189 protein-coding genes, 1 tRNA gene and 2 riboswitches (2 of these 192 running past the window's edge) are annotated in these 229,283 nt (G+C 70.9%); of the genes, 87 read left to right on the top strand and 103 right to left on the bottom strand.

The features are described 5' to 3' along the window. A protein-coding gene (locus P9K36_RS09950) for an alpha/beta hydrolase (RefSeq protein ID WP_278306960.1) crosses the window boundary here: on the top strand, nt 1-706 show its 3' portion. It extends 452 nt beyond the left edge of the window; 706 of the gene's 1,158 nt are visible here — the last part of the coding sequence; the start codon falls outside the window, past its left edge; its stop codon occupies nt 704-706. Between the two features lie 204 nt (nt 707-910). On the opposite strand, the gene scpA is transcribed toward P9K36_RS09950, so the two are convergent. The 9 genes from scpA to P9K36_RS09905 all read right to left on the bottom strand — a co-directional run bounded on the left by scpA (nt 911) and on the right by P9K36_RS09905 (nt 13,090). Then, nucleotides 911-3,076 carry a methylmalonyl-CoA mutase gene (gene scpA / locus P9K36_RS09945; protein WP_179698641.1) on the bottom strand — a complete coding sequence of 722 codons (2,166 nt, stop codon included), beginning with the start codon at nt 3,074-3,076 and terminating at the stop codon, nt 911-913. A 56-nt stretch (nt 3,077-3,132) separates the two neighbouring features. Then, nucleotides 3,133-3,903: an SURF1 family protein gene (locus tag P9K36_RS09940; RefSeq protein ID WP_278306959.1), complete on the bottom strand. Its 771-nt coding sequence runs from the start codon at nt 3,901-3,903 to the stop codon at nt 3,133-3,135. 14 nt (nt 3,904-3,917) lie between these two features. Further along, nucleotides 3,918-4,322: a cytochrome o ubiquinol oxidase subunit IV gene (gene cyoD / locus P9K36_RS09935; RefSeq protein WP_043379552.1), complete on the bottom strand. Its 405-nt coding sequence runs from the start codon at nt 4,320-4,322 to the stop codon at nt 3,918-3,920. Further along, a complete protein-coding gene (cyoC, locus tag P9K36_RS09930) occupies nt 4,319-4,951 on the bottom strand; it encodes a cytochrome o ubiquinol oxidase subunit III (protein ID WP_043379554.1) in 633 nt (210 codons plus the stop codon). The genes cyoD and cyoC overlap by 4 nt, the downstream gene beginning before the upstream one ends. Before the next feature lie 4 nt (nt 4,952-4,955). Further along, on the bottom strand, nt 4,956-6,956 hold the full coding sequence (gene cyoB / locus P9K36_RS09925) for a cytochrome o ubiquinol oxidase subunit I (protein WP_043346007.1): 2,001 nt from the start codon (nt 6,954-6,956) through the stop codon (nt 4,956-4,958). A gap of 75 nt (nt 6,957-7,031) precedes the next feature. After that, nucleotides 7,032-8,243 carry a ubiquinol oxidase subunit II gene (gene cyoA / locus P9K36_RS09920; protein WP_043379557.1) on the bottom strand — a complete coding sequence of 404 codons (1,212 nt, stop codon included), beginning with the start codon at nt 8,241-8,243 and terminating at the stop codon, nt 7,032-7,034. A gap of 112 nt (nt 8,244-8,355) precedes the next feature. Further along, on the bottom strand, nt 8,356-9,693 hold the full coding sequence (locus tag P9K36_RS09915) for an MFS transporter (protein ID WP_043379559.1): 1,338 nt from the start codon (nt 9,691-9,693) through the stop codon (nt 8,356-8,358). Between the two features lie 167 nt (nt 9,694-9,860). Next, complete coding sequence (locus P9K36_RS09910) at nt 9,861-12,005, bottom strand: glycosyltransferase family 2 protein (RefSeq protein ID WP_278307271.1); 2,145 nt, start codon at nt 12,003-12,005, stop codon at nt 9,861-9,863. A 41-nt stretch (nt 12,006-12,046) separates the two neighbouring features. Continuing rightward, a complete protein-coding gene (locus P9K36_RS09905) occupies nt 12,047-13,090 on the bottom strand; it encodes a hypothetical protein (RefSeq protein WP_043345999.1) in 1,044 nt (347 codons plus the stop codon). 356 nt (nt 13,091-13,446) lie between these two features. Here P9K36_RS09905 and P9K36_RS09900 point away from each other — a divergent pair. The 4 genes from P9K36_RS09900 (at nt 13,447) to P9K36_RS09885 (ending at nt 14,796) form a co-directional block, all read left to right on the top strand. Beyond that, nucleotides 13,447-13,521 (top strand) — tRNA-Val (locus P9K36_RS09900). Nucleotides 13,522-13,631: 110 nt separating this feature from the next. After that, nucleotides 13,632-13,889, top strand: coding sequence for a hypothetical protein (locus tag P9K36_RS09895; RefSeq protein ID WP_043756895.1), 258 nt, complete (start codon nt 13,632-13,634; stop codon nt 13,887-13,889). Next, nucleotides 13,886-14,089 (top strand): hypothetical protein, encoded by a 204-nt coding sequence (locus P9K36_RS09890; protein WP_043379564.1) that lies wholly within the window; start codon nt 13,886-13,888, stop codon nt 14,087-14,089. Before P9K36_RS09895 ends, P9K36_RS09890 begins: the two co-directional genes overlap by 4 nt. 413 nt (nt 14,090-14,502) lie before the next feature. Next, the gene (locus P9K36_RS09885; RefSeq protein ID WP_043756892.1) at nt 14,503-14,796 is read left to right on the top strand and encodes a hypothetical protein; all 294 of its coding nucleotides are present in this window, start codon (nt 14,503-14,505) and stop codon (nt 14,794-14,796) included. 302 nt (nt 14,797-15,098) lie between these two features. Here P9K36_RS09885 and P9K36_RS09880 read toward each other — a convergent pair whose 3' ends face one another. Beyond that, the gene (locus P9K36_RS09880; protein ID WP_043379566.1) at nt 15,099-15,353 is read right to left on the bottom strand and encodes a hypothetical protein; all 255 of its coding nucleotides are present in this window, start codon (nt 15,351-15,353) and stop codon (nt 15,099-15,101) included. A gap of 136 nt (nt 15,354-15,489) precedes the next feature. Continuing rightward, a complete protein-coding gene (locus P9K36_RS09875; RefSeq protein ID WP_052083598.1) occupies nt 15,490-15,771 on the bottom strand; it encodes a hypothetical protein in 282 nt (93 codons plus the stop codon). Between the two features lie 348 nt (nt 15,772-16,119). Between P9K36_RS09875 and P9K36_RS09870 the strand changes: the two genes are divergently transcribed. From P9K36_RS09870 to P9K36_RS09845, 6 genes are all read left to right on the top strand, one after another. Further along, nucleotides 16,120-16,629 carry a hypothetical protein gene (locus P9K36_RS09870; RefSeq protein WP_043756890.1) on the top strand — a complete coding sequence of 170 codons (510 nt, stop codon included), beginning with the start codon at nt 16,120-16,122 and terminating at the stop codon, nt 16,627-16,629. Next, a complete protein-coding gene (locus P9K36_RS09865) occupies nt 16,626-17,120 on the top strand; it encodes a hypothetical protein (RefSeq protein ID WP_236961448.1) in 495 nt (164 codons plus the stop codon). Before P9K36_RS09870 ends, P9K36_RS09865 begins: the two co-directional genes overlap by 4 nt. Nucleotides 17,121-17,694: 574 nt before the next feature. Then, nucleotides 17,695-17,832, top strand: coding sequence for a hypothetical protein (locus P9K36_RS09860; RefSeq protein WP_164706393.1), 138 nt, complete (start codon nt 17,695-17,697; stop codon nt 17,830-17,832). Between the two features lie 130 nt (nt 17,833-17,962). Continuing rightward, the gene (locus P9K36_RS09855) at nt 17,963-18,742 is read left to right on the top strand and encodes an SDR family oxidoreductase (protein ID WP_043379573.1); all 780 of its coding nucleotides are present in this window, start codon (nt 17,963-17,965) and stop codon (nt 18,740-18,742) included. A 65-nt stretch (nt 18,743-18,807) separates the two neighbouring features. After that, complete coding sequence (locus P9K36_RS09850; protein ID WP_111474012.1) at nt 18,808-20,091, top strand: amidase; 1,284 nt, start codon at nt 18,808-18,810, stop codon at nt 20,089-20,091. Between the two features lie 518 nt (nt 20,092-20,609). Then, nucleotides 20,610-21,419 carry a class II aldolase/adducin family protein gene (locus P9K36_RS09845; RefSeq protein ID WP_075380084.1) on the top strand — a complete coding sequence of 270 codons (810 nt, stop codon included), beginning with the start codon at nt 20,610-20,612 and terminating at the stop codon, nt 21,417-21,419. 195 nt (nt 21,420-21,614) lie between these two features. Here the strand turns inward: P9K36_RS09845 and P9K36_RS09840 are convergent, their stop codons facing one another. Further along, nucleotides 21,615-22,514 (bottom strand): LysR family transcriptional regulator, encoded by a 900-nt coding sequence (locus tag P9K36_RS09840; RefSeq protein ID WP_111474013.1) that lies wholly within the window; start codon nt 22,512-22,514, stop codon nt 21,615-21,617. Between the two features lie 141 nt (nt 22,515-22,655). Between P9K36_RS09840 and P9K36_RS09835 the strand changes: the two genes are divergently transcribed. After that, nucleotides 22,656-24,818 carry a malate synthase G gene (locus tag P9K36_RS09835; protein WP_111474014.1) on the top strand — a complete coding sequence of 721 codons (2,163 nt, stop codon included), beginning with the start codon at nt 22,656-22,658 and terminating at the stop codon, nt 24,816-24,818. Between the two features lie 290 nt (nt 24,819-25,108). Here P9K36_RS09835 and P9K36_RS09830 read toward each other — a convergent pair whose 3' ends face one another. The 3 genes from P9K36_RS09830 to drt3a form a co-directional block, all read right to left on the bottom strand. Beyond that, nucleotides 25,109-25,309, bottom strand: coding sequence for an EscU/YscU/HrcU family type III secretion system export apparatus switch protein (locus P9K36_RS09830; RefSeq protein WP_278306958.1), 201 nt, complete (start codon nt 25,307-25,309; stop codon nt 25,109-25,111). An 844-nt stretch (nt 25,310-26,153) separates the two neighbouring features. Then, the gene (drt3b, locus tag P9K36_RS09825) at nt 26,154-28,127 is read right to left on the bottom strand and encodes an antiviral reverse transcriptase Drt3b (RefSeq protein ID WP_347568052.1); all 1,974 of its coding nucleotides are present in this window, start codon (nt 28,125-28,127) and stop codon (nt 26,154-26,156) included. Next, nucleotides 28,120-29,361 (bottom strand): antiviral reverse transcriptase Drt3a, encoded by a 1,242-nt coding sequence (gene drt3a, locus P9K36_RS09820; protein WP_278306955.1) that lies wholly within the window; start codon nt 29,359-29,361, stop codon nt 28,120-28,122. The genes drt3b and drt3a overlap by 8 nt, the downstream gene beginning before the upstream one ends. Nucleotides 29,362-29,536: 175 nt before the next feature. Between drt3a and P9K36_RS09815 the strand changes: the two genes are divergently transcribed. Beyond that, nucleotides 29,537-30,100 carry a recombinase family protein gene (locus P9K36_RS09815; protein ID WP_278307270.1) on the top strand — a complete coding sequence of 188 codons (564 nt, stop codon included), beginning with the start codon at nt 29,537-29,539 and terminating at the stop codon, nt 30,098-30,100. A 47-nt stretch (nt 30,101-30,147) separates the two neighbouring features. On the opposite strand, the gene P9K36_RS09810 is transcribed toward P9K36_RS09815, so the two are convergent. Beyond that, nucleotides 30,148-30,408: a hypothetical protein gene (locus P9K36_RS09810; protein WP_278306953.1), complete on the bottom strand. Its 261-nt coding sequence runs from the start codon at nt 30,406-30,408 to the stop codon at nt 30,148-30,150. Nucleotides 30,409-30,474: 66 nt separating this feature from the next. Here P9K36_RS09810 and P9K36_RS09805 point away from each other — a divergent pair, with 66 nt between their 5' ends. From P9K36_RS09805 to P9K36_RS09795, 3 genes are all read left to right on the top strand, one after another. Next, the gene (locus P9K36_RS09805; protein WP_278306952.1) at nt 30,475-31,095 is read left to right on the top strand and encodes a cyclin-dependent kinase inhibitor 3 family protein; all 621 of its coding nucleotides are present in this window, start codon (nt 30,475-30,477) and stop codon (nt 31,093-31,095) included. A 15-nt stretch (nt 31,096-31,110) separates the two neighbouring features. Next, nucleotides 31,111-31,488, top strand: coding sequence for a hypothetical protein (locus P9K36_RS09800; protein ID WP_278306951.1), 378 nt, complete (start codon nt 31,111-31,113; stop codon nt 31,486-31,488). Nucleotides 31,489-31,722: 234 nt separating this feature from the next. Next, nucleotides 31,723-32,673, top strand: a complete 951-nt coding sequence (locus P9K36_RS09795; RefSeq protein WP_278306950.1) for an ADP-ribosylglycohydrolase family protein — start codon at nt 31,723-31,725, stop codon at nt 32,671-32,673. Nucleotides 32,674-33,443: 770 nt separating this feature from the next. Here P9K36_RS09795 and P9K36_RS09790 read toward each other — a convergent pair. Beyond that, complete coding sequence (locus tag P9K36_RS09790) at nt 33,444-35,591, bottom strand: phage/plasmid primase, P4 family (protein WP_278306949.1); 2,148 nt, start codon at nt 35,589-35,591, stop codon at nt 33,444-33,446. A gap of 454 nt (nt 35,592-36,045) precedes the next feature. Next, nucleotides 36,046-37,053 carry a site-specific integrase gene (locus P9K36_RS09785; protein WP_278306948.1) on the bottom strand — a complete coding sequence of 336 codons (1,008 nt, stop codon included), beginning with the start codon at nt 37,051-37,053 and terminating at the stop codon, nt 36,046-36,048. A gap of 316 nt (nt 37,054-37,369) precedes the next feature. Between P9K36_RS09785 and P9K36_RS09780 the strand changes: the two genes are divergently transcribed. The 3 genes from P9K36_RS09780 to P9K36_RS09770 all read left to right on the top strand — a co-directional run bounded on the left by P9K36_RS09780 (nt 37,370) and on the right by P9K36_RS09770 (nt 40,672). Further along, the gene (locus P9K36_RS09780; protein WP_052083594.1) at nt 37,370-38,644 is read left to right on the top strand and encodes a chemotaxis protein; all 1,275 of its coding nucleotides are present in this window, start codon (nt 37,370-37,372) and stop codon (nt 38,642-38,644) included. A 467-nt stretch (nt 38,645-39,111) separates the two neighbouring features. Further along, nucleotides 39,112-40,167 carry a flagellar hook-length control protein FliK gene (locus tag P9K36_RS09775; protein ID WP_278306947.1) on the top strand — a complete coding sequence of 352 codons (1,056 nt, stop codon included), beginning with the start codon at nt 39,112-39,114 and terminating at the stop codon, nt 40,165-40,167. After that, nucleotides 40,127-40,672 carry a transglycosylase SLT domain-containing protein gene (locus tag P9K36_RS09770; RefSeq protein ID WP_075380073.1) on the top strand — a complete coding sequence of 182 codons (546 nt, stop codon included), beginning with the start codon at nt 40,127-40,129 and terminating at the stop codon, nt 40,670-40,672. Before P9K36_RS09775 ends, P9K36_RS09770 begins: the two co-directional genes overlap by 41 nt. A gap of 288 nt (nt 40,673-40,960) precedes the next feature. Here the strand turns inward: P9K36_RS09770 and P9K36_RS09765 are convergent, their stop codons facing one another. Beyond that, nucleotides 40,961-41,368: a hypothetical protein gene (locus P9K36_RS09765; RefSeq protein WP_043357279.1), complete on the bottom strand. Its 408-nt coding sequence runs from the start codon at nt 41,366-41,368 to the stop codon at nt 40,961-40,963. Between the two features lie 199 nt (nt 41,369-41,567). Next, a complete protein-coding gene (locus P9K36_RS09760) occupies nt 41,568-41,759 on the bottom strand; it encodes a hypothetical protein (protein WP_043357287.1) in 192 nt (63 codons plus the stop codon). An 87-nt stretch (nt 41,760-41,846) separates the two neighbouring features. Here P9K36_RS09760 and P9K36_RS09755 point away from each other — a divergent pair, with 87 nt between their 5' ends. Then, complete coding sequence (locus tag P9K36_RS09755; RefSeq protein WP_043379630.1) at nt 41,847-42,110, top strand: hypothetical protein; 264 nt, start codon at nt 41,847-41,849, stop codon at nt 42,108-42,110. A gap of 60 nt (nt 42,111-42,170) precedes the next feature. Here P9K36_RS09755 and P9K36_RS09750 read toward each other — a convergent pair whose 3' ends face one another. Further along, the gene (locus P9K36_RS09750; protein ID WP_051045108.1) at nt 42,171-42,797 is read right to left on the bottom strand and encodes a cell wall hydrolase; all 627 of its coding nucleotides are present in this window, start codon (nt 42,795-42,797) and stop codon (nt 42,171-42,173) included. 143 nt (nt 42,798-42,940) lie between these two features. Next, nucleotides 42,941-43,267 carry a multidrug efflux SMR transporter gene (locus tag P9K36_RS09745; RefSeq protein WP_043357283.1) on the bottom strand — a complete coding sequence of 109 codons (327 nt, stop codon included), beginning with the start codon at nt 43,265-43,267 and terminating at the stop codon, nt 42,941-42,943. A 364-nt stretch (nt 43,268-43,631) separates the two neighbouring features. On the opposite strand from P9K36_RS09745, the gene P9K36_RS09740 reads away from it, so the two are divergent. After that, the gene (locus P9K36_RS09740; RefSeq protein WP_043756823.1) at nt 43,632-44,864 is read left to right on the top strand and encodes a serine hydrolase; all 1,233 of its coding nucleotides are present in this window, start codon (nt 43,632-43,634) and stop codon (nt 44,862-44,864) included. A gap of 94 nt (nt 44,865-44,958) precedes the next feature. On the opposite strand, the gene P9K36_RS09735 is transcribed toward P9K36_RS09740, so the two are convergent. Then, nucleotides 44,959-46,371: a DUF4105 domain-containing protein gene (locus P9K36_RS09735; RefSeq protein WP_053608247.1), complete on the bottom strand. Its 1,413-nt coding sequence runs from the start codon at nt 46,369-46,371 to the stop codon at nt 44,959-44,961. A gap of 598 nt (nt 46,372-46,969) precedes the next feature. On the opposite strand from P9K36_RS09735, the gene P9K36_RS09730 reads away from it, so the two are divergent. Then, nucleotides 46,970-47,398, top strand: a complete 429-nt coding sequence (locus P9K36_RS09730; protein ID WP_053608246.1) for a MucR family transcriptional regulator — start codon at nt 46,970-46,972, stop codon at nt 47,396-47,398. Between the two features lie 137 nt (nt 47,399-47,535). On the opposite strand, the gene P9K36_RS09725 is transcribed toward P9K36_RS09730, so the two are convergent. Continuing rightward, nucleotides 47,536-48,489, bottom strand: coding sequence for a PAS domain-containing protein (locus tag P9K36_RS09725; RefSeq protein ID WP_236961451.1), 954 nt, complete (start codon nt 48,487-48,489; stop codon nt 47,536-47,538). 743 nt (nt 48,490-49,232) lie between these two features. Here P9K36_RS09725 and P9K36_RS09720 point away from each other — a divergent pair. Both P9K36_RS09720 and P9K36_RS09715 read left to right on the top strand, forming a co-directional pair. Next, nucleotides 49,233-50,168 (top strand): sugar kinase, encoded by a 936-nt coding sequence (locus P9K36_RS09720; protein ID WP_278306946.1) that lies wholly within the window; start codon nt 49,233-49,235, stop codon nt 50,166-50,168. Nucleotides 50,169-50,305: 137 nt separating this feature from the next. Further along, nucleotides 50,306-51,091: a DUF502 domain-containing protein gene (locus P9K36_RS09715; RefSeq protein WP_085987715.1), complete on the top strand. Its 786-nt coding sequence runs from the start codon at nt 50,306-50,308 to the stop codon at nt 51,089-51,091. A gap of 257 nt (nt 51,092-51,348) precedes the next feature. Here P9K36_RS09715 and P9K36_RS09710 read toward each other — a convergent pair whose 3' ends face one another. Then, nucleotides 51,349-51,672 carry a hypothetical protein gene (locus P9K36_RS09710; RefSeq protein ID WP_043357302.1) on the bottom strand — a complete coding sequence of 108 codons (324 nt, stop codon included), beginning with the start codon at nt 51,670-51,672 and terminating at the stop codon, nt 51,349-51,351. A gap of 285 nt (nt 51,673-51,957) precedes the next feature. After that, entirely contained in the window at nt 51,958-54,189 is a 2,232-nt protein-coding gene (gene recG / locus P9K36_RS09705) for an ATP-dependent DNA helicase RecG (protein WP_170861803.1), read from the bottom strand. A gap of 110 nt (nt 54,190-54,299) precedes the next feature. Between recG and P9K36_RS09700 the strand changes: the two genes are divergently transcribed. Then, entirely contained in the window at nt 54,300-55,184 is an 885-nt protein-coding gene (locus P9K36_RS09700) for an alpha/beta hydrolase (protein WP_043357310.1), read from the top strand. Between the two features lie 477 nt (nt 55,185-55,661). Further along, the gene (locus P9K36_RS09695; RefSeq protein ID WP_043756817.1) at nt 55,662-56,906 is read left to right on the top strand and encodes a UbiH/UbiF family hydroxylase; all 1,245 of its coding nucleotides are present in this window, start codon (nt 55,662-55,664) and stop codon (nt 56,904-56,906) included. A gap of 161 nt (nt 56,907-57,067) precedes the next feature. Here the strand turns inward: P9K36_RS09695 and P9K36_RS09690 are convergent, their stop codons facing one another. Continuing rightward, complete coding sequence (locus P9K36_RS09690) at nt 57,068-57,412, bottom strand: hypothetical protein (protein ID WP_043357312.1); 345 nt, start codon at nt 57,410-57,412, stop codon at nt 57,068-57,070. A gap of 162 nt (nt 57,413-57,574) precedes the next feature. Further along, complete coding sequence (locus P9K36_RS09685) at nt 57,575-58,882, bottom strand: acyl-CoA synthetase (protein ID WP_278306945.1); 1,308 nt, start codon at nt 58,880-58,882, stop codon at nt 57,575-57,577. A 454-nt stretch (nt 58,883-59,336) separates the two neighbouring features. On the opposite strand from P9K36_RS09685, the gene P9K36_RS09680 reads away from it, so the two are divergent. Next, on the top strand, nt 59,337-60,113 hold the full coding sequence (locus P9K36_RS09680) for an invasion associated locus B family protein (RefSeq protein ID WP_043379642.1): 777 nt from the start codon (nt 59,337-59,339) through the stop codon (nt 60,111-60,113). Nucleotides 60,114-60,235: 122 nt separating this feature from the next. Here P9K36_RS09680 and P9K36_RS09675 read toward each other — a convergent pair whose 3' ends face one another. From P9K36_RS09675 to P9K36_RS09665, 3 genes are all read right to left on the bottom strand, one after another. Then, nucleotides 60,236-61,231 (bottom strand): DUF4424 domain-containing protein, encoded by a 996-nt coding sequence (locus tag P9K36_RS09675; protein WP_278306944.1) that lies wholly within the window; start codon nt 61,229-61,231, stop codon nt 60,236-60,238. 84 nt (nt 61,232-61,315) lie between these two features. Next, nucleotides 61,316-61,654 carry a heat shock protein HspQ gene (gene hspQ, locus P9K36_RS09670; protein ID WP_043357318.1) on the bottom strand — a complete coding sequence of 113 codons (339 nt, stop codon included), beginning with the start codon at nt 61,652-61,654 and terminating at the stop codon, nt 61,316-61,318. 96 nt (nt 61,655-61,750) lie between these two features. Next, nucleotides 61,751-62,494 carry a DJ-1/PfpI family protein gene (locus tag P9K36_RS09665; RefSeq protein WP_278306943.1) on the bottom strand — a complete coding sequence of 248 codons (744 nt, stop codon included), beginning with the start codon at nt 62,492-62,494 and terminating at the stop codon, nt 61,751-61,753. Nucleotides 62,495-62,547: 53 nt separating this feature from the next. On the opposite strand from P9K36_RS09665, the gene P9K36_RS09660 reads away from it, so the two are divergent. Further along, entirely contained in the window at nt 62,548-63,531 is a 984-nt protein-coding gene (locus tag P9K36_RS09660) for a helix-turn-helix domain-containing protein (protein ID WP_278306942.1), read from the top strand. A 7-nt stretch (nt 63,532-63,538) separates the two neighbouring features. On the opposite strand, the gene P9K36_RS09655 is transcribed toward P9K36_RS09660, so the two are convergent. The 7 genes from P9K36_RS09655 to P9K36_RS09625 form a co-directional block, all read right to left on the bottom strand. After that, on the bottom strand, nt 63,539-63,892 hold the full coding sequence (locus P9K36_RS09655; RefSeq protein ID WP_278306941.1) for a DUF559 domain-containing protein: 354 nt from the start codon (nt 63,890-63,892) through the stop codon (nt 63,539-63,541). A gap of 269 nt (nt 63,893-64,161) precedes the next feature. Continuing rightward, on the bottom strand, nt 64,162-65,211 hold the full coding sequence (locus P9K36_RS09650; protein WP_043756806.1) for a CoA ester lyase: 1,050 nt from the start codon (nt 65,209-65,211) through the stop codon (nt 64,162-64,164). 125 nt (nt 65,212-65,336) lie between these two features. Beyond that, nucleotides 65,337-66,713 carry a tlde1 domain-containing protein gene (locus P9K36_RS09645; RefSeq protein WP_278306940.1) on the bottom strand — a complete coding sequence of 459 codons (1,377 nt, stop codon included), beginning with the start codon at nt 66,711-66,713 and terminating at the stop codon, nt 65,337-65,339. 190 nt (nt 66,714-66,903) lie between these two features. Beyond that, on the bottom strand, nt 66,904-68,232 hold the full coding sequence (locus P9K36_RS09640) for an MFS transporter (protein WP_278306939.1): 1,329 nt from the start codon (nt 68,230-68,232) through the stop codon (nt 66,904-66,906). Nucleotides 68,233-68,380: 148 nt separating this feature from the next. Then, entirely contained in the window at nt 68,381-71,977 is a 3,597-nt protein-coding gene (mfd, locus tag P9K36_RS09635) for a transcription-repair coupling factor (RefSeq protein ID WP_278306938.1), read from the bottom strand. A 285-nt stretch (nt 71,978-72,262) separates the two neighbouring features. Beyond that, on the bottom strand, nt 72,263-72,493 hold the full coding sequence (locus P9K36_RS09630) for a hypothetical protein (protein ID WP_043351867.1): 231 nt from the start codon (nt 72,491-72,493) through the stop codon (nt 72,263-72,265). A gap of 25 nt (nt 72,494-72,518) precedes the next feature. Continuing rightward, on the bottom strand, nt 72,519-72,815 hold the full coding sequence (locus tag P9K36_RS09625; RefSeq protein ID WP_043351869.1) for a succinate dehydrogenase assembly factor 2: 297 nt from the start codon (nt 72,813-72,815) through the stop codon (nt 72,519-72,521). Between the two features lie 212 nt (nt 72,816-73,027). Here P9K36_RS09625 and P9K36_RS09620 point away from each other — a divergent pair, with 212 nt between their 5' ends. The 3 genes from P9K36_RS09620 to P9K36_RS09610 all read left to right on the top strand — a co-directional run bounded on the left by P9K36_RS09620 (nt 73,028) and on the right by P9K36_RS09610 (nt 74,956). Continuing rightward, entirely contained in the window at nt 73,028-74,005 is a 978-nt protein-coding gene (locus tag P9K36_RS09620) for a quinone oxidoreductase (protein WP_278306936.1), read from the top strand. A gap of 11 nt (nt 74,006-74,016) precedes the next feature. After that, nucleotides 74,017-74,643 (top strand): bifunctional nicotinamidase/pyrazinamidase, encoded by a 627-nt coding sequence (gene pncA, locus P9K36_RS09615; protein ID WP_043350665.1) that lies wholly within the window; start codon nt 74,017-74,019, stop codon nt 74,641-74,643. A gap of 112 nt (nt 74,644-74,755) precedes the next feature. After that, the gene (locus P9K36_RS09610) at nt 74,756-74,956 is read left to right on the top strand and encodes a hypothetical protein (RefSeq protein WP_043350668.1); all 201 of its coding nucleotides are present in this window, start codon (nt 74,756-74,758) and stop codon (nt 74,954-74,956) included. 51 nt (nt 74,957-75,007) lie between these two features. Here the strand turns inward: P9K36_RS09610 and P9K36_RS09605 are convergent, their stop codons facing one another. The 3 genes from P9K36_RS09605 to rimO all read right to left on the bottom strand — a co-directional run bounded on the left by P9K36_RS09605 (nt 75,008) and on the right by rimO (nt 78,063). Then, entirely contained in the window at nt 75,008-75,235 is a 228-nt protein-coding gene (locus tag P9K36_RS09605) for a hypothetical protein (protein WP_278306935.1), read from the bottom strand. Between the two features lie 174 nt (nt 75,236-75,409). Further along, entirely contained in the window at nt 75,410-76,492 is a 1,083-nt protein-coding gene (dinB, locus tag P9K36_RS09600) for a DNA polymerase IV (RefSeq protein WP_043379674.1), read from the bottom strand. Between the two features lie 209 nt (nt 76,493-76,701). Beyond that, nucleotides 76,702-78,063, bottom strand: coding sequence for a 30S ribosomal protein S12 methylthiotransferase RimO (gene rimO / locus P9K36_RS09595; protein ID WP_278306934.1), 1,362 nt, complete (start codon nt 78,061-78,063; stop codon nt 76,702-76,704). Between the two features lie 376 nt (nt 78,064-78,439). On the opposite strand from rimO, the gene pabB reads away from it, so the two are divergent. The 5 genes from pabB (at nt 78,440) to P9K36_RS09570 (ending at nt 82,618) form a co-directional block, all read left to right on the top strand. Then, nucleotides 78,440-79,828 (top strand): aminodeoxychorismate synthase component I, encoded by a 1,389-nt coding sequence (gene pabB, locus P9K36_RS09590; RefSeq protein WP_043379677.1) that lies wholly within the window; start codon nt 78,440-78,442, stop codon nt 79,826-79,828. Continuing rightward, nucleotides 79,825-80,430, top strand: coding sequence for an aminodeoxychorismate/anthranilate synthase component II (locus P9K36_RS09585; RefSeq protein ID WP_043379680.1), 606 nt, complete (start codon nt 79,825-79,827; stop codon nt 80,428-80,430). The genes pabB and P9K36_RS09585 overlap by 4 nt, the downstream gene beginning before the upstream one ends. Beyond that, nucleotides 80,417-81,280 carry an aminotransferase class IV gene (locus P9K36_RS09580; RefSeq protein WP_278306933.1) on the top strand — a complete coding sequence of 288 codons (864 nt, stop codon included), beginning with the start codon at nt 80,417-80,419 and terminating at the stop codon, nt 81,278-81,280. Before P9K36_RS09585 ends, P9K36_RS09580 begins: the two co-directional genes overlap by 14 nt. Then, nucleotides 81,277-81,783 (top strand): DoxX family protein, encoded by a 507-nt coding sequence (locus P9K36_RS09575; protein ID WP_043379683.1) that lies wholly within the window; start codon nt 81,277-81,279, stop codon nt 81,781-81,783. The genes P9K36_RS09580 and P9K36_RS09575 overlap by 4 nt, the downstream gene beginning before the upstream one ends. A 295-nt stretch (nt 81,784-82,078) precedes the next feature. Further along, the gene (locus P9K36_RS09570) at nt 82,079-82,618 is read left to right on the top strand and encodes a DUF892 family protein (RefSeq protein ID WP_043756791.1); all 540 of its coding nucleotides are present in this window, start codon (nt 82,079-82,081) and stop codon (nt 82,616-82,618) included. A gap of 67 nt (nt 82,619-82,685) precedes the next feature. On the opposite strand, the gene P9K36_RS09565 is transcribed toward P9K36_RS09570, so the two are convergent. From P9K36_RS09565 to P9K36_RS09545, 5 genes are all read right to left on the bottom strand, one after another. Then, complete coding sequence (locus P9K36_RS09565; RefSeq protein ID WP_278306932.1) at nt 82,686-83,015, bottom strand: hypothetical protein; 330 nt, start codon at nt 83,013-83,015, stop codon at nt 82,686-82,688. A gap of 331 nt (nt 83,016-83,346) precedes the next feature. Further along, the gene (locus tag P9K36_RS09560) at nt 83,347-83,724 is read right to left on the bottom strand and encodes a hypothetical protein (protein WP_043379694.1); all 378 of its coding nucleotides are present in this window, start codon (nt 83,722-83,724) and stop codon (nt 83,347-83,349) included. Between the two features lie 208 nt (nt 83,725-83,932). Beyond that, nucleotides 83,933-84,862, bottom strand: a complete 930-nt coding sequence (gene mazG / locus P9K36_RS09555) for a nucleoside triphosphate pyrophosphohydrolase (RefSeq protein WP_278306931.1) — start codon at nt 84,860-84,862, stop codon at nt 83,933-83,935. A gap of 215 nt (nt 84,863-85,077) precedes the next feature. Continuing rightward, nucleotides 85,078-85,272, bottom strand: a complete 195-nt coding sequence (locus tag P9K36_RS09550; protein WP_278306930.1) for a hypothetical protein — start codon at nt 85,270-85,272, stop codon at nt 85,078-85,080. A gap of 73 nt (nt 85,273-85,345) precedes the next feature. After that, the gene (locus tag P9K36_RS09545; RefSeq protein WP_278306929.1) at nt 85,346-87,343 is read right to left on the bottom strand and encodes a glycosyltransferase family 2 protein; all 1,998 of its coding nucleotides are present in this window, start codon (nt 87,341-87,343) and stop codon (nt 85,346-85,348) included. A 52-nt stretch (nt 87,344-87,395) separates the two neighbouring features. On the opposite strand from P9K36_RS09545, the gene P9K36_RS09540 reads away from it, so the two are divergent. From P9K36_RS09540 to P9K36_RS09530, 3 genes are all read left to right on the top strand, one after another. Beyond that, on the top strand, nt 87,396-88,265 hold the full coding sequence (locus P9K36_RS09540) for a transporter substrate-binding domain-containing protein (RefSeq protein ID WP_278306928.1): 870 nt from the start codon (nt 87,396-87,398) through the stop codon (nt 88,263-88,265). A gap of 205 nt (nt 88,266-88,470) precedes the next feature. Next, on the top strand, nt 88,471-90,174 hold the full coding sequence (locus P9K36_RS09535; RefSeq protein WP_043756775.1) for a lysine--tRNA ligase: 1,704 nt from the start codon (nt 88,471-88,473) through the stop codon (nt 90,172-90,174). A gap of 22 nt (nt 90,175-90,196) precedes the next feature. After that, complete coding sequence (locus P9K36_RS09530) at nt 90,197-90,808, top strand: pyridoxamine 5'-phosphate oxidase family protein (protein WP_043379707.1); 612 nt, start codon at nt 90,197-90,199, stop codon at nt 90,806-90,808. A 95-nt stretch (nt 90,809-90,903) separates the two neighbouring features. Here P9K36_RS09530 and P9K36_RS09525 read toward each other — a convergent pair whose 3' ends face one another. The 3 genes from P9K36_RS09525 to P9K36_RS09515 all read right to left on the bottom strand — a co-directional run bounded on the left by P9K36_RS09525 (nt 90,904) and on the right by P9K36_RS09515 (nt 97,878). Next, nucleotides 90,904-91,803, bottom strand: coding sequence for a transglutaminase family protein (locus P9K36_RS09525; protein WP_043357963.1), 900 nt, complete (start codon nt 91,801-91,803; stop codon nt 90,904-90,906). Continuing rightward, nucleotides 91,800-94,337 (bottom strand): circularly permuted type 2 ATP-grasp protein, encoded by a 2,538-nt coding sequence (locus P9K36_RS09520; RefSeq protein WP_043357961.1) that lies wholly within the window; start codon nt 94,335-94,337, stop codon nt 91,800-91,802. Before P9K36_RS09520 ends, P9K36_RS09525 begins: the two co-directional genes overlap by 4 nt. A gap of 262 nt (nt 94,338-94,599) precedes the next feature. Continuing rightward, nucleotides 94,600-97,878: a transglutaminase family protein gene (locus P9K36_RS09515; protein WP_053608326.1), complete on the bottom strand. Its 3,279-nt coding sequence runs from the start codon at nt 97,876-97,878 to the stop codon at nt 94,600-94,602. Between the two features lie 218 nt (nt 97,879-98,096). Between P9K36_RS09515 and P9K36_RS09510 the strand changes: the two genes are divergently transcribed. After that, the gene (locus P9K36_RS09510) at nt 98,097-99,281 is read left to right on the top strand and encodes a putative zinc-binding metallopeptidase (RefSeq protein WP_043379837.1); all 1,185 of its coding nucleotides are present in this window, start codon (nt 98,097-98,099) and stop codon (nt 99,279-99,281) included. A gap of 24 nt (nt 99,282-99,305) precedes the next feature. Here P9K36_RS09510 and mntR read toward each other — a convergent pair whose 3' ends face one another. Beyond that, nucleotides 99,306-99,767 carry a manganese-binding transcriptional regulator MntR gene (gene mntR, locus P9K36_RS09505; RefSeq protein WP_020093314.1) on the bottom strand — a complete coding sequence of 154 codons (462 nt, stop codon included), beginning with the start codon at nt 99,765-99,767 and terminating at the stop codon, nt 99,306-99,308. Nucleotides 99,768-99,923: 156 nt separating this feature from the next. Here mntR and P9K36_RS09500 point away from each other — a divergent pair, with 156 nt between their 5' ends. Beyond that, on the top strand, nt 99,924-101,252 hold the full coding sequence (locus tag P9K36_RS09500) for an Nramp family divalent metal transporter (RefSeq protein WP_043357949.1): 1,329 nt from the start codon (nt 99,924-99,926) through the stop codon (nt 101,250-101,252). A gap of 47 nt (nt 101,253-101,299) precedes the next feature. Here P9K36_RS09500 and P9K36_RS09495 read toward each other — a convergent pair whose 3' ends face one another. Together P9K36_RS09495 and P9K36_RS09490 are read right to left on the bottom strand one after the other, a co-directional pair. Then, nucleotides 101,300-101,743, bottom strand: coding sequence for a DMT family transporter (locus P9K36_RS09495; RefSeq protein ID WP_075380052.1), 444 nt, complete (start codon nt 101,741-101,743; stop codon nt 101,300-101,302). 137 nt (nt 101,744-101,880) lie between these two features. Beyond that, the gene (locus P9K36_RS09490) at nt 101,881-103,569 is read right to left on the bottom strand and encodes a thiamine pyrophosphate-binding protein (protein ID WP_043379714.1); all 1,689 of its coding nucleotides are present in this window, start codon (nt 103,567-103,569) and stop codon (nt 101,881-101,883) included. Nucleotides 103,570-103,857: 288 nt separating this feature from the next. Here P9K36_RS09490 and P9K36_RS09485 point away from each other — a divergent pair, with 288 nt between their 5' ends. Both P9K36_RS09485 and P9K36_RS09480 read left to right on the top strand, forming a co-directional pair. Beyond that, a complete protein-coding gene (locus P9K36_RS09485; RefSeq protein WP_043356963.1) occupies nt 103,858-104,268 on the top strand; it encodes a DUF1236 domain-containing protein in 411 nt (136 codons plus the stop codon). Nucleotides 104,269-104,390: 122 nt separating this feature from the next. Then, a complete protein-coding gene (locus P9K36_RS09480) occupies nt 104,391-104,678 on the top strand; it encodes a hypothetical protein (RefSeq protein ID WP_043356965.1) in 288 nt (95 codons plus the stop codon). Between the two features lie 377 nt (nt 104,679-105,055). Here the strand turns inward: P9K36_RS09480 and P9K36_RS09475 are convergent, their stop codons facing one another. Further along, complete coding sequence (locus tag P9K36_RS09475; RefSeq protein ID WP_081948571.1) at nt 105,056-105,940, bottom strand: LysR substrate-binding domain-containing protein; 885 nt, start codon at nt 105,938-105,940, stop codon at nt 105,056-105,058. A 561-nt stretch (nt 105,941-106,501) separates the two neighbouring features. On the opposite strand from P9K36_RS09475, the gene P9K36_RS09470 reads away from it, so the two are divergent. The 3 genes from P9K36_RS09470 to P9K36_RS09460 all read left to right on the top strand — a co-directional run bounded on the left by P9K36_RS09470 (nt 106,502) and on the right by P9K36_RS09460 (nt 110,447). Next, nucleotides 106,502-107,905, top strand: a complete 1,404-nt coding sequence (locus P9K36_RS09470) for an HD domain-containing phosphohydrolase (RefSeq protein WP_278306927.1) — start codon at nt 106,502-106,504, stop codon at nt 107,903-107,905. Nucleotides 107,906-107,914: 9 nt separating this feature from the next. Then, nucleotides 107,915-108,940: a histone deacetylase family protein gene (locus tag P9K36_RS09465; protein ID WP_274927533.1), complete on the top strand. Its 1,026-nt coding sequence runs from the start codon at nt 107,915-107,917 to the stop codon at nt 108,938-108,940. Between the two features lie 157 nt (nt 108,941-109,097). Then, on the top strand, nt 109,098-110,447 hold the full coding sequence (locus tag P9K36_RS09460) for an MFS transporter (protein ID WP_278306926.1): 1,350 nt from the start codon (nt 109,098-109,100) through the stop codon (nt 110,445-110,447). Between the two features lie 148 nt (nt 110,448-110,595). Here P9K36_RS09460 and P9K36_RS09455 read toward each other — a convergent pair whose 3' ends face one another. Together P9K36_RS09455 and P9K36_RS09450 are read right to left on the bottom strand one after the other, a co-directional pair. Continuing rightward, nucleotides 110,596-111,306 (bottom strand): cell cycle transcriptional regulator TrcR, encoded by a 711-nt coding sequence (locus P9K36_RS09455; RefSeq protein WP_043352024.1) that lies wholly within the window; start codon nt 111,304-111,306, stop codon nt 110,596-110,598. Between the two features lie 201 nt (nt 111,307-111,507). Further along, complete coding sequence (locus P9K36_RS09450; protein ID WP_051044827.1) at nt 111,508-112,182, bottom strand: TetR/AcrR family transcriptional regulator; 675 nt, start codon at nt 112,180-112,182, stop codon at nt 111,508-111,510. A gap of 77 nt (nt 112,183-112,259) precedes the next feature. On the opposite strand from P9K36_RS09450, the gene P9K36_RS09445 reads away from it, so the two are divergent. After that, nucleotides 112,260-113,528 (top strand): HlyD family secretion protein, encoded by a 1,269-nt coding sequence (locus P9K36_RS09445; protein WP_043756763.1) that lies wholly within the window; start codon nt 112,260-112,262, stop codon nt 113,526-113,528. Then, nucleotides 113,525-115,102 carry a DHA2 family efflux MFS transporter permease subunit gene (locus tag P9K36_RS09440; RefSeq protein WP_043357661.1) on the top strand — a complete coding sequence of 526 codons (1,578 nt, stop codon included), beginning with the start codon at nt 113,525-113,527 and terminating at the stop codon, nt 115,100-115,102. The genes P9K36_RS09445 and P9K36_RS09440 overlap by 4 nt, the downstream gene beginning before the upstream one ends. A gap of 22 nt (nt 115,103-115,124) precedes the next feature. Here the strand turns inward: P9K36_RS09440 and P9K36_RS09435 are convergent, their stop codons facing one another. Then, entirely contained in the window at nt 115,125-116,165 is a 1,041-nt protein-coding gene (locus P9K36_RS09435) for an ABC transporter substrate-binding protein (protein ID WP_051975949.1), read from the bottom strand. A gap of 222 nt (nt 116,166-116,387) precedes the next feature. Beyond that, nucleotides 116,388-117,014: a TetR/AcrR family transcriptional regulator gene (locus tag P9K36_RS09430; RefSeq protein WP_043756762.1), complete on the bottom strand. Its 627-nt coding sequence runs from the start codon at nt 117,012-117,014 to the stop codon at nt 116,388-116,390. A 107-nt stretch (nt 117,015-117,121) separates the two neighbouring features. Here P9K36_RS09430 and P9K36_RS09425 point away from each other — a divergent pair, with 107 nt between their 5' ends. Together P9K36_RS09425 and P9K36_RS09420 are read left to right on the top strand one after the other, a co-directional pair. After that, a complete protein-coding gene (locus tag P9K36_RS09425) occupies nt 117,122-117,808 on the top strand; it encodes a PspA/IM30 family protein (RefSeq protein WP_043357652.1) in 687 nt (228 codons plus the stop codon). A 48-nt stretch (nt 117,809-117,856) separates the two neighbouring features. Then, nucleotides 117,857-118,132, top strand: coding sequence for a YiaA/YiaB family inner membrane protein (locus P9K36_RS09420; RefSeq protein WP_043357650.1), 276 nt, complete (start codon nt 117,857-117,859; stop codon nt 118,130-118,132). Between the two features lie 24 nt (nt 118,133-118,156). Here the strand turns inward: P9K36_RS09420 and P9K36_RS09415 are convergent, their stop codons facing one another. Further along, entirely contained in the window at nt 118,157-119,059 is a 903-nt protein-coding gene (locus tag P9K36_RS09415) for a hypothetical protein (protein ID WP_278307269.1), read from the bottom strand. Between the two features lie 231 nt (nt 119,060-119,290). On the opposite strand from P9K36_RS09415, the gene treZ reads away from it, so the two are divergent. The 5 genes from treZ to glgB all read left to right on the top strand — a co-directional run bounded on the left by treZ (nt 119,291) and on the right by glgB (nt 135,454). Further along, nucleotides 119,291-121,096: a malto-oligosyltrehalose trehalohydrolase gene (treZ, locus tag P9K36_RS09410; RefSeq protein WP_278306924.1), complete on the top strand. Its 1,806-nt coding sequence runs from the start codon at nt 119,291-119,293 to the stop codon at nt 121,094-121,096. After that, nucleotides 121,093-125,994 carry a malto-oligosyltrehalose synthase gene (locus tag P9K36_RS09405; protein WP_278306923.1) on the top strand — a complete coding sequence of 1,634 codons (4,902 nt, stop codon included), beginning with the start codon at nt 121,093-121,095 and terminating at the stop codon, nt 125,992-125,994. Before treZ ends, P9K36_RS09405 begins: the two co-directional genes overlap by 4 nt. 372 nt (nt 125,995-126,366) lie before the next feature. Further along, nucleotides 126,367-129,747: a maltotransferase domain-containing protein gene (locus P9K36_RS09400; protein ID WP_111474022.1), complete on the top strand. Its 3,381-nt coding sequence runs from the start codon at nt 126,367-126,369 to the stop codon at nt 129,745-129,747. 149 nt (nt 129,748-129,896) lie between these two features. After that, the gene (gene treS, locus P9K36_RS09395) at nt 129,897-133,175 is read left to right on the top strand and encodes a maltose alpha-D-glucosyltransferase (RefSeq protein WP_043379728.1); all 3,279 of its coding nucleotides are present in this window, start codon (nt 129,897-129,899) and stop codon (nt 133,173-133,175) included. Continuing rightward, nucleotides 133,172-135,454 (top strand): 1,4-alpha-glucan branching protein GlgB, encoded by a 2,283-nt coding sequence (gene glgB / locus P9K36_RS09390; protein ID WP_111474023.1) that lies wholly within the window; start codon nt 133,172-133,174, stop codon nt 135,452-135,454. The genes treS and glgB overlap by 4 nt, the downstream gene beginning before the upstream one ends. A gap of 62 nt (nt 135,455-135,516) precedes the next feature. Here glgB and glgA read toward each other — a convergent pair whose 3' ends face one another. Further along, nucleotides 135,517-137,055, bottom strand: coding sequence for a glycogen synthase GlgA (glgA, locus tag P9K36_RS09385; RefSeq protein ID WP_043761084.1), 1,539 nt, complete (start codon nt 137,053-137,055; stop codon nt 135,517-135,519). A 567-nt stretch (nt 137,056-137,622) separates the two neighbouring features. Further along, nucleotides 137,623-139,209: an alpha-amylase family glycosyl hydrolase gene (locus P9K36_RS09380; RefSeq protein WP_043756748.1), complete on the bottom strand. Its 1,587-nt coding sequence runs from the start codon at nt 139,207-139,209 to the stop codon at nt 137,623-137,625. Between the two features lie 349 nt (nt 139,210-139,558). On the opposite strand from P9K36_RS09380, the gene P9K36_RS09375 reads away from it, so the two are divergent. Next, nucleotides 139,559-142,186, top strand: a complete 2,628-nt coding sequence (locus tag P9K36_RS09375) for a glycogen/starch/alpha-glucan phosphorylase (protein WP_236952914.1) — start codon at nt 139,559-139,561, stop codon at nt 142,184-142,186. Between the two features lie 76 nt (nt 142,187-142,262). On the opposite strand, the gene P9K36_RS09370 is transcribed toward P9K36_RS09375, so the two are convergent. The 8 genes from P9K36_RS09370 to thrC form a co-directional block, all read right to left on the bottom strand. Next, entirely contained in the window at nt 142,263-143,978 is a 1,716-nt protein-coding gene (locus P9K36_RS09370) for a HAMP domain-containing methyl-accepting chemotaxis protein (protein ID WP_236961461.1), read from the bottom strand. Between the two features lie 285 nt (nt 143,979-144,263). Then, nucleotides 144,264-145,328, bottom strand: a complete 1,065-nt coding sequence (locus P9K36_RS09365) for a hypothetical protein (protein ID WP_111474025.1) — start codon at nt 145,326-145,328, stop codon at nt 144,264-144,266. Between the two features lie 88 nt (nt 145,329-145,416). Beyond that, nucleotides 145,417-146,352 (bottom strand): ferredoxin--NAD(+) reductase, encoded by a 936-nt coding sequence (locus tag P9K36_RS09360; RefSeq protein WP_085987674.1) that lies wholly within the window; start codon nt 146,350-146,352, stop codon nt 145,417-145,419. A 29-nt stretch (nt 146,353-146,381) separates the two neighbouring features. Further along, nucleotides 146,382-146,750 carry a hypothetical protein gene (locus P9K36_RS09355; protein WP_043352571.1) on the bottom strand — a complete coding sequence of 123 codons (369 nt, stop codon included), beginning with the start codon at nt 146,748-146,750 and terminating at the stop codon, nt 146,382-146,384. A 108-nt stretch (nt 146,751-146,858) separates the two neighbouring features. Then, nucleotides 146,859-147,023 carry a hypothetical protein gene (locus P9K36_RS09350; RefSeq protein WP_236961462.1) on the bottom strand — a complete coding sequence of 55 codons (165 nt, stop codon included), beginning with the start codon at nt 147,021-147,023 and terminating at the stop codon, nt 146,859-146,861. Nucleotides 147,024-147,325: 302 nt separating this feature from the next. Further along, complete coding sequence (locus P9K36_RS09345) at nt 147,326-150,202, bottom strand: EAL domain-containing protein (protein ID WP_236952982.1); 2,877 nt, start codon at nt 150,200-150,202, stop codon at nt 147,326-147,328. 302 nt (nt 150,203-150,504) lie between these two features. Next, nucleotides 150,505-151,800 (bottom strand): pitrilysin family protein, encoded by a 1,296-nt coding sequence (locus P9K36_RS09340; RefSeq protein WP_043379741.1) that lies wholly within the window; start codon nt 151,798-151,800, stop codon nt 150,505-150,507. 163 nt (nt 151,801-151,963) lie between these two features. Next, entirely contained in the window at nt 151,964-153,376 is a 1,413-nt protein-coding gene (gene thrC / locus P9K36_RS09335) for a threonine synthase (RefSeq protein WP_043379743.1), read from the bottom strand. Between the two features lie 210 nt (nt 153,377-153,586). Between thrC and P9K36_RS09330 the strand changes: the two genes are divergently transcribed. Next, the gene (locus tag P9K36_RS09330) at nt 153,587-153,928 is read left to right on the top strand and encodes a hypothetical protein (protein ID WP_043756740.1); all 342 of its coding nucleotides are present in this window, start codon (nt 153,587-153,589) and stop codon (nt 153,926-153,928) included. Nucleotides 153,929-153,970: 42 nt separating this feature from the next. On the opposite strand, the gene P9K36_RS09325 is transcribed toward P9K36_RS09330, so the two are convergent. Next, complete coding sequence (locus tag P9K36_RS09325) at nt 153,971-154,384, bottom strand: DUF4864 domain-containing protein (RefSeq protein WP_043352578.1); 414 nt, start codon at nt 154,382-154,384, stop codon at nt 153,971-153,973. Nucleotides 154,385-154,836: 452 nt separating this feature from the next. On the opposite strand from P9K36_RS09325, the gene rutA reads away from it, so the two are divergent. The 4 genes from rutA to rutD all read left to right on the top strand — a co-directional run bounded on the left by rutA (nt 154,837) and on the right by rutD (nt 157,993). Next, the gene (rutA, locus tag P9K36_RS09320) at nt 154,837-155,931 is read left to right on the top strand and encodes a pyrimidine utilization protein A (protein WP_043756738.1); all 1,095 of its coding nucleotides are present in this window, start codon (nt 154,837-154,839) and stop codon (nt 155,929-155,931) included. Beyond that, a complete protein-coding gene (gene rutB, locus P9K36_RS09315; protein WP_043379752.1) occupies nt 155,931-156,692 on the top strand; it encodes a pyrimidine utilization protein B in 762 nt (253 codons plus the stop codon). The genes rutA and rutB overlap by 1 nt, the downstream gene beginning before the upstream one ends. A 114-nt stretch (nt 156,693-156,806) precedes the next feature. Continuing rightward, the gene (gene rutC / locus P9K36_RS09310) at nt 156,807-157,193 is read left to right on the top strand and encodes a pyrimidine utilization protein C (protein WP_043756735.1); all 387 of its coding nucleotides are present in this window, start codon (nt 156,807-156,809) and stop codon (nt 157,191-157,193) included. Then, nucleotides 157,193-157,993, top strand: coding sequence for a pyrimidine utilization protein D (rutD, locus tag P9K36_RS09305; protein WP_043379757.1), 801 nt, complete (start codon nt 157,193-157,195; stop codon nt 157,991-157,993). Before rutC ends, rutD begins: the two co-directional genes overlap by 1 nt. Before the next feature lie 9 nt (nt 157,994-158,002). Here rutD and P9K36_RS09300 read toward each other — a convergent pair whose 3' ends face one another. From P9K36_RS09300 to P9K36_RS09285, 4 genes are all read right to left on the bottom strand, one after another. Next, nucleotides 158,003-158,938: a hypothetical protein gene (locus tag P9K36_RS09300; RefSeq protein WP_043756732.1), complete on the bottom strand. Its 936-nt coding sequence runs from the start codon at nt 158,936-158,938 to the stop codon at nt 158,003-158,005. Nucleotides 158,939-159,075: 137 nt separating this feature from the next. After that, nucleotides 159,076-160,032, bottom strand: coding sequence for a glycosyltransferase family 2 protein (locus P9K36_RS09295; protein WP_043756730.1), 957 nt, complete (start codon nt 160,030-160,032; stop codon nt 159,076-159,078). Next, nucleotides 160,029-160,946, bottom strand: coding sequence for a glycosyltransferase family 2 protein (locus tag P9K36_RS09290; protein WP_236961463.1), 918 nt, complete (start codon nt 160,944-160,946; stop codon nt 160,029-160,031). Before P9K36_RS09290 ends, P9K36_RS09295 begins: the two co-directional genes overlap by 4 nt. 30 nt (nt 160,947-160,976) lie before the next feature. Beyond that, a complete protein-coding gene (locus P9K36_RS09285; protein WP_043756726.1) occupies nt 160,977-161,609 on the bottom strand; it encodes a PadR family transcriptional regulator in 633 nt (210 codons plus the stop codon). Between the two features lie 330 nt (nt 161,610-161,939). Between P9K36_RS09285 and P9K36_RS09280 the strand changes: the two genes are divergently transcribed. Both P9K36_RS09280 and P9K36_RS09275 read left to right on the top strand, forming a co-directional pair. Further along, the gene (locus P9K36_RS09280) at nt 161,940-165,917 is read left to right on the top strand and encodes a glycosyltransferase (RefSeq protein ID WP_278306922.1); all 3,978 of its coding nucleotides are present in this window, start codon (nt 161,940-161,942) and stop codon (nt 165,915-165,917) included. Continuing rightward, the gene (locus tag P9K36_RS09275; RefSeq protein WP_043345613.1) at nt 165,914-166,633 is read left to right on the top strand and encodes a CatB-related O-acetyltransferase; all 720 of its coding nucleotides are present in this window, start codon (nt 165,914-165,916) and stop codon (nt 166,631-166,633) included. Before P9K36_RS09280 ends, P9K36_RS09275 begins: the two co-directional genes overlap by 4 nt. A 66-nt stretch (nt 166,634-166,699) precedes the next feature. Here P9K36_RS09275 and P9K36_RS09270 read toward each other — a convergent pair whose 3' ends face one another. The 7 genes from P9K36_RS09270 to uvrA form a co-directional block, all read right to left on the bottom strand. Then, nucleotides 166,700-167,902 carry a Zn-dependent hydrolase gene (locus P9K36_RS09270; protein ID WP_043385894.1) on the bottom strand — a complete coding sequence of 401 codons (1,203 nt, stop codon included), beginning with the start codon at nt 167,900-167,902 and terminating at the stop codon, nt 166,700-166,702. Nucleotides 167,903-167,952: 50 nt separating this feature from the next. Next, the gene (trmFO, locus tag P9K36_RS09265) at nt 167,953-169,380 is read right to left on the bottom strand and encodes a methylenetetrahydrofolate--tRNA-(uracil(54)-C(5))-methyltransferase (FADH(2)-oxidizing) TrmFO (RefSeq protein ID WP_043345618.1); all 1,428 of its coding nucleotides are present in this window, start codon (nt 169,378-169,380) and stop codon (nt 167,953-167,955) included. 76 nt (nt 169,381-169,456) lie between these two features. Continuing rightward, nucleotides 169,457-169,603: a DUF1127 domain-containing protein gene (locus P9K36_RS09260; RefSeq protein ID WP_012318555.1), complete on the bottom strand. Its 147-nt coding sequence runs from the start codon at nt 169,601-169,603 to the stop codon at nt 169,457-169,459. 283 nt (nt 169,604-169,886) lie between these two features. Then, complete coding sequence (locus P9K36_RS09255) at nt 169,887-170,156, bottom strand: hypothetical protein (protein ID WP_043345620.1); 270 nt, start codon at nt 170,154-170,156, stop codon at nt 169,887-169,889. Between the two features lie 212 nt (nt 170,157-170,368). Next, nucleotides 170,369-171,343 carry a S1C family serine protease gene (locus P9K36_RS09250; RefSeq protein ID WP_043345622.1) on the bottom strand — a complete coding sequence of 325 codons (975 nt, stop codon included), beginning with the start codon at nt 171,341-171,343 and terminating at the stop codon, nt 170,369-170,371. Nucleotides 171,344-171,605: 262 nt separating this feature from the next. Further along, nucleotides 171,606-172,586, bottom strand: a complete 981-nt coding sequence (locus P9K36_RS09245; RefSeq protein WP_043345625.1) for a transporter — start codon at nt 172,584-172,586, stop codon at nt 171,606-171,608. 681 nt (nt 172,587-173,267) lie between these two features. Further along, nucleotides 173,268-176,387, bottom strand: a complete 3,120-nt coding sequence (uvrA, locus tag P9K36_RS09240) for an excinuclease ABC subunit UvrA (RefSeq protein WP_043345627.1) — start codon at nt 176,385-176,387, stop codon at nt 173,268-173,270. A gap of 442 nt (nt 176,388-176,829) precedes the next feature. Between uvrA and P9K36_RS09235 the strand changes: the two genes are divergently transcribed. After that, nucleotides 176,830-178,011 (top strand): MFS transporter, encoded by a 1,182-nt coding sequence (locus P9K36_RS09235; protein WP_043756719.1) that lies wholly within the window; start codon nt 176,830-176,832, stop codon nt 178,009-178,011. Nucleotides 178,012-178,014: 3 nt separating this feature from the next. Here the strand turns inward: P9K36_RS09235 and P9K36_RS09230 are convergent, their stop codons facing one another. Next, on the bottom strand, nt 178,015-178,440 hold the full coding sequence (locus P9K36_RS09230; protein WP_043761082.1) for a cupin domain-containing protein: 426 nt from the start codon (nt 178,438-178,440) through the stop codon (nt 178,015-178,017). 802 nt (nt 178,441-179,242) lie between these two features. Between P9K36_RS09230 and P9K36_RS09225 the strand changes: the two genes are divergently transcribed. Continuing rightward, the gene (locus P9K36_RS09225) at nt 179,243-181,291 is read left to right on the top strand and encodes a nitrate- and nitrite sensing domain-containing protein (protein WP_043756717.1); all 2,049 of its coding nucleotides are present in this window, start codon (nt 179,243-179,245) and stop codon (nt 181,289-181,291) included. 278 nt (nt 181,292-181,569) lie between these two features. On the opposite strand, the gene P9K36_RS09220 is transcribed toward P9K36_RS09225, so the two are convergent. After that, entirely contained in the window at nt 181,570-181,824 is a 255-nt protein-coding gene (locus P9K36_RS09220; RefSeq protein WP_043385904.1) for a hypothetical protein, read from the bottom strand. A 154-nt stretch (nt 181,825-181,978) separates the two neighbouring features. Beyond that, nucleotides 181,979-182,848 carry an RNA methyltransferase gene (locus tag P9K36_RS09215; RefSeq protein ID WP_278306921.1) on the bottom strand — a complete coding sequence of 290 codons (870 nt, stop codon included), beginning with the start codon at nt 182,846-182,848 and terminating at the stop codon, nt 181,979-181,981. Between the two features lie 814 nt (nt 182,849-183,662). On the opposite strand from P9K36_RS09215, the gene P9K36_RS09210 reads away from it, so the two are divergent. From P9K36_RS09210 to P9K36_RS09200, 3 genes are all read left to right on the top strand, one after another. Further along, nucleotides 183,663-184,757, top strand: a complete 1,095-nt coding sequence (locus P9K36_RS09210; RefSeq protein ID WP_043385909.1) for a replication protein RepA — start codon at nt 183,663-183,665, stop codon at nt 184,755-184,757. A gap of 118 nt (nt 184,758-184,875) precedes the next feature. Then, entirely contained in the window at nt 184,876-185,541 is a 666-nt protein-coding gene (locus tag P9K36_RS09205; protein ID WP_043756715.1) for a hypothetical protein, read from the top strand. Between the two features lie 182 nt (nt 185,542-185,723). Further along, entirely contained in the window at nt 185,724-185,954 is a 231-nt protein-coding gene (locus tag P9K36_RS09200) for a hypothetical protein (RefSeq protein ID WP_043351523.1), read from the top strand. A 49-nt stretch (nt 185,955-186,003) separates the two neighbouring features. Here P9K36_RS09200 and P9K36_RS09195 read toward each other — a convergent pair whose 3' ends face one another. The 7 genes from P9K36_RS09195 to P9K36_RS09165 all read right to left on the bottom strand — a co-directional run bounded on the left by P9K36_RS09195 (nt 186,004) and on the right by P9K36_RS09165 (nt 193,209). Continuing rightward, a complete protein-coding gene (locus P9K36_RS09195) occupies nt 186,004-186,369 on the bottom strand; it encodes a hypothetical protein (RefSeq protein ID WP_043385916.1) in 366 nt (121 codons plus the stop codon). Nucleotides 186,370-186,788: 419 nt separating this feature from the next. Then, entirely contained in the window at nt 186,789-188,357 is a 1,569-nt protein-coding gene (locus P9K36_RS09190) for a SulP family inorganic anion transporter (RefSeq protein ID WP_236961467.1), read from the bottom strand. 3 nt (nt 188,358-188,360) lie between these two features. Then, a complete protein-coding gene (locus P9K36_RS09185; RefSeq protein WP_043385918.1) occupies nt 188,361-189,038 on the bottom strand; it encodes a carbonic anhydrase in 678 nt (225 codons plus the stop codon). 179 nt (nt 189,039-189,217) lie between these two features. Next, complete coding sequence (locus P9K36_RS09180) at nt 189,218-189,547, bottom strand: hypothetical protein (protein WP_051044734.1); 330 nt, start codon at nt 189,545-189,547, stop codon at nt 189,218-189,220. 342 nt (nt 189,548-189,889) lie between these two features. Further along, complete coding sequence (locus P9K36_RS09175; protein WP_111474027.1) at nt 189,890-191,809, bottom strand: sensor histidine kinase; 1,920 nt, start codon at nt 191,807-191,809, stop codon at nt 189,890-189,892. A gap of 165 nt (nt 191,810-191,974) precedes the next feature. Next, nucleotides 191,975-192,841: an alpha/beta hydrolase gene (locus tag P9K36_RS09170; RefSeq protein WP_043385924.1), complete on the bottom strand. Its 867-nt coding sequence runs from the start codon at nt 192,839-192,841 to the stop codon at nt 191,975-191,977. A 65-nt stretch (nt 192,842-192,906) separates the two neighbouring features. Beyond that, on the bottom strand, nt 192,907-193,209 hold the full coding sequence (locus P9K36_RS09165) for a hypothetical protein (protein ID WP_053610475.1): 303 nt from the start codon (nt 193,207-193,209) through the stop codon (nt 192,907-192,909). Nucleotides 193,210-193,393: 184 nt separating this feature from the next. Here P9K36_RS09165 and argE point away from each other — a divergent pair, with 184 nt between their 5' ends. Next, nucleotides 193,394-194,626, top strand: coding sequence for an acetylornithine deacetylase (argE, locus tag P9K36_RS09160; RefSeq protein WP_043385931.1), 1,233 nt, complete (start codon nt 193,394-193,396; stop codon nt 194,624-194,626). Between the two features lie 63 nt (nt 194,627-194,689). Here argE and P9K36_RS09155 read toward each other — a convergent pair whose 3' ends face one another. Next, nucleotides 194,690-195,043: a hypothetical protein gene (locus P9K36_RS09155; protein WP_236961469.1), complete on the bottom strand. Its 354-nt coding sequence runs from the start codon at nt 195,041-195,043 to the stop codon at nt 194,690-194,692. A gap of 130 nt (nt 195,044-195,173) precedes the next feature. Between P9K36_RS09155 and P9K36_RS09150 the strand changes: the two genes are divergently transcribed. After that, nucleotides 195,174-195,647, top strand: coding sequence for a DoxX family membrane protein (locus P9K36_RS09150; RefSeq protein ID WP_043345382.1), 474 nt, complete (start codon nt 195,174-195,176; stop codon nt 195,645-195,647). A 22-nt stretch (nt 195,648-195,669) separates the two neighbouring features. Here the strand turns inward: P9K36_RS09150 and P9K36_RS09145 are convergent, their stop codons facing one another. From P9K36_RS09145 to P9K36_RS09135, 3 genes are all read right to left on the bottom strand, one after another. Beyond that, nucleotides 195,670-196,275 carry a glutathione S-transferase gene (locus P9K36_RS09145; protein ID WP_043345385.1) on the bottom strand — a complete coding sequence of 202 codons (606 nt, stop codon included), beginning with the start codon at nt 196,273-196,275 and terminating at the stop codon, nt 195,670-195,672. A 96-nt stretch (nt 196,276-196,371) separates the two neighbouring features. After that, nucleotides 196,372-196,629 (bottom strand): hypothetical protein, encoded by a 258-nt coding sequence (locus P9K36_RS09140; RefSeq protein ID WP_043345387.1) that lies wholly within the window; start codon nt 196,627-196,629, stop codon nt 196,372-196,374. A 191-nt stretch (nt 196,630-196,820) separates the two neighbouring features. Next, nucleotides 196,821-197,156, bottom strand: a complete 336-nt coding sequence (locus tag P9K36_RS09135; protein ID WP_043345389.1) for a hypothetical protein — start codon at nt 197,154-197,156, stop codon at nt 196,821-196,823. 168 nt (nt 197,157-197,324) lie between these two features. After that, nucleotides 197,325-197,427: riboswitch (glycine riboswitch) on the top strand. Between the two features lie 3 nt (nt 197,428-197,430). Further along, a riboswitch (glycine riboswitch) is annotated at nt 197,431-197,539 on the top strand. A 65-nt stretch (nt 197,540-197,604) separates the two neighbouring features. Here P9K36_RS09135 and P9K36_RS09130 point away from each other — a divergent pair. The 7 genes from P9K36_RS09130 (at nt 197,605) to P9K36_RS09100 (ending at nt 206,379) form a co-directional block, all read left to right on the top strand. Then, entirely contained in the window at nt 197,605-198,867 is a 1,263-nt protein-coding gene (locus P9K36_RS09130) for a D-amino acid dehydrogenase (RefSeq protein ID WP_043385940.1), read from the top strand. Nucleotides 198,868-199,038: 171 nt separating this feature from the next. Beyond that, nucleotides 199,039-200,178 (top strand): threonine synthase, encoded by a 1,140-nt coding sequence (locus P9K36_RS09125; RefSeq protein ID WP_043756705.1) that lies wholly within the window; start codon nt 199,039-199,041, stop codon nt 200,176-200,178. Nucleotides 200,179-200,237: 59 nt separating this feature from the next. Further along, nucleotides 200,238-201,359 (top strand): DSD1 family PLP-dependent enzyme, encoded by a 1,122-nt coding sequence (locus P9K36_RS09120; RefSeq protein ID WP_075380028.1) that lies wholly within the window; start codon nt 200,238-200,240, stop codon nt 201,357-201,359. 141 nt (nt 201,360-201,500) lie between these two features. Beyond that, complete coding sequence (locus P9K36_RS09115) at nt 201,501-202,439, top strand: ornithine cyclodeaminase family protein (protein WP_278306920.1); 939 nt, start codon at nt 201,501-201,503, stop codon at nt 202,437-202,439. Between the two features lie 47 nt (nt 202,440-202,486). Further along, nucleotides 202,487-203,275: a precorrin-6A synthase (deacetylating) gene (cobF, locus tag P9K36_RS09110; protein WP_043345401.1), complete on the top strand. Its 789-nt coding sequence runs from the start codon at nt 202,487-202,489 to the stop codon at nt 203,273-203,275. Nucleotides 203,276-203,284: 9 nt separating this feature from the next. Continuing rightward, nucleotides 203,285-204,991 (top strand): DEAD/DEAH box helicase, encoded by a 1,707-nt coding sequence (locus P9K36_RS09105; RefSeq protein WP_075380027.1) that lies wholly within the window; start codon nt 203,285-203,287, stop codon nt 204,989-204,991. Nucleotides 204,992-205,929: 938 nt separating this feature from the next. After that, nucleotides 205,930-206,379 carry a BA14K family protein gene (locus P9K36_RS09100; RefSeq protein WP_075380026.1) on the top strand — a complete coding sequence of 150 codons (450 nt, stop codon included), beginning with the start codon at nt 205,930-205,932 and terminating at the stop codon, nt 206,377-206,379. A gap of 69 nt (nt 206,380-206,448) precedes the next feature. On the opposite strand, the gene P9K36_RS09095 is transcribed toward P9K36_RS09100, so the two are convergent. From P9K36_RS09095 to P9K36_RS09085, 3 genes are all read right to left on the bottom strand, one after another. Then, nucleotides 206,449-206,724, bottom strand: coding sequence for a CsbD family protein (locus P9K36_RS09095; RefSeq protein ID WP_236961471.1), 276 nt, complete (start codon nt 206,722-206,724; stop codon nt 206,449-206,451). Nucleotides 206,725-207,032: 308 nt separating this feature from the next. After that, nucleotides 207,033-208,151, bottom strand: a complete 1,119-nt coding sequence (locus P9K36_RS09090) for a hypothetical protein (protein WP_083683397.1) — start codon at nt 208,149-208,151, stop codon at nt 207,033-207,035. 128 nt (nt 208,152-208,279) lie between these two features. Beyond that, complete coding sequence (locus tag P9K36_RS09085) at nt 208,280-209,524, bottom strand: histidine kinase dimerization/phosphoacceptor domain -containing protein (RefSeq protein ID WP_043345408.1); 1,245 nt, start codon at nt 209,522-209,524, stop codon at nt 208,280-208,282. A 157-nt stretch (nt 209,525-209,681) separates the two neighbouring features. Here P9K36_RS09085 and P9K36_RS09080 point away from each other — a divergent pair, with 157 nt between their 5' ends. The 6 genes from P9K36_RS09080 to P9K36_RS09055 all read left to right on the top strand — a co-directional run bounded on the left by P9K36_RS09080 (nt 209,682) and on the right by P9K36_RS09055 (nt 215,251). After that, nucleotides 209,682-209,945: a hypothetical protein gene (locus P9K36_RS09080; protein ID WP_043756689.1), complete on the top strand. Its 264-nt coding sequence runs from the start codon at nt 209,682-209,684 to the stop codon at nt 209,943-209,945. Between the two features lie 100 nt (nt 209,946-210,045). Beyond that, the gene (locus tag P9K36_RS09075) at nt 210,046-210,276 is read left to right on the top strand and encodes a DUF2945 domain-containing protein (protein WP_043385962.1); all 231 of its coding nucleotides are present in this window, start codon (nt 210,046-210,048) and stop codon (nt 210,274-210,276) included. Nucleotides 210,277-210,392: 116 nt separating this feature from the next. Continuing rightward, on the top strand, nt 210,393-210,884 hold the full coding sequence (locus P9K36_RS09070) for a (2Fe-2S)-binding protein (protein WP_043345413.1): 492 nt from the start codon (nt 210,393-210,395) through the stop codon (nt 210,882-210,884). Further along, complete coding sequence (locus tag P9K36_RS09065) at nt 210,881-211,924, top strand: xanthine dehydrogenase family protein subunit M (RefSeq protein ID WP_043756687.1); 1,044 nt, start codon at nt 210,881-210,883, stop codon at nt 211,922-211,924. The genes P9K36_RS09070 and P9K36_RS09065 overlap by 4 nt, the downstream gene beginning before the upstream one ends. A 10-nt stretch (nt 211,925-211,934) precedes the next feature. Beyond that, nucleotides 211,935-214,199, top strand: coding sequence for a xanthine dehydrogenase family protein molybdopterin-binding subunit (locus P9K36_RS09060; protein WP_278306919.1), 2,265 nt, complete (start codon nt 211,935-211,937; stop codon nt 214,197-214,199). Between the two features lie 116 nt (nt 214,200-214,315). Further along, nucleotides 214,316-215,251, top strand: a complete 936-nt coding sequence (locus P9K36_RS09055; protein ID WP_043345416.1) for a dihydrodipicolinate synthase family protein — start codon at nt 214,316-214,318, stop codon at nt 215,249-215,251. A 94-nt stretch (nt 215,252-215,345) separates the two neighbouring features. On the opposite strand, the gene P9K36_RS09050 is transcribed toward P9K36_RS09055, so the two are convergent. Both P9K36_RS09050 and P9K36_RS09045 read right to left on the bottom strand, forming a co-directional pair. After that, nucleotides 215,346-217,772, bottom strand: coding sequence for a membrane-bound PQQ-dependent dehydrogenase, glucose/quinate/shikimate family (locus P9K36_RS09050; RefSeq protein ID WP_043761080.1), 2,427 nt, complete (start codon nt 217,770-217,772; stop codon nt 215,346-215,348). 257 nt (nt 217,773-218,029) lie between these two features. Next, nucleotides 218,030-219,301 (bottom strand): efflux RND transporter periplasmic adaptor subunit, encoded by a 1,272-nt coding sequence (locus P9K36_RS09045; RefSeq protein ID WP_043756683.1) that lies wholly within the window; start codon nt 219,299-219,301, stop codon nt 218,030-218,032. Nucleotides 219,302-219,492: 191 nt separating this feature from the next. On the opposite strand from P9K36_RS09045, the gene P9K36_RS09040 reads away from it, so the two are divergent. The 3 genes from P9K36_RS09040 (at nt 219,493) to purD (ending at nt 222,519) form a co-directional block, all read left to right on the top strand. Beyond that, the gene (locus P9K36_RS09040; RefSeq protein ID WP_043756682.1) at nt 219,493-220,716 is read left to right on the top strand and encodes an oxalate decarboxylase family bicupin; all 1,224 of its coding nucleotides are present in this window, start codon (nt 219,493-219,495) and stop codon (nt 220,714-220,716) included. Nucleotides 220,717-220,800: 84 nt separating this feature from the next. Continuing rightward, nucleotides 220,801-221,148 (top strand): hypothetical protein, encoded by a 348-nt coding sequence (locus P9K36_RS09035; protein ID WP_043756681.1) that lies wholly within the window; start codon nt 220,801-220,803, stop codon nt 221,146-221,148. Between the two features lie 96 nt (nt 221,149-221,244). After that, nucleotides 221,245-222,519: a phosphoribosylamine--glycine ligase gene (gene purD, locus P9K36_RS09030; RefSeq protein ID WP_043385979.1), complete on the top strand. Its 1,275-nt coding sequence runs from the start codon at nt 221,245-221,247 to the stop codon at nt 222,517-222,519. Between the two features lie 173 nt (nt 222,520-222,692). Here purD and ggt read toward each other — a convergent pair whose 3' ends face one another. Together ggt and P9K36_RS09020 are read right to left on the bottom strand one after the other, a co-directional pair. Beyond that, nucleotides 222,693-224,462: a gamma-glutamyltransferase gene (gene ggt, locus P9K36_RS09025; RefSeq protein WP_043756680.1), complete on the bottom strand. Its 1,770-nt coding sequence runs from the start codon at nt 224,460-224,462 to the stop codon at nt 222,693-222,695. Between the two features lie 209 nt (nt 224,463-224,671). Further along, entirely contained in the window at nt 224,672-225,682 is a 1,011-nt protein-coding gene (locus tag P9K36_RS09020) for a 1-aminocyclopropane-1-carboxylate deaminase (protein ID WP_043385983.1), read from the bottom strand. A 254-nt stretch (nt 225,683-225,936) separates the two neighbouring features. Between P9K36_RS09020 and P9K36_RS09015 the strand changes: the two genes are divergently transcribed. Beyond that, on the top strand, nt 225,937-226,401 hold the full coding sequence (locus P9K36_RS09015; RefSeq protein WP_043385985.1) for an Lrp/AsnC ligand binding domain-containing protein: 465 nt from the start codon (nt 225,937-225,939) through the stop codon (nt 226,399-226,401). A gap of 38 nt (nt 226,402-226,439) precedes the next feature. Here the strand turns inward: P9K36_RS09015 and P9K36_RS09010 are convergent, their stop codons facing one another. Together P9K36_RS09010 and P9K36_RS09005 are read right to left on the bottom strand one after the other, a co-directional pair. Next, nucleotides 226,440-227,783 (bottom strand): replication-associated recombination protein A, encoded by a 1,344-nt coding sequence (locus tag P9K36_RS09010; RefSeq protein WP_043756679.1) that lies wholly within the window; start codon nt 227,781-227,783, stop codon nt 226,440-226,442. Between the two features lie 99 nt (nt 227,784-227,882). Next, nucleotides 227,883-229,283, bottom strand: the 3' portion of a protein-coding gene (locus P9K36_RS09005) for a Do family serine endopeptidase (RefSeq protein WP_043347519.1). 57 nt of this gene lie beyond the right edge of the window; the window shows 1,401 of its 1,458 coding nt (coding positions 58-1,458); the start codon falls outside the window, past its right edge — the gene reads right to left on this strand; the stop codon is at nt 227,883-227,885.

Genomic DNA, 229,283 nt, shown 5'->3' with positions numbered 1-229,283 from the left:
TGCGCCGCCCGCCGACAATCCGCCGCTCATGCGGACGCCGGACGCCGCCAAGGTGGTGGGGCAGGTCGTCGACTTCATCCGGAAGCGGCGCAACGTCGAGAAGATCGACCTGATGGGCTGGTCCTGGGGGACCTCCACCATGGGGCTCTACACCAGCACCCACAACGACGCGGTCAACCGCCTCGTCCTCTACGCGCCGCAATGGCTGGCGCGCACGCCCGGCCTGATCGGCGGCGGCGGCACGGTGGGGGCCTATCGCACCGTCAGCCGGGACAGCGCCCGAGCGCGCTGGCTGACCGGCGTCCCCGAGGACAAGAAGGCCGACCTGATCCCGGCGGGCTGGTTCGACCAATGGGCCGACGCGACCTTCGCCACCGACCCGGTCGGGGCGAAGCGATCGCCGCCGGTCCTGCGCGCGCCGAACGGCACGGTCGCCGACAAGGACGCCTACTGGGCGGCGGGGAAGCCGCTCTACGATCCGGGCGAGATCCGCGTGCCCGTGCTGATCATCCACGCCGAGTGGGACGCCGACCTGCCGAGCTACCAGGCGCAGGAATACTTCACCAAGCTCACCCACGCCCCCTACAAGCGCTTCGTCGAGCTGGGGGAGGGCACCCATACGGTGATGATGGAGAAGAACCGCATGCAGTTCCTCCACGCGGTCGGGGCCTTCCTCACGGAGGCGGACCCGCAGGCGCTGAACTGAGCGGCGAGCCCCGGGGGCCGGCCGATCCCATAGCACCGCCCCATCCTGAGGTGCGCGCGTCAGCGGGCGCCGCAGGGGGGCTCCAGGGATCGCGCGGCCGGATGGAGGCCTCCTTCGAGGCCTCCGCTTCGCTCCGGCACCTCAGGACGAGGGGGCGCCAGGGCATGGGGCGAGGCGGCCGGTCCGGCCGCCTCGGGAAGCCTTCTACTCCGCCGCCTGCCGCGCCGCGTAGCCCAGCCGCTCGTTCAGCGCGCGGATCAGCTTGGCGGCCGCCTCGGCGATCACCGTGCCGGGCGGGAAGATCGCCGCCGCGCCCGCGGCCGTCAGCGCCTCGTAGTCGCCCGGCGGGATGACGCCGCCGATGGCGATCATCACGTCGTCCCGGCCCTGCTCGGTCAGCGCCGCCTTCAGCTCCGGCACCAGGGTCAGGTGGCCGGCAGCCAGGGACGAGACGCCGACGATGTGGACGTCGTTCTCCACCGCCTGCCGGGCGGCCTCCGCCGGGGTGGCGAAGAGCGGCCCGATATCCACGTCGAAGCCGAGATCCGCGAAGGCCGAGGCGATCACCTTCTGGCCGCGGTCGTGCCCGTCCTGGCCCATCTTGGCGACCAGGATGCGCGGCCGGCGACCGTCATTCTCCTCGAACGCCTCGACCAGCGCCCGGACTTCCTCGACCACAGGCGACATGCCCCCCACCTCGCGCTTGTAGACGCCGGAGATCGAGCGGATCTCGGCGCGGTGCCGGCCCCAGGCCTTCTCCAGGGCCTCGGAAATCTCCCCCACCGTCGCCTTGGCGCGGGCGGCCTCGACGGCGAGCTCCAGCAGATTCTCGGTGCCCTCGGCGGCCTTCGTGAGGGCCTCCAGCCGGGCCGTCACCGCCGCCTCGTCGCGCTCGGCGCGCAGGCGCTTGAGCTTGTCGATCTGGAGCCGGCGGACATTGCCGTTGTCGACCCGCAGCAGGTCGATGGCCATGTCGTCGTCGGCCCGGAACTTGTTCACGCCGACGATGGTCTGCCGGCCGGAATCGATCCGCGCCTGGGCGCGGGCGGCGGCCTCCTCGATGCGGAGCTTCGGGATGCCGGCCTCGATCGCCTTGGCCATGCCGCCGAGGCCGTCGACCTCGCGGATGTGCTCCCAGGCCCGGGCCACCATGTCGGCCGTGAGCTTCTCCACATAGTAGGAGCCGCCCCAGGGATCGACGATCCGGGTGGTGCCGCTCTCCTGCTGCAGGAACAGCTGCGTGTTCCGGGCGATCCGCGCCGAGAAGTCGGTGGGCAGCGCCAACGCCTCGTCCAGCGCGTTGGTGTGGAGCGACTGCGTGCCGCCCTGCGTCGCCGCCATCGCCTCGATGTTGGTGCGGGTGACGTTGTTGAACACGTCCTGCGCGGTGAGCGACCAGCCGCTCGTCTGCGAATGGGTGCGCAGGGCCAGGGATTTCTCCGACTTCGGATCGAACCCCTTCACGAGTTTCGCCCAGATCAGGCGCGCGGCCCGCATCTTGGCGACCTCCATGAAGAAGTTGGTCGAGATCGCCCAGAAGAACGACAGGCGCGGGGCGAACTGGTCGATGGTCAGCCCGGCGGCGAGGCCCGCCTTGATGTACTCGACGCCGTCGGCGAGCGTGTAGGCGAGCTCCAGGTCGTTCGTCGCCCCGGCCTCCTGCATGTGATAGCCGGAGATCGAGATCGAGTTGAACTTCGGCATGTTCTTCGACGTGTAGGCGAAGATGTCCGAGATGATCCGCATCGATCCCTTGGGGGGATAGATGTAGGTGTTGCGGACCATGAACTCCTTGAGGATGTCGTTCTGGATCGTGCCGGCGAGCTTCTGCGGCGGCACGCCCTGCTCCTCCGCGGCGACGATGTAGAGCGCGAGGATCGGCAGCACCGCGCCGTTCATCGTCATCGACACGGTCATCTCGTCGAGGGGAATCCCCGAGAACAGCGTGCGCATGTCGTAGATCGAGTCGATCGCCACGCCCGCCATGCCGACATCGCCGGAGACCCGGGGATGGTCGGAATCGTAGCCGCGGTGGGTGGCGAGGTCGAAGGCGACCGACAGGCCCTTCTGCCCGGCCGCGAGGTTGCGGCGGTAGAAGGCGTTCGAATCCTCGGCCGTGGAGAAGCCGGCGTACTGCCGGATCGTCCAGGGCTGAGTGACGTACATGGTCGGGTAGGGGCCGCGCAGGAACGGCGCGATCCCCGGATAGGTGTCGAGGAACTCGAGGCCCTCCCGGTCCTCCGGTCCGTACCGGCCCTTCACCGGGATACCCTCCGGCGTCATCCAGGGCTCGCCCAGCGCCGGCGCCGCGACCGCGAGCGATTCGCCGGCCAGCGGGATTTCGGCGAAGTTCGGGATGCGGGAGGTCATGGCGTTGACTCGTTATGGCGTTTGTCACGCCATTATAGACACGCGCTTGACGCGGGCTACTCCCCCGCAGGTCCAGGACCGCGTCCGCCCCGCAGGACGTAGACAACCGCGCCCGCCAGCATCAGCGCCATCCCGTACCACGTGATCGCGTAGACGAGGTGGTTGTTGGGGAAGGCGATCACCGTCAGGCCGCCCACCGGCAGCCCGCCGGGATTGGGCGTCGCGTCCGCATCCACGAAGTAGGGGGCGACGCCGGTCAGGCCGCGCGCCGCCGCGATGGCGGCCACGTCGCGGGAATACCAGCGGTCGTCCTTGGGATCGTTCGAGCGCAGGAACGCGCCCCCGGGCTCGGTCAGCCGCAGGAGGCCGGTCACCGTGGTCTCCCCCGCGACCTGCCCGGGCGCCCGGGTCGCCGGATCCCGCCGGTCGCCGGGCACGAAGCCGCGATTGACCAGCACGAGGCTGCCGTCCGGACGCCGCAGGGGCGTCAGCACCCAGAATCCGCCGCCGCGCTCGGTGACGGCCTGAACCAGGGTCTCGCGATCGTGCAGGAAGGTGCCCGCGAGCCGGACGTGCCGGTAGGCGTCGTCGGGGCCGACGCGCGGCCATGCGGCCGAGTCGGGGGCCGGCACCGGCGGGGCATGGACCCGGGCATCGACCCGGGCGATCAGATCGAGCTTCCAGGCCCGCCGCTCCACCTGCCACGTGCCGAGCCCGAGCAGGACGACGAAGACGAGGCCCGCGCCGACGCCGAACACGACGCGCCGCCACAACGCAATCGGGGCCGGGGAGGGGCTCAAGCCCCCCGCCGACCCCGCGGGTCTCATCTGCGGACGCGCGCTCAGCGGGCGTTGTTCATGACGTCGTGGGCATCCATCGGCATCATGTTGTGGTTGAGGTGGTACATGACCCACACCGAGCCGGCGAGCATGATCACCACCAGCGTGATGGTGAAGATCAGCGCCATGAAGGTCCAGCCGCCCTCCGACTTCGTGCTCATGTGCAGGAAGTAGATGACGTGCACGACCATCTGGACGCCGCCGAGCGCCAGGATGACCAGGGTGGTGACGAGGCTGTTGTCGAGGACGTTGCCCATCACCAGCCAGAACGGGATCACCGTCAGGATCACCGACAGGACGAAGCCCGTCATGTAGCTCTGGAAGCTGCCGTGCCCGCCCTCGCTGTGGGCGTGCGCATCGTGCGTGTCCTGGCCGTGGCCGGTGAGGCGGTGTGCGTCGGCGCTCATTCGAGCACTCCCATCAGGTAGACGACGGTGAAGACGCCGATCCAGATCAGGTCGAGGAAGTGCCAGAACATCGACAGGCACATCAGCCGGCGCTTGTTCTCGACGATCAGGCCGCGCTTGCTGACCTGCACCATCAGCACGACGAGCCACAGGATGCCCATGGAGACGTGCAGGCCGTGGGTCCCGACCAGGGTGTAGAACGACGACAGGAACGCGCTGCGCCAGGGCGGCGCGCCCTCGTGGAACAGGTGGACGAATTCCCGGATCTCCAGGGCCACGAAGGCCACGCCGAACAGGCCCGTGATGGCGAGCCAGATCTGCGTCTGCTTCACCCGGTCCCGGTCCATCTCCAGCATGGCGAAGCCGTAGGTGATGGACGAGAACAGCAGCATGGCGGTGTTCACCGCGATGCCGGGCAGGTCGAACAGCTCCTTCGGAGTGGGGCCGGCCGCGAAGCTGCGCCCGAGCACCCCGTAGGTCGCGAACAGGGTCGCGAAGATGAGGCAGTCGCTCATCAGGTAGAGCCAGAACCCGAGCATGGTCGAGCCCTCGGAATGATGGCCCTCCTCGTCGGTCTGGTAGAAGACCGGCGCCGCGGCGCCGGGGGGTGCAGTCTCCGCGTGCATCATCGGATCACGCCATCTCCAGTTCGCGCGTCCGCTGACCTTCCGTCCGACTGACGACGTCGGCGGGAATGTAGTAGTCGCGATTGTAATTGAAGGTGTGGGCAATCGCGACGACGAAGATCGCCACGAAGGTGAGCGCCGCCAGCCACCAGACGTACCAGACCATGGCCAGGCCGAAGGCGAAGTTCAGCCCCGCCAGGATCGCGCCGGTCGCGGTGTTCTTGGGCATGTGGATCGGCTTGTAGCCCTTGAGGGGACGGTCGAAGCCGCGGTTCTTCATATCCCACCACGCATCGGAATCGTGGACCACCGGCGTGAAGGCGAAGTTGTAGTCCGGCGGCGGCGAAGAGGTGGACCATTCGAGGGTCCGGCCGCCCCACGGATCGCCGCTGAGGTCGCGCAGCTTGTCGCGGTTCCGGATCGAAACCACGAACATGATGATCTGCGAGGCGATGCCGCAGGCGATGAGCGCCGCGCCGATGGCGGCGATGACGAACCAGATCTGCAGCGACGGGTCGTCGAAGTGCTGCATGCGCCGGGTCACGCCCATCAGGCCGAGCACGTAGAGCGGCATGAAGGCGACGTAGAACCCGGTCACCCAGAACCCGAGGGCGACCTTCCCCCAGAAGTCGTCGAGCTTGAAGCCGAAGGCCTTGGGGAACCAGAAGGTCACGCCGGCGAACATGCCGAACAGCACGCCGCCGATGATCACGTTGTGGAAGTGCGCGATCAGGAACAGCGAGTTGTGCAGCACGAAGTCGGCCGGGGGCACCGCCAGGAGGACGCCGGTCATGCCGCCGATCACGAAGGTGACGATGAACGCCACCACCCACATCATCGGCACCTCGAACCGGATCCGGCCGCGGTACATCGTGAACATCCAGTTGAAGATCTTCGCGCCCGTCGGGATCGAGATGATCATGGTCGTGATCCCGAAGAACGAGTTCACGTCCGCGCCCGAGCCCATCGTGAAGAAGTGGTGCAGCCACACGAGGTAGGCGAGGATGGTGATCACCACCAGCGCGTAGACCATCGAGGTGTAGCCGAACAGGCGCTTGCCGCAGAAGGTCGAGGTGATCTCCGAGAACACGCCGAAGGCCGGCAGAATCAGGATGTAGACCTCCGGGTGACCCCAGATCCAGATCAGGTTGAAGTACAGCATGGCGTTGCCGCCGAGGTCGTTCGTGAAGAAATGCGTGCCGATGTAGCGGTCGAGCGACAGCATCGCGAGAACGGCCGTGAGGATCGGGAAGGCGGCCACGATCAGGATGTTGGTGCATAGCGACGACCAGACGAAGATCGGCAGCTTCATCATGGTCATGCCGGGCGCCCGCATCTTCACGATGGTGGCGATCAGGTTGATGCCCGAGAGCAGCGTCCCGATGCCGGCGATCTGCAGCGCCCAGATGTAGTAGTCGACGCCGACGCCGGGGCTCATCGCGGCGCCGGAGAGCGGCGGGTAGGCGAGCCAGGTGGCGCGGGAGAACTCGCCGACGAACAGCGAGACCATCACCAGCATGCCGCCGGCCACCGTCATCCAGAAGCTGAAGTTGTTCAGGAACGGGAAGGCCACGTCGCGGGCGCCGATCTGCAGCGGCACCGCGAAGTTCATGAGCCCCGTGACGAACGGCATCGCCACGAAGAAGATCATGATCATGCCGTGGGCGGTGAAGATCTGGTCGTAGTGGTGCGGCGGCAGGAAGCCCTGCTGGTCACCGAAGGCGACCGCCTGCTGCGAGCGCATCAGGATCGCGTCGGCGAAGCCGCGCAGCAGCATCACGCCCGCGAAGATGCAGTACATGATGCCGATCTTCTTGTGGTCGATCGACGTGATCCAGTCACGCCACATCGGCCCCCAGAAGCGGTAATAGGTGATGACCCCGAGCACGGCGAGGCCGACCACGGCCACGCCGGCGAAGGTCCCCTGCAGGATCGGCTCGTGATAGGGGATCTGCTCGATCGTAAATCGTCCGACGAGCAGCTGCTGTAGGTCCAGGTTTGCGAACATGGGATCGGCCCGTTCAGTGGGTTCGACGGCGACCGCCGGTCTTGTGTGTGGGTTCCGCTGGCATCACGCGCGGAATCATTGGTTCAGCTGCTTGGGCGCGATCTGCTCGCCCTCGCTCTGGCCCTGGCTGTCCGGCGCCTTCTGGCTCCGGACGTCCGGGTTGCCCATATCGGGCCGCGGCTTCATGCCCTGGGGCTGCGTCTGGCCGTGCGGGCCGGTCTCCGAGGCCGGCGACGTGGCGCCGGGTCCCTCGATCCCGCGCTCGGCGAGGCGGTTGTCGTACCGGAGCCGCTTGTAGTTCTCTTCCGCCTCCGCGCCGGAGGCGCCGCCCTGCGCGTCGATCTTCACCATCTCGCCGACGCACATCTGATCGGGCCGGGGGCACATGCCGATGATCCGGTCGTAGAGGCCCTTCATGTAGGACTTGTAGAACCGCGCCGGTTCGGCCTCGCTCGGCTCCTCGAGCTTCAGGTAGGCCTCCTGGGTGAGCTCGCCGCCCTCGGCCTTGGCCTTGGCGATCCACTGGTCGAACTTGTCGTTGGCCAGGCCGTGGAACTTGAAGAACATGTTCGAGAAGCCGGCGCCGCTGTAATGCGCCGAGCGGCCCTCCCAGGCGCCCTCCCGGTTGATCACCGCGTGGAGCTGGGTCTGCATGCCCGGCATGGCGTAGACCATGCCGGCGAGGGTCGGCACGTAGAACGTGTTCATCACGTCGGTGGCGGTGATCTTGAAGCGGATCGGCCGGTCCACCGGCGCGGCCAGCTCGTTGACCGTGGCGATCCCGTATTGCGGGTAGAGGAACAGCCACTTCCAATCCATGGCCACCGCCTCGACCTCCAGCGGCACCGTGCCGGCCGGGACGTCGCGCTTCGTGTCGATCTTGCTGAGCGGCCGGAACGGATCGAGGGTGTGTGTCCCGATCCAGGTCAGGGCTCCCAGCGCGATGATGATCATCAGCGGCGCCGTCCAGATCAGCACCTCGAGCTGCGTCGAGTGGTGCCACTCGGGATCGTAGACCGCGTCCTCGTTCGTGGCGCGGTAGCGCCACGCGAAGATCAGCGTGAAGGCGATCACCGGGACGATGATCAGGAGCATCAGCCCGGTCGCCGCCAGCACGAGGTTGCGCTGCTGCTCGGCCACGTAGCCGGCCGGCTGCATGACCACGAAGTTGCAGCCGCCGAGCAGGGTCAGGAGCGGCAGGGTCAGGAGCGGCAGGAGGCGCCGCCCGCGGCCGCCTCGGCGGGTCGCGGTGTCGGTCCTGTCCGGTCGATGGGTCGTAGAGGTCACAGCACGCGTCTCGTCATCCCAGGCCGCTTGCGCGGCGCTTCTGCCGTGCCGCGCGAGGCGGCGTTCCTGTCAGCGATGGGCGGATCGGGCGGCCTGCGCCGCCGCCCGCCGACTACATCTGGCGCAGTTCCGACCGGTCGGTGAACAGGGCCACGAGGCTGCAGACCGCGCCGGAGAGGAGGTAGACGCCGATCATCGCCAAGCCGTAGCGCTGCGACAGGAACAGGGCCACGAGCGGCGCGAAGCCGGCCCCGATCAGCCACGCGAAGTCGGAGGTGAGCGCGGCGCCGGTGTAGCGGTAGCGGTTGCCCAGCCGGGCCGTCACGGCGCCCGCGGTCTGGCCATAGGCGAGCCCGAGCAGCATGAAGCCGATCGTGACGTAGATCGTCTGGCCGATGGCGCTCTCGCCGAACAGGAGCGGCGCGATGATGCTGCCGATGGCGAAGAAGCCGATCAGCGAGGCGCTCATGATCAGGGCGTTGCGGCGGCCGATCTGGTCGGCGATCAGACCGGAGGCGGCGACCGCGCCGGCGCAGACGATGGCCCCGGAGAACTGCACGATCAGGAACTCGCCGGGCGAGCGGGTGGTGCTGTTCAGCGCCAGCCACGCGATCGGGAAGATCGTCACGAGGTGGAACAGCGCGAAGGCCGCGAGCGGCACGAAGGCGCCGCGGATCACGTCGCCCGCATGGTGGCGGAACAGCTCGAGGGCCGGGACCGGACGCAGCCGGTCGAGGTCCATCATCCGGGCGAATTCCTCGGTGGCGACGAGGCGCAGCCGGGCGAACAGGGCGACCACGTTGATGGTGAAGGCGCAGTAGAACGGGAAGCGCCAGCCCCAGTCGATGAAGTCCGCCTCGTCGAGGTTGACGATGAAGAACGCGAACAGGGCGCTGGCCACCATGAAGCCCAGCGGCGCACCGAGCTGCGGGATCATCGCGTACCAGCCGCGGCGCTCCCGCGGGGCGTTCATGGCGAGCAGCGAGGCGAGGCCGTCCCAGGCGCCGCCCAGCGCGAGGCCCTGCAGGATCCGCAGGCCGGCCAGGATGTAGACCGACGCGATGCCGATGCTGTCGTAGCGCGGCAGGAAGCTCACCGCCGCCGTCGAGCCGCCCAGCAGGAACAGGGCCGTGGTGAGCTTGACGCTGCGCCCGTGGCGCCGGTCGATCGCCATGAACAGCACCGTGCCGAGCGGCCGGGCGATGAAGGCGAGGGCGAAGATCGAGAAGGCGTAGAGCGTGCCCTTCAGCGGGTCGACGAAGGGGAAGAACACCTTCGGGAAGACCAGCACGCAGGCGATGCCGAAGACGAAGAAGTCGAAGTATTCGGACGCGCGTCCGATCACCACACCGATGGCGATCTCGTTGGGATGGACCTTGTGGTCTCCCACCGCCTGCTGGGCGTCGCGCTCCAGGATCGTGGCCGAGGCCATTGGGGTATTCGAACTCATTGTTGGCTGCCGCCCTCGCCGCGCGCCTATGGGGTCGCCTTGGCCGGAACCGCCTCATGCGGCATGTCCAGAGGTATCGCAACCGGCTCCGGACGCAAGTTCACCCACTGACGCATGCATAGCACCGGTGGTCGCGGCCATCGGCGGCGCCACGGGGCGTGGACCGCTCACACCCGGTAATGCGCCGAATTCCGTGACAGGTTGATGTTGTAATAGGGGTCGGCGCGCAGCTCGGGACCCCAGCGGTCCAGCATGGTCAGCACCTCGCCCTCGAAGCGCTTCCGCTTCTCGGGCGTGTCCTCGGCCCCGCGGCTCTTCGACTCGTGGTGAATCAATCTGGCGAAGGGCGTCCAGACGATCCGGTAGCCGGCCCGGCGGATCTTCAGGCAGAGATCGACGTCGTTGAAGGCGACCTTCAGGGCCTCGGCGTCGAAGCCTCCGACCACCGCGAAGACATCGGCCCGCATGGCGAGGCACGCGCCGGTGACCGCCGAGACCTCGTGGGCGATGACCATGCGGCAGAAATAGCCCGGATCCGCGTCCGCGACGCCGAGATGGCTGTGGCCCGCGACGCCGCCGATCCCGAGGACGATGCCGCCGTGCTGGATCGTGTGGTCCGGATAGAGGAGCTTCGCCCCGACGGCCCCGATCTCCGGCCGCACCGCGTGGCGGACCAGCTCGGCGAGCCAGCCGGGCTCGAGCACCTCGATGTCGTTGTTGAGGAACAGGAGCACCGGGCCGGTGGCCGCGGCGGCGCCGCGGTTCGACAGGTCCGAGAAGTTGAAGGCGCCCGCTACCGGCACGACGCGCACCCGCGGATCGTCCCGGTAGCGGGCGAACAGGGCGGCGGTCTCGGGCTCGCGGCTGTCGTTGTCGACGATGATCACCTCGATGTCGGGGTAGTCGGTCGCGCCGAGCAAGCCGTCGAGGGTCACCGACAGGATCTCGGCCCGGTCCCGGGTCGGGATGATCGCGGAGACCCGCGGCGGCGGCGCCGGCAGCGGCCGGATCAGGCGGTTGAAGCCCCCGGGACCGCGCTCCGCCCGGCCGCCCCAGGGGGCCACGACCTCCTCCAGGGCGCGCAGGCGCGCGGCCTCCGCCCGGGCGAGGGACCGGTCGGAGAAGGTGCCGGAGCCCTGCGCGGCGCGCCAGTGATAGAGCACCCGCGGGATGTGGCGGATGCGGCCGGGATCGAGCCCGTCGGTGAGTCGCAGCAGCAGGTCGTGGTCCTGGCTGCCCTCGAAGCCCGGACGCAGGCCGCCGACGGCGCGCAGCGCCTCGGTGCGCACGACCGTGAGATGGTTGATGTAGTTCTGGGCGTAGAGAAGCTCGCGGTCGAAGCACGCCTTGAAATGCGGGTCGAACCGGCGGCCGCGCCCGTCGATCTTGTCCTCGTCGCTGTAGATCAGCACGAGGTCCGGATCGCGGCGCAGCGCCCGGGCGACCTCGTAGAGGGCGTCCTCGGTGAGCGCGTCGTCGTGGTCCATGAAGGCGCAGACCGCGCCCCGGGCCATGCCCAGCGCGTCGTTGGTCGCCCGGGCGATGTGGCCGTTCTCCGGCCGGGTGAGGACGCGGATGCGCGGGTCGGCCTCGGCCGCCCGGCTCAGGATCCGCGGGATCTCGGGGCGCGTGGAGGCGTCGTCGACGGCGCACAATTCCCAGTGGGGATAGAGCTGCGCGCGCAGCGACGCCAGGGCCGCCCGCAGCACCTTCGGGTCGGGATTGTGGACCGGCATCAGCACGGAGATCAGCGGCGGATCGGTCCAGGCGGCGATCTCGGCGGCGATCCCGTCCCGCTCCGCACGGCGCAGGCTGTGGGTTCCGAGCCACGCCTCGTAGCCGCTGACGCGCCGGTGGCGCAGCGCCCGGCCGAGGAAGCCACGGGCGCGCACCTTCTTGCCGAGGATCCGCCAAGCGAGCGCCTGGGCGGTCAGGCCGGGATCGCGCAGGAGACCGCGCGCGGCCAGGATCGGCCGGGCGAGACGATGCACGGCGATCCGACGCAGCCGGACCGGGACCCGTCCCGCCGGATCGGCGACGCGCAACGCGACGACGTCCTCGGGCAGGCGGCCGATCCACGCGAAGGCGCCCCCGCCCCGGGCCTCCTGGGGCAGCACCGTGCCTGGGCGTCCGTCCGGTCCGACGAAGCTGATGTCCGGGAGGGTGTCGCGGCCCTCGGCCGGGTCGTTGGACAGGACGATCTCGACCCAGCGGCCCGCGAGGCCCGGGAGGGCGACGCGCAGGCCGTCCGAGGCCGCCCGCGCCGCGAGGTCGCGCCGCTTGCGCCAGAGCCCCGTGAGCTGCGCCGGCAGGGGCTGGAATTCGGGCACCTCCGCCCCGGACGCAGGCACCCTCAACTCCAGCTCTTGTCGACCGAGGCCTTCACGGCATCCGACATGGCGACATCGAAGACGATCATGTCTTCCACCGCCTTGACGGCCTTCAGGCGCTCGGCGAGCGCCATCGTCTCGGCCGGCACCGGGGGCAGGGCCGGGATCGGCTTGGCGATCCCCAGGCGGTCGAACAGCGTCGATGCGAAGGCGGGGAACCGGGATTTGTGCCCGACGATCCCGACGCGGGCGAGAATCTCGATCGCCGCGATGGAGTTGCCCGGATGCAGCCGGTCGTCCGGCATGCGGGTCCCGAGTTGGCGGGTCAGCGGATTGTAGAGCAGCCGGTAGGCGGGTTCGGGCAGCATGCGGAAGAAGCGCTTGAGGCTCTTCACGTCGGAGAAGTCGTACCCCTCCGCGAAGGCGGCGGCCTCGGCGAGCGGGCCCAGGCGCCAGCTGCGCGCGGGATCGGCGGCATCCCCGGCCCGAGCCTTCAGCCAGCGCATCCGGGTCGCCATCTCGATCTGCGGCTCCTGCAGCAGGATGGCGGTGATCATCAGGTCCGGCGTCAGGAAGTTCTCGTAGCGCGGGACGGTCACGGCGCCGGACAGGAAGGCCGACGGTGCGGCCGGGCCGGTCAGGACGCAGGTGAGAATCTCGTCCGGCAGCTTATGGATGCCGAAATAGCAATGCTGGAAATGCGGGAAGAGCGCCGTCTGGAGGACGGTTTCGGGCTCGATGCCGGTGTTGATCAGCATGGTCCGCAGCCGCACCAGCCCCTCGGGCGGCATGCGGCGATAGACCATCACGTTGGTGTCGGCATCGTACAATTCGAGCCGCGGGATCTCCGTCAGCCCCGGCACCTCCGCCTCCGTGACCACGAAGGTGCATTGCCCGGTGGCATGCCACCCGTTGCGCTTGAAGGCCTCGTCGATGACGCTGGCCGGGACCTCGGCCACGCGTCGTCCGTCGACCGCGACCACGACCCGGCTGATGGCGAGGGGATTGTCCGGCACGATCCAGCCGCGGATCGCAACACCCTGATCGTGGTCGATGAAGTAGCGCATGTCCTGAAGCGTGAGGCGGCGGCATGCCGGCGCCCTGTGTCCGCCATGTGTCGCGGCACGGCCTGATGCCGAGCGGCAGGGCCATAGCGCATTTTTCCGCCGGCGTGCACCAGGGCCGGCTTCGGCCTCGAACCGCATCCGAGCCGGTCGATTGAACCGGCCCGAAGATTTTTCCCGCAAGCCCTTGCCCGCAAACCCTTGCCAGACATCACCGATGCAGTCCGGCCCCGTCGCGATCCGGTCGTCCGGTGCCCGGCCGGGCGCGATCGATCCGATCCGCGATGCAGGTTCTGCTTGCGCCCTCGCCGGCCAGCCGCTATAGGCCCCGCCCACCGGAGCAAGAACGGCTCCGGCCCGGGCGCGTAGCTCAGCGGGAGAGCACTACCTTGACATGGTAGGGGTCACAGGTTCGATCCCTGTCGCGCCCACCATCTAACCGAGCGAGGTTGGATGGTTTTTTTGACCGAAGACGGTTTTCTACCGGGTCCCTCAGGTTCGGCGAACCTGAGGCGGGTTCAGCGGACATCAGCCGCAGGTTCGCGTGGCCACCGACCCGACCGTCTCCGAATTCCGGAAATCCGCTGAGGTCACCGATCAGGAGATCGATGCTGCGGTCGACGCGGTGCCGGCCGACCTCGCTACCGACGCGTACCCGCTTGCGAAGGGTTGGAGCCTCGACCTCGTCGTGACCATCCGAACGCACGCCCATGCGGCCGATGCGCTCACCACCGACACGCCGGCCTGGACGCGCACCATGGTCCGGACCGCGATCCTGCTGGCGCACCCGGTGAAGGGATGAGCGAGCCCGAGGCCGATCTGGATCGCGAAGCCACCGCCAATCGCCTGATGCAGCGCCTGAGCGGCTTCGCGCAGGGAATCGGGCTGAGTGGCACGGACGCCCGCCAGATCATCGGCCGCGTGATCGCATCCGATCCGTCGGCCGGGGACGGGGAGCTGATGGCGAAGGCTCGCACCTGGATGCTGATCGCGCTGGGGTAGCGACCTGCCGACGGCCCCATCGCCGCGAGGCGCTCGGCCGCGTCAGGGCATTCGCCCACGCGTGATGGCGGCCTGTGTGGTTGAGCCGCCAGAAATCTGTCCGGCGGATATCCACCCGGCTCGGGCCTGACGAGGCGGCCCAGACGTTCGATCCGGAGACTTCAAGCAGGCGGCTTGCGGGTGCTTCGCGGCGGCACCGCCCGCTTCCGCACGCCGCGAGCCAAATCACGGAGCGTGGTCAGGCGTATCGGCGTTTCCGCTTCCGATCTTGCCAAGCCGACGCGATGCGGCATCGCGCGTCCACCAACGAAAACTGTGTTGCGGTGCGACAGAGATTGATTTCGACCCGGCGGGATCAGCAATGGACCGACAGCGTTCTCACTATTGCTGGCAAAGATTCGCGGAGCGTCGTCATGGGTCTCACCGCATTTGTTGTCTTCGTCGTCCCATGGGTGGTGCTGGCGGTGTATTTCACGCGCACCCCGACGGCCCTTCGCCTGGGGGCCGCGCCCGCGCCTTGGCGGCCGCTGCCGACCCACAGGGAGTTGGCACAGGCCCAGCGGCAGGCGACGCACCCGAACCACGGGCGCAATCCAGATCACGGCGGCATATTGGACCGGGACGGGCACGGTCCGGTGGATTTGCCGCGCGGTGGAGCGCTCGGTACGAGCGTGGAGCCCACCGAACCGGACGACAAGGTCGGTTAGCGTACCGCAGCGCGCGCGGCAGCATGCGATCACGAGGGCCGCGGACCCGCCACGCGCAGGCTACCGGCGTTTCGCTGAGTTGCGTCGCGTAGCGCAGCGATCCCGCGCGGCCCCACGGACACCATCGGACCGCGCCGGAGCAGCGTGGGGCGGACGAGCACCGCGCACAGGCCGAAGAAGCCGCGGGGGCGGCAGCAAACAACCCGGCGGCTCTCCAGGGCGAGCGATGGATCCCGACCACGGTCACGGCGATGCGCTCCCGTCTCCCTTCGGCCCTGTCCGGCGATGCGAAACAGGGTCTCTCAGAGCGCAGGCGAAGCGTCCGGGCTTCCTGTCGCAGCGCCCACGGGGTCGGCCGCGCCGTCGGCAGGGATCGATGCCGTAGGGGTGTCCGGGCGGCGGCGCGTCCGGTCGCGTGTTTCGTCCGGCCGCACGCGATCAAACGTCTGCGTCACCGCGTCCAGAGCGGACGAGGCGCCTGCCATGAGGGCGAGCGCCATCGCCGATCCGACCGAGGTCAGGAAGACGACCGTGGCGATGACTTGCGGAGCGGTCATGGCGCACCTGCGCGGGTGCATCGCGCTGACGATGGGCCCGGATGGCCGCGGCGGAGGCTGCGGCGGAGGCTGCGGCGTCGGATGAGCACGGGCCGTGGCGGAGCGGGGTCGCCCGCAGGCCGGACAGGCGCCCGCGTCATCGCCCCCCCAGGAGCAGGCGGTCCAAACCCGAGGAGAACCTCAACTCGATCCTCCGGCCATCGCGCCCGACGACTTCGCACGGCTGGTTCAGGAGCAGGGCGATCGAGATCAGTCGCAGGGTGTGCGGCGGCATCGCCTCCGGATGAAGCTCGATCATCGCACCGGATGCCCTGAGCTCCCAGATGAGACAATCGCAGCATTCCAGCGGGCGCCCGAAGAAGATCTGCCCGGTCTTGAAGGCAGGCCTCCAGGGCTCGTCCAAGCGCTCCTCGGCCATCGTGACCTCCTGACGAACCAGCCATCGCGTCCTGCGACGATCTGTATTCGCGTTCATTCCCCGCGCGATTTCGGTATCAAACGTCACATCCGGCAGCGCGGCAGCGGTCTCGGGGCACAGGCCCACCGGGTCCGTTCGACGGCACCCGGCCGCGCGGATCCGGGCCCGGCGCGTCCCGCGCGGTCGAGCCTGCGGCGGGGGCCTCGATCGCCAGGGCCGGATCCCGCGTGGCGGCGGAGCCCATCGTGTTAACATTCTACAATCGGCCAGCAGCGCATTTAATTGTTTGTTAACTATTCTAAACAGTCTAGGCGGATCGGAATTGGATCGAGAGGGAGCAGAGGATCCGTGAGCGAGCTGCAGAGGCTTCTGAACGACCCTCGGTTTCGACCCGCAGACAAGACCCAGCGCGACTCCGGCGCCGGGCCCGAAACCAACCTCGGCAACGTCCTGCGCGTCGTCTCGTCGCTGCACGCACGGGCCGAGCTTCAGAAGCCGCCGGCCTCGCCGCAGGATTGGGACGCCCTCATCCTCCGGGTCCAGGCCGCAGCCCGCCAGGCCCGCGAGATCGAGGCGCAGGCCCGTGAGCGGGAGGCGCGCATCGAACAGGTGCTGGATCAGGTGCGTGAGGAGATCCAAGCCTCCAACGAGCGCGCCCGGACGGCGGAGATGCAGGCCCGCGAGGCACAGGTGCGCGCCGAGGCCCAGGTCCTCGCCGCGGAGGAACGCGCCAGGGCCGCCGAGGCCCGCGTCCGCGCCGCCGAGGACCGGGCGCGGCAGGCCGAGGAATGGCTGGAACGCGTCCAGCAGGCGATCCTGTCCGAATTCTCGGACCTCACCGATCAGGAGGCGGCATGAGCGGCGCCGCCCGGGCGCGGGCCGAGACGATGGAGTCCCATCCCCTGACCTACCCGGTCGGGCCTCGCGACGGCGACGCCGCGCCGATCGACCGGGTCGTCGCCCTGTTCTCCGGCGCCGCTTCGGCCGGGCCCGCGGCCGAAGCGGAGGCGGATGACTGGTCGGCCTCCCTGACCGCCGTGCGCGGCGTCGCAGCGCGGGTCCGCGGCCTGCAGGCGAGCGCCCGCGCGTCCGTCCGGGAGGCGCAGCATTCGGTGCGCGCGGCCGAGACGGCACGCCGCGCCGCGGAGGACCGGGCCCGCCACGCTGAATCGCTGCTGCGGGCGGCGCTCGAGCGGGCCGAGCAGGCCGAGGCGCAGGCCCGTGCGGCGGCCGAACGGGCCGAACGGGCCGAGGCCGAGCGAACGGAAGCGCGGGGGTGGCTGCGCCGGATGCACGAGTGCATGGTCAACGAATTCGGCGCCCTGTCCGAGGCCGCGGATCAGCCGTGAGCCGGCGCGCAGCGGCCCCCCGGCGTCCCGGCGGGCGCGACAGGCGCGGGCCGGACGACGCGGTTGCCGGCAGGGCCGTGACACCGACCGCAGGCTGCGCCCAGCCCTAGGCACCATCCGGCCGTGAGACACGGCGATGTCCGGTTGCAGATCTCGGACGCAGGCGTCGGACAGGCGCGGCGACAGGCCGTCTCCGGCGCGATCCACGCCGGGCGTGATCTCGGGGAGAGGCCGCCCCGCGACGGAGCGCACGAACGTGGCCTGCCCGGCCTGGGGATCGCGTCGGCCTGGGGATCGCGCGGGTTGATGCAGTCGTGAGCCGGCCTCCGGTCCGTCGCTCAGCGGATCCGTCCTCGAACAGCCATGCGACATCCCGATGCGGAGCGCCACGGCCGCAGATTCCGCCCGGACGGGGAGGCCCGACCGCGCAGGCGGTGACTGGAGCGGTGCAGCGCATGCAGATTTTGCCGCGGCCTCTTCAATATGACCGGCAACCTTAAGCTCACGAAAACAACTTTCGGACCAAAAGAGCCTGACCTCGTCGTCTCGACCTCGTCCGCCTGGCAGGATCGCCGTGACCCTCAGCCTCGTCCTCAGCACGTCCCTTCCGCTTCTCACCGGGGCGGTGGCCCTGTTGTGGGCCGGGTTCGTCGCCCCGGAGCGGGAGGAGCGTCCCGACGGGCCCGGCGCCCGCGACCTGCGCACGTGGTGAGCGGCGGGCGCCGGCCGAACACCGCCTGAGAGGCCCGCGGCCCCGTCCCGGATCGCTTCCGCGGGGGGCGTCCGGCGGGCTATGACGCGGCGGATGCCCTCGCGGCGAGGGCCGGTCACGGAGGCTCCCCATGGATCTCGGCTTGAGCGGGCGCCGGGCGCTCGTCTGCGCGGCGAGCAAGGGACTGGGCAGGGGCTGCGCCCTGGCGCTGGCCCGCGAGGGCGTCGCGGTGACGATCACGGCCCGCAACGCGGAGCTCCTGGAGCGGACCGCCGGGGAGATCCGCAGCGAGACCGGGGTCACCGTCACCGCCGTCGCGGGCGACATCGCCACCGAGGCCGGCCGGGCCGCGGCGCTCGCCGCCTGCCCAGAGCCCGACATCCTGATCAACAATGCCGGCGGGCCGCCCCCCGGCGACTTCCGCGACTGGGACCGCGACGCCTGGATCCGGGCGCTCGACGCCAACATGCTGGCGCCGATCGCCCTGATCCAGGCGACCGTCGACGGGATGATCGCCCGCAAGTTCGGCCGGATCGTCAACATCACATCCGGCGCCGTGAAGGCGCCGATCGAGCATCTCGGCCTGTCGAACGGCGCCCGATCGGGGCTGACGGGCTTCGTGGCCGGCCTCGCCCGGCAGACGGTGCGGCACGGGGTGACCATCAACAACCTGCTGCCCGGCCCCTTCGACACGGACCGGATCCGCAGCAACGCCGCAGCCGGCGCCGCCAAGGCGGGCACCACCGTGGAGGCGTTCCTGGAGGCGCGGGCGCGCGCCAACCCCGCCGGCCGGTTCGGGCACCCCGACGAGTTCGGCGCCGCCTGCGCGTTCCTGTGCAGCCGGCAGGCGGGGTTCATCACCGGCCAGAACCTGCTGATGGACGGCGGCGCCTATCCCGGCACGTTCTGACGGGCGGGGGCCCGCCCGGGCCCTCCGCTTGCATCGACGGCCCGCAACATCGCGCGGTGAGGATCATGAGCGTACGCGAGACCGTCGAGGCGCGGCTGGCCCGCATCGGGGAGGGGGACAAGGCGGTCTTCACCCGGCTCTACGCCGCCGAGGCCCGCGCGGCGGCGGACGCCGCCGACGCCCGCCGCCGGGACGGGATCTCCCTCGGCCCCCTCGACGGCGCGATGGTCTCGATCAAGGACCTGTTCGACGTGGCGGGCGAGACGACGCGCGCCGGCTCGATCCTGCTGGCCGACGGGGCGCCGGCGCGGGCCGATGCCCCGGTGGTCGCCCGCCTGCGCCGGGCCGGCGCGGTGATCCTGGGCAAGACCAACATGTCCGAGTTCGCCTTCTCGGGGCTCGGCCTCAACCCGCATTACGGCACCCCCGGCAACGCCGCCGATCCGGCGCGCATCCCGGGGGGCTCGTCCTCAGGCGCCGGGGTCTCGGTGGGGCAGGGGACCAGCGACATCGCGATCGGGTCGGATACGGGGGGCTCCGTCCGGATCCCCGCCGCGCTGAACGGCGTCGTGGGCTTCAAGCCGACCGCCTGCCGCGTGCCGCTGGACGGGGCCTTCCCGCTCTCCTACGCCCTCGATTCGCTGGGTCCGCTCGCCCGGACGGTGGCGGAATGCGCGGCCGCCGACGCCGTGATGGCGGGCGCGGAGCCCGTGCCGTTGGAGGCTTTCCCCGTCGCGGGCCTGCGCGTCGGCGTGCCGCGGGGCCTGCTGTTCACCGAGACGGAGCCGCTCGTGGCCGAGGCCTTCGAGCGCGCGCTGGCCTGCCTGTCCCGGGCTGGCGCCCGAATCGTCGACCACCCGATCGACGATCTCCTCGCCGCGATGGACGCGGCCATGCCGGACGGCTCTATCGCGGCGATCGAGGCCGCGGCGGTCCATGCCGACTGGCTGGACAGCGCAGCGTCCCGCTACGACCCGCGGGTCCACCGCCGCATCCTGGCCGGCCGGACCGCGACGGCGGCGCGCTACGTCCGGACGATGCGCCGGCGGGCCGAACTGATCACCGCCTTCGACCGGGTTCTCGCCCCCCTCGACGTGCTGGTCCTCCCGGCGACCGCCACCACGGCGCCGCTCACCGCCCCGCTGGAGGCGGACGACGCGGCGTTCCTGAACGCCAATCGCCTGATGCTGCGCAACACGGCGTTCGGCAATTTCTTCGATCTCACCGGCCTGTCGCTGCCGATGCCGGATCTCGCCCGGCCGGCGGGGCTGATGCTGCTCGCCCGCCACGGGCAGGACCGCCGCCTCCTGGCCCTCGGCGCCGGCATCGAGGCGGCGCTGGCGGGGTAGGGGGCTCCGCGCCGCTCCCGTCATCGCGAGCGCAGCGAAGCGACCCAGGGCAGCAGCGTGACCCCGGTGGACGTGGCGCGACCCTGGATTGCTTCGCTGCGCTCGCAAAGACGGCCACCGTACATCGGGAGCGCCCACGCATCCGGACACACTATCGCGGCCCCGCGCGCTGCGCCGCCGGGGGCATGGCCCAAACCTCACGCCGCCGGGGTGACGCGGGACGCCGCGAAGCCCGAACGCAACGTTGCTAAAGCCGGCTTCCCGGCGGCTGACCGGACCGACGCCCCGAGGCGCGTCACGGTGCATCGCGGCGGGCGTGCGGAGGAGCGGGCTCCGAACGCCTCGGGCCGCGGTGCCGGCCGGCCCGGTCCCGCGCATTGCCGGATGGCGTCCCATCGTGCACCCTGGCGGCGATCCCGGCCCGAACCGCGTCCTCCGGGGCTCGACCGCGCCGGGAGACCGGGACCGCCCGCGCCGGGGGGTGATCCCGATCAGGCCGACCGGCAGGGAGCCGCCGCATGAGCGCAGCCACGCCGTCGATCGTCGCGGACCGGGACGCCGGGTCCGGCGGAGGGATTCAGGAGGCGGTCCGGGCGATGCGCGTCGATCTGGCGGCCGCCTACCGGCTGATCCATCGGCTGGGCCTCGACGACAGCATCTACACCCACATCTCGGCGCGGCTGCCGGGGGACGGGCACCGGTTCCTGATCAATCCCTACGGGATGCGCTTCGAGGAGGTGACGCCGGAGAACCTCGTCACCGTCGATATCGACGGCCACGTGCTCGCGGACCCGATGGGGCTCGGCATCAATCCGGCCGGGTTCACGATCCACAGCGCCATCCACGCCGCCCGCGCCGACGCGATCTGCGTGCTGCACACCCACACGGTGGCGGGGGTCGCGGTCTCCTGTCAGGAGGAGGGGCTGCTGCCCCTGAACCAGTGGTCGATGCAGTTCACGGGGCGCGTCGCCTACCACGCCTACGAGGGCATCGCCCTCGATCTCGACGAGCGGCAGCGGCTGGTGGCCGATCTCGGCGACAAGCCCGTGATGGTGCTGCGCAACCACGGCCTGCTGACCTGCGGGCGCACGGTCGGCGAGGCGTTCCGGCTGATGCACAACATGGAGCGCTCGTGCCGGGCGCAGCTGGCGATCCAGGCGGCCGGCGCGCCGGTGATCCGGCCCTCCGCCGCCATCGCAACCAAGACCGCCGGGCAATACGCCGCCGGCTACGACCGCGTCGTCGTCCAGGGAGCGCCCGACAACGAATGGGCGGCGTTCAAGCGGATGCTGGCGCGGACCGATCCCGATGTCTTCGCGGCAGGGTGAGGCGCGACGTCGATCGGGTGGGATCCGCGCCCCCGCTTCCGGGCGGGCGGTTTCACCCGTCTTCCGCCGGCCATCAAAGTCGTGAGCGACGAGTGCCTGTCCCCTCTCCCTCGTGAGGCGGAGCGCGCGGCGCCGGCCGTGTGACGTCGGTCGCCTCTGCGGGGGAGGGGGACGCGTCGCCCCTCGGCCCACCCCTCACCCCTCCGTCCAGGCCCCGCTCGACCGGTAGGTCTGCTTCAGGAACGCGATGAAGGCCCGGGTCTTGGCGGGCACGAAGGCGCGGCTCGGATAGACCGCGAAGATGCCCGCCGAGGCCGCGGCCGTGTAGGCGGGCAGCACCACCTCCAAGAGCCCGCCGCGCAGCTCCGCGTGCACGTCCCAGGTGGAGCGGAGCGCGATCCCGAGGCCGCCGATCGCCGCCTCGCGCACCACCTCGTTGGAATGGGTGCGCAGGGGGCCCGACGCGGTGACCGTGCAGGGTCCCTCCGGTCCGATGAGGCGCCAGGGGTTCTGGTTCTCGGTGGCGAGGCACACATGGCCGCGCAGATCGTCCAGGGTCTGCGGTCGCCCCGCCACATCGAGGTAGCTCGGCCGCGCGCACAGAACCCGCCGCACCGGCGCGAGGCGCACCGCCGTCAGTCCGGAACTCTCCAGCGCGCCCACCCGGATGGCGAGGTCGTAGCCGCGCTCGATGATGGACTCGAAATCGTCGCTCAGCTCCAGGTTCAGCACGAGGTCGGGGTGGAGGGCGAAGAAGGCCCCCAGATGCGGGACGATGTGCAGGCGCCCGAAGGAACTCGGCGCCGTAACCCGGAGCGTCCCCCGCGCCCGCGTGGCGTTCTGCGAGACGAGGCTTTCGGCCTCCGCGATGGCGTCGACGATCGGGGCGATCCGCTCGAAGAACGCCGCGCCGATATCGGTCGGCGCCAGCCGCCGCGTGGTGCGGTGCAGCAGGCGCACGGCGAGCCGCTCCTCCAGCCGCTTCAGCCGCTTCGAGACCACCGCCACCGACAGGCCGAGTTCCGACCCGGCCCGGGTCAGGCTGCCGGTCCGCACCACCCGGGCGAAGATCTCCAGGTCGCTCTGGTCGTTCATTTTCAACGCTGCGGAAAAAATCAAATCCCTTTTGCCGCCTTTTCGGCGGGTGCCAAGCGGTCTATCGCCGTGAGATCAAAAAAATTTCACGGGCCGTTCGACTTTTTCTGACGCACGGCGCCCCATTTCCCAGAGGATCGCATGTCGAATCTCGTCGTCGCCGAGGATCTCCGCACCTTCCTGTCCGAGGAGGCGCTGCCTGGAACCGGCCTCTCGGCCGACCGGTTCTGGTCGGGCTTCGCGGCGATCGTCCGCGACCTCGCACCGCACAATCGGGCGCTGCTCGACCGGCGCGACGGCCTCCAGGCCGACATCGATTCCTGGCACCGCGACCATCGCGGCCTGCCGCACGAACCGGCCGCCTACGCGGCCTACCTCACGCAGATCGGCTACCTGCAGCCGGAGCCCGACGCTGTGCGGGTGACCACCGAGAACGTGGACGCGGAGATCGCGCAGATCGCCGGGCCCCAGCTCGTCGTGCCGATCTCGAACGCCCGCTACGCGCTCAACGCCGCCAATGCCCGCTGGGGCAGCCTCTACGACGCCCTCTACGGCACCGACGCGATCCCGCAGGACGGCGACCTCGCCCCAGGCACCGGGTTCAACCCGGCCCGGGGCGCCGCCGTGGTGGCCAAGACCAAGGCCCTCCTCGACGCGACCGCCCCGCTCAGCGTCGGCTCCTGGGCGGATGCGGTGGGCTTCTCGGTGACGGGCGGCCGCCTCGCCGTTGCTCTCGGCGCCGGACGGAGCGCCGGCCTGACCGGCACGGCGGACCTCGCGGGCTATACCGGCGCCCCCGAGGCGCCGACCGCGCTCCTGCTGCGCCACAACGGCCTGCACGTCGAGATCGTCATCGACCGGACGAGCCCGATCGGCCGCACCGACCCCGCCGGCATCGCCGACGTGGTGCTGGAATCCGCCCTTTCGACCATCATGGACATGGAGGATTCGGTCGCCGCCGTGGACGCGGCCGACAAGGTCGCGGTCTATCGCAGCTGGCTCGGCCTGATGCGCGGCGACCTCGTGGCCACCCTGTCCAAGGGCGGCCGCACCGTCGAGCGGCGGCTTGCCGCGGACCGCACCTACACGGCGCCCGACGGGGGAAGCCTGACCCTGCCGGGGCGGTCGCTGATGCTGGTCCGGCATGTCGGCCATCACATGTACACCGACGCCGTGACCCTCGACGGCGCCGAGATCCCCGAGACGCTCCTCGACGCGGCGGTGACCGCGCTGATCGCCCTGCACGACCTGAACGGGACCGGCTCCTTGCGCAACAGCCGGACGGGCTCGGTCTACATGGTCAAGCCGAAGCTGCACGGCCCCGACGAGGTCGCCTTCGCGGTGGAGCTGTTCGGGCGGGTCGAGGCCCTCGTCGGGCTCGCGCCGCGGACGCTCAAGATCGGCGTGATGGACGAGGAGCGGCGCACGACGCTCAATCTGAAGGCGGCGATCGCCGCCGCGGCGGACCGGCTGTTCTTCATCAACACCGGCTTCCTCGACCGGACCGGGGACGAGATCCACACCTCCCTGGAGGCCGGTCCGGTGGTCCGCAAGGACGCGATGAAGGCGACCGCCTGGATCAAGGCCTACGAGGACGGGAACGTCGATGCCGGCCTCGCCTGCGGCCTGCCGGGCCACGCGCAGATCGGCAAGGGCATGTGGGCCGCCCCCGACCAGATGGCGGCGATGCTGGAGGCGAAGGGCGCCCACCCGGAAGCCGGCGCCAACACCGCCTGGGTGCCGTCGCCGACGGCGGCCACGCTCCACGCGCTGCACTACCACCGGACGGATGTCCGCGCCCGCCAGGCGGATCTGGCCGGCCGGGCGCCCGCGACCCGGGACGCCATGCTGACCCTGCCCCTCGCCGAGGGCGCCTTTGCGCCGGAGGCGATCCGGGAGGAGCTCGACAACAACTGCCAGGGGATCCTGGGCTACGTGGTCCGCTGGATCGACCAGGGCGTCGGCTGCTCGAAGGTGCCGGACATCCACGAGGTCGGCCTGATGGAGGACCGCGCCACCCTGCGGATCTCCAGCCAGCACATCGCCAACTGGCTGCGCCACGGGATCGTGGACCGGGCGCAGGTCGACGCGGCGTTGCGGCGGATGGCGGCGGTGGTCGACCGCCAGAACGCGGGCGATCCGGCCTACCGGCCGATGGCTCCGGGCTTCGACGGCCCGGCCTTCCGGGCCGCGGAGGCCCTGGTGTTCGAGGGCGCGCGCCAGCCCAACGGCTACACCGAGTTCGTGCTGCACCGGTTCCGCCGGGAGGCGAAGCGCCGGCAGGCCGACGGTCGGGCGGCCTGAGGCCGTCTCGCGGCCTGCGATCCGCCCGAGCGCGACCCGATCCCGAGGCGCCGGAGCGCAGCGGGGGCCTCGCAGGAGGACTCGCAGGAGGCCTTCGGGGATCACCGCGTTTCCCCGCATCCGCCTTCGAGGCCGGGGAACGCGGGCGCCAGGATCAGGGGCCGGGTTCGACAAGCGATCGTCGCCCCGCGGCGCGCCCTCCCGCATTTCTGAGGGCCGGCGCCCGCCGGGGGGGGCGCCGGCCGGCCAGGCCGGGTTCCCCGATCCGCGGGCCGGTCACCCGCGGCCGCTCAGCGGCGCTTGCGCGTCATCACGTAGACGAGGAGATTCGCCACCGCCCGGTAGAATTCCGCCGGGATTGCCTGATTGATCTCCACGTGGTCGTACATCGCCCGGGTCAGGGCCTTGTCGACGACCACCTCGATCCGGTTCCTCTCGGCGATCTCGCGGATGCGCAGGGCGATCAGGTCCGCCCCCTTGGCCAGCACCACCGGGGCGTCGCTCTCGCTCTGATCGTAGCGCAGCGCGATTGCCTAGTGTGGACCTAGTATGGCGTCCTACATGCTCATCCTACGACACGCCGACCACCCGATCACAATCAAAAAACCATTTGTTCACAGCGCCTTAGGCAAGCATAGGCTACCATAGTCGGCGATCCTGGTGAAGGCGAAATTTGAAGCCTTCTCCGGGGTTAGTGTGCCATATTGTGACCAGAACGCGAGGATCGACCGTGCCTTATGGAGACTGATCCGACGCCCCGGTGACAAGAGGCGGAGCGTCGATTCACCAGTCGGAGTGAGCATCAGCCGACGATCAAGGGCCGGGCCGAAGCCGTGGAGAACCGTGCTTGCATGCTACCGCTATGGTCCTCGACACTGAGAATGGATGCGCGCTACCGTCAAGCTTGATCCGAGCGTCGATCCGAATCACGGTTGGCGACACACATGGAAAACCCTTGCGCTTGAGGCCGGCATTGAAGAACGCTTAAGGGATGCGATCACCAGCCATCGTGTTGCATCAGTGGGCCGACGGTACGAGACACCAACCCTTACGATGCTGGCGGGCGCTATGACTCGATTCCCGCGCTACTGTTCCGAGCCTAGAAAGAAAGCCCATTTGATAGAATATTAAAATCCGCATTCCACCGAGGCATTGGTGGGGCCGCCCACTAAACACTGAGTGTGTGCGTCACAAACTATGCAACGCTCCTAATGGTTCCTATGAAGACGCCTTTAGAGCTTCCAAGTGCAACCAAAGGTATAAATCGCGTGTGCTGCCTCGCAGCATCGACGATTGAAGCGAATAGCAAACGACCCCGCTGAAACGCATAGCAGGCTAGTAGACGGAACTCAACTGCTTTCTGTTTATCAGGGACAGTAGGTCTACTCCCTTCCAGCTGACGAACCAGCATGCAGCCTCGCACTGTTGAACAGCCTGCAAAGCTTCCGCATTGTTTGCCCTCTTAATACCTAGAACTCCGACTATTTCCTTATAGAGCTTAACTCTATCCGGCGTCGGGATATATGGACACGATATCGTGTCTAGGAAGAGATGAACGTCGTGAGATGACAAGACAAAATTCGCACTATTTAATAGATTATTCCTGATGCACAGATATATCTCGTTACGAAGCGCTTCACAATTATTCCTATCTTTGATTATGTAAAGACATGAAACCGCCGAAAAATAATCAACCCTTCCATCCTTGAAAAGGAGATCCCGATACAATGATTCATCGAAATTATAATCGGCAGCAATATCATGCATCGCGATTAGTATATTTAGTATTTCGATCGGTATTGTGCCCTTTCTTTTCGTTATTCCTGCTATCCTTGAGTCACGCATTAGCTGCATTGTCCATCGAACAACTCTGTCTTGAAGGAACGGAAGTCGCGAATTGAAGTGCGCCTCAAAAGATTTTGCGCAAATGACAATGCTTTTACTAAGCGTAAGCGAGGCTGCTACAGTGGGGCTCATTGTATAGAAGAAAAACGACAACTCCAGCAACAAAATGAAGGCCTCAATGTAGAGCTCTTCGTCGCAGTCCTCTCTTGCTAACCCGCTTGCAATATCGTCAATAAGATGAGTAATCCGTATTCCTATAGCAGATATAATGTAACTCGCTACATCTTCATAATGAGAATCACTCAGTGAACATGCGGCCTTTATATCGCGAATGATAGATTTATAGAGCGAATTGTAGCGCTTGATCCGCGTTGGGAAACTATATCGCCTCCCGTCATCAAAATCCTGCGCAACAAAAAGATTGAAGAAGTCCGACAGTTTGGTGCTTATATCATCTATCACTTTCGACTTGCGCGTATAAAAGGGTCGACTTATAATTTCTGTCTTGTGTTCATTTAAGTGAAGCTTGAATTCGCCTAAACAGGCCGACACTACAGCATGTATCCGGTCAATATCATTGACAGAGTTTGAGAAAATATAGTAGTTATCGACATACCTTTTTATTGTGTAGTCGTTCCTTCTGGGCGCGGCAATATCCGCCTCAAGACATTTCACTATATTTATATCCACTCTATTAAGTATTATCTCCGCAAAAATCCTGCTAATCTCCGGTCCGATACATATTCCGTTGGTTTCATTGTAATTCATACGCTGCATCAGCGCGTCGAAGTGCGAACCAAAATGATTAGACTTTATATTACCCTTCGCTGTATGGATGTCCTTTAACGCCCACGCGACTGAATGCGTGTATATGCTGGCAAAGCATTTCGATACGTCCAATACAAGCATATAGGCAAAGCGCTTCTCGATGTTGACAAATTCGATGGAATTGAAGAATTTGTAGAGTCTGTCGTAACCGCTGTATGCGAAGTAACTCGCGGGATTTTTTACCAGCTTATCCACCTCAGTGGTGTCGACTGTATTATTTCTATATTTATTTTTGTCAGAAATCGTAGACCGAAAATAAAAGGAGCTTCCGATGCGGTTCGGTGATCTGATACTGAACTGACCAATAGAGGTATAATAGCAAATTAGATTTTCATACGAGCGATAAAAATTACAAACGCTCAACTGTGCGGAAGGATGAAGAAGACTTAACTGCCGAACGGAAGCGCTGTCTTTTGCTATATTATACCTGAATGGTATAGTATAATTATGATCCAAGAAAATGGCTTTCATCGTCTCGATGATATGCCCGCTCAAACTGTCGCGCAAATAGGTGTTCTTGTAGAAATTGTTATTCGAAAAGATAATCGGCACTTCGAACGGCGACGTGTCTGTTAGTAAGACCCGATGATAATCGGAGGGATCGAGCTTTCCCCTGATCTGAACGCTCTTAGACATTATTCCAGCACTTCTTGAGGCTTCCAATGGCCTTTGGATTGAAATCGAAGTGCGTCCTATCTGTGAATGCGCGTTCAAAAGAGTAGCGCAATAGTGCGCTCCTTTGCTGCCGGGTTATGGTCAGTTGCAAGCGAGAACAAATTTTTCCTTGATTTGAAAGTATCATCTTCTTATAAAAAGCGTCCAAATCTCGAAGTGACTTAGAAGGCCCCGGGCCTACCAACCTATAATTATGATAGATACCCACGTTTCTAATACGTCTTCTACCGAAATCGGTCACTGAGTAGTTAGAACTCAACATTCGAATTCTTTTTTCAAGATCGCTAAAATTTCGGTCTTTAGTAAACTGCAATAGTGACAAACAGATGCGCGATTTCATGCGCCTAATTTTTTTATCTGCTATGTCCAGCTGCACGTCACGACTGATCCTTCCGTTTTCGTCACGCTTCGCGAAACCTATGCGGAATACATATCCCAAAAAATCCACTTCACCTTCGACGCCAACATTTGACTTATCGTGGGACTTGAAAGGAAAGCATTTTGTTTTCTGAGGACTAGCAGTTAGACCGCACGGCAAAAGTTTATTGATACCGGATATAAATCGCTCATGATCTTCATCGCCGCGTGTTATGAAGACCATGTCATCTACAAATCGGGAGAAGAAAAATACTCCATCTATACTGGCCGCAGCGCGATCAAACGGCCTCATTACATACTCACTTAAAACAGAACTCAGAGATAGGCCGCGGGGTAACCCGCCGATGCCTCGTTTCCTCATCTCTTCAAAAAAGGAAGACAGCAGCCTCGTTGTTGCCGGAGGGAATGCCGAATCACTGACTATAGACGACAGGAACATTTCTGTGGTAATTGAGTCATAAAATTTCTTGATGTCGATTTTATATAATTTGAAGGATAAACCTTCTTGGCATAACGACTGGATGCACTTTACGATATGGCTTCGATTTGACTGCCGAACACGCGTCACTTGCTTGATATTGCGAGTAATCTTTCTCAGAACAACTTCATCAGCAAGTTGACCCAGGGCGTATACTGGCGCCCCATTGATTGTTCGCCATTTGAGCTCTACATCTTCATAACCTGTTTCGACCCTTCTTGCTGCGTCAGCAATTAACGCATTGCGGTAATTTTCCAAAAACAAGCGCCGATCTCGAAGATAATCATTATGGGTAAGTTCATTTCGAAACGCCCGAGAATGAAACGTAGGATCATACATGGTGCGGTTAAGCGTCGTGGTTATGTGGCTTGGTTCTGATCTTTTTGGCTATACCTATGCAAGGCGCTTGCGCGAGACATGTGGATGCCTGTCCACCCGTCTCTTTAGGGTCGACATTTGAATTCCGAGACACTATGGTAGGCGGGTCTAGAAGCTAACAAGACAGGAGTTCCCTATCGCCACCTACGGTTATGCGCGCGTATCAAGCGTGTCACAGAGCTTAGCGATCCAGCAGGAGGCTTTGCAAGCTTCAGGTTGTGACATCATCCGGTCCGAGACGCAGACGGGCACCAAGCTGGAAGGCCGGACGGAACTCGAAACGATAATCCAGTTCGCCAGGGCCGGGGATTCGCTCTCGGTCACCCGCATCGACAGGCTCGCACGCTCAATCGGAGATCTCGCGGCCATCGTGAAGCGGTTGGAGGCGAAGGGCGTGTCCCTGAAGGTCCTTGAGCAACCTGTCGATACGTCCACGGCAGCGGGGCGCTGTTTTTTGCAGATGCTTGGGGTCTTCGCCGAGTTCGAGACGGCCATACGGCGAGAACGCCAATTGGAAGGCGTTGCGAAGGCCAAGGCCGAGGGCGTTTACAAGGGACGCAAGCCGACCATCGATCCTGAACGAGTCAAAGCCCTCGCCGCCCAAGGGATGGGTGCCAGTGTCATTGCCAAGGAACTGAAGGTGGGGCGTGCGTCCGTCTATCGACTCTTGAACGGTTCCTCCTCTCGAACATCGCGATAGGGGTGTGCATAGCAACTGACGTCGGGCTGCTAGGGCGCTCCACTATATCAGTGCCGCGCCTCCGGACCGGCGCTAAAGAAGAACGATATGCCCTCTTGGTCGACGACCGCGAGGAAAGCCTGATAAGCTTCTTCTTCACTGGAAAATCGGACGTGCCAGCGGATACAGCCGCCGTTCTCGTTTACAACTTCTAGCCGCCATGTGTCGTTCGTGCCCGCATTCCGATAGATTTCAACCTCGACCCTAATACCGTTACGAGTGAACTTGCCGGAAAGCCGGGAGTGCTCGAAATCGCAGTCGTCTTCCATGATCCAAATTTCAAAAATTAACGACAGGGACAGTTTTTATGATAAGGTGCCTCGGTAGGAGACACCATGACGAAGATAGATACTTGGCGCAGTGGACTAGCTGTTTTCGGATCACACAGCATAACTAAATCGCAACTGTCGGTCCGCACATCTCTTACGCACCCGCTGCAAATTGCTACAATCCCTGTTGGTGAGAAGGGCGGGCGAATAGGCATCACCCTTTGTCCAGGGAAGGTCGATGACACGTCGGCTGGCGGCGCGTGGGAGCGAGACCTACAGGCTGATGTGGCCTCGCTCCGGGATTGGGGTGCCTCCTCCGTCCTTACTCTCCTGGAAGCCCACGAGTTCGACCTACTGAAGGTGCGAGGCTTGCCCGAGGCTGTAAGGGATGCTGGCCTGATCTGGCACCATTCCCCGATACCGGACGTCAGTGTGCCTGGACCGTCCTTCGAAGCGGCATGGCGAACAATCGGGCCTCGCCTCGTCGCACAGTTATGTCAGGGACAGTCGGTGGTGGTCCATTGCCGGGGTGGCCTTGGTCGCGCCGGCATGATCGCTGCCGTGCTCGTTAATATAATGGGCGAGGAACCTTCGAGGGCGATTGAACGGGTCCGCGCTGTCCGACCGGGTGCAATCGAAACTTTGCAGCAAGAAAATCACGTATTGCGCCACAATCATTTTATCTAATTCTGGAGAAATGTAGTGAAATCGACGTTTGTTGCACTTGCCGCAATTGGGGGCGTGATGATTACACAGCCCTACGGTCAAGCTTCACAACTTCCTAGCTATTTTCTAGGGCGATGGACGAGCACTAAAGACAAATGCGCTGATCCAGAAAATATCACATTTATAGCGCAGAAATCATTCAGGCAATACGAGTCGACCTGTCAAGTAGGAAAGGTGGCAGAGCACAACAATGTCACTCCGGGATTTTTCTACTATATAGTTGATCTGAAGTGTCGCGACGAAGGAGAGATGAGTGCAAGAACAATTACGTTCACGCATAAATCAAATAAGAACATTATGACTATCGGGGGTCTAGGAAAAAGCCAAGTTGTTTATCGTTGCGATAGAAAATAGTAATGAAAGTCGAATCGGTTCATACTAAAATTTTCGGAATGGCAATTATTATTGCTTGTTTTATGTCCCAGAGTGTTCAAGCAGGGGATGTGAAGAGCCTAATGAAGAGGTGGGACAAAGAAAACGCGAGATGTCGTGGCGGTCGAGGAGATGATCCAAAAACTGATGCGGCCTGCGATCGACGAGAAGGACTTTATTTGACTATACAAAGATTGGGATGGTGTTACGGAGAGGATGACCAACCTACGGCTTCATGGCAGTGGCACCGCTGCAATGCCCGCTAACGGTTTGAATCATGCTCTCGGTGCATTGATCGGCCTTGCAGTTGGCGATGCGCTCGGCACCACCTTGGAATTCGAGACACGAGATACAAAGCCGCCCGTGACCGACATGGTAGGCGGTGGCCCGTTCAATCTGAATGCGGGCCAGTGGACCGATGACACGGCTATGGCGCTGTGCCTCGCCGACTCACTGCTAGCCTGCGATGGCCTGGACGAACGGGATCTAATGGAACGATTCTGTCGCTGGCACGAACTCGGCGAAAATTCGTGCACGGGATCCTGTTTCGACATCGGGATCGCCACGAGGAAAGCCCTGGAGTCGTTTCGGCGCACAAACGATCCGGTAGCGGGGCCGGTTGACCCGAGGAACGCTGGAAACGGTTCGATCATGCGCTTGGCGCCTGTTGCCTTGCGCTTCTGGAACGATGACGACCGCCTGAAGGATGCGGCCCGAAGACAGAGCTACACGACCCATGGCGCACAGGAGTCCGTGGACGGCTGTGATGCGTTGGCAACGGTCCTTGCCGCGCTTATTGGGGGAAAGCCGCTGTCGGACGTTCTCTCCGCAACCCACGGCCCATTCTGTCCGGGGGTTCAGGCCATCATGAACGGATCGTGGCGCGGGAAGGCTCGGGGCGAGATCCGATCATCCGGCTATGTGATCGACTCGCTCGAAAGCGCCTTCTGGTGCCTGTCCGAGACCACCACCTTCCGAGATGCCGTCCTCTTGGCGGTGAACCTTGGGGACGATGCAGACACGGTAGGGGCAATCACAGGCCAGATGGCAGGAGCCGCTTATGGGGTGGCAGCTATACCCGAGGAATGGTTCGCGCCACTGGCCTGGAATGCACGGCTGGCGACCACCGCAGAACATTTATTCGAGGCTAGTATCTCGGAACGATAACGAGTTCGATTCACGGGTAGTGGGGGCATCAATAGCCTGTGATACCCTCGCCGACGCATTAGGCTGCTATCATTGCCCTGTGACACTCCGGGCATAGATCGCGAGTCAGGTCCGCCATTAAATTAAGATAATCGGCATTCGTCTCGGCGTAGTCCAGAGCGAATAGGTCTTTACAGCTCCAAATAGCCCGAATTATCGCAATTACATCCTGTTCTCGGATCGTGCCCTCTTCATCTATCATACTATCAAGATCGTCGATAAGATCCTCGAATTGGAAGGCCAGACGCTTGTATTCAAAGGCCTTATCACCTTCATACAATCGCCAACGATAATACGCCTCTGATGCCCCACGAACGAGCATCTTACGCAGAATGTATCTATTATCGCTAATTATAACGGCGGGCGGGAAAGAGAGATTTTCCATGATAAGTCTAATAATGCCTTTCAATTTGACTATGTGGCACTGAATTGCCTGAAATTTCTTGCGTCTGGTATTGTATTTCAGATTTTATTCTGAATTTTCATCGCGTCTGATGAACCGGAAGCGTTGGTGGGGATTAATTTCTATATCGCCGATCTGGTTGCTGTTGCGCCTCTTGGGTTTTTCACCTTTCCTTTCCGAGTGGAGGATGGATGTTACTTACCTAAATTTCCAATAGAAATAATTATTGGAGATAGAAAAGTTAGGTAACTAGCCTCCATTCCTCCACTGCTAATAAGTCAGTCAATCGCGACCGAAGGGAAGCGACGGGAGCGAAGCCCCGGAATTATTATTTCAGCCGTATGCCGGTTCGTGCATTGCCTTTACTCATTTTTTGAATACCAATGCCGTGGTTATTCAGCGTTTTAGAGAACGCAATTTGGTTCATGGGTTCAACGCCACTGTTGCTCGAATAAGAAACATAGTGGTTATATAGTTCACCGACCATCACTCGACTAGTGCTATCACGAATACAAGCTTCATCGATGAATTCCCCCACGTTATCATTCTCGTTACGATAAGCATCGAGTGCCTTACGGACCGAGTCAGGTGGAGCAAGAAAGTCACCCTTCATCCCTCCGATCTGACGCAATCCTTCGAGCGCCCAATTCAAGATGCCAGGCAATTCCCCTTTCAGCTTTTCCAAAAGTCTAGGGTCTTGCTCCGCTGGCGAAAAAGTTCGTTTAAATTCAATCAAATGCAATCGACGCCAAATGGCATCATCATTCCCAGCAATTCGCGGCAGTTCGTTGCTTCCAAACCACATCTTGAACTCGGGCTTCAAGTTAAAATAGTCTTTGTATAGCCGCTTGACCGACATCATATCGCCACCGGTCATGCGCTTCACTTTAGCGGAGGCCAATCGATCTCCGGCTTCACCTTCTGTAGCAAAGACAAACCTTTTTCCGTCAAGCGAGGCAAGATCGTCTGTCTTATCATTCCCAAATCTTGCCTGCATGATAGAATGAGGAGGTAGAGATGTCCCGTAATCACCCATCAATGCTTGTAAGAGATTCAAGAAAACCGATTTACCATTTGCCCCTGTTCCGATAAGAATGAACATGGCCTGGGCTTCAACGCTTGCGGTAAGAGTGTATCCTACTGCACGTTGAAGATATGGAATGACTTCAAGATTATCTTCGAAGATCTCCTCGATGAACCTCAAAAACAGCGGACATTCCGCGGTGGGCCTAAATTCGGCTCCAATGCGTTTCGTTACAATATCATTCGGATCTACTAAATTAAATCTGGTCAAATCAAGCACACCATTCTTCGTTCCCAACAGATAAGATTGACGATCAAAGTCCCTATCATCCTTGCGCTTGAATGTCTTTGCAAGTTCGAGAACCGCGTTGATCCGAGAATTTGATTGTGACGCCCGAAGCTTGACTGGATCGTTTGCAGCATTGCCGGTGGTTGGCGTCTTTAGAAAATTGATAATCTCGCCTTTCACTTCAAATGCCGTGATCGGATCGTAAACCCCGGAGTTCGCCCTATAGAATTTCTCGGAATACTCGCCGTAAATAATGGTTTCATTAGTAGAGGCATGGAACGCTTCGGCCGTTGAAATGTCCGTGCTCGTGTCTACAACCACGCTAATCGTTTGCACAGTGCGCCCCCGATCATCAAATGACGGCGTGGGTCTGTTGCCTTCCATCCATTCGATAAGACATACGACGGCTTTCTCTGATCCAAAAAGATCGACGAGTTTTGATCTCCACTCTACTTGTCGTTTTGTCGCATACCGATCATAAGAAGTTGCGACCGCCAACAACCTATCTTCTTTTTCTTCATCTTTGGTGATGGTGCAAAGAGCGCCTATGATTTTCTCACATGCTTTGCAAGCAACCCCACTGCAAGCACATAATCCGGCAAATTGCATTGCTAGTTCATGCCGACCACCCTCGATCCAGAACGCAGAAAGAAAGCTTACTGTTGCAATTTGTCTAATAGCCGTGAGCAAGGTTTCGCGTTCACAGGCAGTAGGCGAACCATCCTTCCTATCTTCGAAGCGCACCATTTCGCCATCGTCGGGATGGATTGACGGGGGCATCATGGTTTGACAGCCGTCCCCTCTAAACTCGACTAGGGTTTCACCGTCCTTAGGACTTTTCAGGCGAAGCGTGGCAGTAGTCCCGACAACGCGATAGAAATAATGGGATGCGGGTCGACTGTTACGGCCCATAATCATACCGGTCTCTGGCAACAACAGAGCTCCGGCCGCGAGCGTATTGGGGCCATCCAAGTCAATATCGACCAGACCATAGGATGCTGCGCCCGTTAAGACACCTACATTGATGTCTTCTGGAACAGAGCCATATTGGTCTATATCATGTAGCAATACTCCGCTGTTCGGCCAATCCGAAAACAATGGCTGCTTAGTTTTGCGAACAAGGGGAATGTAGCGATGACGTTCTGATTCGATGTTCAATTTCACGTAGATACTCTAATTCGTTCGTGCGAAATCATTCGGACGCTTTGGCCCGGATGTGATATTTGCAATATTGGCTGTAGTTGAATGGCGCCACAGGAATATCACGGCGCCGGCTTGATGCAGTCGACTGTGATTTGAGTTATGCCCGATTCGTCAGAGAATGTCAACAACTTTATAGATGACGGCCAATAAGTAGCACGATACGAACCGTCTACACCGTCATTATACCACTATCTCTCATAATTTCGAGTATATATCTGAAAAACAATAATAGAGAAACGCCATTTTGTTTTCTCGCTTCAATCGAGAATTCCGGTTCGCCCTTGCCAGATTATAATAACGCGCCCCGCTCGTCGTCTATGCGTCTCTAAATTGCGACTTGTTACTTAAGGCTGCAAACCACAAGCTCTGTGTCGCGGTGAGGAATCTCCAATAATCTCCTCACCGCGCGAACAATTTAGCGTCCCTTCTCAAGTATCATAGCTAGCTTTGCGGCAACATTTGCAGGATTGATGTGCGTATACCTTCTCAACATTTGATAATCGCGGTGGCCTGATATCATTGCGACCTCGGGAACACTAAGCCCATGCTTGAAGTGGCGAGAAATTCCTTCGTGTCTTAGATCGTGCCAGCGTAGATTTCTGATTTCGGCAGCCTTGAGCAATTCAGCCCACCAAGAACTTAGGGTAAAATAGTTTACAGATATGATATTATCCTCGCTTCCGTTTTTTTGCATGGCCCGTATAATCTCCACAGCTTTTGGCGTCAGCGGAATCGTTCTTGGATAATCGTTTTTGGTTTTTGGTATGTAGAGGGTGGATTGATCGAGATCGAGATCTGTCCATTTCGCTCTTAGAAGTTCGCCCTTTCTCATTGCTGTTTCGACAGCCAATTCGATGATGTGTATCATCGCTCTTTTGCCTCTACGACTGTCTGCTTCTAATATTCGACTCCATTCCTCTTGAGAGATACGTCGCTCTCGGCTATTTCGGACTTTCGGCTTTCGCACGCTTTTGAATGCGTTAGTTGTCAGGCGAACACCCCACTCGCTTTGGGCAATAGTCAAACAGTGCGACCCAATACAAAGCTCTCTTACAACAGTCGCGGGTTTAACAACTTTCAATCTGCTGTCTCTGTAGCGGGCGATGTCGCCTTCACAGAGATCGTTGATCCTTATGTTGTACAGGTCGGATCTCTGAAATCTTCTTAATATAGAACATTCTCTCTTATACCAATATCGCTTTGATAGGATTTCAATATAGTATCTTTCAATCAGAGTTCCGACAGTCTCCGTATCAGAAGCAGAATGAGTGTGCGCGTCAGGACTGCGATATTTTTCGATTTCTGTTTCTCTCGACCATGCTACCGCCTCTGACTTTGTTTTAAAAGTCCGTGTGGCCGATTTAGATCCTTTGATTCGCACCTGAACTTGGAACTTCCCATTCCTTTTTCTAATCGTGGCCATCTTGATCCTCACTGTGCCCTACATTGTGCCCGGACGCAGAGATCGAAGTTGTTTGATAGCACTCGGCGGGAGTTGATCGATAGCTAAACCATTGTTTTACAACGAAATTACCATCGACTGGCATGGACAGGATGCATAGCAGCGCGATTGCCTAGTGTGGACCTAGTATGGCGTCCTACATGCTCATCCGAGCGGGCATCGAGGAGGCGCGGATCTGGCGCGTTGAGGGGGCGGCCGACCGGATGCCGCGCAACGCGCCAGATCCCAAGGCGCCGGAGAACCGGCGGATCGAGATCCTTCTCCAAGGAATTCCGGGATGAGGCGGATCCTGCTGGGTGCCCTCGGTGCGCTCGTCACAGGGCTCGTGGATCCAGCCGTCGCGGAACCGGCACCCACGGCGGTTCCGCAGGCGGACCGTCCCGCGCTTCCGGAGTCCGTGCCGGCACCGGCGGCCCTGGACTCCCAGGGCTTGAGGGCCGGTCCCGTTGCCGCGGTGCGGACGCTGCAATTGCTGCAGGACCGGGTCGCGTCCGGCTCGGTCGCCGCCCACGAGGGTCAGCCGCGGTTGATCGCCCGGATCAACGCGGATCTTCTCGCTGCGGCACCGGAAGTCTGGGCCGACGGGCATCATGTCAGAGCCGCCATCGTCTTCTCCCTGAGCGGCGGGGGGCCGGCGATCCTGCGTCGCCTGACTGCGCTGGACGGGCTGGGCGAGCGGGAGGCGACGCTGGCCCGCGGCGCTCTAGCCTTTATCGAGGGGCGGGATGCGGACGCGAACCGCCTCCTCAGGGATTTCGACACGGCGGGTCTGCCGCCGACGCTCGCCGGTGCGGTCGGCCTCGCGCAGGCCTCGCTCATCGTGACCGAGAATCCGGTCCGGGCGATCGCCCTGCTCGATCGCGTGCGGCTGTTGCTGCCGGGGACCCTCAGCGAAGAAGGAGCCCTGCGCCGCGAGGTCTTCGCCCTCGGGCAGATCGGCGATCTGCACAGGTTCGAAGCCCTGGCGATTCAGTATCTGCGCCGCTTTCCGCATTCGGTCTACGCTGGCAATTTCAGGCAGCGCCTCGCCTACCAGTTGACCCAGTTCGATGTCGGCCGGGACGAGGCGCGCTTCGGGGCCCTCAACAGGATCGTCAACGAACTGGCTGCCGGGAGCCGGCGCGATCTGTACCTGCTGATCGCCCGTACGGCGATCCAGGAGGGCAAGACGGCCTCGGCGCGCCTGGCCGCCGACAAGGCCCTGGCGCTCTGCGGGCCCGAGAGTCCGGAGGCGGCCCAGGGACGCCTTTACCGGGCGGCGGCCGAGATCGTGGACCTGGCGACCTTCGAGCCCGGGCTGCGGACCTTGCAGGCCCTCGACCGATCCAAGCTTCCCGCCCGCGACATCCCCCTCCTCAAGACGGCGCTTGCGACGGCCGAGGAGATCGGGCGCGGTCTCGTCGGCACGCGCGTGGGGCCGGTGGCCGACACGGCGCCATCGCGACAGGCGCAGGCCGCGGCGGATTCCACCGATGGCGCGGCCAGACTGATTCCCAAGGCCCAAGCCACGATCGACCAGATCGATCTGCTCCTCCAGAAGGCAACTCCGTGACCCTGATCGCCGCCACGGTTCAGAGACCCGCGCCGAAGTCCGATCGCGAGATGGCGCGGTCCCATCCGGAGACCGACCTCCGGACCCCGCCGGACAGGGGCCGGCCCGGCGCCTTCGGGGATGTCCTGCGCGAGATCGCGGAGCCCCCCTCCACGCCCTCGTCCGACGAGGACCGGGATGATGCCGCGGAGCCGCGGGGACCTGTCGCGAAGGGCCGCCCCGACGAGGCGACCGTGACACCCGCGCTCTCCCCCGCCGATCCGGCAAGCGCCGCCGCGACGGTGCTGGCCAACGTCCTGAACACCGCCCATCCGGCGGCCGCCTCCGACGCCCCCGCGACCGGCGGCTCTCCGGGGCCGCGCATGACAGCCCCCGACGCCGCAGCCCGTTCTGCACCCGCATTGGTGCGCGGAGCAGGATCCGCGCAGGGGCTGCTCGCCGGATCAGGACCCAAGCCGGACGTCACGGTGCTCGACCGCGCGGTCCATTTCAAACCCGTGCTACCCCCGGCAGCGCTACCCGAGTCCGGGGCCGCCGAAGCTGCGCCAGCGGCCTCCGGGGCACCAACCGTGGCCGGACAGAACCTCGCCCGGACGGGACTGAGCGACGTCATCGCCACCGCGGCGCGGACGCTTCAGGCCGCGACCGATCTCGCGTCCCAGGGTCCGGCAGACACGGCGATGCCCGCCGAAGCTGCGCCGGCGGCCTCCGGGGCTACCTTTGTGGCCGGACAGAACCTCGCCCGGCCGGGACTGGGCGACATCATCGCCACCACGGCGCGGACGCTTCGGGCCGCGACCGGTCTCGCGCCCCAGGATCCCGCAGACACGGCGGTGCGCGCGGCCATCACCGCGCCCGGCACGTCCGACCTGAGCGTGCCTGCGGACAGCCATGCGGTCCCCGGAATCGCCCGTACGATCCTCGCGGCCGCAGGCCATCAGAGCCGGGCCGGCAGTTCCGTCCCGACCCCCAGGGACAGCGTCGGGACAGAGACGGGCCTGCCCGCCATCACCCTGCCGATGATCGCCGCTGCCATCGAGGATGAGATCGCGCGTGCGGTGCCGGCCCGTCCGGATGCGGTCGGCAATCACGCCGACCCGGCGACCGGGACCGCGCCCGACGGACCGCTGCGGGTGCTCAGGATCCAGCTGAGGCCGGAAGAGCTGGGAACCGTCACCGTGGAGCTGCGACTGGCGAATGGCCAGCTCGAGACGCACCTGCGCGCCTCGCGGCCGGAAACCGCCGCGCTCCTGCAGCGGGATGCGGCCATCCTCACGGACCTCCTCAAGCAGGCGCACCACCAAGCCGATGTCACCGTCGCTCAAGCGCGACCGGCCGATGCGGGAGGCTCTGCTGAAGGGGCTCCGTCGCAGGGTCAGTCTTCCTTCGCGAACGGGGGAGCTCGACCGGGTCACGGGGAGGATGGGCAACGACAGGCGGCGCATCGTTCGGCCACCGGCCGGCGCGACGGAGAGCGGATCGATGAGACGATACGTCCTCGCGACGGCGGCATTTATCTGTAGCGCGGTTCCGGCCGCCGCAAACGTGTGTGAGGCCGAGATGGGCCGCGCCTCGGCCCGTTACGGCGTGCCTCTCGGCGTCCTCTACGCCGTCGGCCTCACGGAGACGGGCAAACGCGGCTCGCTCCAGCCCTATGCCATGAATATCGAAGGAACGGCCTATTTCGCGACCGGGCCCCAGGACGTGCTCGCCCACTTCACCGAGGCGCGCCGCCGGGGCGCGCGCCTGATCGATCTCGGCTGCATGCAGATCAATCACCATTATCACGGCGGCAAGTTCGGCTCGGTCGAGGCCATGATCGACCCGCACGCGAACGTGGACTACGCGACGCAATTCCTCCGGGACCTGAAGAAGCGGGAAGGCAGCTGGACGATGGCCGTGGCGCGCTATCATGCCGGCCCGCACAACAACGCGGCGCAGAAGATCTATATCTGCCGGGTCGTGGCGAACATGGTGGTGACGGGTTTCGGCCAGTGGACGCCCGCCGCCACGCGCTTCTGCCAGTGAGAGCCGGAAGGCAGTCCGGAAGCGTCCATGGAACCAAGGGAAGAACCGGGGTCTTTCGCCAGAGGCCACCCGACACCTGACGATCACCGGGCAGGACGGCGGTCATCGTCCGTTCACCGGCCTGGAGGAGCCGCATGACCGACGCCCCAGAGCCGCCGGAAGCACCATCCGGGAAGATGGCCCTGCTGGTGGCCCTCACTCTCGCGGCCGTCGCCGCCGCCGCCTATGTCCTGATCCGTATGGATTAGTCCGGCCGTCGCCGCGCCGACGGACGATCCCGCTCCGTCGCTACAGGATTCGACAGCTCCCGTAGCTGACCTTGATCGCATTGCGCTCCTCGGGATTGAGCTGCGCCTCGACGAAGTTCAGCTTGTTCAGGTCGATCAGCAGGAAATAGACGCCGTTCTGGCATTTGATCGCGTTGCGCGGCGTGCGCTCATTCAGACGCGGCGAGGCGGTCTGACACTCGTAATAGTCGGAGCGTCCTGCCGAGATCACGGTCAGCAGGCCGCCGCTGGTGACCAGCGAGAACGTCCGGGCCTTCTGGGGCTGCGGCTTCGCCCCCTCCGGCGTGGCGGCATCGAGACCGACGGACGCCTCCTCCGTACACGTCATCGGACGGCGCAGCTGGGAGGCGGACGGCGTGATGCTCAGCAGGAGAAGCGCACCGGCGAGCGCTACCCGTTTCGCGATCATCGGCTAGGGATCCGTGATTCGTGGGTAGTTTCTACCCACAAGCTAGGCCTTTACCCGTCGGTGTAAATGCCGCCTGCTCGGGCGGAGAGGCCGATCAACAGATTTGCCCGCTCGTTCCATTTCACGGCGCGCGTGATTACGGGTCAAGCCGGTCTCGCCGAGGACGGCCACCCGGCTTCCGCGGCCGGCGAAACGGGCTCTACGCCTCCGGGACATCTGGATTGTCGTTGGCGGCCGCTTCGGCATCGCGCCGCGCCGCGATCTCCGTGCCGATTTCCATCAGCAGCAGCCGGGACAGGAGCTGCATCGTCGACGTGCCGTGTAGGGCCAGGAGTTGATGGGCCGCGATGGCCGTCTCCACCATGCGGTCAAAACCGTCTTCGTCGGACATGGCGGGGCGGTAACCTGGTTGAATGCCGAGCATACAACTTAAAGGTATGGATCGAGTTCGATCGCCCGCGCAGAAACAGGAGGCCCCATGATCCCGCCCGGCCAAGCCGACGTTCTGCTGAGGAGATTGGCCGAGGCACTCGAAAGTCCGGTCGAGATCTTCTTCCAGGAATCCGGCTCCGAAGCCGGAGGCGCGTCCGGATCGGACTGCGACCCGATGCCGACCCTGGAGCTGCTCCGCTTGTGGCATGCCTTGCGGGAGCCGCGGAGCCGGCAACGGGTCCTGGCGGCCGCTCGTCAGGAGGCCCGGAACCTGCGCGCGACCGGCGCGACGGACGCGGCGGCCGGCTGATCGAAGCCCGGCCGCGCAGCCGCCTTCAGAGGCTGCGGCGGCCGGGTCGCGCGTGCGCTGTCAATGGCTCGCGGACGGGGGCGCGGGTACGGCCGCGAAGGTCAGGACCGTCGCGGGGAGGGCGGGCGCCGCCGGTGCGGCCGGCTTGTCCTGCGGATCCGGCTTGTCCTGCTTTGCCATGCGCTTGTCGCGCTTCTCGTAGAAGGCATTGCCCCCGGCGACGGCCACGTAGTGCATGTTGGTGTAGGGGAACCGGTGGCCGGCGGTGTGGAAATACATCGCCTTCCCGACCTTCGGGTGGCGCTCGCCGGCCAGGACGGCATCGGCGGCATCGGCAACCTTCAGCAGGTCCTTCTCCTGCATCGGCTTGGTGAGCACGCCCGGCGCGAACTGTCCCGGCTGGCCGACAACCGCGCAGATGCCCCCCGGGAAGACCGCATTCTCGAGCCGGTTCATGACCACCGTCCCGACGGCGACCAGCCCGTCGCTGTCGCTCCGGTTCGATTCGAAATACATGGCGCGGCCGAGACAATCGCGCTCGGCATCGCTGACGACCATCGGCGGCTTGCGGTCGGGGATCGACCCCGTCGTGAGAACCGGCGAAGCGGTGTTGCAGGCCCCCAGGCCTCCGGCTACCGCCAGGACAATCAGTGCAGGACCGACCTTCGTCCTCTCGCTACCCTGCATGCATGTGCGCTCCGTGCTCCCCCCAGCCTGCCGCGTCGGGCGGTGTTCCGCTCCGACCAGGCGAAGGCCAAGCTTGACGGCACGTTCGCGGCGAGGATGTGGCGAGGGCGTCCCCGCCTCGGGGCCGGGCCTGAACCCGGGCCTCAGTGCTGGCCCTGGCCGGCGGCCAGGATGGTCACGCCCACGGCGATCACCGCGATGCCCGCCAGCATCGTCGGGTTGATCGCCTCGCCGTACAGCCACGCGCCGCCGAGCGCCGCGCCGATCATGCCGATCCCCGACCAGATCGCGTAGACGACGCCGATCGGCAGCAGGTCCATGCTGGTCGACATCAGCCACAGGGCGGTCCCGTATCCGAGGGCCACGATCACCGTCGGTCCCGGACGCGTGAAGCCTTCGGCGGCCTTCAGCGCCAGGGTGGCGGTGACCTCAGCGCCGATGGCGAGCCCGAGGATCAGGAACGGATTCATGGCACGGCGAACTTTCGGGCTGCACGGGCTGCGTGAATCGGGCGGTCGAGGCGTGTAGAACCTGTTTCGAATCGGACGCCCGAGCAGACGGAGGAGCGCAGGGCCGGCCCAAGTCTGCTTCGAATCGGCCGCAGGACATCGGCGGCCGCCGCCCGACACAAGGCCACAGATCCATGAACATTTCCGAACCAGCGTCCCGGACCTTCGTGGGCGCTGAGCCAGGCGCACCGCGCCCGGTTCTGCGGCCGGGCTTGGGCCGATTGGGGCTTTCGTTAAGCCCTCCTGCGCATGGTGGCTGCGCGCCGGCCCACCGCCGCGATGGCGGCCGCGCGACAGCGACGATCCAGAGCGACACAGACCCAGCATGACCGCGCCCTTGGCGATCCCGGACTCTCCGGCCCGCACGCGCCGGGGCCGCCGCTGGGGCGTGATCGCGGCGGCGGGCGGCGCCGCCGTTCTGGGTTGCGCCTGGACCGCCGCCGCGCTGATCAACGTCCCCGACCCCGTCACCCTGACGGCCCTCGCGGTCATCGAGCCGTCGTCGGTGGGCACGTGGTTCCCGAGCCGGATCGTCCAGGCCCCCGCGCGGGCGAGCGATCTGCCGGCCCGGCCGCGCCCGATCCTCGACCGCGTCCCCTGGAAGGGGAAGACCGTCCCGCTGATGGATGTGCTGGCGGCGACCCACACCAACGCCTTCCTGGTGGTGCAGGACGGGGTGCTGATCCACGAATGGCAGCGCGCGGGAACCGGACCGGAGACGCTGTTTCCCTCGTGGTCGGTGGCGAAGTCCATCGTCTCGCTGCTGGTCGGCGCCGCGGTGGCGCGGGGCCAGCTCGCCGAGACCGACCGGGTCTCCGCCCTCCTGCCCGAATTGAAGAACGGCGCGGTGTTCGGTCAGATCACCGTGCGCAACCTCCTCGACATGGCGAGCGGGATCGCGGTGCCGGAGAACTACGATCCCCGGCATCCCCTGACCGGTACCGCGGGGATGTACCTGACGCGCGACATCACGGCCTTCGTGCGCGACAACGCGCATCTGGCGTTCAAGCCCGGAAGCAAGGGCCGCTACCGCAGCATCGACACAGAGCTGCTCGGCCTGATCCTGGCCCGGGTCGAGGGCAAGCCCCTGGCCGACATCCTCTCGGAGCGGATCTGGAAGCCGATGGGTGCCCAGGCCGACGCCACCTGGAACCTCGACCGGCCCGGCGGCGTCGAGAAGGCGTTCTGCTGCATCAACGCGACGGCCCGCGACTTCGCCCGCCTCGGCCTGCTGGTGGCCGACCAGGGCCGGCTGAACGCCAACCGCATCGTCCCGGCCCGCTGGATCGAGCGGATCATGACGCCGGCCCGGCGCGACGTCGACGGCTGGCAGTACTCGGCCCAGTGGTGGCACGCCCCGGGGGGCGAGGACGACGACATCTCGGCGATCGGCGTCTACGGCCAGTACATCTACGTGAACCGCGAGACCGGCACGGTGATCGTCAAGCTCAGCGATCACGGCGCCGAACAGGACGAGATCGACACGCTCGCGGTGATGCAGACCATCGCGGCCGATCTCGCCGCCGGTCGCCCCCCCGCTTCACGCAAGGAACCCTGAGCGGGGCGCCGCGGCCAAGGCTTCGACCGAGAAGGCTTCCACCGAGAAGGCTTCGGCCAACAAGGCTCCGGCCAAGGCCCCGGTCGAGGCCCGGTCAGGCCTCGGTCGGTCCGCCCCCCCGCACGGAGGACTGCTGGGTGAGCGGGCTCAGCGGCGTCAGACCCCGTGCCCGCCAGTTGCGCAGGAGACGCCATCCGACCCGCCGCCACGCGATCGACGGGACCGGCGAGGCCGGATCGACGAGGGCGCTGAGAGCCCGCGTGTAGTCGAGCACGAGGCCCGGGGTCCAGGTCATCGACCGCGCCCCGTTGCGCAGGAAGGCCGCCGCCCAGAATTCCGGCGTGGTCAGCGCCGCGGCGAGCTGCCGCCAGGGATGACCGCCGCGGCTGAACGCGCCCTCGACCGCGATGTCCAAGGCCTGGGCCACCGTGGTGGAGCAGTTGCGACTGATGAAATTGTAGGTGGTGTCGGCGCTGTAGTACGCCCAGAACGCCCGCAACCGGGCGGCGTCGATGCCGTTGAGCGTCACCGCCACCGTCGCCGGGCACCAATCCGCCACCTCCGCCTCGTGGGAGGGCAGAAAGCGTCCGGGCACGTCGTTCTCGGGGCCGGCCCGCAGGCTCGACCGCAGGTTGGCAGGCGAACGGTCGATCTCCACCGCGGGATAGTGGCTGATGTAGAGGTCGTCGCCCTGCTGCAGGGCGGCGTGGCCGGTGGAGAACCGCCCCGCCTTGTCGACGGAGGCGACGTAGCGCCGGATCAGCCGCTGGCCGGCGGGGGTCGTCGCCTGCCCGGTGGGGGTCCAGACATAGACCGTCAGGCTGCCGGGCTCGGCGCTGCCGACGGAGGCGGCCGGCTCGGCTGTGCCCAGGCGCCGGGTGCGCAGCCCGGCCAGCGCGAGGTTGGCCCCGTTCAGGATCAGGAACATCCCGATGCAGTAGCCCACCGTGCCGGCATACCAGGTCGGCCAGGGCTGGAGATGGAACAGGCCGAAGGCGATGCTGAGGCCGCCCAGGGCCACCGACATCCGCCAGCCGGAAAACTTCAGCAGGCTCGCGATCGTGATCCGGACCACGCCGTCCACCGTGAAGGCGATGCCGAAGATCATGGCGAGCAGGAAGGTGCTGTGCCGGGTGGCCATCATGATCAGCACCGCCATGACCGACAGCAGCACGCCCTTGAACAGGCGCAGCCGGCGGGCGGCGCCGAGCGCGGACAGGCCGGCGGCGAGGGAACTCACGCCCTCCGCCAGCAGGATCAGGCCGAACCACCGGTCCGGAACGTGGAGCGCCCCGTCCAGGGAATCGATCGCCACGAGGATGCCGAGCGACGACCACAGCAGGCCCGTGGCGACGATCAGGTGCCAGTGGCGGCGGACCGCGGCCCGCCCGACGAGGAGCATCCAGAGGGGCGCCATCCGGCCGCCGGCGGCGTCCGCGCCGCCCGGTCCGGGCGCGTCGAGCGCCGAGAGCGCACGCGGGATGGAGGTCGAACACGGTCCGGACATAGGGGTCGCCCTCGAAAGCGCGCGTCAACGAGCCTCTCGCACAGATCCCGCCATGCCGTCACGGCCGGAGCGAGGCTCCCGACACGCACGAGGTCTGAGGAGCGCGCGAGGCGCACGATCGAGACGACGATCCACAACTTGCCTGAGGACTTTGTTAATCGCGGCCTCGCACGGGCTCCCGCGCCGGTCGCGGATGGCCGGGACGACGACCGTGCCGCCGCCTCGCCCGCGCCTCCCGCGGCCCGGCGGCATCCCGGATTGTCCCACGTCTCCGCGACTGATTCGGCCGCTGACAGCCTGTCATCGCGCGACCATTCGCAGTCATCGGCCGCAGGCCGCCGCAGCAAACGCCGCCACTGCGCAATATTTGCGAAGCCTCCCGAGAGGGCAACCTCATGTTGCCTCGCAAGAACAGAATGTGTTCAAAGCACATCTTAAGATAAACCGTAGACAAATCGCACAGTTTTTGTATTGTTACGCGCCAATCTTGGCAGACTCGAAGCAATTCGGCGCATGATCGGGCGGTAAATCACGATCAATAGTTCGGATTTGTCGGTGCACCGATGCTCAAGCTTCGTTTCTATGCACTGGGGGATACATGAATACGATCGAATTGAACGAAAAGGCCGCAGATCTGAACACAGATCTGATCAAGTGCACGGCTTCACTGGTTGCGGCTTACGTGTCCCGGAACGCGGTGGGGGTGGGGGACCTGCCGGTTCTGATCGATCAGGTGCATACGGCCATAACGGTCCTGCAGGGGAGCGCCTCGGGATCCGGTGCGGGCTGGACCGGCCCGACCGCCGCACAGATCGAATCCTCGATCCAGCAGGATGGCCTGATCAGCTTCATCGACGGCCGGTCCTACAAGACCCTGAAGCGCCACCTGACCGCGCACGGCCTGACGCCCGAGCGCTACCGGGCCAAGTACGGCCTGCCGGCCGACTACCCGATGGTCGCCCCGGGTTACGCCGCCAAGCGCTCGGAGATCGCCAAGGCGATCCAGCTGGGCCACAAGGCGGCCTGAGCGAAACCCGGTCCGCACCGCCCCTCGACGCCCCATCCGGGCGCCGAGACGGGTGCCGAGACGGGCGGGCGCGGATCCGGGCTGCGGGCCGGCGCGGCAGGATTGCCCCGTGGGGGCCCGCCGCGCGCGGGCGCGGCTCAGACCCGGGCGACGGCCAGGGTCCCGTCATCGATGGGAACGAAGCGGACGCCCGCCCGGCGCAACGCATCGACCGCGTGCAGGCGGGACCGGCTCCCCCGATGCTCGCTGTCCTCCTCCAGGCGCCGCACCGTGGAATGCGACAGGCCGCTCGCCTGGGCGAGATCCATCATCGACCAGTCGAGCAGGGCCCGGGCGGCGCGTAGATGGTGCCCGGTGACGGAGTGCTCCAGGCCCTCGTGCGCGCCGACCGGCACGGGGGCATGGCTGCGGACAGGGTACTTGAGGCCGCCACGCCCGAGATAGGTCCCGTCCAGGTCCCAGATCGGCATCGTGAGAATCCGGAAATGCCAGAGCTCGCCGTTGGCGAGACGCTCGTGGGCCGTACCCTGGAAGAACGCCCGCCGCTCGATCCGCTCCGCGGCCGCCGCCTGGAAGGCGCTCCGCTCCTCCGGAACGATCAGGAGATACGGATCGGCGCAGATCTCCTCGAGGGGGAGGCCGTGGACCTGGGCGACCGCGAACGGGATTTCGCGGATGCGATCGAGGCCCATCGAGAAGGTCGTGATGTGCTCCGTGAGATAGAGCGCGCCCTGGCGCCGCCGCTCCTCCTGCCGCAGGCGCGCCAGCTGCTCCCGGTCGCTCACGTCGAGCGCCGTGCCGTTGAGGGCGACGGGGCGCCCCTCCGTCGAGAACCGGATCTCCATCGTCAGCGACAGGGTGCGAACCGTGCCGTTCGGCCGGATCACCCGCACGATGACCTCGCGCGGGACATGCCCCTGCCGGATATCGGTCAGCGCCGGCATCAGGTGCCGATCCTCCGGGTGGATCAGGCTGAGCAGCAGGTCATAGCGCGCCTTCGCGGCATTCGGCACCAGACCGAGCAACCGGTAGAATCCCGGAGACCAGATCTGCTCCCCACCCGCGAAGACCCAGCTCCACGCACCGCTCATCCCACGACTTTCCGTGAGAGTCAGGAACTCTCCCGAAGAAAATGCCAGAGCGCTTAAAGCAGTATGGAACATCTCAGCACCGCGCGGACCATATCATCGTTCCACACATCCGAACAAGGAATTTTTATTGCAATTAATTCATAATTAAGCTCTATGTTCAAGCAATAATGTAAAATGTTTTGCGAGATTTATTTTACAATACAGCATTACTATCCAATCCGATCCAGATCATCGTGATGCAGCCCATGACCTGCGGGCTTGCGCCTGCCACTCACCGCAACACGGACATCCCGCCTGCGGAACCCTCATCCGCCCCCGCGGCGCGGCGCCTGAACCGCATCGCGACCGGCTCTCGATCAGTGCACCCGCAAAAGTTGGCACCGTGTCTCGCTCACGCATGTTTCAAAACAATGATCATCCGCGATAACATTGGATCTATTCCGAGCAAGAGGCTTGGCAACACCATATTTCCCCGAGCTATTCACTGAATATTGGATAAATCGCGATCCATATTCGTAACGAAGATATTTTAATACGCCGGGCCACAAGACGATTTCATAAATATTACGGAGCAAATATTTATTCTCATCACCTCGCGCCGGCGGCCATGGTCGCGTGTTCAATCGGTCGCCGGTCCGCATGGAGGGGCGCGGATCCGGGATCCGGCGCGGCCGCGCCGGCGGACGGTTGACAGGTCGGGCCGAACAATGCGGGGAGGTGGGCCGCACACCGGGAGGAACCGCATGAGGGTCGCCTGCATCGGCGAGTGCATGGTCGAGCTGTCCGAACGCCCGGACGGGACCCTCGTCCAGGGCTTCGGCGGCGACACGCTGAACACCGCGCTCTATCTCGCGCGTCTCGGCGTCAGGGTCGATTACGTGACGGCGCTGGGCGACGATGTCTGGAGCGACGCGATGGCGGCAGCCTGGGGCCGCGAGGGCATCGGCCTCGACCGGGTCCGGCGGCTGCCGGGCCGGATGCCGGGGCTCTACATCATCCGCACGGATGCCGCGGGCGAGCGCAGCTTCCACTACTGGCGTGATCGCGCCGCGGCCCGGGACCTCTTCACCGGGCCCGGCGCCGCCGAGACCGAGGCGGCACTGGCCGGCTACGACCTCGTCTACCTGTCCGGCATCAGCCTCTCGCTCTACGGCGAGACCGGGCGCGCCACCCTGTTCGGGACGCTGGCGCGCCTGCGGGACCGAGGCGGTCGGGTGGCCTTCGACACCAATTACCGGCCCCGCGGCTGGCCCGACCACGACGAGGCCCGGGCGGCCTTCCGCGCGGCCCTGGCGCTGGCCAACCTGATCTTCGCCTCGGCGGAGGATCTGGACTGGCTCTTCGGCGCGGCGGGGGCGGACGAGGTGCTGCGCCATCGCGGTCGGGCCGAGATCGTGCTCAAGGCCTCCAGCGGATCCGGGCCCGTCGCCCGGGTGCTGCACGGGGCGGCCGACACCGCCGTGCCGGCCGGGCCGGCGGTGCGGGTCGTCGACACCACGGCCGCGGGCGACAGTTTCGCGGCCGGCTATCTCGCCGCGCGCATCGCCGGGCTGGCACCGGAGGCCGCCGCCGGCGAGGCCCATCGCCTCGCCGGGGCGGTGATCGGGCATCGCGGCGCCGTGATTCCCCGGGACGCGATGCCGGCACCCGCCGTCCGGCAGCCCGCTCCGGACGCCTGAGGGTCGCCGGGACCGGGGGCCGCCCTTGAGGCGGACAGGCGCAACCGCTACCTCTGCTCCCGGGGGACGATCCCCGCAGCTTCATCGCCGCGCGTGGTGCGGCCGAGAGGGCACCCGTGGCGCCGAGTCCCCCGCCGATTCCCCCGCCGATCCAGATTCCCGAGCCCGACGCCGCCGCGGGCGGCGGCGCCCCGAAGACGCGGGTCAGCGCGCGCGGCCGGCTGCGCACCTACTTCCTCACCGGGATCATCGTCGCCGGCCCCCTCGCCATCACCGCCTACATCACGTGGTGGTTCATCGCGCTGATCGATTCGTTCGTGAAGCCGCTGGTGCCGGCGAGCTACCTGCCGGACCATTACCTGCCGTTCTCGATCCCGGGCCTCGGCCTCGTGATCGCCTTCCTGGCGGTCACGCTGCTCGGCTTCCTCACGGCCAACCTCGTCGGCCGTTCGGTGATCGAGTTCGGCGAAGTCCTGCTGGCGCGGACGCCGGTGATCTCCGGCCTCTACAAGGGCCTGCGGCAGATCTTCGAGACCCTGTTCTCGGCCAACGGCACGTCGTTCCGCACGGTGGGGCTGGTGGAGTTCCCCGTGAAGGGCACATGGTCCGTGGTCTTCCTGTCGGCTCCCGCCGGCCACGAGGTCGAGGGCGCGCTGCGCGCCCGGGGCGCCCCCGCCGACGAACTCGTCGGCGTCTTCCTGCCCTGCGCCCCCAATCCGACCACGGGCTTCTTCTTCTACCTGCCCCGCGCCGAGGTGGTGGAACTCGCCATCAGCGTCGACGACGCCGCCAAGCTGGTGATGTCGGCCGGGGTGATCCAGCCCGAGGATCCGCAGGGGCGCCTCAACGCCATGGCGGCGACCCTGCGGACGGCCCAGCAGGCCGGCGGAACGGTGTCGCGTCGGGAGCCGCAGGACGCGTGAGGCCGCGCTTCCGGGCCAGGCCCGCTTCGGGCGCGTCGCCCGCCCGGCTCCGAGACCGACCCGTCACCGCGCGCACAACACGGCGACCCGGTCGCGGCCACCCGCGCGGCGTGACGCGCCGCCGGATTGCGTCGTCTCCCTCGCAAAGCCCCTGAAGGCGGGGCCGATGCCGCCTGCAGGGCGGACGAAAAAGGCCGGCCCGCACAGGTGCGGACCGGCCTGGAATGCCTTGGAAATCCCGTCCGTTCCGCGGCGGCTCAGCGCTGCAGCGAAGCCGTCTGCGGAGCGATGGTCGGCGGGGTCGCCTGCGCGACCGTCACGGCGCTGCGGGGGGGCGTCGGCCCCCAGCCGGCGGCGCATTGGAGCGTGAGGGCGAGACCCAGCGCGATGCACAGCCCGTTGGCGGCCAGCCAGAAGGGGCGGGCGGCCCGCCGCACGGCGGCCTGCAACTCGTCCGCGGTCTTGCCGGCCGCCTCGGCGGCGCGATCCGAGATCGGCAGCAGCCAGGGCTCGGTCGGCAGGGCTTGGATACCGGCCATCTCGTGGGAGCCCGGCAGGTTTTGGAACAGTCCGTTCGACATGTCCGTCCTCCAGATTCGTCCGTGATGTCCCGGCTTACCGGGCCATTCGTTCATCTCCAGTTAAGGGAAGAATATGGCTGATGCAAGATCGCGCGGCCTGTCCGGAGCCTGCCGGGCCGCCGCCAAGACGCGGCCAAGCTTCCGCCTAATCCCAACAAGTTCTTGATAAGATTGGTCTTTCCCGAGAGCCTGTGACATTGCGGCATCGGCCTCCCGGCTTGGCCGAGCGAGGGCGATTCCCGCCCCCACCGTTCAGGAACACCGGACTTTCCTGAACGAAACCGTTCATCCGGCGCCGATCAAGCGGATCGCAGCCTCGCGCTCGAACAGGTAGAGCAGCACCCGCAGCGCCTGCCCGCGGGGGCTCTTCAGTCCGGGGTCGCGCTCGACGATCATGCGGGCATCGTCGCGGGCGGCTTCCAGCAGGGCGGCATCGCTCTCCAGGCGGGCGAGCCGGAACGCGGCCATGCCGGATTGCCGGGTGCCCAGCACTTCCCCCTCGCCGCGGAGCTTCAGGTCGGCCTCGGCGATGCGGAACCCGTCCTCGCTCGCGCGCATCATCTCGAGCCGGGCCCGCGACACCTGCCCGAGCGGGCCCCGGTAGAGCAGCAGGCAGGACGAGGCCTTCGAGCCGCGCCCGACCCGGCCGCGGAGCTGGTGCAGCTGCGCCAGCCCGAACCGCTCCGCGTGCTCGATCACCATGATGGTCGCCTCGGGCACGTCGACGCCCACCTCCACCACGGTGGTCGAGACGAGGAGCTTGGTCTCCCCGGCGGCGAACCGGGCCATGGCGGCATCCTTCTCGGGGCCGGGCATCTTGCCGTGGATCAGCCCGACCGCATCGCCGAAATGCTGCCGCAGGTCGTCGAAGCGCTCGGCCGCGGCGGCAAGGTCGACGAACTCCGATTCCTCCACCAGCGGGCAGATCCAATAGACCCGCTCGCCACCCGCGATGGCCCGGGCGAGGCCGGCCACCACCTCGTCGATCCGCTCGGTGGGCAGGGTGATCGTGCGGATCGGCTGGCGGCCGGCGGGCTTCTCGTCGAGGATCGAGACGTCCATGTCGCCGAAGAAGGTCAGCGCCAGGGTGCGGGGGATCGGCGTCGCGGTCATGACCAGGAAGTCCACCGCCTCGCCCTTGGCGCCCAGCGCGAGGCGCTGATGGACGCCGAACCGGTGCTGCTCGTCCACCACCGCGAGGCCGAGATCGCGGAAGGTGACCGCCTCCTGGAACAGGGCATGGGTGCCGACCAGGATGTCGATCTCGCCCGCGGCGAGGGCGGCGAGCGTGCTCTTGCGCTCCGCGGCCCGGTCGCGGCCGGTCATCAGGCGCAGGCGCAGACCGCCGGCCAGGGGCTTGAGCCGCTCGAAATGCTGCCGGGCGAGGATCTCGGTGGGGGCCATCAGGGCGGCCTGACGGCCGGCCTCCACCGCCGAGGCCATGGCCAGCAGCGCCACCGCGGTCTTGCCCGAGCCGACATCGCCCTGGAGCAGGCGCAGCATCCGGCGGGGCGCGGCGAGATCGGCGCGGATCTCCGCCACCGCGCGCGCCTGGGCGCCGGTCAGCGCGAAGGGGAGGGCGGCCTCGATGCGGGCGCTCAGGGCGCCGTCGCCGGCATTGACCCGGCCGGCCTTTCGCCGCTGGCGGGCGCGCAGGAGGGCGAGCGCGAGCTGCGAGGCCAGGAGTTCATCGTAGGCCAGCCGCTTCCGGGACGGGGTCGCGGGCGGCGGCTGGAGCGGATCCTCGGCCTTCGGGGGCGCCTCCTCGGGGCGGTGCTCGAGGCGGAGCGCATCCGCGAAGGCCGGCAGGCGGTTCTTCTCCAGCCAGGCCGGGTCCTGCCATTCCGGCAGGACCGGCAGCCGGTCGAGGGCCGCCACCGCGAGCTTGTTGATCGCCCGCGAGGTCAGCCCCTCCGTGGCGCCGTAGACCGGCTCGACGGCGGGCAGCTCGGCGAGTCCCGCCTCGTCCACGATCCGGGACGGGTGGACCATCTGGCGGGTGCCGTCCCAGAGGTCGATCCGGCCGGTGATGTAGCGGTGTGCCCCGAGCGGCAGCATCTTCTCCACCCGGGCGCGGGGCATGCCGAAGAAGACCAGGGAGATGTCGCCGGTGGCATCCTCCACCAGAACCCGGTGCGGGCGCCGGCCCGAACCGATCTGGGCCGGCCGGTGCGCCACCACGGTGACGCCGATCGTCACCGGCTCGCCGACGGGCGCGTCGCTGATCGAGCCCATGAGCTTCCGCGCCACGCCGCCCTGGGGCAGGTGGAACAGCAGGTCCACGACCCGGGCCTCGCGCTCGGGGGTGCCGAGCAGCTTCTCGATGAGGGGCGCCATCTTCGGGCCGATGCCCGGCAGGGCGCGGGCCGGCGCGAACAGGGCGTCGAGAATGCTCGGGCGCAGGGCGGGTGCGTCGGCCGATGCGGCGGGACGCGCACGGGCGACCTCGCCCTCGGACGACTCGGCCGCGTCGGGGTCCTTCAAGGCCGGGTCCTGAGTCGCGCGTGCATCTGTCATGGCGGTTCGGCGGACATGGTGCCGGAGGCGCCTTATCATCCGGTGCATCCCGGCGCGCCAGTGCGGCCGATGAAGACCGAGCCCAGAGACCGAGCCCAGAGACCGATCCCATGGCCAGCGACTTCCTGCCGGGCTTCGACCGGCACCGGATCGAGACCGCACCGGGTGTGACGATCCATGCCCGCTCGGCCGGCTCGGGCCCGCCGGTGCTGCTGCTGCACGGCCATCCGCAGACCCTCTCCACGTGGCTCCACGTCGCCCCGCAACTCGCGGAGCGCCACAGCGTGGTGGCGATGGACCTGCGCGGCTACGGGGATTCGTCGAAGCCCCCGGGCGGGGACCGGCATACCAATTACGCCAAGCGCGCCATGGCGGCCGACGCGGTCGCGGTGATGCGGGCGCTCGGCCACGACCGCTTCGCCGTGGTCGGGCACGACCGGGGCGGGCGCGTCGCCCACCGCCTCGCCCTGGACCATCCCGCCGCGGTCGAGCGGATCGCCCTGTTCGACATCGCGCCGACCGCGACCATGTACGCGCGCACCGACAAGGATTTCGCCACCCGGTACTTCTGGTGGTTCTTCTTCATCCAGCCCCATCCCCTGCCGGAGACGCTGATCGGGGCCGATCCGGAATACTTCCTCCGCCACCACGTCGAGGGCCAGTCCAAGACGCCCGGCTCCACCCCGCCGGACCTCTTCGCCGAGTATCTGCGCTGCTACGCCGACCCCGCCTGCCGCCACGCGATCTGCGAGGATTACCGGGCGGCGGCCGGGATCGACCTGGAGCACGACGCCGCCGATGCGGAGGCGCGCGTCGCGGCGCCCCTGCTGGCGCTCTGGGGCGCGAAGGGCGTCGTCGGCCAGACCTACGACGTGCTGGCGACCTGGCGCGAGAAGGCCACCACCGTCTCGGGCCGGGCGCTGGATTGCGGCCACACCCTCCAGGAGGAGCGGCCGGACGCGGTCGTCTCGGAGCTGACGGCGTTCCTGGGCTGACGGCGATCAGCCGCCCGGAGCAGATCGACCGCGAGCTGGGCCGACAGGGTCTCGCCCCGGTCGAGACCGCCGGGCTCGGCTGCCGCCCAGGCCTCCGTCGCGGCCAGGGCCCGGACCTCGGCCATCGCGGAGAGGGCGGTCCGGGCCCGGCGCACCTGCGCCACCGCGATGCCGTATCCCGCCACCGCGTAGCCCCCTGCGACGAGGGGCAGGGACATCGGCCCGGTGCCGCAGCAGGCGTGGCGGCGCGCCTCCGGGATCCGGCGCGTGGCGGGAGGTCGGATCGAATCGCGACGGCATGCGGATCTCCGGGCGTGCGGCGCTGTGGCCTGCGCGGATCGGGCTTGGCAGAGAGGGCGGAATGCTCAGATACGGGCAAGGGCCGCGCCGACGGGAGACCGTGGCGGCGGCCATCTCCCGGACGGGGGGCGCGGAGCCCGGCCGACCCAGGAACGAGCGGAGCGCGTGCGGGGCAACATGTCCGAAGGAGCCAAGGTCGAAGCGGGCCAGGTCGGAGGCGCCGCGACGCCGTTCGAGGTCGCCGTGGTCGGGGCCGGGGCCGCGGGTCTCGCCGCGGCGCTGGCGGTCGCGCGGGAGGGGATCCCCACGGCGCTGGTCGGCCGCCACGCCCCTGTGGCGGACGGGCGGACCGTCGCGCTCCTCGATGGGTCCGTGCGCTTCCTGGAGGCGCTCGGCGCCTGGGAGGCGGTGGCGCCGCACGCGAGTCCCCTCTGCGAACTCCAGATCGTCGACGACACCGGCAGCCTGTTCCGGCCGCCGCCGGCACGCTTCCGCGCCGCCGAGATCGGCCTCGACGCCTTCGGCTGGAACGTCGAGAGCGCCCGGCTGGTCGAGAGCCTGCGCGCCCGCGCCCGGGCGCAGGACAACCTCACCCTGGTCGAGGCGGACGCCGCCGGCGCCGTGCCCGGCGAAGCGACGGCACGCATCGCCCTGGCCGATGGCGCCGCGGTCGAGGCCCGGCTGGTGGTGGCCGCCGACGGCGCGCGCTCGCCGCTGCGGACCGCCAGCGGCGTCCGCGTGCGCGACTGGACCTACCCACAGAGCGCGATCACCACGATCCTGGCCCATGCGCGCCCGCACCGGGACGTCTCCACCGAGTTCCACACCCGGTCCGGTCCCTTCACCCTGGTGCCGCTGCCGGGCGGTCACCGGTCCAGTCTGGTCTGGGTAACCGGGGAGGGCGCGGCCCGGCGTCTCGCAGCCCTCGACGACGCCGCGCTGGGCCAAGCCGTGGAGCGGCAGGCCCGGGCGATGCTCGGCGCCATGCGGGTCGACGGCCCCCGCGGCCTCGTGCCCATGCGCGGCCTCGCGGTGACCCGGCCGGTGGCGAATCGGCTGGTTCTGATCGGGGAGGCTGCCCACGTCTTCCCACCCATCGGCGCCCAGGGGCTCAATCTCGGCCTGCGCGACGCAGCGACCCTGCGCGATACCCTGCTGGTCGCCGCCCGGGACCGCCGCGATCCCGGCAGCCGCCCGGTGCTCGACACCTATGCGCGGGCGCGCCGGGTCGACACGGCGGCGCGCACCGCCGCGGTGGATCTCCTCAACCGCAGCCTGCTCACCGGCCTGCTGCCGGTGGACGCGCTCCGCGGGCTCGGCCTGCTGGCGATGACGCAGCTCGGACCGCTGCGCCGGCTCGTGATGCGGGAGGGCGTGCTGCCCCGGCTCGGCGCCCCGGAGCTGATGCGGGCGGCCCGCTGAACCGCGGGCGCCGCGACAGCCGGCGTCTTCGCGCGCGCGTCGCAATCCCCCGGGGCATTTCGGCGCCCGACGGCGCACGCGGCCCTGAGATCGATTCGCTGCGCGCGCACGGACGAGACGGTTCAGGGACGCCCGTTAAGGCGGTACGGGGGCCTGCGGCTTCAGAGATCCGGCTGGGCGGCCACGTAGGCGCCGAGGCGGGTCGCGAGGTCCACCGGGCCGCCCGCCCGGGCCCCGCCCGGATCATTGATGAGGATCACCGGGATGCCGCGGTCGCGGAGATGGCCGCGGAGGCGGGCGGCGCGGCGGGCATAGGCGGGATCGCGGCGGGTGGGCGCCTGGAGCAGCACCGCGGCCGGCCGGGCGATCACGGCCAGCACGTCGTCCGCCGCCTCCATCGAGGCGGTCACGCTCGCATAGCCGAGGCTGGCCAGCTCGCCCGAGAGGGACCGGTCCACGGCGCGGACGCCGTCGTCGACCACGAGCACTTGTTGCAGCGCACCCATAAGCTTGAGCGGTACTCCATCCCGGACGACTTGGAAAGATAGCCGTCACGACAATCCGATGCAGAACCCGCCAACAGGCGGTTCGGATCCCGTGGGTCCATGTGCAGATGCGAGATTATCTGCGCCGCCTGAGCACAGGATGAACCGGCGCGGCGCCGCCGTTCAGGTCGCCGCGACCGCCGCGACCGCCACGGCCGTCCCGCCCGACAGGAGCAGGCGGTAGCCCGAATCCCGCCACGCGCGCGGATCCGTCTCCGGGTTTCCGCTTCGGGGAAGCGCCTGTGCGGCGCAGGCCGGCCCACGACAGCCGAGGTCGCCCGCGGGCCCGTGGCCGACGTCCAGGAGGGTGCGCGGCAGGAGCGCGTCCTCCGGATGGGCCAGGGTCGCGGCGAGGTCCTCCAGGCCGGGACGCGTGAGCACCAGCGCCTCGCCCAGGACCAGCGAATCGAGGCGCTGCGGGCCCGCGAGCCCGGCGCTCCGCCGGGTCAGCCGCGCGGGCGCGCGATGGACCACGTCGAGGACGCGGACGGTCCAGGGCAGCGGCAGAGCGGCAATGGCCGATTCGACCAGGGCCGGGACCACGAGCCGGGTGGGCACCGGCCGCAGGAGGGCGGCGCGGAACCCGGCCTCGTCGAAGGGCAGCACGGTCTCCAGGCCGGCGCCCGCCGCCAGGGCGGCGCCGAGGCCGGTCACGAGGCCGCGCAGGTCGTGGCCGGGCAGGAGCGTCAGGACCCGCTCGTCCGCGGACAGGGGCAGCGCGTCGAGATGGGCGGCGATCGCCGCCGCGAGCGCCGCGGCGCTGCGGTAGACGGGCCGGCCGGGATCGCCGCCCGCGAAGGTGACGAGGCCGCGGCTCGGCGCCGGTTCGACCACGCCCCGCTCCAGGGCCATCGCGTCGAGGCTGATCACGCCGTCCGGCACGCTCGGACCGAAGGCCGCGAGGTAGCGCAGGCCGAAATGGCGCATGGCCGCGCGGGTGAGGTCCTCCGCGGGCCGACGCGCGCCGCGGCGGCCCTCCGTCAGAACGGCCACGAGGCCGGCGGACTCGATCCCGGCGGAGAGCTCGGCGCAATCCCAGACGGCCGGCATCGCGCAGGGGAGGTGGCCCGCCGCCTCGACGGCGAGATGGGCGAGGGTCGATTCGGCGCCCCCCGAGAACCACAGGCCGATCCGGCTGCCGGCGGGAAGCCGCCACGCGCCGATCCCGCGGGCGAGCCGCCCGACGATCTCGGCGGCGGCCGCGTAGGTCCAGGTGATGGCCGGGCGCCCGCACCAAGCGACGCGGTCACCCGAATCACGCAGGACCGTGCGCTGGGGGCCCGTCAGAGCCGCCGCGAAGAGGCGGGCCGCGAGACCCTCGGACAGGCCGCCGAAGAAGCTTTCGGACAGGCCTTCGGGCGCGTCCTCGGATCGCGCGGACGCGTCCAGTGCGGCGTCGGCCGCCCACTCCGCCACCGCCAACGCGCTCACACCCGCCGCCCCCGCCGATCCTGCAGAACTCCTATCATCTCGGCCCGGCAGGGTTAACCGACCGCTAAGGGGGCCGCCGCCGGAGGGCGGCCGCCGGCGGCCGACGGCGTGCCCCGATCACGCGCTCGTGCCTCGCGCCCGCGCAACGTCCTGCTTGCGGCCGGGCGTATGGGGGCCTATCGGGGGCCGGGCGCGGCCAGGACGGTTCCGACAGCCTCCCCGGCCGCGGTGTCATGCCTTCGCCTCATTCAAGGGGAAAGGCAGGCCGCCCGGTCGCCGGGGTGAGGGATGCGCGCAGACGGGCGCCCGTCCCGCCCGATGGCCGGACCGATTCATCCGGAGTTCCGGGCGGCACGCCAACGCGGCGGGCATCCGGACGGTCCGGCGGACCTGCCGCCAGGCCGGCTCCGCATCCTGCCAGCCACACCACGTCTCTTCCAAGGGGTCAGAGCCGATGTCCTTCACCCGCACCGCGACGCTCGCGCGCGCCGCTCTTTTCGGCCTCGCGGGCCTCGGTCTCGCGGCCGCGCCGGCCCTGGCGCAGCCGAAGAAGCCCGCCGCTCCCGCGCCGGCCGCGCCGGCGCCGACCGCCCCGGGCACCCCGGCGGCGAACACCCCGGCCGCCCAGACCGGCCCGCAGATCGTCGCCGTGAAGTCCGAGCCGAGCCAGGCCGACTGGACCAAGGTCTGCGGCAAGGATCAGGGCTCGGGCACCGACATCTGCTACACGACCCGCGACTTCGTGTCCGACCAGGGCCAGCCCGTGCTGGCGGTGGCGGTCTACGAGATGAAGAACGCCGCCCAGAAGCAGGAGGTGCGCGTGGTGCGCTACCTGCTGCCGCTCGGCCTGCTGCTGCAGCCGGGCATCCGCTTCAGCGTCGACGGCCAGGCGGCGACCGCCGGTCGCTTCGCGGTCTGCTTCCCGAACGGCTGCTTCGCCGAGGCCGGCGGCGTCGATGCCGGCGTGATCGCCGCGATGAAGAAGGGCACGACCCTCAACGTCTCGGTCCAGAACCAGACCCAGCGCGAGGTCACCTTCGCGGTGCCGCTGACCGGCTTCGGCAAGGCCTTCGACGGCCCGGCCATCGACCCGAAGGTCCTCGAGGAGCAGCAGAAGAAGCTCCAGGCCGAGCTGGAGAAGCGCTCCGAGGACATGCGCAAGAAGCTGGAGCAGCAGCAGGGCTCCGCTCCGGCCGCCGGTGCCGCGGCGCCGGCCCCCGCCGCCAAGTAAGGGCTTCTCGTCCGCGGTCCTCCGGGACCGCGAGCGCCATCGACCCGCCGCGCGGCGGGTCCGTATCGGGGGCCGGACCGCGAGGTCCGGCCCTTCGCGTTTGAGGCGCCCGGCGCCGGGATCTACCGGGTCCCCGCCGGGCCCGAACCCGGCTGGACGATCAGCACGCGCAGATCCTGGTCGGGAACGTAGTCCCGGGCCTCCCAGCGGAACGTGGTCGGCCCGGTCTTCCGGATGCCCGTGCGGCAGAAGCTCACCACCGCCTCCGGGCTGCCCTTGTCGACCGTGAGGGTGAAGCGCCCGATCGGCGCGGCCCAGTTGCGCGCCGTGGTGACGATGTAGGGCACCACGGTGGCGCGCAGGTAGCCGCTGGGATCCGCCGCCTTCGCCTGCAGGCGCCGGATCGCCGTGAGCCCGGCCTCGTCCAGGCAGTAGGTCGCCCGGTAGCCCACGCGGGAGGCGTCCTTGAGGTCGAGGAAATGGAAGCCGTTCACCGGCGCGTAGCTGTGCGCGATGCGGACATCCTGCCCGGGCGGGAAGGTCTGGAGCCAGTGGAACTTCGCCTCGCTGCGCCACAGGCCCTCGGTCATGCGATCGGTCATCCCCTCGGATTCGGGGAACAGGCCGGCCTTGACCAGTTCGGCCCACGCGGCGGTGCCGATCCGCTTCTCGGCCGCCTTGATCGCGTCGAAGCGCAGCGGGTTCAGGGGCAGGTCGTGGCGGCGCAGCAAGTCGGTCACCTCGCGCTCGCCCACGAAGGCCCGCTCCTCCAGCTCCGGTGCGAGCGGCTTTCCGTCCACCGTCACGGTGAAGCCGACGAAGTTCGGGCTTTCGGGCTGCGGCAGCGCGAGGGCCGAGAAGCTGAGTTCGCGCCCGTCGATGGGCGGCAGCGGGAAGGCGATCCGCACCGTGCGGGGCTCCTGCCCCTGATTGCGGAACAGGTAGGAGACGCCGATCCGGTCGCTGGCGATCGACAGGTCCTCGCTCGCCAGCGCGATTCCGGGCTCGCGCCTCAGGACCAGCCCGCCGGCATCGAGTTCGGCGGCGCTATCGTTGGCGCGGGCCTGGATCGAGAGAAGGCCGGCGGCCAGAAGCGCGGCGGCGACAGGTCGGATCATGGTGTCGGGCCCGTGCGACGGCACGGGCCGTCACGGAAGGCTATCGCGGCGGCGTTGCCAGGATCTTGACGAGTCCCGACCCGCTCAGTTCGTGGGGCGGTCCCGCATCCGGTATGCGCCGGCGGCGTCGCGCTCGAACATCTCGGCGATGCCGGCATGGCGCAGGGCTTCGCCCGACGTGTCGGGCAGGAGGTTCTGTTCCGACACGTAGGCCACGTACTCGGTCTCGGCGTTCTCGGCGAGCAGGTGGTAGAACGGCTGGTCCTTGCGCGGCCGGACCTCCTCGGGGATCGCCAGCCACCATTCCTCGGTGTTGTCGAACACCGGGTCGACGTCGAACACGACGCCGCGGAACGGGTAGATCCGGTGGCGCACCACGGCGCCGATCGCGAATTTCGCGGTTCTCAGTGTTACGTCCGTCATGGTTCAGTCCGTCCAGAACGGACAGATAGGTCCGTTGACGGGGCCTGTCACCGGGTCGGTGCCGCCGACCGGTAACGGCGCGCACCGGCCTGCGCGTCATCGGGTAACGGACGCGGGTTCGGGAGGCCGGATGCCGCGTTCGGCCGCGATCGCCCGGGCGGTGGCCTCGCGCCGAGCGGTGAGGTCGGCGGCGGCCGCCCGCGCCCGCGCCACGATGGCCGGCGGGGCCGTCCGGGGCGTGCCGCTGTCGAAGGGCGGCTCGGGGGCGTATTGCATGCCGAGCTGAATCGCCTGCGCGGCCTCGTCGCCGCGCAGCGCGGCGGCGAGCCGCAGCGCCCCGTCGATGCCCGCGGTGACCCCGGCCGCGAACACCCAGGTGCGGCCGTCCGCGTCGCGGTCGATCACGACGCGCTCATCCACCGGCTCGGCCCCGAAGAACGGGAGCAGGTGGACGGCGTTCCAGTAGGTCGTGGCCCGCCGCCCCACCAGCAGACCGGCCGCACCGAGGAGGAGCGCGCCGGTGCAGACCGAGAGGACGTGGCCGGCCCCGGCCGCCTGGTCGCGGATCCAGCCGAGCACGGCCGCGTCCTGCATCAGGGCCTCCTGGCCCTGGCCGCCCGGGACGTGCAGCACGTCGAGCCGCGGGGCCTCCGCCAGGGTGGCATCCGGCAGGATCCGGAGGCCGCGGACGTCGCGGACGGGGTCCAGGCTCGGCGCGTAGACCCGGTAGGTGCTGTTGGGCACCCGGGACAGGACCTCGAACGGGCCGGTGAGGTCGATCTGGTCCAGCCCCTCGAACAGGAGCGAGCCGATCTGCAGATGGGTGTCGGGCGGGATCATGCCGGGCCTCCGTGGTGGACAGGGACACCCTACCGCGTCAGGATCTGGCCGAAATGCCAAAGAGCCCTCGTTTCTCGCCAGATCAACCGCGACCGATCGAGGTGCTGGCCTTCCCGTCGGTGCAGCTCCTCGACGTGGCCGGGCCGCTCCAGGTCTTCGCCACCGCCAACGAGCACGGCGGCGCCGGGACCCCATACGCGCCGCGGGTGATCGCGGCCGGCGACCCGGGGCTCACCGCCTCGGCGGGCCTGCGGCTGGTGGCCGACCCGCTGCCGGATCTCGCGGCGCCGGTGGACACGCTGGTGATCGCGGGCGGCCCCGGCGTCGTCGCGGCCTGCGACGACGCCGCCCTGGTGGCCTGGGTGCGGGCCCGGGCGGGCCGGGCCCGCCGGGTCGCCTCGGTCTGCACCGGCGCGTTCCTGCTCGGAGCGGCGGGGCTCCTCGACGGGCGGCGGGCCGTGACCCATTGGAAGCATTGCGGCGCGCTCGCCGCGCGCTACCGGCGCGCCCGGATCGAGCCCGACCCGATCTTCGTGCGCGACGGCCCGGTCTGGTCCTCGGCGGGGGTCACGGCGGGCATCGACCTGACCCTGGCGCTGGTCGAGGAGGATCTCGGCCGCGCGACCGCCCTGGCGGTGGCGCGCCACCTCGTGATGTTCCTCAAGCGCCCCGGCGGGCAGGCGCAGTTCAGCGCGGCGCTGGCCCTGCAGGCGGGCGAGGAGCGGTTCGGGCGGCTCCACGCCTTCATGGCGGACAACCTGTCCGGCGACCTGTCGCTGCCGGCGCTGGCCGCGGCGGCCGGGATGAGCGCGCGCAGCCTGAGCCGGCACTATCTGGAGGCGACCGGCCTCACCCCCGCCAAGGCCGTGGAGCGCCTGCGGGTGGAGGCGGCCCGGCGGGCGCTCGCCGAGACGGCGCAGCCGGTGAAGCGCATCGCCCGGACCTGCGGCTTCGGCTCCGAGGAGACGCTGCGGCGCAGCTTCCTGCGGCACGTCGCGGCGACGCCGCAGGCGTACCGGGCGCGGTTCGGCGGGTGAGGGGGGACTAGACCGTGTCGCGGCGTTCGAGGGCCGCCAGGATCGTCTCGCGCACGCCGTCGCGATGGTCGTGGATGTCCGCGTTCGGGATGCGGAGCAGGGCGAAGCCGAAAGATTCGAGGATTTCGGTCCGCATGGCGTCTCGGACGAACTCGGCATCGGTGGAATGCGTTGCCCCGTCCACTTCGACGATGAATTTGGCCTCTATGCAGGCAAAGTCGACGATGTATCGGTCGATCGGGTGCTGGCGGCGGAATTTCCAGCCGTTCAGGGCGCGGTTTCGCAGAACGCGCCAGAGCTTGGCCTCGGCGGATGTCTGGGTGCGGCGCAGGCTTCGGGCTCGCGGGGTCGACTTGATCACTGGACTGGCCCGAAAGGGTGATTGCGAGTCCAGGCGAGGTTACTGGCACATCGCTTGTGCGGGGCCACCTCCAGCTTGAATTCCTTGCCACCGGCTCAGAACAGAGCGCGGGTCCCCTCTCCCGTTCGGGAGAGGGACAGGGTGAGGGGTGCGACCTATCCGGAAAAACCTGATCCCTCACCCCAACCCTCTCCCGCACGGGAGAGGGGGCACGTCGTGGCTTGCGGACACCGATCTGTAATCAACAGGGGGGCGCACTCGGCAGCCGCTCACCCCAGCTTGTAGACCGCCGCCAGCTCCGGATCCTTCGCGGCCACCAGCTTGGCGAGATCCACGATGACCTTGGCCTGCTTCCAGGTGGCGTCGTCCTGCATCTTGCCGTCGAGCATCACGGCGCCGGTGCCGTCCGGCATGGCCTCGACGATCCGGGCCGCGAAGGCCACCTCGGCCGGGTCCGGCGCGAAGACCCGCTTGGCGATCGCCACCTGGCTCGGATGCAGCGTCCAGGCGCCCGCGCAGCCCATCAGGAAGGCGTTGCGGAACTGCGCCTCGCAGGCCGCGCCGTCGGAGAAGTCGCCGAACGGGCCGTAGAACGCCTTGATGCCGTTGGCCATGCAGGCGTCGACCATCTTGGCGATGGTGTAGTGCCAGAGGTCCTGCTGGGCGCTGGCCCGGGGCGCGTCGCCCGCCGGGTCCGCGATCACCCGGTAATCCGGGTGGCCGCCGCCGACCCGGGTGGTCTTCATGCCGCGGGACGCCGCGAGATCCGCCGGCCCGAGGCTCATCCCGTGCATCCGCGGCGAGGCCGACGCGATGGCGTCGACGTTGGCGACGCCCTCGGCGGTCTCCAGGATCGCGTGGACCAGGATCGGCTTCGTCACGCCGTGGCGCGCCTCGAGCTGGGCGAGGAGCTGGTCGATGTAGTGGATGTCCCACGGCCCCTCGACCTTGGGCACCATCACGACGTCGAGCTTGTCGCCGACCTCGGCCACGATCGTGAACAGGTCGTCGAGAATCCAGGGCGAGTTGAGGGCGTTGATCCGGGTCCAGAGGCCGGTGCCGGTGGCGGCGAAGTCGGTGGCCTGGGCCATCGCCACGAAGCCCTTGCGGGCCGCCTCCTTCTGGTCGGCCGGGACCGCGTCCTCCAGGTTGCCCAGCACCACGTCGACCGTGCCGGCGAGCTCCGGCACCCGGGCGCGGACCTTGTCGTTGTGGGGCGGCACGAAGTGGATCATCCGCTCCAGCCGCACGGGCAGCTCGCGGAACGGGGCCGGCGCGCCGGTGGCGAGGGGCTGGAAGAAGCGGCGGGGCAGTTTCATCGGGTGCCTCTTGTCAGGGCTGGCGTCTGAGCCCCGTTAAGGCAGCTGGGGCGGGCGCGTAAAGCCGCGCCGCGCCGAAGTGGTCTCGAACTTTCGGCTCAGACGGTCGTCAACCCTGCCGCGCTTCAGCCCCGGCTGCCGCGGCGCCCGGCCAGGCCGATCCGGTTGAGGATGCCGCCGGCCTCGCTGCCGGCCACCACCACGAGGCGCCGGACCTCGCCGCGCAGGAAGGCCTGCAGGAAGCGGTTGTAGTCGCGGAAGGAGACGCAGCCGTTCGAGGCACCGGGCTGCCGCAGCATGTAGGTGTGGGCCAGCAGACCGTCGCGGCCGTGGATCGCGGCGCTGCCGCCCACCGGGTTGAGGCGGATCGCCCGGACCCCGTGGAACAGCCGCTCGCGCTCGGTCAGCGTGTAGGTGCCGGGCGGCGTCGAGCCGCGCATGCGCAGGTGGACGTAGCGCGGGTTGTCCATGGCCTCGCCGAGGCCGGAATGGGCCTCCAGCACCTCGCCGGAGGGCAGCGTCACCGTGCGGGCGGTGATGTCGTAGACGGCCGTGCCAGCCACCGAATCGGGCTCCGGGCTGATCCGGGTGCGCGGCGCCTCCTGCGGCAGGGCGTCCGGGCTGGCATAGGCCAGCGCCTGACGGGGCTCCTGGCGGCTGTCCTGTGACGGGGCCGCGGCACCGACCCCGAACAGCTTCTCGAAAAAGGACGGCTCCTCGGCCATCGCGGCGCGGAACACGTCGCGGGTCCGGGGCAGGGCGCGGGTCGCCACCCGCGTGGCCGGGACCGCGGGCGCACGCCGCAGCTCGGGCGGACGCGACACCGGCAGCGGCACGAGGACGGAGGCGGGCACGAGGGCGGCGGGCGTGGGCTCGGCCGCGGCGATCCGGACCGGGGCGGCCGGCGCCTCCGCGGTCGTCTCGCCCATCTTGGCCTGGGCGATCCGGCTCTGGGGCATCCGGATCTGGGCCTGCTCGGCCGTCTGCGCGGCCTTGGACTGCTCGGCCCAGGCAACCTGCCGGGCGATCTCGCGGACCGCCGGGGACGGCTCGGCACGGGCGATCTGGAAGGTGGCGGTCGGCGGGGCCTCGCCGAAGGCCGTCGCGGAACCGGAGCCCAGCGCCGGGCTCGGATCGAGCATCCAGGCGATGCTCGGATTCGGCGCGGCGTTGCGAGCGGCGTGCCGGATCGGGGCGGCGACCGGCGGGAGCCCGGACATCGCCCCGGTCGCGGCGACGGTCTGCTGGTCGATCCGGGCCGGCCCCTGCGGGTGGCTGAACACGGCCCAACCGGCCAGGGTTATGCCCGTCAGGGAGATGAGCGCCGTCAGCCGGGCGCGGCGGCGCGCGCGCCGCATGGCACTCGGGTAGGGCGCCCGGGTGCGGATGACGGGATCGTAGACGGTCTCGACGTAGGTGATGCGCGGCGGCGCCCGGCGCAGGGGCGCCGCGCTCGGATACGCAGTCTGGAACGCGGCTTGGGACAACGCAGCCTGGGCCATTCGGGGAACTCGCGTACGCGCTTCCCCGTGGGCAGCCGCCGCCGTTCGCCCGCGAAAGCTTGTTTCCGCGCACGTGGCCTGGGTCGCCCGTCTGGGGAGGACATCAACCGTCCACCCCATTAAGCCGTGCTGTGGTTAATCCCCGCTAAAGAGACAGTTTCCGCGCGCGTTCCCGTGTTGGGACACAGCCTCAGGTCGCCTGTCCGGGCGTGTCCATGGGCCCGTGGCGGCGCGCGACCAGCAGGCAGAGCAGGGCCACCGGCACGCCGATCAGCGATGTGCCGACGAAGAACCACGTGAACCCGGTCCGCTCGATCACGAAGCCCGAGAACCCGGCGAGCAGGCTGCCCGGCAGGGCGCAGAGCGAGGTGAGCAGGGCGTACTGGCTCGCCGCGTGCGCGGTCGCCGAGAGCCGCGACATGTAGGTGATCAGCACGATCGACGCGAAGGCGTAGGCGAAGCCGTCGATCCCGACCGTCAGCGCGAAGGTCCAGAACGCCGCCCCGCCATGGCCGCCGTGCCACGCGAGATAGGCCAGCGCGAGGTGCGAGGCCGAGGCCGTCACGGTGCCGATCAGCAGGCTCGCCATCATGCCGATCCGCGGGATGATGGCGCTCGCCAGGAAGGTGCCGCCGAGCGCGATCCAGAAGCCGAACAGCTTCGTCACGGTGGCGATGTCGGTGTTGGAGTAGCCCAGCGTCTTGAACAGGGGAATCGCCATGGCGTTCGAGACGTAGCCGGGCATCCGGAAGCCCGCGACCAGCGCCAGCACCGGCACGGCCAGCGGCCCGAGCCGGGCGAGGAGGTCGCGGATCGGCGCCCACACGGTCTCGACGAATCCGCCGGTGGCGGGCGTCTCGGGGGCGGGGGGCTCGGGGGCGAGCAGGGCCGCGATCGTGCCGGGGGCCATCAGGGCCGCCATGCACAGGTAGGCGGCGCGCCAGCCATAGGCGTCGGACAGGTAGAGGGCGCCCGCCCCCGCCGCGAGATTGCCGATCCGGTAGCCGATCTCCGACCACGACGACATCAGCGCCTGCCGCTCCGGGGGCGCGGCGGTGATGCGCCAGCCGTCGATCACCACGTCCTGGGTGGCGCCGGCCACGCCGAGCGCCAGGGAGAACGCCACCGTCCAGGCGAGCCAGTGGGCCGGATCGCCGAAGGCGACGCCGGCCAGCGCCAGGGCCACCAGGATCTGGGTGGCGACGATCCAGCCCCGGCGCCGCCCGAGCCAGCGGCCGATGAGCGGCGCGTCGTGGCGGTCGAGGAAGGGGGCCCAGAGGAACTTGAGCTTGTAGGCGATGGTCAGCTCGCTCATCAGCCCGATCGTGGCGAGCGGCACCTGCGCCTGGACGAGCCACGCCGACTGGGTCGCGTAGACGAGCAGGAACGGGATGCCCTGCGCGAAGCCGAGCCCGAGCACCGCGGCGACGCGCCGGTCGGTGAACAGGGGGGTGAGGAAGGCGTTTTTCTCGGATCTTGCCGGATCGGACGGGGCGCTGGCTGCGGCCGGGTTTGCCATCCACGCGTCTCCTGGGATTCGCGACGGAGAGAGCAGAGATGGGCGGGCGGTGCAACACACACGGCTTTCCCACCTGCCCCCTCATCCTGAGGTGCCGAGGCCCGCTGACGCGGGCACCTCAGGATGAGGGAGTCTATCGGGCGGATCGTTACGCCGCCTTCTTCCCCCGCTCGGCGATCTTCACGAGGCTGCGCAGCACCTCGGTGGCGGTCTTGAGCCGGGCCGGGACCGTATTCAGCTCGCGCACGAACACGACGCTCATGTCGGGCCGCACCTTCGCGAAGGAGGCCTGCTCGGCCACGTAGGCGACGAGCCCCTGCGGGTTGGCGTAGGAGCGGTCGCGGAAATGGACCACCACGCCCTTCGGCCCGGCCTCGACCTTCTCGACATTCGCCTTGAGGCAGAGGATCTTGATCGTGCCGATCTTGAGGAGCTGCTCCACCTCCGGCGGCAGCGGCCCGAACCGGTCGATGAGTTCGGCGCCGAAGCTCTCCATCTCGGCATCGTCCTGGAGGGTGGCGAGGCGCCGGTAGAGCGCGAGCCGCGCGCCGAGATCCTCCACATAGGTCTCCGGGATGGTCACCGGGGCGCCCAGCGCGATGGTCGGCGACCACGCCTCCTCGGGCACGTCCTCGATGCCGGCCTTGAGCGCCGTCACCGCGTCCTCCAGCATCTGCTGGTAGAGTTCGTAGCCGACCTCCTTGATGTGGCCGGACTGCGCGTCGCCGAGCAGGTTGCCGGCGCCGCGGATGTCGAGATCGTGGCTCGCGAGCTGGAAGCCCGCGCCCAGGGTGTCGAGGCTCTGGAGCACCTTGAGGCGCTGCTCGGCCTGGGCGGTGAGCTGGCGGTTCGCCGGGGTCGTGAACAGCGCGTAGGCCCGGGCCTTCGAGCGACCGACCCGGCCGCGCAGCTGGTAGAGCTGGGCCAGCCCGAACATGTCGGCCCGGTGGACGATCAGCGTGTTGGCGGTGGGGATGTCGAGGCCCGATTCCACGATCGTGGTCGAGAGCAGCACGTCGAACTTGCCTTCGTAGAAGGCCGTCATCACGTCCTCGAGCTGGCCCGCCGCCATCTGGCCGTGGGCCACCGCGACCTTGATCTCGGGCATCTCGGCGTCGAGGAATTTCTTGACCTCGGCCAGATCCTCGATCCTGGGAACCACGTAGAAGGACTGGCCGCCGCGGTAGCGTTCGCGCAGCAGGGCCTCCCGGATGGTCAGCGGGTCGAAGGGTGTCACGAAGGTGCGCACCACCAGCCGGTCCACCGGCGGCGTCGCGATGATCGAGAGCTCGCGCACCCCCGTCATGGCGAGCTGGAGCGTGCGCGGGATCGGCGTCGCCGACAGCGTCAGCACGTGGACGTCGGCCTGGAGCGCCTTCAGCCGCTCCTTGTGGGCGACGCCGAAATGCTGCTCCTCGTCCACGATGATCAGGCCGAGATCCTTGAAGGCGATGTTCTTGGCCAAGAGGGCGTGGGTGCCGACCACGATGTCGACCGTGCCGGCGATGAGCCCCGCCCGCGTCTGCTTCATCTCCCCGGCGGAGGCGAAGCGGGAGAGCTGCGCCACCTGGACCGGCAATCCTTTGAAGCGCTCCGCGAAGGTCCGGTAGTGCTGGCGGGCCAGCAGCGTCGTGGGGACGATCACCGCCACCTGCTTGCCGGAGATCGCCGCCGCGAAGGCGGCGCGCAAAGCCACCTCGGTCTTGCCGAAGCCGACATCGCCGCAGACCAGCCGGTCCATCGGCCGGCCGGCATTGAGGTCGTCCAGCACCGCGTCGATCGCGTTGGCCTGATCCTCGGTCTCCTCGAACGGGAAGCGGGCGGCGAATTCCCCGTAGAGCCCCTCCGGCGCCTTGAGGGCGGGGGCCTTCCGGACGAAGCGCTGGGCCGCGACCTTGATCAATTCGCCCGCCATCTCGAGGATGCGGCGCTTCATCTTGGCCTTGCGGGCCTGCCACGCGCCGCCACCGAGCCGGTCGAGGGCGACCTCGGAATCCTCCGAGCCGTAGCGGGTCAGGAGCTCGATATTCTCCACCGGCAGGAGCAGCAGGCCGCCGGTGTATTGCAGCTCCAGGCAATCGTGCGGGGCACCCGCGGCGTGGATCGTCTTGAGGCCGACGAACCGGCCGATGCCGTGGTCGGCATGGACCACGAGGTCTCCGGGCTGGAGCGCCTGCACCTCCAGGATCACGTCCTGGGGTCTCTTGGCCTTGCGCTTCTGGCGGACCAGCCGGTCGCCCAGGATGTCGCCCTCTGAGACCACCGCGAGTTCGCCCGCGGTGAAGCCCGCCTCCAGGCCCCAGACGGCGACCGCCGCGTCGGTGCCGCGCTTCAGCGCGTAGACGTCGGTGAGCCGGGTGATCGCCACCGGCTTCTTGAGGCCGTGGTCGGTGAGCACGCCGCAGAGCCGGTCGCGGGATCCGTCGGACCAGGCGCCCAGGATCACGTGATGACCGGATCCCTGGAGGTCGCGGATATGCGCCACCGCGGCGTCGAACACGCTGGCATTCTCGTCGGCCCGCTCGGGGGCGAAGCTCCGCCCGGCCTTGGCGCCGCAATCGATCACGGCGCGCTCCGTGGATTCGGGCTGCGCGAAGGGCGTCAGCCGCGCCACCGTGGCGGTGGCGATCCGCTCCTTCAACTCGTTCGGCGTCAGGTAGAGGGCCCGGGGCGGCAGCGGCTTGTAGGGAGCGACGCCGGCCTGCGGCGTCTTCATCGCGCCCTCGCGGGCCTGGTAATAATCCTGGACGAGGCTGATCCGCTCGGCGGCGGCGTCCTCGACCTGCGGGTCGAAGACCAGCGGCACGCCGCCGAGATAGTCGAACAGCGTGTCGAGGTGGTCGTAGAACAGCGGCATCCAGTGCTCGAGGCCGGCGTAGCGGCGCCCCTCGCTCACGGTCTCGTAGAGCCGGTCGTCCCGGGTCGCCGCGCCGAAGCTCTGGATGTAGCCCTGGCGGAAGCGCCGGATCGTCTCGGTGGTGAGCTGGACCTCGCTCATCGGCATCAGGTCCAGCGAGCGGAGCTGCCCGGTGGTGCGCTGCGTCTCCGGATCGAAGGCGCGGATCGATTCCAGCGTGTCGCCGAAGAAGTCGAGGCGGATCGGCGCGGCTAAGCCCGGCGGCGACAGATCGAGGATGCCGCCGCGCACCGCATACTCGCCGGTGTCGCGCACGGTGCCGGTGCGCAGGAAGCCGTTGGCCTCGACCCAGGCGACCACGTCGTCCATGGACACGACGTTGCCGATCGCCGCCGAGAACGCCTCCTTGGCGATGTGGGTGCGGGGCGGAACCCGCTGCACCAGGGCGTTGACCGTGGTGCAGAGGATCCGCGGGCGGTCCTCGGCGGAGCGGGTGCGGGCGAGGCGGGCGAGCGCCGTCATCCGGGCGGCGGCCGTGGCCGTGGTCGGCGAGACCCGGTCGTAGGGCTGGCAATCCCAGGCCGGCAGGCTCATCACGTCCATCTCGGGCGCGACGAAGCCGAGCGCCGCCTGGAACGAGGCCGAGCGTCCGGAATCCCGCGCCACGTGGACCAGCACGGCCGGCGCGTCGACGGTGGGCGCCAGGGCGCGGGCGAGGTCGGCGAGCGCCAGCGCGTCGAAGCCCTCCGGGGCGTTCGCCAGGACCGGGCTGTCGCCGCGCTTCAGGGCGTCGATCGCCCGGGCGAGCGCCGAGGATTTCGGCAGGGCGAAGCGCGCGACCTGCGGCTTGGTGGCGGGGGCGGGGGGCTTCGGCTGAGGCTTGGCCATCGGGTCTTTCGCGGGAAATCCCGCCGGGCGCGTCAGGGGTAGGGGTCGGGTGGCGTTAGCCGATCGGGCCGCCGCGATAAAGCATGGCGGCGGCGGCCGGGCGGCGGCCGGGCGGCGGGACAGAGCCTATATGGACGCTCCGTCGCGGCAGGGAACGGCCCTGCGCCGATGGGCGGCCGATCGTCGGTGAGCCGGGCGCAGGATGGCGCGCGGGTCCCCTCTCCCGCATGGAAGAGGCCGCGGCCCGCGCCGCGTCGGGGCCGGGGATACCCCGGCGCACGCCCCTCAGGCGTCCGGCCCGACGATCTCCGCCAGCGCCGCCTCGACCCGGCCGCGGAAGAAATCCGCGTTGGGCATGTGCTCGGTCATCGCCCCGGCGCGCACCGTCGCCTGCCGCAGGATCTCGGCGCGGAGCGCCGGATCGGAGCGCTCCATCATCTCCAGCATGATCCGCACCACCAGCTCTGTGGCGATCGACCGGGCCGGGTGATCGTAGTTGGGCTTGGGTTCGTCCATCGCGGGCACTCTCGACCGGTCGCTCTCAGGAATGGATCGGCGCGTCGTGCCGGTGGAACGCCCGCACCCGCCGCCAGACCGACGTGTCGTAGTTCGACGGCGTCTCGACCTCGCCGGTGAGCCACTTGAACAGGTCGCGGTCCGGCACCTCGATCAGCGCCTCGAACTGGTCGAGCTCCGCCTCCGACAGGTCGCCGATCTCGGCATCGGCGAAGCGGCCCATGATCAGGTCCATCTCGCGGATGCCCCGGTGCCAGGCGCGGTAGAGGAGGCGGCGGCGGCGCGGATCGAGGTCGGCGCTCGTGCGGGTGGTGCCGGACATGGATCTCGGACCTCGGCTGAGGAAGGGTAGGAGCAGGGACGAGGGCTAGATAGGCGCCCGGGACCGGCGGATCCAGAACGGCGGCGCCCCTGGGCGGGTTACAACCGGCACACGGGCGGCGTACGGGGGCCCAAAAACGAATTGCCTCCGGCGGGCGCTCCGTTATCTCGGGCTGCAACGCCCCGGACGGGGCGGCGAGCGGGAGCAGGACGATGCCGAAGGCGATCCGGGTCTACGAGTACGGCGGCCCCGAGGTGATGCGCTTCGAGGACGTGCCCCTGGCCGAGCCCGGCCCCGGGCAGATCCGCGTCAAGCAGGCCGCCATCGGCGTCAACTTCATCGACATCTACTTCCGCACCGGCGCCTACAAGTCCCCGCACATGCCCTACACCCCCGGCAAGGAGGGCGCCGGCACCGTCACGGCGGTGGGCGAGGGGGTCTCGCAGTTCAAGCCCGGCGACCGGGTCGCCTACGGCTCGGTGGCGGACGGCTGCTACGCCGAGGAGCCGGTGATCCCGGCCTCCGCGGCCGTGCCGATCCCCGAGGGGGTCGACGAGAAGACCGCCGCCGCCATGATGCTCAAGGGCCTGACCGTCGAGTACCTGCTGCACCGGACCTACGCGGTGAAGCCCGGCGACACGGTCCTGTGGCAGGCGGCCGCCGGCGGCGTCGGCCTGATCGCCTGCCAGTGGGCCAAGCACCTCGGCGCCACCGTGATCGGCACCGCCGGCAGCCCCGAGAAGGCGGAACTCGCCAAGCAGAACGGCTGCGACCACGTCATCCTCTACCGCGAGGAGGATGTCGCCAAGCGCGTGCGCGAGATCACCGGCGGCAAGGGCGTGCCGGTGGTCTATGACGGCGTCGGGCAGGCGACCCTGATGGGCTCGCTGGACAGCCTCGCGCCGCTCGGCCTCCTGGCGAGCTTCGGCTCGGCCTCGGGGGCGATCACCGGGCTCGACCTCGGCCTGCTGGCCCCGCGCGGCTCGCTCTACGTGACCCGCCCGACGCTGGCGACCTTCACGTCGGACCGCGCCACCCTGGAGGAGGCGGCCGCCCGCCTGTTCAAGGTGGTGCGCGAAGGCGCGGTGAAGATCGCGGTGAACGCCACCTACCCGCTGGCCGAGGCGCAGCAGGTCCACCGCGACCTCGCGGGCCGGGAGACCACCGGCTCGATCGTGATGCTGCCCTGAGGCCCGCGACCGTGACGCCCGGCAACGCCGACCTGCTCCTCGTCGTCGACGTGCAGGTCGATTTCCTGCCGGGCGGGGCGCTCCCCGTCCCGGGGGGCGACGCGGTGGTCGAGCCGATCAACGCGCTCCAGCACCGCTTCCGGCATGTGGTGCTGATGCAGGACTGGCACCCGGCGGATCACGTCTCCTTCGCCGAGACCCATCCCGGTCGGGCGCCGTTCGAGACCATCGTGCTGCCCTACGGTCCGCAGGTGCTGTGGCCCCGGCACTGCGTCCAGGGCAGCCGCGGGGCCGCCTTCGCGCCGGGGCTCGCCACCGACCGGGCGAGCCTGGTGGTGCGCAAGGGGCTGGATCCGCGGGTCGACAGCTACTCGGCCTTCCTCGAAGCCGACCGGGCCACGCGCACGGGCCTCGCGGGGGCGCTCAGGGAGCGCGGCATCACCCGCGTCGCCGTGTGCGGCCTCGCCACCGATTTCTGCGTCGCCTGGAGCGCGCTCGACGCCCGCGACGCCGGCTTCGAGGTCCTCGTGGTGGAGGATGCGGTGCGCGGGATCGACGTGGACGGGTCGCTGGCGCAGGCCTGGGCGCGGATGGAGGCGGCGGGCGTCCGCCGGATCGCGGCGGCGCAGATCGGCTGAGCGCCCCCGGGGCGCGGGAGGCGAACCGCCGCATGCCGCGCGGGAGACCGCCCCCGCCCCGACGCGTTGGCCCGACATCGGCATCCGGGCAGGATGCCAGTCAGGAGCCAGCATGTCAGGCAAGCACCCGAAGACCGACACGCCGACGGACGCCGACCTCAAGGGCAATCCCGGGATCGGCACGTCGAAGGGGATGAGCGGCGCCGACCCCGCGGATCTGCAGGCGGATTCCACCTTCGAGGGCGACGTCGACAACGAGACGAAGCGCGACGGCGGCGTCGACCCGGACCACCGGCCGCGCAAGAACGCCTGACCGAGCCGGCGTGACGGCACGCCCGGGCCGGCCCGGCCCGGGCGATCCCGGTCAGCGGCCGCGGGCCGGCGGCTTCGGCCGCTGGGGCGCCGGGCCGGTCGCGAACCCGGCGGATGGGCCGCTCGCCGGGACGTAGAGCTGGGCGGGGCTCGCGGTGTAGCCCAGGAGCTGCGCCGCGTTGGCGGCCCCGAAGGCGGCGGTGCCGTCGGCGCGGGCGGCGCCCACCGGGACGGTCAGCAGGAGCGCGGCGGACAGGGCCAGGACGGCGGGCTTCGACATGGGACGGACCCTTCGGTGCGCGCGGTCCCGGGGGATGCCGGTCCGCGCCGGATGGATCCCATGTGGGGGCGGCCGCGCGGGCCCGGCGTGCGCGACCACACGACGATCCCGCGTCGCATCAGCGCGGGCCGCGCGACGGCGCTCCGCGACAGGGCCCCGCGACGGGGCGCCCCGTCAGAGCGCCAGCCCGAGCTGGAGCGGCGCCTCGGGCGCGTCCTGCGCGAAGCCCGACAGCGACACCCCGATCAGCCGCGCGCTGCGCCGCAGGGGGAACAGGCCGGCGAGCAGGTCGAGGCCGATCCGCTCCAGCGCCGCCCGGTCGGCGACGGGGACGGACAGCGACTTCGCCCGGGTGACCTGGGCGAAATCCGAGAATTTCAGCTTCAGGGTCACGGTCCGGGCGCGCATGCCCTTGGCCTCGGCCCCCGCCCAGACCTTGTCGAACAGCGGCGCCAGCCGGGCGGCCAGGACCTCGAAGGCCGCCGTATCCTCCGAGAAGGTGGTCTCCGCCCCGATCGACTTGCGCACCCGGTGGGCGCGGACCGGCCGCTCGTCGATCCCCCGGGCGACCGCGTGGTAGTAGGCGCCCGCGGAGCCGAAGGTCTCGCGCAGGCGCTCCGGCGTCCAGGCGCGGAGATCCGCCCCGGTCTCGATCCCGAGCCGCTTCATCTTCGCCTCGGTGACCGGACCGACGCCGTGGAACCGGCCGATCGGCAGTTCGGCCACGAAGTCCGGCCCCATGGCGGGGGTGATGACGAACAGGGCGTTCGGCTTCCTGTGGTCGGACGCCACCTTGGCGAGGAACTTGTTGTACGAGACCCCGGCCGAGGCCACGAGCCCGGTGCGCTCCAGGATCTCGGCCCGGATCGCCTTCGCCACGGCCGTCGCCGTCGGCAGGCCCAGGAGGTTCTCGGTGACATCCAGATAGGCCTCGTCGAGGGCCACCGGCTCGATGAGCGGCGTGTGCCGGGCGAAGACCGCGCGGATCTCCTCCGAGACCGCCCGGTAGACCTCGAAGCGCGGCTTCACGAACAGCAGGTCCGGGCAGAGCCGCCGGGCCGTGGCCGACGGCATGGCCGAGCGCACGCCGAACTTGCGCGCCTCGTAGCTCGCCGCCGCCACGACGCCCCGCTCCCGCGAGCCGCCCACCGCCAGGGGCTTGCCGCGCAGGGACGGGTCGTCGCGCTGCTCCACGGAGGCGTAGAACGCGTCCATGTCGATGTGGATGATCTTGCGGAGCGCGACCTCCGGATCCATCGCCGCCTCGGAGATCCGCGGTGAGTTCCTGCTCTGTTCCAAAGACCGCGGTGGGCCGGCGGGGTCAAGCCGCGTCGGAGAGGGCTTCAACAGGAGTCCGGCCCGCGCCCGTCATCGCGAGCGCAGCGAAGCGACCCAGGACAACGCGACGTCGGTGAGCGCAGCCCCAGCTGGGTCGCTTCGCTGCGCTCGCGATGACGGGGACAGCCTTACGCCACGCTGCCGTAGAGGTCGTAGGCCTCGGCCCGGTCGATCTTCACGGTGACGATGTCGCCGACCCGCACCGGGCGCCGGAAGGCGGCGTGGACGGTGCCGTCGATCTCCGGCGCGTCGGCCTTGGACCGGCCCCGGGCGACCCCGCCCTCGACGGCATCGACGATGATCGGCAGCCGCTTGCCGACCTTGGCGCGCTGCAGCCGCAGCGCGATGCCGTTCTGCGTCTCCATGAACCGGCGCTTGCGCTCGGCCTTCACCGCCGGCGGCACGAGGTCGCCGAGCGCGTTGGCGGTGGCGCCCGCCACCGGCTCGTACTCGAAGCAGCCGACCCGATCGAGCTTGGCCTCCTGCAGCCAGGCCAGCAGCTCCTCGAACTCGGCCTCGGTCTCGCCGGGGAAGCCGACGATGAAGGTCGAGCGGATCGCGAGGTCCGGGCAGGTCTGCCGCCAGCTCCGGATCCGGTCGAGCTGGCGCTCCTGGTTGCCGGGCCGGCGCATGCGCTTGAGCACCGAGGGGCTCGCGTGCTGGAGCGGCATGTCGAGGTAGGGGAGCACCTTGCCCTCGGCCATCAGCGGGATGACCTCGTCCACGTGCGGGTAGGGGTAGACGTAGTGGAGCCGCACCCAGGCCCCGAGCTCGCCGAGCTCCTTGGCCAGGTCGTAGAACTTGGCCCGGACCTGCCGGTCGCGCCACGGGCTCTCGGCGTAGCGGATGTCGACGCCGTAGGCGCTGGTGTCCTGCGAGACGACGAGCAGCTCCTTCACGCCGGCCTTCACCAGCTTCTCGGCCTCGCGCAGCACGTCGGCGGCGGGGCGGCTCACGAGGTTCCCGCGCAGGGACGGGATGATGCAGAAGCTGCAGCGGTTGCTGCACCCCTCCGAGATCTTCAGGTAGGCGTAGTGGCGCGGGGTGAGCTTGATCCCCTGCGGCGGCACGAGGTCGAGGAACGGGTCGTGGGCCGGCGGCACCGCCTCGTGGACGGCGGCCACCACCGACTCGTAGGCCTGCGGCCCGGTCACCGCCAGGAGATCCGGATACTTCTCGCGGATCTCCTCCGGCTGCGCGCCCATGCAGCCGGTGACGATCACCCGGCCGTTCTCCGCCATGGCCTCGCCGATGGCCGAGAGCGACTCCGCCTTGGCCGAATCGAGGAAGCCGCAGGTGTTGACGATCACCACGTCGGCGCCGTCGTGCCGGCGGGCCAGCTCGTAGCCCTCGGCGCGCAGGTGGGTGAGGATCCGCTCGGAATCGACCAGCGCCTTCGGGCAGCCCAGCGACACGAACGAGATCTTGGGGGCCGTGATTTTGGATTCGGCTCCGGAAGCGGGGCCGCGGGGAGCAGGCGTGGCGGTCATGGCATTCGGGTCGGACAGGCCCGGCGCGGGCAACCGAGGATCGGTCGCCCGAAGCGCGAGGACGGGAATTCGGGATCGCGGTTCCTATACAAGCTCCCGCGCCGCCGCGCGAGACCGGCCGCCGCAGGGGTGACCGGACCGGCGCGCGCCGCTGACGCAGAACCGGAAACTTGGCTGTTTGACCAGGACTTTGCGCGCCTGCCCTGAAATCCCACATGAAGCCGCGGGGACGCGGTCTGCGTCGGAAGCACGCCCTGTCTGCCCCCCGGGGCGGTTCCTGCGTGCAACTGCCGCTTCCCCCGCGGCATCGCCTGTGCGACGGCAGCGTGACAGGATCTGCCCCGCCCTCGCCCAGGACAACAGCCCGAACCCGGTCATGTGGACCCGAGAGATCCCCTTCATCGATCCCGTCGCGGCGGCGGCCCGGCTGCGCGCCCTGCCCGGGCTCGCCTTCCTCGACAGTGCCATGCGGCACGACTCCCTGGGTCGCCATTCGATCGTGGCCGCCGAGCCGTTCGCACGCTTCCGCTACCGCGACGGGCGGGCGACCCTCGACGGAAATCCGGTGCCGGGCGGTCCCTTCGCGGCTCTGCGGGCGTGCCTCGCGCCGTACCGGATCGAACCGGACGCCGAAGAACCCTTCCCCGGCGGGGCGATCGGCTATCTGGCCTATGACCTCGGGGCATCGCTGGAACGGGTGGCGCCGCCGGCCCGGCGGGCGGGGCTCACCGACGACATCGCCCTGAACTTCTACGACACGGCCCTGGTGATCGATCACGCCGCGGGCACTTGCCGGCTCGTCGCCACGGGGTTCCCGGAGACCGCACCGGCCCAGCGGCAGGCCCGCGCGGAGGCGCGGCTCGCCCGATTCGCCGACCGGCTCGGCGGCGCGGAGATCCCGAGCGCGGCCGCCGCCGGAGCGCCGGAGCCGCTCACATGGCGCTCGAACTTCGACCGACAAACCTATGAAGAGGCTGTCGAAAAGGTCCGCGCCTACATCCGGGCGGGCGACATCTACCAAGCCAACATCGCCCAGCGTTTCACCGCCGATCTCCCGGCCGGCTTCGATCCGTTCGCCCTCTACCGGCGGCTGCGCGCCACCAACCCGGCGACCTTCGGCGCCTATCTGGAGTTGGAGGGCCTGACCGTCGCCTCGTCCTCGCCCGAGCGGTTCATCCGCCTCGACGGCCGTCACGTGGAGACCCGGCCGATCAAGGGCACCGCCCGCCGCGCGGATAACCCCTCGGACGACCCGGCGGCCGACCGGGCGGCGGCCGAGGCGCTCCAGGCCAGCGTGAAGGAGCGGGCCGAGAACGTCATGATCGTCGACCTGCTGCGCAACGATCTGTCCCGGGTCTGCGCGCCGGGCAGCGTCGCCGTGCCGACGCTCTGCGGCCTGGAGACCTACGCCAACGTCCACCATCTGGTGTCGGTGGTGACCGGAGAGCTCCGCGACGGGCTCGACGCCCTCGACCTCCTGGAAGGGACCTTCCCGGGGGGCTCGATCACCGGCGCCCCGAAGATCCGCGCCATGGACATCATCACCGAGATCGAGGGCGACGCCCGGGAACTCTATTGCGGCGCCATCGGCCGGATCGGCTTCGACGGGGCGCTCGATACCGCGATCGCGATCCGCACGGTGTTCATGGACGACCGACAGGCGGTCCTGCAGGCCGGGGGCGGGGTGACCCTGCTGTCGGAGCCCGGCCCGGAATACGACGAGACCCTCGCCAAGGCCGCCCGCGTCTTCGAGGCCTTCGCATGATCCTCGTCCTCGACAACTACGATTCCTTCGTCTTCAACGTCGTCCGCTACCTGGAGGAGCTGGGCGAGGAGGTCCGGGTCGTGCGCAACGACGCCCTGGACGTCGCCGGCATCCGGGCGCTGGCCCCCGAGGCCCTGGTGGTCTCGCCCGGCCCCTGCACCCCGGCGGAGGCCGGCATCTCCCTGCCGGCGATCCGGGAGCTGTCGGGGGCGGTGCCGATCCTCGGCGTCTGCCTCGGCCACCAGGCGATCGGCGCGGCCTTCGGCGGCACGGTGGCGCGGGCGCAGCGGCCCCTGCACGGGCAGATGACGCCGATCGCCCATACGGGCGAGCGGCTGTTTTCCGGGCTGCCGGCGCCGATGCCGGTGGGGCGCTACCACTCGCTCGTGGTGACCCCCGGCCCCGAGATGGAGAAGCACCTCTCCGTCGACGCGGTCTCGCAGGAGGGGGAGGTGATGGCCCTGTCGCACCGGACCCACCCGACCTACGGCATCCAGTTTCACCCGGAATCGGTCCTGACCGAGGGCGGCCATGCCCTGTTCGCCAATTTTCTGGGGCTGGCCCGGGCCTGGCGGGAGGGACAGCGCGATGCTGTGGCGTGACGGCGCCCTCGTCGCGGGGACGACCGCGCCGCTGGACCTCACCGACCGCGGCCTGACGCTGGGCGACGGCCTGTTCGACACGGCGCTGGCGCTGGGCGGCCGGGTCGCCTTCGCGGAGGCCCACATCGCCCGGCTCGTGACCTCCGCGGACGCGCTGGGGATCCCCGCCGCGCCGGACCGGATCCGGGAGGCCATGCGGGCGCTGGCCGGCGCGGGGGGCGGGACCGGGGAGCGGCTCGCGATCCGCACCACCCTCACCCGCGGCTCCGGCCCGCGCGGCCTGAAGCCGCCGGAGGATCCGAGCCCGACCCTGTTCGCCACCGCGGCGCCGAGCGCCCGCAGCGCGGCCTTCGCGCCCCTGCGCCTGTGGCCGACTTCGATCGCCCGCAACGACACGTCCCCGGCCGCCCGGCTGAAGACCTTGGGCTACGGCGACGCGGTGCTGGCCGCCCGCGACGCCGCCGCGGCGGGGTTCGACGAGGCGCTGTTCTGCAACACCCGGGGACGCGTCGCCTGCGCGGGCACCGGCAACCTGTTCGGCCTGTTCGGAGAGATCCTGGTGACGCCGCCGCTGACCGACGGCGTCCTCGCCGGGATCGTGCGGGCGGAGATCCTGGCGCTCGCCGCCGGATGCGGGCTCCGGGCGGAGGAGCGGTCGCTGAGCCTGCCCGACCTGATGGGCGCCGAGGCCGTGTTCCTGACCAATTCCCTGCGGCTCCTCGCCCCCGTGACGGCGGTGGGCGAGACGGCCTTCGCCAGCCTCGGGCACCCGGCGGTTGTCCGCCTCAGGGCGGCGCTCCGCGAGTCGGTGGCCCGCGCCTGCGGGGTGACGGAGGAGTCCGTCGCGTGACCGGGCAAGCGGTCGAGACGGGCCGCCGCCGGCTCCGCTACGGGCTCGCGGCCCTCTACGCCTTCATCGGGGTGGTGCATCTCGTGGCGACCGACGCGATGCTGCCGCTGATGCCCGACTGGGTGCCGCAGCCGCGGCTCGTCATCCTGGCGACCGGCCTGTGCGAGATCGCCGGCGCCGTCGGCCTGCTGACGGGCCGGTTCCGCCGGGCGGCCGCGCTCGGCCTCGCCCTCTACGCGGTCTGCGTCTACCCGGCGAACCTCAAGCACGCCTTCGACCACGTCGCCATCGCCGGCATCCCGGATTCCTGGTGGTACCACGGCCCACGCCTGGCGTTTCAGCCGGTCTTCGTCTGGGCGGCGCTCTGGGCCGGCGGGCTGATCGACTGGCCGTTCGGCGGGGACCGCGGATCTGCCGGCGCCGCGCCCCGGACCGCCCGCGCTCCGCAGCGCCCGCCGACGCCACCGGGACGGGACGCGCAGGCCCCCATCCGGGATCCCTGATCACAGGATCCCCGGATCCCCGGATCCCGGCAGGCCCTGATCACAGGATCCCGGGCGATGGACCGGCCGCCAGGCGGCCCGGAAGACCGCCCCCCGGCCCCGAACGGCGGACGACAGGCCGACGCGTCGCGACCCGGGCCCGCCCGTCTCTGCCCGACGCGGTGGGGGGCGCCTTCGAAACCCCGAAAGGTTCCTCCACAGGCCGAAGATATCGCCCGGATACAGCCGGCCGGACCGGGGTTCACCGAGGAGGCCGCCGACACCGACGGTGGCCCTTCAACGGAGACAGACCGCCATGGCCAAGCAGAAGACGCTGCAGGACGCCTTCTATGAGACCCTGAAGGACGTCTACTATGCCGAAAAGCAGTCGGTGAAGGCGCTCAAGAAGTCCGCCAAGGCGGCGGAGCACGACGCGTTGCGCCAAGCCTTCGAGACCCATGCGGAGGAGAGCGCCCAGCAGGTGGAGCGCCTGACGCAGGTCTTCGAGATCATCGGCAAGCCGGCCCGGGCCAAGACCTGCGAGGCGATGCAGGGGATCGTCTCCGAGATGGAGGAGGACCTCGACGACTTCGCGGGCAGCCCGGCCGCCGACGCGGTTCTGGCCGCCTGCGCCCAGGCGGTGGAGCATTACGAGATCGCCCGCTACGGCACCCTGAAGACCTGGGCCGCGCAGCTCGGCTACGCGGATGCCGCCAAGCTCCTGGACGAGACCCTGCAGGAGGAGAAGACCACCGACGCGCTGCTCTCCCGGATCGCCGGGACGATCAACGCGGCGGCCGATGCCGGGGAGGGCGAGGCGGAACCGGCGAAGGGCAAGGGCAAGAAGGGCGCCTGATCGCCCGCGGGGCCCGGCGCCCCTCGCGGGTGCCGGACAGCGGGGCCGCCCTCCGGCCGGGCCCGGCTCAGTTCGCCTTCTCGATGGCGCTGAGCGGCGTCCAGTAGCAGCGGTCCTGCGCGTCCTTCAGGGCGAGGCAGCCGTAGCTCATCGTCCGGGACTCGAGCCGGACTTCCTCGCCGGGCTTGAAGGACCGGCACTCGCCGCTGGCGAGGCTGCCCTTCAGCAACTGCCCGAACCCGGATTCGTCGCCCGCCATGACCAGCTTGAACAGGCGGTCGGTGACCTCCTGGCTGTGGCAGCCGAACCGCTCCTGGACGACCGTCTCGGCCGCGGTGGGCCGGGACAGGGCGGCGGTGACGGCGAGGGCGGCGAGGACGGGCAGGGCGAAGCGCATGCGCGGAACATATCCGCGGACCGCCCCGTGTCGAGCCCTCGGCGCGCCGGGGAGCCGCGGAGGATCGCCGCGGGTAACCCCGGCGCGGATCGCGGCGCGGTCGATCAGGAACGTGGCACCGCTCGGCCTCGGAACCTGGACGGGGGAGGTTCCTTCAATCCGAGCCGGCGCGTCCGGAGCGGGAATCCCGGCGTCGGCGGTCCGCCGACGCGCGCCCGGAAGCCCCTTGTCGAGAGCGCGGGTGCCTCGCGGGATCAAGCCGCCCCCGGCTGCCGCGAAGGCCGCCGTCGCCGGCGTGCCGGGCGGTGAGGACGGGCAGTGCCGATTTGCCCTACGCGGCGACGGGCCTGACCACGACGTCCTCGGCATAGACGAGGGTTGCCATGACGCCGGACCGGATCCGATCGAACACCGCGTCGAGATCCCCGACGCTCTGCATCAGCACGGCGCATGAGAGGGCGACGATCTGCGGGGTGCGATCCGTCCCTTCGGCGAGGAAGTCGCGGATCGCATCGACGAGGGACGCGGTGGCGTCCGCCTCCGCGGAGGCGCCGAGGACATGCAGGCAATCCTGCCGCAGGGACACGAGATTGCCGTCAACGACCGAGACCCATTGCCGGTCGTGATCGTAGATGAGCCAGCGCACCGATCCCGCCGCCACGGGAGCCAGACCCGCGAGATAGCGCTGAGCGGCTGCATCATCGAACATGGCGCGGGTTTAACGCCCGGCGGCCGGAACGCCAACGCGTCGGATCACCGTTGCGGAGCCCGGCCGATCCGCCGCGACGAGCCCGCAGATCGGGCCGCGGGCGTTCGAGCGGCGCGGCCTGACAGCGCCGCTCGAACGCGGACAGACGAAGGTCCCGGTCGCGGATCTCGCGAGGCGGTCGCCCGATTCGGATCCGGGCCACGCGCCGCTACGGCCCACCCCCCGCCTCGTCGCGCTTGGCCGCCTGCCACGCCGCCTCCATGGCGGCGAGGTCGGAGCGGCCGAGGGCGCCCCCGGAGGCCGCGAGGTGCCGCGCCATGGCGGCGAAGCGGCGCTCGAACTTGGCGGTCCCGTCGCGCAGGGCGGTCTCCGGGTCGATCCCGGCATGCCGGGCGAGGTTGGCCACCGAGAACAGGAGATCGCCGATCTCCTCGGACAGGGCCTGCGGGTCGCCCGCCGCCAGGGCCTCGGCGACCTCGTCGGTCTCCTCGCGGACCTTGTCGACGACCTGGGCGGCCTCGTCCCAGTCGAAGCCGTAGGCGGCCGCCCGCCGGGAGATCTTCTCCGCCCGGGCGAGGGCCGGCAGCGCCCGAGCGACGCCGCCGAGCGGGTCCGGCGTTGGATCCGGCGCGGCGCCTGTGTCCTGCAGCACCTCTTGCCGCTCTTTCTGGCGGGCCGCCCGTTCCTGCGCCTTGATCGCCGCCCACTGGGCCTCGACCTGGGCCGGATCCCGCAGGGGCGAGCCGGCGGGCAGGGGCGTGCCGTCCGGGGTGAAGACGTGGGGGTGGCGCCGGACCAGCTTGTCGCCGATGGCGCGGGCCACGTCGTCGAAGGCGAAGGCGCCCTGCTCCTCGGCCATGCGGGCGTGGAACACCACTTGGAGCAGCAGGTCGCCGAGTTCGTCCCGCAGGTCGCGCAGATCCCCCCGCGCCACCGCGTCGGCGACCTCGTAGGCCTCCTCGATCGTGTAGGGCACGATGGTGGCGAAGCTCTGCGCCACGTCCCAGGGGCAGCCGGCGACGGGATCGCGCAGGGTCGCCATCAGGCGCAGGAGCCGGCTCAGAGGCGCCTCCTCCGCAGCACCCGCCGCCTTCGCCCCGCCCGGCCCAGGCCGGCCCGCATCGCGTGTCTCGCTCATGCGGATGGCGTTAGAGCATGGCGCGGCGCAGGGAAATCCGCCCGCCGGCGTGCCCCTCGGGATCGCGATGCAGGTCCGGCCGCGCCAGCGGGCCATCGATGCGCGGGCCCCGGGGGCATCCGACTCCGGCGGCCGTCAGCGCGTCGCCCGGACGCAGGGCGGCTCCCGGGCCAGAGCCAGGGTGAACGACCAGAGGATCCGGCCGACCGAATCCGTCAGCACCGCGCCCCGGTCAGGATCATGGGGCTGGCGGTCCGGCCCAGCTCCCGGGCACCACGGATCGCCGCCTCCACGCCGTCCGCCTCCAGGTGGTCGCTGGCGGAGGCGAGGCCGCAGCGGCCGTCCGCATGCTCGAGGGTGTGTCGGAGGCAGAAGGCCGGCATCGCTTGGGCCGCCGCGAGGCGAATCACCGGCCGCCCGGGGCGCGGGCACGAGCCAAGCGCCGACGTGAGCGGTGCCGCCGGTCGGCGCGACTGATCCAGATCAAGCGGAAGCGCATGCGCCGCCGTCCGGCCCGCGCGCCGTGTCGCAGGGTGTCGCAGGCCGCCCGCGCCGGGCCCGCCGCCCGCTGCGGGAGGTTCGCGCGAGGCCGTGCCGGGTCTTGTTCCAGCGCAGCGGGGCGCGGACCAGCTCGATCAGCGCCAGCCACGCGGCCAGGCTGACCAGCAGGAAGTAGACCGGCATCCACGGGACCGACTGGGCGAGGTCCCCCCAGCCGCGCCGGGCGCAGCCGGCGAGGGCGGGCAGGACCAGGGCGGCGAGCCCCGTCCCGAACAGGGTGATGGCGAGCCCGGTGGGCAGGTTGTCCAGGAAGGCGGGCGCGGCCGGGATCTCCAGGACCAGGAAGGACCACGCCGCCGCGACGAGGCAGACCGGGTAGGCGAGCGCCGAGGCCACCGTCCCCGGGACCAGCGCGACGGCGCAGAGCGTCTCCAGGCCGCCGAGGCTGCGTGCGGTGTCGAGGGGGCGCCGCCCGTGGGTGAGGCTGGTCTGGACCAGACCTTTGAGCCAGCGGGTGCGCTGGCCGAGCCAGGGTCCGAGACGGGCGGGGGCCTCCTCGAAGGTGGGGCTGGGCAGGTCGCCGACGGTGTAGCCCGCGAGCGCCAGCCGCAGCCCGAGATCCGCATCCTCGGTGACGTTGTGGGCATCCCAGCCGTGCAGCGCCCGCACCACCGCGGTGCGCAGGTGCATCGAGGTGCCGCCGAGGGGGACCGGCAGGCCGCAGCGGGCGAAGGCCGGGTTCAGCACGTCGAACAGGCCGGCATATTCGAGGGCGAAGACGCGGGCGAGATACGAATCGCCGGCATTGTCGATCACGAGCCGCCCCTGGAGGCAGGCGGTGCGCGCGGGCAGGCGCGCGAACAGGGCGGCCGCCAGCCGCAGCTGTCCGGGATCGGGCACGTCCTCGGCGTCGTAGACCGTGAGCAGGGCGCCGCGGGCCAAAGGCAGCGCGGCGTTGAGCGCCCGGGGCTTGGTGCGCGGGCCGCCCGGGGGCACCGTGATCACCTCGAACCGGGCCGGCAGGGTGTCCCGGGGAAGGGCGGAAGCGGTCTCCGCGTCGTCCGCCTCGAGCAGCAGCTTGATGTCGAGCTTGGCGGCCGGATAATCGAGGGCGGAGAGCGCCCTGAGCAGGTCCGGCACCACCGCCGCCTCGCGGTGGAGGGGGACGAGGACCGTGTAGACCGGCAGGTCTGCCTCGGCGAGGGGCGCCACCGCCTCCGGCTCCACCGGGGCCGCGATGGCGAGGGCCGCGATCCGGAGGGCCGCCATGGCCAGGAACAGGATCTGCCCGGCGATCACCACCGCGCGCGCCAGCGGGGGCGGCAGCGCCGCGCACAGGCAGAGCGCGGCGGTGACCGCGAGGGCGAGGACCAGCAGCCAGCGGAGGGCGGGCTCGGGGGCCGTCGCCCGCTCGGGGGCGCGCCGCCGCAGGTCGTGCGCCGCATGATCCGCCACCTGCTCGGGCATGGCCGCGAACACGGCCTCGCGCAGGCGCGTGGGGCTGGTGATCGCCGGCATGGCGGCGCGGCACGGAGCGCGGCCCGGGGCGTCGAGGAGGTCCGCGATCGCCCGGCCCCGGGGCGCCAGCACCCAGGGCGACACCGATCCCGGCGCCAGCGGCGCGAGACCGGCCACCAGGCTGTCGGGGAAGCGCAGGCCCAGGCCGAACGGGATCGGGCCGTCGAGGTAGGGGGCGCCGAGCGCCCGGGCCAGGGCTTCGTAATAGGCCGATTCGGCGATCAGGCCGGCATTCAGCAGGGCGGTCGCCGCGTCGGTCCCGGCCGCGGCCGCCGCGGCGGCCGCCCGGACCAGCAGCCGGCCGTCGACGCCCTCGGCCAGCAGGAAGGCGATCTCCGACGGCAGGGCCGCCGGCCCCGTGGGCGGGCGCTGGACCGACACGCCGCGCTCCCCCGGTGGCCCCAGGACGTGGTAGAGGAGGGGGGTGAGCCAGTCCCCGCCCCCACGCTCCGAGAGGAGCACCACCCCCTCCCGATCGTCAAGAGGCGATAGGACACGCATCCCATCCCGATGCATGGCGGCCGTGCTCGCCGCCGCGCTCCTCGCGGCCCCGGCCGCGCCCGCCGGTGCTGCAGCCGGTGCCACCGCCGAGGCCACAGGTGTCACCGCCCCCCCCGCCGTCACGGTGCCGGATTTCTGGAACCCGCGCAGCCGGGGCGAGCGGATCGAGGCGCCCCAGACCGGCCGGGCGGTCCGCTTCCTCACGGACGACGAGTTCCCGCCGCTGCACTTCGCCGGCCCCGACGGCAACCCGACGGGCTTCGTGGTCGAGCTCGCCCGCGCCGTCTGCGAGAAGCTGACGATCACCTGCACGGTGCAGGCGCGCCGCTTCGACACCCTGCTCGATGCCCTCGACAGCCGGCAGGGCGACGTGGTCGCGGCCGCCATTCCCCTGACGGCGACGCTGCGGCAGAAATTCCTGGCGACGCGGCCGTATTTCCGCTGGCCGGCGCGGTTCGCCGCCCGGACCGACAAGGGCCTGCCCGTCCCCTCGGCGGCGGCGCTCGCCGGCCGCAGCGTCGGGGTCATCGCCGGCAGCGCCCATGCGGCCTACCTGAAGGCGTTCTTCCCGAAGGCCGTGGCCAAGGACTTCACCGACCTGGCGGCGGCCGAGGGCGCGCTCAAGCGCGGCGAGATCGACTACCTGTTCGCCGACGGCCTGAACCTCGCCCTCTATGTCGGCGGCCAGGACGCGGAGGCGTGCTGCGCGCTCATCGGCGGCGACTATCTGGAGAACCGCTATTTCGGGGAGGGGATCGGCCTGATCACCCGCCCGGAGGACGCCGCCCTCTCCCGGGCCCTGGACGACGCGCTCCAGCGGGTCTGGGACGACGGCAAGTACACCGAATTGTACCTGCGGTTCTTCCCGGTGAGCCCGTTCTGACGGACTTCCTTCCTGGGCGATGATGCCGCCGTCGACCAGTTCATGCCGGACGGGGCGGCGGAGCCGGGCGCCGCAGTCTCAGGCCACGAGCTCAGGCCACGAGCGCGGGCGCGCGATGGAACCCCGCATTGCACCGTCAGGCGTTCCGCTCCGATGCGAACCGCTCTAGGGTGCGCGCTCCCAATTCGCGTTCATCCCCGAAGACATGCAAGCCGCCCCCCCAGCCCTGACCCTCGACCCCGACATCATCGAGGCCGCCGCCAACGCCGCCGCCTGGCCCTTCGAGGAGGCGCGCAAGCTCGTGGCGCGGCTGGAGAAATCCGGCAAGACGGAGGTGCTGTTCGAGACCGGCTACGGCCCCTCGGGCCTGCCGCATATCGGCACCTTCGGGGAGGTCGCCCGCACCTCCATGGTGCGCCACGCCTTCCGGGTGCTCACCCGCGACGCGGTGCCGACCCGGCTGATCGCCTTCTCGGACGACATGGACGGGCTGCGCAAGGTTCCGGACAACGTGCCGAACCGCGAGATGCTGGCCGGCCATCTCAACCAGCCGCTCACCCGCGTGCCGGACCCGTTCGGCACCCATGACAGCTTCGGGGCGCACAACAACGCCGAGCTGCGCCGCTTCCTCGACGCCTTCGGGTTCGCCTACGAGTTCCGATCGGCGACCGAATGCTACCGCTCGGGCGTGTTCGACGCGACGCTGCTGCGGGTGCTGGAGCGCTACGACGCCGTCATGGAGATCATGCTGCCGTCCCTGCGGGCCGAGCGCTCGGCGAGCTACTCCCCGTTCCTGCCGCTCCACCCGGTCACCGGCCACGTGATGCAGGTGCCGATCGACGCGGTGAACGCCGGCAGCGGCACCATCGCGTGGCGCGATCCCGCCACGGGCGAGCGCTACGAGACCCCGGTGACCGGCGGCCACGCCAAGCTGCAATGGAAGCCCGACTGGGCGATGCGCTGGGTGGCGCTGGGCGTCGATTACGAGATGGCCGGCAAGGACCTGATCGATTCGGTCAAGCTCTCCGCCAAGATCGCCCGGGCGCTCGGCGGCGAGCCGCCGGAGGGCTTCAACTACGAGCTGTTCCTCGACGAGAAGGGCCAGAAGATCTCGAAGTCGAAGGGCAACGGCCTGACCATCGACGAGTGGCTCAAGTACGGCACGCCGGAATCGCTCGCCCTGTTCATGTACAACAAGCCGCGCGAGGCCAAGCGTCTGTTCTTCGACGTGATCCCCCGGCACGTCGACGAGTATATCGGCTTCCTCGACCGCTATGCCGGCCAGGACGCGAAGCTCCGCCTCGGCAACCCGGTCTGGCACCTGCACGCCGGCACCCCGCCGGAGCCCGAGACGGTCGAGGGCGCGAGCCTGACCTTCGCGATGCTGCTCAACCTCGCCGCGGTGGCCAACACCGAGGATCCGGCGGTGCTGTGGGGCTTCATCCGCCGCTACGCGCCGCAGACCGGGCCGGAGACCCATCCGGGCCTCGACCGGCTGGTCAAGCACGCGCTGAAATACTTCTCGGATTTCGTGCGGCCGGCCAAGACCTACCGGGCGCCGACCCCGGAGGAGCGGGCGGCCCTGGAGGATCTGTCGGAGACCCTCAGGGACCATGCCGGCTCCACCGATCCGGAGGCCCTGCAGGCGGCGGTCTACGAGGTGGGGCGGCGCCACTTCCCCGACACGTCCGGCAAGGCCAAGAGCCCGGACGGGCGGCCCGGCGTGTCGCAGGCGTGGTTCACGAGCCTCTACAACGTGCTGTTCGGCGAGGCGCGCGGACCCCGCTTCGGCTCCTTCGTGGCCCTCTACGGCGTGGCGGAGACCCGGAGCCTGATCGAGGCGGCCCTCTCGGGCGCGCTGGTGGCCGAGCACGAAGCCTTCGTGGCCGGCACGGCCAAGGTCGCGTGAGCAAGGACCGCAGGAGGGCGTGATGGTCGTCGACAGCCTCGCCGCCCTGGAGGCGATCTACACCGCCCCCCCGGCGGCCGCCTCCACCGCCAAGGTGGCGGATTCGGTCACGCCGGACTACGCGGCGCTGATCGAGGCCTCGCCCTTCGCGGTGCTGGCGACGAGCGGCCCGGAAGGGCTCGATTGCAGCCCCCGCGGCGACCAGCCGGGCTTCGTGCGGGTCGCCGATCCGCGCACGCTGATCCTGCCCGACCGGCGCGGCAACAATCGGATCGACTCGCTCCGCAACATCGTGCGCGATCCGCGGGTGGCGCTGCTGTTCCTGATCCCGGGCTCGGGCACGACGCTCCGGGTGAACGGGCGGGCGGTGATCTCGGCCGATCCGGATCTCCTCGCCACGTTCCGGGTCGACGGCCACGCGCCGCGCACCGCAATCGTGATCACGGTCGCGGAGATCTACTTCCAGTGCGCCCGGGCGATCATCCGGGCCAAGCTGTGGGATCCGGATGCCCGCGTCGATCCGGCGAGCCTGCCGACGCCCGGGTCGATCCTCGCGGCGCTCACCGCAGGCGCGGTCGGCGGCCAGCGCTACGACGCGGAATGGCCGGAGCGGGCGGCCAAGACGATGTGGTGAGGGACGAGTCTAGGCGCCGGCCTGTCCGACCCGCTGCCTCATCCTGAGAGAGGTGGACGTTTCGGGCACCAGCCGGCGGGCCGCTCCGGGATCCCTCACCCCACCAGCGCGAGATCCTGCGTCTCGGTATCGGGGATGACGTCGACCTCGACCTTGAGGCGCTGCTTGCCCGAGCCGCTGACGATGCCGTCCACGGGGGCCACGTCGCCGTAGTCGCGGCCGCGGGCCACCACGATGTGGTCGTCCTGCACCGGCACGCCGTTGGTCGGGTCGAGGCCGAGCCAGCCGTCCCCGCACCAGACCGCCACCCAGGCATGGCTCGCATCCGCCCCGCGCAGGCGCGGGCGGCCCGGCGGCGGCACGGTGCGCAGGTAGCCGCTGATATAGGCCGCCGGCAGGCCCATGCCGCGCAGGGCCGCGATCATCACGTGGGCGAAATCCTGGCAGACCCCGGCCCGGAGCGCGAAGGATTCGGCGAGCGGCGTGGAGACGGTGGTGGCCTTGGCATCGAAGCGGAAGTCCCGGCCGATCCGCAGCATCAGGTCGTGGGCCGCCCCGTAGGCGCTGCGGCCGGCGGAGAAGCTCGGCCGGGCATAGTCGGTGATCGCGGGCAGCAGCGGCACCCGGCCGCTCGGGAACAGGAAATGCACCGGCGCCCGGCCGGCAAGGTCGCGCCCGGCCACCACGGCGTCGCGGACCCGCTCCCAGGCCATGCCGGATTCCGGCGGCGGCGGGGCCGGGCGCTCGACCCGCACGGTGGAGAGCGCCTCGACGCTGAAGGTGGTGTGCGGCGCCTCCAGGGTGATCGCCACGGCCTCGATCCCGAAATAGTCGCGCCGCATCACCGCGCGGGCCGGGCTCGGGTCGATCGTGACGGCGCTCGCCAGCACGCTCTGGCCCTCGCCCTCCTGCGGCTTGAGCCGCAGGGTGCAGCGGGCGAAGTGCACCGGCCGCCCGTAGCGGTAGGTGGTGCGGTGGCGCAGCGTGTAGATCACGCCAGCCCCGTCAGCTTCTCGGGGCGCAGCGCGTTCGGCCCGGTGGGGAAGTAGCGGGCCGCGATGCCGTCGGCCAGCCGCTCCAGGTCGGTCGCCAGCGCGGTGAGGCGCACGGCGTCGAAATCCGCGGCCTCGCCGCTGCGCAGCTCCGCCAGGATCCGGGTGGCGAGGCGGCAATGGGGCTCGGGGATGCCGTCCGCGGCCAGCGCCGGCAGGTCGGCGAGGTGCCGGGTGATCGCCTCGGCCTGGAAGGCGATCGAGCGCGGGTTGTAGGGGTCGAGCAGCACCATGTCGCGGACCGGATCGAGGGCCGCCCCCTGCAGGTAGCGCCGCCCGTAGCTGATCTGCGAATCGCACAGCGACAGCATCACCCCGAGGCAGCCGGGCGTCGCCTCGTCGTTGGCGAAGGCCAGCGCGAAGGCGCCGGTGTTGATCGCCCGCTCGATGCGCCGGCCGAGCTCGATGAAGTGCCAGCCCTCGGCGCGGCTCATGTTTTCGTGGGTGAGGCCGGCGAGCGCCGCGAGCTGGCTCAGGGCCCGCTCGGCGCGGCCGGCGAGCTGCGACTCGGTGAAGGCCCGCTCGGTGTTGAGGGACAGGAACTCGTTCAGGTCGGCCAGCACCCGCCACGCCTCGCCGGACAGGCGGGCGCGGAGCGCGGCGGCGTTGCGGCGGGCCGCGAGGATGTGGGACCGCGCCGAGCCCGGCCGATCGCGCCCGGCGAGCGCCTCCAGGGCGAGGCGGGCGGTGGGCAGGTCGGCCGCGCCGATGGCGCCCCATTCGTGCAGGAGGGCCCGGAGCGCCAGGGCCGCGGGCGTGTCGAGGGCGCCCGAGATGTCGGTCCCGACGGCGTCGCCGACGCTGCGCAGATGGGCGAGCACCAGCCGGATCACCGCCTCGCCGCGCTCCAGGTAGCGTCCGAGCCAGAACAGGCCGTCGGCGGCCCGGGCCGGGAGATGGCCGCCGACCCGCCGCACCCGCGGGGCCGCCTGCGTGCCGATCAGGGGCGCGGCGACCGGCTTCTCGGACAGCACCCAGACGTCGGCGGAGCGGATGCCGAGCCGCAGCTCGATCGGGTCGACGTCCTCGCGCTCGGAGACCCGGCAGAAGCCGCCGGGCATGACCTGCCAGCCGAGCGGCGTCCGCGTGGCGAAGACGCGGACCACGAAGGGGCGGGGGACCAGGACGAGGCCGTCCGGCCCGCGCTCCCAGCCCGGCATGGTCGAGAGCGGCGCGGCCTCCTGGGCGACGTAGTCGAAGGGCCGGTCGCGCAGGGCGGCGACGACCCGCTCCCGCTCGGCCGCCAGGACCGGGCCCGCGAGGATCGCGTCGCGCCCCGCACCGCGCTGGGGCGTGGCGGCCGGGCGCAGGGTCAGGCTGTCGAGGTTGGCCTGGGCATGCGCCAAGCCCTCCAGGTCGCCGCACCACCACGTGCGCGGATGGCCGAGCCTTAGGGGCTCGCCGAGGACGCGCCGGGCGATGCCGTCGAGATAGGGGGCGAGCGCGGCCGACTCGACGAGGCCCGAGCCCGGCATGTTGGTCATCACCAGGGAGCCGTTGCGCAGGGCCTCGAGGATCCCGGGCACGCCGAGCCGCGAAGCCGGATTCAGCTCCAGGGGGTCGAGGAAGTCGGAGTCGATCCGCCGCCACAGGGCGTCGGCCCGCTTCAGGCCCGAGACGGTGCGCACGTGCAGGCGGCCGTCCCGCATGACGAGGTCGTCGCCCTCCACCAGCATCAGGCCGAGATAGCGGGCCAGCGCCGCCTGCTCGACATAGGTGCTGCTGTAGGGGCCGGAGGTCAGCAGGCAGATCCGCGGGTCGACACGCTCGGCCCCCAGCGCCAGGCCATCGCGAAAGGCCTGGAAGAAGGCCGGCAGGCGCTCGACGTGGAGGTCCTGGAAGAAGTCCGGGAAGGTCCGGGCCAGGACCATCCGGTTCTCCAGCGCCCAGCCGAGGCCCGAGGGGGCCTGCGTCCGGTCGGCCAGCACCTGCCACCGCCCGTCCGGGCCCCGGCCGAGATCGGCGGCGTAGAGCTTGAGGTAATGGCCGCCGGGGGGCGTGACGCCGTGGAGCGGGTGCAGGAACTCCGGCGTGCCGGCCACGATCGCGGCGGGCAGCAATCCCTCGGCGACCAGCCTACCATCCCCGTAGACGTCGGCGAGGATCGCCTCCATCAGCTCCGCGCGCTGGACGATCCCGGCGCTGAGGGCCGCCCACTCGGACCCCTCGATCACCAGGGGCAGGCAGCCCAGCGGCCAGGGATGCTCCCGCTGGTCGCCGGCGATGCGGAACGAGATGCCCGCGTCCCGGATGTGCCGCTCCGCCGCGACGAAGCGGGCCATGATCTCCGGCTCGGTGAGGCCGCCGAGACGGTCGAGCAGGCGCGGCCACGCCCCGCGCGGAGCGCCATCCGGGCCCAGGAACTCGTCCGGCCGGCCGGGGGCGGGGCGGTAGCCCGCGCTCCAGCGGGCGACGCGCTCCCGCGGGCCCTCCGGCCGCTCGGCCCGGCCGCGGCTGCCCGCGAGCGCCGCCTCCATCACGGCCCCCCGGTCACTGCGGCTTGCGGATCCACACAGCGTGGACGGCGACGCGGCCGCAGAAGGGAGCGCGGGTCCCCTCTCCTGTGCGGGAGAGGGACAGGGTGAGGGGTCGGGTCTACCCGAAAGGGGCGCGTCCTGCCGGCGCGTCGACCCTGAAGCCTCTCGTCCCTCACCCCAACCCTTTCCCGCACGGGAGAGGGGGCGCGTCGCGCTCTGTCGTCCGCGTCCGTGTCCGACCCAGATGTGTGGACATCGCGGATCATTGCGGGGCCGGCATCCGCAGGTCGAGGGTGAGGGGGAACTCGGCGCTCGATTCCGGCCGGGGCATGTCGATCCGGCCGGGGGTATGGCCGTGCGGCTGGAACCGGGCGAGGCGGCGCCCCTCCGCCTCGTAGGCGTTCACCGGATGGGTCTCGTAGTTGCGGCCGCCCGGATGGGCGACGTGGTAGCGGCAGCCGCCGAGCGAGCGCCCGTTCCAGGCATCGAGGATGTCGAAGGTGAGCGGCGAGTGGGCCGGGATCGTCGGATGCAGCGAGGAGGCCGGCTGCCACGCCTTGAAGCGCAGGCCCGCCACGGCCTCGCCGCCGCGGCCGGTGCCGGTCATGGGCAGCCGGCGGCCGTTGCAGGCGATGACGTGCCGCTCGGGCACGAAGCCCTCGACCTTGACCTGCAGCCGCTCGACCGAGCTGTCGACGAAGCGCACGGTGCCCCCGCTGGTCCCTTCCTCGCCCATCACGTGCCAGGGCTCCAGCGCCTGGCGCAGCTCCATCCGGACCCCGCCCTGCTCGACCGTGCCGAAGACCGGGAACCGGAACAGGGCCTGCGCCTCGAAGGCGACCGGATCGAAAGCGTACCCCGCCGCCCGGAGATCCTCCAGCACCGAGAGGAAGTCGGACCAGAGGAAATGCGGCAGCATGAACCGATCGTGGAGGTTCGTGCCCCAGCGGACACAGCCGCCGGTCTGCGGCTCCCGCCACAGCCAGGCCACGAGGGCGCGGAGCAGGAGCTGCTGCGCGAGGCTCATCCGGGCGTCCGGCGGCATCTCGAAGGCCCGGAACTCCAGCAGGCCGAGGCGCCCGGTGGGCCCGTCCGGCGAGTAGAGCTTGTCGATGCAGATCTCGGCCCGGTGGGTGTTGCCGGTGACGTCCACGAGGATGTTGCGGAACACCCGGTCGACGAGCCAGCGCGGGATGTTGGGCGCGTCGGGGGCGGGGATCTGGGCGAGCGCGATCTCCAGTTCGTAGAGCCCGTCGTGGCGCGCCTCGTCCATGCGGGGGGCCTGGCTCGTCGGGCCGATGTAGAGGCCCGAGAACAGGTACGAGAGCGCCGGGTGGCGCTGCCAGTAGAGCACGAGGCTCTTGAGCAGGTCGGGCCGGCGCAGGAACGGCGAATCGTCCGGCGTGACGCCGCCCATGACCACGTGGTTGCCGCCGCCGGTGCCGGTGTGGCGCCCGTCGGTCATGAATTTTTCCGCGCCGAGCCGGGTTTGCCTCGCCTCGGCGTACAAGTCGGTGGTGATGGCGACCGCCTCCCGCCAGGAGGCGGCCGGGTGGACGTTGACCTCGATCACGCCCGGATCGGGGGTGACCTTGATCACGCCGATCCGCGGGTCGTAGGGCGGCTCGTAGCCTTCCAGCTGGATCGGCAGGTTCAGCTCGGCGGCGGCCGCCTCCAGGTGGCCGGCGAGTTCGAGATACTCGTCGGCGCGCTGCACCGGCGGCATGAACACCCGCACCACCCCGTCGCGGGGCTCGATCGAGAGCGCCGTGCGCACCGCGACGCCGGTGATCCCTGAACCGTTGACGGTGGTCGCGCCGGGACGCCCGTCGGTGAGGGGCGGGCGCGACTCCAGGGGGTCCTGCGGCTGGTAGTAGGGATAGTGCTCCGGCGGCACGTAGGGCAGGGACGACAGGGGCAGGCGGAAGCCCACCGGCGAGTCGCCCGGCACCAGGAAGGCGGCGCCGCGCCGGAAGTCCCAGGCTTCCGAGATCCAGACCCGGTCGGCGTCGCCGTCCCTGCCGGTGGGCAGGCTCGCCAGCGGCAGGACGTAGCCCGCGGCCTCAGCCAAGCCCCGCTCGTAGACCCGCTTGATCCGGGCGTCGAACTCCACGGAGCCGGACCGGGCCGCGGCGGGCGTGACGTTGACCGGCAGTTCGGCGGCCTTCTTCTCCCAGACCTCGCTGTCCTCGAAGGCCGGGATGACGTAGTCGGCGAGGCCGAGGCGGCGGGCCAGCGCGTCGGCGAGGGCCTTGGCCTGCGCGATCGTGGCTTCGCCCGCCTGGCCTGCGGCCGCCTCGGGGGCGATCAGGTCCGGATTCCGCCAGATCGGCTGGCCGTCCTTGCGCCAGTACAGGGCGAAGGCCCAGCGGGGCAGGCTCTCGCCGGGATACCACTTGCCCTGGCCGTAATGCAGCAGCCCCCCCGGGCCGAACCGGTCGCGCAGGCGCCGGATCAGCGTGTCGGCGAGCCCCCGCTTGGTCGGGCCGACCGCGGCGATGTTCCATTCGGGCGATTCGAAATCGTCCACCGAGACGAAGGTCGGCTCGCCGCCCATGGTCAGGCGCACGTCCTGCGCGGCGAGGTCGGCATCGATCCGCTCGCCGAGCGCGTCCATGGACGCCCAGACCGCGTCCGAGAACGGCTTGGTGATCCGCGGCGTCTCGGCGACGCGGGTGATGCTCATTGCGAAGCCGAACTCGGTCTTGGCCGGCTCGACCGCCCCCGAGATCGGCGCGGCCGAGCGGTAATGCGGCGTCGCCGCGAGCGGGATATGGCCCTCGCCGGTGAGCAGACCCGAGGTCGCGTCCATGCCGATCCAGCCGGCGCCCGGCAGGTAGACCTCGGCCCAGGCATGGAGGTCGGTGAAGTCCGACGCGGTGCCGGTGGGGCCGTCGACCGCGACGGTGTCGGGCACGAGCTGGATCAGGTAGCCGGAGACGAACCGGGCGGCGAACCCGATCCGGCGCAGCACCTGCACGAGCAGCCACGCCGAATCCCGGCAGGAGCCGCTCTTGAGGCGCAGGGTCTCGGCGGGCGTCTGGACGCCGGGCTCCATGCGCACGCCGTAGGCGGTCTCCCGGGCGATCTGGGCGTTGAGCGCCACCAGGAACTGCACGGTGCTGGGTTCCGCGGGGAGCCGGGCGAGCAGCGCCGCCATCTCGGGGCCATCCGCATCCACCGGCGCGCGGTAGGGGGCCAGCTCCTCGGCGAGGTCCGGGTCATACGCGAAGGGGTGGGTCTGGGCGTAATCCTCGACGAAGAAGTCGAACGGGTTGATCACCGCCAGGTCGGCGGTGAGGTCGACCTGGATCTTCAGCTCGTCGGTCTTCTCCGGGAAGACGAGGCGGGCGAGCCAGTTGCCGCTCGGATCCTGCTGCCAGTTCAGGAAGTGGTTGGCGGGCGTCACCGTGAGCGCGTAGGCCGGAACCTTGGTGCGCGCGTGCGGGGCCGGGCGCAGGCGGATCACCTGGGGGCCCAGGCTGATCGGCCGGTCGTAGCGGTAATGCGTGACGTGGTGCAGGGCGGCTTTGATCGACACGATGGCTCCGTCTGAAGGATCGAATCCGGCCTCGGCGCCGGTTCCGGACGTCACGGCGGGTCGACCATCGCCCCCCACCGCGCGGTTATGCGACACGAACCGAGACACAAGCAATTTCCGTGCGGCGGCGCCCAGGCCTCCGAACCTCTGGCCGGAACTTTGCCGCCTGGCCCCGCTTTGACCGGCAGGTGGGCCGGGTGCCGGCCCGGGACCGCGCGATGAAGATCTTCCAGTGCCAGGCCTGCGACCAGCCGGTCACCTTTGAGGCGACCGCCTGCGAGAGCTGTGCGCGGCAGCTGGGCTATACGTGCGTGGTCCACGAGGTCTCGGCCCTGGAGCCGCAGGGGGCCTCGGCGCACCCGCTGATGGGCGGCGCGCAGGTCTTCCACGCCTACGCGGATCCCGGACGGCGCTACCGCCTGTGCAACAACGCCGTTTCGGAGGCCTGCAACTGGCTGGTGCCGGAGGACAGCCCCGACATCTACTGCACCGCCTGCCGCCACAACCGCGTGGTGCCGGACCTGTCGCAGACCTGGAACCTCACCCGCTGGCGCCAGATCGAGGCCGCCAAGCGCAGGCTGTTCTATTCGCTGCTGCGCCTGGACCTGCCGCTCGCCACCCGCGCCCAGTACACGGACGGGCTGGCCTTCGACTTCCTGGCCGACCCGTCCGAGAGCTTCTCCGGCGGAATGCCGGTGCTGACGGGGCACATCAACGGCCTGATCACCATGAACATCGCCGAGGCCGACGATGTCGAGCGGGAGCGCCGCCGAATCCTGTTCGGCGAGCATTACCGCACCCTGCTCGGCCATTTCCGGCACGAGATCGGGCATTACTTCTGGTACCTGCTGGTGATGAACAGCCCCACCATGGGGGCCTTCCGGGCGCTGTTCGGCGACGAGCGCCTGAACTACGTCCAGGCGCTGCAGAACCATTACGCGCGGGGCGCGCCCGCCGACTGGGACGAGGCCTACGTGTCGGCCTACGCCACGGCGCATCCCTGGGAGGACTTCGCCGAGACCTTCGCGCATTACCTGCACATCGTCGACACGGTGGAGACCGCCTCGACCTTCGAGCTGCACGTGCGCCCGCGCCTGCGCCACGGGCAGGCGGCACCGACCGTGATCGACTTCGACCCCTACAACACCCAGGATCTCGACCGGCTGATTGCGGCGTGGCTGCCGCTGACCTACGCGATCAATTCGCTCTCCCACAGCATGGGCCAGCCGGCGCTCTACCCGTTCAAGCTGACGCCGACGGTGATCGCCAAGCTCGCCTTCGTGCACGAGCGGATCTACGCCTCCCGCACCGGCATCCTGCCGGATGCCGGCGAGGCGGGCGCCGAGATGCTCCGGGCGGTGATCCTGGGCCTGCGCCAGAAGGTGCCTGCGCCGACGGTGTGAGGGCAGGGCGGACGGACGGGCGCCTCACGCCCCCCCGTGACGTTCCGCGAAGGCGCGGAACGCCGCCAGGGTCTCGGCGCTGACATGGTGCTCGATCCCCTCCGCGTCCCGCCGGGCGGTCTCGGGGCTCACCCCCAGCGCGCACAGGAAGCGTTCGACGATCCGGTGGCGCTCCCGCGCCTGGGCGGCGAGCCGGCGGCCGGCCTCGGTCAGGAACACGCCGCGATAGGGCCGCTGCTGGACGAACCCGTCCTCGCACAGACGCTTGAGCATCTTGGCGACGGTGGGCTGCGCCACGCCGAGGCGGGCCGCGATGTCCACTTGGCGCGCCTCGCCGCCGTCGCCGATCAGGTCGTCGATCAGCTCGACGTAATCCTCGACCAGCTCGGACCGCCGCGCCTCGCGGGCCTGCCGGAAGCTCTCCACGTGCCGCTCGGGATCGACCAGCGCGGTCTCGGGCGAGCCCGGCTCGGACGGTTCCTGCATCGGCTCTCCCTCTCGGCACGCACACGCCGCCCCGCCCCTGTCTAGCAAAAACCGGCGGCCGGAGGGGAGTCCCACGCGGCGCGCGGAAAACCCCTTGAATCCCGCGGCCGCAGCCCTGAATATAGCCCGAGCTATATCTTTGAGGAGAGGGTGAGCATGGTGGCGCCGAACGCCGGGACGGCCCCCGGGGGCGCCCCGCCCGGGGCGATGAGCCGGCGGACGGAGAGCGCCATCCGCGACGTCCTCGAAGGGCGGGCGGGTGGACGGGGCCGGTTCCTGCTGTTCGCGGGTCCGGCCGTGACGGCGTCGATCGCCTACATGGACCCCGGCAACTTCGCCACCAACATCCAGGCCGGCGCCCGCTACGGCTACGGGCTGCTCTGGGTGGTGCTGCTCGCCAACTTCACGGCGATGCTGTTCCAGGCCCTGTCGGCCAAGCTCGGCATCGTGACCGGCAAGAACCTGGCCGAGCATTGCCGGGACGCGACGTCGCGGCCGGTGCGCCTCACCCTGTGGGGCATCAGCGAGGTCGCCGCGATGGCCACCGACCTCGCGGAGTTCCTCGGCGGCGCCATCGGCCTGTCGCTGCTCACCGGCATGCCGCTGATGGCCGGGATGGCGATCACCGCGATCGTCACCTACGCGATCCTGCTCCTGGAGCACGAGGGCTTCCGGCCCCTGGAGATCGCCATCGGGGCGATGGTCGGCACGATCGGCCTCTGCTACGCGATCGAGCTGCTGATCGCCCCGGTGGCCTGGGGCGAGGCCGCGAAGGGCCTCGTCACCCCGCGGATCCCGGACGCGGAGGCGCTCACCATCGCGGTGGGGATCATCGGCGCCACCGTGATGCCGCACGCCCTGTTCCTGCATTCCGGCCTGACCCAGGGGCGCGGCAGCCCGCGGAACGAGGCCGACCGGCGCCTTCTGGTGCGCTACTCCAACCGCGAGGTGGTGGTGGCTCTGCTGCTCGCGGGCCTCGTCAACATGGCGATGGTGATCATGGCGGCGGCGGCCTTCCATGCCGGCCACAGCGGGGTCGCCGAGATCGGCGAGGCCTACCGGACCCTGACGCCGCTGCTCGGCCCCGCGGCCGGGGCGGCCTTCCTGGTGTCGCTGCTCGCCTCCGGGATCTCCTCCTCGGTGGTGGGGACGCTCGCCGGCCAGCTGGTGATGCAGGGCTTCACCGGCTGGCGCATCCCGCTCCTCGTGCGCCGGCTCGTGACCATGCTGCCCGCCTTCGTGGTGGTGGCGATCGGCGTCGATCCGACCCGGGCGCTGGTCCTGTCCCAGGTGGTGCTGTCGCTGGCCCTGCCGGTGCCGATGGTGGCGCTGGTGGTGTTCACCCGCCGCCGGAGCGTGATGGGTCCCTTCGCCAACGGGCCGCTCACCCAGGCGGCGGCCGTCGCGGGGGCGGCCGTGGTGCTCGCCCTCAACATGGTCCTGCTGGCGGCGGCCTTCGGGATACCGGTGCCGGGGCTGGGGTAAGCCCGCGAGGCGGCCGGTCGATGTGATCGGCCGGCCCGGTTTTGCTCCTAGAACAGCGCGACGAGGGCGACGCCGGCGATCATCAGCACGCCGCCGAGGATGCGCCAGAGACTGGCGGGGTGGCGCTCGAAGCCGACCCACCCGAAATTGTCCAGCACGATCGATGTGGCGACCCCGGCCGTGACGAGGAGGCCCAGGAACGGGGCGGCCCCGATCTGACGGGCCACGACGAACTGCGCCAGAATGATGCCTCCGCCCAGGACCCCGCCGAACCACGCCCACCAGGGCATCCCGAGGGCTTGCGCGGCCGTCGGCCAAGCGAGCCTCCCGGAGATGAGCCCCACCGCGAGGATGCAACTCGCGGTCCCGGCGGCGACCACGAGGCCGGCGACCAGCGATTCGGCCAGCCCCTTCGACAGCGTCCCGTTCTGTCCGGCCTGGACGGCGTTGGCCACGCCGGCCAGCAGCGCGAAACCGTAGAGGTACCACATGGCTGAGATCCCGCCCGGTCAAACCGATCCCTAGGGCAGCCCGGGCCGGACGTCCGTGTTCCTCGGCAGCCTCTGTGTCCGAACGCCGCGACGGCCCTCAGGCCGCGCCCCTCGGAGGCCGGCGGAGGGGCGGCCCCTCACGTCGCCCGCACCACCACCTCCACGAGGTTGGTCCCTCCCGACCGGATCCCGGCCTCGATCGCCGGGGCGATGTCGGCGGCCCGGGTCACGCGCTGCGCGGGGACCCCCATCGAGGCGGCCAGGGCCGGAAAATCGATGCGCGGGTCGGTGAGGTCCATGGCGATGAAGCGGTTGGCCCGCACCGAGGCGTAGTGCGCCTGGCCCTTCATGAAGGTCTTGAGGATGTTGTACTCGGCGTTGTTGATCACCACGAAGGTGACCGGAAGTTTTTCGTGCGCGGCGGTCCAGAGGGCCTGGGGCGAGTACATCGCGGCCCCGTCACCCACGACGCAGACCACGGGCGCCCGGTCGAGCCCCAAGGAAAACCCCACCGCGGCCGGCATGCCCCAGCCGAGGACGCCGCCGCGCATCGCCGCGTATTGATGGGCCGACGGGCTGTCGAGGAAGGTGCGCAGGTGGGTCAGCGTCGCGGGCGCCTCGTCCACGATGGTGGTCTCGGCCCCGACCGCGCGGGCCACCTCCCGGGCGGCGACCAGCGGCGCGATCACCGGATCCTCGAAGGCCGCATCCGCCGCGGCGGCGAGCGTCGCCCGCCGCTCGGCCCGGGCGGTCACCGCCTGGGCGCGCAGCTGCGCGAAGGCCTCGGCCCGGTCGGCGAGGCGGGGGCTTAGCAGCGGCAGCAGGGCGTCCAGTGAGGCGCGGATGTCGCCCACGGTCGAGAGGCTCGTGGCATAGGTGCGCCCGAGGTCGCGCACGTCGGCCGAGAGCTGGAAGACCTGCACCCCCGGCGGCACCGCCGAGACCTCCGAGTAGAGCACGGTGATCAGCGACTTGCCGCCCAGCGCGAACACCGCGTCGTAGCGCCCGAGGATGGCGGCGATGGCGTCGGCCCGGGTCGGCAGGTTCCCGGCCCAGAGCGGGTGCGCGGTGGGAAAGGGGATGTGGGCCGGCCAGGACGAGCCGTAGACCGGCGCCGCCAGCAGGTCGGCGAGCGCGACCATCTGGGCCGAGGCGTCCGAGGCGTCGATCTCGTCGCCGGCGATCAGGGCGAGGCGGCCGGGCGCGATGGCGGCGAGCTTGTCCGCCAGCCGGTCGAGGGAACCCGCCACCGCCCGCTGGTCGATGGTCGAGGTCTCGCCCGCCGGTACGGCGCTCATCGCCTCCATCACGTCCATGGGCAGGGACAGGAAGACCGGGCCGGACGGGGCGGCGGCGGCATCGTGGAAGGCCCGGCGCAGCAGGATCGGGATCTGGTCCGGGCTCGTCACCTCCCGGGCCCACTTCATCACCGGGTCGGCGATGGCCACGAGGTCGCCCATCAGCAGCGGGTCGGTCAGCGCGTGGCGGAGATCCTGCTGCCCGGCGGTGACCACCAGCGGCGTGCCGGAGACCTGGGAATTCACGAGCCCGCCCATGGCGTGGCCGAGGCCGCCCGCCGTGTGCAGGTTGAGGAAGGCGGGCCGCCGGGCGCCCTGCGCGTAGCCGTCCGCCATCGCCACCGCGGTCGCCTCCTGCAGGGCGAGGATGTAGGCGATGTCCGGCGCCTCGGTGAGCGCGTCGATGAGCGGCAATTCGGTGGTGCCGGGATTGCCGAAGATGTAGCGCACCCCCTCCGAGCGCAGCACCTCCACCAGGAGGTCGGCGCCCCGGCGCCGGCCGGCGGTCTCCACGGTCTCGATCGACATGCCCTGTCCTCTCCGGCGGAATCAGCGGGAGGCTAAACCATGGGCGGGCCGGGGCAATGCCGCGGCTCCGCCCGCATCCCGAGAGCCGACCGAGAGCCGAACCGTCACGCCGATCGCGAAGAGGGTGCCGGAAGAGGGGGCCGGCGCCCGATGCGGCCCCCTTGCGGACGGCGTGCGGCGGGCCGCAACCGATCGGCAGCCTTTCTGGCGTAACCTGCCGTGGCCGGGATGCTCCCGCCCCCTCAGGCGCAGGCCTGAAGGTCCATGCCACCGACCAGGACGACACCCATGCGGATCGCGGCTCCCCTTGCGCTCCTGGCCACGCTGGGCCTCCCCGCCATCGCGCAGGCGCAAGGCTTGGAGCGCGGCGCCCAGGAGGGCGCCTCGCGCGGCGAGGAGATGGCGGGCCCCCTCGGGGCGATCGTCGGCGGCGCGATCGGTGCCGCCGTGGGCACGGCCAACGGCATCCTCGGCGTCGACCGGCGGGAGCGATTCCGCATCTACGCCCTCGGCGAGCGCCGCCCGTCCGTCGCCCTCGCGGGCCCCGTTCGGGTCGGAACCGTGCTACCGGAGGAGGGCGTCGTGTATTACGATGTCCCGCGCGAGTTCGCTTTGCCGGAGTACAGCTACACGATCGTCAACGGCCATCCGGTGCTCGTCGAGCCACGCACGCGCCGCATCGTGGAGGTGATCGACTGACGGTTCCCTCCCGGTGGGCGCGGCTGGCGCGGCTGAGGGATTCGGCGAGATGGCGCGGGCGATCCGCTGCGGAGGACACAGGTGGCCCAGACCGCGATCCTGTCGGCGCCCCCGGTGACGGGATGAGCGCGCGCAACACCGCAGAGGCCGATCGGAGACACTGGTTCTACGACAACCGGCTCCTGGTCTGCGCGTTCTGTCTGCTCGCGTTCGTGGTCATCTTCTGGCAGGTGAGCCGGTTCGAAGGCTTCCAGCCCATCTTCACCTGCGCCCGGGATCAGGACGTCGATCGCGGGCTGCTCTCCGCCGGGATGCGGGCGTGCATGAGCGACGCGACCTCGCAGGCCGCCCAGGCCCGCTGCATGCACGTCGTCTACGTGCTGGCCTGCACGGAGGAGCGCTGGCGCTGACGCCGCCGCGTCAGGGCGCGCCAAACGCTCCCCCAGGCCGAGCGCCAGGGACGCCGCGGGCCCGGGGGCATCGGCGAGACGGATCGCCGTGCGGGCGACGCGGTTGCGCAGGCGCCGGGCCCGCCAGAGGGCGCCGGTCTCCACCGCGAGGCCGCGGGCGTAGAGGCTGGCGCGCAGGCTGCGGGCGTCGCAGGCCGGCGGCCTCAACGGCGTCGCCGATCACCACCGACCCGTCGCGCCTCATGACCGGACGGAACGGCGCCCCCATCGGAAACCCTATGCGGATCGAGCCCGCGGACGACGCGCATCATGTCAGCGACCATCGCGGTGCTCTGCGGTCTCCCCGCCTCGGGCCCGGGGCGGAGGCCGGGCGACGCTCAGGCGCGCAGCTGTGCCACGAAGGCCCGGATGAACGGCGGCAGCCCGTCGAGGTCGCGCAGGCACAGGGTTAGGTCGCGCCGCGCCCAGGAATCGGCGAGGGGCACCACCGCCAGGGCGAGGCCCTGGGCGGCGCGGGCGGCGGCGCTCTCGGGAAGGACCGCCAGCCCGACCCGTGCCTCGACGAGCCGGCAGACGGCGTCGAAGTCCCGCAGCTGCACCCGCAGGCGCATCGGCCGCCCCTCCCGCACCGCCTGGGCGACGAGGAACCGGCTGATGGCGCTGCGCCGGTCGAGGCCGACGAGGTCGTGGCCGAGCAGCTCGGCGAACGGGATCGTCCCGCGCGCCGCCAGGGGGTGATCCCGGGCCGCCACCAGCACGAACCGGTCCTCCCGGAACGGGAAGGTCCGCAGCGAGCCGGTATCCACCGTGCCGGACAGGATGCCGAGATCGGCCGCCCCCTCGGCCACCAGCCCGACGATCTCCTCGGAGGTGCGCTCGTCGATCTCGACGCCGATCCCGGGGTGATCGGCCAGGAAGGCCGAGAGCGCGTCCGGCAGGAACTCGGTCAGCGCGTTGGTGTTGGCCAGCACCCGGATCTGGCCGAAGGCGCTCCCCGAGAAGGCCGCCATCTCCTCGCGCAACCGCTCCACCCCGGCCAGGACCTCCCGGGCGTGGACGAGGAGGGCGCGCCCGGCCGGGGTCGGGCTGACGCCCTGCCGGCCCCGGGTCAGCAGCGCCGCGCCGAGGGACTCCTCCATCAGCCGGATCCGCGTCGAGGCGGCCGCCAGGGCGAGGTTCGCCCGCGCGGCCCCGTGGGTGATCGAACCGGCCTCGACCACGTGCCGGAACAGGCCGAGATCGGTGAGATCGAACCGCATCATCGCGCAGGCGCCTCCCGACACGCCATCTGCACCGGCGCAGCCCGGAACCGGCCCTGGACCTGCCCTGGCCTGGCCCGGCCCGGCCCTGGCCCGGTCGCGCGTCGACGGCCCCGGCCGTCGCCGGGCCACGGTAGCGGGCGGCCGCCCGTCTGTCAGGAATTCCCACCGGCCGCGCCCCGGCATCGGCCCGAGCCCGAGCCCAGGGGGCGCTGCAGGAACGGCCGGGCGCGCCGGTCCCGGGCAGAGACGGACCAGTCCCGAGGTATCCGACACAGTATAGCGCGCGATTTCACCGGTCTATCGACTTAGAAAATCCGGGTCAATTTCGGAACAATCCAAATATGGCCCCCGCAAAAGTCAATAATTCTACAAATATCAGCAATCCTGTTTCAATTCAGATTTACCGGACGTTAACGCCGCATGTCTCAATGATCATCGAATAGTCTTGCAAGGCTTCGCGACGATGGCTTCTGCGTCAGAACATTGGATCGACCGGCCGTCCCGCGATCGCCTGCGGCGCTCCGGCTCCGATACGCCCGCGAACCGGTCTGGGCACCGCTGATGGACGCGCTCCTCGTCGACGACAGCGCCACCATGCGGATGCGCCTCCGCCGCCTGCTGGAGGCCAAGCCCGACATGTCCGTCACCGATCACGGCGACCCGGTCGCCGCGATGGTCGAGGCGCGGATGCGGGCCTTCGATATCGTCCTGGTCGACTGCCACATGCCCGGCATCGACGGGATCGCCTTCATCCGGCAGATGCGGACCATCCCGCATTACGCGCAGGTGCCGATCGTGATGATCACGAGCGACATCTCGGACGCGGTGCGGCTCGCCGCCCTGGAGGCGGGGGCGACCGATTTCCTCGACAAGTCCATGCAGGGCGTCGAACTCACCGTCCGGCTGCGCAACATGATCCGGCTCGCCCGGGCGGTGCGGCGGCTCGCCGAGCAGGCGGCTTGGCTCGACGGCGCGGTGGAGGCCGCCCTGCGCCACATGCGCGAGCGCGAGGAGGAGATCATCTTCCGCCTGGCGCTGGCGGTCGAGTACCGCGACAACGACACCGGCGATCACACATGGCGGGTGGCCCGCTACAGCCAGATCGTCGCCGAGGGGCTCGGGCTGGCGCCGGATGTCTGCCGCAACCTCTATCTCGCGGCGCCCCTGCACGATGTCGGCAAGGTCGGCATCCCGGACGGCGTCCTGCTCAAGCCCGGCCGGCTCGACCGGGACGAGTTCGACCTGATCAAGACGCATCCGGCGATCGGCCGGCGCATCCTGGGCGGGAGCGCCTCCGAACTGATCCGGCTGGCCGCCGAGATCGCCGAGTTTCACCATGAGAAATGGGACGGCGGCGGCTACCCGCACGGGCTCGTCGGCGCCGCGATTCCCCTCTCGGCCCGGATCGTCGCGGTGGCGGACGTGTTCGACGCCCTGACCACCGCGCGGCCCTACAAGGCTGCGCTGCCCTTCGACGCGGCCCTGGACTGCATCCGCGCCGACAGCGGCCGCCACTTCGACCCGGCCTGCGTGGAGGCCTTCTGCGCGCGCTTCCCGGACATCCGCATCGCCGGCGGGCAGAACCGGGCGGGGATGCGGCCGAATGCGGGGCCGGTCACCGAACCCTGGGCGCGGGTGCCGACCCTGCTCCGCGAGGTCGCCGCCCCGTCGCCGGCCCCGGCGGGATGGCGCGTCAGCAGCCCCGAGGCGCTCCTGACGCCATCGGTGAACCCGGGCTCGTCTGCGCCGTTGATCGCGGACTCGCACGGATCACGGACGGAGCCGCACCATGACCACGACCTGGAAGACGCTGCCGGAGATCGCCCTGGCCCGCCGGATCTCCCTGGACGCGGCCCGGCGCCTGGTCGACGGGGCGAAATGCCCCAAGGTGTTCCGCGCGGACGGCACCGTCTACCTCATCTGAGCGCGGGCCGGGCGGATGACGCATCCCCCGGGAGCCCCTAACCTTCCGGCATGCGCATCTTCCACACGCCCGATTCAGGCCGGCACGATCCCGAACGCTACCTGCGGCGCGGCACGCCGATCCCGCATCCCGAGCAGGCCGCCCGCTACGCGATCCTGCACGACGCGGCCCTGCGGGGCGGCCACGACCTCGGCGAACCGGCCGATCACGGCCTCGACCCGATCCGGGCGGTGCACGATCCGGACTACGTGGCGTTCCTGGCCGAGGCCTGGGCGCGCCGGGGCGAGATCCCCGACATCGGCGACGAGATCCTGACCGGATCCTTCGCCCGGCCGCAGATGCACCGGAGGCCCGCCGGCCTCCTCGGGCGGCTGGGCCTCTACACCGCCGACACCTCGACGCCGATCCGCGCCGGCACCTGGGCGGCGGTCTACGGGTCGGCGCAATGCGCGGTCGCGGCCGCCGACGCGGCCCTCGCGGCGGGACACGCCTACGCCCTGTGCCGCCCGCCCGGCCACCACGCCTACGCGGAGTCCGCCGGCGGCTTCTGCTTCCTCAACAACAGCGCCATCGCGGCCGAGCGGATGCGCGCCGCCACCGGCGGCCCGGTGGCGATCCTCGACATCGACGTCCATCACGGCAACGGCACGCAGGGGATCTTCTACGCCCGCGCCGACGTACTGACGGTCTCGGTCCATGCCGACCCGTCCGACTACTTCCCGTTCTTCGCCGGCTACGCCGACGAGACCGGGACCGGGGCGGGGGCGGGGTTCAACCGCAACCTGCCGCTGCCGCCGGGCTCGGGGGACGCGCCCTGGCTCGAGGCCCTGGAGGCGGGTCTCGCGGCTGTCGCCGCGCACCGGCCCCGGGCCCTCGTGGTGGCGCTGGGCCTCGACGCCGCCGCGGACGACCCGATCGGCGCCCTCGCGGTGACCCGGGCGGGATTCGTCGGGGCCGCGGAGCGGATCGCCCGGGCCGGGCTGCCCACGGCCCTGGTGCAGGAGGGCGGCTACCTCTGCGCGGCCCTGCCGGACAACCTCGCGGCCTTTCTCGCGGCCTTCGACGCCGCGCGCTGAGCCCCGCATCGCGTCCGCCCCCGCGGTGCAGGCGTGATGCGATCGTGATCGCCGGGGCGCCGGATCGGCTACCCGGATGTGGTCGACCCGATGCCACAACCGACCTATCAGGGCGGGGCGGGCGCCGCCGACGCGTCCCGGGCGGGAGGAACGGACGATGGGCGCGGGCGAGGTGGGCTTAGGCGAGGCGGCCAGCGCTCCGTGGTACGCGGGTCTCACCCGGCGCCACTGGCGGATCCTGTGGGGCAGCTATCTCGGCTGGATCTTCGACGGCTACGAGGCGGTGGCCCTGGTCTACGCCCTGCGTCCGGCGCTGGCCTCGATCCTCACCCCCGAGCAGGCCCAGGCGCCGGCCTCCTACGTGGGGCTCGCCATCGGCATCACGCTGCTCGGCTGGGGGATCGGCGGCCTCATGGGCGGGATCGCGGCCGACTATATCGGCCGCAAGCGCATGATGATGATCTCGATCCTCGGCTACGCGGTCTTCACCGGGCTGACCGCCTTAGCCGGGAGCTTCACGCAGCTCGCGATCCTGCGGTTCATCACGGGGCTCGCCATCGGCTCGGAATGGTCCACCGGCATCGCCCTGGTGGCCGAGACCTGGCCGAACCGGGCGCGGCCGAAGGGCTGCGGCTTCCTGCAATCGGGCTTCGGCGGCGGCGCGGTGCTGGCCGCCATCGTGTGGGCCGTGCTCGCGGCCACCGAGCCCCTGGGCCCGGAATCCTGGCGGATCCTGTTCGCGCTGGGCGCCCTGCCGGCCTTCGTCTGCCTGTACCTGCGGCGGGCGCTGGAGGAATCCGAGCAGTGGATGCAGGCGCTCAAGGCGCAGCGCTGGGCCGCCACCGCGGAGGATGCCGGCCACGCCCCGCGGGCCGCGCAACGCCCCTTCACCCTGGCGGAGATCTTTCGGGAGCCGGAGAGCCGGCGGCGGGTGCTGCTGGCCACCGCCATGTCGTTCGCCACCACGGTGGGCTGGTGGGCGGTCTCGTCCTGGCTGCCGGCCTACACGGAGGGGCTGGCCAAGGCCGCGGGCGAGCCGGCCAACCTCTGGGGCCCGCGCATGGGCATCATCTACAATGTCGGGGCGATCACCGCCTACGTGATCTCGGGCTTCGTGGCCGACGCGATCGGCCGCCGCGCCTTCCTGCTCGTCACCTATGTCGGCTGCATCGTCACGTCGCTCGCCTGCTACCTCTGGACCGGCGGGCTGGTGCCGTTCATGGGGCTCGCCTTCCTGAACGGGTTCTTCACCCTGGGCTTCGCCTTCTCGTGGATGGCGATCTACCTCGCGGAGCTGTTCACCCCGGCGGTGCGGGCGACGGCGGCGAGCGTGGTCTTCAACGGCGCGCGGCTGATCGCCTGGATCTTCCCGATCCTCGCCGGGCAGATCGTGACCGCCTTCGGGGGCGTCGCCGCGGCGGCTCTGACCCTGTCGAGCGTCTACGTGATCGGCCTCGTGGTGCCGTGGTTCATGCCGGAGACGCGGGGCCGGCCGCTGCCGGAATAGATCGATCCCGGGTCCCGCCCCGCCGGCGGCCGGCGGTCCCGGGCCCGGCCAGACGCAAAGCGGCCCCCGACTCCGGTGGAGCGGGGGCCGGATCCTGCACAGGCCGCCATGGGCCCGCCCGGCCCAGGGGGCAGGGCGGAGGCCGGTCCTAGTCCTCGTCGTCCTCGTCGTGGTGCCGGCCCTTGAGCTTGGCGAAGACCGAATCGGCATCGAGCCGCTCCTCGCGGCCGCCGTGATCGTCCGCGTGCTCCCGCTCGTCCGCCTCGCGGGCCGTGGAGACCTCCGTCGGCAGCAGCGAGGCGCCGGATTCGGCCGCCACCGCGGCCGGGCGGTCGGCCGCCGCGCGCTGGACCTCGAAGTCGAGGTTGATCTGGGTGGTGAGCCCGAGGGTCACCGGGTCCATCGGCTGGAGCGAGCCCGAGTTCCAGTGGGTGCGCTCGCGGATCTGCTGGATCGTCGACTTGGTGGTGCCCACCAGCCGGATGATCTGCGAATCCTTCAGCTCCGGGTGGTTGCGCAGCAGCCACAGGATGGCGTTCGGCCGGTCCTGGCGGCGGGAGAGGGGGGTGTAGCGCGGGCCCTTGGTGGTGCGCTTCACCTCCGGCAGCTTCACCTTCGAGACGGCCGGCTTCAGCTTGTAGTGCGGCGCCTTCTGGGCCTTCTCGATCTCGTCGCGGGTGAGCTGGCCGGTGGAGACCGGGTCGAGCCCCTTGATGCCGGCCGCGACCTCGCCGTCGGCGATGCCCTTCACCTCCAGCGGGTGCAGCTTGCAGAAATCGGCGATCTGCTCGAAGGCCAGCGAGGTGTTCTCGACCAGCCAGACGGCGGTCGCCTTGGGCATCAGCGGACCCTGGGACATGTCTCTCGTGCTCCGGCCTGGCGGGACGGGGGCCGGGCATCGGGCCGCGGGCTCCGGATGACCGATCCGGATGTCCCGTCTCACGCTGTCGAATGGGGATGAGGCACTATAGGCCCGGGCGGGGAGGGGCGCAATCACGGGTTCGGCGGTTCGGAGAGCCCGCCTGCGGATTCACCGGGGGCCGGGACGACCGGCCGCCCCTCAGCGCGGCCGCACCCCGTCGAGGAACAGCCGCACCGCCGCCTGCCGCCGCCGCTCCTGCGTCTCCGGATCGGTGGCGATGCCGTAGAGGGCCGCCTGGGACGACCGGCCCAGGACGAGGCTGAGGAACAGGTCGGCCGCGATCTCGGGATCCGCCACGGCGATCCGGCCGCGCCGGGCGAAGGCGTCGAGCAGCTGCGCCACGGCGCGCACGCCCCGCAGCCAGCCCTCCTCGTGGGCCAGCCGCGCCAGTTCGGGAAACTGCAGGGCCTGGGCCACGAGGTTGCGCTTGAGCATGGCCGCCCCCGGCGATTGCCCGTGGGCCAGCAGGGTGCGGCTGAGATCCTGCAGGGCGGTCTCGACGTCGTCGCTCCCGCCCTGCGCGGCCTGGGCCTCGGCGGCGGCGGAGAGCGGCGCCAGCCACGCGGCGATCCGCTCGCGCAGGACCGCCTCGAACAGGGCCCGCTTGTCGCGGTAGCGGGCATAGACCGTCGGCTTGCTCATCCCGGCGGCCTCGGCCACCGCGTCGATGGAGGTGGCGTCGAAGCCGCGCTCCAGGAACAGGGTGGTCGCCACGGCGATCAGGTGCGCCTCGCGCCGGACCGCCTCCGCGCGCGTCGGCCGGCCGCCCCGCCGCTGTCCCGCCTCCGCTCCCGCGATCTCCGTGACCGTCACCCGCGATTCTCCTTGCCCGAAGCCGTCCCGCGCATTATCAAAACGATACCGTACCGTTTTGATTCTGGCCAGACCCGATGGACGCACGTCGCAGCGACAGCTTCAAGAGTGCCGACCCGGTCGCGGGTGCCCCGGCGCCCGCCCCGGTCGCCGCCGCGGTCCAGGTCCCGGCCCAGGTCCCGGCCCAGACCCAGACCCCGGCCCAGGTCCCTGCGCCGGCCTCCGCATCGGCGCCGCGTCGCCGCCGCGCGCGGATCGTGCTGCCCCTCCTCGGAGTTCTCGCGCTGGGCGGCGCCGGAACCTACGGCTGGCACTGGTGGACCGTCGGCCGCTTCCTCGAGGTGACCGACGACGCCTATCTCCAGTCCGACAAGGTGACGGTGGCCCCGCGCATCGCCGGCACCGTCGCGGAGGTGCGGGTCGGCGACAACCAGCCGGTCAAGGCCGGGGACGTCATCGCCCGCCTCGACGACCGGTCCTACCGGGTCCAGCTCAAGCAGGCCGAGGCCGAGGTCGAGAAGGACAAGGCGCAGGTCCTGGGCGTCGCCGCCGCGATCATCCAGCAGCAGGCGCAGGTCGCCTCGTCGCGGGCCGACCTCGCCAATGCCGAGGCCGCGCTGACCTTCGCGCAGCAGGAATACACCCGCTATCAGAACCTGCTGCAGACCGGCTCCGGCACGGTGCAGCGCCAGCAGCAGGCGGATGCCGACCTGCGCCAGCGCCACGCCGCCCGCGACAAGGCCGCCGCCGCGCTCGACGCCGCGCAGAAGCAGATCGACAGCCTGAAGGCCCTGGAGGCCAGCACCCGGGCGAGCCTCGAAGGGGCGCGGGCGAAGGTCGAGGGGGTGAAGCTCGACCTCAGCTACGCCACCATCCTGGCGCCCATCGACGGCGTGGCCGGCGACCGGGCGCTGCGGATCGGGCAGGTGGTCTCCCCCGGCACCGGGCTCCTGACCCTCGTGCCGATGGGCCGCGACATCTACCTCGTAGCGAACTTCAAGGAGACCCAGACCGGGCACATGGTCGAGGGCCAGCGCGTCACCGTCACGGTCGACGCCTTCGGCGACCATGCATTCGAGGGCCGGATCGAGAGCTTCTCCCCGGGCACCGGCTCGCAATTCGCGCTGCTGCCCCCGGAGAACGCCACCGGCAACTTCACCAAGGTGGTGCAGCGCGTGCCCGTGCGCGTCGCCCTCGATCCCGCCGACCCGCTCGTCGGCCGCCTGCGCCCTGGCCTGTCGGTGGAGGCGACGGTCCACACCGCCGACCCGGTGGAGCCGGTGGATCCCGCCCGCCGCAGGCCGAAGCCCGCCCCGGCGCTGGTCAGCGAGGCCCTGCCCCGATGAGCCCCGTGCCGGCCGTGGCCGGGCCCGAGGCGAAGGCGAGCGCCCGGGACTGGCTCGCCGTGTTCGGCGCGATCCTCGGCGCCTTCACGGCGATCCTCGACATCCAGATCACCAACGCCTCGCTCGCCGACATCCAGGGGGCGCTCGGCGCCTCCACCGAGGAGGGGAGCTGGATCTCCACCGCCTACCTGATGGCCGAGATCATCGTGATCCCGCTCACCGGCTGGCTGTCCTCGGTGATCGGCCTGCGCCGCTACCTCGCGGTGAACACCCTGCTGTTCACCGCCTTCTCGCTGGCCTGCGCGCTCTCGACCAGCTTGAGCCAGATGATCCTGTTCCGGGCGGGCCAGGGCTTCACCGGCGGCGTGCTGATCCCCACCGCCATCGTGATCGTGCGCACGCGGCTGCCGAAGAGCCAGCAGGCGGTGGGCATCGCGCTGTTCGGCCTGACGGCGACCTTCGCGCCGGCCATCGGCCCGACGGTGGGCGGCTGGCTCACCGACAACCTGTCCTGGCACTACATCTTCTACCTGAACCTGATCTTCGGGCCGATCGCGGCGGCGATCCAGCTCGGCGCCTTCGAGGCCGCGCCCGCCCGCTGGGGCGAGTTGCTCAAGGGCGACTGGATCGGCATCGGCCTGATGGCGACCGGGCTGCCGGCCCTGACCTTCGTGCTGGAGGAGGGGCAGCGCAAGGACTGGTTCGGCTCGCCCGTGATCGTCGAGGCGAGCTGGCTGGCCGTCGCCGGGATCACCGGCTTCATCGTCCGCGAGCTGACGGCGGCCAAGCCCTTCATCAACCTGCGGGTCCTGGCCAACCGCTCGGTCGGGGGCGCCTGCGTGCTGATGACCGTGCTGGGCGCGGTGTCGTTCGGGTCGATCTACATCATCCCGGTCTATTGCGCGCAGATCCAGGGCTACAATGCCGAGCAGATCGGCACCGTGGTGATGTGGTCGGGCCTGCCGCAGCTGGTCCTGTTCCCGATGATGCCCCTGCTCATGCGCGCCGTCGACGCCCGGCTGCTCGTGGTCACCGGGACGCTGTTCTTCATCGCGAGCTGCTGGATCAATGTCGGCCTGACCCACGATGTCGGCGCCGACCAGCTGATCCTGCCGCAGCTCATGCGGGCCATCGGCCAGCCGCTGTTCACGATCCCGCTCTCGCAGCTCTCCACCGTGGGCCTCGGCCCGCGCGACACCGCCGACGCCTCGGCGCTGTCCAACATGATGCGCAACCTCGGCGGCTCGATCGGCATCGCCCTGCTGTCGACCATGATCGACCGGCGTGAGCACTTCCACTTCTCGGTGCTGGCCGAGGCGATCACCGTCAACGCGACCCGCACCCAGGACCGGCTCGCGGCGCTCGCCGCCGGGATGCACGCCCGCATCGCCGACCCGCTGGCCGCCAAGGGCGCGGCTCTGGGCATGCTGGCGCAACAGGTCCGCCGCGAGGCCACCGTCATGGCCTACGCGGACGGGTTCTGGCTGGTGGGGGTGAGCCTCGTGGCGAGCCTCGCCGTGGTGGCGATCCTCAAGAAGCCCCAGCGCGCCGCCGGGCCGGTGGAGGCGCATTGACGGGCCGATGCGACGCCGGGGGCTACTTCCCCGGCAGGTTGTGGACGATCGGGAAGAACGTGTCCTTCCAGTCCTTGGGCTCGGCCTTGATGGTCTTCATCGCGTAGAAATGCCGGGCCTGGAGCATGATCCCGTAGGGGGTGGTGGAGAAGTTCGTGCCCGGCTCCTTCATGATCGCGACCAGGGTCTCGGGGGGCGTCTTCTCGTTGGTGGCCGCGACGTAATCCTTGGCGGCCTGGAGCGGGTCCCGGGCGATCGCGGCATTGGCCTCGTCGATCGCAGCCACGATGGCGGCGGCGAGCTTGGGGTTTCGGGTGTACCAGCCGGTCCGGGCGTAGAGGATCGCGTTGCTCACCGGCTCGCCGACGAGTTCGAAGGAGTTCAGCACCGTGTGGATCGCCGGATCCTGCAGCTCGCGCTGCTGGAACGGCGGCAGCGAGAAGTGGCTGTTGATCTCGTTGTGCGGGCTCGCCAGCGCCGCCACCGCGTCGGGATGGCCGAGCTGGACGGTGAGCGGGTCGAGCTTGGTGGCGTTCTCGGGCCCGAAGGCCTTCTTGGCGGCGATCTGGAGCAGCACCGCCTGCGAGGAGACCTTCACGGAGGGCAGGGCGATCTTGTCCTTGCCGGAGAAGTCGCCGAGGGTCTTCACGTCCGGGTTGCGGGTGAGCAGCAGCATCGGCGTGGTGCCGACGCCGCACAGGCCCTTCACGTCGCCCCGCGTCCGGTCGTTGAGCAGCAGCATGTTGGTGGAGCCGCTGTCGACGATGTCGATATTGCCCGAGAGCAGCGCGTCGTTGCCGGCGGCACCGCTCGTCAGGTTGACCCACTCCACCGCGACGTCCCCGAGGCCGGCGGCCTTGGCGTGCTTCTCGATCAGCTTGTGCTGCTCGGCGAGGACGGCGGGCAGGTAGACGAAGCCCGGCTGCCGGCTGATCCGCACCTTGGCGTCGTCGGCCCGGGCGGGGGAGGCGAGCGCCAGCCCGGCCAGCAGGAGGGCCGGTCCTGCCCGCAGGAGCCGGCGGCAGCCCAGCAGCAACGCGCCCGTCCGCGACGTACCCACCATGACGCATCTCCCTGTGACCCCGGCGGATTCGTGTCCGATCCGGATGTGTCGTTGGGCGCGAGTGGACAGGTTCGGGTCGGCGCGCGCAAGGCCCCGCCGCCCCGATCCGCCGATTCCGGCGCGGCAACGTCCCCCGATGCGCGACCGGCGCGGCCGACGATCGGGCAGGCTCCGCACCGCCGGACGCAGCGCCCGCGCCGGGGCCGCCACCGTCGCGGGCACTCAGCCCGCCGAGAAGCCCCGGACCGCCGCCCGCACCAGCGCGTCGATCATCGGCCGCACGTCGTCCACGCCGAGGGGCCCGAGGCTGCCGAGATCGGCGAGATAGGTCATGCCGTGGACGCTGGACCACAGCGCCCGCGCCATCACGGGGATCTCCGCCTCGGCGAGGCGGCCGCCGTCGCGCAGCACCCCCTCCAGGATCCCGAACAGGGCCGCGATGTCGGCCTGCACCGAATCCGGCGCCGCCACGGTGCGGCGCTCGAAGATCGCCGCCCAGGCGGCATGGTGCCCCGCCGCGAAGGCGAGATACGCATCGGCCAGGCACAGGAGCCGCGCCTCCGTCCCCCGCGACGGACAGGCCGCCAGCGCCTCCGTGAGGGCGTCCCGGAGCCGCCGCATGGTGACGGCGTTGGCCTCCAGCCGCAGCACTTCCAGGCTGTCGAACTGCGTGTAGACCGAGCCCACCGCCGTGCCGGCCCGCTCCGCGACGCCGCGGGCGGTCAGCGCCGCCGCGCCGCCCGCGTTCAAGATCGCCACCGCGGCTTCGATCAGGGCCCGGCGATCCGCCGCGCGGTCGCCCGGCTCCTTCCGCGGCCGTCCGCGCACTTTTTTATGAACCTCGTTCATTTTATCCCTTGCGACGCGGCGCGCCGCGTGTTTTACCTGTTTCATGAACGACGTTCAATAAATTACGGATGCGATCCGGCCCGTCGTTCTTCGCGAGGTGAACCGTGATGAGGACCCTCTCCTTCCTGATGCGCGGCGTAATCGCCGACAACGCCCAGGCGATCCACGACGCCCATGCCGTGACGATCCTGCGCCAGCAGATCCGGGAGGCCGCCGGAGCCCTGGCGGCCGCCCGGCGGGAACTGGCCGTCGCCCTGGCCTACCACGCCGCCGAGATGCGCGCCCTCGACGCCATCGGGACCCGCATCGACACCCTGTCGGACGGGGCGCGGCGGGCGCTGGCCGACGGCCGCGAGGATCTCGGGACCGGGGCGGCGATCCACATCGCCGCGCTGGAGGACGAGCGGGCCGACCGCCGGGCCGCCGCCGAACGCTTCGCCGCCGAGGTCGAGCGGCTGAAGCGCCTCGTCGCCCAGGGCGGCGAGCGGCTGCGGGATCTCGACCGCGGGCTCCAGACCGCCCGCACCACCGAGGCGCTGCGGCGGGCCGGCCTCGAGGGCCGCCGGGTCACGACCCTGTCGGCGGGGGCCCTCGGGGAGGCCGAGCGGACGCTGGCGCGCCTGCGCGAGCGGCAGGCGGCCGAGGCGGACGTCGCCGCCGCGCTGACCGAGCTCGAGGCCGATCTCGAGGCCGGGACCGCGGGCGGGATCGAGGCCGATCTCGAGGCGGCGGGCTACGGCCGCCCCCGCACGGACCCGCGGGCGGTGCTGGACCGCCTCAGGGCCGGGGCCTGACCGGCGCCGCACGAACCCCCATCCGATCCTTCCTCAGGAGACCGCACCATGACACCGCAGATGCCCCATACCGGCGCCTGGAAGACCTTCACGCTGGTCAGCTTCGCCGCCGCCGCCGCCATGCTGACGATCGGCATCTTCTTCCTGCCCGCGGATATCTGGATCAAAGGCTACCTCGCCATGGCGTCGCTGTTCCTCACGGGCACGACCTTCACCCTGGCCAAGACCCTGCGCGACGAGCACGAGGCGAAACGGCTGATCAACAAGATCGAGGACGCCGCCACCGAGCGCGTCCTGCGGGAGGCGGTGCCGGGCCGGCTCTGAGCCGATCCCCGAGGTCGGCGCCGCTCAGTCCGCAGCCTCCAGGAACGCGGCGACCACCCGGGAGAATTCCGGGGTCCGCAGGTAGCCGTAGGATTTGTGCCGGTTCTCGGCGCCGTCCGGCCTCCGGTAGGCGTTGATCACCGGCACGTCCCGCACCCGCACGCCGGCGGCATTCGGCGCGTAGAGGGCCGCGAGGTCGTCGCCCACCGTGGCGATGTCCTGGCGGTCCATCAGGTTGGTCCAGGCGGTGAGCGCCGCCGGCACCCGGAGGTCGCCGTGCGCGTCGGCGAGCTTCAGCTTCAGCTCGGCGAGGCCGAGAGGGGCGCCGAGGGTGACCAGGGCGCAGCGGGGCATCGGCGTCCCCTCCGCCTCGGCGGCGCGCAGAACGTCGTAGGCGATCAGGCCGCCCATCGAGTGCGCGGCGATCAGCACGGTATCCGCCGCGGCCGCCGCCAGGACGTCGCGCAGGCGCGCCCGCGCCGCCGCCCGGAAGGCCGCGTCCTCGTGGTAGCCCCAGAGATCGTCGAGACGGTATTCCAGGATCAGGTCGTCCACCGGCGTCAGCCCGGCGGCCTCCTGCAGGTGCGACAGGCCGCGATAGATCCGGTCGGTGAGGGTCGGCTCGGCGCGGTCCGGCTCCCCCGCCGGGGAGGGGAACGGCCCGAGGCCGTGATCGGGGCGGTAGGGCTCGCGGTTGCGGTCGCCCGCGAGCGGCTGCGGGTAGCGCAGGTCCGCCCAGTAGACGAAGGTGAAGGGCAGGTCGGCCTCCGCCACCCGGAGCCCGCGATTGCGGTCGAGCCCCTCGCGGATCGCGGCGCGCCACCAGGCGGCCTTCTCATCCCGGGGCGGCTTGTTGGCGAGCCCGTGGATGCCGATGATGTGCGCCCGACCCAGTGTCCGCTCCCAGACCGACGCGAATGCCGGCAGCTCAAGATAGGGCCGCCCCGCACGGACGGAACTGCGGCTTAGTTTCCGCGCGCCCGTCGCCCCCGCGCGTCAACCCGTTCGTCGACCCAGTCGTCGACCCATTGCCACCCGGCCGCTCCGCCATAGCTGCGCTGCGGGAACCGGATCGGGCCCGGGGCCTTCTCCCACGACAGATGATCCTGCCGCGCTTGCATCCCGGTGCGCGCGGCCAATGACGAGGACGGTGGCCCGATGCGGCGCGCCCACAGCATGGATTTCGGGGCCGAGATGGTCGAGGGCGGCGTCCGCTTCGCCCTCTGGGCACCCACCGCCAAGAGCGTCGCGCTCGTCGTCGACGGCGCCGATCACCCGCTGCCGGAATCCGGCGGCGGCTGGCGCCGCACCGCCCTGCCCGGGGTGAAGCCCGGCGCCCGCTACGGCTTCCGCATCGACGGCGACCTCGTGGTGCCCGATCCCGCCTCCCGCTTCCAGCCGGACGACGTCTCGGGCCTCAGCGAGGTGATCGACCCGCGGGCCTTCGCGTGGTCCGACGCGGACTGGACCGGGCGGCCCTTCGAGGAGGCGGTGATCTACGAGTGCCATGTCGGCACCGCGACGCCGGAGGGCACCTATGCCGGCCTGCAGGCCCGGCTGCCCGACCTCAAGGCGCTCGGCGTCACCGCCATCGAGCTGCTGCCGCTCGCCGACTTCAAGGGCGCGCGCAACTGGGGCTACGACGGCGTCCAGCCCTACGCCCCCGACGGCGCCTATGGCCGCCCGGACGAGCTCAAGCGCCTGATCGACGCCGCCCACGGGCTCGGGCTGATGGTCTATCTCGACGCGGTCTACAATCACTTCGGTCCGGCCGGGAACTACCTCCACGCCTACGCCAAGACCTTCTTCACCGAGCGCCACCAGACCCCCTGGGGCGCGGGCATCAACTTCGACGGCAAGGAGAGCGGCGCCACCGTGCGCCAGTTCTTCATCCAGAACGCCCTCTACTGGCTGGAGGAATACCGCTTCGACGGCCTGCGCTTCGACGCCGTCCACGCGATCCTCGACGATTCGCCCCGTCATTTCCTGGCCGAGCTCGGCGAGACGGTCCGGAAGACCTTTCCGGACCGGCAGATCCACCTGATGCTGGAGAACGAGGCCAACCAGGCCCGCTGGCTGGAGCGGGACGCCGCCGGGCGCCCGAAGATGCACGATGCCCAGTGGGCCGACGACCTGCACCATTGCTGGCACGTCCTGCTCACGGGCGAGGACGCCGGCTACTATAAAAGCTTTGCCGACAAACCGGTCGCGCACCTCGCCCGCTGCCTCGCGGAGGGTTTCGCGTATCAGGGCGAGCCGTTCGCCACGCTCGACAACCATCCGCGCGGCGAGCCCTCCGGGCACCTGCCGCCCTCGGCCTTCGTGACCTTCCTCCAGAACCACGATCAGGTCGGCAACCGGGCGCTGGGCGAGCGGTTGAACCACCTCGCGGATCCGAAGAAACTCGATCTCGCCCGGGCCGGGCTCCTGCTGGCGCCGCAGATCCCGATGCTCTGGATGGGCGAGGAATGGTCGGCCTCGGCGCCGTTCCTGTTCTTCGTCGACTTCGCGCCGGACGAGGACCTGAACAAGGCAGTCCGCGACGGCCGCCGCCGGGAGTTCAAGAGCTTCGCGGCGTTCGCGGACGACACCTCCAAGATCCCCGATCCGACCGAGCGCGAGACCTTCGCGGCCTCGAAGCTCGACTGGTCCGAGCGGGAGCGCTCGCCCCACCGCGAGGTGCTGGCGGAGACGACACGCCTCCTGGGGCTGCGCCGCGACGTGGTCGTGACGCTGGCGAAGTCCGGCTATGACGGCGCCGCCGCCACGATGCCGCGCGCCGACGTGGTCGACTGCACGTGGCGCTTCGGCGCCGGCACCCTGCGCTTCGTCGCCAATGTCGGGACCGAGGCCTTCGCGGTCGATCCGGGCGGTGCCCGGCCGGTCTGGACCAACGCCCCCGACGGGGCCGGACGCGATCTCCCGTCCTGGACGGGCGTGTTCCTGACGGAGTCCCACGCGTGAGCCCCCTCGAAAAACTCGCCGACCTCGTCGGCGTCGCCGCCGGCTACACCGACGCCTTCGGCAAGCCCGTCGAGACGCCGCTGGCGGTGCGCCGCGGCCTGCTGGCGGCCCTGGGCTTCGCGGTCCAGGACGAGGCGTCGATCGCCGGGAGCCTCGCCGAGGTCGAGCGCCTGCGCCGCGGCCTGATCCCGCCGCTCCTGCCGGTGGAGGCCCGCCGGGCCGCCCGCGTTCCGGTCCGGCTGCAGGACGGGGCGCCCCACACCCTGGTCTGGCGCCTCGTCGACGAGCGCGGCACCGCCCGGGAGGGACGGGCCAACCCGCAAGGGTCCGATCCCGGCTTCGAGCTGCCGCCGCTGACCCCGGGCTATCACCGCCTCATCGTGCAGGCCGGCCAGAGCCGCACCGAGGCCTGGGTGATCGCCGCGCCGCAGCGCTGCTGGCGCCCGCGCCCCTACACGGATGAGGGGGCCTCCGATTGGGGGCTCGCCGCCCAGCTCTACGGCCTGCGCTCGGCGACCAATATCGGCATCGGCACCTACGCGGATGCCGGCGAGGCCGCCCGCGAGGCGGCCCTGCGCGGGGCGGCGTTCTTAGGGCTCAGCCCGGTCCACGCCCTGTTCGGTTCCGACCGGACCAAGATCTCCCCCTACTCGCCCTCCTCGCGCCTGTTCCTGGAGACGCTGTTCATCGCCCCGCGCAGCCTGCCGGGGCTCGCCGGCTCCCGGGCCGAGGCGCTGCTCGATGCGCGCGCGGACGCGATCACGGCGCTCCGCGAGGCGGCGCTGGTCGACCACCAGGGCGTGCACGACGTGCTCGACCCGGTGCTCCGGGCCCTCTGGGAGGACTCCCCCGCCCGGGCCGGCACGGACGCGGATTTCGCGCGCTTCCGGCAGGCGGGCGGCGAGGATCTCGAATCCCACGCCCTGTTCGAGGCCCTGTCGGAGCATTTCCGGGGGCAGGGCGCGCATTGGCTGGGCGACTGGCCGGACGCGTACCGCCGGGCCGGCACGGAGGCGGTGCGGGCCTTCGCGGCGGAGCATGCCGAGGCGGTCGGCTATCACGCCTGGCTGCAATACCTCGCCGACCGGCAGCTCGAAGAGGCCTCCGCGGCGGCTCTGGGCGCCGGCATGCGGGTCGGGCTGTACCGCGACCTCGCGGTCGGCGCCGACCGGGGCGGCTCCGAGATCTGGTCCCATCCCGAGCGGTTCGCCGACAAGGTGTCGATCGGCGCGCCGCCGGATCTGCTGGCGCCCAAGGGCCAGAACTGGGGCCTGCCGGCCTTCGACCCGCTGGAGATGGAGCGCGACGGGCTCGCCGCCTTCCGGACCCTGGTCCAGGCCAACATGCGCCATGCCGGCGCGATCCGGATCGACCACGCCTTCCAGCTCGCCCGCCTGTTCCTGATCCCGCTGGGCGCGGGCGCCCAGGCCGGGGCCTACGTGGCCATGCCGTTCGAGCCGATGCTGGCGGTGCTGCGGCTGGAGAGCCACCGCAACAAGTGCCTCGTCATCGCGGAGGATCTCGGCACCGCCCCGGAGGGCTTCTCGGACGCGCTGATGCGAGCCGGGGTGCTGAGCTACCGGATCCTCGCCTTCGAGCGGGAAGGCGACGGACGGTTCAAGGCGCCGTCGGCCTATCCGCGCGACGCGCTCACCGCCATCACCACCCACGACCTGCCGACCTTCGTGGGCTGGTGGCGCGGGGTCGACACCGACACCCGCCAGTCGCTCGGCCTCTACGACCAGGAGCGGGCCGAGGGCGAGCGGGCCGAGCGCGTCGTCGAGCGCCGCCGCCTCGCCGAGGCGCTGGCCGGCGAGCAGTTGCTCCCCTCGGCCGAGCCCCCGGATGCCGCGCCCTTCGAGGCCGCCGCCCGCTACCTCGCCCGGGCGCCCTCGATGCTGACCGCCGTGCAGTACGAGGACGTGGTCTCCGAACTCGCCCAGGCCAACGTGCCGGGCTCCACCGAGGGCTACCCGAACTGGCGGCGCAAGCTCGACCGGGACCTCGCGGACATCGCCGCCCCCGGCGGGCCCCTGGCGAAGCTCGCAGCCGCCCTGTCGGCGGAGGCACGGGGCCCGCGCTCGGGGGCCGCGCGGCTCGCCGCGCCGCCGCCGCGCTCGACCTACCGGCTGCAGTTCCACAAGGACTTCACCTTCGCGGATGCCGGCCGGATCGTCCCCTACCTGCACCGGCTCGGGATCAGCCACGTCTACGCCTCGCCGCTCCAGACGGCACGGCCCGGCTCGACCCACGGCTACGACATCGTCGATCACGGGGCGATCAACCCGGAACTCGGCGGCGAGGCGGGCTTCGTCCAGCTCTCCGAGACGCTACACGCCCACGGGATCAAGCTGCTCCTCGACATCGTCCCGAACCACATGGGCGTCGGCGGGTCCGACAACCCGTGGTGGCTCTCGGTGCTCGAATGGGGCTCGCTCTCGCCCTTCGCCGACGCCTTCGACATCGACTGGCAGCGGCTCGGGGCCGGGCGCAACCTCGTGATCCCGTTCCTGGGCGAGCGCTACGGCGAGGCCCTGGAGCAGGGCACCCTGGTGCTCAAATTCGATCCCGAGAAGGGCGCCTTCAGCGTCTGGCACTACGAGCACCAGCTGCCGATCCGGCCGCTGAGCTACCCGACCATCCTCAACCGGGTGATCGCCGCCATCGGGGCGGTGGACGACGACACCACCGCGGAGCTGCTCGCCATCTCCGAGCGCCTGCGGGCCATGGCGATCGACACCGACGAGAGCCGCCGCAAAGGCTTCCCCGAGGAGGCCGAGGGGCTGAAGCGCCGGCTCGCCGAGATCCACGGCGTCTCGCCGCTGATCCAGGAGGCCACCGCCAGCACGCTGGCTCTGCTCAACGGCTTCAAGGGCCGCCCGGACAGTTTCGGGCCGCTGCACCGGCTGCTGGAAGCGCAGGCCTACCGGCTCGCCCATTGGCGGGTGGCGTCGAGCGACATCAACTACCGCCGCTTCTTCGACGTGAACTCGCTCGCCGGCCTGCGGGTCGAGCTGTCCGACATCTTCCACCGCTCGCACGAAACCGTGTTCCGGCACATCCGCGAGGGCCGGATCGACGGCTTGCGCATCGACCATATCGACGGGCTGGCCGACCCGCTGGGCTACGCAAGGGCGCTCCAGGCGGCGGTCGGGCCGGGCTTCTACGTGGTCGTGGAGAAAATCCTGGAGCCCGGGGAGCGGCTGCGGCCCTGGCCGGTGGCCGGGACCACGGGCTACGACGTGCTCAACCAGCTCGACGGGATCCTGGTCGACAAGGGGAAGCGCGGCAAGGTCGAGCGCCTCTACACCTGGGCCACGGGCTTCGACGAGCCCTACGGCTTCCAGCTCCGTGCCGCCAAGGCCGAGATCCTGGAGATCAGCTTCGCGAGCGAGCTGGAGGTGCTGACCACCGACCTCAAGGAGGTGGCCGATTCCGACCGGCGGACCCGCGACTTCACCGTCAACGCGCTCCGCCGGGCGCTGATCGAGATCATCGCGCGCTTCCCGACCTACCGGAGCTACCTGCCGCCGGAACTGGAGGAGGGCGAGGTCGAGCCCGAGGACGTGCGCCTGATCGAGGGCGCCGTCGCCAAGGCCAAGCGCTGGTCGAGCCTGCCGGACCGCTCGGTCCACGACTTCGCCGCCGACGTCCTGCTCGGCCGGATCGAGACCGCCGGGGCGGGCCGGCCGGATCCGCGGGTTGCCTTGCGCTTCCGCCGCCGGTTCCAGCAGCTCACCGGCCCGGTCATGGCCAAGAGCCTGGAGGACACGCTGTTCTACCGCTACGCGTGCCTGCTCGGCCTCAACGAGGTCGGGGGCGATCCGGGCGAGTACGGGATCGACGCGGAGCACTTCCACGACCTCCAGATCGCCCGCGCCCGGGACTGGCCGAGCGCCATGATCACCACGGCGACCCACGACACCAAGCGGGGCGAGGATGCCCGCACGCGGCTGCTCGCCCTCTCGGAGATCCCGGAGGAATGGGCCAAGGCCTGGGACCTGTGGCAGCGCACCGCCGGCCCGCACCTCGCCCGCATCGACGGCGAGCCGGCCCCCGACGCCAACGACCAGTGGATGTTCTTCCAGGCCATTCTGGGCGCCTGGCCGCTGGAGCTGCTGGAGCGGGACGAGGCCGGGGCGATCGAGGATTTCCGCGACCGGCTGATCGCCTACGGCGAGAAGGCCATGCGCGAGGGCAAGCGCCGGTCGAGCTGGGTCAATGTCGACGCGGTCTACGAGGGCGCGGTCAAGAAGCTGTTCACCGCGCTGATCGCCCCGGGCTCGGACTTCCTGGCGCAGCTCCGGCCCTTCGCCCGGCGGCTCGCCCATCTCGGCATGCTGGCGAGCCTCGGCCGGACGGTCCTGAAATGCACCCTGCCGGGCCTGCCCGACACCTACCAGGGCACGGAGATCTGGGACTTCTCCTTCGTCGATCCCGACAACCGCCGCCCGGTGGACTACCCGGCCCTGGGGCGGATGCTGGACCAGGGCGGCGTGCCCGCGGAGCTGCTGGCGCACTGGCCGGACGGGCGGGTCAAGCAGGCGACCCTCGCGGCGCTTCTGGCCGAGCGGGCTGAGCGACCGGACTTCTACGCGAGCGCCGCCTACGAACCCGTCCCGGCCACCGGCGCGCGGGCCGGGCACGTGATCGCCTACCGTCGGACCGATCCCGGCCAGGAGGGCGGCGACCTGTTCGTGGCGGTACCGCGGCTGGTGGCGGGCTTCGTCGGGGAGGCGGTCTGGCCGGGTGAGGCCTTTAATGGGACCCGGGTCGATCTCGGGGCGGGGACGCGCTGGCGCGACCTCGCCTCGGGGCGGATCGTGGCGGGGGAGGGGGCCGACCTCGGCGAACTCCTGCGGGATCTGCCCTACGCGGTCCTGCGGCGGGAGCCGTGAGGGGAGCGGCCGGATCCGCGGATCGTCCTCCCCCCCTCCGCGGGGGAGGGTGGGCCGGCCGTCAGGCCGGGTCGGGAGCGGGGAACCCGGCTTCCGAAAAGGGCGGAGCCGGCATGAAGGCCGCCGCCTTCTCCGGCACCGTCGCGCCCCCGTCACGGGACTTCGGGGACCACCCTTCCCCGCAGCGGCGGGAGGGAGCGTGCGCGGGTCCGTCCCTGCCACGAAGACCATGTCGGCAGGTCCCTCGCGGTCCTGTCATGCGAATCTGCTGAGAGGCGGACGGCGCGGACCTGACAATCCCCGCCGTCCCACGCGAAGGCACGCCCGGGCGGTTCGGGCGTTACGACACAGGAACGGGAGCCAGAAGCCAGCATGAACGCACCGACCAAAGCCGCTGCGACGACCGGGGCCGAGGCCGTCCTGCCGGCCGCGCTGGCGCCCCGGGCCGAGGGGCCGCGGATCTACAACCTGTTCCCGCTCCTGGTCGGGCGCGTCGCGGACTGGACCGCCGAGCTGCCGCGGATCGCCGCGCTCGGCTTCGACTGGATCTACCTGAACCCGTTCCACCAGACCGGCGGCTCCCGGAGCCTCTACGCGGTGGCCGATCCCGAGCGGCTCGACGAGCGGTTCCGCGACCCGGACGGCACGCCGGACGACGCGCAGATCCAGCGCTTCTGCGCGGCCGCGCAGGCCCTCGGCCTGTCGGTGATGACCGACCTCGTGATCAACCACACCGCCGACAACGCCCGCCTCGCCACGGAGCGGCCCGACCTGTTCATGAAGGAGCCCGACGGCTCGATCATGCACCCGGCGGCGGTGGATCCGGACGATCCGTCGATCCGCACCGTCTGGGGCGACCTAGCCGAACTCGACTACCACACGCCGGCTGCCCGGGATGAGCTGACCCGGATCTGGGGCGCCTACGTGGCCCGGCTCCAGGACCTCGGCGTGGCGGGCTTCCGCTGTGATGCGGCCTACAAGGTGCCGCCGGAGACCTGGCGCGTCCTGATCGGGGAGGCCAAGGGGCGCGATCCCGCCTGTCTCTTCGCCGCCGAGACCCTGGGCTGCACCTTCGAGGAGGCCCGGGCCACGGCGGGCGCCGGCTTCGACTACCTGTTCAACTCCTTCGCGTGGTGGGACCTGAAGAAGCCCTGGGCCCTGGAGCAGTACGAGCGCCTGCGGGTGCTGGCGCCCTCCATCGCCTTCCCGGAGAACCACGACATGACGCGGCTCGCCGCCGGGATCGGCGGCGGCCCTGAGGCGGTGGCGGCCCATCTGCGCACCCGCTACGCGCTGGCCGCCTTCTTCTCGGCCGGCGTGCTGATGCCGATCGGCTACGAATGGGGCTACCGCCGGGCGCTGCACGTGGTCGAGACCACCCCGGGCGACCGCGAGCACGAGACCGGCATCGACATCTCCGGCTTCATCCGGGCGGTCAACGCCCTGCGGGCGGAGCTGCCCGCCGCCAATGTCGAGGGCGCGCAGATCCGGATCTCGTCCCCCGACAGCGACTGCGTGGCGCTCGCCCGCTTCGACACCGGCCACCCGGCCTCGGCCCGGCACGGGCTGATCGTGCTCTACAACCCGACCGACAAGCCGGTGCCGGTCGAGGCTGGGTCGCTCATCGCCCGCACCGGCGGGATGCTCGGCACCTTCGTCGACCGGACGCCCGACGCCGAGCCGATCGCGTTCCATCCCGGCAGCGCCATCGACCTGATGCCGGGCGAGCTGCGCATCCTGGCGGCCAGCGCCCAGGAGGTCGCCCGGCTCCCCGAGCGCGGCACCCCGGACGGGGAGGGGCGGGTGGTGATCGAGGCGGTCAGCCCTGAGCTCGACGGCGGCCGCTCGCCGGTGAAGCGGATCGTCGGCGAGTCCCTGCGGGTCGAGGCCGACATCTTCTCCGACGGCCACGAGATCATCGACGCCGCGATCCTGTCGCGGGTCGCCGGCAGCGACGCGTGGCGCGAGGACCCGATGGTCTTCGTCGACAACGACCGCTGGGCCGGGCACTTCCCCCTGGAGCGCAACGCCCGCTACGAGTTCACCCTGATCGCGTGGCGCGACGCCTTCTCGTCCTGGGTGCGCGACACCCTGAAGAAGCGCGGCGCCGGCGTCGATGTCCGCCTGGAGACGATCGAGGGCGTGGCCCTGGTCGGGACCGCCGCCTCGCTGGCCCGGACCCGGGGCGGCCGCGACGCCGACCGGCTCGCCGCGCTCGTCGCCGCGCTCGCCGCCGAGGAGACCGGCTCGGCCGCCCAGCTCGACCGGATCCTCCAGCCCGACGCGTCGAGCCTCGTGCGCCGCAACGCCGAGCGGGTGAACCTGACCCGCTATCCCGTGACCCTGCCGGTGATCGCCGACCGCCTCGCGGCCCGGTTCTCCGCCTGGTACGAGATCTTCCCGCGCTCCCAGTCGATGGACGTGAACCGCCACGGCACCTTCGACGACGTCATCCGGCGCCTGCCCGAGATCCGCGAGCTCGGCTTCGACGTCCTCTACTTCACCCCGATCCATCCCGTGGGCCGGACCAACCGCAAGGGGAAGAACAACACCCTCACGGCCGAGCCCGGCGATGTCGGCTCGGTCTACGCGGTGGGCGCGGCGGAGGGCGGCCACGAGGCCGTGCATCCCGACCTCGGCACCCTTCAGGATTTCGAGCGGCTGGTCGCGGCGAGCCACGCCTACGGGATGGAGATCGCCCTCGACTTCGCGATCCAGTGCTCGCCCGACCATCCCTGGATCAAGAACCATCAGGAATGGTTCGAGTGGCGCCCCGACGGCACGCTGAAATTCGCCGAGAACCCCCCGAAGAAGTACGAGGACATCTCGAACGTCCACTTCTACGGCGGCGCCCTGCCCGGGCTGTGGATCGAGCTGCGCGACATCCTGCTCGGCTGGTGCGCCCGGGGCGTGCGCATCTTCCGGGTCGACAACCCCCACACCAAGCCGATCCCGTTCTGGGAATGGGTGATCGGCGAGGTCAACGGGCGCTATCCGGACGCGATCTTCCTCGCCGAGGCCTTCACCCGGCCGAAGATGATGAAGAAGCTCGCCAAGGCCGGCTACCAGCAGAGCTACACCTACTTCACGTGGCGCAACACCAAGCAGGAGCTGACCGACTACGCCCTGGAGCTGGCCGGCGAGATGGGCGAGTACTACCGCCCGAATTTCTTTGCGAATACGCCCGACATCAATCCCTACTTCCTTCAGACCAGCGGACGCGCCGGCTTCGTCATCCGCGGAACCCTGGCCGCGACCCTGTCGTCGGTCTACGGCATCTACAACGGCTTCGAGCTGTGCGAAGCCGCGCCGTATCCGGGCAAGGAGGAGTACCTGAACTCGGAAAAATACGAGCTGAAGGCCTGGGACTACGACCGGCCGGGCAACATCCGCGAGCACATCGTCAAGCTGAACACGATCCGGCGCGAGAACCCCGCCCTCTGGGATTTCCGCAACGTCGTCTTCACCGGGGCCTTCAACGACCAGATCATCGCCTACGCCAAGGCGACGCCGGAGCGCGACAACTGCATCTTCACCATGGTCAACCTCGACCCGAAGAACCGCCAGGAATGCACCTACGAGGTGCCGCTCTGGCTGTTCGGCCTGCCCGACGACGGCGCCGTCGAGGTCGAGGACCTGCTCCAGGGCTACACGTTCGAGTTGCGCGGCAAATCCCACCGCATCGCCCTCGATCCGGCCGAGCGATCCTGCGTCATCTGGCGCCTGCGGGCGCCGCGGCGGGTTGCGGGCTGAGGCCACCCGTGGCACCTGACCGTGGCACCTGACCCCGGCGGCGGGCCTTCCCGTCGCCGACCATTGCACCCGCGCGGCGGTCGTCCGCCCGCTCCCGGCCGGTTCCCACCGCCGGTCCCGTCAGATTCGACCGATGAGGCAGCGACGCGATGATCGATCGCAGCGACCCGCAATGGTACCGTGACGCCATCATCTACCAGATCCACGTCAAGTCGTTCTTCGACTCGAACAACGACGGGATCGGCGACTTCGAGGGCCTGACCCAGCGCCTCGACTACGTCCGCGATCTCGGCGTCACGGCGATCTGGCTGATGCCGTTCTATCCCTCGCCGCTCCGCGACGACGGCTACGACATCGCCGATTACCGGGACATCAACCCGTCCTACGGGACCATGGAGGCCTTCAAGGCCTTCGTGGAGGCGGCGCACGCCCGGGGCCTGCGGGTCATCACCGAACTCGTGATCAACCACACGAGCGACCAGCACCCCTGGTTCCAGGCCGCCCGCGAGGCGCCCCCCGGCTCGCCGGAGCGCAACTTCTACGTCTGGTCGGACACCGACGAGCCGTACCGGGACACGCGGATCATCTTCCTCGATACCGAGGCGTCCAACTGGACCTGGGACCCGGTGGCCAAGCAGTATTTCTGGCACCGGTTCTACAGCCACCAGCCGGACCTGAACTTCGACAACCCGGCGGTGCTCGAGGCCGTCATCGAGGTGATGCGCTACTGGCTCGACATGGGCGTCGACGGCCTGCGCCTCGATGCGATCCCCTACCTGATCGAGCGCGACGGCACGAACTGCGAGAACCTCGCCGAGACCCACGACGTCATCAAGAAGATCCGCGCCGCCCTCGATGCCAGCTACCCCGACCGGATGCTGCTGGCCGAGGCCAACCAGTGGCCGGAGGAGACCGCCCAGTATTTCGGCGACGGCGACGAATGCCACATGGCGTTCCACTTCCCGCTGATGCCGCGGATGTACATGGCGATCGCCCGGGAGGACCGGCACCCGATCACCGACATCATGCGCCAGACCCCGGAGATTCCGGAGGGCTGCCAATGGGCGATCTTCCTGCGCAACCACGACGAGCTGACGCTCGAAATGGTCACCGCCGAGGAGCGTGACTACCTCTGGTCGTTCTACGCCGCAGAGCGCCGCGCCCGGATCAATCTCGGCATCCGCCGCCGCCTCGCGCCGCTCCTCGAGAACGACCGGCGCAAGATCGAATTGATGAAGTCCCTCGTCCTGTCGATGCCCGGCACGCCGGTGCTCTACTACGGCGACGAGATCGGCATGGGCGACAACATCTATCTGGGCGACCGCGACGGCGTGCGCACGCCCATGCAATGGTCCCCGGACCGCAACGGCGGCTTCTCCCGGGCGAACCCCCAGAAGTTGTTCCTGCCGGCGATCCAGGACCCGATCTACGGCTTCGACGCCATCAACGTCGAGGCGCAGACCCAGGCGCAGACGAGCCTGCTGAACTGGACGCGGCGCATGATCGCGATCCGCAACAACAGCGTCGCCCTCGGGCGCGGCACGATCCAGTTCCTCTATCCCAGCAACCGGAAGGTCCTGGCCTGGATCCGCGAGCACGAGGACGAGCGGATCCTGTGCGTGGCGAACCTGTCGCGGGCGCCCCAGGCGGTGCAGCTCGACCTGTCGGAACTGCGCACCGCGGTGCCGATCGAGCTCACCGGCGGCACCGAGTTCCCGCCGATCGGCGATCTGCCCTACCTGCTGACCCTGCCGTCCTACGGTTTCTACTGGTTCAGCTTGAGCGCCGCGCGCTCCGGGGTGGTCGGCCCGCAGCAGGAGCCGCCAGAGCTGTTCACCCTGGTGCTCACCGGCGGGATCGAGACCCTGATGAGCGGGCGTGAGCGCGTCGCCTTTGAGCGCACGGTGGTGCCGCCGTTCCTGACGAGCCGGCGCTGGTTCGGCGCCAAGGGCTCGCGGATCAAGGCCACGAAGGTGGTCGACTGCGCCGCCCTGAAGGACGTCGACGGGAGCGCGCGCTTCCTGCTGCCGCGGCTGCAGGTGCAGCTCGCCAACGGCGAGAGCCATGAGTACTTCATGCCGGTCGGCGTCGAGGAGGGCCGCGAGGACGAGGCGCTGATGCCCTTCGCGGTGGCGCGGGTGCGCCGCGGCCCGCGGACCGGGCTGCTCTACGGCGCGGCCGGCTCCAACGACTTCGCCGCCTGCCTCATCGACGACATGCGCCAGGGCCGTGTGATCCCCACGGAGAGCGGCCGCCTCGTCTTCGCCGTCACCTCGGCCTTCGACCCGGAGGTCACGGTCGACGTGGCCGATATCCGCCGGCTGTCGGCGGAGCAGAGCAACACCTCGATCGCCGTCGGCTCGAAGATGATGCTCAAGCTGCTGCGCCGCCTGCAGCCGGGGCTGCATCCCGAGATCGAGGTCGGGCGCTTCCTCACCGAGCAGGCGGGTTTCTCCAATACCCCCGCCCTGCTCGGCACGCTGGAGCACGTCGCCGAGGACGGGACCCGGACGGCCCTCGCGATCCTTCAGAAATTCGTCGTGAACCAGGGCGATGCCTGGACCCTGATGCTGGAGGGCCTGCGCCGGGACTTCGAGACCGTCGTGCTCACCCCCGAGAGCGAGGCCGCCAGCCCCGAGGAGGCGTTCCAGGCCCACCGGCCCTGGGCGGATCTGCTCGGGCGGCGCACCGCCGAGCTGCACGCGGCGCTGGCGATCGAGACCGACGATCCGGCCTTCGCGGCCGAGCCGTTCACCGGGGACGATCTCGCGGTGCTGGCGCGCGACGCCCGCCACCAGGCGGAGCGTGCCTTCCGGGCGCTCAAGGGCCTGGCCGACCGGGGGCTCGATGCCGGCAAGCCGGCCTGCGCGGAACTCGGCCAGCGCCGGGGCGAGGTCGAGGCCCTGATCGCCGCGCTCACCGCCGAGCCGGTCCGGGGCGCCCACAAGACCCGCATCCACGGTGACTACCACCTGGGACAGGTGCTGGTCGCCGAGAACGACCTGATCATCGTCGACTTCGAGGGCGAGCCCTCGCGTCCGGCCGACGAGCGCCGGGCCAAGTCGATGCCCCTGCGGGACGTCGCCGGGCTGATGCGCTCCTTCGCGTACGGCGCCGAGACGGTGATCCGGGAGATCACCGCCCGGTTCGCCGATTCCGAGGGGCGGGCGCGGGACGCCGCCACGGCGTGGCGCGGCATGATCGAGGCGGCGTTCCTCGCCGGCTACGAGTCCGCGGTGGAGGGCTCGCGCGCCGCCGTGACCGACCTGGGAAGCCGGGCGCGGCTGCTGCGCCTCTGCCTGCTGACCAAGGCCCTGTACGAGGTCGATTACGAGGCCAACAACCGGCCGGACTGGATCGAAATCCCCGCCCGTGGGGTTCTGACCATTCTGGACACGGACGGACACGAGCCCGGAGCATTGGAATGACGGCGATCGACGAGACCTTCGCACGACGGGCCGCCCCGGAAGCGGGGACGGCGCGGAACGCGGATGTCCCGGGCTCCGGCGTCGCGCAGCCGCCGAGCGTCCATCCGGACGCGATCGCGGCCCTGATGGCGGCCAATCACGGCGACCCGTTCTCGGTGCTGGGCCCCCACCGGGTCGGGCCCAAGGCCTGGGAGGTGCGCGCCGTGCTTCCCGAGGCGCGGGCCGCCACCCTGGTGATGGACGGCCGCACCGTGCCGTTCGAGAAGCGCCATCCGGACGGATTCTGGGTCGCGCGGGTCGAGGGCGAGCACCGGCCGCTCTACGAGATCGAGGTCGAATCCTGGGACGGCACGAAGCGCCGCCGCTACGACCCCTATGGTTTCGGCTCCTCCATCGAGCAATACGACGTGGCGACGCTGCGCGAGGTCGGCACCAACCTCGTCTACCGGATGCTCGGCGCCCAGTCGGGCCAGCTCGACGGCATCGACGGCTTCCGCTTCGCCGTCTGGGCCCCGAACGCCCGCAAGGTCAGCGTCGTCGGCGACTTCAATGACTGGGACGGGCGCCGCCACCCGATGCGCCTCTGGCAGGACGGCGGCATCTGGGAGCTGTTCGTGCCGGGCCTCAAGGCCGGCGTGCGCTACAAGTTCGAGATCCGCGGCCCCGACGGCGCCCTGGTGCCGCTCAAGGCCGACCCGGTCGCCTTCGCGGCCCAGCACCCGCCGGAGACCGCCTCGGTCACCCACGGGTCGGGCGAGTTCGACTGGCGCGATTCGGGCTGGATGAGCACCCGCGGCGCCAAGGACCCGCGCCACGCGGCGATCTCGGTCTACGAGGTCCATCTCGGCTCCTGGGCGCGGGTGCCCGAGGAGGGGAACCGCTACCTGACCTACCGGGAGCTCGCCGAACGGCTGATCCCCTACGTCAAGGATCTGGGCTTCACCCATATCGAGATGCTGCCGATCACCGAGTTCCCGTTCGACGGGTCCTGGGGCTATCAGCCGGTCTCGCTGTTCGCCCCGACGAGCCGCTTCGGCACGCCGGAGGATTTCGCCGCCTTCGTGGACGCCGCCCACGAGGCCGGGATCGGCGTGCTGCTCGACTGGGTGCCGGGCCACTTCCCCCTCGACGCCCACGGGCTCGGCCAGTTCGACGGCACCCACCTCTACGAGCACGCCGATCCCCGCCAGGGCTTCCACCAGGACTGGGGCACCTACATCTACAATTTCGGGCGCACCGAGGTCGCGACGTTCCTCGCCGCCAACGCCCGGTTCTGGCTGGAGCACTACCACCTCGACGGCCTGCGCGTGGATGCCGTCGCGTCGATGCTCTACCTCGACTATTCCCGCCGCCAGGGCGAGTGGATCCCGAACCGCTACGGCGGCAACGAGAACCTCGACGCCATCGACTTCCTGCGGAAGACCAACGAGGCGACCTACAGCCACGCCCCCGGGACGATCACGGTGGCGGAGGAATCGACCTCCTGGCCCGGCGTGTCGCACCCGACCTATACGGGCGGTCTGGGCTTCGGCTTCAAGTGGAACATGGGCTGGATGCACGACACCCTGCATTTCATGCAGGAGGATCCGATCCACCGCCGCTACCACCACCACAACCTGACCTTCGGGCTGCTTTACGCCTTCTCGGAGAATTTCGTCCTGCCGCTCTCCCACGACGAGGTCGTGCACGGGAAGGGCTCGCTGCTCGGCAAGATGCCGGGCGACCGCTGGCAGAAATTCGCGAATCTCCGGGCCTATTACGGCTTCATGTGGGGGCATCCCGGCAAGAAGCTGCTGTTCATGGGCGGCGAGTTCGGCCAGGAGCGGGAGTGGAACCACGACACCAGCCTGGACTGGCACCACCTCGACGACCCGCTGCACAAGGGCGTGCAGAGCGTGGTGCGCGATCTCAACCGGCTCTACGTCTCGACGCCGGCCCTCTACAGCCGTGATGTCGAGCATACCGGCTTCCAGTGGCTGGTGGCGGACGATCAGGACAACAGCGTGATCGCCTGGGCCCGCAAGGGCGCCAAGCCCGGCGAGGTGGCGATCGTGGTCTCGAACTTCACGCCCGTGCCGCGCGAGGGCTACCGGATCGGCGTGCCTGCGGCGGGGTTCTATCGCGAGGCGTTCAACTCGGATGCCGGCGTGTATGGCGGGTCCAACCTGGGCAACCAGGGCGGCCGCCGCACCGAGGATCAGGCGAGTCACGGCCAGGAGCAGAGCCTGTCGCTGACCCTGCCGCCGCTCGCCACGATGATCTTCCTGCTGGAAGGGTGAGCGGAGACTCCCTCCCCCCTCTGGGGGGAGGGGGTTGAGGCGGCTGCGTCCGCGAGAAGGCCCTATGCGGCCCGCCAGCGCAGCGCGGTGCTGTTGCCGATGGCCCGGCCGTAGAGCCCGGCATAATTGTCGGCGGCCTGATCCCAGCCGAAGCGGGCCGCCATGGCCCGCCGCCGCATGGCGTTGAGGCGCTTCTTCTGGCCGAAGGCCTCCAGCGCCCGGCGGACCGCCGCCCCGAAGGACGCGGCCGAGGCCTCCGCGAAGGTGAAGCCCGTCACCCCGTCCTCGACCGTGTCGGCGAGGCCCCCGGTGCGACGCACGATCGGCAGGGAGCCGAAGCGCTGCGCGTACATCTGGGCCAGCCCGCAGGGCTCGAAGCGCGAGGGCATCAGCAGGAAGTCGCTGCCCGCGAACATCCGCCGGGCCTGCGCCTCCTCGAAGCCGACATGCACGCCGACCGCCTCGGGATGGCGCTTGGCCAAGCCCCGGAGCGCCTGCTCGAACCGGCCCTCGCCCTGGCCGATCACCACGAGCTGGCCGCCCTCGGCCACGATCGCCTCGGCGGCCTGCAGGCTCAGGTCGATGCCCTTCTGGTGGACGAGGCGCGACACGATGGCGAAGAGCGGCCCGCGGGAAACCGCGAGGCCGAATTGCTGGCGTACCGCCTCGGCATTGGCCCGCTTGCCCTTCCAGTCGTCGATCTCGAAGCGCGTGGCGAGGTGCGGGTCGGTGCTCGGGTCCCAGGTCTCGTCGATGCCGTTGAGGATGCCAGCGAGCCGGCCCTGACCGGCGCGGGTGCGCAGCAGCCCGTCGAGGCCGCAGCCCAACTCGGGGGTCTGGATCTCCCGCGCGTAGGTCTCGCTCACCGTGGTGACCTGCGAGGCGTAGAAGATGCCGGCCTTCAGGAAGGACAGCTGCCCGTAGAACTCGGCGCCGTCGACCTGGAAGGCCGCCTCCGGCACGCCGAGCCGGGGCAGGGCGTCCCGGGGGAACAGTCCCTGATAGGCGAGGTTGTGGATCGTCAGCACGCTCGGCACCCGCCGGCCGCGCCAGGCGAGATAAGCCGGGGCCAGGGCCGCCTGCCAGTCGTTGAGGTGCAGGAGGTCGGCCGCCCAGTCGGGGTCGGCGCCGGCGGCGAGGTCCGCCGCCGCGAGGCTGAGGCGGGCGAAGCGCAGGTCGTTGTCGCCGAAATCGCCGTGCTGGTCGCCGTAGGGCGTGCCGTCGCGCTCGTAGAGGTCGGGGCTGAGCAGCACGTAGATCCGCAGGCCGTCGGCCGCCTCGACCAGGCCGAGGTCGCAGGCCGGAACCCCCGCGAAGCCCTCGAGACGGGCGACCACCGGAATCTCGGGGAACGCCGCGCGGACCTGCCGGTAGCCCGGGATCAGCACGCGGATGTCGTAGTGCGGCACCAGCGCCCGGGGCAGGGCGGCCGAGACCTCGCCGAGGCCGCCGGTCTTCACGAAGTCGGCCATCTCGGGCGTGGCGTACAGGATGCGGCGGCGCAGCGAGGCCGGACGGGCCGGCACCGGTACGGATACGACGCCGTCCCCCTCGCCGGACGACCACTCGGCGAAGGAACCACCACGGCGCGTATCGAGCATCAGCATTGATCCTGGCCGGGCGGAATGCCCCGGTCTGGCAGACGATCGGGCAGGCACGGCTGTCGCGATCTCAACCACGGCTAATACTCCTCCGTCGCGACGGTTCCGCTGCGACGCACAAAATAGGCCACCGTGAGAATTAAGCTTCACTTACCTATGTGGCGTCGCAGCACGAAATCGTGGCGGCGCGGCAAGTTTCGGCGGGCCGGGCGGCTTCCGGGATGGGGCGGCATCGGCCCGACGTCGATGCACAGGGCCGCGCCGCAGCGGCACCGCCCTATCCCGAATCACGTTCTGCGCGCCTGGACCGTGTCCGGCTGGGGGCTTCGGCCCTGCCGTCTCTGCGAGCGGAGCGAGGCCATCCACCCCGCGCCCGACGGCCGACGGCGCGCAGCCCTGAGGCACCGCACCGCCGCGCGCGCGTGATGACGGTCGAGGGCCGCAGCAGCCAAAGGCTCCGGCCGCAAGCCATGTCGTGCCCCCGGCTCGGACCATGAGGCGCCGCCGGGCCGTTGGACCGGCGCCCGCGCCGAGGCGCCGCGCCCGGATGGGCGGATCCGGTCCGGCTCACCCGCCGCGGCGCAGGATCACCCCCTCGGCGGGTCCGAGCGCCAGGGTGAGGCCGACCGTCTCGCCCGCCCGCCCCGCACGGGTCGAGAGCAGCACGGTCCAGTCGCCCTCGGGCAGCGGCAGATCCTGCGACGCCGCGCCGAAGTTCAGGAGCACGCGCAGAACGGCATCGTCGGCGAAGCGCTCGTAGGCGAACACCGCGGCGATCCCCAGCGGCACCTCCCGGTAGCCGCCCACGGCGAGCGCCGCCTGGTCGCGGCGCAGGGCGAGCAGCCGCCGGTACAGGGTGAGCATCGAGCCCGGATCCGAGCGCTGGCTCTCGACGTTGCAGGCTGCCCAATCCTCCGCCAGCGGCAGCCAGGGTTCGGCCGTGGAGAAGCCGGCCTGGGGATTGTCGTCCCACTGCATCGGGGTGCGCGCCGGGTCGCGGCCGTGCCCGGGCTCGTTGTACTCCCAGGGATCGCGGGCGCGCTCCGGCGGGATCGGAACATGGCCGAGCCCGATCTCGTCGCCGTAATAGAGGGTCGGCGTGCCCCGCAGGGTCAGCAGCAGCATCGCGGCGATGCGGGCCTGCGCCTGCCCGACCCGGGCGGCGATGCGCGGCTGGTCGTGGTTGCCCAGCACCCAGTTGGGCCAGCCGCCCTCGGGCAGGGCCGCCTCGTAATCGGCCACGAGTTCGGCCACCGCGTCGGCCCGCCACGGGGTCTGGATCAGCTGGAAATTGAACGGCAGGTCGGCGCCGGTAAGGTCGGGGCCGTAATAGGCGACCAGCCGCTCCACCGGCAGGTAGATCTCCCCGATCAGGACGCGCTCGCCGTAGTCGCGCAGCACCGCCCGCATGCCGGCGATCACGTCGAAGATCTCGGGCCGGTCGGCGGAGTAGACCTGGGTGAAGCGGTTGATCTCCGGGGAACCCGGCGCGTAGTCGGGATTGGCCGGGTTGTCGCGGAACCCCGCATCCTTCATCAGGTGCCAGATCACGTCGACCCGGAACCCGTCGACCCCGCGCTCCAGCCAGAAGCGGAGCACGTCGTGCATGGCCGCCCGCACGGCGGGGTTGCGCCAGTTCAGGTCCGGCTGCTCCGCCAGGAAGGCGTGGTAGTAGTACTGGCCGGTGGCCTCGTCGCGCGTCCAGGCCGGGCCGCCGAAATTCGACAGCCAGTTGTTGGGCGGCCCGCCGTCGGGGGCGGGATCGCGCCAGATGTACCAGTCGCGCTTCGGGCTCGTGCGCGACGACCGGCTCTCGGCGAACCACGGATGCGCGATCGAGGAATGGTTCGGCACGAAGTCGAGGATCACCTTCAGCCGGCGCCGATGGGCCTCCGCCACGAGGGCATCGAAGTCGGCCAGCGTGCCGAACAGCGGATCGATCCCGCAGTAATCGGCCACGTCGTAGCCGAAATCCGCCATGGGCGAGGGGTAGACGGGCGAGATCCAGACGGCGTCGACCCCGAGCCAGGCGAGGTAGTCCAGCCGCGCCGTGATGCCCGGCAGGTCGCCGACCCCGTCGCCGTTCGTGTCGTGAAAGGAGCGGGGATAGACCTGGTAGACGGTCCCGCGCTTCCACCAGACAGTGTCGGTCATGCTGCCCCTCCCGTTGGCGGCCCACGCTTAACCGCTGACCGGCGTGCTGGCGACCGGCGACGGATGCGCTCCGGGCGCGCTCCGGGCGCGTGCCGGGCGGGCGCGGATCGGCGCGCCCGACACGGAGCGCCCGTCGAGAACCGCGTCCCGGGCATGACCGTGAGCCGCATCGCCGGCGTGCATGACCTTCGCGCAGCGCCGTCGCGCAGATCTGTGCCTGGAATGTCACGCCGCCGCGCCATATGTCTCTCAGCGTACCCGCGGGCTCCGATCGAGCGGCGCTGCCACGACTTCGCCGGAAGCCGACCGCATCGTCGGATGCTTCGGGGCACGGATCGTCCGTCCGTTCATGCGGCGGCAATCCATCAAAAGAGATAATCCGCCCACGATACCCCCGGCGCTAGAATCCGGGGCGACGACTTTGGGGGACCCGCACGTGTTGAACGATGTTCTGACCCGGCCTGTGCCACAAGATGTCGCGCGCGACGAGCGCGCTCCCGAGGCCCCGGCCGCAGGCTCCTGGACCGCCCCGGTGCTGTCCGCAAGTGGTGACGCGGGGGTCGACCTGCGGGAGTCGATCCGCGCCAAGCTCACCTTCGCGCTGGGCCGCACGCCCGAGACCGCACGCCCGCGCGACTGGTTCGCGGCGACCGCCCTGGCCCTGCGCGAGCGAATCGTGGCGGCCGCCCTGGCCGCCGAGCGCAGTGTGCCGAACAAGCGCGTCTACTATCTGTCGCTGGAATTCCTCATCGGCCGGCTGATGTCGGACGCGATGAACAACCTGGGCCTGACCGAGACCACCCGCGCCGCCCTGCGGGAACTCGGGGTCGACCTCGACGCCGTGCAGGAAGCCGAGCCCGACGCGGCTCTGGGCAATGGCGGCCTCGGGCGGCTGGCCGCCTGCTTCATGGAGAGCATGGCGAGCATCGGCATCCCGGCCATGGGCTACGGGATCCGCTACGACCACGGCCTGTTCCGCCAGTCCTTCGAGGACGGCTGGCAGCGCGAGGCGCCGGAGACCTGGCTCGCCGAGGGCAATCCCTGGGAATTCGCCCGGCCCGAGGCGACCTATGCCATCGGCTTCGGCGGCACCGTGACCATGTCCTCCGCGGAGGAGGGGGTGATCCGGCGGCACTGGCAGCCGGCCGAGACCGTGCGGGCGGTGGCCCACGACGTGCCGGTGGTCGGCTGGCGCGGGCGCCACGTCAACGCCCTGCGCCTGTGGAAGGCCGAGGCCGGCGAGCCCGTGGACCTCGCCCGGTTCAACGGCGGCGACCATGTCGGCGCGGTGGCGGCGCGGATGCGCGCCGAGGCGATCTCCCGGGTGCTCTATCCGAGCGATTCCTCGGCCGAGGGCCAGGAGTTGCGCCTGCGCCAGGAATACTTCTTCACCGCGGCCTCGATCCAGGATCTCGTGGCCCGCCACGTGGCCGAGCGCGGCGACGTCCGGTCCCTGCCGGACCACGCCGCGATCCAGCTCAACGACACGCACCCGGCCATCGCGGTGCCGGAGCTGATGCGCATCCTGATCGACGCGCACGGCCTCTCCTGGGAGGATGCGTGGCACGTCACCACGCACACGCTGCACTACACGAACCACACCCTCCTGCCCGAGGCGCTGGAGACCTGGCCGGTGGAGCTGATGGAGCGGCTGCTGCCGCGCCACATGCAGATCATCTACCTGATCAACTGGATGCATCTGGAGGAGCAGGCCAAGCACGCCCGCCAGGACACCGCCTCCGACAACGCCGCCTACCTCGCCTCGATCTCGCTGATCGACGAGTCGCACGGGCGGCGGGTGCGCATGGGGCATCTCGCCTTCCACGGCGCGCGCCGGGTCAACGGCGTCTCGGCGCTCCACACCGACCTGATGCGCTCGACGGTCTTCTCCGACCTGCACGCCCTCGACACGGACAAGATCGTCAACAAGACCAACGGCATCACCTTCCGCCGCTGGTTCCACAACGCCAATCCCGGCCTCACCCGGCTCGCCGTGGAGACGGTGGGCGCCGGCGTGCTGGACAATCCCGAGCTGCTGCGGGGCCTGGAAGCCCATGCCGAGGACCCAGTCTTCGTGGCGCGCTACGCGGCCGTGCGCCGGGAGCGCAAGGAGGCCCTGGCCGACCTCATCGCCGAGCGCACCGGCATCGACGTCGATCCGGCCGCGCTGTTCGACGTACAGGTCAAGCGCATCCACGAGTACAAGCGCCAGCTTCTCAACATCCTCGAGACCGTAGCGCTCTATCAGGCGATCAAGGCCGAGCCGCACCGGGACTGGACGCCCCGGGTGAAGATCTTCGCCGGCAAGGCGGCGCCGAGCTACGTCCAGGCCAAGCTGATCATCAAGCTCGCCTGCGACGTCGCCAAGGCGGTCAACGACGATCCCGAGGTCGCGGGCCGGCTGAAGGTGGTGTTCCTGCCGAACTACTCGGTGAGCCTTGCCGAGGCGATCATCCCGGCCGCCGACCTGTCGGAGCAGATCTCCACCGCTGGGCTGGAGGCCTCGGGCACCGGCAACATGAAGTTCGCCCTCAACGGCGCGCTCACGGTGGGCACCCTCGACGGCGCCAACATCGAGATCCGCGACCATGTCGGGGCGGACAACATCTTCATCTTCGGCCTGGAGGCCGACGGGGTGAAGGCCCGGCAGGCCGAGCCGGACTACGCGGCCAAGGCGATCCAGGCCTCGCCGCGGCTTGCGGCGGCCCTCGACATGATCGCCGCGGGGCGGTTCTCGCCGGAGGAGCCGGGCCGGTTCCGGCCGCTCACCGACGACCTGCGCCGGCGCGACCAGTACCTGCTCACCGCCGATTTCGACGATTACTGGCGGGTACAGCGCGCCATCGACGCCGCATGGCGCGATCCGCGCGGCTGGTGGGCGAAGGCGATCCGCAACACCGCCCGCATGGCGTGGTTCTCCTCCGACCGGGCGATGCGCGAATACGCCGAGGAGATCTGGCGGGTCCGCCTGGGCTGAGCCGTCGGCCGCCCGACCCGCTCCCATGCGGAAGCGGGTCGGCGCGGGGCCCGCCCGCTCCGGAAGGCTCCGGCCCTCAGGCGGCGCGAACGCCGACCAGGAAGCGGTCCATCTCCGCCGACAGCCGCTCCGACTGGCGTGACAGGGCCGTGGCGGCCGCGAGCACGTGATCGGCCGCCACGCCCGTGCGCTCCGAGGCCTCGACCACCCCGACGATGGTGCCGGTCACCGCCGTGGCACCCCGGGTCGCGTGGGCGATGTTGCGCACGATCTCCTGGGTCGCCGCGCCCTGCTCCTCCACGGCCGCCGCGATCGCGATCGCCACGCCGTTGATCTCGCGGATCCGGTCGATGATCCCGCCGATCGCGCCGACCGCGGAACCGGTCACGCCCTGGATCCGGCCGATCTGGGCGGCGATCCCGTCGGTCGCCTTGGCGGTCTTCTCGGCCAGGGCCTTCACCTCGGCCGCCACGACCGCGAAGCCGCGCCCGGCCTCGCCGGCGCGCGCCGCCTCGATGGTCGCGTTGAGCGCGAGCAGGTTGGTCTGCTCGGCGACGGACGCGATCAGCCGCACCACGTCGCCGATCTCGGAGGCCGCCTGCTGCAGTTCGGCCACGAGGCCGGCGGTCTGGTCGGCCTCGCCGACCGCCTGCTGCGCGAGGTCGGACGAGCCGCTCGCCTGATGGCCGATCGCCTGGATGGCGCTGCCGAGCCGCTCGGTCGAGGCCGCCACCGCGTTGATGTTGGCCGCCGCCGCCTCGGCCGCCGCCGCCACCGCGCCGGACTGGCTGGCCGTCTCCTGGGCGGTCGTCGTCATCTGGTGGGCGGTGCCCTCCAGTTCTCCCGCGGCCGACGAGACCTGCTCGACGATCCTGGCCACCGCCTCCTCGAAGGTCCGAGCGAGGTCCATCGTGGCCTCCTTGCGCACGGCGGCGGCTTCGGCGTCCGCCCGCCGTCGGCGCTCGGCCTCCGCGGCGGCGTTGCGGGCGACCATGGTCCTGATCGCCTCGACCGCCCGCCCGACCATCCCGATCTCGTCGCCGCGCTGCGCCTCGACGATCGCGGCCTCGACGTCGCCCTGCGCCATGCGCCGCAGGACGGCGACGAGGCGCTGCAGCGGCCGCGTCGCGCCGAAGACGACGATCACCGCGGAAAGGCTCAAGGCGGCGAGCAGGCCCGCCAGGGCGGAGCCGATCAGGACCGTCCGCGCCTGCTCGGCCTCCTGCCGGGACGCGCGCCTCGCCTCGCGGAGGCGGGCCGTCGCCTGCGCCTCGTAATCCTGGGCCGCCTTGTCGAACTGCGCCCGGACCTCACGGCTCGCGACGACGCCGACCTGGATCGCCGCAGACCGGTCGTTCCGGAGGGCGAGGTAGTTGGAGCGGTCGAGCAGGTCGAAATAGTCCCGGGCGATCGCCCCGATCTGGCGCTGCATCGCCGCGATCTCCTCGCGCCGCGAGCCCTCGGCCAGCGTCTCGATGCTGTCGGCCACGGCCTTGACGTCCTCGTCGAAGCGCCTGCGAAAGAGCGGGAGGTCCCCTTCCGGTCGGCCGATGATCAAATTGCGATTCATGAGCGCGGCATCGACGAATTTTTCGCGAACTTTCGCGAATATCTCGAGCCTGGCGAAATAATAATCTACCAGATATCTATTCCTTTCCTCCATATATTTGAGACCTGAAATCGAATAAAATACGACCCCCGCAGTGACGATCACCAAGAAACCGATGGGCAACGACATTTTTACATGCAGGCTCGCATTCCGTAGAAATCGCATATCGTCCGATCCCCTCATGAACTCAAAATATCCCTTAGCACAAGACCGCGGCAGAGATCCACGCGCTGCCACGATCATCTGGCGACGACAGATCACTCGAAGAATGAAACGAATATTTATTCATATGCAAATACTGATAATATCGAAGAAATACATCAGAGCCATTGAACCGATCGAGCGGTGTGGGCGCGCGTCCGGGAGAGCCTGGCCGATCCGGGTCGGGGATGGAGCGGTCTCGCCGGCGGGCGCGGGCGGGCGCCGTGAGGCCCGGCGTCCCCTTCGCGCCCGGCCCGGGCCGGAATCTCAGGCCCCGCGGACGAGGCCGACCCGCGGTCCGAGGCGGCGCAGGCCGCGCCGCAGCCGGTGCAGCAGGCGCGCGGCGCGCTGGGCGAGGCTCAGCCTGCGCCGGCAGACGACATGCGACACGCGCCCGATCCGCGGGCCCGGATCCGGCGCGCCCTTGCGCAGAGCGATGTCCGGCCGCTCCGCCGATTGCGCGATCGTCAGCGCGCGCGCCGCCGGGAGGGTGACGCTGCGGAACATCGAGCGCGTGTAGTAGGAGAACTCGTCGTAGGCGACGAGATCGTGCCCCCGTCCCTTCGCCGGGTCCTGGACCGTCAGCGTGCCCGCCTGGGGGCCGTAGGTCACGAGGAGACCGATCACGTCGCGGGACCGCCCGAGGGGGACGGTGACGCGGGTGCCCTCGGGAATCTCCAGGAAGTCCAGCGGGATGCCGTTGCGGCGCAGGGCGAACCCGCAGGTCAGACCGGGGAGGGCGCGCAGCGGCACGGCCTCGAACCGGCCCGGCAGGGTCCGGAACCGGTCGATATAGGCGCGGCCCGGGGGCGGCGCGCGCAGGAAGCTGTAGACCAGGGTGCCGTAGAGGTCGGCGCCCACCGGCGTGACGTGGGTCGCATCCGTCAGGAGGTAGGTGATGTCGCCCGCGCCCGCGGCCGCCACCGGGGCGGCGATGTCGAGATAGGGGATCCCGTAGAGGGCGCGGTACTCCGCCAGCAGGCCGGCGACGGGCTCGGCCGCGTAGTCGACGCCGCCCTGGTGGAGGTTGAGGAAGGCGACGGGCAGGTCCCGCCGGGCGGTCGCCGCGAGGATGTCGTCGAGATAGGCCCGCATCGTCGCGCCGTCGAAGTAGCGGACGTTGCCGGTGAACAGCTCGAGGAGGACGCCGTCGCAGGGGAGCGCGTCGAGGATCTCGTCGATCAGGGCGGCGATGGAGGGCAGGGAATGGCCGCCCCAGCCGCTGCGGAGGAAGGTGACCGGACGCCCCTCGGCCTCGGCCAGGGCGTTGGCCCGCTCGACATAGCCCGGCAGCTCCGTGACGCTGTAGCCGAGGCAGAGGACGCGGACCATCGGGGCTCGGATCGGGCTCAGGATCGGCCCCGTGCGGCCGGCCCGGCGCCGGTAGCAGCCGGACGCCGCCGCGTCGAGGCGACGGCGGTCAGTCGATCACGATCGGGTAGCAGCGGGCGCCCACCGCGGCGGCGAGCACCTGCACGGCGCCGACCGTCGAGACGTCGCCCGCCACGTGGACCACGTCGGTGGCGCGCAGGCTCGGCAGGTGGGCGCTGAGCGGGCCGGAGCGCACGTCCGGCGGCCGCTGGCGGCCGCGATCGGCGCAGAGCACGATCCGGCCGACGCCGGTGCGGCGCAGCCAGTCCAGGCTCTCGCGCATGTAGAGGTCCAGGGCGTCGCGGGCGCCGACGGCCAGGGCCATCTCGCGGGCGGGCTCGACGTAGCGGGCCGCCCGGGCGATCGCCCAGATCGCGCCGAAGCCGGCGCCGGCCGCCACCAGCACGAGGCGCCCGCCCCCGGGGCGGTACTGCCCCCGGCCGACCGGCCCCTTGAGGCGCACCGGCTGGTCGAGGCGGAGCGCGTCGAGGGGATCGCCCTCGGGGTCGCGGGCGACGTGGAACACCACGTCGTTGATCTCGGTCGTGCCGTCGACCCGCAGGGTCGGGGACAGCGTCAGGGTGGGCAGCCCCGCGAAGGTCACCAGCGCCTGGTGGCCCGGCTCGCCGGTGGGGCGCCGGGTCAGGGTCGCGACGACCTCGAGGATTCCGGGGCTGAGCCGGCGGATTTCCGTGACCGTGCCCTTGCGGACGGCCACGGGCGGCGGCGCCGCCGCCTCCTGGCCCTGGATCGGGGCGCCGGGGAGGGCCGGGCGCAGGGCCTCGGCCCTGGCCCGGCGGGCCGGATGACGGCGACCGGACGGTGCGGCGCTGCCCTGAGCGAGGCCCTGGCCGGCGAGCAGGTTGCCGGGCTGCGCCTGGAGCGGGGCGATCATGCCCTCGGCCAGCGCGGCCTCCAGCGGCGTATCGCCGGTCGAGACACGCACCGACCGACCGTTGACGACGAGCGAGCAGCGCGCCCCCATGGCTCTCCCCCGCATGCGCTTGTGACGGATCAGCGGGCGCGGATCAGGAGCGAGTCGACCAGGGCCGCCCAGCGCTCGCGGGTCGCGCGGACATCGTCGGTCGGGGCCGAGTCGGTGAGGAGCTGGCGCTGCGCCCGCAGCGACTCGACCTCCTGCCGCTGGGCCCGGAGCACCGCCTTCATCACCTGCAGCTCGGTCTCGAGGCGGGCGATCTCGTCGGCCTCGTCCAGCGCATCCGACGGATCGTCGAAGGCCTCGGGGGATGGATCGGCATGGCGGGGATCGCGGAGCGGCATCCGGGTCCGGGCCTGCTGCTCCAGCCGGACCGGCCGGGCCATCAGGCGGCGCACGAGGTCGGAGCCCCCTGCCTGCTGGTAACGCCGTGCCGCCTCGGCCATCCGACCATCCCCTTCCCGGGCGCTGAAGGGCCCGTCCATCCACAGGAGCTTGGTCGAACATGGTTAAGGGTGGCTTAAGCCGATCGGCGGCTTTCGCCGTTTCGGCCTTCAGGCCGCGTCCGCCTGCTGAATCGCGCGGGCGGCCAGCGCGTCGGTCTCGGTCCGGGCCCCCCGGACCTCCGGGGTGAAGTCCGCGCCGAGGCCCTGTTCCAGGGGCCACGGCAGGGCCGCGCCCACCGGCGCGCAGGGGGCGTCCTGCGTGCCGTAGGCCACGGGCCTTGCGTCCGAAGCCTGGAGCGCCGGCGCCGCGGTCTCCGGATGGTTCGGGCGGGCCCCCCGCCGGCCCGAGCATGGCCGTCGGCGTCAGCGTCTGCTCAGTCCTGTCCGCGGGGATGCGATGCGCCTGCGGGGCGACCTCGAACAGGCGGCCTCAGGGCAGGTCGGCCGTCCCGGCCATGGGCCGCACCTTCGCGAAGCCGTCCCGCACGAGCCTGACGTGGTCCGGAGTCATCGCATCCCCGGCCGCGATGGTGTCGGTGGCCGGCAGCACACCTGTCGGCCCCGCAGGAGGGATCTCAGGCCGCCTCAGGCGCCGCGCCGACGATCTGGCGGGCCTGCAGCATGGTCATCGGCTCGCCGAAGGCGGGGCCCAGCGCGTATTCGCAGCCGAGCCCGGCCAGCGCCTGGGCGTCGGCTTCCGATTCGCAGCCCTCCGCCACGATGGCGAGGTTCAACTCGCTCGCCATGCGGACGATGGAGCGCAGGATCGCGGTCTGCCCGGTGCCGATCTGGCGCACGAAGGTCGCGTCGACCTTGATCGTGTCGAAGGGGAAGCGCTGGAGATAGGAGAGCGCCGAGTAGCCGGTGCCGAAATCCGACAGGCACAGGCCGGCGCCGAGGTCGTGGATCCGGGCCAGCATCTGCGCGGCGTATTCCGGATTCTCCATCACGAGGCTCTCGCTGAATTCCAGCTTGAGCGAGCCGGGCAGGGCCCCGGAGCGGGCCAGCACGGTCTTCACGTCGTGCAGGAGGTCGTGGCGCAGGAGCTGGCGCGAGGACAGGTTGCAAGCCGCGAAGATCGGCGGCTCGACCTCCAGGGAGCGCTGCCAGGCGGCGAGTTCCAGCGCGGTGCGCTCCAGGGCGAAGATGCCGAGATTGACCACGAAGCCGCTCTCCTCGGCGAGCGGCATGAAGGTCGAGGCCGGGATGCGGCCGAGCTTCGGATGGTCCCAGCGCAGGACGGTCTCGAACCCCGCCACCGTGCGGTCCTCGAGGCGGACCACCGGCAGGAACAGCACCCGCAATTCGTTGCGCTCGATCGCCTTGCGCAGGTCGCTCTCCAGCATCAGCCGGTCGGAGCGGTCGGTGCGCATATGGGCGCGGAACACCTCGATGCGGTCGCCGCCGTTGCGCTTGGCCTGGATCATGGCGATCTCGGCGCTCTTGAACACCTCGTCGCGCTTCAGGTTGGCGCCGGCCTCGTAGAGGGCGAGCCCGATCGAGACGGTCAGAAAGATCTCCCGGTCCGCGTAGGTGATCGGCGTGGCGATCGCCCGGCGGATCATCTCGGCGAAGGCCAGGATCCGGTCGGGGTCGCGCTCCGACAGGAGGATCACCGCGAACTCGTCGCCCGCGACCCGGGCCAGGGTGTCCTGCGGCCGCAGCAGCCGGCCGAGCCGGCGCGACAGGGTCAGCAGGATCGAATCGCCGGCCGACAGGCCGATGGCGTCGTTGATGCCCTTGAACCGGTCGACGTCGAGCACGATCACGGTGGGCTTGAGGCGCTGGTCCTGGCCGGCGAAGGCGAGCGCCGCATCGAGCCGGTCGCCGAACAATTCGCGGTTCGGCAGGCCGGTGAGGCTGTCGTGCACGGCGTCGTGGAGCAGGCGCTCCTCGGCGGTCTTCACCTCGGTGACGTCCGCGATGGTGCCGACCACCCGAATCACCTCGCCGTCGGCGCCGATCACGGGCCGCGCCTTCAGCCGGTACCAGAAGAACGCGCCGGCCTCCGAGCGCAGGCGGAAATCGTGGACGATGCGGCCACGCCGCTCCTCGATCACCGTGTCGAGGGCCGCCGAGTAGCGCTCCACGTCGAAGGGGTGGAGCGCGCCGAGCCAGTTGGTGGCCGGCCCCTCCAGCGTCCCCCGGGCGAGGCCGAGCTGGCCCTCGATCTCGGGGCCGACGAAGACCCGGTCGGCGGGCACGTCCCAGTCGAACACCACGTCGCCGGCGCCGGTCAGCGCCAGCGCACGCCGCTCCGTGTCGGACACGAGGGCGTGGCTGAGCCCGCCCCCCGCGAAGGCGTGCTGGAGCACCGTGAAGCCGATCAGCATCACGATCAGCACGAGGCCGCCGATCAGCGCCGGCTGCACGAGGTCGCTGCCGATCTGGCCGGTGACCGCGAAGCCCGCCGCCGTCACCCAGACGACGAGGAGCAGCCAGGTCGGCACCAGCAGGATGGCGCGGTCGTAGCCGTTATGGGCGGCGAGGTAGACGATCAGCAGCAGGCCGATGCCGGCCACCGCCGCGATGGAGATCCGGGCCACGCCCGCCGCCACCGGCGGGTCGAACACCGCGAGCCCCACGAGGCCGGCCAGGAAGGCGAGCCAGAAGAACGCCACATGGCTGTAGCGCACGTGCCAGCGGGCGAGGTTGAGATAGGCGAACAGGAAGACCAGCAGCGTCGCCCCGAGCACCGCCTCCGCGGAGGCCCGGTAGACCCGCTCGGCCAGTTCGGTGACCGGGAAGACCCGCTGCAGGAAGCCGAAATCGATGCAGGCATAGGCGAGCACCGACCACGCGAGCGCGGCGGCGGCCGGGAAGATGATCGCGCCCTTGACCACGAACACGATGGTCAGGAACAGGGCCAGCAGGCCGCTGATCCCGATGATGATGCCCTTGTAGAGGGTCAGGCCTGCGGCCTTCCGGCGGTAGGCGTCCTGGTCCCAGAGGCGGAGCTGGGGGACGTTGGAGCCGCGCAGTTCGGCCACGTAGGTGACGGTGGCGCCGGGATCCAGCGTGATGGTGAACTGGTCGGCTTCCGGGTTCTCGTCGCGCTCCGGGCGGATGCCCTGGCTCGCCGTGATGGCGGCGATCCGCGAGCCGCCGAGATCGGGCCAGATCACCCCGGAATCCACCAGCCGGAAATGCGGGGCGACGAGGATGCGGTCGATCTGCTCGTCGGTGTCGTTGGTGAGCGCGAACACGATCCAGTCGGGCCGCGCGCCGGCGTCGCGGGCCTTCACGACGATGCGGCGGACGATGCCGTCCTTGCCGGGCGCCGTGGAGATCTGGATCAGGTCGCCGTCGGAGCGGTAGCGCTCGATCGCGGTGGTCAGGTCGATCACCGGCGCGTCGAGGGTGACGCGGACCGCTTCCACGGCCCGGGCCGGCCCCCCCAGCGCGAGGGCACCGACGAGACCGCCGACCAGGGACAGGAGGAGGGCGAGGATGCGCAAGGGTGTCTTGACTTCCGGCCGTGCGAGGTTCGGCGTCAGCCGCCCGGGCGGCCTTGATCGATAGGGGTGGGCCTCACCTGGGGCAAGGTCGCCCCGGGGCCGGTCCACCGCCCGCGGATCGCGCCCCTTTGCGGCCAAATCAAGTTGGGCGGGGCGGGGGGCGGCTCCGCGGCAGGATTCTGAGCGTCTCGGAACCGGTCCATCCCCCGCGCGCCCGCAGCCTGCGGTGCCCGCGTCGGCGGGCGCCTCGGGCTGCGGGGGAGCCGGATCCCTGTTCGCGGAGATCCGACCGCCTCTCAGGCCGCCCGGAGCGCACCCGCGATCTTGTCGAGGGCGGGCAGCTTGCGGATCGGGCCGATCGCCGCCAGCGTCGGCGTGCCCTGCAGCATCGCGGCCGCCGCGGCCCGGACATCCGCCACCGTGACGGCGTCGACCTTGTCGATCACCTCTCCGGCGGGGATCACCCGGCCCCAGGCCAGGATCTGGCGGGCGTTGCGCTCGATGCGCCCGCCCGGCGTCTCCAGCGCCGAGAGCAGCGAGACCTTGAGCTGCGCCTTGGCGCGGGCGATCTCGACGGCGTCGAGGTCGCGGGCCGCCCGGGCGGTGGCCGCCAGCGTCACGTCGACGAGTTCGGGCAGGTCCGCCCCGGCGGTGCCGGCGCCGATCCCGAACAGGCCGCAATCCGAGAAGGGCCAGTGGAAGGCCTGGATCTCGTAGGCGAGGCCGCGGGTCTCGCGCACCTCCTGCCAGAGCCGCGAGGTCAGGCCGCCGCCCAGCACCTGCGCGAACATGTGCAGCGCGTAGTAGCGGTCGTCCCGGAAGGAGAGGCCCGGCAGGCCGATCACCACGTTGGCCTGCTCGAGCTTGCGCGGCATCCGCCGCTCGCCGCCGCCGTAGACGCCCGGCACGGAGGCGGGGGCGGATTTGGCGGGCCGCCCCCCGAAATGGCGCTCGGCCGCCGCCACGATCGCCTCGTGGGTCACGGCCCCGGCGCCGGCGACGACGATGCGGTCCGGCGTGTATTCCCGGTCGAGATAGGCGCGGATGCCGGCCTCGTCGAAGCTCCGGATCGTCTCGGGCCGCCCGAGGATCGGCCGGCCGACCGGCTGGTCCGGGAAGGCGGCCTCCGTGAACGCGTCGTAGACCACGTCGTCGGGGGTGTCCTCGACGGCGGCGTATTCCTGCAGGATCACGCCCTTCTCCCGGGCGAGCTCGCCCGCGTCGAACACCGAATCGGTGAGGATGTCGCCGATCACGTCCAGGGCGAGGCCGGCATCCTCGCCCAGGACCCGGGCGGTGTAGCTCGTCCCCTCCGTGGAGGTGGCGGCGTTGATCTCGCCGCCGACATTCTCGATCTCCTCGGCGATCTTCTGCGCCGAGCGCGTCCGCGTCCCCTTGAACGCCATGTGCTCGATGAGGTGGGACAGGCCGGCCTCGTCGGCGCGCTCGTTGCGCGAGCCGGCCCCGACCCAGACGCCGAGGCTGGCGGTGGCGACCCCGGGCATCGGCTCGGTGACCACCGTGACGCCGTTGTCGAGCCGCGTGGTGCGCAGGGACGGCGAGGCGGCGTGCGTGGAGAAGTGCTGGTTCATCGACGGCTCGTCGTCGCGCGGGGTGCCGGATGCGGCGCGGGTCCCCTCTCCCGTGCGGGAGAGGGACAGGGTGAGGGGTGCGACCTCTCCGGACGGTTCTCGACCCTCACCCCAACCCTCTCCCGCTCGGGAGAGGGGGCTCGTCGCGCGACTCGCGCCAAGCTCACGCCCCCCTCGTGATGCGGGCGCGCTCGCGGATGAGCGTCTCCAGAGCGGCCTGGTCGTTGGCCACCCGGGTCAGGCGCTCGGGCCGGTCCATCAGGTCGGCGAGGTGCGGGGGCAGGGCGGGGCGCAGGCCGCCCGTGGCCTTGGCGACCGCGTCCGGGAATTTGGCGGGATGCGCGGTGGCGAGCGCCACCACGGGGGTCGCCGGATCCTGCTCCAGGAGCCGCCGCCCGGCCCGCACGCCGATGGCGCTGTGGGGGTCGAGCACCACCCCGGTGGCAGCCTGGGTCAGGGCGATTTCTTCCATCACGTCAGGCTCCGGCACCGCGACGGCGTCGAAGTCCGAGCGGACCGTGGCGAGAACCTCGGGGCTCAGCGAGAACCCGCCGGACTGCTTCAGCCCCGCCATCAGCCGCGACAGAGAGGAGGAATCGCGCCCCAGCGCCTCGAACAGCAGGCGCTCGAAGTTCGACGAGATCTGGATGTCCATGGAGGGCGAGGTGGTGGGCACCACGCCGCGCAGCTCGTAGGCGCCGTGCTCCAGGGTGCGCACCAGGATGTCGTTGGCGTTGGTGCCGATCATCAGCCGCCCGACCGGCAGGCCCATCTGCTTGGCGACCCAGCCGGCGAGCACGTCGCCGAAATTGCCGGTGGGCACCGCGAAGGAGACCGGGCGGTGCGGCGAGCCCAGCGCCACCGCGCTGGTGAAGTAGTAGACCGCCTGCGCGGCGACCCGGGCCCAATTGATCGAGTTGACGCCAGACAGCCGCACCGCGTCGGCGAAATCGGCGTGCTGGAACAGGGCTTTGACGAGGTTCTGGCAATCGTCGAACGTGCCGTCGACGGCCAGCGCGTGGACGTTCTGCGCCGGCACCGAGGTCATCTGCCGCCGCTGGACCTCCGAGACCCGCCCGTGCGGGTAGAGGATGAACACGTCGACCCGGTCGAGGCCGCCGAAGGCCTCCACGGCGGCCGAGCCGGTATCGCCCGAGGTCGCGCCCACGATGGTGGCACGGGCGCCGCGCTGGGTCAGCACGTGGTCCATGAGCCGCCCGAGCAGCTGCATCGCCACGTCCTTGAAGGCGAGCGTCGGCCCGTGGAAGAGCTCCAGCAGGAACAGGTTGTCGTCGAGCTGGGTCAGCGGGCAGACCGCCGGGTGGCGGAACGTCGCGTAGGCCGCGTCGATCATCCGGTCGAGGTCCGGACCGGCGACGTCGCCGTCGATCAGCGGGCGCAGTACGCACTTGGCGGCCTCCGCGTAGGGGCGGCCCGCCAGGGCGGCGATCTCCGGACGGCCGATCTGCGGCCAGGTCTGCGGCACGTAGAGCCCGCCGTCGCGGGCCAAGCCCGCCAGGAGCGCGTCCGAGAAGGAGAGCGGCGCGGCCGCGCCGCGAGTCGAGACGTGGAGCACAGGGTCCTCCGAGGGAAGGCGCTCCCTCTACACGATGCGGGCGGGCCTGTCGAAAGCTCCGGACGACGCGGCCGGTCCGCCCGGGGGGCCCGGCCTTTAACCGGGGCTGAACGGGCCGGTTCAGGGCCGGTTTCCCGGGCACGCCCTAGAGCCGGCGCACCCCGCGGCGCCCCAGCCGGCGGGGCGGATCGAGCCTCGGAGAGAGCCGACATGACCCGACTCATCGCCCTCGCGGGTGCCGCGGCGCTGCTGTGCGGCACCGCCGCCTTCGCGCAGGCCCCACCGCCGCCGCCCGGCGGCCCGCGGCCCGGCCCCGAGGCCGGCGCGCCACCCCCGCCGCCGCCGCCCGGCGACCCGAGACGCGGCCCCGGGCCCGACGGGCCCCCGCCGCCACCTCCGCCGCCGCCGCCACCGCCGTCGCGGGCCGCCCATATCGTGCTGGAGCGCGGCGACGCGCGCCTCGACGTGAAATGCGCCGACGACGATTCGACGAAGGCCTGCGCCGACGTCGCCCTGCAGATGCTCGACAGGCTCGCGGCGTTCCGGCCCTGAGGCCGACAGGCCCGTGCCCGCCGCGACGGTGGCGGGCACCCCTCAGGCGCGCGCGCCGGGTGCCTTGACCAGGCGGCAGCCGGTGATGCGCCACTGCCCGTCCGCGTCCCGGGCGAGGCTGTACTCGGCCGTCCAGTCGATGCCGTACTCGTCCTGGATCGCCACCGACTGGACCACGCCCGCCTCGTCCGTGTCCCGCGCCTCGCCGAACACGAAGCTGCGGTGGCGGTAGACCGGACGATACTGGTTCCGGACCATGCCGATGAACAGGTCGGCATTCGGGAACAGGTCCCGGATCCCCGGCGCGGCCTGCTCGTAGGCGGTCTGCGCGTCGTCGCGGCCCAGCGCCTGCTCCTGCTTGGCGATCACCGCCCGGGCCGCCGCGCGCGCCGCCTCGTCGGCCACCGCCGGTCCCGCGAGGCCGAGGACGAGGAGCAGGACGGGCCACACGCGCATCGATGTCACTCCGGCAGGGTCGGATCGAGATTTATCATTGTCGTGTGAAGATGGTCTCCGCTCCGTCGACGGCAATCGATGCCCGACATCGCCGGTAATCTTGCCGCACGAAAGCTTGTCTCGGCGGGTCGGCGCGGCCGGACGGGACGCGCGCACGGGTTGAGCAGACATCGCGCCTCAGTTGTGCAAGCCGCTGGAAAGATAGGCATTTTCGCGCCGCACGGGCGCCGCGGGTTTGACCCTCCGCCGCGGTTTTGCGAGCCTCCGCGCGTCGACTCGGTTCCGGCGGAACCGACCGGACGGAGCGTGGGACGATGATGCAGAGCCATGCGGACGATCGCGCCGGCCCCCGAACCAGGCCGCCCTTGGACGCGATCCCGGACGCGGCCGCTCCGGACCGTGGAGCCGGGCCGGTGCCCGGAGCGGGGCCGGCGCCCGGAGCCGGGCCGGCCATGAGCGTCGGGGTGTTCATTCCGATCGGCAACAACGGCTGGCTGCTCTCGGAGAACGCCCCGCAGTACCGCCCGAGCTTCGCGCTCAACAAGGCGGTCACCCTGAAGGCGGAGGGCTACGGCCTCGACTTCGCCCTGTCGATGATCAAGCTGCGCGGCTTCGGCGGCAGGACCGAGTTCTGGGACCACAACCTCGAATCCTTCACCCTGATGGCGGGGCTCGCCGCCGTCACCACCCGGATCCGGCTGTTCGCCACCGCGGCGACTCTGTGCCTGCCGCCCGCCATCGTCGCCCGCATGGCCGCGACCATCGACTCGATCTCGGACGGGCGCTTCGGCCTGAACCTCATCACCGGCTGGCAGAAGCCGGAATACGACCAGATGGGCCTCTGGCCCGGGGATGAGTATTTTGCCAAGCGTTACGACTATTTAGCGGAGTATGCTCAGATTCTGCGCGATCTGTGGGAGACGGGTGTCAGCGACCGCAAGGGCACGTTCTTCCAGATGAACGATTGCCGGCTGAGCCCCCGTCCGCAGGCCCCCATGAAGATCATCTGCGCCGGCCAGAGCGGCGCCGGCCTGGCCTTCACGGCCCAGTACGCGGACTACAATTTCTGCTTGGGGAAGGGGCTCAACACGCCGACCGCCTTCGCCCCCGTGGTGGAGAAGCTGGCGGAAGCCAGCGCGCGGACCGGGCGGCGGGTGACGGCCTTCGCCCTGTTCATGATCATCGCCGACGAGACCGACGAGGCGGCGATGGCCACCTGGGCGCACTACAAGGCGGGTGCGGATTCCGAGGCGATCGCGTGGCTCGGCCTCCAGGGCGCGGCCGACACCAAGTCCGGCGGCGACACCAACGTGCGCCAGCTCGCCGACCCGGCCTCGGCGGTGAACCTCAACATGGGCACCCTGGTGGGCAGCTACGCCGGCGTGGCCGCGATGCTCGACGCCGTCATGACCATCGACGGGGTGGAGGGCGTGCTGCTGGTCTTCGACGACTTCCTCAAGGGCCTCGACGCGTTCGGGACGCGGATCCAGCCGCTGATGCGGTCGCGCCGGCACGTGACGGCGGCGCCGCTGCCCGAGGTGGCCTGATGGACGCCCCCGCCGGATATCGCGACCCGAACGGCCGCCACGGCGGCGTCATCCTGCCGGCCCGCCCGGAGCCGATCGCCTTCGATCCAGCGACCACGGTCCTGATCGTCGTGGACGTCCAGAACGCCTATGCCAGCCCGGGCGGCTACCTCGACCGGGCCGGCTTCGACGTGTCGGGCACGGGCCCGGTGATCGCCCGGATCGCCCGGGCGGTGGCGGCGGCCCGGGCCGCCGGCATCCCGGTCCTGTGGTTCCAGAACGGCTGGGACCCGGCCTATGTCGAGGCCGGAGGCCCGGGCTCGCCGAACTGGCACAAATCCAACGCCCTCAAGACGATGCGCCGGAATCCTGAAGCGAACACGCAGCTTCTCGCCAAGGGATCCTGGGACTACGCGCTGGTGGACGCCCTGAGGCCGGAGCCCGGCGACATCGTGATGGGCAAGCCGCGCTACAGCGGTTTCTACAACACGCCCCTCGACAGCACCCTGCGGGCCCGGGGCGTGACCACGCTGGTCTTCACCGGCATCGCCACCAACGTCTGCGTCGAGTCGACCCTGCGGGACGGGTTCCACCGGGAGTATTTCGGGATCGTGCTGGCCGACGCCACGCACCAGGCCGGGCCGGAGAGCCTGCACCACGCGGCGCTCGCCAATATCGAGACCTTCTTCGGCTGGGTCTCGGACGTCCCCGCCTTCGAGAGGGCCCTCGGGGCGCCTTCACCCGCTGCGGTTGACGCTGCCGGCGTCGACCTGGCCGGATAAGTGCATCGCGCATCCGGCCGGTGACCGGCAGGGTGCCCGAACGCCGCCGCGCTGCGGCCTCCCGCGCAGCCTGCAAGGGCCGGCCGACAGGTCGCGTGCGGGAGGCGCAGGGGAATGCCCAAGCAGGTCGTGATACCGCCGGGAACCGGCAAGCCGCTGGCCCCCTACGTGCCGGGCACGCTGGCCGACGGGGTCCTGTACGTCTCGGGCACGCTGCCGCTGGATGCGGATGCCCAGGTGGTCCATGTCGGCGATGCGGCGGCCCAGACCCGCCACGTGCTGGAGACCATCAAGGGTGTGGTGGAGGCCGCGGGCGGCACGATGGCCGACGTCACCTTCAACCACGTCTTCCTGGCGGACTGGGCCGACTATGCGGCGATCAACGCCGTCTACGCGGAGTATTTTCCGGGCGAGAAACCGGCGCGCTACTGCATTCAGTGCGGCCTCGTGAAGCCCGAGGCCCGCGTGGAGATCGCCTCCGTCGCCCATATCGGCCGCTGATGGCCAGGCGCGCGGCGGGGGCGGCCTCCCTCCATCACGCGGTGGCGGGCCCGGCGGACGGGCGGCCGGTGCTGCTCTCGCCGGGGCTCGGCGGCGGGGCCGGCTATTTCGCGCCGCAGATGGCGGCCCTGACCGCGCGGTTCCGGGTCGTCACCTACGACCATCGCGGCACCGGGCGCTCGCCCGGCCCCCTCGGGCCGGACCACGACATCCCCGCCATGGCGCGGGACGCGTGCGCGGTGCTGGACGAAGCCGGGATCGATCGGGCGGACGTGGTCGGCCACGCCCTGGGCGGCCTGATCGCCCTCCAGATGGCGCTGGACGCGCCCGACCGGGTCGGGCGGATCGTGGTGATCAACGGCTGGGACGCCCTGGACCCGGCCACGCGCCGCTGCTTCGCGGCCCGCCGGGCGATCCTGGCGGGGGGCGGCCCGGAGGCCTTCGTGCGGGCCCAGGCGATCTTCCTGTACCCGGCGCCCTGGCTCTCCGCGCAGGCCGAGCGCGTCGCCCGCGACGAGGCGCAGGCGCTGGCGCATTTCCCAGGCGCCGAGACCGTGCTGGCGCGCATCGCCGCCCTGGAGCGCTTCACGGTGGCGGAGCGTCTCGGATCGATCGGCCACGAGACCCTGGTGATGGCGGCCCGGGACGACGTGCTGGTGCCCTACACGCGGTCCGAGCGGCTGGCGGCGGCGCTGCCCAAGGCCCGGCTCGCCCTCGCCCCCGACGGCGGCCACGCCCACAGCGTCACCCGGCCCGAGGCGTTCAACCGGGCACTCTTGGACTTCCTCGACCGGGACTGAGCGTTTCTCCTACAGCCGCAGCGCGATCATCGGCAGCGCCACCGCGTCGAGAGCGGCGGCCAGCACCACGAGCAGGGCCGGCCAGCGCAGGGCCGCCGCGGTGCCGATCCGCCCCCGGGCGAAGGCCAGAATCGGCATCGGCGCCAGCGGCAGGAGGTCTCGGATCTGCAGCCCGCCGGGGCCGCCCGCCGGAGCGAGGGCCTGCGCCCCGACCATCAGCCAGAGGCCGAGCAGCGCGCCCCCCGAGAGCCACAGCCGCTCCGCCCGCGGGGGCAGGGGGCCGCGCCGCAGCGCGACCAGCGGCACCAGCAGCGCGACGGCCCAGAGCCCGGAGAGGAAACCGGGCAGCGGGACGGGCAGGGCCATGGGCCCGTGCCCGGCTCCGGCGGGGTGCGGCGTCCCGAGGCTCGCAGCCGAGAGGGCCGGCAGAAGGGCCGGCAGAAGGGCCGGCAAGAGGGCGAGTGCGGCGAGGGGCAGCCGCTCCCGGCAGGTGCGGGCAAGCCGTCCCGGCGGCGGGAACGGCACCAGCAGCATCCCGGCGAGGGGGGCGCAGGCCGGCCGCGCCAGCACCACCAGGGCGATCGCCAGCGTCGCTCCGGCGAGGCGCGCCGGCCTGTACCGGCCCGTCATCGGCCGGGGGCTGAGCAGCGCGGCGGCGAGGGCCGCCAGCGCGAGGACGAGCCCGTCCGGACCGGAGGCGGCCGCGAGGGAGGCCGGCCAGCACAGCAGCGCGAACAGCGCGGCCCGTCCCCGGGTCGCCACGGCCAGGGCGGCGACACCCAGGCTCAGGAACGCGGCGATGCGGGCGAGCCGGACGAAGGCATCGAGGGCGGACGGGGTCTCGCCGGGCTGACCGACCCACGCCAGCGCGAGGCAGACCGGGAGGCCGAGGCCCAGGAAGGCGCAGGCCCAGAACCGGCCGTCCCCGGCGAAGGTCAGGTTCACGGCCGCATCCGGTGCGGCGCCGCGGCCCCGGCCCGGCCGATGAGGCGGCAGGCGGATGTGACGGCGGATGTGAGCGGGGATGCGCGGAGGGCGCTTCGGGTCGCGTGCGGCATCGCCATCCCGCTCAGCCGGCCCGCTCAGCCGGCGGCCCGCGCGCGCGCGGACCCCAGGAGGTCCGGCACGAGCCCCGGCAGCGCCGCGGCCAGGAGGCCCGCCGCCCGCAGGACCTCCGCGGCCTCCCCGGGGGAGCGGCGGGCGAGGGCCAGGGCGAGCCGCAGGGGCACCTGCGCGCCGAAGCTCGCCGCCGTCAGGGCGAGGGCCGCGGCGACGCCGTGGTGCTTGCCGGCATAGAGGATCTGGCTGCGCAGGAAGTAGAACAGCCGCCGCGCCCGCACCTGCCGGGTCGTGCCCTGGCCGAGATGGCGGGCGACCGCCCCGGCCACGTGCCGCACGGAAAAGCCCGCCGCCCGGGTTCGGGCGCAGAGGTCGGCATCCTCCCAGTAGACGAAGAAGCGCGGGTCGAAGCCGCCGAGCATCCGGAACAGGTCGCGGCGGATCATCAGGAAGGCGCCCATCACCTGGTCGACGGCGCGGTCCGCGGCATGGTCCCATTCGAGGAGGAAGTGCGGCCGCAGGAGGCCGAGGCGGTCCAGCGCCAGGGCGCGGCCGAGGAGGCCCAGCGCCGAGGGGGTCCGGGCGCAGGAGCGCGCGGTCCGCCCGTCGGGTTCGACGAGGCGCGCGCCGACGATCCCGGTCCGCGGGTCGGCCATCAGCGCGGCCAGAGCCACGCCGAGCGCGTCGGGCGCGACCTGCGTGTCCGGGTTGAGGAACAGGATCGCGGGGGCGTCGCCGGCGGCGGCGCCCTGGTCGCAGGCCCGGCCGAAGCCGAGATTCGTGGCGTTCCGGATCAGCCGGAGCGGGCGGGGCAGGGCGGGCAGGGTCTCGATGGAGCCGTCCGTCGAGGCGTTGTCCACCACGGTGACCTGCACGGCCGCGGCGTCCTGCGCGGCCGCGAGGCTCGTGAGGCAGGCGCGCAGCAGCCCGCCGCCGTTCCAGTTGACGATCACCACGTCGAGGGCAGGGCGGTCGGTCACGGCAGATCTCTCGGCTCATCTCTGGGCAGATCCCGGGGCGGCCCGAGGCGCCCGAGGGCGCCATCGCGGGCGGCCGCGAGGAGCCTGAGCAGCACGGCGGGCCGCCAGCCCGAATCCGCCCAGTACAGCCCGGCCTGGAGCGGCAGGTAGGCGGCCTGGGCGAGCTTCCAGCGCAGCGGCACGTGCGGCAGCCGCCACGCGTAGATCGCGTTGCGCAGATAGGTCCCCATGCGGAACAGGGGCTGGCGCGGCATCGCGATCCCGAAGGCCCGGATCGTCCCGCCGCCGACGCGGTGCGGGATCGCGACGGCGCGGGTCTGGTAGCAGCTGTAGCCGAGGCTCCAGGCGCGAAAGCACCATTCGAGCTCGACCCCGTCGATGAAGAAGTCGCCGCGGAAGGGCCCGACCCGGGCGAAGGCGGCGAGGTCGACGAGCGAGCCCGAAGTCGCCAGGAACTGCACCGGGGCGAGGTCGCCATGCCCCGGCGCGCCGGGACGGGGCGGGTAGGCGGGCGCCTTGTGGCCGGGCGCCGGGGCCGGGGCCGGGCCCACCACCGCCGCCGGGATCCCGGCCGCCCGCAGCCGGTCCTGGGCCGTCAGCAGCGCGGCGGCGAGATCTCCGGGCGGTTCGGCATCCTGGTCGAGGAGGAGGAGGGCCCCGGCGCCCGCGGCCTGGGCGGCCGCGGCGATCCGGTTGAGCGCCTCGGCGATGCCGAGATTCGTCCCCTCCGACAGCAGCGTGACGCCGGCCCGGGCGAGGCGCTCCGCCGCCCCGGCGGGGAGGCCGCCATTGTCGAAGGCGATCACCGCCGCGAAGCCGGCCGAGGCCAGGGCGCACAGGCGCTCCACCTGTTCCGGACCCGGCCGGAACAGGGTGACCCCGAGCATGAGGCGGCTGAGCCGCGGGTCAGGCACCGGTCGCGTCCCGGCGGCGATCGCGATCCCTCACGCCTGTTCCACCGCGGCGGTCGCCGCCTCCAGCGCGGCCGTGACGGCGGCGGCCTGCTCGGCGCTGAGCGGACCGCGGGCGAGCCGCATCTGCAGGGCGAGCTTCAGACCCTCCTGAGCGCGCACCACCGAGGGCGGCGGACCGTCGCCCCGGGCGGCCTCGGCCTCCGCCATCCGGGCGAGGATCGCGTCGAGGACCGGGCGGTTGCCGTCCAGGACGGACTGCCCTTCCGGCGTGATCGTGTGCAACCGCTTGGTGCCCTCCCCGGGGGTGACCGTGACGTGCCCGAGCTCCTCCAGCAGGGTGAGCGTCGGGTAGACCGTCCCGGGGCTCGGGCTGTAGGCGCCCCCGACCCGCTCCTCGATCGCCTTGATGATCTCGTAGCCGTGACGCGGCTTCTCGGCGATCAGGTGCAGGATGACGAGGCGCAGGTCGCCGTGGGCGAAGAAGCGCGCGAGGTCGCCCCGGCCGCCCCGGCCGAACATCCGGCGCTCCCCGGGTCCGCGACCGTGGTGGCCGTGCGGACCGTGCCGCCCGCGGGGATCGCCCCCCATCGGACCGCGATGGGCGCGGACGCGGAAGGCATCGAAGGGATCGGCGTGGAGGACATCCGGGCGGTGTGGGCGCATGATTTTCGACTCGATTTCGATATGTCTAAATATAAGATATATCGAAAACCGGATGCCCGCAAGGCGCCTGCCTCCGACCCGCGAGGCAGCCATCCTGGGCGGACGGTGCCGGCGACCCACGGTTTACGGATTCCGCCGGTTCCGTTAGTGCGACAGGTGTCCGACAGGATGACCGCTCCCGCGCCGCCTTGCGCCCCCGACGCTGCCCGCCAGCTGCCGCCCATGACCCGATCAGAGCCCCGCGCCTCGACCGCGCCCGCCCGGCGGGCGGCCGATGGATGCCGCGCCTCGTGACGGCCCGCGGCGAACGCCCCTCCGCAGAGTCCTGAGATGCGCCGCGGCTCCGACGGGACCGGCCGGACCTCGGCCCTGACGCGGATGCGGCGCCGCCTCGGCCGGCTGCGCGATCCGCTGGCCAAGCCGGCGGCGCTGCACCGCCGCTGGGCCGGTGCGGCGACCGGTGCGGATCTCGAGGCGCGCCTGATCGGCGCCCTCGCCCCGCATGTCGACGCGGCCTTCTACGCGAGCTGGTACGGGATCACGGCCGATCCGGTGCGCGACTACCTCGTCCACGGCTGGCGTGAGGGCCGCGACCCGCGCCCCGACTTCGACTCCGCCGCCTACCTCGCCGACCGCCCCTACCTCGCCCGGGCCGGCATCAACCCGTTCCTGCACGCCCTCACGCGCCGGCGCGCCCGGGCCGGCGGCGAGGGTGGCGGCGAGGGTGGCGGCGAGGGCAGCAACGCGGGCGGGGCGGCCGGCGCGCCCCTGCCCAAGCCCGACACGGCCCAGGCCGAGCGCCTCGCCCGCCGCCTCGTGGACAGGGCCTTCTACCTGGCCAACAACCCCGACCTCGCCGCCGCCGGCGTCGATCCGGTCGACCACTACATGGCCTCCGGCTGGCGCGAGGGCCGCGAGCCGGCACCGCAGTTCGACACCCTGGCCTACTGCCTCACCCGCGGCTTCACCTTCGCCACCCAGAACCCGCTGGTGCACTACGTCCGCAACGGCGGACCCGCCCGGCCGGACCCGGACGCGGCGCTGGCCCTGCGGATGGAGACCCTCGCCCCCTACTTCGACGCCGCCCATTACCGGCAGCGCCTGCCCGGCCCCCAGGCCGAGGCGCTGGCCGGGGCCTCGGACGCCGCGCTGCTGCGCCACTACGTGGCGGAGGGCTGGCGGGCGCGGGTCAGCCCGCGGCCGGACTTCGACCCGGCCGGCTTCGTGCAGGCCCGCGCGGGCAGCCGGGCGGTCGGCGACGACCCGTTCTTCCGCTACGTCGCCGAGACCCGGCTGTCCGGGGGCGCGCCGTTCGCCGAGCCGCACCGGCTGAACCTGCCGGCGGTGGATGCGGACTGGTACCGGGCGACCTACCCGGACGTGGGCGGGCGGGAGCCGTACCTGCACTTCGCCGAGGCGGGCTGGCGGGAGCTGCGCGACCCGGGGCCCGGGCGCTCGACGCTGGCCGCGCTGCTGGGCGTCTGCGGCCTGCGCCCGGCGCGGGCGCCGATCGCCGATACGGGCTGGCTGGGGGCGATCGGGCAGGCGGCCTGCGACCGGGACGGGCTCCTGGACCTGCAGGCGCGGCTGGTGGCGGGGCATTTCGACCACGGCTTCTACCGGGCGCGCTACGGGCTGTCAGAGGCGGACGACGCCGTGCGCGACTATTGCGACACCGGCTGGCGGAACGGCCGCAACCCCAGGCCGGATTTCGACGGACAGGCCTATTGCGACGCGCATCCCGGGGTGCGCGAGACCGGGCTGGCGCCCCTCGTTCACGTCCTCGCCACGGCCCTCCTGCACGGCGCCGACATCTCGGCCGGTGCCTTCCACCCCCGCTACGGCACGCCGGATTCGCGGGCGGCGGCGCTGGCCGACGAGGCCCGCCTGATCGCGCCGTTCTTCGACGCCGCCTTCTACGCCAAGCGCAACCCCGACGCCGCCGACGCCCCCGGCGGACCGCTCGCTCATTTCGTCGCCTACGGCCAGCACGAGGGGCGCGATCCGAGCGCGACCTTCTCCATCGCGTTCTACAGGGAGACCTACGGCCATCTCCTGGGTGCGGGGGAGTCGCCGTTCCTGCACTACGTGCGCACGGGCCGGGCCGCCGGGCTGATGGCCGCCCCCGAGGATCTCGGCACCTACCCGCCGATGGAGGCCCCCGCGCCCGACGCATGGGACCGCCTGCCCCGGGCCCTGCCCATCGACCAGGCCCGGGTCGTCGTGATCGTCCCGGTCTACAAGGGCCGCGGCGAGACCCTGCGCGCCCTCCACGCCTGCCTGTCCCAGCCCCAGGCCACCCCCTTCACCCTGCTCGCCGTCAACGACCGCTCCCCCGACCCGGAACTCACCGCAGACCTCGCCCGGCTCGCCGGCCGCGGCCTGTTCCACCTCGTCGAGAACGAACGCAACCTCGGCTTCGTCCGCTCGGTCAACCGCGCCCTCGGCCTGCGCCAGGGCCGCGCCGTCGTCCTGCTCAATTCCGACGCGCAGGTCTTCGGCGACTGGCTCGACCGGCTCGTCGCCCACGCAGACCCCAAGGTCGAACCCGAGGCCGCCCCCAGGGCCGAACCTGAGGCCGAACCCGGGGCGGGGCTGCGCGTGGGCAGCGTCACGCCGCTGTCCAACAACGCCACGATCTGCTCCTACCCGCGCTTCAACGCCAACAACACCATGCCGCTGGAGATCGACCGCGCCGATCTCGACCGCATGGCCGCGCAGGTCAACCGCGGCCACGCCGTGCCCGTGCCCACCGGCGTCGGCTTCTGCATGTACATGACCGCCGCCGCGCTCGACGCCGTCGGCGCCCTCGACGCCGAGGCCTTCGGCAAGGGCTACGGCGAGGAGAACGACTGGTGCCTGCGCGCCATCAAGGCGGGCTTCGTCAACCTGCTCGCCGAGGACGTGTTCGTCTACCATGCCGGCCAGATCTCGTTCGGGCTCGACGAGGGCGGCGAGTACGTCCAGGGCCAGGCGGCCCTGCTGGCCAAGCACCCCGACTACCCGGCCCGGGTCGGCCAGTTCGTCCAGGCCGATCCCGGCCGGCGCGGGCGGGCGCGGCTCGACCGGGCGCGGCTGGCCCGGCACTTCGCCGGCCGGGCGCTCCTGTACGTGACCCATTCCTGGGGCGGGGGCATCCAGCGGCACATCGACGACATGGTCGCCCAGGCCCGGGCCGAGGGCCTGAGCGTCGTGCTCCTGCAGATCGACCGGACCCGCAACCTCGAGGTCCACGTCGCCTACCGCAGCCCCGAATTCCTGTACCTGCCCAACCTCGACAGCCTGTACCTGCCGCGGGACGCGGACGAACTCGCCGGCTTCATCGCAGAGCTGGCGCCGGTCCTGATCCACGTGCACTCGCTGGCGGGGCTGCGCTGGGCGGCGGCGCGGGCGCTGATGGATCGGGTGGCGGGGTCGGGCCGGCCCTACGCCTGGACGCTGCACGACTACTCGCCGGTCTGCCACCGCAACCACCTGGTGCAGCCGGACGGGCGCTATTGCGGGCTGGCGCCGGTCAGCGCGTGCCGGGCCTGTCTGGCTTCGGACGCGGACGGGTTCGAGGAGCCGGATCCGGGGGAGCGGCGGGCGGCGTTCGGGGCGTTCCTGGCGGGGGCTTCGCGGGTGTTCGCGCCGTCCGCCGACACGGCGGGCCGGATCCGGGGCGTGTACCCGGATCTCGCGGTCACGGTCCGGCCGCATGTCGAGCCGGAGCGCAGCGTGCGCTCCACCGCCCTGCAGCGGCCCGGACGCGTCCGCCGCGTCGCGGTGCTCGGCGCGATCAGCGCCACGAAGGGCGGGCTGTTCCTGCAGGCGCTGGCCACCGACGCGCAGGATCGGAAGCTGCCTTTGCGCTTCTCGATCGTGGGCTTCTCCGACCCGGCCCTGGCCGTCGGCCTGGAGCAGGTCGGGGTCGCCCAGACCGGGCGCTACGCCGGCGACCACGAGGCCCTGGACCTGGTCTGGCGGGTCTCGGCCGACCTGGTCCTGTTGCCGGCGATCTGGCCGGAGACCTACTCGTACGCGCTGACGCTGGCGCTGCGCACCGGCCTGCCGGTGGCGGCCTTCGACCTCGGCGCACCGGCCGAGCGGCTGCGCGCCTATCCGAACGGCCACCTGCTGCCCTGCGCCCTCGTCACCGACCCGGCCGCCTTCAACGACCGGCTGCTCGCCCTCGACGTCTCGGATGCGGGGCGATTCTCCGGACCGATCCGGGCCGCCGTCTACGGCGACCTGCTGCACGATTATTATGGCCTGGACCCGGCACCGGCCGGGTCGGAACGCCGCCGCATCGACGAGGACGCCGCATGATCTCCGTCAACGAGGACATGAAGCAGGAGATGCTGCGGCGCGGCATCTCGGTGCTGCATCCGGCTCCGTTCGGACTGCCGGAGGACTGCACCTTCGAGCCACCGTGCAGCATCAAGTGGATGGGCATCGATTACTGCCTCACCATGGGAGCCTTCTCGTACGCGGTGAGCGGCTACTATTTCGGCGCGGACATCGCCCGCTACTGCTCGATCGGCGAGAGCGTCCAGGTCGGGCGCGGCAGCCACCCGGTCCATTGCGGCTCGACCTCGCCGCTGTTCTACACGCACCACTCGGCGGTGTTCGACCGCCTGGACCCGCGGGCGGAGGATTACGAGATCTGCGGCCCCTATCTGTGGCCCAAGCGCGTGCGCATCGGCAACGACGTCTATATCGGCCACGGCGCCTTCCTGATGCCCGACATCACGATCGGCGACGGGGCGATCATCGGCGCCATGGCGGTGGTGACCAAGGACGTGCCGCCCTACGCGATCGTGGCCGGCAGCCCGGCCCGGATCGTGAAGATGCGCTTCCCCGACGCGCTGATCGAGCGCTACCTGAAGGTGCAGTGGTGGCGCTACGCCTTCTGGGACCTGCGCCAGTGCTCGATCACCGACCCGGAGAAATTCCTCGACGCCGTGGAGGAGCGGATCGCCGGCGGGATGCAGGAATACCGGCCGGACCTGATCCCGATCCAGTCGCTGCTGCCGGGCGCCTGAGGTCCGGGGCGCCGCGACGGCCCGTTCCCTCCGGCCGATCGGCAGAGAGCCCGGGGCACGGTACGCTCACCCCGCCAGCACCCGGGCGGCCGCGTCTCCGAGCGCCCGCACCCCGAGGGCGAGGTCGGCGTCGCTCGTATCCTCCGCCCAATGGTGGCTGATGCCGCCGATCGAGGGCACGAACAGCATCGCGGCCGGCAGGATCCGGGCGACGTTCTGCGCGTCGTGTCCGGCCCCCGAGGGCATCACCTGCCATCCGCCGGGGCAGACCCGCTCGGCGGCCTCCGAGAGGGCGCGCATCAGGTCCGGGTCGCAAGGGGCGGGGATCGCCTTGGAGAGAGCCGTCAGCGTCGCCGGGCAGCGCTCGCGCCGGTTCGATTCGCGCACCAGCGCCTCCAGGCAGGCCTCCATCCGCTCCAGCACCGGCATCGCCACGTCGCGGAACTGGAAGAACACCTCCGCCCGGCCCGGGATGATGCTGAAGCCGCCGGGATCCAGGGTGATCCGCCCGGTGGTCCAGGTGCTGCGCGGGCCGCAGACCTTCGGAAACGCCTGGTCGATCGCCGCCAGGAGCCGCACCGCCGAGAGGCCCGCGTCCCGGCGCTCCGCCATGGTGGTGCCGCCGGCATGGTCCTGGTTGCCCTCGAACACGATCCGGAACTGCCAGATCGCCACGATGCCGCTCACCACGCCGAGATGCAGGCCGGCGGATTCGAGCTGCGTGCCCTGCTCGATATGCATCTCCAGGAAGCCGCGGTAGCGGCCCGGATCGAGCCGCATCCGGGGCAGGCCGGCCAGGCCCGCGGCTTCGAGCGCCGCGCGCAGGGGGGTGCCGTCGGTGCGGTTGCGGGCTTCGTCGATCTCGGCCTCGGTCAGGTCGCCGATCGCCGAGCGGCTGCCCAGGAAACCGCCGGAGAAATGCCCCTCCTCGTCCGCGAAGGCGACGACGTCGACGGGCAGGCCGGCCCGGGCCAGCGCCACCCCGGCCACGACCCCCAGCGCCCCGTCGAGCCAGCCGGCCTCGTTCTGGGTCTCGATATGGCTGCCGACCAGGAGATGCGGGCCGGGGCCGCGGTGGCGCCCCAGCACGTTGCCGATCCCGTCGATGGAGGCCGCGAGCCCGCAGGCCTCCAGCTTGGCCATCAGCCAGCGGCGGGATTCCATGTCCTCGGGCGAGAAGGTCGGCCGGTGGACGCCGGTGCGGAACCGGCCGATCTCGCGCAGGGCGTACAGGTCGGCCAGGAAGGCGCGGGTGTCGATCTCGATCATGCGGGGCCCGGATGCTGGAGGGCGCCCCCCTGCAAGCCGCATGCGCCTTCCTATTCCGCCGCCGCAGGTCTCCAGTCCGCCGGCTGCGTCCCCGCCATCCAGGCGGCGAGGTCGGTCCGGGCCCGGTCGGTGAGCGCGCGCTTCTTCAGCGCGGCCTTCTCGGGCCCGCGCAGGCGCCGGCCGGTCTCGTTGCGGGGGGCCTGCGCGAGCGGCGGGAACAGGCCGAAATTGACGTTCATCGGCTGGAACGAGCGCGGGGCGTTGGCCTCGCCGTCCGCCGCGACGTGGCCGCCGGTGATGTGGGCGATGAGCGCGCCGAGGGCCGTCGTCTGGGGCAGGGGGGCGAGGGGCCGGCCGGCCGCCTCGGCGACGGCGAAGCGGCCGGCCATCAGCCCGACCGCGGCACTCTCCACGTAGCCCTCGCAGCCGGTGATCTGGCCGGCGAAGCGCAAGGCGGGCCGGGCCTTCAGCCGGAGGGTGGCGTCGAGGAGGCGCGGGCTGTCGAGATAGGTGTTGCGGTGCAGGCCCCCGAGGCGGGCGAACTCGGCCCGCTCCAGGCCGGGGATCGTGCGGAAGATCCGGACCTGCTCGGCATAGGTCAGCTTCGTCTGGAAGCCGACCATGTTGTAGAGGGTGCCCAGCGCGTTGTCCTGGCGCAGTTGCACGATCGCGCAGGGCTTGACCAGCGGGTCCCGCGGGTTGGTGAGCCCCACGGGCTTCATCGGGCCGTGGCGCAGGGTCTCGGGCCCGCGCTCGGCCATCACTTCGACGGGCAGGCAGCCGTCGAAATAGGGCGTGCCCTCCCATTGCTTGAACCCGATCTTCTCGCCCGCCACGAGGGCGGCCACGAAGGCGTCGTACTGCTCCCGGTTCATCGGGCAGTTGAGATAGTCCGCCCCCGTGCCGCCCGGCCCCGGCTTGTCGTAGCGGGACTGGAACCACGCCACCTCCATGTCGATCGAGTCGCGGTGGACGATGGGCGCGATGGCGTCGAAGAAGGCGAGGGATTCGGCCCCGGTAAGCCCCCGGATCCCCTCGGCGAGGGCGGGTGCGGTGAGCGGGCCGGTGGCGACGATGCAGGGGCCCCACGCCTCCGGCGGCAGCCCCTCGACCTCCCCGCGGACCAGGGTCACGTTGGGATGCTGCTCCAGGGTCCGGGTCACCGCCGCGGAGAACCCCTCCCGGTCGACCGCCAGCGCCCCGCCCGCCGGCACTTGGTTGGCGTCGGCCGCCCGCATGATCAGCGAGCCGAGCGTGCGCATCTCCTGATGCAGCAGCCCGACCGCGTTGCCCTCCGGGTCGTCCGACCGGAAGGAATTCGAGCAGACGAGCTCGGCGAGCCCGTCGGTCTGATGGGCCTCGGTGCCGCGCACGGGGCGCATCTCGTGGAGCACGGCGCGATGGCCGGCCTCGGCCACCTGCCAGGCGGCCTCGGATCCGGCGAGGCCGCCGCCGACGATATGGATGGTCTGTGTCATGCCTGAAAATAGCGAAGGACCGCCGCCCGGATCAACGGGCAACGGTCCTTCACGGCGTTCGGCTCGGACGCTGGGATCAGACGCGGGCGACGCCGCGGATCTCGCTGCGGTTGATGCCGAGATCGGCCAGGTCGCGGTCCGACAGGCGGGACAGCTGGGAAACGGTGTCGCGGTACCGGAGATAGGCGCGGACGCGGCTCAGGACGCTACGGGCGGCGGACATGGTGTGCTGTGACCTCTGTTCGAGCAGACGACGGCGCCTCATTGCGCATCGCTGCCTCTTGTTGGTGCAACGCACATATAATCCCGCCGCAGCGCAGCAGGAGTCGCAAGGTCAAGCATCAGACCTGCGGAAAGTGCATACCGAGCTTAAGAAACCGGCAAGGTTTCCAAATGGTCATTCTTTGTGCGCATGCAGGCCCCGGAAAGCCTCCCACAACGCGCGACGGGCGCCCCGCCGGTCGGCGGGACGCCCGTCATGCCGTTCGAATCGCCCGGCGCGAGGCTCAGTAGAACGGGCGCGGCCCGTAGAAGCCGTAGGGCCGGTAGAACGGCCGCGGCCGGTAATAGCCGCCATAGCCACCATAGTAGATCGGCCGCCGCCAGTATCCGTAGGGCCGGGGCCCCCAGTTCGGCCGGCAGATGCCCCAGGGATTCGGGTGGAAGCCGGGGCCGCAGCCCCCGGCCGCCTCGGCGGTGCCCGCGAGCCCGAGGCCGCCGGCGATCGCGGCGGCCATCACGAGCGCCTTCGCGCGCGGTGCGCTCAGAACCGTCATGACTGGATCTCCTCAACGCTTCCGGCGGATCGGGAGCCGGTCGTTGCAGATTCGACGCCGCCACCTGAACAGTCGCTGAGCCGTAAGTTGTGCCCGGTACAGGCCCAAGACGGCACCCAAGACGGCACCCAAGACGGCACCCACGACGGCACCCACGACGGCACCCGCGGCGACGCCGCCCGGAGCGCGACGGCTGCGCGCTCCGGGCGGCCTCAGTGCAGCGAGGGCGTGCGCAGGAACCGCTCCCGGTCTCCGGAGACGAGAGCGAGCTTCACGCCGCGCCCCTCGCGGCGGACCGTGAGGGGCACCCGCACCCCGGCCTCGCCGAGCGCCCAGACGCTGCGGAACAGGGCGGCGAGATCGGCCACCGGCTCGCCGGCCACCGCCTCGATCACGTCGCCGGCCTGGAGGCCGCCGGTCTCGGCCGGACCGTTATCGGCGAGGCCCATCACGACGATGCCCTCCTCGCTCTCGGTGGCGTAGAGGCCGAGCCAGGGGCGCGGCGGCCGGTTGGCCCGCCCGCGCGTGGCGAGGTCCTCGAGGATCGGCGTCAGCAGGTCGATGGGCACCACCATGTTGATCGGCCGCGCCGCGCCGGCGCCGCCCTGCTGCAGCTGCAGCGAGCCGATGCCGAGCAGGTCGCCCTGGGGACCGATCAGCGCGGTGCCGCCCCAATGCGGGTGCGCGGGGGCGGTGAACAGCGCCTCGTCGAGGACGTATTCCCAGTAGCCGGCGAATTCCTGCCGGGCCACGACCTCGACGGCGACGCAGCGCTGGCGCCCGCCCGCCCCCGCCAGCACGGCCCGGTCGCCGGTCTTCAGCCCGGCCGAGCGGCCGAGCGGGAGGGCCGGCACGCCGAGATCGCCGAGCGCCTGGACCAGGCCGAAGCCCGTGGCGGCGTCGAAGCCGAGGACGTGGCCGGGCACCGAGCGGCCGTCCCGGGTGGTGAGCCAGACGCTCTCGGCCTCGGTGACGAGGTAGCCGATGGTGAGCACGAGACCGTCCTCGCGGATCACCACGCCGTTGCCGGCGCGCTCGGTGCCGAGCGTCTCGGCGGTGAACGCGCTCTCCGGGATCCGCGCCGACAGGGCCAGCACGGCCGAGAGCGCCCGGTCGAGGTCGTAGCCGTAATCCGCGGGCCTGGGCTGGGCCTGCGCGGGGATCTTCCACTCGCCCTGCGTCGCCATGACTTTCCTTCGGCTCGTCCGCCTGCGCTCCGGTCGGCGCCGGAGCCGCGCCATCGGCACACCATAGGATGTCAGCGCCGCCCGCGTCACCCGCGGTCGGTTGCGACCCATGGAACGGGCCCGTTCGGGGCGGCCCGCGGCGGGGCCGGCACAACAAAAAACCGCCCGGCGGTGCCGGGCGGCGCGCCGTCCCGGAGGACGGCCTGTCGGAGATCCGGGCGTCCCCGCCGCGCGGCGGGGAGCCCGGTGTCTCGGGTTGGTCTCAGTACTTGCGGACCAGGGCCGCCGGGACCGGCGAGGCGGCCGGGGCCGGCGAGTAGAGCGGCACGATGAACCGGATCCAGCCGTCGGTGGAGTAGTTGTCGCGGGTGCGGCCGAAGGCGTTGGTGTACTGCGCGCCGGTCACGACGTCGCGGGCGACGTAGGCCTGGACGGTGAAGATCTTGAAGTCGTAGCCGACGAGGCCGCCGATGGCGAAGCGGCCGCGGTTGCCGGCCGCCGCGCTGGCCTGGCTGATGTCGAAGTTGTAGGTGCCGTAGGCGATCGGGCCGATCTCGAAGTTGCCGAACTTCTTCGTCGCGGTGAGGTCGAAGTTCAGGGCGTCCGAGAGGCGGATCGGGCCGATGGCGGCGCCGACCTGGCCGGGGAAGCGGCCGGGCGAGTCGTAGATGTTGGCGGTCAGGTTGGCGGTGATGTTCCAGCCGTCACCGGTGTAGCTGCCGGCGATGCCGAAGCGGTAGGTGTTGGAGGAGAGCTGCGGCAGGACCGGGGTGGCCGTCGTGCCGTTCGCGGTGATGATCGAGCCGCGGTCGCCGTTCAGGTCGTTCAGGTAGGCGCCGCCGAGCAAGCTGACGCCGAAGTTGTTGCCGAGGTCGAAGGCCCAGATGCCGCCGACGAAGGTGCCGACGTTGATCGAGATGTCCTTGTTGCGCACGCCCGCCGGGTTGCGGGTGAAGGCGAACACGGTCGGGGGCGCCACGAGCAGCTCGACGCGGCCGCCGAACGGCACGAACGGGGTCGACCAGACCAGGACCGGGATGTTGACGGCCGTGTCGGGCGAGTTTGGCGCGTCGGTGCGGCGGTAGGTGAACGTGTTGATCGCGTAGAGGCCTTCCGGCAGCGGCGCGCCGACGGCGAGGCCGACCTGCTCGCCGGGAACCGTGGTGGTCTGCGCCTGGGCGATCGTCGAGGTCATGCCGACCGTGAGCGCGACCGCGCCGGCCGCGAGCCAGTTCTTCATCATTTTCTCATTCCTTCCCAAGGTCCCACGGCTTCCGTCCCGCATTCGGCACTTCCTTGCCGGTCTGCTCGCCAATCGCGGCTGCCGGCTTCGGACCTACCGAGCGCCCCCACGGAGCCTGCCCGTCTCAACGTCTGCGACTATTCTACAGAGACCTGCGGAAAGACAGTGGAATGCTCGCCGAAACGCCACAACCGGCTGAACCGTTGCGCAAAAGCCGCATTTTTGCGGCGATGCAACACTGTCCACAGACCCTGCCCAAACGGGGGGTCCGGCAAAATATCGTTGAATGGTCAAGCTGTTGTCGCGCCGGGGCACGGGAGAATCCGGCAAGGCCGGGGAGGTGATCGGGCAGGCCGCCGGGCGGGCCGCCCGGCCGGGATCCGGACCGGAATCCGGCTTCGAACCGGCCCGCGGCTGGCCCGAACCGGCGCCCCGCGGCTCGAATCACCGCCCGGCCGGGCGGATATGCGGACGGCACCCGGCAGAAACTGCCGCGCCGGCCTGCGATCGGGCCGGTCCGAACCGCCTGCCTCGTCCCGTCGGGCTCGCGGATTTGCGCGTCCCCGGAGGGGCCGATCCTCCGGGGCCGCGCGTCCCGCCCGTCCCGTGTGGGGGAGGGCCCGCGGCCGGCCCTGTCGCCGGTGCGTCCGACGCCGCAGCTTACCCGGAAGGTTTGGCGCGCTACTCGGCGGCGCGGCCTCGGCGCGCGGGCGCCGCGGGGCGCCGCTCCAGCACCTCGCGCAGGAACCGGCCGGTATGGCTGGCCTTGGAGCGGGCGATCTCTTCCGGCGTGCCCTGCGCCACGACCCGGCCGCCGCCGTCGCCGCCCTCGGGACCCATGTCGATCACCCAGTCGGCGGTCTTGATCACTTCGAGGTTGTGCTCGATCACCACCACGGTGTTGCCCTGGTCGACCAGCTCGTGGAGCACCTCCATGAGCTTGGCGACGTCGTGGAAGTGCAGGCCGGTGGTCGGCTCGTCGAGGATGTAGAGGGTGCGCCCCGTGGCGCGCTTCGACAGCTCCTTGGAGAGCTTCACCCGCTGCGCCTCGCCCCCCGACAGGGTCGTGGCCTGCTGACCGACATGGACGTAGTGCAGGCCGACCCGCTTCAGGGTCTCGAGCTTGTCGCGGATCGCCGGCACCGCCTTGAACAGCTCGGCCGCCTCCTCGACGGTGGAATCGAGCACGTCGGCGATGGACTTGGCCCGGTACTTCACCTCCAGGGTCTCGCGGTCGTAGCGCTTGCCCTTGCAGACGTCGCAGGTGACGTAGACGTCGGGCAGGAAGTGCATCTCGATCTTGATGACGCCGTCGCCCGAGCAGGCCTCGCAGCGCCCGCCCTTCACGTTGAACGAGAAGCGCCCCGGCTGGTAGCCCCGCGCCTTGGCCTCGGGGAGGCCCGCGAACCAGTCGCGGATCGGCGTGAAGGCGCCGATATAGGTGGCGGGGTTCGAGCGCGGCGTGCGCCCGATCGGCGACTGGTCGATGTCGATGACCTTGTCGAGGTGCTCCAGCCCCTCCAGCCGTCCGTAGGGGGCCGGGTGCTCCAGGGCGCCGTTCAGCTTCTTGGCGATCGCCTTGTAGAGGGTGTCGATCACCAGGGTGGACTTGCCGCCCCCCGAGACGCCGGTGATGCAGGTGAAGGTGCCGAGCGGGATCTCGACATCGACATCCTTCAGATTGTTGCCCCGGGCGCCGAACAGGCCGAGCTTGCCCTTGCGGCCTTTTCGGCGCGCGGTGGGCGTCCGGACTGCCATCTCGCCCGTGAGGTATTTCGCGGTGAGCGAGGCCGGGTTGGCCAGGACCTCGGCGGGCGTCCCCTGGGCGATGATCTCGCCGCCATGGATACCGGCGCCCGGGCCGACATCGACCACGTAATCGGCCTGCAGGATCGCGTCCTCGTCGTGCTCGACCACGATCACCGAATTGCCGAGGTCGCGCAGGCGCTTGAGCGTGCCGAGCAGCCGCTCGTTGTCGCGCTGGTGCAGGCCGATCGACGGCTCGTCCAGGACGTAGAGCACGCCGGTGAGGCCGGAGCCGATCTGCGAGGCCAGCCGGATGCGCTGGCTCTCGCCGCCCGAGAGGGAGCCGGAGCCGCGGGCGAGCGTCAGGTATTCGAGGCCGACATCCACCAGGAAGCTCAGCCGGTCGCGGATTTCCTTGAGAATTCTGACCGCGATGGCGTTCTGCTTCGCCGTCAGCTTCTCCGGCAGCTCCGAGAACCAGCGATGCGCCTCACTGACTGAGAGGGCCGTGACATCGGCAATGTCGGCCATGGCGACCTTCACGGCGAGCGCCTCGGGCTTCAGCCGCTTGCCGCCGCAGGCGGCGCAGGGCGTCTCGCTCATGAAGCGCCCGATCTCCTCCCGGACGGCGTCCGAGTCGCTCTCCTTGTAGCGGCGCTCCAGGTTCGGGATCACGCCCTCGAAGGGCTTGTTGACCGTGTACTTGCGCAACCCGTCGTCGTAGGCGAAGCGGATCGCCTGCTTGCCCGAGCCGTAGAGCACGATGGCACGGGCCGTCTCCGACAGGCTCTGCCACGGGACGCTGGTCTTGAAGCCGAAATGCTCGGCCAGCGCCTCCAGGGTCTGCCCGTAATAGGGCGAGGTCGATTTCGCCCAGGGGCCGACGGCGCCGCGCTTCAGGCTCAAGCCGGGGTCCGAGATCACCAGCTCGGGGTCGATCCGCATCTCGTGGCCGATGCCGCTGCAGGTCGGGCAGGCGCCGAACGGGTTGTTGAACGAGAACAGCCGGGGCTCGATCTCCGCGATGGTGAAGCCCGAGACCGGGCAGGCGAAGCGCGACGAGAAGGTGATGGTCCGGGGCGTCTCGCCCTCGGGGGCATCCGCGAACACGACCTCCGCGATGCCATCGGCCAGCTCCAGGGCCGTCTCGAAGGACTCGGCCAGCCGCGAGCCGATATCGGCCCGGACCACGATGCGGTCGACCACCACGTCGATGTCGTGCTTGAACTTCTTGTCGAGCTTGGGCACGTCGTCGATGGCGTAGTATTCGCCGTTCACGCGCAGGCGCTGGAAGCCCTTCTTCTGGTACTCGGCGATTTCCTTGCGGTACTCGCCCTTGCGACCGCGGACCACGGGGGCCAGCAGGTAGAGCCGGGTCTTCTCCGGCAGTTCCAGCACCCGGTCGACCATCTGCTGGACGGTCTGGCTCTCGATCGGCAGGCCGGTGGCGGGCGAGTAGGGAATGCCGACCCGCGCCCAGAGCAGGCGCATGTAGTCGTAGATCTCGGTGACCGTCCCGACGGTGGAGCGGGGGTTCTTGGAGGTGGTCTTCTGCTCGATCGAGATCGCCGGCGACAGCCCGTCGATCTGGTCGACGTCGGGCTTGGACATCATCTCCAGGAACTGGCGGGCATAGGCCGAGAGCGACTCGACGTAGCGGCGCTGCCCCTCGGCGTAGATCGTGTCGAAGGCCAGCGACGACTTGCCCGAGCCCGACAGCCCGGTGAACACCACGAGCTTGTCCCGGGGGATCGTCAGGTCGACGTTCTTGAGGTTGTGCTCCCGGGCCCCCCGGACCGCGATGACCCGCCGGTCATGGGCGCTCGCCGGCGCGGCGTCGAACAGGGCCGCCAGCTTGGCGTCGATCGCGGCCTCGGCAGCCGCCCCAGGGCGGGCGGGCTTTTCGGACTTCGCGCGGGCCGGCTTGGGCTGCGGGGCCGGGGCGGCGGTGGCGGCTTTCGGAGCCTTGGACGCCGTCTGCGCGGCGGCTGTCGGGGCAGCTTGGGCGGCGCCGGCGCGGCTTGCGGCACGACTTCCAGCTTGGGCTTTGGCCATGAGGGCGGCGGTCTTTCGAGGCGTCGACGCAGTCGGATCGGATCCGGATCGGATTCGCGCGCGGGCCAGCCGCCGCTCCGACACATGTCGAGCCCGAGGGGGCCGACGGCAAGGTGGGGCCGGCGGGACGCAGGTCCGTCATGCGCCGCCCTTGCTAGAACGAAACGCGTACGGCGGCAACCGCTCGGCGAACGAGCCGCCGCCCTTGCGCGCGCGGCAAAGCGTTCCGGCAGCGCCCGAGCGGGCGTCCAACCGGTCGTCCGAGCGGGCGCGCGAGGGCGCCTGCGAGGAACCGGGCGAGTCGCCGACGCATGGGGCCGCCGGTGTCCCCTCCGGGCGCGCGGCACGGCGCGCGCGACGACGGCCCGGTGTTGCACCGCGGGAACCGAGGCCCCACGTCGCCGGGATCCACCCTCGGACTCGACTCCATCGACAGGTGCCGATGCCAGCGCTCGACCTGACCGACCCGGTCGCCCTCGGCGGGGCGGGGGACCGGAATGCGGCCCGCGGACAGAGCGTGTCCACGCGGCTGCTGTTCCTGATCGTGGGCATCGCCAACGCCACCTGGGCGCCCCTGGTGCCGCTGGTGCAGGACCGCGCCGGCCTCGACGCGGCGGGGCTCGGCCTGCTGCTCCTCACCTTCGGCATCGGCTCGATCCTGGCGATGCCGAGCGCCGGGGCGGCGGCTTCGCGGCTCGGTTTCCGGCCGGTCCTGCTCGCCGGCACGCTGGCGATCGGCCTCGCCCTGCCGGTGCTGGCCGTGGGCGATGGGCTCGTGGAGCTCACCCTGGCGCTGGTGCTGTTCGGCGCCGGGATGGGGGCGGTGGACTGCGTCATGAACCTGCAGGCCGTCGTGGTGGAGCACGCCAGCGGGCGCCCGATGATGTCGGGCTTCCACGGCCTCTACAGTCTCGGCTGCATCCTGGGGGCGCTGATCGCCAGCGGCCTGCTGGCGGCCGGGCTCGGCGCGGGCTGGAGCGTGCTGCTCCTGGTCGCCGGGATCGCGGCCCTGTTCGCGGCCGCCTGGCCCGGGATCCTGCCGGCGGAGCGGGCAGGGGGGAGCGGAGTCCCCGCCTTCGCGCGCCCCCGGGGCATCGTGCTGGTGCTGGGCCTGCTCTGCTTCGTGGTGTTCCTCACCGAGGGCTCGGCCCTCGACTGGAGCGCGGTGTTCCTGATCCAGCAGCGAGGCCTCGATCCGGCCTGGGCGGCGCTCGGCTACGCGGCCTTCTCGGTGACGATGACGGCCGGGCGCCTTGCCGGCGATCGGGTCGTGGCCCGGCTCGGGCGGCGGCCCGTGGTGGTCTTCGGCGGCCTCCTGGCGGCCGCCGGACTCGCGCTCTCGGTCCTGGTCCCGGCCTGGGAGGCGGCCCTCGCCGGCTACGCCCTGGTCGGGGCGGGCTGCGCCAACATCGTCCCGGTCCTGTTCACGGCGGCCGGCCGCCAGACCGCGATGCCCGCGCGCGTGGCGGTGCCGGCGGTGACGACGCTCGGCTATGCCGGGGTGCTGGCGGGCCCGGCGCTGATCGGCTTCGCCGCGCAGGCTTTGGGCCTGTCCGCCGCGCTCCTGCTCGTGGCGGCCCTGCTCCTCGCCGTGGCGGCGGCCGGGCGGTCCCTGCCGGTGTGAGGCTCACGCCTCGGCGTTGCGCGCCATGAAGGTGGCGGGGCTGCCGTCCTCTGGGTTCACGAAGACGATGTCGGTGGGCGCCCGCCGGGGGGTGTCGATCGCGAGGAACACCACCTTTTCCGCGGGATCGATCTCCGGCATGGCGTGGACCGTGCCCTTCTCGAAGACCAGGAGCTGACCGGGGCCGAATGCGGTCGCGGCGGCCGGGTCGCCCAGCCAGACCGTGCCCCGGCCCGACAGGCAGTAGAGATACTCGTCGCAGGTGGCGTGGTAGTGCGGCGGAGTCGGCCGGTAGACCCGGAACACCCGGGCGCTCGCCGCCTCCCGGTCGGTCAGATAGGTGTCGACCAGGAGGGTCTGGGCGCTGCCGGGCAGCGCCGCCGCCAGCGCCGCCACGTCGAAGATGCCGGTCCCCGCCGCGTCCGCCATCGCCTCCGCCTCCGCCTCCGACATCACGTCCTCCTCACTCCGAAGACCGTCGCGCACGATCCTGTCCTCGGCCCGCCCGCTCTCGATCGGCGCCGGGGCGCGCCGCGGGCTCGCGGCGTCGATCCCCCCGTCATGCTCACCCAGGGTGGTGCGCAGGCGCCCCGCGTCAACGCGGCGAGACAGCCCGTCGAGGCGTGCGCCCCGGCGGCGACGTCCTGCGGGCCGCCCATCCTGCGGGCCGCCCATCCTGCGGGCCGCACATCGCGCGCCGGGACGACGGGAACGCCCGGGGCCGCCACAGGCTCCGGCGCTTGCGGAGCCCGAAATCAGCCGCTCCGGGTCGTCGATCGGGGTGACGAGCGGGGTGGCGAGAGCGACGATCCCGGCCCGGGGGGCGGCGGTGGCGGAGACGACGCGGGCCGGGGCGCGGAAAGGCGCAGCTGTCGCCCCCCGCTGGAGAGGACCCGGCGGTTCAGGGCGCTCCGGCGGCGGCGGTCCCGCATGACCCGGCGCAGGGTCACGATCCCGCGCCCCGCAATAGAACCGGGGGAGCGAATTCCCCGGACGGCCTCCGCCGAAGTACCGCCGCTGATGAAAGACGGCCCGCCCCCGCACGGGCGATCCCCGGAACCGATGATCCCCGCGCTGAAGACCTGGCAAACCTGCACACCGACAGCGCCGCCCCGATCGAAACTGCCATCCGATCAGGCAGAGCTGCACCGAATCCGGGCAGGTCAGCATAACCAGATCTTTATGACCTGCGGCCAAGCTCCGTTCTGTTCTCCGAGATGTCCTGCCGCCGATGATCCTCCTCTCCTCGCTTCGCGCCCGGATCCTGGTCGTGGCGCTCGCCCCCAGCCTCGCCTTCGCGGGGGCCGCCGGCTGGACGGTGTCCGACCAGTGGGCGCGGCGCGCCGAGATGGACCGGGTGGAGAGCCTCGTCGGCCTCGCCTCGCGGATCAGCGCCTTCGTGCATGAGGCCCAGCGCGAGCGCGGCGCCTCCAGCCTGTTCCTGGGCGCGAAGGGCGCACAGTTCGGGCCCGAACTCGCCGCCCAGCGCGTGCGCACCGACGCGGCGCTCGCAGACCTTCCCGGGGCGATGGCGGCGGCCACGCAGTACGGCCCGGCCTTCGCGGCGCGCGGCGCGGGTTTCGGCCAGGCGCTCGCCGGGCTCGCCGACCAGCGGCGGGCGGTGGACGCCCTGACGGCCGGCGTCCCCCAGGCGGCCGGCTACTACACCGGCCTGATCGGCGAGGGGCTCGGGCTCGTGCGGGCGATGGGCGGGGCGATCGACGAGGCCGGCCTCGCCGCCCGGGCGAACGCCTACGCGGCCTTCCTGGCCATGAAGGAAGCCGCCGGCCAGGAGCGGGCCGCCGCCTCGGCGGTCTTCGCCTCCGGCAACCTGGACCTCGCGGCCGCGCGCCGGCTCGCCACCCTCTCGGCCGAGCAGGCGACCTATGCGGGCCTGTTCCGGGCCGGGGCCGAGGCCGCCCAGACGACCCTGCTCGACGCCGCCGAGGCGACCGAGCCGGCCCGGGCGGTCGCGCGCCTGCGCAGGATCGCCCAGGAAACGATGCCGGGGACGCCGCTCGCCTTCCGCGACGCGCCTTCCTGGTTCGGCCTCGCCACGCAGCGCATCGATGCCCTGAAGGGCGTGGAGGACCGGCTCACCGCCGATCTGGAGGCCGCCGCCGGCGCCCTGCGCGCCCGGGCGGACCGGATGCTGACCCTCTGGATCGCCGGAGGCCTCGCCCTGTTCGCCCTCTCGGCCGGCCTCGCGGTCTGGCTCGGCACCGCGATCGCGCGCCCCCTCGCCCGGATGGCGCAGGTTCTGACCGCGATCGGCCGGGACCAGGGGACGGCCGATCTGGCGATCCCGTCGGGGGGCCCGCGGGAGGTCCGGGCGATCGCCGCCGCCGCCGTCGCCTTCCGCGACAGCGTCGCCGAGCGTCGCGCCGCCCGGGCCGCGCAGGAGCGGCTCGCCGCCGAGGCGAGTGCCGCGCAGCGCGCCGCCGCCCTGGGCCTCGCCGACAGCTTCGAGCGCCAGGTCGGCGGCATCGTCGCGGCCGTCTCGGCGGCGGCCGCCCAGCTGGAGGCCTCCGCGCACGGCATGGCCCGGACCGCGCAGGACACCACGGATCTCAGCCGGACGGTGGCCGGATCCGCCGATTCGGCCGCGCGCTCGGCCGACACGGTGGCGGCGGCCACCGAGGAACTCACCGCCTCGGTCCGGGAGATGGGCGTACAGGTGGGGGCCTCGGCCGACCTCGCCGCCGCCGCGACCCGGGACGCGGACGGGACCGCCGGCGAGGTGCACCGTCTCGCCCAGGCGGCCGGGAGCATCGGGGAGATCGTCGCGATCATCTCGCAGATCGCCGGTCAGACCAACCTGCTGGCGCTCAACGCCACGATCGAGGCCGCCCGCGCCGGCGAGGCGGGCCGCGGCTTCGCGGTGGTCGCCGCCGAGGTCAAGGACCTCGCCACCCAGACCAGCCGGGCCACCGAGGAGATCGCCGCCAAGGTCGCCGAGATCACCGGCTCGACGGAGGCCTCGGTCCGGTCCATCGGCAGCATCACCGAGGTGATTCGCAACCTCGCCCGGATCGGGGCCGAGATCGCCGCCATGGTCGAGGAGCAGGGCGCGGCCACCGCGGAGATCGCCCGGACCACCGCCCAGACCTCGCAGGACACCCGCGGGGTCTCGGGGCACATGGCGGGCGTCGGCGAGGCCGCCGCCGCGGCCAGCCGGGGCTCCGAACAGGTGCTGCGGGCAGCAGGGGACCTGTCCCGCCAAGCCAGCGACCTGCGGGAGGCCGCGGAGGGCTTCCTCACCCGGATCCGGGCGGCTTGAGCCGGGGCTTCCGAAGGGCGCGCCCTCGGACGGGGTGTCGGGGCGGCGCCCCGGCGTCACCGGGCCATGCCCGACGGCAGGGCACCCCCTGCACCCGCGAAGGGTCCCGGCGCCTTCGAATCCGGGATCTGTCGTGGGTCCTGCCGCGGCCCAACGCCGGGACGCCCCGCGCCCTCAGTCCACGCCGGCCTCCGGAACCGTGCCGGAAGGTCAGGAGCGCCACATCGATCTGGCCGAGGCGGTGAGCGCGCGGATCCGGCGCGGCCGAATCGGTGGGCTCAGTCGGGAATCGCGAACCCGATCGACAGGCACAGGGCCGCGACGGCCGTCAGCGCCACGGCGGCCTGACGGACCTGATGCCAGCGCGCGCTGCGCGCGCGCTCCTCCGGGCTGGCGCCCAGCTGCAGCTCGTCGTCGAAGCCCCTCACGAAGGATTCGAAACTCGGAAAGGCACGCCGCGCGAGCCAAGTCCATACGCCGACAGCGACCAGGCCGACGGCCCAGCCGCCATAGGTCATCACATCGTCCAGCATCCGGACGCAGCCTTCCAGCCTACGCCCCCCTCATCCGCAACTCTACGGGAAGTTGCGGAAACTGCCTAGTCGGAAGAGGGGTTTCCGGCGCCGGTTCCGTGTTTCCGAACGTGTCGCGACCGGGCCGTCGGTCCGCGTCGCGGTCAGGCCTCGGTCAGGTCTCGGTCCGGCCGAGGGCGTAGAGGGTGATGGCGGCGGCGTTCGAGACGTTGAGGCTGCGGATCGCCCCCGCGAAGGGGATCCGCGCCAGCAGGTCGCAGCAGCTCCGGGTGCGCTCGCGCAGCCCCTTGCCCTCGGCGCCCAGCACGATCACCAGCGGCCGGGCGACCGTCACGGCGTCGAGGCTTTCCGGCGCGTCGGAATCGAGGCCGACCCGGGTGAAGCCGCGTTCCCCCAGGGCGATCAGCGCCTCGGCGAGGTTCCGGACGGTCACGAACGGCACGTGCTCCAGGCCGCCGGAGGCGGATTTCGCCAGGACCCCGGTTGCGCCCGGGGCGTGGCGCGCCGTGGTGACGATCCCCGCCACCCCGAAGGCCGCGGCGGTGCGGACGATCGCCCCGACATTGTGCGGGTCGGTGATCTGGTCGAGCGCCAGCAGCAGCGCGTCGGCGGGCAGATCGTCGAGCCCCGGGGCGGGCAGGGGCTCGGCCTCGAGATACAGTCCCTGGTGGACGGCGTCCGGTCCGAGCAGGCGGCCGATCTCGCTCGGCCGGACCAGTTCCGGGGTGATCCGCAAGGCGCCGCCGAACTCCGCCTCCAGCCGCGCCGCCGCGTTCTCGGTGGCGAGCAGCCGCTGCAGGCCGCGCTGCGCATTGCCCAGGGCCTGAACCACGGGATGCCAGCCATAGAGCACGGCCGGCCCGTCGCCGTCCGCCTCCCGCTGGCGGCCCGCCGCGCCGGGACGGCTGCCGGGGCGGTTGCCGGGGCGGTTGCCGGGCCGCAGAGCCGGACGTCGGGGCCCGTGCGGGCGATTCGGGGCGGGGCGACCGCCGGACGGACGGCCGTCATCGCGGCGGTCCGTCATCGGGATTCGATCGGGAAGGGAGGCATCGGCACGCTCTTCATCTGAGGGCCCTCTGGGACGACTCCGAGAAACCGGGCGGCATCGCCCGCGTCAAGCCGCCATCGCGGGGATCGCGACGGTCCCCGTGACGAAGCCGGCCGGCCCGCCGCCATCCAGGCTCTGCGGATCGTCAAGCGGTGACGGCGGCAATTCGAGGGAATGTGGAAAACCATCATACATTCCCTTCGTACCCTGTGCGCTTCCGGTGCGGTCAGGGTTCGTTCGTCAGAACGAACAGGCTCTCCGACACTAGGAAGATTATCTGGGAGAGTCTTTCAGAGAGTCAGTTCGGCAAGTTATATGCAGTCGGAAATTCCTCATTTTGGCCATGGGGTTGATGTGGTTTTGCGCATCCGACTCTGCGTGGGTGCGCATCGAACTCTGCGCGGCCGCGTATCGGATTCTGCGCCGGACCGGCGACGTGGCGTATCGGAATCTGCGCGGCCGCGTATCGGATTCGGCGGGGATTCCGGCCCGCGCCGGTGGATAACGGGGACGGAACGCGGGCGGGTGGGCGTATCGGACTCTGCGTGGGATCGGGCGGCGGACGGACCCCGTATCGAACTCTGCGTCGCGCGGGGCCGGAGGGGGGCCGCGGTCACCCGGCCCCGGTCATGCGCCTGCATTCGGGGGCGGGCCGGGAGTGGGGAAGCGTGGATTGCCGGGACAAGCCCGATCGAACCGGGTCCGCGGCGTCCGAATCGTGGCATGGCAGGATCGGGCCGTTCTCCCGTTCGCCGGACGAACGCGCCCCTGTGCCGCGGACCGAGGGGCGATGAGCATCGAGGAGAAGATCGCCGGGATCCACGACCCGGACCTGCAGGCCGAGATCGAGGCGGCGCGCGGCGGCTTTCTGTTCGCGCAGATCGTGGAGCACGTGCTCCACCGTCAGCGCGAGCGCGATGCCCAGGCCGCCCTCCTGGGGGAGGAGGAGAGCCGCCGGGCCGGCCTGTCGCGCGACCAGCGCCGCCGCGACGCGGTGCGCCTCGTGATCGAGAGCGAGCCGGCGCTCCCGTCGAGCCTCCAGCACATCCATTCGGTCCTGGCGCTGTGCGGCCTGCCCTACCGCGACCCCGGGCCGGTGCGCGAATTCTCCCGCAGCTACGGGCGCAACTCCCTCAGCCTGATCGCCGGCCGGATCAAGGATCCGGAGACGGGCGCCTTCGAGCCCCAGGGGCTGCCCTACGGCCCGAAGGCCCGGCTGGTCTTGCTGCACCTCTGCACCGAGGCCGTGCGCCAGCGCAGCCCCACCGTGAAGGTGGCCGAGACCCTGTCGGGTTTCATGCGCGAGATGGGCTTCGCGGTCACGGGGGGCGAGCGCGGCACCATCCGCCAGTTCAAGGAGCAGCTGAACCGGCTGGCCGCCTGCTCCATGCAGATCGGCCTCTGGGACGGGCGCGACAGCGCCACCACCCTCAACGTTCCGCCGTTCCGCAGCCTGGAACTGTGGCGCCCCCGCGCCGGCGAGGGGGCCGACGAGGCGGGGCGCACGGTGCGCTTCGACCCCGAATTCTACGAGACCCTGATCCGGCACGCCCTGCCGGTGGACGTGCGGGCGGCCCGGGCCTTCTCGGGCTCGGCGCGCAAGCTCGACCTGCTGTTCTGGACCGGCTACCGCCTGCGGTCGCTGCAGCGACCGCTCCGCCTGACCTGGGCCAACCTCCACGCGCAGTTCGGCGCCGAGAACGCCTCGATCCGCAGCTTCCGGCAGGCGTTCAAGGCGGATCTCGCGCATCTGCGCGAGGTCTTCCCGCGGCTGCCGCTGGTCCTCGACGAGGGCGGCCTGACCCTGCATCCGGCCGATCCGAGCACGCTGCTCGTGCCGCCCAGGCCGGCCGCCAAGGGAATGCGGAAGCGGGCAAGGGAATAAGGCTCGCCGGATGGAATATTCCGACTGTCGCTCAGGCGGTACGGAATATTCCGACTTAGAGCATTCCCACCGGTGCTGAGAACGGGTAGATGTTCCCTCAGGTTGGAGGGACCATCGCGTGGGCCTGTCGGAATCCGAGATCGAGGCGCGGCTCGCCGCGTTGCGGCGCCAGCGCGAGGCCCTCGACCGGCAGATCGCCGACCTCGTGCTCTACCTCGAACTCGGCCGCCGCCTGGGAGCCGCCGGATCCGGGGCGAGGGCGGCATCGGATCCGGTCCCCGAGCCGGGGGCGCGCCTTCGCGGAGACCCGGCCGACGATCCGGCGCTGGGGGACCCGGGCGTGCCGGGGGATCGGTCCGGACCGGCGGCGGAGGATTCCGGCGCGCCGCGCGGACGACGGGGGGCGGAAGCCCGTCCGGAAGTGCGTCCGGAGGCGCGTCCCGTGGTCCGGACAGATGCCGCCGGCGCCCGCGGCGCCATCCCGCCGGCCATCGCCTTCACGGAGGATGCCGCCGGGGCCCGCCGCTACGGCCGGGCCGTGGTGGAGGCGGCCTGCGCGGCGATCGGGCGCGCGGGCCGGCCGCTGCACGCGGCCGAAATCCTGGAGGTGCTCGTCGGGCAGGGCTTCACCCTGCCCGGGCGGGATCCGGTGGCGGCCCTCAACACGCGCCTGTGGAAGCGGTCCGGGCCGGGCGGGCCCCTGAGCCGGGTCGGTGAGGCCACCTACGCCCTGGCGCCGCCGGATCCGGAACCCGCCCGAGGGGGCCCGGTCACGCAGACGTGACGCCCGGCCGGGTCGCCCGCGCCCGCATGTTCGGGCACGCCGGCCGGCGCGGCCGACCGCCTGCGGGTCAAGCCGGGCATCGGCAGCCTCAGCCGGGGAGGGCGTGCCATGGACACGGTCATGAACACCGTCATGGACCCGATCGGCGTGATCGGCCGGCATTGGACGACCGGGACGCCGCGATGACGGCGGCCTTCGCGACGCCGGCCGCGCAGGTGTGCATCTTCCTTCTCGGCTGCGCGGTGATCCACGCCGCCCGCGCCCATGCGGATCTGATCACGCGGCCGCTCGCGGTCGCGGCCGTCGCAGCGGCCGTGCTGGTCCTCCTCGTCGCCTCCCTCGTCGCTTCTCGCGACCAAGCCCCGGAGGACGGCGAGACCTTCGACGCGGTCGCAGTCTACGGGGCTTCCTGAGCCGGCGACCGGGTCCGGGGCAGAGCCCGGCACGGCCCGGGCGGACCGCTCAATTGACGAGGCAGAAACCGAGACCGGTGCCGACCCGCCGCTCCTGCGCGCACCACGGCTTGGGCGTGGCGGACGGGGCCTTCAGGCTGGCGGTCGTCTGCGCGGCGTCGGCCGCGGTGCTGCGGAGCGCGAGGCTGCCGGGGGGCGTCGGGACCGGGTCGGGACGGGCCGCGTCCGGATCGGGAACGGATCCCAGGCGCAGTCCCGGCGCCACCCCGCCGTCCGGCATCGGGACGGGGGCGCTCGCCGCCACCGGCTGGGCGGGATCGGGCGGATGCAGCGTCGCAAGGCCGGGCATGTCCTGCGCCGCCGCGGCGCCGCACAGGACCAGGCATGCGGCCGAAGCCGCGAGGAACCTGATCATCGACGAAGCTCCTGACGAGTACCATTCCGCGGCCGATCCCGCGCAGCGGGCCTGCCGTAGCGGCGAGTCTGGCGGTCCGCCCGTTAAGGGGGCGCAAAGATTCAGGATTAACCGGTTGTGAAAACGATGGAATTCCGGGTTCCGACGAACCCGGGCGGCTCCCGGCCCGCGTCGGGACGGACCGGAAGGCGGCCCCGTCGACCGGTTGCCGCGACCGTCTGCCGCGACGCGGACAGGCCCGGGGGCGCCGTCCGCTCGGATCCGCGTGGAAACATCGGGGCGCCGCCGCAGGACCCACGGTCCCGCCTTCGGATCCCGCCCGGACCCCGCCCGCCCCGCGTCCGCTTCGGGCCCGCGTCCGAACGGCCTGCTCCGACGCGCCCTGTGCCGAAGGGTCTGCCCCTTCGGCACAGGGCTTCCTAGTGGGCCGGGGCCGCCACCGCGGCGGCGAGCCGGTCGTGCGGGACTCCCGACCCGCCGACCACGGCGATCCGGCTGCCGGCGGCGCTGCGCCGGCTCGCCCAGTCGCCGATCATCTCCAGGCAGGTGTGGTCGATGGCCGCGAGGTTGTCGGTGGCGAGGCGGACCTCGCCACCCTCGGGGGTACGCTCCAGGGCCGCCGTGAGGCTCGGAAGCTGCAGGAAGGTCGCCGCCCCCGACAGGCGCAGCTCCGGCACGCCGGGCACCTCCGGGGCCGCCGCGTGCTCGATCCGGAGCCGGCCCTTGCGCAGGCTCGGCAGGGCCTGGATGAGGCTCAGGGCGAGGCCCGTGAGCACGCCGGAGAGCAGGTCCACCGCCACCACGGTGGCCATCGTGGCCAGCCAGATCGCGGCGGTCAGCCAGCCGTAGCGGGCCTGCAGGTGCAGGGCGTGGGCCGGGCTCGCCAGTCGCCAGCCGGTGACCACCAGGATGCCGGCAAGGCTCGCGGTCGGCACCAGGGCGAGCAGCCAGGGCAGGGCGAGCAGGAAGGCCAGGATCCAGGTCCCGTGCATCACCGTGGCGGCCCGGCTCACCGCCCCCGCCTGGACGTTGGCCGAGGAGCGTACGATCACCCCGGTCATCGGCAGCGCGCCGAGGAGTCCGCAGATCAGGTTGCCGATGCCCTGGGCGCCGAGCTCCCGGTTGAAGCGGGTGCGGGGGCCGTCATGCATCCGGTCGACAGCGGCCGCCGAGAGCAGGCTCTCGGCGCTGGCGATCACCGCGATGACCAGGGCCATGATCAGGATCTCGGCCTCGGCGAGACGCGCCCAGGCCTCGGCCCCCGGCAGGGCGAGTCCGGAGAAGAGCGCCTCCGGCACCGCCACGCGCTTGACGGCGAAGCCACCGAGGCCGGCCGCCAGGCTGCCCGCCAGCACGCCGACGAGCGCCCCGGGCAGGAGCCGGAGCCGCGCCGGGCGCAGCCGCTCCCAGGCGATCATCGCCGCGATGGTGAACCCGCCGACGATCACGGCGCCGGTGCGGTCGCCCGTGCCGGTGACGAAGTCGAAGAACGCGGCCGGGATTGCCACGAGGTTGTCCAGGCCGCTCGCCCGGGGGAGGGCGTCGGTCAGGACGTGGATCTGGGCCAGGACGATCAGGATCCCGATGCCGGCCAGCATGCCGTGCACCACGGCCGGCGAGATCGCCCGGAACCAGCCGCCGATCCGCAGGGCGCCGGCGGCGAGCTGGACGAGGCCCGCCACCACCAGGACCGGGCCGAGGGCGTCGAGCCCGTGCGCCTGCACGAACCCATACACGATCACCGCGAGCCCCGCGGCGGGCCCGCTGACCTGGAGCGGCGAGCCCGCGATGAGGCCGACCACGATGCCGCCGACGATGCCGGTGACGAGACCGCGTTCCGGCGGTACGCCGGACGCGATGGCGATGCCCATGCACAGGGGCAGCGCCACCAGGAAGACCACCACGGAGGCGGGCAGGTCCCGGGCGAGGTTCGTCCGGATGGCGCCGCCCGGGGCGAGGGCGGCGGTCAGGCTGCTGGGGATCCGCATGGGTCAGGCCGCCTGCAGGCGGCTGCCGGTGGAGGAATCCTGCGCCACGGGCATGTCGGCCCCGGCGATCGGCCGGAAGCGCCCGTTCGCGCCGTCATAGGCCAGGAGGGCGCCGGTCTCGATCTCGAAGAACCAACCGTGCAGCCGCAGGGACCCCTTGGCGAGGGCGGCGGCGACGCTCGGATGGGTGCGCAGGTTGGCGAGCTGGACCACCACGTTCTCCAGGGCCAGGGCGTGGTGACGGGCCTGCGCGTCCATCCCCTCGGGATAGGCCTCGCAGACGATCCGCTCGGCGGCCTCGGCGTGGCGCAGCCAGGACGCGACGCTGGGCATCCGCTTGAGCAGATCCCGGTTCATCAGCCCCTTCATGGCGCCGCAATCGGAATGGCCGCAGACCACGATGTCGCGCACGCCCAGCGCCACCACGGCATACTCGATCGCCGAGGAGACGCCGCCGACCACGTCGGATGCCGGGGGCACGATGTTGCCGGCGTTGCGGCAGACGAACAGGTCCCCCGGCCCCGCCTGGGTGATGTGCTCCGGCGAGACCCGGGAATCCGCGCAGGCGATGATCAGCGCGCTCGGCTGCTGACCGTCGCGCACGAGCTGCTGGTACATCTGCCGCTGTCCGGGAAAGACGTTGCCCTGGAAGCTGGCGATGCCCTGGATGATGTTGTTCATGAAGGGGTCTCTGACGCTGGGAGAACCGGGGGAGAAACCGGGGCGGGCACACCGCTCGGGCCGCACGACCCGTCCCGAGGGGGGCGGGTCGTGCGGCCCGAGCGTTTGGGTCGGGGTGAAGGTCCCCCGGCCAGGCCGGGGGGAGGAAGGCGAGCCGTCCCGGAGCCGGGCGGGCGGTCTCAGCGTCGGGCCCGGCGGGGCTCTACGGTTCCGGACGCCCAGTGGGGATCGACCGCGCGGCGGCGCGCCACCGTGGTGCCGGCCCTCTCGTGGAGCATCGGCGCTCCGAGGAGCTGACCGGTCCCGGCGCGCTGCGAGTGCAGGGAGCGCGGGTCGTGATGGGGATCGCTGACGTAGGAACTCATGTGGCCCCCGCCGGCGGCCTGGCGGCTCCCGCCGCCGCCTTCGCCGGCCTGCGCGGCCAGGGGCGCGCCGAGGAGTCCGGCCAGGAGGCCCAGGGCGAGGCCGACGGTGGTGCCGCGGATCGGGACGTGTCGTGACTGGGGCATGGCGTTTCCTCGCGCGTTCGTCTTGTGGCCGGGGACACCGAATCCCTGCCGGTCAGTCGAACCTAGTCAAACTCTTGCAAATCTCATGTGCGTCTCAGCACATCACATCAATGAAGACTTTAATCCATAACCAATGTACTACAGAGTGTGTTTGCGCACGTCTTTGTCTCGTCACGAAATCAGCGCCGGGATTAAAGCCGGATCTGGTTCCGATGCGCCGGATCGGGCTCTGTCGGACCGTGGGGCCGGGCTAAGGGAATGCGCGGCCGCTGTCCCGACGCCGCGAGGCGGGGTCGATGTCGGGGTGGAACGGGAGGGAAAGCCGATCGGGCCGGAGCGGGATCAGGCCCGTCCGGCCTGCAGACGCGGCGTGGGCTGCGCGGCCGCGCGGCCGGGGGCGGGCAGGGGATTGGCCGCCCTGTAGACGACGCCCGCAGCCTCGTAGGTGAGGCTGGCGGTCCTGTTCCCGGCAAAGCCTCGCTCCAGCAGGCGGGTGCCGAATCCCTTCCGCGTCGGCGGGACGACCGGGGGGCCGCCGCACTCGCACCATGTCACCCGGAGGGTATCGGTGTCTGGGCCGGCCTCCACCGTCCAGACCAGCGCCGCGCGACCGCCCGGAACCGACAGGGCGCCATGCTTGACCGCGTTGGTGCACAATTCGTGCAGGATCATCGTGAGCGCCAGCGCGCCCTCGGGCGGCAGCCGCAGGTCGGGACCTTCCAGGCTGATGCGCGGCGGCAGCGCACCGGATGAGGTCTGGCTCGCCAGATCGCTGCCGGACCGAGCGCCCCCCGGGACTTCCGCGCCCAGGAAGGGCCGCATCGCCTGGGTCGCGACGCCGCGCAGGTCCGCGCTCGCCCAGCTCTCGCGGGTCAGGATGTCGTGGGCCCGCGACAGGGCGAGCAGCCGCGCCTCGAAGGCGTCGCGCCCGGCCGCGGCGTCCCCGCCGAGGTTCTTCAGGCTCTGGGCCGCCATCGCCTGCACGGTGGCGAGGGTATTCTTCACCCGATGGTTCAGTTCATCGATCAGCAGCCGGTGGGTGTCCGCGCGCCGGGCGAGCTCGTCCGCCGCCGCGCCCAGGGCGTCGGCGATCATCGCGCCTTCGCGCACGAAGGCGCGGGGCAGCGGCGGCGGCCGCTGGTCGCGGCCCAGCGTCTCGGCGGCCACCGCCAGGTCCAGCAGCGGGCGGGCGATCAGGCCGGCGAGCAGCCACGCGAGCAGTGCCGCCGCGAGCGCCACCACGCTGCCCGCCACCAGGATGTCCCCGCGCAGGGCCGCCACCGCGGTCAGGGCCCGGTCGGCCGTCTGCCGCACCACCACCTGCCAGCCGAGACCGGGATAGTCCCGGTGACCGGTCGTGGACGCGTGGGCGCTCAGATACGCCGCGGCGCCGTCGGGCCAGGGCCCGACCCGGCTCGTGCCCTGCGGATCGAGGGATCTGTCGCCGGTCAGGACCGCCCGGGGCAGGGCCGCGCCCTGCAGGGCGGGCGGACCGAGGAGCACGGTGCCGTCGCGGGACAGGATCAGGATCTCGGCCCCCTGGCGATGGCCCCGGAGCGCGCCTTCGAGGATGCGCGCCATGTCGCGCGCCCAGGTCCAGTCGAGATGGGCGGCCAGCACTCCGAGGACGCGGCCGTCCGGCAACCGGACCGGGGCCGCGACATCGACGAGGCGCAGCGGCTCCCGCGCCGCCCCGCGCGCACCGGTGTCGACCGGGGGCATCAGACTCTGGAGGAGCTTGGCCGGATGCACGTCCCCGACATAGGGCCCCTCGAGGCCGCGGCGGAAATAGTCCCGGCCGGAGACGTCCGCGCCCTCCAGGGCGCCCGTGCTGGTCGCGGATACGCGCCCGTCGGCGTCGACCAGCCCGATGATCGAATAGGCCGGGTAGGTCGCCTGGAGCCGCTCCATCACGGCGCGCTTGGCCGCCGTCGCGGTTCCGGGATCGCGCAGGCTGTCCGAGGCGGCGGCGATCTGGATGTCGCGCCAGCGCTCGAACATCCCGATATCGAGGTTCCGGGCCATCTGGCCGGCGATCTCGGCGAGCTGGCCGCCGACCTCCGCCTCGAGCCGTCGGGTCGCCTCCCGGCTCACAAGGGCGGCGAGCGCCAGGGTCGCCAGGAAGCCGAGGGTGCCGAAGCCCAAAGCCAGGACGACGCGCAGCCGCGGCGTGCCCCATCCGCGGCGGCGGCGGTCGGCCCGGTCCGCGGGATCGGCGCGGGCCGCCGCCGCAGGGGTTTCCGATCGCGCGACCGCTTGCATCCGATCTCCCTCGGATCCGGCCGGCTCCCGGAGGAGGGAGATCGCGCCCGCACCCCCGTCTCAGCACGCGCCGCGGGCCTCAGCAAGACGGGAGCGGTCTCCGGCGATGCGAAATTTCTATCGGGAGTTGTAAATACGCCCGGAATCGTCCCATTGCCCGGATCGTCAGCCCTCGAGGAGGGCATGGGCCGCCCGGACCAGGATCCCGCCCGGCCGGCGCAGGGCGTCGAGCACCGAGAAGTGCTCGGCATCGGGCACCGGCAGCAGGGCCCCCGGGGCGTGGGCCGCCGCCCGCAGGGCGTGCAGGTTGCGGGCGTCGTGGATCAGCGCCGGCAGTTCGCGCGAGCCGTAGGCGATGCAGAGCGGCTTCGCCACCGCCGGACGGCGCAGGGGGGACAGGGTCTCGACCTCCGCGTCGGTGAGGCTCAGCTTGGCGTCCAGCTCGGTCTGGCGGATCGGCGCGAGGTCGTAGACGCCGGAGATGGCCAGCCCCGCCGCCACCGCCGGATGGCCCAGATGCAATGCGGTGAGCAGCCCGCCGGCCGACCAGCCCGACAGGATCAGGGGGCCGCGGATCCCGTGCGCGGCCCCGTGGGCGGCGAGCCAGTCGAGGGCCGCGCCGATCTCCGCCACGATCCGGGTGAGGCTCGCCTCCGGCGCCAGGGTGTAGCCGACCATCGCCACCGACCAGCCGGCGGCGTTCGGGCCCTGCGCGAAGCAGGCGAACAGCTCCCGCGCGCCGCGCTGCCAGTAGCCGCCATGGATGAAGACCAGGCAGGGCGCCGCCCCGTCCCGGGCCGGGTAGAGGTCGAGGGCGTTGCGGGGGCCCGGGCCGTAGGGCACGTCGAGGCCCGCCGGATGCGCGGCCCGGTAGGCGGCCGAGGCGGCATTCCGGGCGGCCACCTGGGCGGCGCTGTCGGCCACCGCGCGGGTGTTGTCGTAGCAGGCGTCCCGCGCCTCCTGCGCGAGGGCGTTCCAGCGGCGGCGCGGATCCGCGGGGGTCGGATCGTCCAGGCGGAACTCCAGCACCATCGCGTCCGTCTCAGGCCTTCGGTCGCCCGCACCATGGCAGGCGGTCGGGCCCGGGTCGAGGCGGATCAGAAGCCGGGCCAGGCCCCCGGGAGGGTGCCGCCGTAGCCCCAGCCCGTGAAGGGCGGGGCCGCGACCCGCTCGCGCGTCGCCGGAGCGAAGGCCGGGACGAGCGGCCGCTGCCAGACCCGCCAGTCCGGCCGGTCCCGCGCCGCCCTTCGGGCGAGGGTCCGGTCGATGTCGGACGCGACGCGATGGCGCGGCGTCCCGGCCTGTGGCCGGGCCTCGGCCGGGGCGGCCAGCAGCAGGGCCGCCGGCAACAGGGTCGCGAGGATCGGGGCGGCGCGGATCGGAGCGGGACGGCGACGCATGGTTCGGGCTCCCAGGGGCGGTCTCCGGCGGCCACCCCCGAGAGCGACGCTCGGGTGCCGCACCGGTTCCCGGGACCGGTCGGGCGGTCCGGGCGTTGCCCGGGATCCCCGAAGCGCCGAAAACCCCGTAGGAATCCGGGCGCCCCATCCGGGCCGATTCGCGCGCGGTTGCAGGACGCCATCCATGACAGAGCCCGCACAGACCGTCCTGCCGCCCTCCGGCCCGCCCGATCCGGTGGCGCTGCTCGGGACGCTCGTCGCCTTCGACACGGTGAGCGACCGCTCGAACCTGCCGCTGATCGACTGGGCCGAGGCCTATTGCCGGGGCCACGGCGCCGCGGTGGAGCGGGTGCCGGATCCGACCGGCCGGAAGGCGGCGCTGCTGGTCAGCGTCGGGCCGTTCGAGACCCGCCCCGGCTACGTGCTCTCCGGCCACAGCGACGTGGTGCCGGCCGAGGGCCAGCCCTGGTCGTCGGACCCGTTCGCCCTGCGGGAGGCGGGGGGGCGGCTCTACGGGCGCGGCACCTCCGACATGAAGGGGTTCCTCGCGGTCTGCCTCGCGCTCCTGCCCGAAATGGTCGCGGCGGATCTCGCCACCCCGATCCACCTCGCGATCTCGTACGACGAGGAGGTGGGGTGCCTCGGCGTGCGCCCGCTGATCGCCCGGATGCTCGAGCGCGTGCCGCGGCCGCTCGGCTGTTTCGTGGGCGAGCCCACCGGGATGGATGTGGTGGTCGGCCACAAGGGCAAGTCGGCGGCCCGCCTCACCTTCCGGGGCAGGGCCAGCCACTCGGCCCTGGCGCCCCAGGGTGTCAACGCGGTGGAATACGCCGCCCGCTTCATCGAGCATGTCCGCCTGTCCGCGGAGGCCATCGCCCGGGACGGGGCCCGCGACCCGCTCTACGACGTGCCCCACACCACCGGCCTGTCGAGCGTGGTCCGGGGCGGCACGGCGCTCAACATCGTGCCCGACACCTGCAGCGTCGCGTTCGAGTACCGGGCCATCGGCGCGGACGATGCCGCGGCGCTGGCGGCCGCGGCGATCGGGTACGCCACCGGGACGCTGGCGCCGCTGATGCGGGCCGGCGATCCGGCCTGCGGCGTCGATGTCGAGCCGCTGATCGATTATCCGGGCCTCGACACCGATCCGGAGGCCGAGATCGTGACCCTGGCCAAGCGCCTCGCGGGCCGCAACGGCCACGCCAAGGTTTCGTACGGCACGGAGGGTGGGCTGTTCGAGCGGCTCGGCGGCGTGCCCGCCGTGGTGATCGGACCGGGCTCCATCGCCCGGGCCCACCGGGCCGACGAGTACGTCACCCGGGACGAACTTGAGGCGTGCGCGGGCTTCGTGCGGCGGCTGATCCGCACCTGCACGACCGGCTCCGCGTCATCGTCCCGAGGGGCGCTCCCAGTCTGAACCAACATCCGCGCCGGTCGAGCGCGCTTCCGGCCCGCAGGGCGTCCGCCGCGCGGCGCGACCTCACCAGGGGATGCGGCCGAAGCGGTCGACCAGCCGCCGGGACTCGGCTTCGCTCTCGGCTCTCGACGTCCCGCCCTGGCCGACATCCGAGCTTCCGGAGCCGGGATGCACCAGGCGGCACACCAGCGGCAGGACGAAGTTGTGGCGCGCGAGGTGTATGTTGGGGCCGCCGAGCCGAAGCACGTCGGCGTGCCACGGGCGGATCTGAACGGCGTTCTCGAGAGTGCCGGGCGCCGTCGCCTCGACGAGGTGGGCGCGGCGCAGGCCGGTCTCGGCTGAGGCGTCCGAGTCTACGTTGCCGGGATGCCGCCCGTGATCGAAGACGCGCTGCGCACCGCCGGAGCCGGCCCGCACGGGGCGCTTCGGGGGGCAGGATCTGCACGCGGCCGGCGGGGCCGCGCGAAACCTTTGCGCCGCTCGCGGCTTGGATCAGCGCCTTGGATCGGCGGCCCGAACCGGGCCGGATCGGGAGACCGTTCAGCGCATGGCCAGCCTCAGCGTCGCAATCGCGTTCAGCGTCCGCCTGCTCCTCGTGCTGCTGTTCCTGCCGTTCAGCGCCCTCGACAAGATCCTGAACTTCCGGGGCGCGGTCGGGCAGGCGCGGGAGGCCGTGCATGCCACGGCGCCCGCAACGGTGCTGATCCTGATCGGGCTCGGCGTCGAGATCGGGATGTCGCTCTGCATCCTGACCGGGGTCGCCGACCGGGCCGCCGCCTTCGTGCTCGCCGGCTATTGCGGGGTGACGGCGCTGCTGTGGAAGCAGTTCTGGGTGCCGGGGGATTTCTGGGCGGGGGGCAAGGGCCGCGCGCTGTTCTGGGATTTTTTAAAGAACTTCGCCCTGGCGGGCGGCTTCCTGCTCATCACCTTCGGCACGGGCGCCGGGACGGTCCAGGACTTCCTCGCCGATCCCCTCGGCTCGACCCATCCCTACGCGATCGCGGACCGGGCCCGGCCGTAGCGGGGCCCGGCGCAGCGGGAGCTCAGCCCTTCGGCACGGTGGCCGCCATGGAGGGCCGGCGCTCGAACTGCGCGTACCAGGCCGCGACCGCCGGACGGCCCTCCCGCCACGCGAGATCGGGAAAGCGCAGGTCCAGGTAGCCGAGCCCGCAGGCCATCGCGACCGTGCCGATATCCAGTGCCGGCATCCCGCCGACCAGGCTCTCGAACCGGTCCAGCGCCGCGCGGATCTTGCCGATCTGGCCGGCCTCCCAGGCGTCCCAGCGCTGGGGCTCGGGGCGGAGCACGCGCTCGTAGCGGGCGAGCAGCGCGGCATCGAGCAGCCCGTCGGCCAGCGCCTGCCGGGTCAGCGCGTCCCAGCGGGCGGCGCCTTCGGGGAACAGGCGCGGCCCGGACGAGAGGCCGTCGAGATACTCGCAGATCACCCGGCTGTCGTAGAGGGCGGTGCCGTCCTCCAGGACCAGGGCGGGAATCTTGCCCAGCGGATTGTGGGCGGCGACCTCCGCGGAGGGCCCGGTCGGCGAGGCCCCGGCGACGGTGACGGCGATCCGGTCGATCAGTCCCGTCTCGTGGGCGAGGACCAGCACCTTGCGGGCATAGGGCGAGGCGGGGGAGTAGAGGAGCTTCATCGGACCGTCCCGGTTGGTCTTAGGCGCCGTGGTCGCGGCGCCGGGACCTTGCACCGATGCCGCGGGGAATCCAGCCCCCGGCGCCCCGCCGGAGGCTCAGACCTTCCGGGTCATCCTGGAGCCGGCATGGACCACCCGGCTCCGGCTCCGGCTCGGGCTCGGGCGTCGCGCCCGCATCCGCGAGCGCCAGACGAGGATGGCGCTCGCCACCCGATCGAGGGCGAGCATGCACAGGCTGCCGACGATGGCCAGCACGCAGGCAGCCCCGATCAGGACGCCCCAGATCCCGGGAGCCGGGATGATCATCAGGCACAGGAGGCCGAAGACGGCCGCGCCAGGAATCCATTTCGCCATCGCGCCGTCCGCCTGAACAAGAAGGGTGTCGCTCGGGCGGAACCTGCGCCGAGACCCTTAAAGAGTGCTGGATCAACTGATGTTCAGGCCTGATATTTTATCTTCAGGCTATTATAATATGTCAGTATAGGTTTATATGCGGTAAACTTGCCGTTGCGTTCGAGCGGAGATTGACCTTCCGAGGCCGGGTCCTAATCCACCAGCGACATGGTGCGCCCGGTGCTGACCAGATGGTAGAAGCGGCCGTCGAACATCTCCATCACCGCCTCGGTGGCGGCGTGCGATTCCGGGCGGATCGGAGAGGCGAGGCAGGCATCCAGCGCCGCCTGATCGGGGAAGTCCATCTCCAGGATCATGGCGATCGGCCGCGCGTCGGCGTCCTTCGAGACCACGCGCTGGATCCGCACGGCGGTGACGCCCGGGAATCGCCGCCAGAACGGCTCCAGCTCGTCCCGGACCCGGCGGAAGAATTCCTCTTCCCGGGCGTCGCGCACCCTGCCCTCGTAGATCGCGGTCCTGGTCAGCATCGGGGTGTCTCCCGGAGAATCCAGCGTCAACCGGCGGCGGCCGGGATCGCTCCGGCGGAGAGCGTGGGTGGCGGTGACAACGCGCAGCGGCTGTCGGTGAAATCGGCCGCCGGCGGGACGGGCGGGCTTCTCCCCTGCGGCCGATCGGCGTATCCAGGGACAGCCCATCGTGACGATGCGGGAGAGACCGGGATCTTCCCAGCAGAGGGGACCCGGCGCCGACGGAGCAACCGCCCCGGAAACTCTCAGGCACCGGAACCGTGTCGTCAGGGCGATCTGGAGAGAGGTGCAGCGGGGGAACCCGTGGGCACCCGCCGAAGGGGACGTCCGTACTTCGCCGCGCCAGGGCGGGACGGATCAAGCTCTCAGGCACCGGGACAGATGGGGCGCGCAACCGGCCGACCGCTTGAGGCGGCCTCCACGCGTCCACGTCCCGGAGTCCAAGCCCATGACCCACATCGCCGTGATCGGCGCCGGCATCACCGGCGTGACGACCGCCTATGCGCTCGCCCAGCGCGGCTACCGCGTCACCGTCCTCGACCGGCAGCGCTACGCCGCCATGGAGACCTCCTTCGCCAATGGCGGCCAGCTCTCGGCCTGCAACGCCGAGGTCTGGAACAAGCTCTCCACCGTGATGCAGGGCCTGCGCTGGATGATGCGCCGGGACGCGCCGCTGCTGATGAATCCCAAGCCTTCCTGGCACAAGCTGTCCTGGATGGCCGCGTTCGTCCGCGAGATCGCCCATTACCGCGAGAACACCGTGGAGACCGTGCGGCTGGCCCTGAAGGCCCGGGAGGCGCTGTTCGCCATGGCCGAGGCCGAGGGGATCGACTTCGACCTGAAGACCCGCGGCATCCTGCATTTCTACCGGGACCGGGCGAGCTTCGAGAAGGCGACCGGAGTCAACGCCCTGCTGCGGGAGGGCGGCCTCGAGCGCTACGCCGTGACTCCGGAGGAGATCCGGGCGATCGAGCCGACGCTGGCCGGGACCTATCACGGGGGCTTCTTCACGCCCTCCGACGCCACCGGCGACATCCACAAGTTCACCCGGGGGCTCGCCTCCGCCTGCGCCCGCAGGGGCGTCCGCTTCGTCCAGGACGCCAGCGTCGAGACGATCGCGCCGGGGGAGGGGGGCTATGACATCGGCTGGCGCGCTGCGGGCCATCCTGCCGGGGACACGCAGGTCCTGCAGGCCGACGCGGTGGTGATCTGTGCGGGCTGCGCCAGCCGGCATTTCGCCGCGATGCTCGGCGACCGGGTCAACGTCTACCCGGTCAAGGGCTACTCGATCACCGTGAACCTGCTGACTCCGGAGGCCCAGAAGGCGGCCCCCGAGGTGAGCATCCTCGACGAGGCGGCCAAGATCGTGACGAGCCGGCTCGGCGACGAGCGCCTGCGGGTCGCCGGCACCGCCGAGTTCAACGGCTTCAACCGCGACATCCGCCACGACCGGATCCAGCCGCTGGTCGACTGGACCCGCGAGCAGTTCCCGCTGGTCGACACCGACCGGGTGGTGGCCTGGAGCGGCCTGCGCCCGATGCTGCCGAACATGCTGCCCAAGGTCGGTCGCGGCCGCCGGCCCGGGGTCTTCTACAACACCGGCCACGGCCATCTCGGCTGGACCCTCTCGGGGGCCACCGCCGAGATCGTCGCCGGGGCGATCGCCGCCGAGCACGCCCCGGAGCGGACGATCCTGCCGCTCGCGGCCTGAGAGGCCCGGGTTTCCAAAGGGCTTGAAGCCCTTTGGCGGGTTGTCGGGGCGGAGCCCTGACGAGGCGGGCCCCGCCCGCCTCGGCCCGGCGTCGTCTCCGCGAGAAGGGAGGCGCGCCGACCAAGATTATTTTGTATTATCTTCCCGAACCGCCCCGGAAACCGAGCCGCGATGCCTCCATCTGCCGCCTATCTCGACCCCGCCACCGGCGCGACCTACCCGATCGAGACGCCCCGCTGGCGCTCGGAGACGGGCGGTCCGCTGATGATCACGGACCTGCCGGGGATCGGACGCGGGGAGATCGACACGGCCAAGCGCTCCCTCTGGCGCTACGCCGCCGCCCTGCCGGTGGCGGTCTCCGACCCGGTCTCCCTCGGGGAGGGCTGCACCCCGCTGGTGCACCGGCCCTGGCGGGGCGGCCACGCCCATTTCAAGCTCGAATGGTTCGCGCCCTCGGGCAGCTTCAAGGACCGGGGCGCGTCCGTGATGCTGTCGATCCTGCGCCAGCAGGGGATCGCCGCGGTGCTGGAGGATTCCTCCGGCAACGGCGGCGCCGCGGTGGCGACCTACGCGGCCGCCGCCGGGATGCGGGCCAAGATCCTGGTCCCGGCCTCGACCTCGCCGGCCAAGACCGTGCAGATGCGCGCCGCCGGCGCCGCGGTCGAGCTGGTGCCCGGCACCCGCCAGGACACCGCCGACGCCGCCGTGCGGCAGGCGGAGGAGATCTTCTACGCCAGCCACAACTGGCAGGCCCATTTCCTCCAGGGCACCAAGACGCTGGCCTACGAGCTGTGGGAGGATCTGGGCTTCTCCGCGCCCGACGCCGTCATCATCCCCTGCGGCGCGGGCAGCAACATCCTCGGCTGCGACATCGGCTTCTCGGAGCTGCTGCGCCGGGGGGAGATCGCCCGCCTGCCGCGGCTCTACGCGGTCCAGCCGGCCCATTGCGCGCCGCTCCATGCCGGGTTCGCGGCGGGCGCCGACGATTTCGTGCCGGTGACCCCGCGCCCGACGCTGGCCGAGGGCGCCTCGATCGCCCAGCCGGTGCGCGGCCGCGAGGTCTTGGCGGCGCTCCGCCGGTCCGGCGGCGGCACCGTGGCGGTCTCCGAGGCGGCCATCGAGGCGGCCCTGATGGAGCTCGCCCGCACCGGCCTCTACGTCGAGCCGACCTGCGCCATGGCGGCGGCGGCGCTCTCCGACCTCACCGCAAGCGGCGCGATCCGGCCCGGGGAGACCTCCGTGGTGGTGCTCACCGGCACGGGCATCAAGGCGACGCCGCGCATCGCCGAGCTTCTGGGCCTCGCCCCGTGACCCAGGCCTGCTGACCAAGACATCCCGATCAAGACACCCCGATCCGGAGGAGACGGACCATGCGCAACAACATTCCCGCCTGCGTCGGCATGCCGGTCGAGGAGATCGACACCCCCTGCCTGATGGTCGATCTCGACGCCTTCGAGCGCAACGTCGACACGCTCGGCCGCTTCATGAAGGAGCACGGCCTGCGCCACCGGGCCCACGCCAAGACGCACAAATCCTCCGACATCGCGACTGTACAGATCGAGCGGGGCGGGGCCTGCGGCGTCTGCTGCCAGAAGGTCAGCGAGGCCGAGGCGCTGGTGAGCGCCGGCATCCGCGACGTGCTGGTCTCCAACCAGGTGGTGGCGCCGAAGAAGATCGAGCGCTTGGCGGCGCTCGCCAAACGGGCGCGGGTGCTGGTCTGCGTCGACGACCTCGGCAATGTCGACGACCTCTCGGCGGCGGCCGTCCAGTATGGCGTCACCCTCGAATGCCTCGTGGAGATCGATGTCGGCGCCGGCCGCTGCGGCGTCGCCCCGGGCGAGCCCGCCTTGGTGATCGCCAGGGCGATCGCGAAGGCGCCGGGCCTGCGCTTCGCGGGTCTGCAGGCCTATCAGGGCAAGGCGCAGCACGTGCGCGACTACGGCGAGCGCAAGGCCCTGATCCAGACGGCGATCGACGAGACCAGGCGCACCGTCGACCTTCTGAAGGCCGAGGGGCTCGCCTGCGATATCGTCGCGGGGGCCGGCACCGGCAGCTTCGCCCTGGAGGGCGGCAGCGGCGTCTACAACGAGCTGCAATGCGGCTCCTACGTCTTCATGGACGCGGACTACCAGCGGGTGAAGGACGCGGACGGCCGGCCGATCGCGGAATTCGAGAACAGCCTGTTCATCGTCACGGCGATCATGAGCAAGGCGAAGGCGGATGTGGCCATCTGCGATGCCGGCCTGAAGGCGCAGAGCATCGACAGCGGCCTGCCGGTGGTGTTCGGCCGCGACGACGTGGCGTACATCAAGTGCTCGGACGAGCACGGGGTGATCAGCGATCCCGGCAACGTGCTCAAGCTCAACGAGCGCCTGAAGCTGATCCCCGGCCATTGCGACCCGACGGTCAACGTCTACGACTGGTACGTGGGCGTGCGGAACGGCCGGGTCGAGGCCGTCTGGCCGGTCACCGCCCGCGGCATGACCCTGTAGGGGATTCCGAAGGGCTGAAGCCCTTCGGCGGGGTGTCGGGGCGGCGCCCCGACGCTCGGGCGTCCCCGACCGCAGGGCGCCGCCCTGCACCCGCGAAGGGCACGCCCTTTTGAAACCCGGACTCTGGAGGTCTTCGAATCCATGCGCTTCATCTCGGAAGAGGACTCCGCGGCCCTGGTCGACCACGCCATGGCGTTCGAGGCGGCTCGGGAGGCGCTGATCGCCGCGGTCGCCCCGGGCACCACCCTGTTCCCGGCGGTGCTCGGGCACGGCTCGGAGCCGACCAACCGGTTCTCGATCAAGTCGGGCTCGACGGCCGACTATGCCGGCCTGAAGGTCGGCTCGTTCTGGCCGGGCAATCCGGACCGGGGCCTGCCGCGGCACAATTCGGTGATCCTGCTGTTCGACCAAGATGTCGGCCGGGTCGACACGGTGATCGAGGCGGGCCGCGTCAATGCCTACCGGACCGCCGCCGCCGACGCGGTGGCGGCCAGCGTCCTCGCCCGGCCGGATTCGGCGGTGCTCGCCGTTTTCGGGGCGGGGAACCAGGCGGAGTTCGAGTGCGCGGCGCTCGCCCGGATCCTGCCGATCCGGACGGTGCTGGTGGTCGCCCGGGACGCCGCCAAGGTCGCGGGCTTCGCCGAGCGCCTGGCGGGGCAGGGGGCCTCGGGGATCGCCGTGCGGGCGGCCGCGCCCCGGGAGGCCTGCGCGGCCGCCGACGTGATCGTCACGGCGACGCCGGCCCGCGCGCCGCTGTTCGAGGCCGACTGGGTCCGCCCCGGCACGCATGTCGCCGCCATGGGGGCGGACGCGAAGGGCAAGCAGGAACTGCCCCCGGCCCTGCTGGAGCGGGCGCAGCTGTTCTGCGACCTGCCGGGGCAGTCGCGCACCATCGGGGAGTTCCAGCACGCCTCCGCGGGGGCTTCCGCCGGCCTGCGGGCCCTCGGCGACGTGCTCCGGACCGGGGAGGGGGGCCGGACCGATCCGGAGGCGATCACCGTGTTCGACTCCTCCGGCATCGCCCTGCAGGACCTGACCATCGCCCGGGCGATCCTCGCCAAAGCCGACGCGCGCTTGTAGGGGAGGCCGGCGCCGGCCCTCCCCCGCCCCGGCGGAGGACGGACGGCATGCAGGACAGGCAGATCCGGGTCATCGGCATCGGCACGGGCGACCCCGAGCACCTGACCCTCCAGGCGGTGCGGGCGCTTGCCGACGTCGACGCGGTGTTCGTCCTCGACAAGCGCGCCGAGACCGCCGACCTCGTCGAGATCCGCCGCCGGATCTGCGCGGCCCATATCGCCAAGCCCCATCGGGTCGTCACCGTGGAGGACCCGCCCCGGGAGCGCCGCCCGGCCGATTACGGCGGCACCGTCGCGGCCTGGCACGCGGCCCGGGCCGAGCGGCTGGAGGCGGCCTTCGCCGCGCATCTCCGGCCGGGGGAGGTGGGGGCGATCCTGGCCTGGGGGGACCCGGCCCTCTACGACAGCGTGCTCCGCATCCTCGACCGCATCGCCGACCGCGGGCGCGTCGCCGTCACCCGGACGGTGATCCCCGGCCTGACGAGCGTGCAGGTGCTCGCCGCCCGTCACGGCGTGCCGCTGAACGGCATCGGCGGGTCGGTGCTGATCACCACGGGCCGCCGCCTCGCGGCGGGCTGGCCGGCGGACGCCGAGAGCGTCGTGGTGATGCTCGACGGCGACCCGGCCTTCGGCCATCTCGACCCGGACCTGACGATCTACTGGGGCGCCTATCTCGGCGGCCCGGACGAGATCCTGCTCTCCGGCCGGCTGGGCGATACGGGCGACGCGATCCGCCGGGTCCGGGCGGAGGCCCGGGACCGCCACGGCTGGATCATGGACATCTACCTGCTGCGCCGTGACCGCGCCGCCACGGACAGGACCGGCAAACCCGCTTAGACCGCCGCCATGCTGCGCCTGCGGGACTATCAGCGCGCCAGCCTCGACGCGCTCTCGGCCGCCTGGGCGCGGGGAGGGGCGGACGACGCGGCGCCCGGCCACCTGATCGTGCTGCCCACCGGGGCCGGCAAGGCGCTGGTCATCGCGGCCCTCGCCCGGGAGACCCTGGAGCAAGACCCCCTCGCCCGGGTGGCGATCGTCACCCACAGCCGCGAACTCGTCGCCCAGAATTTCTCGGAACTGAGCCGCGCCTGGCCGGAGGCGCCGGCCGGGATCTTCTCCGCCGGGCTCGGGCGGCGGGAGGCCGACGCGCAGGTGCTGGTCTGCGGCATCCAGTCGGTGGCCGACCGGCTCGACGCGGTGGGGCCCCGCGACCTCGTGATCGTCGACGAGGCCCACCTGATCCCCCGCGCCGCCGACACCCGCTACGGCCGGTTCCTGGCGGGCCTGCGGGCGATGACCCCCGGGCTGCGGGTGGCGGGCTTCACCGCGACCCCCTACCGGCTCGATTCGGGCCGCCTCGACGCGGGCGAGCACCGGCTGTTCTCCGGCATCGCCTACGAGGCCGACACGTTCACGCTGATCCGGCGCGGCTTCCTGGCGCCCCTCGTCTCCAAGGCGACGCTGACCCAGCTCGACGTCTCCGGCGTCGGCCGGCGGGGAGGCGACTACATCCCGGGCGAGCTGGAGGCGGCGGTCAACCGCGACTGGATCACCCGCGCGGCGGTCGCCGAACTCGCGGAATACGGAGGTTCCCGCCGGGCCTGGCTCGCCTTCTGCGCCGGCCTCGCCCATGCGGACGCCGTCCGCGACGCCGTACGGGCGGAAGGGTATGCCTGCGAGAGCGTCTCGGGCGAGACCCCGCGCCGGGAGCGCGACCGGATCGTGGCGGCGTTCCGGGCCGGGCAGATCCGCTGCCTGACCTCGGTGGGCGTGCTCGGCACCGGCTTCAACGTCCCCGAGGTCGATCTGGTGGCGCTGCTGCGCCCGACCCGCAGCACCGGGCTCTACGTGCAGCAGGTCGGCCGGGCGCTGCGCTGCGCCCCCGGCAAGGCCGACGCGCTGATCCTCGATTATGCCGGGCTGGTGCGGATGCACGGTCCCGTGGACGCCGTGACGGTCCGGAGCGCCACCCAGGGCCTGAGCGGGGCAGGGGCCCCGCGCGCCAAGCCCTGCCCCGGCTGCGGCGCCCTGATCGCGCTGAACGCCTCCACCTGCGAGGCCTGCTGGACCGAGCCGGAGGTGGACGCGGACGCCGAGGCCCCGCACGAGGCCGCGGCCGATGACGAGCTGGCGATCCTCTCGGCGGATCCCGGATTGCCGGATCCCGAACCGGCCGGCCCTGCCCCCGCGCCGGAGACCGGCGGGTCCGGGGCCGCCTGGCATCCGGTCACGACCCTGAACCTGGAAGCCGCGCCGGACGGACTCGACCTCGTGCTCGGCTGGCGGGACGGCGCCGCCGAGGCCGGCTGGCGCGTGCGCCTGCGGCCGGAGCGCAGCGGCTACGAGCGGGAGAAGGCGGTGTCCTGGTGGCGGGGTCTCGGCGGCGGGCGCGACGCGCCGATGACCGCCGCGGGCTTCCTGGAGGGCGCCGGGAGCCTGGCGCGGCCGGCCGCCGTCCGTGTCCGACCGGGCCGCGTATCGGAGCAGATCGAGTGTCGCACCCGCGAAGGCCGGATCCTGGGCGAGCGCCGGACGCCCGGTCCCGCCGGCTGACGCCGTCTCCGGATGATCGCTTCGCCGCCATCGGCGCGCCGCAACGGCCCCGACGGGTCCGGAGGCCGTCCGAGGGGCGGGACCGGGGAGGGCGCTCGAACGGCCCTCGCCCGGCGCGCCGTCCCGACACCGGTCCCGGTCGCGCCGCCGGCGCCGGCCACAGAGCCGGCCAGGATCCCGGTTACGAACCGGTCCGCTCGACACGCCGAACCTGAGTGCCAAACCGGGTCGGAAGCCGAGCCAAGCCCCCTCGCCCGAGCGAGGATGACGTTTATGTTCCATAATATATCTTATGCGAACTATGTATTTCACCAGAGCGAGGACCGGTCCCAGGCGGGCCGTGGAACAAAAAGCGGAATTTTGCGGAACATTTGAGAAACGGTGCCCGCGGCGGGTGCCAGTTCCGGCCACCGTCGCGCACCGGCCCCTGCGTTCCGTGCGTCTGACGACCGCCCTGAGGCCTGACCGGTCCGGCTTCAGAGCCGCACCGAGGCCGCGCACCGGCCAGCGGGACGGGCCGGGCGATCACCCGGGGAGGGCTGTTCGGGCCCCCTCCCCGCGGCACGATTGTCCGCCGCATCGCCGCGGGCGCCCGCGGTGCCGTGCGGTGCCATGCCGTCGACGGGATCGCCCGAGGTGCGCTAGTCCAAGCAGCCCGATGCCGGCTCCTGTATTCGCGCCCCCGGGCGATGGCCAGCTGCGCCGTGCCGAAAGACGAGGCTGATGCGGATCCCCGCACCGAACGCCAACGGCAGCGATGAGGGAGGCCAGACGCCGCGCCCGCGTCGCTCTTGTTCGTATCGGATTGTTTTAGACCCGTCCGGTGCGACAAAAATGATCTTTCTCACGACTGGAACGGTCCTGCGGATCCATTGTTACTGGGCTTCGTGAATGCCTGATGCGGGCATTTCCACCCCTCTGGAGAATGGAGAGAACCGATGAGGATCGTGACCGGCGTCGCCACTCTGGCCGTGCTGGCGGGTCTCGCTGCCCCCGTTCAGGCCGCATCCGGACAGGCGGTTGAGGCCCTCCGGGCCGGCGCCCTTCCCACCGCGTACGCTCAGTTCCGTGGCGGCTGGCACCATGCCGGTTGGGGAGGCTGGCACCGCGGCGGGTACGGCCGCTGGGGTTACGGCGACCGCCGCGGTCCCGGCGTGGGGGCGGCCGTGGGGGCCGGCCTGCTCGGCTTCACCGCCGGCGCGGTGATCGGCTCGGCGGCGGCCAACGCCGCGGCGCGGCCCGTGGCCGTCTACGGGGCGCCCGCACCCGTCTACGCCGCCCCGGTCGTCGTGCGCGGCTCGGCGTCCTGCGCCGCCCGCTACGCCTCCTACGACCCGGCCTCCGGGACCTACCTGGGCTATGACGGCCTGCGCCATCCCTGCCCGTAGGCTCCTCCCGCTTCTGCCCCGACGGGAGCGGGCCCCGGCCGCCCGGCGCGGCCGGGGCCCGCCGCATCCCTATTGGTCGAGGGCGTTCTCGCGGACGTCCTTGGCCCTGCCCCGCCCCTGCTCGGCCTGTCCACGGAGCTTCTGCGCACGGCCCTCCGCCTTGAGGGCCTCGTCCTCCGTCAGGTTGCCGACCCCGCGCTTCGCGCTTCCGATCGCCTCGTTGGTCAGGCCCTTGAGCCGATCGACCGCACCCGCCGTGGTCGGGGTGTCGTCGGCGCAGGCCGGGCCGGCGAGGGCGAGGGCGAGGACGCTGCCGCCCAGGGTCATCATCGATCTGCTGCGCATCCGGAATCTCCCGTTCTGTGCGAGGGAGCGCGATTTACGGGCGGGGCGCGCCCGGGCAATGGTGCAGCCGTATCGGATCGGCCGGAATCGAACCGGTATCCCGGGACCGGCTCCCTGCGCGGGCGGCCCGATCGTCTCCGATCCCCGCCCTCCTTCAAGGTCCGTCACGCCGCCCGCATCCAGGGCTCGGCCTCCGCCCCGGCGGCCACGCGCATCGGGCCGGAGGCTGGACCGACGACGCCACCTCGGCACACTCCTCCGCGCTCTGGGAAGCGAAAGCTGAGCCCGGATCCGGTGGGCCCGGCGGTCTATCGGAACCGCGGCCGCAGCCGTCCGAGGAGATCCTGGCCCGGAAACCGGAACGGCGGCATCCGCAGGTCCGGCGCGGGCTCATCCCCGGGGATCGGCCCCTCGGCGAAGCGCGCCCCGGCGGACCAGAATCCGTCCCGCCACGTGCCGATCATCCCGAGCCCGACGGGCTCCCGCGTCGCGTCGGGCCGCAGCCGACCCGCGGCCCAGACGCGCTGCCAGCACCGCCGCCGCGACAGGTCGGCGTCGCGCCAGCCCAGCCGCGCATAGCCGGCCGCCGCGAAGATGCGGTCCCCGGCAAACTCCTCCGGAATCCACACCCAGCTCGAGAACACGTGGACCGCATCGGCGCGAAAGCCGGCGGGATCCACCGCCCGGGTGTAGGCGCTGAGCGCCCTTGCCCGGTGCCGGCCGACATGCCGGCGCAGGCGGCCCGGCAGCGGCAGCGCCTCCGGGAAGGCGGCGGCGTCGAGGCGGCTCGGCGCCGCGCCGCGCTCCAGCGCGTAGGTGCTGTCCACGAGGTGCATCCAGGGTTCGAGGTCGACCTCCCAGGCCTGCTCCGCCGGCGCGAAGCGGCGGACCCGTCCCGCGATCAGGCGGTCGGCGACGCGCCGGGCCGGCTCGGGAGCCCAGTCCGGCCCGGCCTCGGTCACGCGCAGCAGCGTCGAGGGCCCATGCGCCCAGACCGCCTCGGCCAAGCGGGCGAAGTCGGCCTCAGGCTCGTCGCGGCCGACCTTGCGCACCAGGATCTTCGAGCCGTCGGCGAGGTCGTCCAGCATCTTGCGCTTGAGATGGGCCAGCCGGCCGTATTCCCGCTCCAGCAGCACCTCCGGCGCGATCGAGCCGGCCGGATGTCCGGTATTCGCCCAGATGTTGTAGGCCAGGCTGTGACAATAGTAGGTGCCGCCCGCGCTCACGGAGAGCCGCAGGTCGCCCGGCACGCCGAAATCCGCGAAGCCGCAGCGCAGGCCGCGGATCAGGTCCGCCATCGGCGTGTAGGAGAAGCGCAGCAGGCCGGAGGGCTCGACCCCCCCGTAGCGCTGCACGAAGCCGAACTCGCAATTGTCCCCGAGGCTCCGAAAGGCGTGGAGCCGTTCGGCGAGGGGCGCCCCCGTCATCCTGATCCCGGTCACTGCATCCGCTCTGTCTCGCGCTCAATCTCGCGCTCTGTCTCGCCGAGCCCGTCGCCCCCGGTCGCGACGGGGCAGGGCCCTTCTCCCGTCCCCGCCCCGGCCGGGCGCTGCGCTCAGCCGTCCAGCGGCACCTCCAGGCGGAAGCAGGCGCCCTTCCCCCGGGCCGGGATCGTCAGGCTGCCGCCGAGCTGGCGCGTGAGGCTGCCGACCACCCGCATGCCGAGGCTCTTCGAGTTGCGTCCGATCTCGAATTCCGCCGGCAGCCCGATCCCGTCATCGGCGACCTCGACCACGAGGCTCCCGGGCTGGCGCTCGGCGCGGATCCGGATCTCGCCGCCTCCCGGGTGCGTCTCGGGCGGATAGGCGTATTTGAGCGCGTTGGTGACGAGTTCGTTGACCAAGAGGCCGATGGGAATCGCCCGGTCGGCCGAGATCCGCTGCGGGCAGGCCGTGCAGGCGAGCCGCTGGCCCGGCACGCCGCTGGCGAGGTTGGCCACCAGCTTCTCCAGGAAGGGCGCGAGGTCGAGTTCGCCCGGGACCCCCTCCCCTTCGCCCGCCGCCTTGTCGCCGTCCTTGTCACCTTGCCGCCAGAGCTGGTCGTGGACGCTCGCGATCGCCTCGACGCGGCTGCGCGCATCCGCGAGGGCCATCTGCACGGCCGGGTCTTCGGCGGCCCGGGCCTGGAGGGCGAGCAGGCTCGCCACGATGGCGAGGCTGTTCTTGACCCGGTGGCTCATCTCGCGGGCGAGCAGGTCCTGCCGGGCGAGGGCGGCCCGCAGCAGGCTCTCGGTGCGCTGGCGCTCGATGGCGCCGCCGAGCAGGTTGGCGAAGCCCTGCATGAAGGCGATGTCGGCCTCCTCGAACATGCCCTCCCGGGTGTCGTCCACCTCCAGCACCCCGAAGGCGCCGTCCCGGTTCTCGATCAGCACGTTGATCGCCCGGCGGATGCCGTGATCGGCCATGAGCTGCGGCGTCCGGAACCGGGTCTCGTCGGCGAGGTGGTTCGAGATCACCGGCCGCCCGGTCTTGAGGGCGAAGCCCGCCGGGGAGGCGAGGTCCGCCCCGATCCGGGCCTGCCCGATCACGTCGGGCCCCCAGCCGACACCGGCCCGGACCAGCAGGGTGTCGGCGCCGCGCTGGTACTCCAGGGCCTTGCAGAACTCGGCGCCCATGCCCTGCGCGCACAGCTCCGCAGCCCGCTGCAGCAGGTGGTCGACATCGGTGCCGCGCAAAGCCTCGACGCCGAACTCGGACAGGATCGCCTGCTGGCGCAGGCGATAGTCGAGATCGGGGGGCGCGGGGGGGCGGGCCGCCTCGGGGCTGGGTTCCACTTCGGTCTGGTCGGTATGCGCTGTCATGGGAGCTGTGAGACTAGCAGGAAGGCGGGCCCGGCGCGAAGCGTCGCCGCTCGGACGGGCGCACCCGTCGTCGCACCCCGGCCGGGGTCCGGAGCCCCCGGCCCCGTCCGGCGTTCGCCCATCGGATACGACGCGCGGAGCGCAGGAGGCGCCAGGCATGGCCGACGACGTGAACGGACTCTCCGACAAGGCCCTCTCGATCTTCGCCTTCGCGGCCTATCACCGCCTCGTCAGCGGCGAAAAGGTCACCGCGGTGGTCCGCCGGGACGGCGCCGGCCACGAGGCCGATCCGGAGGGGGTCAAGGAGTTGGAGGGGCGCGGCCTCGTCACCGCCGGCGAGACCGACATCGACCTCGGCGAGACCGCGCAGGCGGCGGTCGAGACGATGGTCGCGGCCCTGCGCCGGGAGGTCGGCCGGTGAGCCGGGAACGGGTCGATCCGCCTGCGGCATTCCGGCCGTGGAAACCCGGGAACGCCCCTGCCCCGGGGCGCCTTTCCCCGCATCCACGATGGAGACGCACATGACCGCCAAGGCGAAGGTGAAGACCGGGGACGATGTCACCTACAAGTGGGGCCAGGGCACCGTCTCGGGCGAGGTGACCAAGGTCCACACCCAGGATGTCAAGAAGACCATCAAGGGCAACACGGTCAAGCGCGAGGCCTCGAAGGCGGAGCCGGCCCTGGAGATCAAGACCGCCAAGGGCAAGACGGTGCTGAAATCCGTCTCGGAGGTTAAGGTCAAGTCTGCATAAGCGCCCAACCTGTGCGTGCCGTGATCTTGCGCACATCGCTTTCTGCTTAAGGTCTCGCCGGGAGCGGGGCGGCGGCTATCTGTAACGGTTCCAGCCTTCGAAGCCGGGACCGCCGCATGACCATTCCCCTCAGGCTCACCCTGAACGGACAGCCGCGCGAGATCGCCCTCGACGATCCGCGCGTCACCCTCCTCGATCTCCTGCGCGAGCGCCTCGGCCTGACGGGCGCCAAGAAGGGCTGCGACCGCGGCCAGTGCGGCGCCTGCACGGTGCTGGTGGACGGGCGGCGCATCAACAGCTGCCTGACCCTCGCCGCGAGCCTCGACGGGGCCGAGGTGCTGACCATCGAGGGGCTCGCCGAGGGCGACCGGCTGCACCCCGTCCAGGCGGCCTTCATCGCCCATGACGGCTTCCAGTGCGGCTTCTGCACCCCCGGCCAGATCATGAGCGCGGTCGGCCTGATCCGCGAGGGCCACGCCGGTACCGATCCGGAGCGCATCCGCGAGGGCATGAGCGGCAATCTCTGCCGCTGCGGCGCCTACGCGGGCATCCTGGAGGCCGTAAAGGACGCGGCCGGCCAAGCGGAGCACCGGGAGGACGCGGCGTGAGGACCTTCGACTACATCCGCCCGGCGAGCGTGCCGGAGGCCGTGGCGGCCGGGCAGGTTCCGGGTACCGCCTTCCTCGCCGCCGGCACCAACCTCGTCGACCTGATGAAGGGCGGCGTCGCCACCCCGGAGCGGGTCGTCGACATCACCCGGCTCCCCGGCCTGTCGTCGATCGAGCGGCTGCCGGACGGCGCCACCCGAATCGGCACGCTGGTGCGCAACAGCGACCTCGCCCACGACGCGATGTTCGAAAAAACCTACCCGATGGTGGCCGAGGCCCTGCTGGCCGGCGCCTCGGCGCAATTGCGCAACGCCGCCACGGTCGGCGGCAACCTGATGCAGCGCACCCGCTGCCCCTTCTTCACCGACGCGGTCTCGCCCTGCAACAAGCGCGCGCCCGGCTCCGGCTGCGCGGCCCTGGGGCACGCCACCCGCATCCACGCGGTCCAGGGCTGGAGCGATCACTGCATCGCCACCCACCCGTCCGATTTCTGCGTGCCGCTCGCCGCCCTCGACGCGGTGGTGGAGATCGCCGGGCCGGACGGCGCCCGGGAGGTACCGCTCACCGCGTTCCACCACCTCCCCGGCGACCATCCGGAGCGGGAGACGGAGCTGCAGCCGGGCGAGTTGATCACCGGCCTGCGCCTGCCCCCCGAGGCGGCGTCGTTCCGGGGCCATGCCCGCTATCTCAAGGTCCGCGACCGCACATCCTACGCCTTCGCGGTGGTCTCGGCGGCGGCCGCCCTCACCCTGGAGGCCGGCGGCCGGATCGGGCAGGCCCGGCTCGCCCTGGGCGGGCTGGCGCTGAAGCCCTGGCGGGTGGCGGAGGCCGAGGCGGCGCTCTCCGGACAGGCACCCTCCCCCGAGGCCTTCGCGAAGGCCGCCGCCGCGGCGCTGGCCGGCGCCAAGCCCACCGGCGAGGCCAACGCCTTCAAGATCGAGCTCGCCCGCCGGGTGGCGATCCGCGCGCTGACCCAGGCCGCCGCCGGGACGCCCGCCCGGATCCCGGCGCTCCCCGCCTCCCCGTTCGGCATCGTCTGAGGAGACCCGCATGACCGCGACCTCCACGCCCGCCTCGAACCGCCCCGCAGGCGCGATCCGGCACGGCTCCAGCATCGGCCAGCCGCTGACCCGGCGCGACGGCCCCCTCAAGGTGACGGGCCAGGCCCGCTTCTCCGCCGACAACCTGCCCCCCGGGACCCTCCACGCGGCGCTCTGCGTCGCCCGGATCGCCCGCGGTCGCGTCACCGGCCTCGATGTGGCCGCCGCCGAGGCCCATCCCGGCGTCGTGGCGGTGATGCGGCCGGGGCACGCCCCGGCGCTCGCCAAGGATCCGGATGCCAAGGACGGGCCGTTCACCTTCCGCCTCGACCTCCTGCAGAACGACCGGGTCCGCTACGCCAACCAGCCCATCGCCGTGGTGATCGCCGAGACCCTGGAGGCGGCCACCGAAGGGGCCCGGCTGCTCGCCCCGACCTACGCGGCCGAGACCCCGCGGATCGGGCTCGATTCCGGCGAGGCCTTCACGCCGGATTCGGTCGGCGTCGGCGCGCCGCCGGTGGAGACCGACGGCGACGTCGAGGCCGGGCTCGCGGCCGCGTCGAAGACGATCGCCGCCACCTACGAGACGCCGGCCCAGTACCACAATGCCATGGAGCCCCACGCGGCGGTGGCCAGCTGGGACGGGGACCGGCTGACGCTCCTGATGCCGACCCAGGCGCTCGCCATGTCGCAGGCCCGGCTCGCCGGCCTGTTCGGCATCCGCCCCGAGGACATCCACATCGACAGCCCCTATCTCGGCGGCGGTTTCGGCTCGAAGGGCGTGCCGGCCGGGCCGCAGGTGCTCGCCTGCATGGCGGCCAAGCTCGTGGGCCGGCCGGTGAAGCTCGTGCCGACCCGGACCCAGATGTACGGTCCCATGGGCCATCGCGGGCCGACCCGGCAGACGATCCGGCTCGGCGCCGACGCCGCCGGCAAGCTCACGGCGCTGGACCACCACATCCGCACCGCCTCGTCGAGCTTCGACGATTTCTTCGAGCCGGCGGGCCGGGCGACCAGCACCCTCTACGCGAGCCCCGCCATCGCCATCCGGCACGAGGCGGTGCGCCTCGACACCGGCACGCCGCTGTTCATGCGCGCCCCCGGCGAGGCCACCGGCAGCGTCGCCCTGGAGAGCGCGCTGGACGAGATGGCCTTCGCGCTCGGCATGGACCCGCTGGAGTTCCGGCTCGCCAACTACGCCGAGGTCGAGCCGATCACCGGCAAGCTGTTCTCCTCGAAGGCCCTGCGGGACTGCTACCGGCGGGGCGCCGAGGCCTTCGGCTGGGCCGGGCGGCCGCTCCAGCCCCGCCAGACCCGCGACAGGGACGGGTTCCTGGTCGGCACCGGCATGGGCACCGCCACCTTCCCGGCGCTGATCTTCGAGGGGATGGCCCGGGCCGAGATCCGCGCCGACGGCACCGGCACGGTGGAGCTCGGGGCGATCGACATGGGCCAGGGATCCTGGACGGCGCTCGCCCAGATCGCCGCCGACGGGCTCGGGATTGGGATGGACGCCCTCACCTTCAGGATGGGCTCCTCGGACCTGCCGAATGCCGGGATCGCGGGTGGCTCCGGCCACACCGCCACCGCCGGCGGCGCGATCCACGCGGCCGCCGCCGACGTGATCCGGCAGCTCGCGGAGCTGGCCACCAACGACCCCGCCTCCCCGCTCTACGGCGCCGGCAATGCCGGCGTCACCGCGGCGGACGGGCGGCTCACCCGGCGCGACGATCCGGGCCGGGGCGAGTCCGTCACGGACATCCTCAAGCGGGCCGGCCGCGCCAGCATCGAGGGCCAGGGCAAGGCCGGGGCCGATCCGGCCGCGCAGGCGTCCTACGCCATGCACGCCCACGGCGCGGTCTTCGCCGAGGTGAAGGTCGATCCCGATCTCGGCCAGATCCGGGTGAGCCGCCTCACCGGCGCCTTCGCGGCGGGCCGGGTGATCAACCCGCGCCTCGTCCAGAGCCAGTATTACGGCGGGATGATCTGGGGCCTGTCCTTCGCCCTGCACGAGCGGGCCGAGATGGATCCGCGGACCGGCCGCTTCCTCAACGACAACCTCGCCGAGTACCACGTGCCGGTGAACGCCGACGTGCCCGCCATGGAGGCGATCCTGGTCCACGAGGACGACGCGGTGGTGAACGCGCTCGGCGTGAAGGGCGTCGGCGAGATCGGCATCACCGGCACGGTGGGGGCCATCGCCAACGCGGTCTGGCACGCCACCGGCGTTCGGGTGCGCGAGATGCCGATCACCCTGGACAAGCTGCTGGGCTGACCGAACGGCCTGACCGAAGGCCGATCCCGTCCCGGGTGCGTCGCAGCGCCCGGGATTTTTGAGTATGGGCATACCCACCGGCGGCCGGCGGTCGCCGCAGCAGCACGGAGACCGGTATGCCTCTCACCAGCGACATTCGCGGCGTCGTGCCGATCGCCCCGACGCCGTTCCATCCGGATGGCCGGATCGACGAGGTCTCCCTCGACCGGATGACCGATTTCTTCGGGGCTGCGGCCGTCGACGGCCTGACGATCCTCGGCCAGCTCGGTGAGGCCGGCAAGCTCGACCACGCGGAGGGCCTCGCGGTGGCCAAGCGCGTCCTCGGGCGCACCCGGCTGCCGGTCATCGTCGGCGTCACGGCGCCGGGCTTCGCGGCCATGCGGGCCCTCGCCCGGGAGGTGATGGGGCTGGGCGCCGCCGGCGTGATGATCGCGCCGCCCAACACGCTGCGCACCGACGACCAGGTGGTCGGCTATTACCGCACCGCCGCCGAGGCGATCGGGCCGGACGTGCCCTTCGTGCTGCAGGATTACCCCCTCACCTTCTCGGTCCAGATGACCCCGGGGGTGATCCGCCGGATCGTGTCGGAGAACCCCTCCTGCGTGATGCTCAAGCACGAGGACTGGCCCGGCCTGGAGAAGATCTCGGCGCTGCGCGGCTTCGAGCGCGACGGCTCCATGCGCCACATCTCCATCCTCGTGGGGAATGGCGGCCTGTTCCTCGATTTCGAGACCGAGCGCGGCGCCGACGGGGCCAATACCGGCTACGCCTTCCCGGAGATGCTGGTCGACGTGGTCCGCCTCGGCCGGGCCGGCGAGCGCGACGCCGCCCACGACCTGTTCGACGCCCACCTCCCCTATCTGCGCTACGAGCAGCAGCAGGGCCCGCTGGGGCTCGCGGTGCGGAAATACGTGTTCATGCGCCGGGGAATTTTTTCATCCGACGCCCAGCGCAAGCCGTCGCAGGCGCTCACCGCGCAGGCGAAGGCCGAGGTCGAGTACCTGCTGGCCCGCCTCGCCCGCATCGACGCGCGGGCGCGGCTCGCGGGCTAGAACGCCCCCTGCCCGGTCGGAGAGCCGGGCCCTCCGGCGCCATCCGTTCCGGCGCGAGGCCGGCGATCCCCGGGCTCGCGCCGCGGGCGCCGGCTCACGGGAGCCGGAAGGCGATGACCGAATCGCCCGGCGTGGTGCCGAGCGAGCCGTGCCCGCCCGCCGCGATCACCACGTATTGCCGGCCGTCCTTGCCGCGATAGGTCATCGGCGTGGCCTGACCGCCGGCCGGCAGCGTCATGGACCACAGGACCGCCCCGGTCTGCATGTCGTAGCCGCGGATACGGTCGTCGAGCGTGGCGGCCGTGAACGCGACGCCGCCGGCCGTGGCCAGGGTGCCGCCATGGGCCAGCATACCCATGGCGAACGGGATCGGGACCGCGACCCCGCCGATCTTCTGCCCGGCGACGGTGCCGTTGCGGTGCCTCCAGGCGGTTGTGCCGTCCGCGAGGTTCACGCCGACCCGCACGCCCCAGGGCGGCGCGTTGCACGGGACGCCGAGGGCCGAGCGCATGTGCGCGATGGACACCGCGTAGGGGCCGCCGAGATTCTCGTTGCCCGGGGCGGAATCCGGATCGGTGGTGATGAGGCGCCGGTCGGGCTCGTTCGCCGGGCGCGGGAGCAGGCGGTAGAGGTAGGGCAGGTATTGCGGCGTCGCGATCATCCAGTGATGGACCGGATCGACGGCCACCGAGCCCCAGTTGAACACCCCGATATTGCCGGGCCAGATGATCGCGCCGCCTGACGCCTGCGGCGGCGTGAACGGGTTGCCGTCGTAGCGGTTCGACCGGAAGGCGAGCCGGCACTGGATCTGGTCGAAGGGCGTGACGCCCCACATGTCGGCCTCCCTCAGCGGCGCCGGCGTGAAGCGGAGCGACGAGACCGGCTGGACCGGAGACGGCGCCTCTCCCGGGATGTCGGTCCGGGTCGAGACCGAGACCTCGGAGACCGGCCGGATCGGAGCGCCGGTGCGGCGGTCGAGGACCCAGACATTGCCGACCTTGGTGGGGATCAGGATCGCCGGCACCGTCCCGTCGCCCTGCGGCAGGGTCAGGAGGACCGGCTGGGACGGGTTATCGCGGTCCCACAGGTCGTGATACGTGGTCCGGAAGGCCCAGCGCAGCCTGCCGGTCTCCAGGTCGAGAGCCGCCAGGGCGTCGACGAGGGCCTCGTCCGCCTTCGACCGGGACACGCCGACCTGATCGGGCGCCCGGTTGCCGAACGGCACGTAGACGAGCCCCAGAGCCTCGTCGGCCGAAAACTGCGTCCAGGCCACCGCCGAGTTGGGCTCGTAGAGCGCACCGGGCTGCAGCGGTTCGGTCGCGTCGGGCTTGCCGGCGTCGAACTTCCAGACGATCGCGCCGGTGCGCACGTCGAAGGCGCGGATCACGCCCGACGGATTCTCCGCGTAGTAATTGTCGGCGATCGCGCTCCCGAGGACGACGAGGTTCCGGGTCACCAGCGGCGCCGAGGTCTGCTGATAGGCGGCACGCCGGAGGTTCGGCATCTGCGCCGTCAGATCGACGAACCCGTCCGCCCCGAAGGTCCGGCACGGGAGTCCGGTATCGGCATTCAGCGCGTAGAGCCGCGCATCGACCGAGGCGGCGATGATCCGGCGCGGGCATTCGGCGACCGCCGCCGCGACGGCGCCCGCCGTCGCCGGATCCGCCTCCGCCGGCGGCGCGTAGCCGGTCGAGTCGTTGTAGGACACGCCGCGACAGGTCTGGTGCTGGTACTGGCCGTCCCGCGCCATCTGCGGGTCGAAGGCCCAGACCAGCCGGCCGGTCTCGGGTTCCAGGGCCTGCACGATGTTGTGGGGCGTGCAGAGATAGAGCAGCCCGTTCACCTTGATCGGCGTGGCCTCGAAGGTGAATTCCTTCGAATCCGTCCGGCTGTCGCCGCGCAGGTCGCCCGTATGGTGCTCCCAGGCCACCGTGAGGCCCTGGACATTGCCCACGGTGATGTCCTCGAGGGCCGAGTAGCGCTGGCCGAGATTGGTGCCGCCATAGGCGACCCAGTCGTCGGCCGGATAGGGGACGCCGCTCGGATCGACGGCGGCCCTCGCCTCCGCGACCTTCGGCAGGATGCCGTGCGTCTCGACCGGATCGACGAACCAGGAAGCGGTGCTCGCGGCCGCGATGAGCAGGACGACGGCCCGGAGGGCGAGCGGGCCGTTTCCGAGGCTCGGCGCCCAGGCCCGTTCGGGCGCGTCCCGCAGGCGATGCACCACGACGGGCAGGCAGAGGACCAGGCCGAGGGCGAAGATCAGGGCGCCGCGCGGGATCCATTGCCATTTGTCGAGCCCGACCTCGACGATCGTCCAGATGAAGGACGCCGCCAGAATCAGGGCATAGATCCAGAGGCCGCTCTGGCGGCGCCGGGCCAGCTGGATGCCGGAGGCCAGCAAACCGACCCCCAGGGCGAGGTAGAACGACGATCCCCCCGCGAAGGCCAGCTTCGCCCCGAAGAATGCCAGGGCCAGGCCAAGCAGCGCGAGCGATAATGCGAGGGTTCCGAGTGCCACGGCGATCAACCTGATCCTTGAGCCAGCCGGCCATGACGGCGCCGGGGGGCGACCCCGCGGCGGAGCACCGTCTGTCCGACGGCTTATGCCGGTTGTGGCTGTCCCAAGGCTGGACATGTCCCAAGGCTGGACAGGCCCGCCTGCAGGGGGGCCTGACGCCCGGCAGGCAGCAGCGGCAGGCAGCAGCGGCAGGCAGCAGCGGCAGGCAGCAGAGGCAGGCTACGGCGGCCGGATCGCCCTGGACCGCGTGCCGCCGTTCACGCCCCCGCCTTGTCCTCCGGACGCAGGACGACCCTGTCACCGTCGCGCAATGAGGCCGGCGGCCCCACGACGACGCGCTCGCCGCCGTTCAGGCCGTCGCGCAACTCCAGCAGCGTGCGCGTCTGGCGGAAGATCGTGACCGGGCGCATCCGCACCACGCCGGTCCCGTCCCCGGCCGGCTCGATCATCGCCACGCGGGTCCCGTGCTGGTCGAAGATCAGGGCCTCGTTCGGCACCGTCACGGCGGGCGAGGACCGGGGGATCTCCAAAGTGACGGTGATGTAGAGCCCGGCTCGCAACGTGCCGTCCGGATTGGGGAGGTCGACCTGGGTCGCCAGCGTCCGCGCGGTGGAGAGCAGGGTCGTCGACGAGCGCGAGACCTTGCCGGGGAAGACCCTGCCGGGGATCTGCGCCACCTCGACCCTGGCGTCGAGTCCGTCGCGGACGTCGTCGGCGGCGTAGAGCGGCACGTTCACCGCCATGCGCAGCACGTCGTCCCGCGCCAGGGTCAGGAGCGGCGCGCCCGTGTTCGTGTCCGCCGTCACCGCGTCGCCGACATCGTTGTTGCGGGTGGTCACCACCCCGTCGAAGGGCGCGCGGATCTCCTCGAAGCCGGTCAGGACCTTGAGCCGGGCGACCTGCGCCTCCTGCGCGGCGATGTTGGCCTCGGCCACCTTCACGGCCGCCTTGGCGGCGTCGACATTGGCGGTCTGCGCCAGCACCCCGGCCTGGGAGGTGTCGGCGTTCTGCCGGGTCTCGACCCCGGTGCCGGCGAGCGTCGCGGTCCGCCGGTTGGTCACGTCGGCGAGGTGACGGTTGGCCTCGGCCTGGTCGACCATCGCCCGTGCCTGAATCAGCGCCGCCTGGAGCTGAAGCGCCTGCGACTGCGCCTGGACCAGCTGCTGGTCGAGGTCGGGCGCGCTGATCCGGAACAGCAGGTCGCCCTTCTTCACGTGCGTGCCGATATCGACCTTGCGCTCGACGATGTAGCCGGTCGCCCGTGGATAGAGGCCGGCGGTATCGAAGGCTTGGGTGGTGCCCGTCTGGGTCAGGCTGAAGGTGTCGGAGGCCCGGGCGGCCCGGGCGACCCGCACAGCCGGTGGCTTTGCCGCGGCAGCCGGTTCCGAGCTCGCCGCCCGGGACTGTTCCGGCCAGTGGCGGTAGCCGAGGAGACCCGCGCCCGCCAGCGCGAGCAGGGCGATCCACAGGCGGCCGTGGGACGCGGCGCGGCCGGCCTCGCCCGCGGCTGAACTGTCCCGATCCGCCATCCTCGCCCTCGGGTCGCGCCCCGTGCACCGCTCGGGCGCTCGTCCCCCAATCGGGACGCGTCTGATCGTGCATTCAAGATATAGATCGCGCGCAGGCTCCGGGCGAGATGCCGCACTGCACGATGGTGCCCCGTTGCGGATCCTCCCGGCCGGCGTCCGGTTACCCTGCGACAGAGCAGGGACCGAGTGCGATGTCCGAGATTTCCAGGCGTGCCGTCATCGCCGTCGGCGGCGCGATGGTGGCGTCCTCCGCTGCGGCGCAATCCGCCGGGCCGGCCGCGCCCCTCCCCGAGCGCCGGGGCAAGGGCGCCGATATCCTGGGGCCGCAGAATAAGCCCCGGGCGGCCGAGGAGCCGTTCACCCTGGCGCCGCCCGGCACCGACCACGGCACGATGCCGAACCTGAAATGGTCGTTCAGCGACAGCCACATGCGACTGGAGGAGGGAGGCTGGGCGCGCCAGACCACGATCCGCGAGCTGCCGGTCTCGAAGGCCATGGCGGGGGTCAACATGCGGCTCAAGGCCGGCGCGGTCCGCGAGATGCACTGGCACAAGGAGGCCGAGTGGGCCTACATGATCAAGGGCAAGGCCCGGATCACCGCGGTCGACCAAGACGGCCGCACCTTCGCGGACGATGTCGGCGCGGGCGATCTCTGGTACTTCCCGGGCGGCATCCCGCACTCGATCCAAGGGCTCGCCGCCGACGGGATCGACGGCTGCGAGTTCCTGCTCGTGTTCGACGACGGCGGCTTCTCGGAGGATTCCACCTTCCTGCTGACCGACTGGCTGGCGCACACGCCCAAGGACGTGCTCGCGAAGAATTTCGGCCTGCCCGAGAGCGCCTTCGCCCGGATCCCCGAGAAGGAGCTCTACATCTTCCCCGGGCCGAAGCCCGGCCCGCTCACGGCCGACCGGATGGGCGGCTCGGGCCCGGTGCCGAAGTCGTTCAGCCACCGGATGCTGGCGCAGGAGCCGATCCGCACCCGGGGCGGCAGCGTGCGCATCACCGATTCCACGGTGTTCCCGGCCTCCGTGACGATCGCCGCAGCGCTGGTCGAGGTCGAGCCCGGGGGCCTGCGCGAGCTGCACTGGCACCCGAATGGCGACGAATGGCAGTACTACCTCTCGGGCAAGGGCCGGATGACCGTGTTCGGCTCGGAATCGAAGGCCCGGACCTTCGACTACCAGGCCGGCGATGTGGGCTATGTGCCCTTCGCCATGGGCCATTACATCGAGAATACCGGCGACACGACACTGACCTTCTTGGAGATCTTCAAGAGCCCGCGCTATGCCGATATCTCCCTGACCCAGTGGCTGGCTCTGACCCCGCATCCTCTGGTCCAGGCGCATACCGGGCTGGATGCCAAGCTGGTCGCGACCCTTCCGGAGACGAAATCCCCGGTCGTGCCGGGTTGACGCGGCCCGGAACCCGGACCGATCCTGGCGCGTCGAGTTCGAAAGACCACACGATACATCGCGATACGTTGCACGGAGGGACCCATGCGCCCCGCATCCCGCGCGCTCCTCGCCCTGGCGCTCGCCCTCCCGGCCGGCGCCGCCCAGGCCCAGGTGCAGCAGAACGACCCGAACGCCGCCAACGCCTCGTTCGCCCTGCAGGGTCAGATCCGGGCGCTCAACCAGCAGCGGGTCTCGGACTTCAATACGCTGAACCAGACGATCCAGCGCAACGTCCAATTCGAGTCCTTCGGACCCGTCCTGCCCTATCGCGGCATCCGGGGGGGAGTCCGGAGGGGAATCCATGGAGGCCGTCATCTCGGTCGCCACGGGGGTGGGCTGCGCGGTAGCGTCAACACGGGCGTCAACACGGGCGTCTGCATCGGCTGCTGAGCGGCCGGGATATCCGCGCAGAGCGGGGACAGCCCGAAAAAAACCTTTGCCCACCGGCAGGCTTCGCCCACAAGCTCGGTCCATGGTGGCGTGCGCATGAACATTCTCCTGATCGGCTCCGGCGGCCGTGAACACGCCCTGGCGTGGCGGCTGGCCCAGAGCCCCCTCTGCACGCGCCTGTTCACGGCGCCCGGCAATCCCGGCACGGCCCGCCATGGGACGAACCGGCCGGACCTGGCCGTCACGGACCACGCGGCGGTGGCGGCCTTCTGCACGGCGGAATCGATCGGCCTCGTGGTGGTCGGGCCGGAAGCTCCCCTGGTCGCCGGGCTGGTGGACGACCTGAAGGCTGCCGGGATCCGTGCCTTCGGGCCGACCCGCGACGCCGCCCGGCTCGAGGGATCGAAGGGGTTCACCAAGGACCTGTGCGCTGCCTGCGGCATCCCCACCGCCGCCTTCGCACGCTTTACCGAACTGGAGCCGGCGCTGGCTTATGTCCGGCAGCAGGGGGCCCCGATCGTCGTGAAGGCGGATGGCCTCGCCGCCGGCAAGGGCGTCACCGTGGCCGAGACCCTCGACCAGGCCGAGGACGCGCTGACCGCCCTGTTCGCCGAGCCCGGCGCCGAGGTGGTGGTCGAGGAGTGCCTGTTCGGCGAGGAGGCGAGCTTCTTCGCCCTGTGCGACGGCACGCGGGCCATCTCCCTCGGCACCGCCCAGGACCACAAGCGGGTCTTCGACGGCGACCGCGGTCCCAACACCGGCGGCATGGGCGCCTATTCCCCCGCCCGGGTGGTCACTCCGGAGATCGAGGCCCGGGTGATGGCCGAGATCATCGCGCCGACGCTCGCCGGCATGCGGGCGCGGGGCTGCCCGTTCACCGGCATCCTCTATGCCGGCCTGATGCTCACCGCCGACGGCCCCAAGCTGATCGAGTACAACACCCGTTTCGGCGACCCCGAGGCGCAGGTGCTGATGCCGCGCCTCGCCTCCGACCTCGTGCCGGCGCTGCTCTCGGCCTGCGAGGGCGACCTCTCCGGCGTAAGCCTGGAATTCGACGCCCAGCGGGCCGCCCTCACCGTGGTGATGGCGGCGGCGGGCTATCCGGGTGCCGTGGTCCGGGGATCGGTGATCCGGGGCGTCGATGGGGCCGAAGGCGACGGGGTTCACGTCTTTCAGGCCGGCACCCGGGCCGAGGGCGGGCAGCTCCTGGCCGATGGCGGCCGGGTCCTGGCGGTCACGGCGCTCGGCGACAGCGTCACGGACGCTCAAGGTCGCGCCTACGCGGCGGTGGCCCGGATCGACTGGCCGGAGGGTTTCTGCCGGCGCGACATCGGGTTCCGGGCGGTGGCACGGGAGGCCGGAGAGGGCTGAGCGGCAGGGTCCGCGGGCGCACGAGCCCGGGCCCTCCCCCTTTTCCGAGCGCACCGCAGGCGCGCCCCGCATCGGCCGGTAGATCCGCGCCTGCACCGTTGAGGGTGCTGGTGAGCGGGTTCCGCCGCGCGGTTGCGCCACGACGGGGTTGTTCCGATACAGCCGACCGCGCCCTATTCTCCAACCGCCGCGCCGGCGGGCCTCCGGTTGTCGTTGGCGCCGTAGAGCAGTCCCGGCCGCATCCCCTGCGTGCGCGAAGCGTCGTTGCCCGAGGACGTCGCCTCGGGGAGCGCGGGCGCCGCGGCGCGTACCGCGATCAGCTCCTGCGCCCCCCAGGGCTTCTGCTCGACGAGCGTGTGGCCCATGCTCCGCAGGATCGCTTGCGTGTCCGCCGAGAGCGCGAAGGGCTCGGCGTAGACCGTGTCGGGCAGCCACTGGTGGTGGATGCGCGGGGCGTCCACGGCCTCCTGCGGCGCCATGCCGAAATCCAGCATGTTGATCAGCGTCTGCGCGGTGATCGTGATGATCCGCGAGCCCCCCGGCGAGCCCGCCACCAGCGCGACCTTGCCGTCCCGCAGCACGATCGTGGGCGCCATGGAGGAGAGCGGGCGCTTGCCGGGCTCGATCGCGTTCTTCGTCCCCTGCACGAGGCCGAACAGGTTCGGCACCCCGGTCTTGACGGTGAAGTCGTCCATCTCGTCGTTGAGGAAGAACCCCGTATCGGCGGCGATCACCCCGGCGCCGAAATAGCCGTTGATCGTGTAGGTCAGCGCGGCCGCGTTGCCGGCCTTGTCCATCACCGAGATGTGGGTGGTCTCGGCCCGCTCCCGCGTCTCCAGGCCGGGATCCGGGCGGATCTCGGAGGACGGGGTCGCCCGGTCCGGGCGGATCGAGGCCCGGAGCGTCTCCGCATAGGCCGGCGACAGGAGCCGGTCGACCGGGTTCGCCACGAAGGCCGGATCGCCGAGCAGCAGGTTGCGGTCGGCATAGGCGCGCCGCATGGCCTCGACCATCAGGTGCACGCTTCGCGCGGAGTTGAACCCCGCCGCCCGCAGGTCGTAGCCGTCGAGGATGCCGAGGATCTCGCAGAGCGTGGTGCCGCCCGACGAGGGCGGCGGCGCCGACAGGACGGTGGCGCCCCGGTAGCGGCAGGTCAGCGGCTCGGATTGCGTTACCGTGTAGGCGGCGAAGTCGGCCGCCGTCAGCAGGCCGCCGCCCGCCCGTGAGGCCGCCTCGACGGCCTCGGGGATCGCACCCTTGTAGAACGCGTCCGAGCCGTGATCGGCGATGGCCTGGAGGGTCCGGGCGAGGTCGGCCTGGACAAGCCGGTCCCCGGGGCGCCAGGGGCTGCCGTCCGGGCGCAGGAAGATCCGGGCGACGTTGGCCTGGGCTGCGAACAGCGTGGTGCCGGATTCGAGGATGTCGGTGTCGCCCCGGGTCAGCACGAACCCATCCCGGGCGAGCGCGATCGCCGGCGCCATCACCCGGGTCAGCGGCAGGGTGCCGTATTCGGCCAGCGCGGTGTTGAGGCCGAGCACGGTCCCGGGCACGCCGGCCGCCTTCCAGCCGCGCAGGCTCGCGCCCTTCACCACGGTGCCGGTCGCGTCGAGGTACATGTCCCGGGTCGCGGCGGCCGGGGCGGTCTCGCGGAAATTGACGAAGCGGCTGCGCCCGTCGGCGGCGTGCAGCACCAGGAAGCCGCCGCCGCCGAGATTGCCGCAGCAGGGGTTCACCACCGCCTCGGCATAGGCCACCGCCACCGCGGCATCCACGGCGTTGCCGCCGGCCCGGAGGATGTCGGCGCCTACCTGCGAGGCGAGGCGCTGCGACGAGACCACCATCCCGTTCTCGGCCTCCACGGCCGGCCCCGAGGCGGCCCGCGCGGCGGGGCCGCCCAGGGCGAGCAGGGCGGCCAGGAGCAGCGCGCGTGCCGGTGCGATCATCCCTGCCCTCTCCGGTGCGGGTCCCGCGCCGCCATATAGGGGACTGCAGGCCAGAGTCGCGGCCTCCACCCTCCCCCTCATCCCGAGGCGCAGCGGAGGCCTCGAAGGAGCCTTCCAGAGGACGCTGCGATCCCTGGAGCCCTTCTTCGAGGCCCGCTGCGCGGTCACCTCAGGATGAGGCGATGGATGGGAGGCGCGTTCGCCCCGGCTCAGCCATTGCGGAACGTGTAGCTGTAGCCGTTCAGCGCCGGGGCGCCGCCGAGATGGGCGTAGAGCACCTTCGAGCCCTTCGGGAAGAATCCCTTCTTCACGAGGTCGATCATGCCCTGCATCGACTTCCCCTCGTAGACCGGGTCGGTGATCATCCCCTCGAGCCGGGCCGAGAGCCGGATCGCTTCCACGGTCTCCTGCGAGGGCACGCCGTAGACCGGGTAGGCGTAGTCCTCGTTGAGCACCACGTCGTCGGCGACGATGTCGCCCGCGCCGACCAGGGCGGCGGTGTTCTGCGCGATGTCGAGGACCTGGGCCTTGGTCTGGGCCGGGGTGCAGGAGGCGTCGATGCCGATGACGTTGCGGGCGCGCCCGTCGGCGGAGAAGCCCACCAGCATGCCGGCATGGGTCGAGCCCGTGACCGTGCAGACCACCACGTAGTCGAAGCGCAGGCCCATCTCGGCCTCCTGCTTGCGCACCTCCTCGGCGAAGCCGACATAGCCGAGCCCGCCGTATTTGTGCACCGAGGCGCCGGCCGGGATCGCGTAGGGCTTGCCGCCTTCGGCCTCGACCTCGGCGAGCGCCCGCTTCCAGCTGTCGCGGATGCCGATGTCGAATCCGTCATCCACGAGCTGCGTCTGCGCGCCCATGATCCGCGACAGGAGGATGTTGCCGACCCGGTCGTAGACGGCGTCCTCGTGGGGCACCCAGGCCTCCTGGATCAGCCGGCACTTCATGCCGATCTTGGCGGCGACCGCCGCGACCATGCGGGTGTGGTTCGACTGCACGCCGCCGATCGACACCAGCGTGTCGGCGCCGCTCTTGATCGCGTCCGGGACGATGTATTCGAGCTTGCGCAGCTTGTTGCCGCCATAGGCGAGGCCGGAATTGCAATCCTCGCGCTTGGCGAAGATCTCAACCTCGCCGCCGAGATGAGCCGTCAGGCGCTTGAGCGGCTCGATCGGCGTCGGGCCGAAGGTCAGGGGATAGCGCTCGAACTGTGCCAGCATCGGGTCTCTCCAGATCTCGGGACGCGCCCGGGGGCAGGAGCGGTCTCCGTCCGGCCCGGATGCATCGAGGCGAGGCCCCGAGAACGACCGGGCCGTGAGGTCCCGGCTCCTATCTTCGAGGCGCAGGGAAAATTACCCGATTTGCAATGAAAGGTGCTCTCGATCTTTGGGCGTCGAAGGCCGGTCTCTTGCGTTGCCAAGCCAAACTCACGCAGGAAAGTCCGGTTTTCCAGTCGAACATGAAAGAATCGTCCATGTCCGAAGGGCTCGACCGGATCGACCAGAAGATCCTGCGCCTGCTCCAGGCGGACGGTCGGATGGCCAATGCCGAGATCGCCGAGCGGGTCGGCACCAGCGCGGCCACCTGCCACCGCCGGATCCAGCGCCTGTTCGCGGACGGGTTCGTGCGGGCGGTCCGGGCGCTGATCGATCCGATGCGGGTCGGACGCGGTACCCTGGTCTTCGTCGGCGTCGTGCTCGACCGCTCGACCCCCGAGAGCTTTTCCGAATTCGAGGCTGCCGTGCGGGCGATTCCCGTGCTCCTCGACTGCCATCTCGTGGCCGGCGACTTCGACTACATGCTGAAGATCCGGGTCTCCGACATGGCCGACTTCAACCGCCTCCACAGCGCCACGCTGATCGGCCTGCCGGGGGTGCGCCAGACCCGGACCTTCTTCGTGATGAAGGAGGTGATCGACAACGCGCCCCTCGACCTATGACGCTGTCTTCGCTGCGCTCGCGATGACGTCGGACGCCTCTACGCCTCCCCGCGCCGTTGCTTGCGCAGAGCCTCCCACCGGTCGAGGCGCTCGGCGAGGCGGGTCTCGTAGCCGCGCTCGGTGGGCTCGTAGAGGTGCTGGCGCCCCAGCGCGTCGGGCCAGTAATCCTGTCCCGAGAAGGCATCGGGCTCGTCGTGGTCGTAGCGGTAGCCCTCGCCGTAGCCGATCCGCTTCATCAGCTTGGTCGGCGCGTTGAGGATGGTCCGCGGCGGCGGCAGGGAGCCCGCCTCCTTGGCGAGCCGGGTCGCGGCCTTGTAGGCGGTGTAGACCGCGTTCGATTTCGGCGCGCAGGCGAGGTAGATCGCCGCCTGGGCGAGCGCCAGCTCCCCCTCCGGACTGCCGAGGAAGTCGAAGGCGTCCTTGGCGGCGTTGGCCACCACCAGGGCCTGCGGGTCGGCGAGCCCGATATCCTCCACCGCCATGCGCACCAGCCGGCGGGCGATGAACAGCCGGTCCTCCCCGGCATCGAGCATCCGGCAGAGATAATAGAGCGCCGCGTCCGGATCCGAGCCGCGCACGGTCTTATGCAGGGCCGAGATCAGGTTGTAGTGGCCCTCCTGCGCCTTGTCGTAGATCGGCGCCCGCCGCTGCACGATGGCCTGCAGGGCCTCCGCGTCGAGAGTCTCCCCCGGTTGCGCCGAGCGCCACACCTCCTCCGCCAGGGTCAGGGCCGCCCGCCCGTCGCCGTCGGCCATGCGGACCAGCACGTCGCGCGCCTCCTCGGTGAGCGGCAGGGCTCGGCCCGTCAGCGCCTCGGCCCGCACCAGCAGCCGCGCGATGGCGCCCGGATCGAGGGCCCGGAACAGCAGCACCCGGGCCCGGGACAGGAGCGCGGCGTTCAGCTCGAACGAGGGGTTCTCCGTCGTCGCCCCCACCAGCGTGACGGTGCCGTCCTCCATGACCGGCAGGAAGGCGTCGAGCTGCGCCCGGTTGAAGCGGTGGATCTCGTCGACGAACAGCAGGGTCGCCTGTCCGGTCGCCCGGCGCTTGCGCGCGGCCTCGAACACCTTGCGCAGGTCGGGCACGCCCGAGAAGATCGCCGAGATCTGCTCGAAATGCAGGTCCGTGCCCTGCGCCAGCAGCCGCGCCACGGTGGTCTTGCCGGTGCCGGGCGGTCCCCAGAAGATCAGCGAGCCGAGGCTGCGCCCGCGCAGCAGGCGCGTGAGCGCCCCGCCCTCCCCGGTCAGGTGCTCCTGGCCGACGACCTCGGCAAGGCTCTGCGGCCGCAGGCGGTCTGCGAGGGGGCGGCCCGCCTCGGTGCCGGAGGCGCGGCCGGAATCCGGCGCGGAGGGCGGCTCCGCGGAAGCGAACAGGTCGGACATCTGCGCATCAACACCGGGCGCGACCGGCGGCGCAAGCGGCGCGCCCGACCTTGCCCACGCTTGCCCACGGTCGCGAGCCGGTGCCGGGCTCGCCCGGGATCAGCCGCCGAACACCGAGGTCAGGACCTCGCCGTTGCGGTTGATCGCCACTTCCCAGGAATTGAGGCTGTTGCGGGTGACCCGGTCGAGATCCTTGGTGGTCGCCATCGGCACGCCGTTGACCGCTACGATCACGTCCCCCTTCTGCAGCCCCACCCGGGCGGCGATGGAGTTCTCGTCCACGGCCTGCACGGCCACACCGTCGGCGGGGAAATCGACCTGCATCTCCTCGGCCACCGCAGGCGAGGTGTTCACGAGCGTCGCGCCCAGGAACGGCGAGCGGGTCTTCACCTTGAGCATGTCCCGCGGCCGCGTCTCCGGCGCCGGAGCGAGCTTGACCGCCACCGTCTGGCGGGTCGTGCCGCGCAGGATCCCGAACCGGGCGTTGCCCTGGATGCCCTTGAGGGCGAAGCGGTAGCCGAAGGCCTCCGGGTCGGCCACTTCCTGGCCGTCGACGGTGAGGATCAGGTCGCCGCGCTTCAGGCCCGCCTCCTCGGCGGGGCTCTTGGCCTGCAGGCTCGCCACCAGCACGCCGGTCGGGTGGTCGAGGCCCATGCTGTCGGCGATGTCGGGGGTCACGCTCTGGATGCGCGCGCCGAGCCAGGGCCGGCGCACGATGCCCGCGCCGTCGCGGGCGGCATCGACCACGGCCTTGACCATGCCCACGGGAATCGCGAAGCCGATGCCGTGGCTTCCGCCCGACTGCGAGTAGATCGCGGTGTTGATGCCCACGAGCTGGCCGCGCAGATCGACCAGCGCCCCGCCCGAATTGCCCGGGTTGATCGCCGCGTCGGTCTGGATGAAATACTGGTAGTCCGCCGAGCCGACCTGCGTGCGCGCCAGCGCCGAGACGATGCCCTGCGTCACCGTCTGGCCGACGCCGAACGGGTTGCCGATCGCCATCACGAAGTCGCCGACCTCGAGGGCGTCGGCGTCGCCGAACGGCATCGGCACGAGGCCCTTCGGCGGTTCCTTGATCTTGAGCACCGCGAGATCGGTGCGGGTGTCGCGCATCACGATCGTGGCCTCGAACTCGCGCCGGTCCGCCAGGGCGATCCGAACCTCGTTCATGTTGTCGATGACGTGGTTGTTGGTGATCACGAGCCCGTCGGCATCGACCAGCACCCCCGAGCCCAGGGACCGCTGCGCCCGGTCGCCCCGGGGCCCGCGGCCGCCCTCCGGCTCGCCGAAGAAGCGGCGCATGAACTCCTCCATGGCGCTGGTGCGCGCGCTGGAGCGCTTGTCCACGTGGGACGCGTAGACGTTCACCACCGAGGGCGCGGCCCGCTTCACCACGGGGGCGAAGGAGAGCTGCACGTCGGCCTTGCTGAGGGGAACGACCTTCGCCGTGCCGTCTTTCGCAGGCTCCCGGGTCTCCGTACGCGCCATCTGCGCCGCGGC

Origin of the sequence: Methylobacterium sp. 391_Methyba4, from assembly GCF_029691625.1 — a bacterium.
GTDB lineage: Bacteria > Pseudomonadota > Alphaproteobacteria > Rhizobiales > Beijerinckiaceae > Methylobacterium > Methylobacterium fujisawaense.
Note: the sequence above shows the minus strand (reverse complement) of the source record. Positions and strands in the feature narration are given on the sequence as shown.

What these genes read in the sequence shown, in the direction of transcription:
- P9K36_RS09570 (WP_043756791.1), top strand. Translation starts at nt 82,079, where the DNA reads ATGGCCAAGCAGAAGACGCTGCAGGACGCCTTCTATGAGACCCTGAAG.
- P9K36_RS09020 (WP_043385983.1), bottom strand. Translation starts at nt 225,682, where the DNA reads ATGCTGGCACAGTTCGAGCGCTATCCCCTGACCTTCGGCCCGACGCCG.
- P9K36_RS09495 (WP_075380052.1), bottom strand. Translation starts at nt 101,743, where the DNA reads ATGTGGTACCTCTACGGTTTCGCGCTGCTGGCCGGCGTGGCCAACGCC.
- drt3b (WP_347568052.1), bottom strand. Translation starts at nt 28,127, where the DNA reads ATGTCTAAGAGCGTTCAGATCAGGGGAAAGCTCGATCCCTCCGATTAT.
- P9K36_RS09170 (WP_043385924.1), bottom strand. Translation starts at nt 192,841, where the DNA reads ATGGTGCTGGAGTTCCGCCTGGACGATCCGACCCCCGCGGATCCGCGC.
- P9K36_RS09015 (WP_043385985.1), top strand. Translation starts at nt 225,937, where the DNA reads ATGTCCGAAGGGCTCGACCGGATCGACCAGAAGATCCTGCGCCTGCTC.
- P9K36_RS09620 (WP_278306936.1), top strand. Translation starts at nt 73,028, where the DNA reads ATGCCGAAGGCGATCCGGGTCTACGAGTACGGCGGCCCCGAGGTGATG.
- P9K36_RS09885 (WP_043756892.1), top strand. Translation starts at nt 14,503, where the DNA reads ATGGGTCTCACCGCATTTGTTGTCTTCGTCGTCCCATGGGTGGTGCTG.
- P9K36_RS09510 (WP_043379837.1), top strand. Translation starts at nt 98,097, where the DNA reads ATGAAGATCTTCCAGTGCCAGGCCTGCGACCAGCCGGTCACCTTTGAG.
- hspQ (WP_043357318.1), bottom strand. Translation starts at nt 61,654, where the DNA reads ATGACGGACGTAACACTGAGAACCGCGAAATTCGCGATCGGCGCCGTG.
- P9K36_RS09010 (WP_043756679.1), bottom strand. Translation starts at nt 227,783, where the DNA reads ATGTCCGACCTGTTCGCTTCCGCGGAGCCGCCCTCCGCGCCGGATTCC.
- P9K36_RS09845 (WP_075380084.1), top strand. Translation starts at nt 20,610, where the DNA reads ATGAGCGCAGCCACGCCGTCGATCGTCGCGGACCGGGACGCCGGGTCC.
- P9K36_RS09235 (WP_043756719.1), top strand. Translation starts at nt 176,830, where the DNA reads ATGCCAGCGCTCGACCTGACCGACCCGGTCGCCCTCGGCGGGGCGGGG.
- P9K36_RS09905 (WP_043345999.1), bottom strand. Translation starts at nt 13,090, where the DNA reads ATGCGCTACTTCATCGACCACGATCAGGGTGTTGCGATCCGCGGCTGG.
- rutD (WP_043379757.1), top strand. Translation starts at nt 157,193, where the DNA reads ATGGCCAGGCGCGCGGCGGGGGCGGCCTCCCTCCATCACGCGGTGGCG.
- mazG (WP_278306931.1), bottom strand. Translation starts at nt 84,862, where the DNA reads ATGAGCGAGACACGCGATGCGGGCCGGCCTGGGCCGGGCGGGGCGAAG.
- P9K36_RS09285 (WP_043756726.1), bottom strand. Translation starts at nt 161,609, where the DNA reads ATGCGCCCACACCGCCCGGATGTCCTCCACGCCGATCCCTTCGATGCC.
- P9K36_RS09855 (WP_043379573.1), top strand. Translation starts at nt 17,963, where the DNA reads ATGGATCTCGGCTTGAGCGGGCGCCGGGCGCTCGTCTGCGCGGCGAGC.
- P9K36_RS09080 (WP_043756689.1), top strand. Translation starts at nt 209,682, where the DNA reads ATGGCCGACGACGTGAACGGACTCTCCGACAAGGCCCTCTCGATCTTC.
- P9K36_RS09095 (WP_236961471.1), bottom strand. Translation starts at nt 206,724, where the DNA reads ATGCGCAGCAGATCGATGATGACCCTGGGCGGCAGCGTCCTCGCCCTC.
- P9K36_RS09735 (WP_053608247.1), bottom strand. Translation starts at nt 46,371, where the DNA reads ATGTCCGGACCGTGTTCGACCTCCATCCCGCGTGCGCTCTCGGCGCTC.
- P9K36_RS09165 (WP_053610475.1), bottom strand. Translation starts at nt 193,209, where the DNA reads ATGCGTCGCCGTCCCGCTCCGATCCGCGCCGCCCCGATCCTCGCGACC.
- P9K36_RS09270 (WP_043385894.1), bottom strand. Translation starts at nt 167,902, where the DNA reads ATGATCGAGATCGACACCCGCGCCTTCCTGGCCGACCTGTACGCCCTG.
- scpA (WP_179698641.1), bottom strand. Translation starts at nt 3,076, where the DNA reads ATGACCTCCCGCATCCCGAACTTCGCCGAAATCCCGCTGGCCGGCGAA.
- P9K36_RS09560 (WP_043379694.1), bottom strand. Translation starts at nt 83,724, where the DNA reads ATGTTCGATGATGCAGCCGCTCAGCGCTATCTCGCGGGTCTGGCTCCC.
- P9K36_RS09785 (WP_278306948.1), bottom strand. Translation starts at nt 37,053, where the DNA reads ATGGCCACGATTAGAAAAAGGAATGGGAAGTTCCAAGTTCAGGTGCGA.
- P9K36_RS09770 (WP_075380073.1), top strand. Translation starts at nt 40,127, where the DNA reads ATGAGACGATACGTCCTCGCGACGGCGGCATTTATCTGTAGCGCGGTT.
- P9K36_RS09740 (WP_043756823.1), top strand. Translation starts at nt 43,632, where the DNA reads ATGACCGCGCCCTTGGCGATCCCGGACTCTCCGGCCCGCACGCGCCGG.
- P9K36_RS09470 (WP_278306927.1), top strand. Translation starts at nt 106,502, where the DNA reads ATGGACGCGCTCCTCGTCGACGACAGCGCCACCATGCGGATGCGCCTC.
- treZ (WP_278306924.1), top strand. Translation starts at nt 119,291, where the DNA reads ATGCGGCGCGCCCACAGCATGGATTTCGGGGCCGAGATGGTCGAGGGC.
- rutB (WP_043379752.1), top strand. Translation starts at nt 155,931, where the DNA reads ATGGACGCCCCCGCCGGATATCGCGACCCGAACGGCCGCCACGGCGGC.
- pabB (WP_043379677.1), top strand. Translation starts at nt 78,440, where the DNA reads ATGTGGACCCGAGAGATCCCCTTCATCGATCCCGTCGCGGCGGCGGCC.
- P9K36_RS09485 (WP_043356963.1), top strand. Translation starts at nt 103,858, where the DNA reads ATGCGGATCGCGGCTCCCCTTGCGCTCCTGGCCACGCTGGGCCTCCCC.
- P9K36_RS09195 (WP_043385916.1), bottom strand. Translation starts at nt 186,369, where the DNA reads ATGATCAGGTTCCTCGCGGCTTCGGCCGCATGCCTGGTCCTGTGCGGC.
- P9K36_RS09140 (WP_043345387.1), bottom strand. Translation starts at nt 196,629, where the DNA reads ATGGCGAAATGGATTCCTGGCGCGGCCGTCTTCGGCCTCCTGTGCCTG.
- P9K36_RS09125 (WP_043756705.1), top strand. Translation starts at nt 199,039, where the DNA reads ATGCCTCCATCTGCCGCCTATCTCGACCCCGCCACCGGCGCGACCTAC.
- cobF (WP_043345401.1), top strand. Translation starts at nt 202,487, where the DNA reads ATGCAGGACAGGCAGATCCGGGTCATCGGCATCGGCACGGGCGACCCC.
- P9K36_RS09805 (WP_278306952.1), top strand. Translation starts at nt 30,475, where the DNA reads ATGACGAAGATAGATACTTGGCGCAGTGGACTAGCTGTTTTCGGATCA.
- P9K36_RS09725 (WP_236961451.1), bottom strand. Translation starts at nt 48,489, where the DNA reads ATGAGCGGTGCGTGGAGCTGGGTCTTCGCGGGTGGGGAGCAGATCTGG.
- P9K36_RS09475 (WP_081948571.1), bottom strand. Translation starts at nt 105,940, where the DNA reads ATGATGCGGTTCGATCTCACCGATCTCGGCCTGTTCCGGCACGTGGTC.
- P9K36_RS09460 (WP_278306926.1), top strand. Translation starts at nt 109,098, where the DNA reads ATGGGCGCGGGCGAGGTGGGCTTAGGCGAGGCGGCCAGCGCTCCGTGG.
- P9K36_RS09700 (WP_043357310.1), top strand. Translation starts at nt 54,300, where the DNA reads ATGGCCAGCGACTTCCTGCCGGGCTTCGACCGGCACCGGATCGAGACC.
- P9K36_RS09200 (WP_043351523.1), top strand. Translation starts at nt 185,724, where the DNA reads ATGACGGCGGCCTTCGCGACGCCGGCCGCGCAGGTGTGCATCTTCCTT.
- P9K36_RS09090 (WP_083683397.1), bottom strand. Translation starts at nt 208,151, where the DNA reads ATGACGGGGGCGCCCCTCGCCGAACGGCTCCACGCCTTTCGGAGCCTC.
- dinB (WP_043379674.1), bottom strand. Translation starts at nt 76,492, where the DNA reads ATGGATCCGGAGGTCGCGCTCCGCAAGATCATCCACATCGACATGGAC.
- P9K36_RS09890 (WP_043379564.1), top strand. Translation starts at nt 13,886, where the DNA reads ATGAGCGAGCCCGAGGCCGATCTGGATCGCGAAGCCACCGCCAATCGC.
- P9K36_RS09425 (WP_043357652.1), top strand. Translation starts at nt 117,122, where the DNA reads ATGAGGACCCTCTCCTTCCTGATGCGCGGCGTAATCGCCGACAACGCC.
- P9K36_RS09430 (WP_043756762.1), bottom strand. Translation starts at nt 117,014, where the DNA reads ATGAACGAGGTTCATAAAAAAGTGCGCGGACGGCCGCGGAAGGAGCCG.
- P9K36_RS09765 (WP_043357279.1), bottom strand. Translation starts at nt 41,368, where the DNA reads ATGATCGCGAAACGGGTAGCGCTCGCCGGTGCGCTTCTCCTGCTGAGC.
- P9K36_RS09940 (WP_278306959.1), bottom strand. Translation starts at nt 3,903, where the DNA reads ATGAGACCCGCGGGGTCGGCGGGGGGCTTGAGCCCCTCCCCGGCCCCG.
- P9K36_RS09640 (WP_278306939.1), bottom strand. Translation starts at nt 68,232, where the DNA reads ATGGCAAACCCGGCCGCAGCCAGCGCCCCGTCCGATCCGGCAAGATCC.
- P9K36_RS09040 (WP_043756682.1), top strand. Translation starts at nt 219,493, where the DNA reads ATGTCCGAGATTTCCAGGCGTGCCGTCATCGCCGTCGGCGGCGCGATG.
- P9K36_RS09150 (WP_043345382.1), top strand. Translation starts at nt 195,174, where the DNA reads ATGGCCAGCCTCAGCGTCGCAATCGCGTTCAGCGTCCGCCTGCTCCTC.
- P9K36_RS09100 (WP_075380026.1), top strand. Translation starts at nt 205,930, where the DNA reads ATGAGGATCGTGACCGGCGTCGCCACTCTGGCCGTGCTGGCGGGTCTC.
- recG (WP_170861803.1), bottom strand. Translation starts at nt 54,189, where the DNA reads ATGACAGATGCACGCGCGACTCAGGACCCGGCCTTGAAGGACCCCGAC.
- P9K36_RS09035 (WP_043756681.1), top strand. Translation starts at nt 220,801, where the DNA reads ATGCGCCCCGCATCCCGCGCGCTCCTCGCCCTGGCGCTCGCCCTCCCG.
- P9K36_RS09660 (WP_278306942.1), top strand. Translation starts at nt 62,548, where the DNA reads ATGCCAAAGAGCCCTCGTTTCTCGCCAGATCAACCGCGACCGATCGAG.
- P9K36_RS09480 (WP_043356965.1), top strand. Translation starts at nt 104,391, where the DNA reads ATGAGCGCGCGCAACACCGCAGAGGCCGATCGGAGACACTGGTTCTAC.
- P9K36_RS09380 (WP_043756748.1), bottom strand. Translation starts at nt 139,209, where the DNA reads ATGACCGACACTGTCTGGTGGAAGCGCGGGACCGTCTACCAGGTCTAT.
- rutA (WP_043756738.1), top strand. Translation starts at nt 154,837, where the DNA reads ATGAGCGTCGGGGTGTTCATTCCGATCGGCAACAACGGCTGGCTGCTC.
- P9K36_RS09720 (WP_278306946.1), top strand. Translation starts at nt 49,233, where the DNA reads ATGAGGGTCGCCTGCATCGGCGAGTGCATGGTCGAGCTGTCCGAACGC.
- rutC (WP_043756735.1), top strand. Translation starts at nt 156,807, where the DNA reads ATGCCCAAGCAGGTCGTGATACCGCCGGGAACCGGCAAGCCGCTGGCC.
- P9K36_RS09190 (WP_236961467.1), bottom strand. Translation starts at nt 188,357, where the DNA reads ATGCGGATCCCCAGCAGCCTGACCGCCGCCCTCGCCCCGGGCGGCGCC.
- rimO (WP_278306934.1), bottom strand. Translation starts at nt 78,063, where the DNA reads ATGACCGCCACGCCTGCTCCCCGCGGCCCCGCTTCCGGAGCCGAATCC.
- P9K36_RS09245 (WP_043345625.1), bottom strand. Translation starts at nt 172,586, where the DNA reads ATGATGAAGAACTGGCTCGCGGCCGGCGCGGTCGCGCTCACGGTCGGC.
- P9K36_RS09175 (WP_111474027.1), bottom strand. Translation starts at nt 191,809, where the DNA reads ATGCAAGCGGTCGCGCGATCGGAAACCCCTGCGGCGGCGGCCCGCGCC.
- P9K36_RS09880 (WP_043379566.1), bottom strand. Translation starts at nt 15,353, where the DNA reads ATGACCGCTCCGCAAGTCATCGCCACGGTCGTCTTCCTGACCTCGGTC.
- treS (WP_043379728.1), top strand. Translation starts at nt 129,897, where the DNA reads ATGATCGATCGCAGCGACCCGCAATGGTACCGTGACGCCATCATCTAC.
- P9K36_RS09130 (WP_043385940.1), top strand. Translation starts at nt 197,605, where the DNA reads ATGACCCACATCGCCGTGATCGGCGCCGGCATCACCGGCGTGACGACC.
- P9K36_RS09530 (WP_043379707.1), top strand. Translation starts at nt 90,197, where the DNA reads ATGGTCGTCGACAGCCTCGCCGCCCTGGAGGCGATCTACACCGCCCCC.
- P9K36_RS09810 (WP_278306953.1), bottom strand. Translation starts at nt 30,408, where the DNA reads ATGGAAGACGACTGCGATTTCGAGCACTCCCGGCTTTCCGGCAAGTTC.
- P9K36_RS09465 (WP_274927533.1), top strand. Translation starts at nt 107,915, where the DNA reads ATGCGCATCTTCCACACGCCCGATTCAGGCCGGCACGATCCCGAACGC.
- P9K36_RS09665 (WP_278306943.1), bottom strand. Translation starts at nt 62,494, where the DNA reads ATGATCCCGCCCGACACCCATCTGCAGATCGGCTCGCTCCTGTTCGAG.
- P9K36_RS09135 (WP_043345389.1), bottom strand. Translation starts at nt 197,156, where the DNA reads ATGCTGACCAGGACCGCGATCTACGAGGGCAGGGTGCGCGACGCCCGG.
- P9K36_RS09115 (WP_278306920.1), top strand. Translation starts at nt 201,501, where the DNA reads ATGCGCTTCATCTCGGAAGAGGACTCCGCGGCCCTGGTCGACCACGCC.
- P9K36_RS09835 (WP_111474014.1), top strand. Translation starts at nt 22,656, where the DNA reads ATGTCGAATCTCGTCGTCGCCGAGGATCTCCGCACCTTCCTGTCCGAG.
- cyoB (WP_043346007.1), bottom strand. Translation starts at nt 6,956, where the DNA reads ATGTTCGCAAACCTGGACCTACAGCAGCTGCTCGTCGGACGATTTACG.
- P9K36_RS09210 (WP_043385909.1), top strand. Translation starts at nt 183,663, where the DNA reads ATGAGCATCGAGGAGAAGATCGCCGGGATCCACGACCCGGACCTGCAG.
- P9K36_RS09275 (WP_043345613.1), top strand. Translation starts at nt 165,914, where the DNA reads ATGATCTCCGTCAACGAGGACATGAAGCAGGAGATGCTGCGGCGCGGC.
- P9K36_RS09330 (WP_043756740.1), top strand. Translation starts at nt 153,587, where the DNA reads ATGACCCGACTCATCGCCCTCGCGGGTGCCGCGGCGCTGCTGTGCGGC.
- P9K36_RS09580 (WP_278306933.1), top strand. Translation starts at nt 80,417, where the DNA reads ATGCTGTGGCGTGACGGCGCCCTCGTCGCGGGGACGACCGCGCCGCTG.
- P9K36_RS09730 (WP_053608246.1), top strand. Translation starts at nt 46,970, where the DNA reads ATGAATACGATCGAATTGAACGAAAAGGCCGCAGATCTGAACACAGAT.
- P9K36_RS09435 (WP_051975949.1), bottom strand. Translation starts at nt 116,165, where the DNA reads ATGGTGGGTACGTCGCGGACGGGCGCGTTGCTGCTGGGCTGCCGCCGG.
- P9K36_RS09445 (WP_043756763.1), top strand. Translation starts at nt 112,260, where the DNA reads ATGGACGCACGTCGCAGCGACAGCTTCAAGAGTGCCGACCCGGTCGCG.
- P9K36_RS09850 (WP_111474012.1), top strand. Translation starts at nt 18,808, where the DNA reads ATGAGCGTACGCGAGACCGTCGAGGCGCGGCTGGCCCGCATCGGGGAG.
- P9K36_RS09540 (WP_278306928.1), top strand. Translation starts at nt 87,396, where the DNA reads ATGGCGGCCGTGCTCGCCGCCGCGCTCCTCGCGGCCCCGGCCGCGCCC.
- P9K36_RS09045 (WP_043756683.1), bottom strand. Translation starts at nt 219,301, where the DNA reads ATGGCGGATCGGGACAGTTCAGCCGCGGGCGAGGCCGGCCGCGCCGCG.
- glgA (WP_043761084.1), bottom strand. Translation starts at nt 137,055, where the DNA reads ATGCTCGATACGCGCCGTGGTGGTTCCTTCGCCGAGTGGTCGTCCGGC.
- P9K36_RS09360 (WP_085987674.1), bottom strand. Translation starts at nt 146,352, where the DNA reads ATGGGGGCGCGCTGCTCGCTCGTCGTCAACGGTCGGTCGGTGCGTGTC.
- P9K36_RS09420 (WP_043357650.1), top strand. Translation starts at nt 117,857, where the DNA reads ATGACACCGCAGATGCCCCATACCGGCGCCTGGAAGACCTTCACGCTG.
- glgB (WP_111474023.1), top strand. Translation starts at nt 133,172, where the DNA reads ATGACGGCGATCGACGAGACCTTCGCACGACGGGCCGCCCCGGAAGCG.
- P9K36_RS09630 (WP_043351867.1), bottom strand. Translation starts at nt 72,493, where the DNA reads ATGGACGAACCCAAGCCCAACTACGATCACCCGGCCCGGTCGATCGCC.
- P9K36_RS09250 (WP_043345622.1), bottom strand. Translation starts at nt 171,343, where the DNA reads ATGGCGACGCAGGGCGAGTGGAAGATCCCCGCGCAGGCCCAGCCCAGG.
- P9K36_RS09455 (WP_043352024.1), bottom strand. Translation starts at nt 111,306, where the DNA reads ATGTCCCAGGGTCCGCTGATGCCCAAGGCGACCGCCGTCTGGCTGGTC.
- P9K36_RS09105 (WP_075380027.1), top strand. Translation starts at nt 203,285, where the DNA reads ATGCTGCGCCTGCGGGACTATCAGCGCGCCAGCCTCGACGCGCTCTCG.
- P9K36_RS09780 (WP_052083594.1), top strand. Translation starts at nt 37,370, where the DNA reads ATGAGGCGGATCCTGCTGGGTGCCCTCGGTGCGCTCGTCACAGGGCTC.
- P9K36_RS09500 (WP_043357949.1), top strand. Translation starts at nt 99,924, where the DNA reads ATGGTGGCGCCGAACGCCGGGACGGCCCCCGGGGGCGCCCCGCCCGGG.
- P9K36_RS09215 (WP_278306921.1), bottom strand. Translation starts at nt 182,848, where the DNA reads ATGACGGACCGCCGCGATGACGGCCGTCCGTCCGGCGGTCGCCCCGCC.
- P9K36_RS09650 (WP_043756806.1), bottom strand. Translation starts at nt 65,211, where the DNA reads ATGAAACTGCCCCGCCGCTTCTTCCAGCCCCTCGCCACCGGCGCGCCG.
- P9K36_RS09355 (WP_043352571.1), bottom strand. Translation starts at nt 146,750, where the DNA reads ATGGCCGAGGCGGCACGGCGTTACCAGCAGGCAGGGGGCTCCGACCTC.
- P9K36_RS09340 (WP_043379741.1), bottom strand. Translation starts at nt 151,800, where the DNA reads ATGAACCAGCACTTCTCCACGCACGCCGCCTCGCCGTCCCTGCGCACC.
- P9K36_RS09220 (WP_043385904.1), bottom strand. Translation starts at nt 181,824, where the DNA reads ATGCTGGACGATGTGATGACCTATGGCGGCTGGGCCGTCGGCCTGGTC.
- P9K36_RS09520 (WP_043357961.1), bottom strand. Translation starts at nt 94,337, where the DNA reads ATGGAGGCGGCGCTCGCGGGCAGCCGCGGCCGGGCCGAGCGGCCGGAG.
- P9K36_RS09695 (WP_043756817.1), top strand. Translation starts at nt 55,662, where the DNA reads ATGTCCGAAGGAGCCAAGGTCGAAGCGGGCCAGGTCGGAGGCGCCGCG.
- P9K36_RS09690 (WP_043357312.1), bottom strand. Translation starts at nt 57,412, where the DNA reads ATGGGTGCGCTGCAACAAGTGCTCGTGGTCGACGACGGCGTCCGCGCC.
- P9K36_RS09280 (WP_278306922.1), top strand. Translation starts at nt 161,940, where the DNA reads ATGCGCCGCGGCTCCGACGGGACCGGCCGGACCTCGGCCCTGACGCGG.
- mntR (WP_020093314.1), bottom strand. Translation starts at nt 99,767, where the DNA reads ATGCAGGAACCGTCCGAGCCGGGCTCGCCCGAGACCGCGCTGGTCGAT.
- P9K36_RS09875 (WP_052083598.1), bottom strand. Translation starts at nt 15,771, where the DNA reads ATGGCCGAGGAGCGCTTGGACGAGCCCTGGAGGCCTGCCTTCAAGACC.
- P9K36_RS09070 (WP_043345413.1), top strand. Translation starts at nt 210,393, where the DNA reads ATGACCATTCCCCTCAGGCTCACCCTGAACGGACAGCCGCGCGAGATC.
- P9K36_RS09625 (WP_043351869.1), bottom strand. Translation starts at nt 72,815, where the DNA reads ATGTCCGGCACCACCCGCACGAGCGCCGACCTCGATCCGCGCCGCCGC.
- P9K36_RS09675 (WP_278306944.1), bottom strand. Translation starts at nt 61,231, where the DNA reads ATGATCCGACCTGTCGCCGCCGCGCTTCTGGCCGCCGGCCTTCTCTCG.
- P9K36_RS09370 (WP_236961461.1), bottom strand. Translation starts at nt 143,978, where the DNA reads ATGAGGGGATCGGACGATATGCGATTTCTACGGAATGCGAGCCTGCAT.
- P9K36_RS09255 (WP_043345620.1), bottom strand. Translation starts at nt 170,156, where the DNA reads ATGACGGTTCTGAGCGCACCGCGCGCGAAGGCGCTCGTGATGGCCGCC.
- P9K36_RS09840 (WP_111474013.1), bottom strand. Translation starts at nt 22,514, where the DNA reads ATGAACGACCAGAGCGACCTGGAGATCTTCGCCCGGGTGGTGCGGACC.
- uvrA (WP_043345627.1), bottom strand. Translation starts at nt 176,387, where the DNA reads ATGGCCAAAGCCCAAGCTGGAAGTCGTGCCGCAAGCCGCGCCGGCGCC.
- P9K36_RS09185 (WP_043385918.1), bottom strand. Translation starts at nt 189,038, where the DNA reads ATGAACAACATCATCCAGGGCATCGCCAGCTTCCAGGGCAACGTCTTT.
- P9K36_RS09325 (WP_043352578.1), bottom strand. Translation starts at nt 154,384, where the DNA reads ATGCGCGTGTGGCCCGTCCTGCTCCTCGTCCTCGGCCTCGCGGGACCG.
- P9K36_RS09440 (WP_043357661.1), top strand. Translation starts at nt 113,525, where the DNA reads ATGAGCCCCGTGCCGGCCGTGGCCGGGCCCGAGGCGAAGGCGAGCGCC.
- P9K36_RS09400 (WP_111474022.1), top strand. Translation starts at nt 126,367, where the DNA reads ATGAACGCACCGACCAAAGCCGCTGCGACGACCGGGGCCGAGGCCGTC.
- drt3a (WP_278306955.1), bottom strand. Translation starts at nt 29,361, where the DNA reads ATGTATGATCCTACGTTTCATTCTCGGGCGTTTCGAAATGAACTTACC.
- P9K36_RS09760 (WP_043357287.1), bottom strand. Translation starts at nt 41,759, where the DNA reads ATGTCCGACGAAGACGGTTTTGACCGCATGGTGGAGACGGCCATCGCG.
- P9K36_RS09375 (WP_236952914.1), top strand. Translation starts at nt 139,559, where the DNA reads ATGCGGCGGCAATCCATCAAAAGAGATAATCCGCCCACGATACCCCCG.
- cyoD (WP_043379552.1), bottom strand. Translation starts at nt 4,322, where the DNA reads ATGAGCGCCGACGCACACCGCCTCACCGGCCACGGCCAGGACACGCAC.
- P9K36_RS09490 (WP_043379714.1), bottom strand. Translation starts at nt 103,569, where the DNA reads ATGTCGATCGAGACCGTGGAGACCGCCGGCCGGCGCCGGGGCGCCGAC.
- P9K36_RS09585 (WP_043379680.1), top strand. Translation starts at nt 79,825, where the DNA reads ATGATCCTCGTCCTCGACAACTACGATTCCTTCGTCTTCAACGTCGTC.
- P9K36_RS09535 (WP_043756775.1), top strand. Translation starts at nt 88,471, where the DNA reads ATGCAAGCCGCCCCCCCAGCCCTGACCCTCGACCCCGACATCATCGAG.
- P9K36_RS09750 (WP_051045108.1), bottom strand. Translation starts at nt 42,797, where the DNA reads ATGCAGGGTAGCGAGAGGACGAAGGTCGGTCCTGCACTGATTGTCCTG.
- P9K36_RS09085 (WP_043345408.1), bottom strand. Translation starts at nt 209,524, where the DNA reads ATGACAGCGCATACCGACCAGACCGAAGTGGAACCCAGCCCCGAGGCG.
- argE (WP_043385931.1), top strand. Translation starts at nt 193,394, where the DNA reads ATGACAGAGCCCGCACAGACCGTCCTGCCGCCCTCCGGCCCGCCCGAT.
- ggt (WP_043756680.1), bottom strand. Translation starts at nt 224,462, where the DNA reads ATGATCGCACCGGCACGCGCGCTGCTCCTGGCCGCCCTGCTCGCCCTG.
- cyoC (WP_043379554.1), bottom strand. Translation starts at nt 4,951, where the DNA reads ATGATGCACGCGGAGACTGCACCCCCCGGCGCCGCGGCGCCGGTCTTC.
- P9K36_RS09645 (WP_278306940.1), bottom strand. Translation starts at nt 66,713, where the DNA reads ATGGCCCAGGCTGCGTTGTCCCAAGCCGCGTTCCAGACTGCGTATCCG.
- P9K36_RS09755 (WP_043379630.1), top strand. Translation starts at nt 41,847, where the DNA reads ATGATCCCGCCCGGCCAAGCCGACGTTCTGCTGAGGAGATTGGCCGAG.
- P9K36_RS09260 (WP_012318555.1), bottom strand. Translation starts at nt 169,603, where the DNA reads ATGTCCGCCGCCCGTAGCGTCCTGAGCCGCGTCCGCGCCTATCTCCGG.
- mfd (WP_278306938.1), bottom strand. Translation starts at nt 71,977, where the DNA reads ATGGCCAAGCCTCAGCCGAAGCCCCCCGCCCCCGCCACCAAGCCGCAG.
- P9K36_RS09120 (WP_075380028.1), top strand. Translation starts at nt 200,238, where the DNA reads ATGCGCAACAACATTCCCGCCTGCGTCGGCATGCCGGTCGAGGAGATC.
- P9K36_RS09225 (WP_043756717.1), top strand. Translation starts at nt 179,243, where the DNA reads ATGATCCTCCTCTCCTCGCTTCGCGCCCGGATCCTGGTCGTGGCGCTC.
- P9K36_RS09610 (WP_043350668.1), top strand. Translation starts at nt 74,756, where the DNA reads ATGTCAGGCAAGCACCCGAAGACCGACACGCCGACGGACGCCGACCTC.
- P9K36_RS09865 (WP_236961448.1), top strand. Translation starts at nt 16,626, where the DNA reads ATGAGCGGCGCCGCCCGGGCGCGGGCCGAGACGATGGAGTCCCATCCC.
- P9K36_RS09745 (WP_043357283.1), bottom strand. Translation starts at nt 43,267, where the DNA reads ATGAATCCGTTCCTGATCCTCGGGCTCGCCATCGGCGCTGAGGTCACC.
- P9K36_RS09180 (WP_051044734.1), bottom strand. Translation starts at nt 189,547, where the DNA reads ATGCCCCAGTCACGACACGTCCCGATCCGCGGCACCACCGTCGGCCTC.
- P9K36_RS09230 (WP_043761082.1), bottom strand. Translation starts at nt 178,440, where the DNA reads ATGGCGGACGCGGCGGGGACCGGCATCTTCGACGTGGCGGCGCTGGCG.
- P9K36_RS09680 (WP_043379642.1), top strand. Translation starts at nt 59,337, where the DNA reads ATGTCCTTCACCCGCACCGCGACGCTCGCGCGCGCCGCTCTTTTCGGC.
- P9K36_RS09145 (WP_043345385.1), bottom strand. Translation starts at nt 196,275, where the DNA reads ATGAAGCTCCTCTACTCCCCCGCCTCGCCCTATGCCCGCAAGGTGCTG.
- P9K36_RS09060 (WP_278306919.1), top strand. Translation starts at nt 211,935, where the DNA reads ATGACCGCGACCTCCACGCCCGCCTCGAACCGCCCCGCAGGCGCGATC.
- P9K36_RS09915 (WP_043379559.1), bottom strand. Translation starts at nt 9,693, where the DNA reads ATGAGTTCGAATACCCCAATGGCCTCGGCCACGATCCTGGAGCGCGAC.
- P9K36_RS09055 (WP_043345416.1), top strand. Translation starts at nt 214,316, where the DNA reads ATGCCTCTCACCAGCGACATTCGCGGCGTCGTGCCGATCGCCCCGACG.
- P9K36_RS09710 (WP_043357302.1), bottom strand. Translation starts at nt 51,672, where the DNA reads ATGTCGAACGGACTGTTCCAAAACCTGCCGGGCTCCCACGAGATGGCC.
- trmFO (WP_043345618.1), bottom strand. Translation starts at nt 169,380, where the DNA reads ATGACACAGACCATCCATATCGTCGGCGGCGGCCTCGCCGGATCCGAG.
- P9K36_RS09565 (WP_278306932.1), bottom strand. Translation starts at nt 83,015, where the DNA reads ATGCGCTTCGCCCTGCCCGTCCTCGCCGCCCTCGCCGTCACCGCCGCC.
- P9K36_RS09365 (WP_111474025.1), bottom strand. Translation starts at nt 145,328, where the DNA reads ATGGTCCGCGTCCTCTGCCTCGGCTACAGCGTCACGGAGCTGCCGGGC.
- P9K36_RS09075 (WP_043385962.1), top strand. Translation starts at nt 210,046, where the DNA reads ATGACCGCCAAGGCGAAGGTGAAGACCGGGGACGATGTCACCTACAAG.
- purD (WP_043385979.1), top strand. Translation starts at nt 221,245, where the DNA reads ATGAACATTCTCCTGATCGGCTCCGGCGGCCGTGAACACGCCCTGGCG.
- P9K36_RS09605 (WP_278306935.1), bottom strand. Translation starts at nt 75,235, where the DNA reads ATGTCGAAGCCCGCCGTCCTGGCCCTGTCCGCCGCGCTCCTGCTGACC.
- P9K36_RS09795 (WP_278306950.1), top strand. Translation starts at nt 31,723, where the DNA reads ATGACCAACCTACGGCTTCATGGCAGTGGCACCGCTGCAATGCCCGCT.